Consider the following 190,042-nt stretch of genomic DNA (forward strand, 5'->3'; position numbering starts at 1 on the left):
TCTCACCCTGACCGAACGTCGCATCGGGATCGTGGGCGCCAACGGCAGCGGCAAGTCGACCCTCGCCCGGATGCTCAACGCCCTGGTCGTCCCGGACGCCGGGACCGTCACCGTCAACGGCCTGAATGTGGCCAAGAACAAGCGGCAGGTGCGCCGGGACGTCGGATTCATCTTCTCCGACCCGGACCGGCAGATCATCATGCCGACGGTGCGTGAGGATATCGAGCTGTCGTTGCGGCGCACGTCGCTGGGCAAGGACGAACGGGCGCGCAAGGCCGTCGAGGTGCTCACCCGGTTCGGCCTCGGTGGGCATCTCGACCATCCGGCGAACCGGCTCTCGGGTGGGCAGAAACAGCTTCTCGCGCTGGCGTCGATCCTGGTGACCGAGCCGCGGGTGATCGTCGCCGACGAACCGACCACTCTGCTCGACCTACGTAACGCCGGGCTGCTGCGGCGCACCTTCGCCGGGCTCGACGAACAGCTCATCGTCGTCACGCACGACCTGGACTTCGTGGACGACTTCGACCGCGTGATCGTCATCGATGACGGCCGGGTGGCCGCCGACGACTCCCCCGCCGCCGCGCTCGCGTTCTACAGGAAGATGATGGCCGCATGACGGTGCTCGGGGTGTACCGCCCGGGTTCGACGCCGCTGCACCGGATGCCGCCGGGGATCAAACTCGTCGCGCTCGCCGCGATGATTCTGACGATCTCATTGACGGTGCGCTCGCTGCTGTCATTGGCCGTGGCCGCCGGGTGTGTGGCGGCGGTGTACGCGCTCGCCCGCGTCGGGCCGCTCACCGCGTGGCGGCAGCTGCGGCCGATGCTGTGGATGCTGGTGCTGATCTTCGTCTTTCAGACGATCTTCACCGGCTGGGAGCGGGCGGTGATCGTGTGCGGCGTCCTGGTCACGTCGATGGCGCTGGCCACCGTGGTGACGCTCACGACCCGCACCACCGATACCCTCGATGCCCTCACCAGGGCGATGAACCCGTTGCGGCGCTTCGGTTTTCCCGTCGATCACTTGGCGATGGCGCTGGCGCTGACCATCCGCGCCATCCCGTTGATGGTGGAGGTGGTGCGCGAGGTGGACGAGGCCCGCAAGGCCCGCGGACTGCGCCCGGGCCCACGGATCCTGGTGGCACCCATCGTGATCGCCGCCCTGCGCACCGCCGAGGGGTTCGCCGACACGCTCACCGCCCGCGGCCTCGACTGAACCCCCTCGCCGGTTGAGGTGCGAGCTTGCGAGCCTCGAAACCCGGTGAGCTGACAATGTCGTCTCACCGGGTTTCGAGGCTCGTCGCTAACGCTCCTCACACCTCAACCGGCGGTGGGGCGGAGGGCGGTGCGGAGCTCTACAGCGTCACGCGCGGGCCGACAGACCCACCTTCTGGAATTCCTTGAGGTCGCAGTAACCGGCCTTGGCCATTGCGCGCCGCAGCGCACCGACAAAGTTCAGCTCGCCGTACGGATCGTCGGACGGTCCGCGCAGGACCTGCGCCAGTTCGGGACGGTCCTCGTCGGTGGCCACCTGTAGCAGCGCACCGCGCGGGGTGTCGGGGTGGGCGGCGGCCGACGGCCAGTACCAGCCGCGGCCGGGGGCCTGCGCGGCGGTGGCGAGCGGGGTACCGAGGACGGCGGCATCGGCACCGCAGGCGATGGCCTTGATGAGGTCGCCGGAGGTGTGGATGTCGCCGTCGGCGATGACGTGCACGTACCGGCCACCGGTCTCGTCGAGGTAGTCGCGGCGGGCGGCGGCTGCGTCGGCGATGGCGGTGGCCATGGGCACACCGATGCCGAGAACCTCACCGGTGGTGGTTGATCCGGCGGTGGAACCGTAGCCGACGATGACACCTGCCGCGCCGGTGCGCATCAGGTGCAGCGCGGTGCGGTGGTCGTGGACACCACCGGCGATCACCGGCACGTCGAGGTCGGAGATGAATGTCTTGAGGTTGAGCGGCGGACCGGATTCGCCGGTTTCCCGGTCGGTCTGGGCGACATGTTCGGCGGAGATGATCGTGCCGTGCACGACAAGCAGTTCAACACCGGCGGCGAGCAGCGCCGGGGTGAGTTCGGGGGCGTGCTGCGGGCTGACCCGCACCGAGGTGGTCACGCCCGCCTCGCGGACCCGTGCCACGGCCTGCCCGAGAAGTTCGGGGTCGAGCGGGGCCCGGTGCAGTTCCTGCAGGCAGCGCACGGCGGCCCGCGGATCGGGGTCGGTGGTGGCGACATCGATGAGCTGGTCGATCTTGTTCTCGACATCCCGGTGCCGGGCCCACAGACCTTCGCCGTTGATGACGCCGAGCGCGCCGAGCGTGCCCAGTTCGATCGCCACCTCGGGTGAGACGAGCGCGTCGGTGGGGTGGCTCAGGATCGGGGCGTCGAACCGGTAGGCGTCGATCTGCCAGGCGGTGGACACATCTTTGGACGAGCGGGTTCGACGCGACGGTACGACACTGATGTCGTCGAGTTCGTAGGTCCGCCGGGCCGTGCGGCCCATTCCGATATCGACAAGGTCACGCACCGTTGCGCCTTTCTGCTGGTGACGGGGAGCTCACATGGTCGTGCCCGGGACGCCGTCGGGCGCCTCGGGCACGAACGCGGTCAGCGTGAATAGTAGTTGGGCGCCTCGGTGGTGAGGGTGATGTCGTGCGGATGGGACTCTTTGAGTCCGGCCGCGGTGATCTGCACGAACCGCGCCTGCTGCAGGTCGGCGATGGTGGCCGAGCCGGTGTAACCCATCGCGGCGCGCAGGCCGCCGACGAGCTGATGCACGACCTGGCTGAGCGGCCCGCGGAACGGGACCCGGCCCTCGATGCCCTCGGGGACGAGCTTCTCCTCCTTGAGGACGTCGTCCTGGAAGTAGCGGTCCTTGGAGTACGACTTGCCCTGGCCGCGGCCCTGCATGGCGCCGAGCGAGCCCATACCGCGGTAGCTCTTGAACTGTTTGCCGTTGACCAGGATCAGTTCGCCCGGCGATTCGGCGGTGCCGGCGAGCAGCGACCCGACCATCGCGGTGGACGCACCGGCCGCGAGCGCCTTGGCGATGTCGCCCGAGTACTGCAGCCCGCCGTCGGCGATCACCGGTACGCCGGCCTTCTGGCAGACGGTGACCGCTTCGAGGATCGCGGTGATCTGCGGTGCGCCGACGCCGGCGACGACGCGGGTGGTGCAGATGGAGCCCGGGCCGATGCCCACCTTGACGGCGTCGGCGCCGGCGTCGATGAGTGCCTGCGCGGCCTCGCGGGTGGCGACGTTGCCGCCGACGACGTCGACGCGGTCCCCCACCTCGGCCTTCAGCTTGGCGACCATCTCGAGCACGAGCCGGTTGTGGGCGTGCGCGGTGTCGACGATGATCACGTCGACTCCGGCGTCGGCGAGGGCCATCGCGCGGGTCCACTGCTCACCACCGGTACCGACGGCGGCGCCGACGAGCAGCCGGCCGTCGGAGTCCTTGGTGGCCAGCGGGTGTTGCTCGGTCTTGACGAAGTCCTTGACGGTGATCAGGCCGGTGAGTTTGCCGTTGCCGTCGACGATCGGCAGCTTCTCCACCTTGTTGCGGCGCAGCAGGCCGAGCGCGGCCTCGGCCGACACACCTTCCTGCGCGGTGATCAGCGGCGCCTTGGTCATGACCTCGGAGACGGGGCGTTCCTGGTCGACCTCGAACCGCATGTCACGGTTGGTGATGATGCCGACGAGCTCACCGGCGGCGTCTACGACGGGCAGACCGGAGATGCGGTAACGCGCGCACATCGCGTCTACCTCGGCGAGGGTGTCGGTGGGCGAACACGTCACCGGGTCGGTGACCATGCCGGCCTCGGACCGCTTGACGGTCTCCACCTGCGAGGCCTGCGCCTCGATCGACAGGTTGCGGTGCAGGACACCCATGCCGCCGGCGCGGGCCATGGCGATGGCCATCCGCGACTCGGTGACGGTATCCATCGCCGAACTCACCAGCGGCACCCGGAGGGTGATGTTGCGGGTGACCCGTGAGGAGGTGTCGACATCGCTGGGGATCACATCCGATGCGGACGGCAGCAACAGGACGTCGTCGAAGGTCAGGCCGAGCATCGCGACCTTGCCGGGATCGTCTCCACCGGTGTGAACGTGCGTCATCGTTCCATCGTATCGGCACCCGCACCCCAACCATGAATCGTGCCAACCACACCACAACCCACAGGTAAGAGGCCAATGCCAAAGCAGCGACCTGTTTGGTCGCCCCATTTACACAGCCACCGCCCCATTTACACATCCGACGGATACACCGTGTGGGGTGGGTGATCGGTTACCGTGGACTCGTGCGTGATCATTTCCCACCCGGCCTTCCGCCAGATCCGTTCGCGGGCGATCCCAGCGACCCGTCGGCCGCGCTGGACGCGATCGAACCCGGTATCCCGCTCGATGAGAGCGAACGGATGGCCGTCGAGGAGGATCTGGCCGATCTGGCGGTGTATGAGGCGCTGCTGGCCCCTCGGGGTGTGCGCGGTCTGGTGGTGATGTGTGAGGACTGCCGCGAGGATCACTACCACGATTGGGAGATGCTGCGGGCAAATCTGCTGCAGCTGCTGGTGGACGGCACGGTGCGCCCGCACGAGCCGGCTGTCGATCCGCGGCCCGATGACTACGTGACGTGGGACTACTGCCGCGGCTACGCCGACGCGCATGGCCACTTCATCGGCGGCCACGACCACTGACCCCATTGCACTGTTGACAATGCCGGCACCGCGGTCCACGGTGCCGGCATTGCCGTTGTTGTACTCGAACGTCGGTGCCGCGTTGTCAGCTCGACGGTGAGGTCGTCTCCGCCTCGGTGGGGTCGGGGGTCTCGTCCGGGGTCGTCGGCTCGACGGTCGTCTTGCTGGCCGTGGTCGTCGGCGGCACCGTGGTGGTGGGCGGCTTACTGGTCGACGGCGGCGTGCTCGGCGGGCTGAGCATGACGGTCTCGGACCGGTCGACCGTCTCGGATTCGGTGACCGTGGTGTCGGTACGGTCGCCGGGATCGGTGTCGGTGGTGCCGGGATCGTTGGTGACGGTCGTCTCGTCGGTGAGGCTGGCCGAGGTGCTCTTGTGCTTGCTGCTCTTGCTCGCCTTGCTGCTGCTGGTGGCTTTTTCTGCGCTGTCGTCCTTGAGCCGCTCGATCCACTCTTTCATCCGGCGCCGGGTCTCCTCGTCCTTGACCGGTTTCAGGTCTTCGGAGGCTTTGGAGATCAGGCTGTTGGCCGACGACAGGTCGCCGGTCTGGACGGCCGACTGCGCTTGTTCGAGGTTGTCCTTGGCCTGGACCATGGCCTTGGTCTGCTGGGCCTGCTCGGCGAAGACCACCGATTTGACTCCCCAGAGGGTGTCGCCCGGCTGGGCGCCTTCGGACACGACGATGAGGCCTGCGGCGGCGACCACAGCGACGGCGGCGGCACCGGAGACCACCCGCAGGTGCCGCATGGCGCGGCGTCCGCGGCGGGGCGGTTCGGATGCGGCGATCGCGTGTTCGATCTCGTCGACGGTCGGCAGCGGTGGCAGCGGTTGGGACAGGCTTTCGTGCCGCCACCCGGACAGGAGGACAGCGAGCTGGTACTCGTTGTCGTCTCCGGTGAGAACGGGTGCGTCACGCGAGAGCGCGTTGAGGAACTCGTCGTCGGCCCGGAGGGCGTTGAAGTCGAGTTGTCCGTTGTCGGCAGTCAGATCCGGGTCATGGTCGTCCCACTGCTGGTCGTGGTTGTTCATCGCGGATCACCTGCCTTACTGATGTGTTTCTTGAGCCGGGCCAGTGCCCGATGTTGTGCGACTCGTACCGCGCCCGCCGTGGACCCGACGGCTGCGGCGGTTTCTTCTGCCGACAGTCCGACGACCAGGCGCAGGACGAGTACTTCGCGTTGTTTCTCCGGGAGCAGTTTGAGGAGGTCTCGCATTTGCCGGCCGGCGTCGGCGTCGAGGGCCAGTTGTTCGGGACCCGCGACGCCCGTGGACATTTCTGGAACGTCTTCCACGGGGTCGGATCGGACCCGGCCCGCCACCCTCATCGCGTCGGCAACCTTGTGCGATGCGATTCCGTACACGAAGGCCATGAAGGGCCTGCCCTGCTCTTGATAGCGGGGCAGCGCCGTCATCACTGCCATCAACGCCTCCTGCGCGACATCATCAGCGGAGAACAAATGCCGTTCTCCGACTCCCAGACGTCCTCGGCAGTACCGCAGGATCGGCTCCTGCACACTTTCGAGAACTGACGTGAGTGCCGCACGGTCACCTTGCCGTGCGGCGCGGACCGCTTCGTCCAACTCACCATCTGTCAGTTTCATCGCGTGTTACGAACTCCGTGTTACATAGTCGTAGCGGCCACTACCAGCAGTTTCATGCAGCTTTGTTGCGTGTCCGTGATCTCACTCGGTCCGGGAAGTGACCTCGGTCGGCCAGGACTGTCAGCCGGCGCCCTTCCGCACCGGTAACCCAACACACCTTAGCGAGGTTGCATCACCGGCCGAATGACATCCCGCGCCGTGTCAGTTCCGCCTGCAGACGCTGGTTGTCGGCGGCGATGCCGGGGTCGGACACGAGGCCGCCGAGAAGTGCCGTCGCGGCCCATTCGAGCGGGAGCAGTCCGGAGGCCGCGGTGATCTGCCGGCATCGCTGTCCGCGCTCGATCGCCGCGTCGGTCCGTCCGGCGGCGGCGTCGACGGCCGCGGCGATGAGTTCCGTCTTGACGCGATGCCTGGTGTATCGGTCGGCGGGCAGGGTCTCCAGCAGGCCCAGTCCGGCCTGCGCGTGAGTCCGCGCCGCGGCAGGGTCACCGCGGTAGAGGTCGAGTTCGGCGCTGACCCATTCGCATCGCAGGCGCGGGCGTACGCCGCATTCCCAATCCATGGCCTCCCAGTCAGCGGCTTCCGAGCCACCGGCCTCCCGGTCGGTGGCCGGATCGGTCACCGGCCCGGCGAGGGTTCGTGCCCGGCCGAGCAGACGCATGGACGCACCGAAGGCGAACCGGCCCAGGTTGTCGGCGGCGAGTCCGACGAGTGCGTCCAGCCGGGCAGCGTAGGCCCATCCGTCGTCGGTGGCGCCCTCGCCCGTCGGCAACCCGATCACCGACAGCGCCCGGGCGTCGAGGATCAGGGCCTTGTCGTGGCCGCCGGCCTGACGGAGCAATGAGGCCCTGGTGCTCCGGCAGAGCGATTCGATCGGGGTGTCCCCCGCTCGCGCGGCGTCGGCGGCGAGGGCTTCGAGCCCGGTGTCGGCACGGGCGGCGTAGCCGACGGCCCCCTGTAGCACTGCCGCACGCCAGCGTTCGCGGCGGCCGGCGGATGAAGTCGGCCCATCCGGAGTCCCTGATTCAGTCACCAAACCCCTTGTGATCAGCGGAAATCGTGGCAAACGTCACTCTCATCGATACAGTTTGCACGAATTTAACACGGTGGACCCAAAGGTTAATCGGGGCCAAAGGTGACGGCCGCATGTTGTGCTCATGTCATGCAGGTTACGTGATACAGGACAAGAAACTTTTGAAAAGGTACTGCGGCTACCGGTGAGTAGCCGGCCATAATCGGCGGATCATGCTCTGCCACAATAAAAGTCCTTGCCCACTCGGTGGTATGAAACCCCTCGCACAATGCCGCCCCGACGGGTGCGGACCATACAACATCCCGTTAACAATTGGGGAATCTTTGGAACCTTTTGTCCGGTTTGGAGCCATATTGACTCCGTTTCTTTCACGGATTTAGTGTTTTTTCATGCACCGGCCAGAGCGGCCAGATCGAACAAGGAGTTGCAGCCATGCCTCAGCCCAATCATCTTCCCGGCCCCAACGCTGACATCTGGGATTGGCAGATGCAGGGACTGTGCAGGGGTGTGGATTCGTCGATGTTCTTCCACCCCGATGGCGAGCGTGGCCGGGCCCGGGCCCAGCGCGAACGACGTGCCAAGGAGATGTGTCACCGTTGCCCTGTTATCGCCCAGTGCCGCGAGCACGCTCTCGCGGTTGCCGAGCCGTATGGCATCTGGGGCGGGCTGAGCGAGTCCGAACGCAGCATCCTGATGAAGCGTGGCGTAGGCCGCCGCATCGCCTGACAGCGACAAGCAAGAAGGGGCACCCGCCAACGCGGGTGCCCCTTCTCGTTCTTGCTGACACGGTCAGCTCACCAGGTTTCGAGGCTCGTCGCTAACGCTCCTCACACCTCAACCGGCTGACGGTAACCCACAGGGAGGAGATCCCCTCCGGCTGACGTTGCTCAACAGGCCGCTGCCAACGCGACACCATGTTTGGCCGCGCGGTGAGATAGGGCGGAGCGACCCGTTCTGGAGCGACGACACGCGAGCGAGGTACGAGCCCCGCGTGGTCGGAGTGAAGAACGGGGCCAGCGCAGCCCTATCTCACCGCAGATTCAGCTCAGTGCGCGTGCCCGTGATGGGCGTGCGCGTCGGCCGCGGGCGCCGGCTTGTCTGTGATGGCGGTCTCGGTGGTGAGGACCATCCGGGCGACGGACGCGGCGTTGACGACGGCGGAGCGGGTCACCTTGACGGGGTCGATGATGCCGTCGGCGAGCAGGTCGCCGTAGGTGAGGGTGGCGGCGTTGAAGCCGTGTCCGCTCTCGGAGTCGGCGACCTTGGCGACGACGACGGCGCCGTCGAGGCCCGCGTTGGTGGCGATCCAGTGCAGGGGCGCCTTGAGCCCGGTGGCGACGACGCGAACGCCCAGGGCCTCATCGTTGGGCAGGGTGTCGGCGAGTTCGTCGAGCACCTTGGCGGCCTGCACGATGGCGGAGCCGCCGCCGGGGATGATGCCTTCTTCGACGGCCGCCTTGGCTGCGGCGACGGCGTCTTCGACGCGGTGCTTGCGCTCTTTGAGGGCGGTTTCGGTGGCTGCGCCGACGCGGATGACGGCGATGCCGCCGGCCAGTTTGGCCAGGCGTTCCTGCAGCTTTTCGCGGTCCCAGTCGGAGTCGCTGTTCTCGATCTCCCGCTTGAGTTGTTCGACGCGGGCGGCGATCTCGTCGCTGGTGCCGGCACCGTCGACGAGGGTGGTGTTGTCTTTGGTGATGACGGCGCGCCGGACGGAGCCGAGCAGTTCGAGGCCGGCGTCGGCGAGGGTGACGCCGATGTCGGTGGAGATCACGGTGCCGCCGGTGACCACGGCGAGGTCTTCGAGGAAGGCCTTGCGGCGGTCACCGAAGTACGGCGCCTTGACGGCGACGGCGCGGATGGTCTTGCGGATGGAGTTGACGACGAGGGTCGAGAGGGGTTCGCCTTCGACGTCTTCGGCGATGACCAGCACGGATTTTCCGGCCTGGACGACCTTTTCCAGGAGCGGCAGGAAGTCGGGCAGGGAGCTGATCTTGTCGCGGTAGAGCAGCACGAGGGCGTCGTCGAGGATCGCTTCCTGGCTGTCGTGGTCGGTGACGAAGTAGGGCGAGAGGTAGCCCTTGTCGAACTGGACGCCTTCGGTGATGTCGAGTTCGGTGTGCAGGCCGGAGCCTTCTTCGACGGTGACGACGCCGTCGGCGCCGACGGTGGCCATGGCTTTGCCGACCATGGTGCCGACTTCTTCGTCACGCGAGGAGACGGTGGCGACCTGGGCGATGGCGGTTTCGCCGTCGACGGGGGTGGCCACGCGCAGGAGTTCGGCGCTGATGGCGTCGGCTGCTTTGCCGATGCCCGCGCCGAGGGCGATGGGGTTGGCACCGGCGGTCACGTTGCGCAGGCCCGCGGTGACGATGGCCTGGGCGAGGACGGTGGCGGTGGTGGTGCCGTCGCCTGCGACGTCGTTGGTCTTGGTGGCGACGGACTTGACGAGTTGGGCGCCGAGGTTCTCGGACGGGTCGTCGAGGTCGATGTCGCGGGCGATGGTGACGCCGTCGTTGGTGACGGTGGGTCCGCCGAAGGCTTTTTCGAGCACGACGTGCCGGCCGCGGGGTCCGAGGGTGACCTTGACGGTGTCGGCGAGGGCGTTGATGCCGCGTTCGAGGGCCCGGCGAGCTGTGTCGTCGAATTCGATGTGCTTGGCCATGGGTTGCTTTCGGTAGTGAGGGGTGTGCCGGCCTGGGATCGGTGGCCGGTGTGGGTGATCCGCGGGAACTCAGGGCCGCGGATAGCCGTCCGCCCCGGGCCCCTGTGCGGGCTCCGGGGCGGAATGGCCAGGTGGCGCGGGACGCTTATGGTCTCCGCTGCGCCGGGTGTGTCAGCCGATCACGGCCAGCACGTCGCGTGCCGACAGGATCAGGTATTCCTGACCCGAGTACTTGATCTCGGTGCCGCCGTACTTGCTGTAGATGACGGTGTCGCCTTCTTTGACGTCGACCGGGATGCGGTTTTCGCCTTCGTCGTCCCAGCGGCCGGGGCCCACTGCGATGACTTTGCCTTCCTGCGGCTTCTCCTTGGCGGTGTCGGGGATGACCAGACCCGACGCGGTGGTCGTCTCGGCCTCGACTGCCTGCACCAGGATCTTGTCCTCAAGCGGCTTGATGTTCACGCTCGCCACGATGTGCGTCCTCAACTTTCGATACTGAGTATGTGATCGGTGTTCCGATACGTACGTGGGTGGCGCCCTGTCCCGTAGCCGCGTCGTCGCGGGTGCCGTGGCTTCGTACAGTGCCCACTAGCACTCTATACATGCGAGTGCCAGCACTCAAGGTTCCAGGGTGCAAAAACGCCGTCCGGGTTGATCGCTGTCAGCGAACCCGCCCCGGAGTACGCGGCCCGGCGGGTTCACGCCGCTACGACGGCCCTGGCCAGCAGCCCGCGGGCGACGAATTCGGCGGTGAGCGCGGAGGCGATGGCGCTGACCGCGAGCAGGGCGATCAGGACGAACAGCTGCATGGCCGCGGCGGCGGCGGGCGAGGCGCCGCCGAGGACCATGCCGACGAACGACCCCGGAATCGTGACCAGGCCGACCGAGCGGGTCTGGTCGAGGGCAGGGATCAGCGCGGTGGCCGCGGCGGGACGGCAGATCTCCAGCCGGGCCTCGCGGATGAGAAAGCCCAGCGACATGGCGGCCTCCACCTCGCCGTGCCGTTCGGCGAGGCTGTCGAGGCAGTGTTTTCCGGCGAGGGAGGTGGTGTTCATCGCCGCCCCGAACATGATCCCGGCGGTCGGGATGATCGCGAGTCCGGTCATCGGCAGCACCCCGGTGGCCACGAGCAGCGCCACGATCACCAGGGTGGGCGCCCCGACCGGGATCAGGCACAGCACCGCGGCGTGCATCGTCTCGGGGCGGATCACTCCGGGTCTACCCGTGACCCGTCCCGCCGAGGTGCAGGCCGCGACGGCCGCCATGACCAGGACGAACAGGATCGATGCCCACAGCACGTCGATGACGACGGTGACCACCAGGGCGAGCACGCCGAGTTGCAGGATCGCGCGCAGCACGGCCCGGACGGTGGCTGTCGCCATCCCGCTGCCGCTGAGGTGGTTGACCACGGCGGCCAGCGCGGTGAGGAGGACGAGCGCGACCGCCAGCCGCGGACCGATGTGGATGATCGCGTCGCTGACGTCGCTCATCGCGCCGAGGTTCCCGCCGGCCGCATGGGGATTCGCACTGTCTGCACCGTTTCTGTGGGTGATCTCCGGCAACACGGGACATGTGGTCCCGGGGTTTCCGGCGTCGGGCTGGTGTCGCCGGGGTGACACACCGACAGACTGTAGCGTACGCGACGCGCTACAGCATTTGGGTAGTGTTTACGACAATCGTCGGTTAGTCTCATCGCGTGACCGAGTACCCCGCAGGCCTCGTCCGGCGCCCCGAAGACGACGCACCGGCATTGGTCTCCGCCCATGCGGGCAACCGCCGGCGCGGGAGCACCTACGCCCTGTGGTGGTTCGGGTTCGCACTCGTCGTGGTGCTGCTGGCGTGGCTGAGCCTGTTCGTCGGGGCGCGGCCGGTGTCGGCGGCGCAGGTCTGGGACGCGTTGTTCGCGTATGCGGGCAGTTCCGACCGCGACCAGGAGGTGGTGGTCGGCTACCGCATCCCGCGGGCACTGCTGGCGGTCGTCGTCGGCGGCGCCCTCGGTATGGCCGGGTCCCTCATCCAGCGGCTGATGCGTAATCCGCTGGGCGACCCGCAGATCCTCGGCGTGAACGCCGGGGCGTCGTTCGCGGTGGCGGTCGCCGTCGGCTTCCTGGGTCTGACCAGCACGTGGTCGTACATCTGGTTCGCCTTCGCGGGTGCGGTCGCGGCGATGGCCATCGTCTACGGTCTCGGTTCGGCCGGCCGGGGACGGATGACGCCAGTGCGGGTCACCATGGCCGGGGTCGCGGTCACCGCGGTGCTCACCGGCGCGGTCCGCGGCATCGGCCTGCTCAACCCCGACGCCTTCGACGCCCTGCGCATCTGGGAGGTCGGCTCGCTGATCGGCCGAGACAACTCGGTCCTGCTCGCCGTCCTCCCGTTCGTGGTCGTGGGCGCGATCCTCGCGATGAGCCTGGCCCGGCCGCTCGACGCGATCTCGATGGGCGACGACCTGGCCACCGCGATGGGTGTGCCGGTGCGGCGGGTCCGCCTCCTCACCATCATCGCGGTGGTGTTGCTGTGTGGCGCGGCGACCGCGGCGGCCGGGCCGATCGGCTTCGTCGGCCTGATGGTGCCGCACGCCGTGCGGATGCTCGCCGGTGTGGGCGGCTGGTGGCTCACCGCGTTCTCGATGCTCGGCGGTGCCGCGCTGGTCCTCGTCTCCGACGTGGTGGGCCGTGTCCTCGTGCGGCCCGACGAGGTGCCGGTCGGGATCGTGACGGCCTTCGTCGGCGCCCCGATCCTGGTAATCCTGGTCCGCAGACTGTCGTCAGGAACCTCATGACATCGACACGCAAGAGCCCCGGAGACCGGGCCGTGCGGCCCGGCCTCGTCGTACATCATTCCGGTGGAATCGATTTCGGGCGGCCCGTGATCCGCTGGCGTGTCGGCGGACTGTCGGGACGCTGGGACCGGCGCGAGGTGATCGTCGGCACCGTCGCCGCACTCGCCACCGTGGTGATGGCGATCGTCGCGCTCGGCTCGGGTGACCTCACGGTGTCTCCGATGGGCGTGGTCAAGGCGCTGCTGGGTACCGGAGATCCGGCGGCCGAGCTCGCCATCCGGGAGTGGCAGGCCCCGCGGGTGCTGGCCGCCCTCGCGTTCGGGGCCGCACTCGCCCTGTCCGGGGCCATCTTTCAGCTCCTGACGCGTAACCCGCTCGGCAGCCCCGACATCATCGGCTTCGGCGTCGGGTCGTACACCGGTGCGCTGGTGGTCACGCTGCTGTTCTCGGGCAGTTACCTGGCCACCGCCGGCGGTGCCCTCGCGGGCGGAATCGCCACCGCCGCCGTCGTATACGCGCTCGCCTTCCGGCAGGGTGTGGGCGGTTTCCGGCTGGTGATCTGTGGTGTCGCGATCAGTTCGATGCTGGCGGCGGTCAACTACTGGCTGATCCTGCGGGCCGACCTGTCCGAGGCGATGTCGGCTGCCCAGTGGGGCGCCGGAACCCTGGAGACGGTCACCTGGCAGATGACGACGCCCGCACTGTGCGTGATCGTCGTCCTGATCACCGGGGTCGCGGCGCTGTCGCGCCGGCACCCGGTGTTCGAGCTCGGCCCGGAGTTCGGACGTGCTCTGGGCGCCGAATCGCGGGCGTCCCAGATCGGTCTGCCGGTCCTCGGTGTGGCGCTGACCGCGGCGGCGACGGCCGTCGCCGGCCCGATCGCGTTTATCTCACTGTCGGCGCCGCACATCGCCCGCAGGCTCGTCGGCGGCGGGCGCACCCCGCTGACCATCACCGCCCTGATCGGCTCACTGCTTCTCGTCGTCGGCGATATCGTTGCCGCGCGTGCCTTTTCACCCCGAGTGCTGCCCGTCGGCGTGATCACGGTATGCCTCGGCGGCATCTACCTCTGTTACCTTCTGTACCGCGAGATGAGACAGGAACAATGACCGCGATCTCCACCCGGCTCGGCGCCGAAGGCCTCACCCTCGGCTACGGCGACAAGGCCATCGCCCGCGATCTGACCGTCGAGATCCCCGACAACAAGTTCACGGTGATCATCGGCCCCAACGCCTGCGGCAAGTCGACGCTGTTGCGCGCCCTGTCGCGGCTCCTCGAGCCGACGGCCGGTTCGGTTGTCCTCGACGGTAAGTCGATCGAGAAGTACTCGACCAAACAGGTCGCGAAGATCCTCGGCCTGCTGCCGCAGACGTCGATCCCGCCGGAGGACATCCGCGTGGCCGAACTGGTATCCCGCGGCCGGTACCCACATCAGCAGTTCCTGCGGCAGTGGTCGCAGGCCGACGAGGATGCGGTGACCTCCGCGATGGAGGCCACCGGCGTCGCCCATCTAGCAGGCGAACGCGTGGACCGGCTGTCCGGTGGTCAGCGCCAGCGGGTGTGGGTGGCCCTGGTGCTGGCCCAGGAAACCCCGCTGGTGTTGCTCGACGAGCCGACGACCTACCTGGACATCGCTTTCCAGGTCGAGCTCCTTGACCTGTGCCGGCGGCTGCAGCGCGAGGAGGACCGGACCGTGGTGGCCGTGCTGCACGACCTGAATCAGGCCTGCCGCTACGCCGACCACATCATCGCGATGCGCGGCGGGGAGGTGATCGCCGCCGGTGCGCCCGCCGACGTGGTGACCGCGGAACTCGTGGGCGACGTGTTCGGGCTCGCCTGCCGCATCATCGACGACCCCGAATCGCAGACGCCACTGATCATCCCGGTCTGGCAGACCGCGTAGGACCCCGATCACCTGTAAGAAAGGGCACCCTTACCCATGCTGCTGAACCCTGCTAATGTCCGATCCATGAATTCACGACGAATCCGACAAGTTTGCTACGTGGGTGCTCCGGTGGTCGCCGGACTCGTCGTGGCGGCAACCCTGGGCTCCCCCGCCTCCGCGGCCCCGGCGAGCGCCAAGCTCGCGGGCGGCTGGACGTACTCGCAGACCTCGATCAACGCCGGCGTCACCGACGGTGCCGAGCTGGCGATCGACCAGCAGCGCCGCAAGATCTTCGTCACCGACTCCGACGACTACAACTACAAGGATCCGCGCACGGGTCAGGTCCTGCCCTACCCGCATCCGCTCAACCCCAAGGTGTCGGTCCTGAGCACCGACACCCGCAAGGTGCTGCGCTCGATCAGCTACAACAACCTGCCCGCGAACTCGGTCCCGGTCAGCAAGTCCGTCCCGGTGAAGATGCCGATGAAGCAGATCCCGGTCGGTATCGCGCTCGACACCAGAAGCGGGCGTGTGCTCACCACCAACGCCGAGACCAACGGCGCGACCATCGTCAGCATGAACGCGCGTGCCGCGACCCCCGGCGACATGGTGAAGTCCAAGCTCGACCACCCGATGGGAATCGCCGCCGACGCGTCCATCGGGCGTGCGTACATCGCCAACGTGTCGCTCAACGAGGTGGCCGTGATCGATACCGCCACCCGTCGCGAGATCACCCGGATCAAGGACATCTACAGCCCGTCGTTCATCGCGATCGATTCCTCCCGCCACCGGGTGTACATCGGTAACGCCGACATCAAGACGAAGGGCAAGATCAACTTCCTGACCGTCGTGGACAGCCGCACCAACAAGATCGTCAAGAAGATCGCCACCGCGGCCAACTCGCGGCCGGCCGTCGACGCGGCCACCGGCAAGGTCTACGCGGCCAGCTTCGCCACCGGCGAGGTCGCGGTGATCGATCCGGACTCGCTGACCATCGTCTCGCGGATCCAGACCGGTTCCACGCCCAACAAGATCGTCATCGACTCCAAGCGGCGGGTCGCGTACACGGCGAACCTGTTCAAGAAGAGCTTCACCGTCATCGATCTGAAGAACAATTCGGTCGTCGGTACCATCCCCGCCGGCGTCGGCGTGCATACGCTCGCCGTCGACGACCGCACCGGCACGGTGTTCTCGACCCAGTTCCAGAGTTCGAAGATCACCGTGCTCTCGGTCAAGCGCGGCTGATCCTTCACACCTGTTCCCACCGCACCCCCGGCCACCGGTTCATCCGGCCGCCGGGGGTGCCGTCGTGTCACCGGACGTTCGCCGTGTAGTCACTACTACATCAGAAACTTATGGGGTAGTGTTCACTACATGTCGTTCGCTTCCCTGGTGTCCGAACGTCTCGACGGTCTCACCCCCGCAGAGGCACGGGTGGCCATGTTCATGGCCGACCACCCCCACAGCGTCGGCCACCTGTCGGCGGCCCGGCTGGCCGAGGCCGCCGACGCCAGCGATGCCACCGTGATCCGCACAGTGCGCAAACTCGGTTTCGACGGCCTGGCGGTGCTCCGTGAAACCCTTGCCGCCGAACTCTCGATGTCCGGCCGCCTGGAGGCCTCGCTCGGCGCCGGGCATCAGGTCGGCACGATGCGGCTGATCCGCGAACGCAGCGACGCGGTCAACGCGCTGCCCGGGCGGATCGATGAGGAGTCGCTGCTCAAGGCCGTCGACATCGCAAGCAAGGCCAAGCGGGTGTGCGTCGTCGGTTTCGGCCCCGGCGGCTTCCTCGCCGGCTACGCCGCCCACCAATTCCGCCGGGCGGGGGTTCCCTCGACCGCGATGACCGCCACGGGCCAGGGTTTCGCCGACGAGCTGAGCCGACTCACCGAGGGCGACGCGGTGGTGGCGATGGCCTACGACCGCACCCGCGAGGTCGACGTCCTGCTCGATCAGGCCGTCACGTTCGCCATCCCGGTGATCCAGCTGACCGAGGACAGCCTGACCGCCGATCCGCGCGCCTCGGTGGTGCTGGGCGCCGGACGCGGTGAACCGACGCAGTCACCCACCCATGCGACAACGATCATCGTCCTGGAGTCGCTGGTGCTGGCCGTCGCGGCCCGGCACACCAAACGCGCCGACCGGGCCACCAGGCTGCTGGCCGATCTCCGCGGGCGGCTGGCGGCCTCCCCGGTAGCCCCCGACTCGGACAACACGACCGATGGTGACACATGAGCGCACTGTTCGGCATCGACGGCCTCACCGTCACCCGCGACAACACCCGACTGCTCGACGAGGTCACCACCGACATCCCCGGCTCCGGGGTGACCACCGTCATCGGGGCGTCGGGATCAGGCAAATCGACCCTGTTGCGGTGCCTCAACCTGCTCGAATCCCCTACCACCGGCGCGATCACCTACCGCGGCACCGACCTGGCCACCCTCGACCCGCGCACCCTCCGCAGAAAGGTGGCGATGGTGTTCCAGAAACCGACGGTCTTCGCCGGCACCGTGGCCGACAATCTGCGCACCGCCGATCCGCGGCTGTCCGACAGTGACGCCGCCGCACTCCTGACGCGGGTAGGCCTGCCCGTCGACGCGCTGAACCGCGTTGCTGACACCATGTCCGGCGGCGAGGCCCAGCGGCTGTGCCTGGCCAGGGCGCTGGCCACCGCCCCGGAGGTGCTGCTCGCCGACGAGGCGACCTCCGCCCTCGACGAGGCCTCGACCGCGGTTCTGGAGAATCTCGCGGTACAGCTCGCCGCCGGCGGCACGCCAGTGGTGTGGGTGACCCACGACATGGGCCAGATGCACCGGATCGCCGACCAGGTCATCCGGCTCGATCATGGCCGCCTGACCTATGCGGGTCCGCCGGCCGGGCTGCCCGTCTCCGGGCACGACGACGGGAGCCGCTGATGGCCGGGTCCACCGTCGGCTGGCTCGGGCTTGCCGCCTCCCTCATCTTCGTGGGGGCAGCGCTCGGGATCACCGCACAGCAACGGCTGTCGCTGAACCGCCCGATCGTCGTCGCGGTGGGTCGATCTTTGATCCAGATGCTGATCGTCGGCGCAGCCCTGGTGCCCATTGTCGACCCGGATACGCCCCTTATCTGGTCATGGTGTTGGGTCGCCGGAATTGTGGGTTTCTCGACATTCACCGTGCGGAGAAGGGCCCCGAACGTTCCGGGGTTGTTGTCGGTGTCATTCGTCGCCAATATCACCATCGCGGTGGTCAGTCTGGCCATTATTTTCGGATTTCACATATTCGAGGTGGACGGTCGTTCTATTGTTCCGGTGGCCGGGATGGTCATCGGTAATTCGATGAAATCGGCCGTGGTCGCCGCGAGCCGGGTGGCCGAGTCCGTCTCCGAGAACCGGGCCGAGATCGAAGCCGGGCTGGCTCTGGGGATGAGTGTCCCGAGGGCTTCCCGTCGTGTTGTGAGATCGTCTCTGCGAACGGCGATTTCGCCGCAGGTGGAGCAGACCGCCGCGTTGGGCATCGTCTTTCTTCCAGGGGCGATGACCGGCCTGATCCTGGCCGGTGTCGACCCTCTCGAAGCCGTCCGCACCCAGCTGGCGCTGATGTACGTCATTCTCGCCGGCGTGGTGATCGCCGCCGTGATCACCGGTATGGGCACCCTGTACCGGCTCACCACACCACAGCAGACCATCCTCGGTCTGGAACGCGAGGTGGCCACCTGACCGATCACCTGCCGAAAACAGACTGTCCCCGTTGCTCTTTCGATCAACGGGGACAGAGTCAGTGTTGCCGATCCGGGGTCAGCACCTATCCGCGATCGCGGCTTGGGCCACGTCCGCCAGGAACTGCGATCCGGCTCCGATGATGTCGTCGTTGAACTCATACGCGGCGTTGTGGACCGGCCCGTACTCGTCGGTGATGGGCCCGTTACCAATGAAGGCGTAGGCGCCCGGTATCCGTTCCAGGAAGAAGGAGAAGTCCTCCGCGGCAAGGATTCCGGTGGTGTTCGGGTCGACCTTGTCCGGTCCGGCAACCGCCGACGCCACCGTGGCGGCGCGGGCCGCGCATCCGGGATCGTTGACCGTGCACGGGTACCGGCGCTCATAGGTCAGGTCGATGCTCACCCCGTGGGCAGCGGCCACCGCCGCGCACATCTCACCGACGATCCCTTCGATCTTGTCGCGGGCGTCGGCGCTCAGGCAGCGGGCGGTGCCGCGGAGCACGGCCTGCGGCGGCAGGACGTTGTTGGTCTCGCCCGCCAGAAACTGGGTGATCGAAACCACCGCCGGGACAAAGGGATCAAGCCTGCGGGAGACAATGGTCTGCAACTGGGTCACCAGCGCCGACCCGGCCACGATCACGTCGCCGGTGTGGTGTGGCGCCATCGCGTGCGCACCCTGCGCCTCGATGGTGATCTCCAGGTGGTCGAAGGAGGCGAGCTGGGTGCCCGGACGGACCGCGAAATGTCCGGCGGGGATGCCGGGGATGTTGTGCACCCCGTAGATCTCCTCGATCCCGAAACGCTCGATCACCCCGTCGTCGAGCATCGCCACAGCGCCGGCGGCCCCCTCTTCGGCCGGCTGGAAGACCAGCACCACAGCTCCCACTGATTGTTCTGCCGCACTTAGTATCTCGGCCGCGCCGAGCAGCATCGTGACATGACCGTCGTGGCCGCACGCGTGCATGACGCCCGGAGTGGTGGAGGCGTGCGCCCGGCCGGAGACCTCGTGGATCGGCAGCGCGTCCATGTCGGCGCGCAACCCCACCACCGGTCCGGCGGCCCGGTCACCGATGACGCCGACCACACCCGTTCCGCCGATTCCGGTATGCACCTCGATTCCGAGGCCGCGAAGATAGTGCGCGATCAGATCGGCCGTCCGGGTCTCTTCAAAGGCGAGTTCAGGATGGGCATGGATATCGCGCCGAACACCCGTCAGGCGATCCAGGGTCTGAGAATTCAACAAGGCCATACGAAACAGTCTCACAAATCCCCGAAAATAGGTGGAGATCGGGGTTAGGTAATGCTAATTACGGGTGTACGATGTCGGTCATGAGTCTTCGCCGCAACCGGATCTCTTTATTCACGGCAGCATTGCTCTGTGTGGCTGCTCCGGGCATCGCCCAGGCACCACTGGCCGCGGCCGCCCCCAACTCGCCGGTCGCGGCGGGCTGGTCGTTCCGCGTCTCGTCGGTGCCCGCCGGGGTGGGCAGCGGCGGCGAGCTCGCCTACGACAACTCCCGGCGTTCGCTGTTCATCACCGATGACGACTTCGTGATGAGCACCAAGGGCGGCAGCGACGTCTCGTTCGATCCTCATGTGGTCAAGCCCAAGGTCACCGTGTTCAGCACGGCTACGCGCCGCCCGGTGCGCTCGATCGACTTCACGCCGCAGCCGTGGGGCATGATGCCCGTCGGCAATGCCCCGATCATCCCCACACTGCAGGTGCCGGACGGCATCTCGCTCGACACCAAGCGGGGCAAGCTCGTGGTGTCCAACTCGCACGCCAACGGCGTCACCGTCGTCGACATGTCGGCCCGCACCACCAGCGCCCGCAACCTCGTCTCGGTGCCCAACATGCACCCGATGGGCAGCGTCGTCGACACCACCACAGGCCGGGCCTATGTCGCCCTCAACAACGCCTCGCGGGTCGCCGTGATCAGCACGGTCACCGGGCGGAAGATCGCCGAGATCGGCGGTATCGCCTGGCCGTCGTTCGTCGATCTCGACGCCAAGCGGCACCGCCTGTACGTGGGCAACGCCGACTATCTGAACAAGAAGACCAACTACCTCGCCGTGGTCGACACCCGCACCGACAAGGTGATCAAACGCATCACCACACCGTCCAACACCCGGCCCAAGGTCGACCCGGCCACCGGCCGTATCTTCGCCGCGAGCTTCGACACCGGCAAACTCCTGGTGATCGACCCCGATTCGCTGACCGTCAGCAAAACCGTCGCCACCAGCACCTCCCCCAACAAGCTGGCCATCGACGCCCAGCGCAGACTGGTCTACTCCGCCAACCTGCAGAAGCGCACCATCACCGTGCTCGACGCGGATTCGGCGAAGGTCATCGCCACCGTGCCCACCGGGGCACCTGTCCACACCATCGCGGTCGACCCGGCGACGGGCGCGGTGTACGGCACCCAGCATCAGTCGGGACGGCTGACCATCGTGTCCGTCGCCCGTAACCGCTGACCCGGACCGCTCCCCCCGCCCGGTGACAACGAAAGCCGCTGCCTCCCGATGACGCCTGCACCCGACCCCTCGCTGCCCGTTTCGCACCTTCTGACCGATACCCAGACCGCGCTGTGGTTCGGGCAGCAGCAGGTCCCCGGTTCGCCGGTCTATCAGTGCGCCGAGCGCGTCGATATCCGTGGCGATCTCGACGCCGGCACGTTCGGCGATGTGCTCACCCGCTGTCTCGCGGCGGTACCGGCACTCAACGCGGACTATGTCACGGGTCCGGAAGGCCCGCGACGGCAACCGGTGACCCGCGACCATCCGGTGCGGTTCGTCGACGTCGCGGCCGCGACGGACCCGGCCAAGCAATGCGACCACGAGATCGCCGGATTCATGTCGGCCGAGTTCACGTCTGGGGTCCATTCCTCGCCGGACACGATCGCCGGAGACCGGCTCAGCGCGCAGCTCCTGATCCGGCTGTCGGGTTCGCACCATGTGTGGGTGCAACGGATCCATCACCTGTGCGCCGACGGCTACTCTTTCGCCGCTCTGCTGCGCTGGGTGGCGGCGTCCTACACGGCCGCGATCGCCGGAGATCCACTCCCCGGCGCCCCGTTCGCCACCCCGGCCACCGGTGCGCCGGATTCCGGTGCCACCGCAGCCGCCGACGCGGACTTCTGGCGCGACTACTGCGCGAGTGACACGCGGCCGCAGAGTCTCGTCGACGCACCGCCGACGGTGGCCGTCGATCATGCCCGGCGGGTCTGCCGGCGGCTGCCCGCACGGGCCCGGCCCGGTACCCATGGCTGGGCGGAGGCCGTCATCGGGGCCGTGTCGCTGTACACCGCGTCACTGTCGGCCTGCACCGAGGCGGTCATCGGGATGCCGTGGGCGAACCGGCGTCTGGGCGCACCGCCCACCATAGAACCGGCGGTGAACATCCTGCCCCTGCGGATCGCGGTCCGGCCCACCGAGACGGTGGGCGGGCTTCTCGACGCGGTGGGCGCGGAGATCCGCGCGGTGCGGCCGCACGCCGGATATCGCGCCGAACGATTGCGCCGCGACCTCGACGCCGTGGGCACCGACGCCGTCATCTTCGGCCCCGTCGTCAACGTCAAGTTCTTCACCCCGGTGCTCACGTTCGGCGCGGCCACCGGCACCATCACCAACATCGCCATGGGGCCGGTCGACGACATCACGTTCACCGTGTCGCCACAGCAGGACGGTGGTCTGGTGCTGGAGGTCGAGACCAATCCGCTGCGCTACGGCGCCGCCGACACCGAGCGTCACGCCGACCGGGTCCTCGCCGTGGTCGCAGGGCTGGTGAACTCGGACCCGTCCACCCCGCTGGGCGCGGTGGCGGTTTCCTCGCCCGCCGATGTCGACGCGCAGATCGGGCGGTTCAACGACACCGCGGTCGATTACGACGACGCCACCCTCACCGAACTGCTCGACGCGGCGGCGGTCACCCACCAGGGAAGGACCGCGCTCGAATGGGGTTACCGGACCCTGACCTACGGCGAATTCCACACCGCCGTCACCGATCTCGCCGAGACCCTGGTACGGCTCGGTGCCGGGCCGAACAAGGTGGTGGCACTGCGGATGCCACGGGCACCGGAGATGGCAGTGGCCATCCACGCCACCATCAAGGCCGGGGCCACCTATCTGCCCATCGACCCCGAACTGCCCGACGAACGCATCGCCTCGATCCGGGGCGACGCCCGGCCGGTCGCTGAACTGACCCTGCCGGACACGGCGGACGATGTTCAGGGCGTGTCACGTTGGGCGTGGGAGGATCTCGCGCTCACCGTCACCTCCTACGGACACGCCGGCAGCACGCCGCTGCGGGCACCCGCGCCCGCCGATTCGGCGTACATGATCTTCACCTCCGGCTCCACCGGCACCCCCAAGGGCACCATCATCGAGCACCGCAGCATCGTCAACCGGCTGCGCTGGATGGACGCGGTGTTCGCGATGACCCCTGACGACCGGGTGCTGCAGAAGACGCCGTACTCGTTCGACGTGTCGGTGTGGGAGTTCTTCTGGCCGTTGCTCACCGGGGCGCGGCTGGTGGTGGCCCCGGCGGGCGCCGAACGCGACAGCGCCCGCATCGCCCGCGAGATCGTCGACCACGGTGTCACGGTGTGCCATTTCGTGCCGTCGGCGCTGGCCGCGTTCCTCACCGAGCCCACCGCACGCGACACATCGTCGCTGCGGCTGGTGGTGTGCTCCGGCGAGGCACTGCCCGCCGAGGTGCTGATGCAGGCCGGCCGCGTCTTTCCCCGCAGCGTCGGCACCGGCGAGAACATCGTCTACAACCTGTACGGCCCCACCGAGGCGGCCGTCGACATCACCTGGTGGTATCCGGGCGACGACTGGGACCAGGCCTCGGTGCCCATCGGCCTGCCGGTAGACAACAGCGCCGTATACGTGCTCGATGACGCGTTACGGCCATTGCCGCTCGGGTACATCGGCGAGCTGTACCTCTCGGGTGTGCAGCTCGCCCGCGGCTACCTGTGCCGCAGTCCCCTCACCGCCACCCGGTTCGTGGCCAACCCGTTCCGGCCGGGCGAACGCATGTACGCCACAGGCGATCTGGCGCGCAGACGGCCGGACGGGGTGATCGAGTACATCGGCCGCGTCGACGACCAGGTCAAGATCCGCGGCCGGCGCATCGAACTCGGCGAGGTTGCCACGGCGCTGTCGGATCTGCCGGGCGTCGCGCATGCGGTGGTGATCGTGCGCGGCCGGGGGCCGTCGGCGCTGCTGCTCGGCTACATCGTCGCCGAAGCCGGACAGTCCGTCGACACCTTCGAGGTCCGCACCCGGCTCTCGCACCGACTGCCGTCGTATATGCTGCCCGACGCCGTCGAGGTGATCGACGCGATCCCGATGACCAGCAACGGCAAACTCGACCGCAAGAAGCTGCCCGAGCCGACCTTCGGCGCCGGCGAGATCACCAGCCCGGCAACACCGTTGGAGATGACGCTGGCCACCGTGTTCGCCGAGGTCCTCGGACGCGGCACCGTGTCGGTGACCGACAGCTTTTTCGACCTCGGCGGCAACTCGCTGTCGGCGACGCGACTGGCCTCCCGGGTGGGCGAGGTTCTCAATCAGGATGTGGCGGTCTCCGATGTGTTCGCCGCACCGTCGGTCACCGCGCTGGCGCAGCGGCTCAGTGGGGAGTCGACGGTCGATCCGTTCGGCCGCCTCCTGACGCTGCGCCCGGCGGGTAGCGGTGACCCGGTCTTCTGTGTGCACCCGGCGGGCGGACTCGGCTGGTGTTATTCGGGGTTGCTGTCGATGCTCGACCGTGATGCGGGCGTATACGCGCTGCAGGCCGACGGTCTCGACGGTGGACCGCTGCCCGAAAGTCTGCGAGTGGTGGCCGAAACCTATCTCGATGCGGTGGAAGAGGTTGCACCACAAGGACCGATCCGGCTGCTGGGGTGGTCGGTGGGCGGTGTCATCGCCCACGAGATGGCGGCGCTCGCGGCCGGCCGGGGCCGCGAGGTCAGCCTGCTGGCCCTCATGGACGCCTATCCGAGTGAACTGTGGGCAGCACAGCCACCGCCCTCGCCGGAAGAGGTGCGCCGCGCGTTCCTCATCATGGCGGGTATCGACGAGGTGGATCTCGCCTCCGACGACGCACTGCTCGGCGCCCTGCGCAAGGCCAACACCGCGTTCGGCGGGCTGTCGGCGGACCGCGTCCGGGCCATTGCCCGGGTGGTGGCGCACTTCGCGGACCTCATGCGCTCACACACCACGTCGACATTCGACGGGGACGCGATCCTGTTCCGTGCCACCGAGAACGCACAGGACTTCCTCGATCCCGACGCATGGCGCACTCATCTCGGCGGTGAGTTCCGGAAGATCGACTTCGCCACAGCACATCCCGGGATGATCCGGCCCGCCGCACTCGGCCGCATCGCGGCGGAGGTCAACGCCGTCTCCGGTGGTGATACCGATGCCTGAGTCGATATCCCCGGATGACCTGCGCCGGCGCATCATCGACGCCGACGACGCCGATCACCACGAGCTGACCGCGCTGATCGATGCGCACGGCACCCCGCTGGTCACCGACGATCCGGACGACCCGGATCGGCAGCGGATGCTGTTCACCTGGTGGCCGGACCGGACCCAAGCGCTACGGGACGGCAAAGAGATTGCCGGAGTGTATGTCTGGGTCAACCGGCTCACCGACAAGGAGCACGCGGACGCCGGATTGATGAGCCGGATCCGCGGCACCGAGATCTGGTTCGCCGAGATCTCGGTGCCCCGTGACACCATGGCCGGATACCGCATCTATCCGTTCGCCGCGGACGGCCCCGGCGTCACCGACGGTAAGGTCGCCTACTCGCGCGCCGTCGTCGCGCACGCCCACTTCGACACCCGGAATCCCCTGGTGCGCAGTAAGTCCCCTTTCGGTTCTGTCGCCCAGGGTGCTGCCGCACCGGCGCTCGACCACTGGATCGGCCCGCACGAGGCCACCGTCACCGACACCACCGGTGAGGTGGCGGTGGAGGCCGGCGCACCGATCCGGTACCGGCTGAGCATCCCCGACACCACCGACCCCACCCCGATCAATCTCCTGATCACCTTTGACGCCGAGAAATGGTCTGACAGATACCAACTCGCGCACGTGCTCGAGCAGCACCACCGGCAGGGCAGGCTCGCCGAACGGTACGCCGTCCTCGGCGTCTACTCCCCCGCCGACAGCGGTGACCGGTTGCGGTTCCTCGGCGGCAACCGCGAGATGCTGGCCGCCCTGACCAGCGCCGTACTCGAGGAGGTCCACCGGTTGTTGCCGGCCGCACCCGCGGCCACCGTCGTCGCCGGGCAGAGCCTCGGCGGTCTGGCCGCACTCACCTTCGGCGCCTGGCATCCCGGGGTGGCCGACCGGGTTCTCGCCTACTCGCCGTCGGTGTGGTTCCGTCCGGGACTCGACGCCCGGCCCGTCGAGGTCAGCGGCCGCCAGGAGTGGATTCACGACCAGCTCCGCACCGCCGGCCCGGACTCATTGCCGCAGCTGCATGTGGCGGTCGGTGATTTCGAGGGCGAACTCGCGCCCAATGTGGCCGACGCGGTGGACACCGCCGGCGAGGCCGGATTCCCGGTCAGCTTCCGCACCTATTCCGGTGGCCACGACGACTGCTGGTGGGCCGCCATGCTTCTCGACGACCTCGCCGCCACCGGCGGCCCAGACCTGCCCGACGACACCGACACAGGATCTCCGACATGAACACCCGACTTCTCCGCCTCCTCTCCCTTATCGCCGCGGCCCTGCTGATGTCGGCGGCGGTCACCGCGTGCGGCGGCGACAGTTCCGGGGCCGGCGCTTCGGGTCCGTCCCGCGAGTACACCGATGCCCGCGGTGTGGCCGTCGACATCCCGCAGCAACCCGGCAAGATCGTCACCCTCGCCGAGGGCGCACTCGACGCCGCGCTGGCGCTCGGCGTGACCCCCGTGGGCACGACCAGCGCGCGCGGCCAGACCAAGGCCCCGGCCTATCTGGGCGCCGAGGCCGCCGGTATCCCGATCGTGGGTACCCCGCGCGGCCCGAATCTGCAGCAGATCCTCAAGACCCGTCCCGATCTGATCCTGGTCGACGACACCACCGCATCCCGTAATTCGCTCGATGAGCTGAGCAAGATCGCCCCGACCCTGTTGATCGCCAAGTACGCCGACGGCTGGGAGAAGTACTTCAAGGCCGTCGCCGACGTCCTCGGCAAGCCCGAGCAGTACGCCACGGTGACCGGCGAGATCACCACCGAGATCGGCAAGGTCAAGCAGCAGGTCGCGGCCAAACAGGTGAACGGCCGGGCCCCCACCGCGAGCATCGTGCGCTGGGCCGCCGACGGTCCGACCGTCATCGGCGCCAACTCGCTGCCCGGGTGGGTCCTCAGGCAGGTCGGCTTCACCCGTCCGGCAGCGCAGGAGAAGATCAACTCGCAGGGCCGTTCCGGCGACAAGGTCAGCCTCGAGTACCTCGATGTGATCGACGCCGACTACCTGTTCTTCGGTGTGCTCGCAGGTAAGGACAAGGCGGCCGAGGAACTGTCGGCCGCCCGCAAACTCCCCGGCTTCGGCACGCTCGGCGCCAACACGTCGGGCAAGGTGTTTCCCGTCGACGGTGTGCCGTGGACGAGCGGTTCCGGCCCGCTCGGTGTCAAGTCCGTGCTCACCGAGATCGCCGCCGCCGCCCGCTGAGTGTTCCGCCTGTCGCCGGGGCGGCACACCGGTGTGGGTGCCGCCCCGGCGAACAGCGGGTCGCGGGCGACGGTCAGCGCAACCCGTTGTTCTCCCGGAAACGGTAGGCGCCCCGCTGCTGCCGGGTGATCGCCTTCCACGTCTCACGCTGCCTGCGCTCTTCGCGCGCGTTGCCGCGGGCTGCGGCCCACCGGCTCTCGCGCAGCATCTTCTCGTACCGGCCGAGCCGGCCCGCATCGACGGTACCGTTCGCGATCGCCTCCTGCACAGCGCATCCCGGCTCGGAATGGTGCTCGCAGTCATCGAACCGGCACTGCGCGGCGAGCGCTTCGATGTCGGCGTACACCTGGCCGATACCGTCGTCGGCGTCGTGCAGGCCGATGCCGCGCAGGCCCGGGGTGTCGATGAGCACGCCGCCACCGTCGATCGGGATCAGTTCCCGGGTGACAGTGGTGTGCCGGCCCTTGTCATCGCCGGCCCGGACGGCACCGGTGTCCATCCGCTGCTCCCCGACCAGCGCGTTGACCAGGGTCGATTTACCCACCCCGGACGGGCCGAGGATGACGGTGCTGCCGCCGAGCCGCTCACGCAGCTCGTCGAGGCCGTCACCGGTGTACGCGCTGACGGCGAGCACATCCGCGCCGGGCATCGCGGCCGCCAGGTCGGCGACAGCGGATTCGGGGTGACCGTCGGCGATGTCGCTCTTGGTGAGCACGACGACAGGCGTGGTGCCGCCGTCCCAGGCCAGCGCGAGATACCGTTCGATCTTCGACGGCCGCAGCGCGCCGGTGAGCGCGGCCGCCACGATCACGGTGTCGACGTTCGCGACGAGCGCCTGCCTGCGGGAGGTGCGGTCGGCCGAGGCCCGATACAGCGCGGTACGCCTGGGCAGGACCGCCCGGACGGTGGCCGTGGCACCGAACTCGATCGCCACCCAATCCCCGGTGACGACACCGGATTCGGGCAGATCGAGCACGTTGGCCGGGACAGTCGCGTGCAGCACCCCGACGGTGGTGTGCACATCGCAGCGGCCCCGGTCCACCCGAGACACCCGGCCCGGCATCAGGCCGGCGGCCGCGTGCGCGGTGAACTGCTCGTCGAGGATCGCATCCCAGCCGATCGGACCGAGCGGCCCGAGGGAGGAAGAGTCGAGGGAGGAAGAGCCGAGAATGGAAGAGTTGTCAGAGTGAGGTGACGACAAGGTGAGTCCTTGAGTTCGTGGGAATGAGAACTACTGCTGCGCTGCGCATGGCAGCACAAAAGACGGCGCTCATAGACCCACCTCCTCACTCAAGAACCACTCGGATACCGACGCCGAACTGTAGCCCCACCGCCCTGCCCACGGCAAGCCTTTTTCACGGGGCACGTGTCCCGCCGCTCACTGCGGCGCGGGAGGATTCTGCCGAAGCTCCCGGCGTTTGGCCATCGGCGGCATCCCGAACCAGCGCCGACAGCTGCGGGTGAGCGAACTCTGCTCGGAGTAGCCGAGCTGGCGGGCGAGCGTGCCGAGGGACACACCCGGATTGGCCAGCAATTGCAGCGCCATGTCCTTGCGGATCTCATCGACGATGTCCTCGAATGTTGTTCCCTCATCTGCCAATCGGCGTTGCACAGCCCGCGGATGCAGCATCAGCGGCGCCGCGATCTCCTCCAGTGTCGCCGCCCCCGCGGCCAGGGACCGTGCCACGATCTCGGAGATCACATCGGTGAGGGTGTCGTGCCGGTCAACGGTTTCCATGAAATGCACCGCCAGGTCACGGACCAGCGGATCGGTGTCGAATCTTTTTCGGCGCAACAGTTCTTCGGGAAAGAGCAGGGCATCGCGATCGGCACCGAACTCCACCGAACAGCCGAAATAGTCGCGGTACACCGCGTATTCGGAGATCGACGGATGCGTGAAGGTGACCAGCGACGGACGGAAACCCGGGCCGATGATCATCCGGAAGGTCATCAGGGTCACCCCCAGCGCCTTCTCCACCGAGTGATCGCGGAACGGCAGGCGCCGCAGCACCGTATGAAACACGTATGCCACCTGACCGTGCCCGTCGTGGACCAGTTCGGAGGCGATCGCGGGGCTGTAGATGTGGGCGAACCGGGTGATGGCATCGATTGCCTCGCCGACGGTCCCGGCGTTGCGCGCCGCGATGGCCAGCGAACCGAGGATGTCGGGGTCCTGCCGTGCCGCGAGCCGCAGCCCGAAGTCGGGTACACCGAGTTCGGCCGCGGCGGTTCCCAGGACCAGTGACTGGGCACTGAAGGGCACGAACTTGTCGTGGGCACCCACCGCCGCCGCCGGAATCCCCGCCCGGGCCAGGAGGGTGTCGGGATCGCCACCGAGTTCGGTGATCAATTCCGGCAGTTGGGTCAGCGCGGCGCCCCTGATCAGATCAGCCATGGAGGCGAAATGTAAAAACTCTGTCGCGAGATGTCAAGAAATCCGGCGACAAGGTTGTGACGATGGACACATCCCTGCGGAGACCCGCTCTCCGCCCATCTCAGCGAGGAGATCCCGTGACCACCATCGCTCCGCAGACATCCCTGTTCATCGGCGGTGGCTGGCACACGTCGTCGGCAACCGAGTCGATTCCCGTCATATCGCCGCTCACCGAGGCCGAGATCGGCTCCATCCCGAGTTCGACGATCGCCGACATCGATACGGCCGTCACCGCCGCCCGCCGGGCATTCCGCGCAGGCCGGGCGGGAACCCCCGCCGACCAGGCGGGCATGCTGCGCCGATTCGCCGACGCACTGGAAGCCCGCACCGAAGACCGGGCGCGCTGCGTCACCACCGAGAACGGCATGCCGATCTCCCTCGCCCGGTTCGCCGAGGGTGCGGCCCCGGTTCAGCTCCTGCGTTACTACGCCGATCTCGTCGAGGCGCAGCCGGTCGAGGAACGCCGGGCGAGCCGGCCGATCCCCGGCACCACGGTGGTGCGCCGGGAACCGGTCGGCGTGGTTGCGGCGATCTCGCCGTGGAACTTCCCGGCGATCCTGTCCATGTTCAAGATCGCCCCGGCACTCGCCTCCGGATGCGCCGTGGTGCTCAAGCCGTCGCCCGAAACCACCTTGGACTCCTACATTCTCGCCGAGGCGGCCATCGAGTCCGGGCTTCCCCAGGGATTGCTCAACATAGTCACCGGAGGCGCTGACGTCGGCCAGTACCTCGTATCGCACCCCGGCATCGACAAGGTGGCGTTCACCGGTTCCACGCGCGCCGGACGCCAGATCGGCAAGGTGTGCGGCGAGCTGTTGCGGCCGGTCACCCTCGAGTTGGGCGGCAAGTCGGCGGCACTGATCCTCGATGACGCCGATATCGCCCAGACCGTCGAGGGACTGGCCACCGCGTCACTGCTGAATACCGGGCAGACGTGTTACATGTCGACGCGAATCCTGGTCCCGCGCTCGCAGTACTCGCCTTATGTCGACGCCATCACGGCGATGGCCGCCGGTCTCCCGGTCGGTGATCCGCTCGACGAGTCCACGTTCATCGGACCGCTGGTGAGCGCTCAGCAACGCGCCCGGGTGCTGTCGTACATCGACCGTGGCCGCGCCGACGGTGCGACCCTGACCACCGGTGGCGGCGCCCCGGAGGGCCTCGATCGCGGATTCTTCGTCGCACCCACGGTTTTCGCCGATGTCGACAACGACACCGCGATCGCGCGGGAGGAGATCTTCGGCCCGGTGCTCTCGCTCATCCCGTACGACTCCACAGCCGATGCCATCGCCATCGCCAACGACTCCTCGTATGGCCTCGGCGGCACGGTCTGGACCACCGACACCGAACGGGGCCTGGATGTCGCACGCCAGGTCGAGACCGGCTCGTTCGGGGTCAACACCTTCAATCTCGACTGGGGTTCACCGTTCGGCGGGGTCAAGGACAGCGGCATCGGCCGCGAGCTGGGCCCTGAAGGGCTTGCCGCCTACCAGAACACCAAATCCATCTTCCTCACCGCCTGATAGGCAGCGCAGATCTCACGGAGCACCGGCTGCCCCCGGGCCGGTGTGCGCAACCCGGTCGTCCACCGGCGACGAGGGCCACACGAACCGACCGTACCCACCGGAAGGGAGAAGTCTGCCATGGCAGATACGACTGTGGCCGAACACCGGCCGCACGCGGATACCGACGAGGAGCGACTGCTGTTCCCCGACACCTACGCCGAGCAAGAACCCGACCGGCCGGCGTACATCATGGCCTCGGGAGAGGCCGTCTCGTACGGGGAGATGGTCGAGGCATCACGGGCGATCTCCGGACTGCTCCACGGACGCGGTCTGCGTCACGGCGACACCGTGGCGATCCTGATGTCGAACGAAGCGGCCTACTTCAAGGTCGCGTGGGGTCTACAGCGCGCGGGACTGCGCTACGTGGCCATCGCGACCCGGCTCGGCGCCGCGGATGTCGCCTACATCCTGGGCAACTGCGAAGCCGACGCATTGATCGTCGGCCCGAGTCTTCTCGACCTCGCCCGCGAGGCACTGGCCCTGACCGACGGTGTGGCGGAACGGTTCACCACCGGGCCGGACGTCGACGGTTTCGAGTCGCTGTTCGAAGCGTCCGCGGGCAGCGCGCCCAATCCCGACGAGCGTGAAGGCGTCGACCTGCTGTATTCGTCGGGCACCACCGGACGCCCGAAAGGGATCGTCGCCACGCTGCCGCTGGCACCACTGGGCACCGGCCCCGGGTTCGCCACACTGTTCCACGAGAAGTGGGGACTGGAGCACGACAGCATCTACCTGTCACCGGCTCCGCTGTATCACGCTGCACCACTACGGGTCTGCATGACGGTGCACCGCTACGGCGGCACGGTCATCGTGATGGACCGCTTCGATGCCGCCGCGGCCCTCGAGCTGATCCAGCGCTACCGGGTCACCGAAACCCAGATGGTCCCCACCATGCTCATCAGGATGCTGAAACTTCCTGAGGAAGAACGGCATTCGTACGACGTGTCCTCGCTGCGCTGCGTCGTCCACGCTGCCGCACCGATGCCGGCCGAAGCCAAACGCGAGGTGATCGACTGGTTCGGGCCGATCGTCCGCGAATTCTATTCCGCCACCGAGAATTACCTGTTCACCGAGTTGGGCACCGAGGAGTGGCTGAGCCATCCCGGTTCGGTCGGCGCGCCGCTGTCGGGCACCCCGCACATCCTTGACGACGACGGCAAGGAACTGCCCGTCGGCCAGATCGGGACCATCTGGTCCGAGGGCGGCCTGTGGTTCGAGTACCTCGGCGACCCGGACAAGACTGCCGAGGCCCGAAATGCCGAGGGCTGGACCACCGTCGGAGATCTGGGCCACCTCGACGAGGACGGCTACCTGTATCTGGCCGACCGGCGATCGGATCTGATCCTGTGCGGCGGCGCCAACATCTATCCGCAGGAGGCCGAATCACACCTGCTCGGGCATCCGGATGTCGCCGATGCCGCCGTATTCGGGATTCCCCACGACGAACTCGGTCAGGTCGTCCACGGTGCGGTCCAGTTGCGGGAGGGCGTCGAGGCCGGCCCGGAGACCGAACAGCGACTGCTCACCTACCTCACCGACAGCCTGTCGTCGTTCAAATGCCCACGCCGGCTGGACTTCCTCGACGAACTCCCCCGGCTCCCCACCGGCAAGGTTCTCAAACGGGTGCTGCAGCAACGCTATCGCGAGGAACACTCGCAGCTCTGACCCGCCGATCCACGTCCCCACGATCAGGAGCATCCTGTGCCTGAACTGTCCACCCGACTCTCCGCCCACGACACCGTCTTCCTGAACTGGGAACGCCCCGAACAGCCGATGCACGTGGCCGAATGCATGGTCTACTCCGGCCATGTCACCGCGGCGGACATGATCGAGATGATCGAAGCCCGCATCCACCTGCTGCCCCGGTACCGGCAGAAGATCGTCGCCGCCCCATTCGGCATCGCCAACCCCACCTGGGAGGACGATGACGCCTTCGACGTCCGCAACCATGTGGCCGAGATGCAACTCGACGGGCCCGGTTACCGGATCCTGTCGGCGACCTGCGGGCGTCTGTACTGTCAGCTCATCGACCGGCATCGCCCGATGTGGCACCTGACGGTGCTCCACGGCTACGCCGAGGACACCACCGTGGTGTTCCTGAAACTGCACCATTCGATGGTAGACGGGGTATCGAGTGTCGAACTGATCGAGGTGCTCCACGACACCACCCCCGACGCACCACCACCGGCACCGCCTCGGCAGCAGTGGCAACCGCGCCCGATACCGGGCCCGCTGGACCGGCTCCGCGATATCGCCGCCGACAACCTCGACCTCGGGCTCGACGCCGTCCGCGAGAGCATCGACCTGGTCCGGCCAGGCGGGATCACCGACACGATCGACCGCGTCAAGAAGGTGGCGCGGGCCGGCGTCGACCTCGCGCCGCTGATGCTGAACCCGTTGTCGCCCACCCCGTTCAACGCCCAGATCCACGCCAAGCGGGACTTCTCCTGGGTCGATCTGCCCGCCGACGAGGTGAAGGCGGTCCGCACCGCACTCGGCGGCACCGTCAACGACCTCGTGCTCGCGATACTGAGCGGCGGGCTCGGCCGCTACATGCGCCGCCACGGCTACGATCCCGAGGGCCGGCTGCTGCATGCCATGTGCCCGGTCAGCGTGCGCCGCAAGAGCCAGTCCGGGGCGATGGGCAACCTGATCTCGATGGTGGTGGTGCCGCTGCACGTCGGTGAGACGAACGCCGGAGCCCGCATGCACGCACAACACTTCGAGATGGCCGAGCTCAAACGGCGTGGACAGGCCGATGCGATCTACGAGTCCATCTCGGCGATGAAGTGGCTGCCCACACCGATGGCGCGGCTGATGTGGAAGTCGTGGCCCAAGGACTACTTCCCCATGCACATCACCTCGACCAACGTGCCCGGCCCCAAAGAACCCCTGTTCCTGGGCAAACACGAACTGCTGCACTGGTATCCGTTCGGGGTGCAGTGGACGAACAACGCCCTGTTCCTCTGCACCCTGAGCTACCGCGGCCGGCTGGTGCTCGGTCCGGTCTCCGACCCGGACATCGTCGACGATGTGTGGGAGTTCGCCGACGACCTTTACGCCTCCTACGCCGAACTCCGGGACGCAGCGGGAATCGTCGCCCGGGAAACCCTCACACCCTCACAGGCCGCCGACCTCAGCGTGCCGGCCGAACCCGGGAAAACCCCTGCGGCCGCAGAGCTTCCGGCACCGGCCAAGCTGGCACAGTCATGAGCGGACTGCTCTGCGACTCCGATGAACTCGACGGTGACCAACAGGGTGCGCACGAGAGCCACCCGGGTGCGTCGCCGGTACCGGTCCCGCGCCGGGCACGGCCCGACGCTGAGGTGCGCAGACTCCTGCTGCAGTTGTCGGTGGTGTCACCGCCCGATGAGTCGACACCGGTGGCCGCAGTCCGCCGGAACTGGCGGTTGGCCGTGAAAGCATTCGCCTCACGTCCCCGCGTCGCCTCGGCCACCGACCACGTCATCGACAGCGGCGATCGGACGATCCGCCTGCGGATCTACTCCCCGGTCCGCCCGGACACCACCGGGACAGACGGTGCGGGGGCTCCTGCACTGGTGTGGTTTCACGGCGGCGGGTTCGTCGCCGGCGACCTGTACACGGCCGGTGCCACCTGCCGGGCCCTGGCAGCGGCGAGCGGTGCCACCGTCGTCGCCGTCAGCTACCGGCTCGCCCCTGAGCACCCCCTCGACGCCGGGCGCGAGGACTGCCTGGCCGCGCTCACCTGGCTCGCCGCACACGGTCGCGAGCTGGGAGTCGACCCGGCGCGGCTGGCGGTCGGCGGCGATTCGGCCGGGGGCGGCCTGGCCGCCCTTGCCGCGCAGCACTGCGCCCGCAACGGAATCGGCCTTGCCGCGCAGGTTCTCGTGTATCCGGCCACAGACCTGACCGGCTCGTTGCCGTCTGCGCACGAGGCGATGCCCGGCCTGCTCGATCATCGGTGGATCACCTGGATCAAGTCGCAGATCTCGACCGTCTCAGATCTGCACGATCCGGCCGGGTCGGCGTTGAGCGCAGGCGACCTGACCGGTCTGCCCCCGACGATCCTGATCACAGCCGGTTTCGACCCCCTCCGCGACGAGGGGCTGCGCTACGGAACGCGCCTGCGTGAGGCGGGCGTGCCGGTCCTGCATCTGCACTATCCGGGCCAGATCCACGGTTTTGTGAGCATGGACCAGGTTTTGCACGCGGGTACCGACGCCCTCGGGCGGCTCGGCCGGGCACTCGCGCACGTCCTGGCCGACGGCGAGCTCTGCGACGACGACCATCCGGACCTGCCGCGCCGGGCCCACCCGGTGCGGCAGCTTCGCTGGCTGCATCCCGCCCAGCGGCTGCGCGAAGCGGAAGTCGTGGTCGCGGCGGCCGTTCACCTGGCGCGCGACGTCGCCGGGTCCACCTGCTCACGCCACCGGAAAGGGTCACCACAATGAGAAGTTTCGTCTGCCGCGGATTCGGCGACCTCGATGCCATCGCCATCGAGGAACACCCCGACCCGGTACCCGGCGCCGGTGAGGTGCTGGTCCGGATGACCGCCGCCAATGTCGCGTTCGTCGACCGGCTCATCGTCCGCGGCGAGTATCAGGTGCGGCCCCCGCTGCCGTTCACCCCCGGCGTGGTCGCCGCCGGTGAGGTCCTCAGCACCGGTCCCGGTGTCGAGCATCTGCAGCCGGGTACCAGCGTGGTCCTTCTCAAGAGCTCGTACGGGGCCTGGTCCACGCATGTCGTGGTGCCCGCCTGGGCGGTGGTACCGACACCGGCCAACGTGCCCGACGAGATCGCGGCCGCGGCGATCGAGGCCTACGGCACCGCCAGCTACGCGCTGGAGGAACGTGGTGGTCTGGCTCCGGGTGAGACGGTGCTGATCCTCGGCGCCGGTGGTGCGGTGGGTGCGGCCGCCGTCGAGATCGCCCTGCATCTCGACGCCGAGGTCATCGCCCACACCAGCGACACCACCATCTGGGACGATCACCGCGTCAGGCCGCAGCACATCATCGACCGCAAGGAACATCCCGACATCCGCGCCTACATGCGCGAGCACTTCCCGCGCGGGGTGGATCTGGCGATGGACCCGGTCAGCGGTGACCAGGCCAACGGGGTCCTGCGGTCCCTGGCGCCGAACGGCCGGATGCTGGTGGTCGGGTTCGCCGGCGGCTCGATCGCCTCGCTCGCCAGCAACTTCATCCTGCTCAGCAACCGCGCGGTGATCGGAGTCGAGTGGGCCACCTGGATCACCACGAACACCCAGCATCTGGCGCGCACCCTCGATGTGGTGCTGAACCGCTTGTCCCGTGGTGCTTTTCACCCACCGAAACCGACCATGGTCTCCCTCGACGAGTTGCCCGAGGTCCTCGCCGAGGGCGTCCCGGCCAGCGGTCTGGTCCGCACCATCGTCACCCCGTGAGCCACATCGGCTCAGCCTGATTCGCCGCGAACCCGGAATGGTGTTGCCCGGTACCAGAGTTCGCCGAGCGCGCGGCCCAGTTCCTCGATCCGTTCCCGGCGCGGGGTGCTGTCGGCGAGCCCGACATGCACGTAGGCCATCTGTTCGGTGGCACACCCCAGGGTTTCGGCGAGCAGCACCAGGTCGGTGGATTCGAGGCGATCCTCGGCGTCGAGCCGGCGCAGCCAGTGTTCTGTGCGTCTGACGAACTCGGCGCGCAGATTGAGCCACAGCACCGAGAAGCCCTTGTTCTCGCTGGCCGCCGCGGCCTCACGCAGCAACCTCAGCATGTGCCGGTTGCGCGCGTACGTCTGCAGGTAGGTGGTATTGACCTCGATCAGCGACTCCAGCTCGCCGTGCGTACGGTCGGGCCGCAGCCGGGACTGCGCCAACTCCTCCAGCGACGGTTTGAGCGCCGCCAGGAAGATGTCGTCGAGGCTGGTGAAGTGCCGGTAGAAGTTGCCCTGGGCGGTGTTGGCGTGGTGGGTGATATCCGAGACGCGGGTCTTGGTGTAGCCGTACTCGGTGAAGCATTCGACGGCGGCCCGGATCAACTTGTCCCGGGTCTGCTCGCCACGCTTATTGGACCGCTTGGACGACGCAGCCGCGGTGTCGAGCAGGCCGGCCGCCGAGTAGACCGCGTCGATACCGTCGGCTGCGTCGTCGCCGCTCATTGCACCCCTTCGGTTACTTTCTCTCCGGTGATGTGTGTCCGCAGCGGATGGTCACCGATATCCGCACGGTCGAGATAGGACAGTAGTTCCTCAAGGTACTCATCGGGGGCGGCATTGTCCGATTCCACCTCCCCGAGGTACACGGTGCCGGTGGCGCCGTCGACGGTGACCGTCTGCCCGGCCAGCCGTCCGGTGAGTCCCTCACCGCATCCGACGACGCACGGCACCCCGATCTCCCGGCACACCAGAGCGGCGTGCGAGGTGGTGCCGCCGACCTCGGTCACCACCGCGACCGACTCGAACATCGCCGGAACGTCGACCGGCGAGGTGGACGGCCGCACGAGCACCACGGCCACGCCCTCGGCCGCCGCGGCACAGGCTTCCTCGGTATCGGTGTGGACCACACCCGTGGCCACTCCCGGTCCGGCGCCGGTGCCCGTGGCGAGCACTTCCGCACCCGATTCCACGGTGCCGTCGCCGGCCAGCGCCTTCGCGTGGTCCTCGCTGATCCGCCCCAGCGCCTCGGCCTCGGTGATCATGCCCGAACGGACCATGTCGACCGCGATACGGGCCGCGGCGCGGGCCGACCGCTTGCCCGCCCGGCACTGCAACATGTACAGCCGTCCGCTTTCGACGGTGAACTCGATGTCGGCGAGGTCGCGCAACGTCGTTTCCAGGGTACCGGCGATGTGTTCGAGCTCGGTGTACAACTGCGGGCTGTGTGCGGCGAATTGGTCGAGATTCTCCGGGGTCCGCTCCCCCGACACCACATCCTCGCCCTGCGCGTGGGCCAGCCACTCACCGAACAGCACGGGCTCACCGGTGGCCGGGTCGCGACTGAAAAGTACTCCGGTACCGGAGTTCTCATCCCTGTTTCCGAACACCATGGCCTGCACGGTGACCGCGGTGCCGCCGCCCTCGCCGAGATTGTGCCGACGCCGGTAGGCGGTGACGCGCTCATTGGTCCACGACCGGAAGACGGCCGCGATGGCTTCGCGCAGTTGCGCATGCGGGTCGTCGGGCACCGTCCCGGCCGGGTCGCCGAGGACGATGTCGCGGTATCCGGAGCAAAAACGCGCCCAGGTATCGTCGGCCCACGCCCGATCGCCGGTGCTCACCGCCAGCTCGTCGACGATGGCCGGGGTCAGACCGAGGTTCAGGACGGTGTCCATCATGCCCGGCATGCTCTGGGCAGCACCGGATCTCACGGAGACCAGCAGTGGGTTCGGGCCCGAACCGAAGGTCTTGCCGGTCTGCGACTCCAGGTCGGAGAGAGCGTGCAGAACCTGTTCCCACACGTCCTCGGGCAGCTTGCCGCCGGCCTCGTGGAACCGCCGGCAGACCGGGGTGGTGATCGCGAACGCCGGCGGCACCGGCATTCCCAGCGAGCGCATGCTGTTGACGCTGAATGCCTTGCCGCCGAGAAGTTCCCGGTCGCCGGGGGCCGTTCCGTCCAGGGCCACTACCGCTGTCGTCATGAGAGGAGTCCTTCCGCTGAGGTGTTCGCGGCGTCCTGGGGGCGGTCGCCCGCGATGTCGGTGTCGTGTTGCCGGGGGCCGCCGGCGGTCAGCCGCGCGGCCACCGGCGCGAAAGCCCGTGATCGGGCGGCCACGCGGGCCGCGAGTAACCCGCCTTCGACGGGCACGTCGATCCCGTTGATCCACGATGCCGCCGGGGAAAGGAGAAAGCGCACTGCCGCGGCCGGTTCGGCGGCGGTTCCGTGCCGGCCGACCACCGCCGCGGAGCGGGCGATGTTGTCCACTCCCATCGATGCCTCGAAGTCGGTGAGGATCGGGGTCTCGATCGGCCCGGGGCTCACCGACACGGCCCGGATACCGCGCGGTTGTAGCGCCGCCGACAGCACCACCGTCCAGTCGACGAGTACCCGTTTGGAGGTGTAATAGGCGGCCGATCCGTCGATCGGATTGTCGGTCAGCCAGGTGGCGATATCGTCGGCGGTGTGCACCGACAGCAACCGGGCCACCTGGTCGGCGGGCGTGGTGTTGCGTTGCGCGGCAACAGAGGCCACGTTCACGATGACGGCACCGGTGTCCATCCGGTCCAGGACGCGGTAGGTCAGCGTCTGCAGACCGAGGGTGTTCACCGCCAGCACGGTCGCGGCCGGCGCGGTACCCGGCACCCCGGCGACGTTCGCCAGAGCGTCGATCCGGTCGGGCAGCGCGAGTCGTGCGATCGAGTCCTGGTCGGCGAGATCGCATCGTAGGGCGGTGACCCGTGGGTCGGTGCACTCGGACCTGTCGACCGCGATCACCGTCGTGTCCGGGTCTGCGTCGAGGATCTGGTCCACGAGGGCGCGACCGATTCCCGACGCGGCTCCCGTCACCACGATCGTCCTTGTTCCTGTCATGACATCACCGCCTTGATCTCGGTGAACTCGGCCAGGCCCACGGCCCCGAGTTCACGTCCGTAGCCCGAACGTTTCAGCCCGCCGAACGGCACCGCCGGGCGCATGCGGGTCCGCACCCCGTTCACCTTCACCTGACCGACCTCCAGTTCCCCGGCCACGGCGCGGGCATGATCGGTGCTGCCGGACCACACTTCGGCCGACAGTCCGTACTGGCAGTCGTTGGCCAGCGTGATCGCCTGTGCCTCGTCGTCGTAGTACTGGATCACCAGCACGGGGCCGAAGATCTCCTCACGCACCGCGGCGGCATCGGGCGGCAGGTCGGCCAGAACGATCGGGGCGATGAAACAGTCGGAGCCGCGCGAGGGTTCGGTCTCGCCCGTGCCGATCACGAACCGGGCCCCGGATTCCCTTGCGGTGGCGATGTGTTCGAGCACCCGATCGGTCTGGATCCGGGATGCCAGGGGGCCGTGGGTGGTCGACGGATCGGCCGGGTCACCCAGTCGCGCCGCCCCGGCCGCCGCGACGAGCAGTTCCTCGATACGGCCGGCGTGCGCCGCCGGAAGGATCAGCCGGGTGGTGGCGTTGCAGGCCTGCCCCGAGTTGACCAGGCCCGACCCGAACACCTTGGGAATCACCGTGGCCAGATCGGCATCGGCGAGCACCACGGCCGGCGACTTGCCGCCGAGTTCGAGCGTGGTGCGGGTCAGCGCGCCGGCGGCGGCCCGCGCGACCGCCTGGCCACCGCGCACCGAACCGGTGAACGAGACATGCGCGAGGCCTGGATGGGCGCTGAGCGCGGCGCCGGTGGTGGGGCCGTCACCGTTGACGATGGCGAACCCCTGCGCGGGTACTCCCGCGTCGATGAAGCAGGACCGGATCAGCTCGGCGTCGAAAGGTGTTGCCTCCGCGGGCTTGAGCACCACCGTGCAGCCGGCGGCCAGCGCTGCCGCCACCTTGGCGACGATCTGGTGGACCGGCATGTTCCACGGGGTGATCGCGGCGACGATCCCGGCCGGCACCCGGTGCAGCACCGCACCGTCGATGTTCTCGGACCAGGCGAACGCACGGGTTGCCGCCGCCATCGACCGCAGGACCGACACAGGCAGATCCCGCTGGGTCGCCGCCGCCAGGGTGATCGGCATACCCATCTCCGCGGAGACGGTGGCGGCGATCTCGGCACCTCGCTGTTCGAGCAGGTCGGCGGTGCGGTCGAGGATGTCGGCGCGCGTCGCGGGTGCGGTGGCCGACCAGGCCGCGAGCGACCGCCCGGCCTCGGTCACGGCCGCGTCGACGAGGTCGGCGTCGGCGACACCGACCGTGCCGATCTCGATTTCGCGGTAGGGGTCGATGACCGGCAACCGGATGGTGCTCTCCACCCGGCGGGTACCGATCCAGGCCGCCGGAGCCGTCTGGCCGGTGAGCACCGACGCTGTCGGGGATGTGGTCACGAGGCCACCTCGACCCGCACCGGCAGGGTCTTGATGCCGCGGAAGAAGTTGGACTGCAGGCGCTGCGGAGGTTCGGCGACGGTGATGGCCAGTCCCCGCTCGATCACCCGGGTGAAGAAGGCCTTGGCCTCCATCTTGGCCAGTTGCGCGCCGAGGCAGGCGTGGGCTCCCCAGCCGAATCCCAGGTGCTGGTTGGGCTTACGGTCGCCGATGAACTCGTTCGGATTGTCGAACTTGCGGTCGTCGCGGTTGGCGGAACAGAACCACATGACCACCTTGTCACCGGCCTTGATGGTCTTACCGTGCATCTCGATGTCGCGGGTGGCGGTGCGGCGCATGCACAACACGGGCGAGGTCCAGCGCACCATTTCCTCCACCACGATCCGGATCTTCGCCGGGTTGGCACGCATGTAGTCCCACCACTGCGGGTTCTCGGCGAGCACATTCACCCCACCCGACAACAGGTTCCGGGTTGTCTCGTTACCGGCGACCATGAGGATCAGGTAGTACGCGTCGAGGTAGCCGCGCGAGAGCGGCACACCGTCGAGTTCGGCCGCGGTGAGCACCGACACCAGATCGTCCTTGGGGCATTCGCGGCGCAGGTTCTCCAGTGCGCGGAAGTAGTCGAACACCTCGTCGCGGGCGCGGGCCGCGGTCTCCGGACCTTCGGAGTAGTCGGGATCCTCGCTGGCCATCTGATTGGTCCAGCGCAGCAGATTCGGGCAGTCCTCCAGCGGTGCGCCGAGCAGCCGGCCGATCATCACCAGGGGCAGTTCGTTGGCGACGGCTGACACGAAGTCGATCGGTCCGGCCTTGCTCGCCTCCAGTGCGGCGTCGAGAAGCTGGTCGACCACCGCGACCACATCGCCCTCGAGTTGGTTGACCTTGACCGGTTTGATGTGGGGCATGACGACGCCGCGCAGTTTGGTGTGCTCGGGCGGGTCGACGTGGTGGATGCTGCGCGCTCCCTCGCCCTCGGCCCGGCGGCTGGCGATCTGGGTACCCTCGGTGACCGTGAAGTCCTCGAAGTCGGAGGCGACGGTCTTGACGTCGTCGTAGCGGGTGACCGACCAGAATCCGGGTCCGTCCGGCTCCTCGTTCCAATGCAGCGGATCCTCGTCACGCAGGTGGGCGAAGAGAACATCATCGGTACCTGCGGTGAACGGTGCGAGATCCATCAAATCGATACGGTTGGCGACGGTCATGTCGGGCTCCTGAACAGGAATGGTTTGTGACTGTTCATTCACTAAACCATAGTCTATGGTGTGTTGTGAACCACATTTGAGAAATTGGTCTCCACCAATTTCACCAGACAGATCCCGCTGCGGCACGCCTTGACCGGACTCCGCATATGTGATTGATAGTTCGCAAAGTTAGGAGATCGATGTATCCGCCCACGATCGCCGGACCCCACCCCGACAGGATCGCTTACATCCTGGCCCCCAGCGGCGCCGACTCCCCGCACCCGGGACCGGGCGCGAGCGCCGGCCAGGTCACCTACGCCGAACTCGATGCCGAATCCAACCGCCTCGCCCACTACTGGCGCGAGGCCGGCGTCAAGCCCGGCGATTCGGTGGTCATCGTCATGGAGAACAACATCTGGTGGCCGGTGGTGACGGCCGCGGGCATGCGCAGCGGCGTGTACGTGACCCCGGTCAACTGGCATCTGACGGCCCCCGAGCTCGCCGTTCTTCTCGATGAGGCGAAGCCCGCCGCGATCGTGACGAGTACCCGGCTGACGGACACCGTGCTGGCCGCGGTCGACGCCTACCTCCGCGGCCCCGACGGCCCCGACGGCCCCCCGGAACGCGCCCCCGACCTTCTCTGCACCGACCTCCTCTGCCCCGACCCGACGACACCGACCGGTGACCGGTACACCCCGTGGGCGGGTGTCCGCACCGACTGGCCCGCCACTCCCGTCGAGGGTGAACTGCTCGGTGCCCGCGTGCTGTTCAGCGGCGGCACCACCGGCAGGCCCAAACGCTTCGCCCAGCCGCTGCGCGGGATTCACCCCGCCGACGCCCCGGTACGCCACTCGGACCTGACGGCCAAGCTGGGAGTCGACGAGAACACCGTCCTGCTGCTGCCGGCACCGAACTATCACGCGGCCCCGTTCACATTCACTCTCATCACGCTGGCCGCCGGTGGCACGGTGGTCTGCATGGACAGGTTCGACGCCGCCGCCGCGATGACCGCGATCACCGCCCACGGCGTCACCCATTCCCAGTGGGTGCCCACCATGCTCGTCCGGCTGCTACGGCTGCCCGATCGCGACCGGATCGAGCTCTCGCCGCTGCACCGCACGGCGTTCACCTCCGGGGCACCGTGCCCGCCGCATCTCAAGGCCGCGATCGATGACTGGTGGGGGCCGATCCTGCACGAGTACTACGGCGCCTCCGAGGGATACGGGCACACCTACATCAGCCCCGCCGACGCCCGCACACACCCCGGATCGGTGGGGAAACCCTTGGGCAACACACGACTTCACATCATCAAAGACGGCGTCGAACTGCCCGCCGGCGAGGACGGGACAGTCTGCTTCGAGAGCATCGGCGACAGCACGGCCGCATACAAGGAGATGGGCGACATCGGCCATCTCGACGACGACGGCTTCCTCTACCTCGTCGGCCGTGCCGGCTACATGATCATCTCGGGCGGGGTGAACATCTACCCCGAGGAGATCGAGGCCGCGCTGTCCGAGCACCCGGCCGTCGCCGACGCGGCGGTGATCGGTGTGCCCGATCCGGAGTTCGGTGAATCGGTGAAGGCGATCGTGGAGCCGGCGCCCGGCCACGAGGTCACCGCCGACGAGCTGATCACCCACTGCCGCAGCAGGATCGCCGGCTACAAGGTGCCGCGCATCGTGCAGATCGTCGACGACCTGCCGCGCCTGCCCACCGGCAAGCTCAACAAACCCACCCTCATCGAGCGCTTCGGCGCCGCGGTGGCCACGCCGTGACCACGCTCCCGACCCCCACTCACCACCACGAAGGAGAACCCCCATGGACACCCTGACCGGCACATTCGAGGTCCTGCACGCCCTGAAGGTGAAAGGCCTCGCCAATGACGCCTTTCTGGCCGCGATGACCGGCCTGTCCGGCGACGGTCTGGCCACCACCATCGCCACCCTCACCGGGGACGGGCTCGCGGTGCGCCGCGAGAATCCGCGGATGAGCGGCACCATGCTGACCGCCGCCGGTAAGGCCGCCTACGACGAGTTGTTCACCCAGAATCCGCTCGATGCCGCCACCCGCGCGGCCGTCGACGGCATCTACAGTGCGTTCCTGCCGGTCAACTCCGACTTCAAACGGGTCTGCGCGTCGTGGCAGATGGTCACCGACGACACCCCGAACGACCACTCCGACACCAAGTACGACGGCCGGGTCATCGCCGACCTGGGGGTGATCCACGAGCGGATCATCGACGTTCTCGCCCCGTCCGCCGATGCGACGGATGGCGCGCTCGCCCGCCTGGCCCGCTATGTTCCGCGCCTCGATGATGCGCTGGCCCGCGTCCGGAGCGGCGACAATGCCGCATTCGCCCGCCCGATGTACGACAGCTACCACGACATCTGGATGGAGTTGCACCAGGACCTGCTGCTGACCGCCTCGCGCGAACGGGAGGCGGCCGACGAGGAATAGCCGGCGCCGCACCCCCTGTGGGCCCCGGTAGACCCTCCGAACGGGGGTGGTCCACCGGGGCCCACAGGTTCTCCGGACGCGCTCGCGAGACCTGGACCTAAGTGGCCGACGAGGCCTCGCGTTCCAGGATCCGGATCAGCGAGTCACCCGAATCATCAAGTGCGGCATGATCGTCGGATCCGGTGATGCCCTTGAGCACCGTCACGGACACATAGCCGCCGGCGACGGCCGCGCTGTCGGTTCCCTGACGGAAGCCGCTGCTGCGTTCGTCCCGCCGCAGGATCACACCGTCGTCCACGCGCTCGGTGCGCAGGGAGAACATGCTGCGCGCACCCAGCTTCGTCGCCGCGACCCCACGCAGTTCCGCGAAGTCGACGTCGGGCACGTTGACATTGAGCATCAGCCGCGTGTTCTCGGTGCGGATCATCCAGTCGGCCACCCGCACAGCCACTTCCGCGGCGGTGTCGTAGCGTCCGGACGGCTCGAAGCCGCAGCTCACCGCGGCCCCGCCCACCCCGGCCACGCGGGCGGCGAGCAGCGCCCCGACCGTGGACGAGAACAGTATCGACCGGCCCGTGTTGTGCCCCGGATTCACGCCGCTGATCACCAGGTCCGGCCGCGGGCCGAAGGTTCCGGCGCAGGCGGCGACCGCGGTCAGCGCGGGCGGGCAGTCGAGCGCGTACACCGGCACGGCCGGATCATCCGGCAGGTGGGTCTCGATCAGCGGTATGCGTTTGCCGTTCTCGATGCTGCCCAACGAGCTGCCGCTGCCGCTGCGTTCGGACATAGGGGCCACCACGAACACGTCGTGGCCCGCGGACACGAGTGCCCCGGCCACCGCGACAAGCCCTTTCGCGGTGTACCCGTCGTCGTTGGTCACCAGGATGCGCATCGACTTCTCCCATCGGCCCCGAATGCAAGTTAGTGACTTGTCTATCACGTAATTGTGTAGCCCATCAGGCGACAACTCCGCAAGATCAGCGAATTTTCTGCACCTTTTCCTGTCATAGAGTGTTGACAGCGTGAACCAGCTCACATCATAATGTGACGGAGCGTTCACTAAAGAGACATTCGGGTGGAAGTCGTTCCACCCACCTCCACCCCACGACGCCGCCCCCCGCGCCACCTCCTCGGCGCCGCCACCGACGGGCCCGTGTCCCGGGCACCACAACGAAAGAGGATCAGATGAGCACCTGGCCCCTGATGGATGAGACCTCCAAGCTGTTCCCGCTCTACTCCCGGGCGAACGTCGGCGAGATCTTCCCGGACCCGATCACGCCGCTCAACGCCTCGATCGGCTTCCAGCACAACCTCGAGCCGGGCTGGCGGGATGCCTTCGTCGCCTGCGGCGTCTGGGACGACGACCTCTACGAGGACCAGGTCGCCTTCAACGTCCTGCCGGCCTTCGGCAGCTACCTGTACATCAACATGTCGCTGATGCGCCTGTTCGGCGTGCGGGTTCCCGGGATGACCGCCGAGGCCGTCGACCTGCAGTACTTCGGAGACATGCCCGGCATCCCGAGCTACGAGAGCGAGCGCCGCGACTTCGACGAGAATCCCGACTACGAGGCGAAGGCCGGTGCCTGGCTCGCCGAGCAGGTACTCGGAGCCACCGATCTCGCGGCCTACGACGTCGACCGTGCCGAGGTCGAGCAGGTCCGCCGCGAACGGCCGGATCTCACCGCACTCTCCGACGCCGAACTCATCGCCCGGATGACCTCGTTCGACACCCTGCTGCGCCGGCTGTTCAAGCATCACATCGAGGCCAGCCTCAAGTCCGGGGTGGGGCTCGGCGCCATCGCACAGCTCGCCGAGGCTGTCGGGCAGCCGGAGAAGGCGCTGACGCTGGTCGCCGGTCTGGGCAACGTCGACTCCGCCGGACCGTCGCTGGGAATGTGGGACCTGAGCCGCGCCGCGCGTGATCCCGAGGTGGCGGCCCTGTTCGACGAGGGCACCAAGGGCCTGTACGGCAAGCTCACCGCATCCGGCTCCGGCGCGGTGAAGTCCTTTGTGACCAAGCTTGATTCGTTCCTGACCGACTGGGATTTCCGGGGTCCGGCCGAATGGGAGATCCGCGCGATCACCTGGGGTGTCGATCCCGACCTGGCCCTGGCCACCATCGACCGGATGCGCGGGGTCGTCGACTCCGAGGCGCCCGCGATCAAGTCGGCGCAGAAGTCCACCGAACGCGACGAGGCGGCCACCGCGATCCGGCAGATGCTCGCCGCCGACGCCGACGCGTCCGGACAGTTCGAGGCCGTGCTCAACGCGTCGGCGCTCTGGATGCGGGGCCGGGAACGTGCCCGCACCACGGCCGCGATGCTGATGCACGAACTACGCCTCGGCGCATTGGAACTGGGCCGTCGCGTGGCCGGCGACGACGGCGTCGGCGATGCCCGCCGCATCTTCATGGCCTTCGGTGACGAACTCGAAGGTCTCCTGGCCGACCCCGCCGCCTTCCGTGACGTGCTGGCCGAACGTGAGCAGGTCTATCTGGACCTGTTCGACCGGGTGCCGCCGTTCGTCGTCGCGGGCGACCCGACACCGGTCTCCGAGTGGGCCCGGCGTTCGGACGAGACCGCCGACGCCGCCACCACCGGTGAGGTCCTCGCCGGTGTGCCCGCGTGCGGCGGCACCGCCCGCGGCCGGGCTCGGGTGATCACCGATCCCGACGACCCGTCGGCGCTGGAGCCCGGTGACATCCTGATCGCACCGATCACCGACCCGTCGTGGACGCCGCTGTTCGTCGCCGCCTCCGCCGTCGTGGTCAACGTGGGCGCCCCCTTCTCCCACGCCGCGATCGTCAGCCGTGAACTCGGCATCCCCTGCGTCGTGTCGGTGACCGACGCCACCAAACGCATCCCGGACGGTGCGCACATCGAGGTCGACGGAACCACCGGCACGGTGACCGTTCTGTAGACCGGCGCACTCCGACGAAAAGAGGTTTCCATGCATCCGTCTGATCTGTGCGCCGACTGGATCGAGCGCATCCTGCATCAGCACAACCTTCTCGACACCGCGATCTCGGTCACCGGTATCGAGACCAAGCCGATCGGCACCGGCCAGGTGGCCGACAGCATCCACACCCAGGTCACCTACTCCGAGACCACCGACGCGCCGGCGTCGTTCGTCACCAAGACGAGTTCGGCCAAGGACCAGAACCGTGCCGCGGGCCGCAGCGAGATGAACTACCTGCGGGAGGTGCGCTTCTATCAGGAGATCGCACCCCGGCTCCCGGTGCGCGTACCGGCCTGCCATCATGCCGAGATCGACTCGAACAACACCGAATTCGTGCTGCTGCTGGAGGATCTGAGTCCGGCCCGGCCGGGTGATCAGCTGCGCGGTTGTTCGCTGTCCGAGGTCGAGCTCGCCGTCGAGCAGGCCGCCCGGATCCATGCCCCGTTCTGGGGCTCGGACGAACTCACCGGCACGAGCTGGCTCGACATCTCCGGCGTGTACTGGGCCAAGTTCACCGAGATGATGCCGATCTGGTGGGAGGGCTTCCTCGACCGCTACCGGGATCGGCTCGCCGCCGAACACATCGAGCTCGGGCAGGCGTTCACCGACGCGATCGACGACTACTACAACGCCCTGCGCACCATCCCGTTCACCATCCAGCACGGTGACTTCCGGCCCGACAACGTCCTGTTCGATGCCCTCGACGGGAAGGTCGGGATGGCGGTCCTGGATTGGCAGACCGTCATTCTCGCCCCCGGCACCGTCGATGTCGCGTACTTCATCGGTGGGGCGCTGTCGCCGGAGGCCCGGCGCGAACACGAGCACGAGCTCCTCGCCCGTTACCATCGCGAGCTCGCCGCGCACGGGGTGAGCGACTACTCCTTCGACGATCTGCTGCGCGATTACCCGATCGGCACCTTCCAGAACTTCGTCATCGGGGTGGCGGCGGCGATGCTGGTGGCCCGCAGCGAACGGGGCGACGACCTGTTCGTGTCGATGGCCTCCAACGCACTCACCCATGCCATCGATCATGATGCGCTGCAATGTATCCGGGATGCGGCATCCAGGCAGGTGAGCCATGCCTGAGCTCAGCCAACTCGGCTTCTACACCCTCGGCGGTCATGTCACCGATCCGCGCATCATGCTCGACGAACTCGCCGAGGCCGAGGCGATGGGAATAGGTCAGGCCTTCATCTCCGAACGGCTCAATGTCAAGGAGGCGTGCGCTCTGTCGGGTGCGGCGGGAGCGGCGACGACCCGGATCGGGATCACCACCGCCGCAACCAATATCAACACCCGCCACCCGTCGATCACCGCCGCCTTCGCCACCACGATGCACCGGCTGACCCGCGGCCGGTTCACACTCGGCGTGGGGCGGGGTCTGCGCCCGCAGATCGCGGCGATGGGCCTGAACCAGGTGTCCACCGCCCAGCTCGAGGAGTTCGCGGCACTGATGCGCCGGCTGTGGCACGGCGAGACGGTGACCGACTATCACAGTGCCCTCGGCGATTTCCCCGCACTCAAGCTCGACCCCGCGTTCGACGAGGATATCCCGCTGTGCACCACCGCTTTCGGGCCCGACACCCTCGCCATGGCCGGCCGAGCCTACGACATGGTGGTGCTGCACACGTTCTTCTCCGACGAGACCACCGCCCGCGTCGTCGGTGAGGTGAAACGGGCCGCCGAACAGGCCGGGCGCGACCCGGACGCGGTGAAGGTGTGGTCGTGTTACGCATCCGTCTGCGACGAGATCGATGAACAGACGTTCCTGAAGAAGACGGTCGGGCGGATCGCCACCTACCTGCAGGTCTACGGTGATCTCCTCGTGCGCACCAACCGGTGGGATCCGGCACTGCTGGAACGGTTCCGGACCTCGGAGGTGGTGCGGTCGCTGCCCGGCTGGGCCGACGCCGTCGGCGACACCGAGACCTTCGAACGGCTGCACGAGGTGATTCCCGCCGAATGGCTCGACTGCGCCGCGACCGGTTCGGCACAGCGCTGCGCCGAGCTGGTGCGCCACCAGTTCGACCTGGGCGTCGACGGAGTCATTCTGCACGGCGCCACGCCTGCCGAACTCGCCACCACGGTGGCCGCCTTCGCCGAACAGGAACAGTCCGCCCGGGCGGGTGTCTCATGAGCTCCGCGAGCGCTGCCGCCGGACGGGATGCGGGCACGACCGATGCCGTGGAGACTGTGCGGCGCTACGTCATCGAGTTGTACAACCATGGCAACGTGGGTCTGGTCGACGAGATCTGCGCCGATCCGATGGCGCGGCACAGTTCCGACGGCGTGATCAACCTCAGCCGCGCCGAGCAGACCGACCGGATCACGAAGGACCTGGCGGCCAACAGCCCTCAGTTCACCATCGTCTCGCTGTTCGGCGACGACACCCATGCCTGCCTCACGTGGAATGCCGAACGCCGGACCAACGGTGAAACCCTGTGTGGCATCGAGATCTTCGAGGTGCACGACGGTGTTATCACCGACGTCTGGAACTCGAACTACTTCAAGGGAACCTGGAAATGAACCCGGAAACCACCACCGAGCCGACACCCATCGTCGGCATCGATGAGATCACCCCGTCCTGGATGCAGGCCGGGCTGCGCCGGTCCGGACTGCCCGACGCCGTCGTCACCGCGGTCTCGCACGCCCCGATCGGCGCCGGCAATGTCAGTGACTGTGTCCGCGTGGAGATCACCTACGACGGAAACCGTGGCGAGGCACCCGAATCGGTTGTCGTCAAACTCCGGCCCAGCGATCCGGGTGCACACCAGCACGGCCTCAACAGCGGCGCCTATCACCGCGAGATCGGCGCGTTCCGGGCCATCGGCGAACGCCTGGCCTGCCGGATTCCGTCCGCCTATTGGGTGGCCGGCGACGAGACCAACATCAACCTGGTCACCGAGGACCTCACCCGCTCGGCGGTTCCTGGCAACCAGGCCGCCGGCAGCAATGCCGAGGAAGCCGAAGCGGTAATCGTCGAACTGGCCCGAGTGCACTCGGCTTTCGCGCCGACCACCCCGGAATCGGCCCCCGACTGGATGATCCGGCTCGCCGACGTGTGTGACTACTGGTCCGACCACGCCCGGGCCGGTGCCGAGGCAGCACTCGGCCGGTACACCGACGCGCTGCCACCGGAATACCTCGACGTCATCCGCGACGGTGCGGACATCGTCCGGGACTGGCACCTGCTGCCGCAGCAACGCTGGAGCTTCACCCACGGCGACCCACGCGTGGACAATGTGCTGTTCGAGCAGGTCGGCGGCAAACCGTCCGCGGTGCTCATCGACTGGCAGGTCACCGGTGTGCGCAACCCGATGTACGACGTCGGATACTTCATGTCCGGCAGCGTCGACACGGACCTGCGCCGCGAGATCGAGATGCCGCTGATCCGCCGCTACATCGAGGTCTACTCCCGGCAGGCGGCCGGCTACGACGTCGCCGACGCCGTCTGCGACTACCAGATCCAGTTGCTCAGCGGCCTGTACATCACGCTGGCCGCGATCGACGTCCTGCCCGACAACGATGTGGTCAACGCCCTCATCCTGGCGCTGCTGCGTCGTAACTGTGCGGCCGTCATCGACTGGAAGTCGGTGGCCGCGGTGCGAAATGTGCTCTCCGCGCTGAGTATTCGGTAACGATGGAACTGCTGCTGATCCGGCACGCCCGGCCACACCACATCGTCGATCCGTCCGGCGCCGATCCCGCCCTCGATCCCGACGGGCAGGAACAGGCACAACTGCTGGCCAAGGCCTTGCGTGGCGGTAGGCACGGCGAGATCCACCGCCTGGTGAGCAGCCCCATGCGCCGCGCGCGCCAGACCGCGGAGTTCGTGCGGTCGACGTTGTCACTGCCGGTCGAGTTCGACGACCGTATCGCCGAACTCGACCGGGGCTGGACCACCTACGGTGTCAACCTCGACGCCTACCCCACCCGGAGTCTCCTCTTCCATGACATGAACTCCGGACGCCTGGGAGAGAACACCTTTGACCCGGATGCGTTCCGCGAACGAGCCGTGGCCGGCGTCGAGGACATCGTCACCGCCGCCGATGACGACTCGCGGGTCGCCGTCGTGTGCCACGGCGGCGTGATCAACGCCTACCTGGCGCACATCCTCGGCACCGACAGACTGTTCTTCACCTTCCCCACCTACACCTCGGTCACCCGGGTCCACGCCCACGGCGACGAGCTGCGCGAGCTGCTGTCGGTGAACGAGGCCGACCACCTGCGCTGAACGACGGTATCCCCCGGTGTGCGGTGAACGTCGCGTTCGCCGCACACCGGGGGATACCGTCTACTTGTCAGAACCTTGCTTCGCTGAGCACCTGCGTAACCATCGCACGGGCACGGGTGTCGTCGAAGGCGCGGGCGATCATCATCTTCTCGGCCTCCAGCGAGCCTTCGGCATGGGTGGCGAGCACCGACTGGTAGCCGCCCCACTGCCCGGTGGTGATATCACCGATCAGATTGATGAGCCGGAGCCGCTGCTCGGCGGGAGCCGCTGCGGCGAAGTACTTTTCGAGGACGGCACGCGTTCCGGGATCCGCCCAGTCGGCACCGCCCGGACCGGTGACGATGAGTCCGCCGGCCAGGTCGATCAAGGTGGCCGTGGCCGCGTGGAAACCGTGCGCGAAATGGTATTTGGCCATGTTCACGGCGAGTGGATCGGGTAGCTGGACGTCGTTACCCCCGCTCACCGACCGTAGCGCGGCGAGCTCGGCGAAACCGCGCACCGTCTCGGCGTAGGTGATCAGCTCGGTCAGTTTGGTTTTCACATGTCCGGTGCGGCCGATACCGTTCGCGTCCGCCATCTCCAGCGCCGCACCCACCAGGAGATCGAGAATGGGCAGCTTGTAGTTGACGGCGGTGAAGCGGTGGTAGTCGACGAACGCCAGGGCCAGCGGGCCGGCCAGTTCGGGCTGCCGGTTCAGGAAGACCCTCGACTTGGGCACCCGCACGTCGTCGAACACCGTGAGACTTTCCAGGAGCTTGTGTTTGCTCGATACCGGATGCTCGAACGGATCGGGTTCGCCGTGCAGGTAGGGCGAGACATACAGGCTCAGGCCCTCGGTGTCGACGGGCACGGCGAAACTCACCGCCCAGTCGGCGTCGGCCGGTCCCATCGCCCGCGTCGGCAGCACGATGATCTCGTCGGCGTTCGCACTGAACGAGGTGTGAACCTTGGCCCCGCGCACCGTGATCGAGTCGGCATCCTCGCCTACGATACGCAGATAGAGGTCGGGGTCGGCCTGCTGGTGCGGGGCCAGCGACCGGTCACCCTTGACGTCGGTCTGGGCCACGGCGAGCGCGACGTCGTTCTCGCAGCAGTACCGGTAGAACTCGCGGGCGTTCTCCAGGCCCTCCCCGGTCAGCGCCCGCAGCAGTCCGAACAGCGCATCACTGCCGACCTCCTTGAGGACGATCGTCCCCGCCCCCATCCGGGACACGGCCTCGATCAGCTTTCCCCGGTTCGCGATGTCCTCGCCCGTGCGCGGTACCCGGTAGAACGCGGTGTACGGACCGTCGCCGTCATCGACGACCGCCAGCTCCGGCAGTTCCGCCGCGATGTCGAAGGCCAGACCCGAGTGTGTGATGGCGCAGTCGAATTCACCGAACGACGCCACATTGTCGACCCTCTTGCCCTGGTAGAACACCCGGCGCTCATCGCGCAGGCCCGCTCGATAATCGGCCGAGGTACGTAGGGTCATGGCGGCATCCCTTCCGGACGGTACGCGGCCGGACGATCCGGCGCGGTCGCTCCGAGCGATCGCTCGGTCGTGCCCAGAATGGGGCCATCGCACCGGTCGGTCAAGAATTCTCGAACGATGTTTAGCTATTCCGAATTTGAGTGGCTATCTGAGACAGTTCATTGACGTAGCAGCCCTTCTCCTGCAAGGGTGAGTGCAATCCGAACGATCGCTCGGTTCAGCACCGGCACCGGACGCGCGGCCGGTCCACGGCGGAAAGGACACCATGACCACACCCGAATCCCCCAGCCAGGCACGAGCGGGCGCCGACCTCTCGGGCCGCACGCTGATCATGTCCGGCGGCAGCCGGGGCATCGGCGAGGCCATCGCGGTCAAGGCCGCCCGGGCGGGCGCGAACATCGCCCTCATCGCCAAGACCGCGGACCCACACCCCAAACTGCCGGGCACGATCTTCACCGCCGCCAAGGCGATCGAGCAGGCCGGCGGCACGGCCCTGCCCATCGTCGGCGACATCCGCGACGACGACCAGCTCGACGTGGCGGTGGCCCGGACCGTCGAACAGTTCGGCGGCATCGACATCGTGGTGAACAATGCCAGCGCACTTGATCTGACCCCCAGCGCCGAGATCTCGATGAAGCGCTACGACCTCATGCAGGACATCAACGCCCGCGGAGCCTTCTCGCTGTCCACCAAATGTGTCCCGCACCTGCGTAGGTCGGCGAACCCGCACATCCTGACGCTGTCTCCACCGATCACCATCGCCCCCGAATGGTTCAAGGCGGTACCCACCGCCTACACCATCTCCAAGTTCGCGATGTCGCTCGTCACGCTCGGATTGGCAAGCGAACTCGACGCCGACGGGATCGCCGCCAACTCGCTGTGGCCGCGCACCACCATCGCGACCGCCGCCGTCAGCAATGTGCTCGGCGAGAACCTCGTCTCCCGTAGCCGCACCGTCGACATCATGGCCGACGCGGCCCTGTCGATCATCTCGAAGCCCTCCTCGGCGGCCACCGGACAGTGCTTTATCGATGAGGAGGTCCTGGCCGCCGACGGGGTCACCGATTTCGCGGCCTACCAGGTTGATCCGACGGTCGCACAACGGGATCTGGAGCTGGACTTCTGGATGCGGTGGCCATGATCGGACAGCACCCCGATCGGACCAGGGTTTAGTTATCCTGAACGGCGTAGTTAGCCTGAACGGCATGGATCCCGATGGCCGTCCCTCTGTCGGCGCCCGTGTGCGGCGCGCCCGTCTCCGCAAGGGGCTGTCCGCGCGTGGGCTGGCGGCTGCGCTCGGGGTCAGTCCGGCCACCCTGAGCCAGCTGGAGAACGACAAGGCACAGCTCACCGTCACCCGCCTGGAATCGATCGCTGCCGTACTCGGCGTCAGCGCCTGCGACATCCTGTCCCAACGCGGCGCCGACCCTGTCACCGGAAGCTCGACCGCGCCAATGGCATCCGCAGCTACAGCATCGGGGCGGTCCCGCTCAGATTGGCGCAAGTACGGTCCACTGCGCCAGGATCCGGTCCTGGCCGCCGCCCTCGCCGAGTTCCTCGAACTCGGCTACCACGGCACCACGATGCGCCGAATCGCCGGGCGCAGCGGTGTTTCGGTGCCGGCCATCTACGCCCGCCACGACAGCAAACAGGCCATCCTGATGTGCATCCTCGATGCCACCATGACCGACCTGGAGTGGCGGGCGGCGGCCGCACTGGCCGAATGCGATGATCCGGTCGGCCGGTTCCGTTGTCTCGTCGAGAATCTCGCGCTCTATCACACGTACCGACGCGATCTCGGCTTCATCGGTGCCAGCGAGGTACGGTCCCTGGAACCGGGAAACCAGGCCGTGGTGTCGGCGCGCCGCAACCATCAGCAAGAGCTCGTCGACGAACAGGTCCGGGCCGGCGTCGCCGCGCACCTGTTCACCACCGCTTCCCCCGACGACGCCGCCCGGGTCGTCGTCTCCATGTGTACGGCGCTGCCCACGTGGTGGCATCCCGGCGGGAGGTTGTCGCCGGAGGAGGTAGCCGCCGAGTACGTCGGGTACGCGCTGAACCTCGTCGGCTGCCACCCCGCCGGCAGCCCGGCTAGAGCTGGCTGACCTGCACCGACATCCCCGGATCGGAGGCGACGGTCAGCGGTGAGGGCTGCGCACCCCCGGCGATGACGTGCGCGCCGAGGGTGGCGATCATCACGCCGTTGTCGGTGCACAACCGCGGTTTCGGCACGCGTAGCGTGATTCCCGCTGTGGCGCACCGTTCTTCGGCGAGCGATCGGATCCTCGAGTTGGCGGTGGCACCGCCGCCGAGGACCAGGGTGTCGACGTCGAGGTCGGTGCACGCCCGGATCGCCTTCATGGTCAACACATCGGCGACGGCCTCCTGGAACGACGCCGCGACGTCGGCCAGCGGAACCTCGACACCGTCCCGCGCACACTTCTCCACGTAACGGGCGACGGCGGTCTTGAGGCCGCTGAAGGAAAAGTCGTAGCGGGCGTCGCGGGGTCCGGTCATGCCGCGCGGGAATGCGATGGCCGTCCGGTCCCCTGCCACGGCCAGTGCGTCGAGCGCCGGTCCACCCGGATAGCCCAGATCGAGCAGCCGGGCCACCTTGTCGAACGCCTCACCGGCGGCGTCGTCGACGGTGGTGCCGAGTTCGGCGATCGGCCGCGCCAGGTCGGTGACATGCAGCAGATGCGTGTGCCCGCCCGAGACGAGCAGCGCGACACATTCGGGCATCGGGCCGTGTTCGAGAGTGTCGACGGCGACGTGCCCGCCGAGGTGATTCATCGCGTACAGCGGCACATCCCAGGCCAGCGAATACGCCTTGGCGGCAGCGACTCCCACCAGCAGCGCGCCGGCCAGTCCGGGGCCGATGGTGACGGCGATCGCGTCGGGACGGTCAATGCCGGCGGCCTCGCGGGCGCGCCGCATCGTCGGGACGATCGCCTCCAGGTGCGCACGCGAGGCGATCTCCGGCACCACACCGCCGAATCTCGCATGCTCATCGACGCTGGAGGCGACCTCGTCGGCGAGGAGTTCGGCGGCACCGCCGGACCACCGGACGATGCCGACTCCTGTTTCGTCGCAGGAACTCTCGATTCCCATGACGATCATCGCGGGGCCTCCTGGGTCTGTTCTGTCCGGGTCCGGGCGGGCCGGACCATCGTGTAGGCGTCCGCACCGGACGGCTGGTAGTAGCCGCGGCGGATGCCGGCGGTGGCGAAGCCGTGTCGCTCGTACAGGCTGATCGCGGTGTGGTTGTCGGTGCGCACCTCCAGAAACACCGGTGCGTCCGCATCGTCAGCCACGGCGAGCATCGCCCGCAGCAACGCCAGACCATATCCGCGGCCCCGCCTGTCGGGATCGACGGCGATGGTGTGGATTTCGCTCTCGTAGGCGCCGGGGCCACCGAGCATCGAGATGCCCGCGTAGCCCATCGCCTGCTCACCGATCGCGTCCCTGGCCGCGAAATAGGTGTTGTACGGGGCGTTCATCTCGGCACGGAACGCCGCCTGCGGCCACGGCGAGTCACCGGCGAACATCTGCATCTCCAGTTCCGCACAGCGCGGCACATCGGCGATGGTGAGTCCGTCGATGACGGGGGCACCCGGCGTCACCGCAGTGCCGCCTTCGCCGGCCGCTGTCGCTCGACCGCGTCGGGGCGCCGAAGATACAGCGGCACCAGGGACTCGGGCACCGCACCGGCGGTTATCGCGGGGCAGGCCGCGGCGGCGAGTCCGAACACCGTCGGCACCGTCGGGGCCTCGGCGTCGACGGTCAGCCCCACCGCCTCGATGTGCGCGGGCGAGCCTGCGGCCACCTCGGCCCCGGCCACCTCGTCGATGACGGCGGCGGGCGCGGCGACCGCCGGGCCGGCCACCCGATCGCCGTTGTCGTAACGCGCCCAATACACCTCACGCCGGCGCGCGTCACTGATCACGGCCACGGATGCGGCTTCCGGACGGTCGTGGCGCACCTGCGCGGCGAGCGCGTCGAGGGAGCACACCCCGTACGCGGGCAGTCCGAGCGCGTCGGCGAACGCCGCCGCGGTGGCCATCCCGACCCGCAGACCGGTGAAGGGTCCGGGGCCGCAACCCACCACGACCGCGGCGAGACCGCTTCCGCCGACGCCGGATTCGCCGAGAACCTCACCCATCAGGGTGGTGAGCAGTTCGGCGTGCCTGCGGTGATCGGAGATCGACCGGGACGCGAGGACGGTCACCTCGGTGCCGGCGATGGCCGCCACCCCGGTCACCACCGAGTCGGTGGCCGTGTCGAGGACGAGAACGGTCGTCGCGGCAGCGTCAGTCATGGTAAACCCACCCCCATTGCGCATGGCGCACTTCGGAATCCGGATCGCGGCGCAGCCGGACCAGCAGGTGCCGGTCGGCCAGCACCTCGGCCACGCCCTCACCCCATTCGACCACCACCACGTCGTCGGCGAGGTCGGTGTCGAGGTCCAGGGCGTCGAGCTCATCGAGTCCACCGAGGCGGTAGGCGTCGACGTGCACCATTCCGGGCTTGCCGGGGCCGCCCGGCCGGTGCTCGCGGGCGATGATGAACGTCGGCGACGACACCCTGCCCACCACACCGAGTCCGGCGCCGATGCCGCGGGCCAGCGCCGTCTTACCCGCGCCGAGCGGGCCGTCGAGGATCACCACGTCACCGGCGGTCAGATCCGAGGCCAGTTCGCGCCCAAGGGATTCGGTGTCGGCGACATCGGGAAGATCCCGGCTGTGCCACTGTGTTGCGGATACGTTCACTTCTGTCCTCGCAGCCAGCGGCGCCGCCGGGGCGGGAGCAGCGCGACGCGGCGACGCTCCACCAGTTCGGCGATCGCGTCGGTCACCAGTTCCGGGCGTTCCATCTGCACCATGTGCCCGGCGTCCTGCGCGACCACCAACCGCGAGTCGCTGCCGAGGTCGGCATACATGTGGACCGAGTTGGGCAGCGGGGTGAGCTGATCGGCGCTGCCGCACACCACCACGCTCGGGACCTGGGCCAGCACCGGGAACGCGGTCGACTCGTCGTGGTCCTCGAGGGCGTACAGGAAGTTGACCAGCGTCTCCAGCGGTGTGTTCTGGATGATCTTCTCCACGGCCCGGCCGGCGGCCCGGCTGTGGAATCCGGGACCGAAACTGGCGGCCACCAGCACCGGTTCGAGGGAGACCCGGGTGATACCGCGCCCGGCCTGCACCAGCTTCGGTGCGCGCCGCACCGAGGCCCGGAACGCATCGACCACCGGGTTGCGCAGGCCCTCACCGAGACCGGCCTCGGTGATACCGCGCGAAGCGGTGGCCACCAGCGCCACCCCGGACACGATGCCGCCCGGACCGAACAGGTACGAGTGCCTGCGGGCGAGGGCCATGAGTGCCATACCCCCCATCGAATGACCCACCAGCACAATGGTTCCCGCGGCTTCTGTCTTCGGCAACAATCGCCTGCGGGTGGTGGTGCCGGGGGTGATGGTGCGGATCACCGCCGCCGTGTCGTCGGCGAGTTGGTCGATGGTGCAGGTCTCGGCGGGTGCGCGGTCGCTCTTGCCGTGGCCGCGATGGTCGAAGAACACCATCCGGATACGCTTGCCCTCCCAGTGCCGCGCGAGCTGGAACCGCTGAAAGTGCCAACTCGCCATCCGCAGCGTGAAACCGTGCACGAACAGCAGCGTGACCTCGGGGTCTGCGTCCACGGACGTGTCCCACAGATCGACGGTGCGGACCGCGAGCGCCAGCCCGTCGTCGGTCACCACCGACGACGCCGGATCGTCGTAGATGGCCTTGAAGTCCTCATCGGCGTACGGGTCCGGTCCGGCGTCCCGGTCGCGGCGGGTGACGCGTTTGGCCACCCCGCCGACGGCCTGCTTGCCGAGCGCACCGACATGCGGCAGACCGGCCAGCAGCCCGGACCTGTCCTTGATCCCGGAGATTCTCGGTGTTCTCGGCCGTCTAGCTGTGTTCGCCGCTCTCGTAGTCTTGTCCATCGGGGCCTTTACGCCTCCCCGCCGATGTAGCGGCGCACCGTCCGGCCACGGATGGCGGACAGGATCTCGTAGTCGATGGTGCCGGTGGCGTCGGCCCAGTCCGCGGCGGTCGCCCCGCCCCGGTCACCCCGGCCGAACAGTTCGGCCACGTCACCTTCGGTGACGCCCCCGCCGTCGGGACCGAGGTCGATGACGAACTGGTCCATGCACACGCGGCCGATCGCCGGGAAGCTGCGTCCGTTGACGAGCACCTCGAACCTGCCGGACAGGACGCGCGGCACCCCGTCGGCGTAGCCCGCCGGGATCACCGCGACCACGGTGTCACAGGGCGCGATCCAGGTATGCGAGTAGGAAACGCCCTGCCCCTGCGCAACCTTCTTGACCAGGGAGATCTCGCCGGTGAGCGTCATCGCCGGGATCAGTCCGAAGTCGCCGCGGTCGGGCAGCGGGGTGCGCCCGTACAGCGCGATGCCGGGCCGCACCAGGTCGCGGGACAGATCCGGACGCACCAGCGCGGCCGGCGAGTTGGCCAGATGCATGAGCTGCGGCGGGGCGCCGAGCCGGGCGAGGTCGGCGGCGGCGTCGTCGAGACGTTCGGCCTGCTGAGAGTTGAGCGGATGGTCGGGTTCGTCGCCGCGCACCAGGTGGGTCATGATCGCGCGCAACGTGATCGACTCCTGCGCCTGTGCCTTGGCCAGGGCCACGGCCATCGAATCCCACTCGTCGACGGCCACGCCGCTGCGATTGAGGCCGGTGTCGACCTTGACGGTGACCGTGGTGGTCACCCCGGCCTCGCCTGCCGCCTTGACAACCGCCGCAAGCTGACGCGGTGAGGACACCGCGATATCGATGCCCGCGGCGACCGCCGCCGCGAAGTCGGTGCTCGGAGTGTGCAGCCAGGACGTGATGTGCGCGTCGATACCCGCCTGCCGCAGTTCCAGCGCCTCGGTGATGTGCGCGACACCCAGTTCGCGCGCCCCCGCGGCGAGCGCCGCCCGCGCCACCGGCACCGCGCCGTGCCCGTACGCATCGGCCTTGACCACCGCGATCACACCGGTACCCGACGTCGCCCGCAGCACCCCGACGTTGTGCGCGATGGCAGCAAGATCGATGGTGGCGGTCAGGGCGGCAGTGCTCGCTACGGTGGTCATCGCCGACCATTATCCCAGACGCCGGGTACTGCCCATGTGAATGTGCGGGTGCTTTGGGTAGTCGCACCGATCCCACAGCGTGTCCGACGACGTGACCGTCGATACATGCAGGCCAGTGCTCTCCGACCGGCTCAGGCGTTGCGTAGATCCCGGATCACCGGGCGCACCGCGGCCAGCAGCGCCGATGCCCCGATCGGCGCACCGGCGGCGGCACGTGCCGCGGCCAGAGCGTGTACCCGGGCCGCGCAGGCCCCGGCGAGCGCCGGTTCCAGACCCGCCGCCAGCAGAGATCCGGCGATGCCGGTGAGCACGTCACCCGCTCCCGCCGTCGCCGCCCAGGACGACCCCGCGTCGTTGCCGTACACCCGCCCGGTGGGGGTGGCGACCAGGGTGATCCGGCCTTTGAGCAGCACCGTCGCCCCCAGCTCGGCGGCCAGTGCGCGCACCGCCGACAGCCGGTCGTCGCCCACCCCGGTTCCCGCCAGCCGTGCGAACTCCCCGGCGTGCGGGGTGAGCAGCGTCGGGGCCGACCGGCCACGCACCAGATCGAGATTCTGCGCCAGCACGGTGAGTCCGTCGGCGTCGACGAGCACAGGCAGGTCGGTGGCCAGAACGGTGCGCAGGATCTCCAGAGCCTCGTCGCCGGTGCCCATCCCCGGACCGACCGCCCACGCCTGCACCTTGCCGGCGTCGGCGAGGCCGTTGGCTGCGACGACCTCCGGATAGTGCGAGACCACCTGATCGGCCGCCGAGCCGACATAGCGGGTCATTCCGGACGTCGCGGATACGGCAGCACCCGAGGCGAGGATCGCCGCACCCGGATACCGCGCGGAACCCGCGACGATACCGACCACACCCTGCGTGTATTTGTCGTCGGCGGGACCCGGCACCGGCCACAGCCCGGCCACGTCGGCGTCGGTCAGGGAGAACAATCCGTCGGGGGTATCTGTGGGAGGCAGACCGATGTCGACGAGGTCGATGCGGCCACACCGGGGCGCGGCCAGCAGATGCAGATTGCGGTAGGCACCGAAGGTGACGGTGATCGCGGCCCGCACCGACGGGTCGTTGACCACGCCGGTATCGGCATCGATACCCGACGGCAGGTCGACGGCGACGATCGGCGCCGTCACCTGCGCGAACACCTCGGCCGCGGCGGGGCGTAACGGACCGGTCCCACCGATACCGAGCACGCCGTCGACCACCATGTCGAGCGACACGGGCAACACGTCGACGACGCGGCCACCTGCTGCGCGCAGTGCGGCGAGTCCACCCGCGTGGGCCCTGTCGGGGACGAGGAGCACCGCCGAGCAGCGCACCCCGCGGCGGGCCAGGATCGCACCCGCATACAGGGCGTCGCCGCCGTTGTTGCCCGCACCGATCACCAGCCCCACAGCACGGCCGTAGCAGCCTCCGGTGCGGTTCAGCTCACCGATGACCGCCCGCGCCACCCCGGCCGACGCCCGCCGCATCAGTGTCCCGTTGGCCAGCAGGTCGCCGGTGGCGTGTTCGGCCACCCGGACGGCGTCGGCGGTCAGATACTGAATCGGCATCGTCGCCTCCCGGAAGACGTTGTGCGCCCGTGTTATTCGGACCTTCTGGCTATTCGACCGTGACGGACTTGGCGAGGTTGCGCGGCTTGTCGACGTCGTAGCCGCGGGCCTGCGCGACGGTCGCGGCGAACACCTGCAACGGCACCGTCGACACCAGCGGCTGCAGCAGCGTCGGCACCGCCGGGATCGCGATGAAGTGGTCGGCGACGGCGCGGGCGGCGGTGTCGGTCTCCTCGGAGATGACGATGGTAGTGGCCCCGCGCGCCTGGATCTCGCGGATGTTGCTGACCATCTTCGAATGCAGCACCGCGCGTCCCGAATGCTGCGGCATCACGATGATCACCGGCAGGTCCTGCTCGATGAGCGCGATCGGCCCGTGCTTGAGCTCACCCGCGGCGAAGCCCTCGGCGTGCATGTAGGCCAGTTCCTTGAGCTTGAGCGCGCCCTCGAGCGCCACCGGGTAGCCGACGTGCCGGCCGATGAACAGCACGGTGCTGTGGTGGGCCAGCGACCGGGCCAACTCTCGCACCGGATCCATGGTGGTCAGCACCTCGGTCACCGACGCGGGCATCGCTTCGAGTTCGTGGAACTCGCGGGCCACCTCGTCGGCGTACTTGGTGCCGCGGGCCTGCGCCAGCGCCAGACCCACCAGATAGGCGGCGGCGATCTGTGCGAGGAAGCACTTGGTGGACGCCACGCCGATCTCGGGTCCGGCATGCGTGTACAGCACGGCGTCGGATTCGCGCGGGATCTGTGCGCCGTTGGTGTTGCAGATGGCCAGCACGCGGGCCTTCTGATCCTTGGCGTGGCGGACCGCCTCGAGGGTGTCGGCGGTCTCACCGGACTGGGAGATGGCCACGACGAGCGTCGACCGGTCCAGCACCGGGTCGCGATAACGGAACTCGCTGGCCAGTTCCACCTCGACGGGCAGCCGGGTCCAGTGCTCGATGGCGTACTTGGCGAGCAGGCCCGCGTTGTAGGCGGTGCCGCACGCCACCACGAACACCTTGTCCACATCGCGCAGTTCGTCGTCGGTGAGGCGCTGCTCGTCCAGGATGACGCGGCCGTTCTCGAAGTGGCCGAGCAGGGTGTCGGCGATCGCGGCGGGCTGTTCGGCGATCTCCTTGAGCATGAAGAAGTCGTAGCCGCCCTTTTCGGCGGCGTTGAGGTCCCAGTCGATGTGGAACGGCTTGCCTTCGCGGGCCTCACCGTTGAAGTCGGTGACCGTGTACGAGTCGGCGGTGATCACCACCACCTCGTCGTGGCCGAGTTCCACGGCGTCGCGGGTGTGCTCGATGAACGCGGTGACGTCGGAGGCGACAAACATCTCACCGTCGCCGACCCCGACGACGAGCGGTGTGGACCGGCGGGCGGCGACGATGGTGCCGGGATGGTCGGAGTGGGTGAAGACCAGGGTGAACGCACCTTCGAGCCGGCGCAGGGTGGCGTACGCGCTGGCGACGAAGTCTCCGGCGGTCGCCCCCGAGGCGTAGTCACGTTCGATCAGGTGGACGGCGGTCTCGGTGTCGGTGTCGGAGGAGAATTCGATGCCCGAGTTCTCCAGTTCGCCACGCAGCGGGGCGTAGTTCTCGATGATGCCGTTGTGGACGACGGCGATCTTCTTGTCGGTGCTGATGTGCGGGTGCGCGTTGCGGTCGGTGGGCTTGCCGTGGGTGGCCCAGCGGGTGTGGCCCATGCCGGTCGTGCCGGCAAGCGCGTCACGGCCGACAGCGGCGATCTGCTTGTCGAGATTCTCCAGCCGACCTGCTTTTTTCTCGATCGTGGTGTGTCCCCGGCCGTCGACGATCGCGACGCCCGCAGAGTCGTAGCCCCGGTACTCCATGCGGCGCAGGGCCTCGACCACGATGTCCAGCGCGTCGCGCTGACCCACATATCCGACGATTCCACACATAGCTCATCAGACTACCTGCGCGAGGGTCCGGAGCCGGGTACGCACCACGGCATCAGGCCGGTGTGGCGGTGTCCTTTTTCGGCTTCGGCGGGGTCGCGCCCAGCAGCGTCGAGACCGGATCCAGCAGGTCCGGCGTGTCGTCGAGATCGAGCGTGGTGAACTCGCCGAGCACCACCTCCGGATCGCAGAATGCCTGGTACTCGTAGTCGCCGGTCAGCGAATACAGCAGATACCCGGTAAGTAACGCGCGCACCTGCGCATGCACCTTCCGGTCGGCACCGTTGATCCCGACCAGCCGTCCGGGACCGAACTTCTCCACCAGATCCGCCGAAGCACCACCGGCCAGCGTGCGCAACACCACATCCCCGCCATAGGCCACCGCCAGCGGCAACGGATTGGCGTGCACCCCGTCGAGAATCGATCCGCCGATCACGAGACCCTGCGCGGTCACCGTTTCGGCCGCCGGCAACAACTCCGCCGTGGTGGGCGCCGGGAACACCGCCGCCACCGACTTCACCGGCCGCGGCGCCTGACCGTGCAACGTCAGCGTCGAGGCGGCCATGACCGCGGCCGACGCACCGAGCCCGTCACCGGCATACCCGACCTGCTCGGGATCGACCTTCACCGCGCCGAACCCCAGCGGCACATGCGAGACCACATCCAGCGCCGACCGCAACGACGACGCCAACGCCTTGTCCGAGGCCAGCACACCCCGCTCGGCATCCGGGGCAGCCACCACGATCCCCCACGACGCCAGGTGATACAGCAGATCCCGGTACCGGCCGCTGTCGGCGAGCCACGAATGCCCGAACGCGATCGCCGGCCACCTGTCGCTGTCCCGCTTGCGCGCCGGAAGCCACGTCGACGACGACGGCGTGAACACCTGCCCCGGCATCCCCACAATGCCCAGGTCCCCACGCAACACCCGATACGGCCCACGGATCGCCAACCGGGCCATCAGCTCCTTGGGTGACTCCGACGGCTTCTTCGCTTTACCGAACACGGGTGCCAGCCTAGCCGCTGACCTCCCCTGAACACTGAGAAGACTCCGCACTTTGTTCCGAGCGTCGGCGGCACATGATGCGGAGTTTCGTTCGGACCGGTCATCGGCGGCGGGTGTGCGGGCTGCCGGAGGCGACGTCGGCGGGCAGCAGGATCCGGGGGCTGTCGGTGTCGCGCAGATCTGCCTCGCGCTGCAGCCGGTCCCGGGTGGCCGACTCGGTCGCGGCCCACGACGGACGGGCCGCCCGCGCGAGCGTTGCCCGGCGATCGGCGTAGTCGCGCAGCGCGTTGCTGACCTTGTCACCTGCACGGCGGCCGATGTCCTCGATCTCGTCGGCCACCCTCACTCGTCACCGGCCAGCGCGAGGTGGCCGGAACCGTCCGGTGGCGCGGCAGGTGAGCCGCCGGCGAGGTCGTCGGTGGCGGTAGTCAGTACCCGCAGCATCTCGGTGATGCCGTTGTCGGTGGCGTCGGCAGCGGTCTCGAACAGGGTGACACGGGCGCAGATGTCGTCGGCCAGCGTCGACGGCGTCACCGCACCGACGCGCACCGCGTCGGCCGCACCGTCGGCCGGCACACCGCATACGAGTGGCTCGCCGACCCTGTCGAGGACGCGGTACCAGGAGGTCAGGAGTTGTTCGATGCCCGAGGCGGCCGACACCGTCGCCTGCGCCCAGTCCCGCAGGACCACCAGGTCTGCGTCCACTCGTTCGCCGTGGGCGGTGACAACGCCGGTGACCTCACCACCGAGCTGGGTCCACGCCTGCCGCAACGACGCCGACTTGCCGGGGATCTGCGCGGCGAGAACCGCCAGGGCGTGGTGGGAACCGGCGAGCACGAAGGCGTCCGCGGCAAGAGCGGATACGTCGACCCTGTCGATCCGGTGGAACCGATTCCGGATGTCGGCCTCTGCGGGAACGGTTGCGCCACAGTCCCGTCCGACACCGAGGAGGGTACAGAAGGAGTCAAGACCACTGCGCGCACCGGTCCGCATGGACGTGAGCGCCGCCTCCGTCGACCTCATGGCTGCCGCCAGGACAGGGCGATCTCGGTATCGGTGTCCTCGATCAGTGACAGGCCGCGGTCCAGGTTGCCGGCGACGGTTTCGGCGTCACTTCCGTTGGTGCGCAGGTTCTCCGACATCCGTCGCGCCATCTCCGACAGCCGCCGCCGCAGCAGCTCACCGCCGGATCCACCACCCCACGAGGCGAATTCGTGCCCTGCCAGATCGGTTGCCACAGCACCGGATACGGCGGCGAAACCCTGGTAGAAGGCGATGGTGTCCCGCACCGCACCCACATCGACACGCATTTCCCCGACGGACATCCGCCACTCCCTCCCCTGTTGACAGGTGAGTGTAGCGGGGAGTCACGAAACTGGGGAGAGCCTGTTTGGACGCTGTGAACAACTCGGCCCATCCGCCGGTTGAGGTGCGAGCTTGCGAGCCTCGAAACCTCGTGAGCGACAATGTCGTCTCGCGGGATTTCGAGGCTCGTCGCTGACGCTCCTCACACCTCAATCAACAGGGGAGGGCTTTGCCGGAGTGGCTCAGACCGCGAAGCCGTGGGCGGCGAGGGCGTCGGTCAGGGCGTGCGGACGGTCGGCAGGAGGCGCGTCGTGGACGAGGGCGAACTCGCAGCCGAGAGCGCGGGCACCGCCGTCGGCCTCTTCGCTGTCGCCGACCATCAGGGCGTCGGAGGCCTCTGCGCCGAGGCCGTCGAGAGCGGCCTGGAACAGGCGCGGATCGGGTTTGATGACGCCCACCTCGAACGACAGGGCGTACGCGCCGGCCAGGTCGGTGACGCCTTCACGCGCCAGCACCCGACGCAGGTCGAAGCAGATATTGCTGACTATTCCGACCGGAATACCCTGCAGGGAAAGACTTTTCAGAACGGCGACGGTGTCGGGGTAGGGGATCCAGGACTCCGGGTCCAGCACCCGCTCATACAGCGCCTCCGCGTGACCGGGAACCGTCAGGCCCGAGGCCCGCAGGATCGACACATACGCCTGGCGATGCAGCTTCGGGTCGAGATCCCGGTTGCGCCAGGCGTTCCGGTCGTCGTCGGTGATGTCGACGGTGAGCCCGACCGGCTGGGTGAGACGGCGGATCAACTCCGCCTGGTGGTCGAGGTGGAGCGGTTCGCCGCGTTCGTCGTGCAAACCGGCGAACCACTCATCCTGATGCTCGAACCGGAACAGTGTTCCGGAGAAGTCGAACAGCACCACCTTCGGCATGCTCATGCCCCGGCCGCCGCCACCACGTCAGCGATGCGCCGTGCCGTTTCCAGGGCGGTGTCGGCGGTGCCCGCCTCCACCATCACCCGCACCAGTTGCTCGGTTCCCGACGGCCGCAACAGAACCCGGCCGTTCCCGGCCAGCTCGGCCTCGGCGGCGTCGACCGCCTGCTGAACCTCGGGTGCCCGGGCCACCGCGTGCTTGTCGGCGACGCGCACGTTGATCAGTTCCTGCGGCAGGACCTTCATGATCGCGGCCAGATCGGCGAGCCTGCGGCGGGTGACCGCGAGCTGCTCCATCAGCAGCAGACCGGTGGCGATGCCGTCGCCGGTGGTGCCGACGTCCGGGATCACGATGTGCCCGGACTGCTCACCTCCCAGCGAATATCCGCCTTTACGGAGTTCTTCGAGCACATACCGGTCGCCGACGCCGACGGTGCGGACCTCGACACCGGCATCCTTCATCGCGATATGCAGGCCCAGGTTGCTCATGACGGTGGCCACCAGCACTCCGTCTTTCAGGCGTCCGGCGGTGTTCATGGCGTTCGCGAGGATCGCCATGATCATGTCGCCGTCGACGATCGCACCGGTGGAGTCGACCGCCAGGCAGCGGTCGGCGTCGCCGTCGTGTGCGAGGCCCAGATCGGCGCCATACTCCAGCACGGCCGCCTGCAGCTTGTCCAGATGCGTTGAGCCGCAACCGTCGTTGATGTTGACACCGTCGGGATCGGAATGGATCGCGATGACTTCGGCGCCCGCGTCGGCGTACACCTGCGGTCCGAGCGTGGACGCGGCACCGTTGGCACAGTCCACCACCACCCTCACCCCGTCGAGGGACTGCCCGATGGCCGCGGCCAGGTGCTTGCGGTACCGGTCGGCGGCGTCGGGAGCGTCGTGCACCCGGCCCACCGCGGCACCGATGGGCCGCACGAACTCGGCGTCCATCGCGGCCTCGATCTGATCCTCGACGTCGTCGGGAAGCTTGTGCCCGCCGGCGGCGAAGAACTTGATCCCGTTGTCGGGCATCGGATTATGCGACGCCGAGATCATCACGCCCAGGTCGGCGCCGTATTCGGCGGTCAGGAACGCGATGGCCGGCGTAGGCAGCACACCCACCCGGATGGCGTCGACACCGGTGGCGGCCAGGCCCGCGCAGACCGCGGCCTCCAGCATCTCACCGGATGCGCGCGGGTCACGACCGACGACGGCGCGGGGGCGCCGCGACGTGTCGCCGGAAACTGTCTGAAAAACGACCGCGGCGGCCGAGGCCAGGCGCAACGCCAACTCGGGGGTGAGTTCGTCGTTGGCCAGGCCCCGGACGCCGTCGGTTCCGAAAAGGCGAGCCACGCGTCAGCGCTTGGAGTACTGCGACGCCTTGCGGGCCTTCTTCAGGCCGTACTTCTTGCGCTCGACCGCACGCGGGTCGCGGGTCAGGAAGCCTGCCTTCTTCAGGGCGGGACGATCATCCGGGGTGACCTCGATGAGGGCACGGGCGATCGCCAGCCGCAGCGCGCCGGCCTGGCCCGAGGGGCCACCGCCGACGAGGCGGGCGTACACGTCGAACGACTCGGTGCGCTCGACGGTGACCAGCGGAGCCTTGATGATCTGCTGGTGCACCTTGTTGGGGAAGTAATCCTCGAGGGTGCGGCCGTTCAGCTTGAAATCGCCGGTGCCGGGCACCAGGCGCACGCGGACGACGGCCTCCTTGCGGCGGCCGACGGTCTGGATCGGACGATCGATGACGATCGGGGCACGCTCGACGACCTCGGTCTCGGTGGCCTCGGTGTCGTAATCGTCAGCGGCGACCTCGGCGTCGTAGCCGTCCTCGGCCTGCTCGACGGCGTCCTCGATCACCTCGGCGCTGTCGACCTCAAGGTTCTCCACGTCAAGGTTATCTGCGGCGTCGTTGGTCTCGTTGCTCACTGGGCCACCTGCTTGATCTCGAAGGGCACGGGGCGCTGGGCCGCGTGGGGATGGTTCGGGCCCGCGTACACCTTCAGCTTGGAGGCGATGGCGTCGCTGAGCTTGTTCTTGGGGAGCATGCCCTTGACGGCCTTCTCCACGACGCGCTCGGGATGCGAGGCGAGCAGTTCAGCAGTGGTGCGGACCGTCAGGCCACCCGGATGCCCGGAGTGCCGGTAGTTCAGCTTGCTGTCGGCCTTGTTGTTGGTCAGGGCGACCTTCTCGGCGTTGATGATGATGACGAAGTCACCACCGTCGACGTTGGGGGCGTAGGTCGGCTTGTTCTTGCCGCGCAGCAGATTGGCGGTCTGCACGGCCAGCCGGCCGAGCACCACGTCGGTGGCGTCGATGACGTGCCACGCGCGCGTGACGTCACCGGCCTTCGGTGCGTAGGTAGGCACAGTTGGTCCTCAACTCTTCTACTTGTGAATGCTGGTCGAGTACGTGAGCAGAGGAACTCCCGGCGACCAGTGGGGACCCGGGCCTCGACTATCCGCTTACCTCAGGGCCAGGCCACAGGGGAGCCACGGATGCCACGCACCAGCGATCAAGAGTACGCGGGTCGGTGAGCCGGGGTCAAAACGCGCGTCACCGGGACCCGATCCGCACCGACGAGACGGCCTGGGCGCATTCGGTGTCGAGCGACTGGCCCTGGTCGCCACCCTGACAGCCGATGCTCACCTGCAGGCCGTCGGCCACCCGCACGTACCAGCGGATGGGGCTGCCCGAGCCGGGCGCCTCACGGTAACTGATCACCTCGCGGCCCGCGTAGCTCGTGGACGCCGAGAACTCGGTGACCGTCGCATCGCCGCGCTGCCGGATCCGGTTGCGCAGGCTCAGCCCCACCGACTGCTGGGTGGCACCGGACCGGACCGGATTCAGCACCACCAGCAGGCGCCGTCCGTCGGCCGGGTCGGCGAACACGGTGCTCCGAGGTCCCGACCGGGCGGTGCCCCCGGGCGGGTCGGTCCGGTGCCACTGCCCCGGCACCGTCAGTCGCACCCTGTCGACGGTCACCGTGTCGGCGACCGGCCCCGCCCGGGTGTCCCCGCGCAGCGCCAGCACTGTGCCGACCGTCGCCACCAGCGCCAGCAGCAGTCCGGCCACCACCGACGGGCGCCGGTACCACCGCTGCCCGCCGAACTCCGGGCCGTCCCCGGGAGTCCACGCCGGGCGAGCCGGCCGTTGCGGTGAGCCGCGCAGCCCGTAGTCGCGTACCAGGGCACGGTCGGCGGCGATCACCCTGCCCGCGACCACCGCCGAGGCGATCAGCTCGACGGCACGCGCCACCACCTCGGGATCGTCGCCGTCGACGACGACCGCGTCGACCGAATCCTCGATCACCTCACAGATCTCGGCCTCGGTCCGGTCCGGTTCGATGATCCCGTGCCCGTCGACGACCCAGCCGCGGTCTGTCCGGATCACGATCGCCACATCCCAGAACGCCGACCGTCCCGGCTCACCGGCATGGGCCGGCAGGTGGGTGGTCTCCACAACCGCGCACCGGCGCAACGCCGCGTCGGCGTGGGCGGCGGCGACGAGTGTCGCGCGCGGGGTGATCTGCACGGGCCACAGCTGTTGTGCGGCAGCCTCGTCGATGGCCTTGCGGCGCACACTTCCCCACGCGCTGGGCACCCCGACCACCAACCGCGCGGGTGCCCAGCACCGAGCGGCCCGGTACTCGGTCAGGTCCCGCAGCACCGCGGACCACATCGCCCCGACGGACTGCCGGACACCGTCGACCACGACGGTCTCGGCATCCGCCGCGTCGAGCAGCCAGCGGGTGTGGATGTCGCGGCCGTCGATGACGGCGCGCCCGTAGGCCAGGTCGGCGGGCGTCCCCGGATCCACTGTCCGCACCTGCCGATCCCTCTCCCCTGCTTGCGGATTCACGGCAGCCTGCGGTTCGGACGTCACGACGGATCCGTGTCAGGTGCCCCGGGTTCCGGGCCTGCATCGGCGGCGTCCGGTGGACTCGTCGCCACCTGCACCATCTCGGTGGGCCGGTTCCGGGACACCAGTTCGCCGCGGCCGGGCACCAGGGTCCGCATCCGCGACCGGCCGACGATGAACCCCTCCTCCCGGTCGCCGCTCATCAGCAGCACATCGCACGACAGTTCCCGCAGCCGCGTGATCAACGGGTCGTACAGCGCACGGCCCACACCGCCGGAGCGTCGGGTCAGCACAATCCGCAGACCCACATCGCGGGCATTCGCGGCCACGTCGAGCATCGCCAGCAGCGGGTTGGCGGTGGCCGTGGCCACCATGTCGTAGTCGTCGACGATCAGGTACACGTCCGGTCCCGACCACCAGCTGCGATCCCGCAACTGCTGCGGGGTGACGTCCTCCGGTGGCATCCGCCCGGTCAGATACGTGGCCAGCTGGGCCAGCATCGTGGTCGCGGTCTGCGCTGACGACGCCGAGCCCGCGAGATAGTCGTCGTCGACGACACCCAGCAGCGTGCGCCGGTAGTCGACGAGCACGATCTTGAGCTGCTCCGGTGTGGCCCCGGCGATCAGCCCGCGGATGAGGGTGCGCAGCAGGGTCGTCTTGCCGTGTTCGATATCGGCGAACGCCATCAGATGTGGTTGCCCGCCGAAGTCATGGATGACCGGCGCCAGTTCGGATTCGCCGATGCCGATCGCCACCTGACCCGGGCCGAGGGTGAGTTGCGCGGCTTCCACCGCCTCGGCGAGTTCCGTGGTCGTGATCGACATACCCAGCCTGCGCACCGGTGGCGCCGCCCGTTCGGGGAAGCGGGCACCGATCTGGGCCACCGAGGCGGCCACCGCCCGCGCCAGATCCTCTGTCGCCGCGGACATGTCGAGTCTCGGGAGGGCGATCAGCATGTGCAGCTCGCCCGGTGAGACACCCCGGCCCGGACGGTCCTGCGGCACCAGGGCCGCGGCGCGGCGGCCGAGTTCGGAGTCGATGGGGTCGCCGAGCCGCAGTTCGATACGGGTGCCGAGCAGATCCTTGATCGCGGGCCGGACCTCGGCCCAGCGGGTGGCGGTGACGATCACGTGGACGCCGTACGACAGGCCCTGCGACACGATGGCGGTGAACGTCTCCTCCAGCGATTCCAGATCGCCCCGCAATACCGAGATACCGTCGAGCACCAGGAAGACATCGCCGTGCCTGTCGTCGGCGAGATCGTCGCCGGGCGGAACGTCACCGGTCCGGAACCAATCGGCGCGGCGGGCGCGGTAGTCACGCATCGATTCGATGCCGTGCCGGGCGAAGCGCGCCTCCCGCGCGCGGACGATCCCGGCGACCTCGGCGATGGTGCGGCGAACCCCGTCCATGTCGCCGCGACCGCACACCGATCCGACGTGCGGGAGTCCGGCGAGACCGGCAAGGCTGCCGCCACCGAAGTCCAGGCAATAGAACTGGACCTGTTCCGGCGTGTGGGTGGCCGCGGCGGTCAGCACGATGGTGCGCACCGTCGTCGACTTGCCGGACTGGGGCCCGCCCGCGATGGCCACGTTGCCCGACGCCCCCGCCAGGTCGATCACCAGCGGATCGCGCCGCTGATCGGCGGGTCGGTCGACGATGCCGATCGCGAGCCGGAGCGTGCCCACGGCGGCACCGTCGGTGAGTTCACCGACGGTGGGCGATTCGTCGAGCGGCGGCAGCCATACCTCGTGGGCGGGCAGTCCTTGTCCCTCGATCCGCCCGAGCATCGTCTGTAGCAGCGACACCGTCGGCGGGGCCGGTTGCCCCGGAGGCACAGGTTGTGTGAGGAGCGGCCCATCGGGAACCGGCTCCTCGTCGAGCAGCGCCTGTGCACGATCGAGCAGCGACGGCCGTGCCGGCCTGCTCTCCGGAACCGCATCCGCCGCCACAGGTTGCGCCACCACAGGTTGCGCACTGAACGGCACGATCGTCAGCGCGGCCGCCGGCCCCGGACCGCCGGCGCCGCCCTTACCGGCGGCGGGCGGTTCATAGGGGCCGGACACATAGCAGGCGTTGAAGCGGACCGGTTCGGCGGAATCACATTTGAGATAGCCCGAACCCGGAACGCTCGGCAGATGATACGCGTCGGGAACTCCGAGAACAGATCGGGATTCGTTGGCCGAGAAGGTCTTCAGACCGATCCGGTACGACAGGTGACTGTCGAGGCCGCGGAGCTTGCCCTCCTCCAGTCGCTGCGAGGCCAGCAGCAGGTGAATGTGCAGCGACCGCCCGAGCCTGCCGATGGCGACGAACAGTTCCGCGAAATCGGGTTTCTGGGACAGCAATTCGGAGAACTCGTCGACGACGATGAACAACGCGGGCAGCGGGGCCAGATCCGCGCCGGCCAGCCGGGCCCGCTCGTAGTCGCCGACGTTCGCGAAGTTGCCCGCCGCCCGCAGGATCTCCTGCCTGCGGTTCATCTCCCCCGACAGTGCGTCCTTCATCCGGTCGACCATCGCGAGTTCCTGCTCGAGGTTGGTGATCACCGCCGCGACATGCCGGGCGCGTTCGAGCCCGAGGAAGGTGGCACCGCCTTTGAAGTCGACGAGCACCAGGTTGAGTTCGGTCGGCGAGTGGGTGGCGATCAGGGCCAGGACCAGGGTCCGCAGAAACTCCGACTTTCCCGATCCCGTTGCGCCCACGCATAATCCGTGCGGCCCCATCCCACCGTGGGCGCTCTCCTTGATATCCAGTTCCACCCGGGCACCCGTGGGCGTCCAGCCGACCGGAACACGCAGACGGTCGCGGCCCGACCGCGTCCGCCACGCCACGGCCGGGTCGAAGGCACCGGCGTCGCGGATGCCCAGGAGCGCCGTCAGACCCGGATCGGTTGCCACGGCATCGGATTCGAGGGACACCAGGGACGCCGCGGTGGTCAGCCGGTACCGGGCCAGCCGTCGGGCGGCCGCCTGCGCCTGGGCCACCGACAGGGTGTCCATGTCGGCGAACTCCTCCACCCCGGCGCTGCTGCGCGCCGAGATCCGGCCACCGGCCACCTTGAGGTGAAGTCCGCGTCGCACAGCCAGTTCCGTAGGGGTGCGAGAGATGTCGATGACGCTGACGCCGTCGACACCGGAATCGTCGGCGATGCGTTCCTCGCCGGTGACCCTGCCGTCGTCGATCACCACCACCAGATGCACCTGCCCGGCCACCGCAGGCGCCGACCGCGAGAACCGGGACCGGTCGCGCAGTTCGTCGGCGAGGGACTCCTCCAGTGCGGCCAGATCCGGATAGATCATCCGCACCGCACCCAGCGCGTCGGCATGCGACGGGTGTCCCACATGCGGTAGCCATTTGGCCCAGTCCCACTCCGGTCCGGACGGTTCGGCGGTGACCACGGCGATCCGCAGCTGATCGGGGGCGTGTGCCACGGCGAGGCTGATCAGCATGGCGCGCACCAGAGCCCGCGATTGCTGCGGCGGTCCGCCGACGGCCACCGCCGGAAAGCCGCGCAGCGAGATCGCAGTCGGCATGCCGTGCACCACCGAGTGGGTGCGCACGAACCTGCGCAACGCCACCATCGACACCGGTTCCAGATCCTCGATCGGTCCCACCTCGGGGGGCATCAGTCGCAGCGCCAGCCGATGTGCGCCGACGCCCACCCGTACATGGGCGAAATCATTGTCCCCCGAACGCCGTTCCCACATCCGGCGGGTGCCGATGATGTCCGGTGCGGTGGCCGGGTCCGGGTGACTCCAGGCCAGTGCCTCCCGCTGCTCGCGCGCACTGTCGCGGACCTGATTCCGCAGCTGGCCGAGGTACCGGAAGTAGTCCTTGCGTTCCTCGTTCAGTTCGGCCGCACGTTTGCCGCCGTTTCCCGAACGCCCGGCGGCGAACATGCCCACCATCGACATCAACATCATCATCGGGAACATCAGGAACAGCGGGTTGCTCATCATCTGTCGGCCGCCCGTCGCGAACATCAGCCCGACCATCCCGATGACCGCCACCACCATCACCACCGGCAGCAGCCGGGTCAGCAGGTTGCCGGGCACCGCGCGCGGAACCTCCGGGGGCGGCGACAACGTCAGCTCGCCGCCCGGCATCCGTGGCGGCGACACCCGGTTGCGCCGGACAAACCCCTCCGTTGTGACCACCATGCGACAGTTCCCCCCGTCTCCGCTGCATCCCCGCCCTGTGCATTCCGGGCTTGGCCTCGCGGGCTCCGATTGTGCACAATAGGCGCCAATCGGCCATCGTAGCCGCGCTTCTGGGGGGAAGGAACAGCGTTGTCCCAAGCCATTGTTCCGCCGGTGGATACCGGATCCATCACCGAACCGGAACTGGTCCGGGTCTCCGTCCTGGGTGGCAACACCCAGTTCGACGTGGGTCTGCCCGCCGGCGTTCCGATCGCGACTCTGATTCCGGAACTGTTGGTACACATACGTTCTCGCGACAACGATCTGCTGCGCGGGGCGGGATCAGCGAGCGACGACGATGAGTCCGCATCGGCGCGGCCGCACCTGTGGACGCTGTCGATGGTCGGTGGTGAAGGCCTCGCCACGCACCTCTCGCTATCGGACGCAGGTGTTCGCGACGGTGAACTTCTGGTACTACAGTCCACACAATCCGGTTCGGCACCTCCGCTGTTCGATGACGTGATCGACGCAGTCGCCCGGCTCAGCGACGAACAGACCTCACAGTGGTCGGCCACGACGGCGCGCCACGCGGGCTACGTCGCCGTCGTCGCCGCTTCGACGCTCACCGCACTCGCCCTGCTGGTGGCCGACGGTCCCGGAACCACCTGGCCCCTGATCGTGGCGGCCGCGGCCGGTGCGGTGCTGATCGTCGCCGGTGGTGTGGTGAGCCGGATCCACCACGACCCGGCCACCTCGGTGGCGCTGCTCTGCGCCGCGCTGCCGCAGGCGATGGCCACCGGGATGCTGATCGTCCCCGGCGTGGTGGGCAGGGCCGATCTCGGTTCGGGTTGCGTGGTGGCCCTGGTGACCGCGGTGGTGTCCTATCGCGTCACCGGGGCCGGGGCGTTGTGTCATTCAGCGGCCACCACGGCGTGCGTCATCGGCGGAAGTGCCTGCGGTGGTGCGTTGCTGACCGAGTCCGCGCCCGCATCCGCCGGTGCGGTGACCGCCGCCTGCGGACTGGCCGTGATCGCCCTGGCTCCCCGGCTGACCATCGTCCTGGCCAAACTCCCGCTCCCACCGGTCCCGACGGCCGGCGGGGTGGGCGACCTCATCGACCACGAGCCGGCGCCGACGATCGAAGGAATCGGTGCGGTGGGGGCTATGACGCTGCCCGACGCCGGTACCCTCGAACGGCGGGCGGCTCTCGCCGACGCCTATCTGACGGGGATTCTCACCGGCGCGGCGCTGGTCACCGTTGCCGCGACACTGGTATCCGTGTCGTGGCATTCGCCGGCCACGGCCGGTCCCATTCCCGTCACCGTGCTGCTGGCCGCGGTGATCTGTGCTGTCCTCTGCCTGCGCGGCCGCTCACACGGCGGGCTGGCCCCGGCCGCAGTACTGATCGGCGCCGGCACCCTCGCCTGGCTCGGGGTGCTCGCCGCGGTGCTGTTCGCCACCGGCCTGAACCCCGGCGGTGTCGTGACGGCCGGGCTGGTGACCGTCGTCGCGGCCGCCGCGATCGGTGTCGTCGCACCGCGACACGAGTTCTCGCCGGTGCTGCGGCGAGGCGCGGAACTCGGCGAGTACGCGCTGGTCGCCACCATCGTTCCCCTCCTGCTGTGGATTCTCGATCTGTATCAGGTGGTGCGGAATCTGTGAGCGGCACCGTGGGTGCCGTCGCCCGGCTCGTGCTGACCACCGCACTGTTGCTGGCCACAACGCAATTCGTACCCGCGACGGCGGCCGCCATCGACCCGCCGACGGTGGACCGGCGCGTCCAGCCCAGGGCCACACCGATAGCGCCCAACGAGCCGACGCAGCGCCGCACCCTCTGCGCCCGCCCGATCACCGCCCGGCCGACCTCACCACCGGCCGCCCAGAAGCTGCTGAATCTTCCTGCCGCATGGAAATTCTCACGGGGCGCGGGTCAGAAGGTCGCGGTCATCGACACCGGGGTGAGCCCGAACAAGCGGCTGACCAAGGTCATCGGCGGCGGTGACTACGTCTCGTCGGGCAAAGGTCTCGACGACTGCGACGCGCACGGGACGCTGGTGGCCGGGATCATCGCCGCAACCCCCGATCCCGGCGACGGATTCGCCGGTGTCGCACCGGAAGCCACCATCATCGCCATCCGGCAGTCGAGCGGGGCGTACTCGCCCACGCGGGCCAAGACATCGGTCCGGAAGGGTGACGACGATGCCGCCGTCAGCACCGGCTACGGCACCGTCAGCACACTCGCCCGGGCGGTGGTACGAGCCGTCGACCTCGGCGCCACCGTCATCAACATCTCGGAGGTGGCGTGTGTGCCCGCCTCGGAGACGTTCGACGACCGGTCGCTCGGGGCGGCCGTCCGCTACGCCCACCGCAAGGATGTGGTCGTGGTGGCGGCGGCCGGCAATCTGTCGACGTCCTCGCAATGCCAGACCCAGAATCCCGCGCCGCCGGTCCCCGGCTACGGCTGGGACAACCGCGCGGCCTGGAAGTCGGTGGTCACAGTCGCCAGCCCCGCCTGGTACAGCCCGTACGTGCTCACCGTGGGAGCGGTGAAGTCCACCGACGGCTCCCCCGCCGACTTCAGCGTCCACGGACCGTGGGTGGGCGTGGCCGCACCGGGCACCGACATCGTCAGCCTCACCAACGCCACCCGCGGCCTCGCCGGTGCCTTCCGGTCCGATGACGGGTCGATTCCCGTCCAGGGCACCAGCTTCGCGGCGCCATATGTGGCCGGTACCGCGGCGCTGGTGCGCTCCCGCTTCCCACAGCTGTCGGCGGCACAGGTGATCGAACGCATCATGCGCACCGCCCACGGCAGCGGATCGGGACACGACGTGGCCGTCGGCTACGGCGTCGTCGACCCGGTGGCCGCGCTGACCACGGTGCTTCCCGACGAATCCGACGGCGGCGGCCTGTACACGGGCGGCCCGGTCGAGCCCAGGTCGATGCCGATCGCGGCGCCACCGACGATCGCGGAGCCGGACCACTCGCCCCGCGACCGTGCCCTGATCTGCGCGGCGGTGGGCGCGGCGCTGGTCGTCGCGGTGCTGCTGCTGGCCCCGCCGAACCGGCGGGTGCGCCGGCTGCGACCCGACGAATACTGACGGATCGGCAGCCGGTACCCGCCGGCCGTGTCAGGCGAACCGCGCGCGTCCGCCGGTCAGCACCGCCGAGTCCCCGACTGTTGTCTCGAACACGACAATGTCGCCGTCGGTCGCCGACGACACGGTCAGGCAGTCACCGGGCAGCACCGGCGCGGCCAGGCGTACCTCAAGTTCCACGAGATCGGCCGGATGAAAACCGTGCTGCTGCGCGATGATCCGGCTCGCGATACCCGCCGTGCACAGCCCGTGCAGGATCGGCCGGGCAAATCCGTTGGCCTCGGCGACCACCGGATCGATGTGGATCGGATGCCGGTCGCCGGTCAGTCGATAGAGCGCCGCCAGGTCGGGGCCGGTCGCGAAATCGGTGGCGGCGGTGAGTGCCGGACGTTCTCCGGCCGACGACGATGGTCCCCGGTCGCCACCCCAGCCGCCGGTCCCGGGCAGGAAGATGCTGTAGGAGGCGGTGAAATACGGTGAGCTGACCTCGATCTCGACCATCGACGCCTTGCCCTTGTCGTAGACGGCGGCGATCTGGCCGGTCATCTGGACGGTACCGTCGGTCGGCAGCGGTTGATGCACGACAAGCCGCTGCGAGGCGTGCAGCGAGCGCTTGGGGTCGTAGGCGCCGAGCCGTCCCGCCGCTTCGACCGCCCACAGGCCCAGCGCGCACGCATAGGTGGGCAGTGCGCGCAGCTCCCGCTCATAGACCAGGTCGAGTTGTGTCGACGGCGCACCGAGGGCGAGCGCATACAGGATGATGTCGCGGTCGCCGATGGTCGCGGTGGACTCGCCGAGGTCCACCCCCTTCAGCTCAGGCAGTGCGATGCTCATCGGTAGGCATCCTCTCCGGTGATGGCGCGGCCCAGCGCCAGTGTGTGGATCTCGTTGGTGCCCTCGTAGGTGTACACCGATTCGAGGTTGGTCATGTGCCGGATCACGGGGTACTCCAGTGTGATCCCGTTCGCCCCCAGACTGTTCCGGGCTTCGCGGGCGACATCGATCGCCTGGCGGACGTTGTCGAGCTTCCCGAAGCTGACCTGCGCCGGGGTCAGCTGCCCGGCGTCCTTGAGCCGCCCCAGATGCATCGCGACCAGGGCTGAGCGGTTGACGCTGACCATCATCTCGACAAGCTTGCGCTGCACGAGCTGGAAACCGGCGATCGGTTTGCCGAACTGCTGACGCGTGATGCTGTAGTCCAGCGCCGCCTCGTAGCAGGCGCGGGCCGCGCCGACGACGCCGAACAGGATACCGAACCGCGCCTCGTTCAGGCACGACAGCGGACCCCGCAGACCCGACACACCGGGCAGCACGGCGGATTCGGGCAGCCGGACATTGTCCAGGACCAGCTCGGAGGTCACCGAGGCGCGCAACGACATCTTCTTGTGCAGATTGTTGGCGCTGAAACCCGGTGTGTCCGTGGGGACGACGAACCCACGGACACCGCCGTCGGTCCGCGCCCAGACCACGGCCACATCGGCGATGCCGCCGTTGGTGATCCACATCTTGGTGCCGTTGAGGACCCAGTCGCCACCGTCCCGGCGCGCGTTGGTCCGCATGCTGCCGGGGTCCGAGCCCGAGTCGGGTTCGGTCAGCCCGAAGCATCCGATGGCCTCGCCCGCGGCCATCCGCGGCAGCCATTCCTGTTTCTGTTCCTCGGAACCGAACGCGCGGATCGGGAACATCGCCAGTGATCCCTGCACGGAAACGAAGCTGCGGAAGCCGGAGTCGCCGGCCTCCAGTTCCAGACAGGCCAGTCCGTAGCTCGTGGCGTTGGTGCCCGCGCACCCGTAGCCGTCCAGGTGCATACCGAGCAGCCCGAGAGAGCCCATCTCCTTGGCTAGTTCCCGGGGAAAGACGCCCTGATCGAACCAGTCGGCGATATCGGGTAGCACGCGGTCTGTCACGAAACGTCGCACGGTCTGCTGGATCTCGCGCTCCTCCTGGCCGATCAGCGTGCTGATCGCCAGCATGTCGCGCGGATTGTCGGAGCGGGTGGGATCGAGTGGGTCGCCCATGATGAAGTCCTAGTCGTCGGAAGGGTTGTGGTGGAGGTGTTTACGCCGGGCCTGTGCCACCGCCTGGGCCCGGGCCGGGGAGTCGAGCAGTTCACGGCGGCGCCGTTGCCACCGCTCGTCCGGGTCCGGTATCGCGGACTCGGCCTCGTGGAGCAGGGCGCGTGTGTACGCGGTGGCCCGGCGATGCTCGGGTGACAGGGCGGCGAGCATCGTCGCCGCTTGCGTGGCCGCCTCACCGGCGGGCACGACACGGGAGACGAGTCCGGCCCGCTGGGCGTCCTGTGCCCCGAACCGTTCGCCGATCACCAGCATGCGGCGAACGGAGTCCCGGGGATAGTTCGCCGACAGCCAGCGGACCGCCTCGGGGTTGTACAGCAGCCCCAGGCGCACGGCCGGGACCTGAAGGTAGCCGCTCTCCCCGATGATGCGGGCATCGCAGGTGAGGGCGAGGTGCACCGCCGCACCCATGCAGGGACCCTCGATCGCGGCGATGACCGGCACCGGCGCGGCGGCGATCGCGTCGGCAACGTCGGCGACGGCGTCATCGACGGCGATGTCGGCCACGGTGCCGGTCAGATCAGCGAAATCTGCTCCCGCGCTGAATATGTCGGGGCCACCGGTGAGCAGCACTCCCGCGATGTCGGTGCCGAGGTCCCGGAGCGCCCCCGACAGCGCGCCGAGAACCTGCAGCGACAGTGCATTCTTTCGCCGGGGCGTGGCGAGTGTGAGCCGCACGATGTCCCCGACGCGGTGAACGTCCAGCGGTGCGGTCACCGCCGGCCCCGATCGTCCCGGAGACGGTTCCCCGTCATAGTGCCGGCACCGCGGTCGACCGGGGCGCCCACCGGGCGGCCGCGACGAAGGGATCGAGACCGAGGGCTTCCTCGACGTCCTGCGACACATCGAGGATCAACGCATCCGCCCCGGACGGGCCGACGAGTTGGGCACCCACCGGCAGTCCGTCGGCCAGGCCGCACGGGACCGTCGCCGCGGGCACCCCCGCGACATTGAACGGGACAGCGAAAGGGAAAGCACCCCAAAGCTTATCGACGGCTGTGCTGTCGACATGCGTCGGCCGTTTCCCGAGCGGGAACGCGGGAGTGGCATTCGACGGCAGCAGCAGCAGGTCGACGTCGTCGAAGATCCGGGCGATCCGCTGCCGGTAGAGCGGCAGCAGTGCTTCGGCCCGTTCTACGTCCGCCGGATCCATCACCGCGGCCGCCCGGAGCGCCGCCCGCGCGTACGGGGTCAGCTGATCGGCGTTCGACGCCAGCAGGTTGCCGCGTTCGCGATGCTCATCGGCGAGGACCAGCGGACCGAACACGTCGTTCCACCCCTCGAGGGGCGGGTCGACGGGGGTCACGTCGTGGCCCTGGGCGGCCAGCACCTGCGCGACCTTCTCCACACCCGCCGACACGCCCGGGTCGACCGGGCGTCCTTCCGGGTGGGCGCAGTATCCGATGCGGAGCCTGCCGGTCCGGGTCCGCTGCGGGGAGCTGTCGGTGAGGACACCGAGGAGCGTGCGCGCGTCGTCGACAGTGGTGGTCATCGGCCCGGCGGTGACGAAGTCGGTCATGCCGCGGAAGCCCTTCTCGTCCGGCACCGTTCCGATCGTCGGCTTGAATCCGTAGATGCCGCAGAAGGCCGCCGGGATCCGGATCGATCCGCCCCCGTCCGACCCGACCGCGACCGCGGCCAGCCGGGCGGCCACCGATGCCGCCGCACCACCGCTGGAACCACCCGGGGTGCGGGTGAGGTCCCACGGGTTGCCGGTGTCGGGACCGAGGAGATTCTCGCTGGTCGCGGACTGGCCGAATTCGGCGGTGTTGGTCTTGCCGAGGAACACCGCGCCGGAGCTGCGCAGCCGCCGCACCACCCCCGAGTCGTGCACGGACACCAGGTCCCGGAACACCACCGACCCGAGGGTGGCGGGTGTGCCGGCGATGTGGAACGCGTCCTTCACCGACGTCGGAACACCGTCGAGCGGCCCCACCGGTTCGTCTGCCGCATAGCGGCTCTCGGCGGCCGCGGCCTGTTCCAGGGCGAGTTCGCCGGTGACGGTGACATACGAGTGCACCTCGCCGTTGACCTGGTCGATCCGGTCCAGGAAGGCGCGGGTCACCTCGACCGGACTGAGTTCGCGACTCCGGTAGGCCGCCGTGAGCTGCGCGACGGACAGCCGGGTCAGATCGTCAGGCATGGGGAGCCACCCCGCCACTGACCCCGTAGACCTCGCCGGTGATGTACCCGGCCTCGTCGGAGGCGAGGAACGCGGTGAGGGCGGCCACATCCTCGGGCCTGCCGATACGCCCGACCAGCGAACGGTTCTCCGCGTAGCCGTCGAAGAATTCGTCGGGGTAGATCTTGCGGAGGAAGTCGTTGTAGATCAGGCCGGGCGTGATGGCGTTGACCCGGATCCCGTGCTTGCCGTTCTCGGCGGCCGCCACCCGGGTCAGCGCCAGGACCCCGGCCTTGGCCGCCGAATAGGCCGCGCCGTGTTCGGTGGAGGTCTCGAACGCGGAGATGGAACTGATGTTGACGATGGCCCCGCTGCCGGCGGAGATCATGTGCGGCAGAACGTGCCTCATGCCGAGGAAGGTTCCGGTCAGATCCACGTCCAGGCATTTCTGCCAGGTCGCCAGCGACATCTCGGAAACCGGCTCGATCTTCGACCAGCCGGCGTTGTTCACCAGCACATCGATGCGGCCACGCTCGGCCATCACCGTGTCGGTCGCCGCGATGATCGAGTTCTCGTCGGTGACGTCCACCGCGAGGCCCAGGAATTCCCGGCCGTACTGTGCGGACAGCGCCGCCGCTGCCTCCTTGCACCGGCGTTCGTGTGCGTCGGTGACGACGACGTCGTATCCGTCGGCGGCCAGGCGTGCGGCGATGGCGGCGCCGATGCCGGCGCCCGCGGCTGCGGTGACGAAGGCCACCTTGTTGTCGGTCATGGTGTTCTCCTCGGGAGATTCAGGCGATAGGGCGTTCAGGCGATGACTTTGGGGATGATCTCGGTGGCGATCTGCTCCATGTTCTTCAGGCGTCCGCCGGAGAGCAGGGCGAAAGTGATCCGGTCGATGTCGAGTTCGCACAGTTCCTTCAGCCGGGCCACGCAGTGGTCGACGGTGCCGGCCAGCGCCACCGACTTCACGAATTCGTCGCTGACGACCTGCTTGTGCCCGGCGTGCCGGGACAGGTGATCGACGAGGTGGTACGAGGAGTTGGCGGCGGCGAACTCGGGCCGGAACCGCTCCCACGCCGGGGGCATCCGCTTCCACACGTCGAATGTCGCGGCCTGGCTGGTGGCCCAGGCACGCACATCGGACAGGGCCTTCTCCTCGTCGTCGTCGGCGCTCATCGTGACGACGAGATCGATGGTGAGATCCTTGCGGTCGCGTCCGGCCTTTTCCAGGCCTTCGTAGATGAACTCCAACTGCCAGTTCACGAACTCCGGGTCGGCCGCGCCCATCAGCACGGCGCCGTCGCATTTCTGCCCGCACAGCCGCAGCAGTCCGGGCTGGGACACCGCCATGTAGATCGGGATCTGGCGTTGCGCGGTGGCGAGCCGGACCTTGGTGCCGTACAGCTCCTGTTCCTCGCCGGTGAACAGTTGCCGGAACTCGTCGATGCCGGCGGACAGGTCACCGAGCTTCGACGGCGTGTATCCCGCGCCGTAGACGGCCGACCAGCCGGCTCCGAGACCGAGCATCGCGTGCCCGTTGCTCAGCTCGTCCAGTGCCGCGGTCGCATTCGCGGTGACCGTGGGGTGACGGGTGAGCAGATTGGTGACGGCCGAGCCGATGTGCATGTTCTCGGTGGCGAGGGCGGCGATGTTCATGGCCGCGTAAACATCCTTCATCCCGAGCTGGAAGTCGATGAACCACATCGCCTCGAAGCCGCTGCGCTCGGCGGTGCGGGCCAGTTCGGTGACATTGGTCAGCGGTTCCCGTGGGCTCACACCCATGGACAGTCCCCAACGATTCATGACTCTTTCCTTCCGGTGGTGGTGCTACGGAGAGCGGTGATGCTGCGACGCAGGGCGTCGGTGACGGCGTCGGGGTTGTCGACGTTCATCAGGTGACCGGCGCGAGGGATCTCGATGTAGTCGGCATCGGGCAGCGCGCCGAGCACGATCTGCGCCGCCTTGTATGGGCAGAACGTGTCGTCGGCGGCGCCGACGACGGTGACGTGGACGGTGATGTTCGTCAGGCTCGGGGTGAGCGGATCGGCGTTGAGCGCGGCCATCGCGCGGGCGGCGTTGACGTATCCGCGACCGTCGCCGATGGCCGTCAGGCGGTTCGCGGTGATCTCGTCGAGGCGATCTCCGTCGACCAGCGCGGCCGCGGTGTCGTCCCGGATCGCATCGCGGAACTCCTGCGACGAGGTGTCGCCCGCCAACTCGATCCGTCCCGCGTAGAAACCCGTCGCCGACCGTCCGACGACCGATGAGGTGCCCAGGACCACGGCGCCGGTGACGAGGTCGGGCCGTTGCGCGGCCGCCCACAGCGCGATCGTGCCGCCGAGCGAGAAGCCGACCACGACGGCCGGCCCGGTCATCTTCTCCAGGAAGGCGATCAGATCGTTGCCGAGTTGGGTGAGCGTGCCGTCGCCCTCGCCCACCGACGAACGGCCGTGGCCGCGCAGGTCGTAGGCGAAGGTGTGCAGGTCGGCCAGTGCCTGCTGAGTGCCGGCCCAGCTCGAACCGTCTTCGGCCAGGCCGTGGATCAGCACCACCGGCACCGCATCCTGCGGACCGGCCTCGGTGTAGCTGACGTCGATGTCACCGATCGTGGCTGTGCTCATTGCTGCTCCTCGAGGTTGCGGCGGAGGTCGTTCTTGCGGATCTTGCCCGCGGCGGTCACCGGCATCTGCTCCACGACGACCAGGGATTCGGGCAGTTTGCGATCGGACAGCCCCTGATCGCGCAGCCAGGCGTTGAGTTCTTCGAGGGTGAACGGGGTTTCGGCCGGGACCACCACCGCGCAGATCCGTTCGCCGAGCCGCTCGTCGGGCCGGCCGACCACCGCGACACGCCGGACATTGGGATAAGCCGCGATCATGTCCTCGATGGGCACGGGCGAGATATTGACCCCGCCACGGATGATCATGTCCTTGAGCCGGCCGGTGAGGCGCAGGTAGCCGTCGTCGCCGATGCGCGCGAGATCGCCGGTGCGGAACCAGCCTTCGCCGGTGAGGTGCTGCCGGTACAGGTCGTCCTGGCCGAAGTAGCCGACGAAGACCCCCGCACCGCGCATGATCAGTTCGCCCTGCCCCGAGTCGTCGGGGTCGTTGATGGCCAATTCCAGGTTGGGCACCGGCATTCCTGCGGTTCCCACCAACTGATCCCGGCTGCTCTCGGGAACGCATGTGGTGCCGGTGCCCTCGGTCATGCCCCACAGGACCGTCGCGAAGGTGTTGGGCGCCTGCACTTCCGCCGCCTCCAGCAGGCTCGGCGGGACCGGTGCGCCGCCGCACAGGAAGGTGCGGACGGTCGACAGCTTGGGTTTTCCCTCCGGCCAGGGCGCGTCGACGATGTCCTTGAGGAAAGGTGTGGCCGCGGCGATGAAAGCGCAGCGATGTTCGTCGCAGATCTCCAGCGCCCGAACGGGATCCCAGTCGCCCTGCAGGATGAGCGGGGCACCGGTGAACAGCGAGAACCGGCCACCGTGCCACGCGCCCACGCTGTGACCCAGCGGCGACGGCATGAAGATGGGGGTGTTCTCGTCGATCCCGAAGCGCTGGGCGAACGCGATGTTGACCGCGCCGAGGGTGTCCGAGGTGTGCATGACAGCTTTGGGCATGCCCGTTGTGCTCGAGGTGAACATCAGGTGGTCGACAGCCGGTGGCATGATCGGCGCGAAGGGTTCCCCGGCAATCTCGGACAACTCGTGGGTGCCGTCGGCGTCGAAGGTGAGCACGGTGGCCACACGGCCGGTCGCCACCATCACGCGATGCGCCCGGTCCGCCATCGAGCGACCATGAAACTCCTTGGGAGCCACGATCATTCGTGCCCCGATCAGGTTGACCACATGCTCGACCGTCGCCTCGTCGGAGGACACGGGCAACGTGGCCGGGATGGCACCGAGCTGCAGCGTGGCGACGAAGGCGATCTGCCAGGCAACGGTGTTGGGCAGATAGATCAGCACGACGTCCCCGCGGCCGATGCCACCGGCCCGGAGTTCGGTGGACAGCTCGGCGCCCTGATCCCACAGCCGGCGCCGGGTCAGCGAGGCTCCGGCGTCATCGACGACCGAGACCCGGTCCGGGTCCTCGGCGACGAATCGCTGGAAACGATCGATCAGTTGCTCGCCGGTCCACCAACCCTGGCTGCGGTACTGCTCCGCGGTGGCCGGATCGACGGCGCGATAGATGCCGGTGTCGGCGGCTGTTACCTGGCTCATGCATTTGAGTGTGATCCACTTCATTCGACAAGTCAAGAGAGTGACGTCGCTTTTTTGTTTTGGTTTCGATCACCGACTTTTCCCGGTGCTCGTGCGACGATCCGTTAGGAAGCACAGAGACCACCGGTCTCCGGAACGAAGGAACGACGCGTGTCAGCAAAGCCCACGACGGACAAGGGTCGCCGCACCCGCGAGCACCTGGTCAATTCAGGCCGGGCGGTATTCGCCCGGGTGGGCTATGTGGATGCGCGGATGAGCGACGTCGCCACCGAGGCTGACATCTCCATGGGCGGCCTGTACCGCTACTTCAAGAACAAAGAAGACCTGTTCGCCCAGGTGATCTCCGATCTCCACGAGAAGCTGTACGAGGCCAGCGCGTCCCACCGTCAGGATTTCGCCACCAACCCCTACCGGACACTCCTGGAGTCCAACCGCGGATATCTCACGCTCTATCAGGAGAACCGGGATGTCATGCGCGCCTTCATCCAGGCGGCGCACGTCGAGGAGCGATTCCAGGACATCTGGTGGGACATGCGGGTCCGCCACATCGACAGGTTCGTCAAAGCCCTCGCGGCCGTGCACGGCATCACCGAGGTCGACGGAGCCGACGCACGCGTGGCCACCGAGGCGATGGCCTGCATGGTCGAGCAGTCGGCATACGTCTGGTACGCGCAGGAGCGGCGTCACAAGACCGAGGTCGACGTCGACAGCGCCGCCCGGATCGTGGCCCGGGCGTGGCACCAGACGTTTTTCGCCGGAACCGCACCCGGGACGGACACCCTCTCCGACCGGGACTGAAGTCCCAAGAAGAAAAAAGCGACGTCAGTGTCTTGACTTTATGTGTTTGCCGTCACACCATAGGAAGTGCCATCGCATCCGCGCACGTCCGTCGATCACCTGAAGCACCGTCGCTCAGGCCCCCGCACCCGACATCTCCCCCTCCCCCATCCGGGGCAACGTCGGGCCACAAAAGAAAAATCGACGTCGGTATCTGATCCTCTGGTCCGAAAGACCACCGGACCTGACCCGGAACCACCCGCACACGTGCTGGATGCCTCTTCCCGACAGAAGGCACCGCAGATGACGACAACCAGACCTCGGACCGGCCTCCCGGCGAGTCCGGACGGAGAGCCCGGCGACCTCGCCGGCTCCACTCCTACGCCCACACCCACTCCGGCGGACGTCCCGGCAGCCACGGACGCGGCGCCGGCGTACGACCCGAAACGGGCACGCCGAGCACTCCTCGGCGCCTGGCTCGGCTTCTTCGTCGACCTGTTCGACATCTACCTGCCGATCGTGGTGCTGGCGCCCGCGATGGACTACTTCGTCTCCGACGATATGGGCACCAGCACCGTCGCCATCGTCAGCGGCGCGATGTTCGCGGCGACACTGATCGGCCGCCCGATCGGCGCGGCGATCTTCGGCTGGATCGCCGACACGATGGGCCGCAAGCGCACCACGATGCTGGCCATGACCGGTGCCGGTGCGGTCACCTTGCTCATCGCCTGCCTGCCCGGCTACCAGCAACTCGGCATGGCCAGCGTGGTCCTGTTCGTCCTGCTCCGCCTGCTGGCCGGCGTCTTCCTCGGAGGTGAGTACACCGGTGCCAACCCGCTGGCGATGGAGGCGGCACCGCCCCACAAGCGCGGCCTCTACAGCGGCATCATCAACACCGGCTTCCCGCTCGCCTACGCGACCGTCTCCATCATCACCCTGTTCCTGCTGCTGGGAATGTCGTCGGACGGACCGGACTCCACCTACGCGCAGTGGGGCTGGCGTGTCCCGTTCATCATCGGCGCCCTCCTGTCGTTCGGGTCGGTCGTCTACTTCTACAAGTCGGTGGAAGAGTCCGAGGTGTTCGAGACCGCCGTTCAGGACAGCGGCACGGCCAAGCGTTCACCCCTGCGTGAACTCATGGAGCGCGACAACATGATTCGCCTCATCCAGGTGTTCGTCCTGATGAACGGATTCTGGTTGTCGCTGCAACCGGTCGCCGCATCGCTGCCTCTGCTGCTCGGCAAGGACGGCGTCGGCATGTCGAGCCGGACCGTGACGGTGATCCTGGTGGTCGCCTATCTGTCCCTGGCGTGTGTCGAGATCGCGGCGGCGGTCTTCAGCCAGCGGATCGGCCGGCGCCGGTTCCTCATCGGATCGGCGATCATCATGGCCATCGCGGGCACCCTGCTGTTCCTGATCGTGGTGCGGACCGACAACCTCGCCATCTCCATCATCGTGAGCATCGCCCTCGTGATCGTGGTCATCGCCCCGTGGGCCGTGCTCCCCGCCTACATCAACGAGCGCTTCCCCACCAGCGTCCGCGCATCCGGATACGGGCTCGCCTACAGCCTGGCCGTGATCATCCCGTCGTTCTACGCCTTCTATCAGGCCGGCCTCGAGCACATCATGCCGTTCAACGACACCGGCGCCGTCCTGCTGGTCATCGGCGCACTGCTGATCCTGTTCGGCGCCACCTGGGGGCCGGAGACCAAGCACGTGGATCTGGAAACCGCAGAACCGTCCGAGAAGTCCTGAGCTCAGCCTCACATGCCGATGCCCACCGGGTCACCCCGGTGGGCATCGGCACTTGTGACGAAAACTGTTGGTGCGCCGAACTATCCGCGCCGAAAGTTACTTACGGGCGGTGCGGGCCGGACGGAGCTCACGCGGCAGGGCGAAGGTGAGGGTCTCCTCGGCAGTGTTGACGGTCGAGACGTCGCCGAAGCCGTGCTCGGCGAGCAGCTCGACGACGCCGCGCACCAGGACCTCCGGGACCGACGCGCCAGAGGTGACACCGACGGTGGTGACACCGTCGAGCCAGGCCGGGTCGATCTCGCGGGCGTAATCCACGAGGTAGGCGGCGCCGGCGCCGTTCTGCAGCGCCACCTCGACGAGGCGCACCGAGTTGGACGAGTTCTTGGAGCCCACCACGATCACGAGCTCGCACTGCGGGGCCATCGCCTTCACCGCCACCTGACGGTTCTGGGTGGCGTAGCAGATGTCGTCGCTCGGCGGGTCGGCCAGCAGGGGGAAACGCTCACGCAGCCGGTCGACCGTCGCCATCGTCTCGTCCACCGACAGGGTGGTCTGCGACAGCCAGATCACCTTCGACTCGTCGCGTACCGACACATTCTCGACGCTGGACGGGCCGTCGACGAGCTGGATATGCTCGGGCGCCTCACCGGCGGTGCCTTCCACCTCCTCGTGGCCCTCGTGGCCGATGAGCAGGATGTCGTAGTCGTCGCGGGCGAAGCGTTTGGCCTCCTGATGCACCTTGGTGACCAGCGGACAGGTGGCGTCGATGGTCTTGAGGTTGCGTTCGGCGGCCGTCTTGTGGACCTCCGGCGACACACCGTGCGCCGAGAACACGACGATCGCGCCCTCGGGCACATCATCGGTCTCGCCGACGAACACGGCGCCACGCTCGGTCAGCGTTTCGACGACATGCCGGTTATGCACGATCTCCTTGCGCACGTAGACGGGGGCGCCGTATTTGTCGAGGGCACGTTCCACCGTCTCCACCGCACGGTCGACACCCGCGCAGTACCCTCGCGGTTCGGCCAGCAGGACACGTTTGGAATCAGCCACGCCATCAAGGGTACGTGTTGGATTGCCTCCGGCAGGAATGGCAGAGTTGTGACATGGTCCGCGCACCCTATTCCGTCCGCATCGCCGCAGGTCTGATCGTCACCGCCCTGGAGGAGACGCAGAAGCTGCCCACCCTGGTCGTCACGCTGCCGATGACCGCTCTCAGCGAGGCCCTCCAGTTCGGCATGCGTCTGCAGCAGGGAGTGGCCGGTCTGGCCATCAAGGGCGATCTCGCCCTCGAGCTGATGTTTGACCGGCCCAGCGAGGAACCGTCCTGGGCACGCTTCGACGAGGATGACGATCCCGAGCTGTCCCTCGTCCCCGCCGAACAGCCGGGTGCCGATGCCCTCGACGACCAGCCGGAGCCGCCGGGCGGCGAACCCGCTGCCGCCGCTGCGACGCAGGTCAGCGACCCCGAACCCGAATCCGAGCCCGCCGACGACGACGCGCCTGCGGCACGCGCTGCCGGCGGACGGTTCGCGCTGTACAGCTCGGCCCCCGACGCCGTCGTCCAGGCCACCACGAACGGGGCGGCCTCCGAAGCCTCCGACGGACCGGTGCCCGAGATCGTCGAGTACATCGAATACAACCGCCTGACGCTGGCCCAGCTCCGCGCCAAACTGCGGTCCGTCGACGCCGACGACCTGGCCACCCTGCTGGAGTACGAGCGGGCCACCAAGGGTCGGGCACCGTTCGTCACGATGATCGAGAACCGGATCACGGCGCAGCAGAAGCGGCACTCGACCACGTGACCGGCGGGGTCTACACCTCCGCGGGCGGCGGCACCGAACGCGCGGCCAACACCCCCGACGATCCGTGGCCGGTACGCACCGTCAACACCAAGATCGCCGACTGGGTGCACAGACTCGGCCAGATCTGGGTGGAGGGACAGATCACCCAGATCAGCCGGCGCCCGCGCAGCCGCGTCGCGTTCATCACCCTGCGCGACCCCGCGGCCGACATGTCGGTGCAGGTCACGTGCAGTCCCGACCTGCTCGACCGCTCCCCTGTCCCGCTCAGCGAGGGCAGCCGGGTGGTGATGCTGGGACGTCCCACCTTCTACACCGGGCGGGCCACGCTGTCGCTCCGGGTCAGCGACATCCGGCCCGTCGGCATCGGTGAACTCCTCGCCCGCATCGAGCGGCTGCGGCAACTACTGTCCGCCGAGGGTCTGTTCGACCCGCGGCTCAAGCGGCCGCTGCCGTTCCTGCCCAAGGCCGTCGGTCTCATCTCCGGCCGGGCCTCCGCCGCCCAGCGCGACGTGGTGGCCGTGGCCACCGCCCGCTGGTCGTCGGTGCGGTTTGAGATCCGCGACGCCACCGTGCAGGGTCCGGCGGCGGTGCCGAGCATCCTGCCGCTGCTCGCCGAACTCGACGCCGCCGAACACGTCGAGGTGATCATCATCGCCCGCGGCGGCGGCAGCGTCGAAGACCTGCTCCCCTTCTCCGACGAAACCCTGCTGCGGGCGGTGTCCGCGTGCCGCACCCCGGTGATCAGCGCCATCGGCCACGAACCCGACAGCCCGCTGCTCGACCATGTGGCCGACGTGCGCGCCGCCACCCCCACCGACGCCGCCAAACGCGCGGTGCCCGACGTGTCCGCCGAACTCACCGCGATCGCCGAACTGCGCCGCCGCAGCGCCCACGCCCTGCGCAACTGGGTGCACCGCGAGGAACGCGGCCTGGCCGGGCTCCGCGCCCGGCCGGTGCTCGCCAGACCGCTCACCATGATCGATGCCCGCGCCGACGACATCACCCGCATGCGGTCGGCGCTGCGCCGCGACATCACCCGGGCCGTCGACGGTGAACAGCGCCGCATCGAACACCTGTCGGCCCGGCTGAGTACGCTCGGCCCCGCACAGACCCTGGCCCGCGGCTACGCGGTGGTGCAGCGACTCGACATCGACGACCCGCACGCGGTGTCTTCGGTGGACGACCTGCCCGCGGGCGCGAGAATCCGGATCCGGGTCGCCGACGGCTCCGCCCCGGCAGTCATCGACACAGCCGCCGTTGAAGCTAAGGAAGAGCAGTGACCAAGGACGAACGACAGCCGGTGGCCGAACTCGGCTACGAAGCGGCCCGCGACGAACTGGTCGAGGTGGTCACGCTGCTCGAACGCGGCGGACTCGACCTCGATGCCTCACTGGCCCTGTGGGAACGGGGCGAAGCACTGGCGGCCCGCTGCGAAGAACACCTCGCCGGTGCCCGCGACCGCATCGAAAAGGCCCTCAATACCGAGGACTAGCCGGCGGGCTCGGGCAGCGGCTCCTGCGTTACCCAATCCCGCCCACCAACTAGCCGGCCGGCTTGGGCAGCGGCTCCTGCGTTACCCAATCCCGCCCACCAACTAGCCGGCCGGCTTGGGCAGCGGCTCCTGCGTTACGACGCCCACCGCGATTTTTTCGATGTCGGCGTCGAGACCCTTCGAGCGGACGCCGATGCGGACGTCACCGAGGTCGGTGATCCAGAACTTGTTCTTGTCCTCACCGTCGTAGACCACCCATGAGTGGCCGCCCGCGTCGCGCTTGCCCGCGCCCATCGCGTCGAAACCGCCGAGGAAGGCGACCAGCTCGTCCTCGGGGGCACTGGTCTGCGTCAGCTGGACGTACGAGCCCTTTTTGCTGACCCAGCCGACGTTGCTCGCCACGCTGCCACCGACCATCTGCGTCGATCCCGAATTGGGCTTCCAGCCGTCGGGGGTTGCCGGACGGCGGATCGGGAACGGCATCGACCGGGCGTCGGCGACGAGCGCGGCCGACACGTCGAATGCGGGCACCTTGTCGTCACCGTTGCCGGCCTTGAGGCCGAACGTCCAGTTACCCGACGCGAACAGCACGAAGATGCACACCCCGAGCAGCGCGAGGACGGTCCAGATCATGTCCCGCCCGTCCTGCAGGATCCGTGGTTTACCGGTGGCCATGACGACCAACATAAACCGGCCTGTAGCTCACACCGAAATCACGACTTCACGCCGCCCGCGGTCAGACCCGAGACGATGCGCCGCTGGAACAGCAGCACCATGATCACCAGCGGGACCGTCACGATCGCGCCCGCGGCCATGATCGTGGTGTATGGCTGGGTGAACGAGTTCTCTCCCGAAAATCGGGCGATGGCCACGGTCACCGGTTCGGTATCCTGCGTCGACAGCTGACTGGAGAGCATGAACTCGTTCCAGGTGGCGATGAACGCGAGGATGGCCGTGGTGAACAGGGCCGGCGCGGCCAACGGCAGCACGATCAGCCGGAAGGCCTGAGTCCGGGTCGCGCCGTCGATTCGGGCGGCCTCTTCCAGTTCCCACGGCATGTCGTTCATGAACGAGGTGAGTGTGTATACCGTCAGCGGCAGCACGAACGAGATGTTCGGGATGATCAGCGCCTGATAGCTACCGATCCAGTTCAGGTCACCGAACAGCTGGAACATCGGCGTGATCAGGGCCACGCCCGGAAACATCGACGCCGCCAGGATGATGCCGCTGACGATGTACTTGCCGCGGAACGCGACACGGGCCAGCGCGTACGAGGCGAAGATGCCCAGGATCAATGCCACCGCGGTGGTGACGGCACCGATCAGCAGGCTGTTGACGATGGCGGCGAGGAAGTCGTTGCTCTTCTCCGTCGACAGGGCGTCCCGGAAATTCTGGAAGGTGACATGGGTGGGCCACCATGTGGTGTCGAAGGTGTGTTTGACGTCCCGGAAGGCGGTGATGACCATCCAGTAGAACGGCGCCAGCCCCCACACCAGGATCAGCAGCACGCCGCCGTAGGTGCGGATTGCCTGAAAGATCTTGCGCCGGTTACGTGTCTGCACGCTCGACGCCATGCGTACCGGCGTTGCGGTCGTCACCGGACTCCCTTTCGCTGCTCTTCCTGCGTGCGAACCACGTTGGCGCCCAAGAACTTCACCATGATGAACGCGACCGCGAAGATCATCAGGAAGACCATCGTCGACAATGCCGAGGCACTGTTGAAATTGCCGCTGCGCATCTCATCGACCACCAGGATCGACACGGTGGCAGTCGGGCTCGCACCGCTGGTACTGGTTAGGATCGCCGGCAGATCGTACATGCGCAGCACATCAAGAGTCCGGAACAGCACCGCCACCATGAGCGCCGGCTTCACCAGCGGCAGGGTGATGTGCACGAACTGTTTCCACTTCGACGCACCGTCGACGCGGGCCGCTTCGTATACGTCGGACGGGATCAGTTGCAGCCCGGCCAGAATCAGCAGCGCCATGAACGGCGTGGTCTTCCACACGTCCGCGATGATCACCGCGAACCGCGACGTCCACGGGTCGGTGGTCCAGGCGATGTCGGTGCCGAACATCTTATTGGCGATGCCGTTCTCGGCGAAGATGAAGAACCAGAGCTTGGCGGTGACCGCGGTCGGGATCGCCCAGGGGATGAGCACGCTGGCCCGCAGCAGCGAACGACCCACGAAGGTGCGGTTCATCACCGTGGCCATCCACAACCCGAGCACCACCTCGATGGCGACGGTGACGACGGCGAAGAAGAAGGTGATCCCCACCGCCTGCCAGAAGTCACTGCCGAGATTGCCGTCGGGGCAACTGCCGGCACCGGTCCCGCAGTCGCCGGTCAGCCACATGAGGTAGTGCTGGAATCCGGCGAAGCCACCGGACTCGAAGCGGCCGGTCTCCTCGTTCAGGCCGGCGTCGTCCTGAAACGACAGGTAAACGGCACGCAGGACCGGGTAGGCGATGACCACCGCCAGCACCGCCATGGTGGGTGCCAGCAGCCAGAACGCCCGGAGATCCCGGCCCTGAGTGCGTTTGGTGAGCGGCCCCATCACGTCCGGTCAGACCGGACGCGACGGGGCCGGACCCGCGAAATCACTTGGTCGCGACCTTGATCGCCGCGTCGATGTCGGCGGCGGCCTGATCGACGGTCTTGGATCCGTTCAGCGCGGCGTAGGTGTTGTCCTGGATCGCCTTGCTCACACCGTTGTAGTACGGGGTGACCGGGCGCGGCTTGGCATTCTCCAGTGCGTCCTTGAGCGCCGGGAGGTACGGGAACTCCTTGACCAGCCCCTTGTCGTCGTAGATCGAGGCCAGCACCGGCGGGAACGAGGCCTTGGCGAACGACTTCTGGTTCTCCGCGCTCTGGATGTACTTGATGAAGTCCAGCGCGGTGGCCTTGTGCTTGGAGTAGACGTTGATCCCGTCGTTGTAACCGCCGAGCGTCGAGGCGCCGGCACCGTCGGGTCCGACGATGGCCGCGACACCGAACTTGCCCTTCACTTTCGACTCGGCATCGCCGGCGTTGGTGTACATGTACGGCCAGTTGTAGGCGTAGGCCGACTCACCGCCGACGAAGGACAGGTTGGTCTCCTCCTCGGTGAAACCGGTGGCCTTCTTGGGGATCAGGCCCTTCTTGTAGGCGTCGACGAGAGCCGACAGACCCTCCTTCGCCTTGGTGGAGTTGACCTCGGGGGTCTTGCCGTCGGAGCCCACGACCTGGCCACCCCACGAATGGATGAACTGGCTGGCGTTGACGGTCAGACCCTCGTACTGCTTGAGCTGGGTGACCAGGCAATCGACCTTCTTGGCCTTGGCCTTGGCGCAGCTCTCGGTGAGCGCCGCCCAGTTCTCCGGGGCCTTGTTGCCCACGATGTCCTTGCGGTAGTAGAGGAGCTGCGCGTTGGTGTTCTGCGGGCCCGCGTAGAGGACATCGCGGTAGGTGGCACTCTCGACGGTCGCCGGCAGCAGCCCGGCGGTGTCGATGGCCAGGTCGCCGGTGAGCGGTTCCAGCCAGCCGTTGGCGGCGAACTCCGCGGTCCAGGTGACGTCGAGCGCCATCACGTCGAACTCGCTGTTCTTGGCCTGTAGGGACTGGACGAGGCGTGAGCGCTGGTCGTCGGCCTCACCAGGGAGCTCGACGAGCTTGACCTGCTCGTCGGCGTGGGCCTTGTTCCACGAGGCGACGACCGGCCGGATGAGGTCGAGGTCGTTCTTGCCCATGGCGAACGAGATGGCGCCGCGGCCGTCGAGGTTCTTGCCGGCCGAATCGTCGGCGCTGTCGCCGTCGTCGGAGCAGGCCGAGAGCACAAGTGCTGATGCCACCGAAAGCGCAACGGCGAACATACCGCCGCGGCCAAACCGGGTCCTGGTACCCATAGTTCTCCTGTTCACAGGTCTGGTCGAGAATTTTCGCCGCACACACGACATGACACGTGGGTCGCGGGTCACACCAAGCTCAGGCAAAGTATCACATCCGCAAGGTGACGTGGCTTACAACCGCTTACCCGTGATCGTCGAGAACAGATGCACCCGGGACACGTCGACGGCGAGGTTCAAGCGGTCGCCCTTGTGTGGCGGATAACGCCAATCGGCCCGCGCCACCAGCGATGCCTGCGCACCGAACAGTTCGGTACTTCCGTACAGGAACGCGTCGGAGCCTAGTTCCTCCACGACGTCGACGTCCACCGGCAGCGACTGCGGCACCGACCGCCCGTCGACGATGGCCAGGTCCTCGGGCCGGATACCCACCACCACCTCGTCGGCGTCGAGGTTGGCCGACGACGGCGGCGGGATGGAGATCCCGCCGAGTTCGATGCCACTCAGACCCACCGGCACGGTGAACAGATTCATCGCCGGCGAGCCGATGAATCCGGCGACGAACAGGTTGTCGGGCTTGGCGTACAGGTCGCGCGGCGTGGCGCACTGCTGCAGCACGCCCTTGTCGAGCACCGCCACCCGATCCCCCATCGTCATCGCCTCCACCTGATCGTGGGTGACGTACACGGTGGTGACCTCCAGGCGCCGCTGCAGCTGCGCGATCTGGGTGCGGGTCTGGACGCGGAGCTTGGCGTCGAGGTTCGACAGCGGCTCGTCCATGCAGAACACCTGCGGCTCCCGCACGATCGAGCGGCCCATCGCCACGCGCTGCCGCTGACCGCCCGAGAGCGCCTTGGGCTTGCGGTTCAGATACGGCGTCAGATCGAGCATCTCGGCGACCGAGGCGACCTTCTTCTGGATATCGGGCTTGGGCACGCCGGCCATCTTCAGCGGGAAGCCCATGTTCTCGGCGACCGACATGTGCGGGTACAGCGCGTAGTTCTGGAACACCATCGCGATATCGCGGTCCTTGGGATCCAGGCCCGTCACATCGTTGTCACCGATGAGGATGCGCCCGCTCGACACGTCCTCCAGCCCGGCCAGCATCCGCAGGGACGTCGACTTGCCACATCCCGACGGACCGACGAGCACCAGGAACTCGCCGTCGGCGATCTCCAGGTCCAGCGCGTCGACCGCGGGCGCGTCCGAACCCCGGAACAGGCAGGTGGCGCCGTCGAATGTGACCGAGGCCATGGGCTCTCCTTCGTAAGAAGTCTGTGATGGTGACGACGAACGGTGACCGATTGTGTGCGGTGACCTACGGTGGAGAATCTATACGCGACCGCTCCGGGAGCCGCGCACGGGCGTGGCGCGGCGACCTACCCGCGGTGTCGTCGGGCACGTGTGACGTGCGAGGATGGGAGAACCACACGGTGCCAGCAGGTTCCCCCGCACGCCCTAGGAGGCCGACTCCCATGTCCGATTCAACGCATCAGGCTCCCGACCGCAACCTGGCCATGGAACTCGTCCGGGTCACCGAGGCCGCGGCGCTGGCCGCCGGCCGCTGGGTCGGCCGCGGCGACAAGAACGGCGGTGACGGCGCGGCCGTCGACGCGATGCGTGAGCTGCTCTCGACGGTGTCGATGCGCGGCGTCGTCGTGATCGGCGAGGGCGAGAAGGACGAGGCCCCGATGCTCTACAACGGCGAAGAGGTGGGCAACGGCGACGGCCCCGACTGCGATGTGGCGGTCGACCCGATCGACGGCACCACCCTGATGGCCGAGGGCCGCCCCAACTCGATCGCCGTGATCGCGGTCAGCGAGCGCGGCACCATGTACGACCCGTCGGCGGTGTTCTACATGAACAAGATCGCGGTGGGCCCGGAGGCCAAGGGCGCCATCGACATCGACGCGTCGGTGGAGTGGAACATCAAGTCGGTCGCGAACGCCAAGGGCATCGAGGTGGGCGACCTGACCGTGGTGGTGCTCGACCGTCCGCGGCACGCCGACCTGATCGGCGAGATCCGCGCCGCCGGCGCCAAGATCCGCCTCATCTCCGACGGCGACGTGGCCGGCGCCATCGCCGCGGCCGGCGACTACTCCACCGTCGACATGCTGATGGGCGTGGGCGGCACCCCCGAGGGCATCATCACCGCCGTCGCGATGAAGTGCATGGGCGGCGAGATCCAGGGCAAGCTGTGGCCGCGCGACGACGCCGAACGGCAGAAGGCCCTCGACGCCGGTCACGACCTGAACAAGGTACTCACCAACGACATCCTCGTCTCCGGCGAGAACGCCTTCTTCTGCGCGACCGGCGTCACCAACGGCGACATGCTGCGCGGCGTCACCTACCGCCCCACCGGCGCCACCACCCGGTCACTGGTGATGCGCTCGAAGTCGGGCACCATCCGCCGCATCGAGGCCGTGCACCGCACCGCCAAGCTGCGCGAGTACGCCCGCATCGACCTCTGACTCCACCGCCGGTTGAGGTGCGAGGAGCGTAAGCGACGAGCCTCGAACCAGCGGGAAGTTTCGAGGCTCGCAAGCTCGAACCTCAACCAGCCGTCGGAAGGTTTCGCGGTTCGGCCACTGCGCGGGGAACTTAGGCAAGGCTTATCATAGTCGCAGGTCAGCGGCCTGCGGTTATACGATTCGCCGTGTGAGTACAGCCCCAGCTCCCGAGTTCCGTTATTCCGATCTCCTGCCGATCGGCGCCGACGACACCCCGTACCGTCTGATCACGACGGACGGGGTGTCGACGTTCGAGGCCGACGGCCGCACGTTCCTCAAGGTCGCCCCTGAGGCACTGCAGAAGCTCACCGAGGCCGCGATCCACGACATCAGCCACTACCTGCGGCCCGCCCACCTGGCCCAGCTGCGCAAGATCATCGACGACCCGGAGGCCTCGGGCAACGACCGTTTCGTCGCGCTCGACCTGCTCAAGAACGTCAACATCTCCGCGGGCGGCGTCCTGCCGATGTGCCAGGACACGGGCACCGCGATCGTGATGGGCAAGAAGTCCGAGGGCGTGCTCACCGGCGTCGATGACGGCGAGTGGATCTCGAAAGGCGTGTACGACGCGTACACCACGCTCAACCTGCGGTATTCGCAGAACGCACCGCTGACCATGTATGAGGAGAAGAACACCGGAACCAATCTGCCGGCGCAGGTGGAGATCTACGCCACCGAGCAGGGGCCCAAGGGCCCGGAGTACAAGTTCTTGTTCATGGCCAAGGGCGGCGGCTCGGCCAACAAGTCGTTCCTGTTCCAGGAGACCAAGGCCATCCTGAGCCCCAACAAACTTCTCGACTACCTCGACGCGAAGATCCGCTCGCTCGGTACCGCGGCCTGCCCGCCCTATCACCTGGCTGTGGTTATCGGTGGCACGTCGGCCGAATTCGCTTTGAAGACAGCGAAGTACGCCTCCGCACATTATCTGGACACGCTGCCCACCGAGGGCTCGATGTCGGCGCACGGCTTCCGCGACACCGAGCTCGAGGAGCAGATCTTCAAGCTGACCCAGTCGTTCGGGATCGGCGCGCAGTTCGGCGGCAAGTACTTCTGCCACGACGTGCGCGCCATCCGTCTGCCCCGGCACGGCGCTTCGCTGCCGGTGGCGATCGCGGTATCGTGCTCGGCCGACAGGCAGGCGCTGGGCAAGATCACCGCCGACGGTGTGTTCCTCGAGCAGCTGGAAACCGATCCGGCGCAGTACATGCCGGACGCCGGCGTCTCGGAGGAGATCGAGGGCGGCGCGGTGGTCGAGATCGACCTGAACCGCCCAATGTCCGAGATCCTCGCCGAACTCACCAAGTACCCGGTCAAGACCCGGCTGTCGCTGACCGGCCCGCTGGTGGTGGCCCGCGACATCGCGCACGCCAAGATCAAGGAACGCCTCGACGCGGGTGAGCCGATGCCCGACTACCTGCGCGACCATCCCGTCTACTACGCGGGTCCGGCCAAGACCCCCGAGGGCATGGCATCGGGTTCGTTCGGCCCCACCACCGCCGGCCGTATGGACAGCTATGTCGAGCAGTTCCAGGCCGCGGGCGGCTCAATGGTGATGCTGGCCAAGGGAAATCGCTCCAAGCAGGTCACCGACGCATGCAACGGTCACGGCGGCTTCTACCTGGGCTCGATCGGCGGGCCCGCAGCCCGGCTGGCGCTGGACTGCATCAAGAGCCAGGAGGTCATCGAGTACCCCGAACTCGGCATGGAGGCGGTGTGGAAGATCGAGGTGGAAAACTTCCCCGCGTTCATCGTCGTCGACGACAAGGGCAACGACTTCTTCACCGATCCCGGTGGCGCCGTGACGGTTCCGCTCGGCGGTGTGCGTATCCGCTCACGGGAGCGCTAGCCGCTGCGGCGGCCGGGTCGCCGGCATAGACATCGACGGTGGTGGATCGGGTTCCCGGTCCACCACCGTCGTGTTTTCCGGGAGAGTAACGTGGGTAAGGACAACCTAACTACCCGCGTGACGGAGGACCAGCGCACATGACCGAACCGCAGTATCGCATCGAGCACGACACCATGGGTGAGGTCAAGGTCCCCATCGACGCGCTGTGGCGGGCTCAGACCCAGCGGGCCGTCGAGAACTTCCCGATCAGCTTCCGCCCCCTCGAACGCACCCAGATCCGCGCGATGGGCCTGCTCAAGGCGGCGTGCGCGCAGGTCAACAAGGATCTGGGGCTGCTCGATGCCGAGAAGGCCGACGCGATCATCGCCGCCGCCACCGAGATCGCCGACGGCAAGCACGACGACCAGTTCCCCATCGACGTGTTCCAGACCGGCTCGGGCACCTCGTCGAACATGAACGCCAACGAGGTGATCGCGACGATCGCCAAGAACAACGGCGTCGACGTGCACCCCAACGACCACGTCAACATGTCGCAGTCGTCCAACGACACCTTCCCCACCGCCACTCACGTCGCGGCCACCGAGGCCGCCGTGACCGACCTCATTCCGGCCCTGGACTACCTGCGGCTGGCGCTGCTGGAGAAGTCGACGCAGTGGCGTGAGGTGGTCAAGAGCGGCCGCACCCACCTGATGGACGCGGTGCCGGTGACCCTGGGTCAGGAGTTCGCCGGCTACACCCGGCAGGTCGAGGCGGGCATCGAGCGGATCACCGCCACCCTGCCGCGCGTGGGCGAGCTGCCCATCGGTGGCACCGCCGTCGGCACCGGCCTCAACGCCCCCGCCGGGTTCGGCACCAAAGTGGTTGCCGCCCTGCGGAACCTGACCGGCGTGGACGCATTGTCGCTGGCCAAGGATAACTTCGAGGCGCAGGCCGCACGCGACGGCCTCGTCGAGCTGTCCGGTCAGCTCAAGACGGTGGCGGTGTCACTGACCAAGATCGCCAACGATGTGCGGTGGATGGGTTCGGGCCCGCTCACCGGTCTCGGTGAGATCGCGCTCCCCGACCTGCAGCCGGGCAGTTCCATCATGCCGGGCAAGGTCAATCCCGTGCTGCCCGAGGCGGTCACGCAGGTGGCGGCGCAGGTCATCGGCAACGACGCCGCGGTCACCTGGGGCGGCGGCAACGGCGCCTTCGAGCTGAACGTGTACATCCCGGTGATGGCGCGCAACGTGCTGGAGTCGATCAAGTTGCTGACCAACGTGTCCCGGCTGTTTGCCGACCGCTGCATCAGCGGCCTGGTGGCCCACGAGGACCGGCTGCGCACCCTCGCCGAGAGCTCGCCGTCGATCGTCACCCCGCTCAACAGCGCCATCGGTTACGAGGAAGCCGCGGCCGTCGCGAAGCAGGCTCTCAAGGAGGGCAAGACGATCCGGCAGACCGTGATCGACCGCGGCCTGATCGGCGACGACCTCTCCGAGGCAGAGCTCGACAAGCGTCTGGACGTGCTCAAGATGGCCAACCTGGATCGCGAACGCTGATCTGACACAAGAACACTCCCATCCGCAACACCTGCGGATGGGAGTGTTCTCGGGTGCGGAGGCTAGCTGCTGCCGGGGATCAGGGAGAGCAGGAAGTTCACCAGGTCACCGAACCCGTTGCCCTCGCTGCTGCCGGTCGCGGTGCCCGGGGTGTTGGCACTGTCGTCGGTGGGCGTGCCCTTGTTCACGCCGATCGCGATCTTCGGGTTCTTCGCCGGGTCGAGCCAGCGCAGGATGTCGCGCATCGGGCCCTCTTCGATCGCGACGCATCCCTCGGTGGGTGCGTGGTTGGTGACGTGCAGGAACATCGCCGATGCCTTACCCGGAATGCGCTGCGGGTTGTGTGCGATGTTGACCGCGTAGTCGTACACCGGGCCCGAGTTGTACAGATTCTCACTGTCCCCACCGGGGCTCGCGGCCTGGTGGACATGCTTGTTGTACGTGGGCGAGGACATGTTGGAGTCCCACCAGTCCTGGGTGGTCGCCTTGAAGTACGGCATCTTGGTGCCCGGGTTGTCCTTGCGCCCGAACGCCTGATCCAGGGCGTAGGTACCCATCGGTGTGCGCGGCACGTTGTCCTTGGGCTCACCCATGCCCTGCGACCCGAGGTAGGCGGTCATCGGCCCGTAGACGGGCTTCCAGGTGCCGTCGTCCTCGCGCTGGAAAGCGGTCAGCTGCCCGGTGGTGTCGGAGGCCTTGTCGGCCGTGACCACGATCATCTGCCGGGTCTGGTTGGGCCCGATCTTGTTCTGGCCGGTGCCCAGGAAGTTTCCGGCGAGGTTGTTGAGCACGGTGTCAAGCTCGGGGATGCCGGTCTTGGGGAGCACCGGCGACGACGGCGTGGACGGCGTACCCGAGGGGGCCGCCGCGGCCGAACCAGCACCGCCGAGCACGACGGCGACGAGACCGACCACCATCAGTCCCATGAATCTCATTAACAACATCAGCAACTTCTGCACCATGACAGTGTGCCAGAAATATGCCCACCATGTATATCGCGATGGTCACGGACCAGTGCTTATCCGGCGTCGGACCTGGCAAAATTTGGTTTCCCTAACCAAGGGTTCCATACTCCCGGATCGGTGCCGCACACCCCCTTGCGAGGGCGGCACTACGCTGAAAGGCATGGCGCAACCGCGATGGATCACCGACACCAAACCCGGCCACAGTGAGTGGTACATCGAGCGGTTCCGGACGATGGCCGCCGCCGGCGACGACCTCGCCGGTGAGGCGCGCCTCGTCGACGCGATGGTGGGCCGGCACTCGCGCATTCTCGACGCGGGCTGCGGACCGGGGCGGCTGTCGGGCTACCTGCACGCGGTGGGCCACGACGTGGTGGGCGTCGACGTCGACCCGAAACTGATCGCCGCCGCCGAGCAGGACTATCCGGGGCCGGCCTATCGGGTGGCCGACCTGTCCGAACTCGATCTGCCCGCCCATGGCCTGCACGAGAAGTTCGACGCGATCGTGTGCGCGGGCAACGTGATGGTGTTCATCGCCCCGGACACCGAGGCCGAGGTGCTGCGCAGACTGGCGGCCCACCTGAAGCCGGACGGATTCATCGCCACGGGATTCCACATCAACCGGGAACTGACCCTCGCCGACTTCGACACGGCGGCAACCGAAGCGGGCCTGACGGTCGACCAGCGTTTCGACACCTGGGATCTCAAACGCCTGCACGACCCCGACTTCGCGGTCACCATCCTGCGGCACACCCCCACCACCGACTGAGCCCCGAACCCTTCCTTCTGCCGGTTGAGGTGCGAGGAGTCATTCCCTCGCCGGTTGAGGTGTGAGGAGCGCTAGCGACGAGCCTCGAAACCTCGTGAGAGAACAATGTCGTCTCACCGGGTTTCGAGGCTCGGTCGCTGGGCGACCTCACACCTCAACCGGCGAAATGGTCATCACAGACCGGCGCCGGGGGCGAACTCCTCCAACATGTCGGTGACCAGCGCCGCAATCGGCGAACGCTCACTGCGCGTGAGGGTCACGTGCGCGAACAGCGGATGGCCCTTGAGCTTCTCGATGACCGCGGCCACCCCGTCGTGGCGACCGACGCGCAGATTGTCGCGCTGGGCGACGTCGTGGGTGAGCACCACCCGGGAGCCCGATCCCAGGCGCGACAACACCGTCAGCAGCACATTGCGTTCCAGCGACTGCGCCTCGTCGACGATCACGAACGAGTCGTGCAGCGACCGGCCGCGAATGTGGGTGAGCGGCAACACCTCCAGCATTCCTCGGCTGAGCACCTCCTCGATCACCTCGGGCGAGGCCAGGCCCTCCAGGGTGTCGAAGACGGCCTGGGCCCACGGCCCCATCTTCTCGGCCTCGCCGCCGGGTAGGTAGCCGAGCTGTTGTCCGCCAACGGCATACAGCGGACGGAAGACCACAACCTTACGCTGGGTGCGACGTTCGAGCACCGCTTCCAGGCCCGCGCACAGCGCGAGAGCGGACTTTCCGGTACCGGCCTTGCCGCCGAGGGAGACGATACCGACGGACTCGTCGAGCAGCAGGTCGAGGGCGACCCGCTGCTCGGCCGAACGGCCGTGCAGACCAAAGGCTTCCCGGTCACCGCGCACCAATTGCACCTGCTTGTCGGGGTTTACCCGGGCCAGTGCGCTGGAGGTGTTGCCCAGCAACCGGATACCGGTGTGGCAGGGCAGCTCGCGTGCCACATCCAGGTCGACGACGCCCTCGGCGAACAGGGTGTCGATGACGTGGGAGTCGACCTCGAGTTCGGTCATCCCCGACCACCCCGACACCACCACATCCTGGGCGTGGTACTCGTCGGCGTCGAGGCCGACGGCACCCGCCTTGACGCGCAGCGGGGTGTCCTTGGACACCAGCGTCACATCGCTGCCCTCGGCCCGCAGGTTCAGGGCACATGCGAGGATCCTCGAATCGTTGGAGTCGGTGCGGAATCCGGCGGGCAAGACGGCGGGATCGGTGTGATTGAGCTCAACCTGAAGCGTTCCGCCGTCCTCACCGATCGGGATCGGCAGATCGAGGCGGCCGTGTTCGAGCCGGAGATCATCGAGCAGACGCAGTGCTTCGCGGGCGAACCAGCCGAGTTCGTGATGGTGGCGTTTGCCTTCGAGTTCGCTGATCACGACCAGCGGCAGAACCACATGATGCTCGGCGAATCGCGTGACTGCCCAGGGATCGGACAGCAGCACGGAAGTGTCGATGACGTAGGTGCGTGTGGTCACGTCAAGCTCCTACGTTTGTGCGGCACCCACACAAACCAGTTGGCGGCGACCGGCCGGTTCTGGTGTCACACCCGGCGTGAGCCGAGCGGACCGAGGACCGGGGCCGGCCCTCTCGCGCTGTTGGTACAGACCACGTTCGAACCTCCCGGACGAACCGCTTCCACGCGGCCCGTCAACCGCCAACGTACGCGCCGCACGGCCTTTCGGCTCGCCAGAAACGCTGTCTTCGCGTGAATTTCGCGTTAACGCCACGTATTGTGAGGGCCAAGACAACCGTCGGTCGTCCCACGGATTCTTACGTGCCGACGTGGTCGTTCCCGAGGATTCGGGCCCGTGTCACCGAGCCTGCGCGGCCAGCGCGAGGATGCGGCCGCGGGCCGCTTCGGCGTTCTCGCCCAATTCCTGCACCGACTCGAGCTTGAGTTCTCCGGCCAGTGCCGCGGCCACCGCGCCGCGGGTGCCCTCGTTCTCGTAGTCGGCAATGAGCGCCCGCTCGGTGTCGAAGTCGGCGACGTCCGCGCCGATGGCCTCGATACCGGTCAGCGCCCGATCGACGGCCAGGATCGTGGCCTCCTGATCGGCGACGATCCCCGCGTTCAGGAACTTGGCGAAGGTCGTGGCCTGCAGCCCGTCGTCGGCCGCGATCTTGGTGAGGATCTGCCCCAGGACGTCCTCGGTGACGGCCTCGCCGAGCCTGCGCACGACGGCGGCGCATTGGTACTCGTGCACGGCCATGATGGCGAGCACGTCCAGCGGACTCACGTCGAGGGCGGAACCCTCGTACTGCCGGTATCCGGTGGTGACGTGGATGCGGCGGCGCACCTCCGCGTCGACGGGGTCGATGGCGCGGGTGACCACGAGGTAGTCGCGCAGCACGATGGCGTGCCGGTTGTCCTCGGCCGTCCACACGCCGACCAGATCACGCCAGGGCGAGAAGGCCGGGAAGTGGACCGCGAGCATCCGGTGATAGGACGGCAGGTTGTCCTTGAGCAGCAGCAACGCCAGCACACCTGCGCGCACCTCGTCCGACAGCGTGGCCTGCTCGGGGGTCCAATCGGTACCGCCGAGGAACCCGAAGTTGCGGCCGTCGTCCCACGGGACCCAGTCGTGCGGGTTCCACGGCTGCGCGGCCGCCCGGTGTTCCTCGGCGATCTCGGGCAATGCCTTCTCCAACGCGATAACGAGGTCGTCGTCGGATAGTGCATTGGTTTCATGCTGGCCACTCATTCCACGCAGAGTAGTGAACACCGCCGTAAAGCGACGAATCCCCTGCGCTGTGCCAGCGCGATCAGATGCGGCTCATCAGGCCCCACTCCTCGAGCCCGTCGTACAACGGGAAGTCGAGGGCGAGCTGGGAGACACGGGCCCGCAGAGCGGCGACGTCGGCACCTGTGCCGGCGGCGAGCGCGGTGCCGATGATGTCGGCGACCTCGGTGAACTGTTCGTCGCCGAAGCCGCGGGTGGCCAATGCCGGGGTGCCGATGCGCAGACCCGAGGTGACCATCGGCGGACGCGGGTCGAACGGGACGGCGTTGCGGTTGACGGTGATGCCGACCTCGTGCAGCAGATCCTCGGCCTGTTGGCCGTCGAGGGCGCTGTTGCGCAGGTCGACGAGCACCAGATGCACATCGGTGCCGCCGGTGAGGACCGAGACACCGGCCTTGGCGACACCCTCACCGGTGAGCCGGTCGGCGAGGATCTTGGCGCCCGACAGGGTGCGGCGCTGGCGGTCGGCGAACTCCTCGGTGCCCGCGATCTTGAGGGCGACGGCCTTGGCGGCGATCACGTGCATGAGCGGGCCGCCCTGCTGGCCGGGGAACACCGCCGAGTTGAGCTTCTTGGCCCATTCCTGCTTGGCCAGGATGATGCCCGAGCGCGGGCCACCGAGCGTCTTGTGGACGGTCGAGGACACCACATCCGAATGCGGGACAGGTGAGGGGTGCAGGCCCGCGGCGACCAGCCCGGCGAAGTGCGCCATGTCGGTCCACAGGTAGGCGCCCACCTCGTCGGCGATCGAGCGGAACGCCGCGAAGTCGAGAGTCCGCGGGTAGGCCGACCAGCCGGCCACGATCACCTTCGGCTTGGTGTCGAGGGCGATCTTGCGCACCTCGTCCATGTCGATGCGGAAGTCTTCCTTGCTGACACCGTAGAAGGCGTTCTCGTACAGCTTGCCCGAGAAGTTCAGGCGCATGCCGTGGGTGAGGTGTCCGCCGTGGGCCAGGTCGAGACCGAGCATGGTCTCGCCCGGCTCCATGAGGGCCTGCAGCACAGCGGCGTTGGCCTGCGCACCCGAATGCGGCTGCACGTTGGCGAAATCGGCGCCGAACAGTTCCTTGGCCCGGTTGCGGGCGATGTCCTCGACGACGTCGACGTGCTCGCAGCCGCCGTAGTAGCGACGTCCGGGGTAGCCCTCGGCGTACTTGTTGGTCAGCACGCTGCCCTGGGCCTGCAGCACGGCGCGCGGGACGAAGTTCTCCGACGCGATCATCTCCAGCGTGTCACGCTGACGGCTCAGCTCACCGGCCATCGCGGCGGCCACATCGGGATCGAGATCGGCCAGGGACTGCGCATTCACGGAATCAGGGTTCTGCGTCATGGCGATCAGTGTAGTTTGCGCACCACGCGGCTGGTTTCCCGCTCCCGGTCGAGGGCGGTCACCGGTTCACCGCGCGAGTTCGGCGCGCAACGACTCGGGGATGAGCGGTTCATCGAGCAGCCGCCCGAACCTGCGCAACCTCGCGTCGTCGTCGTTCCCGGCGACATCAAGCCACGTCTGCAGCAGCCGGTAGCCCTCGACGTAGGTGGAGATGTACGCCCGCCACAGCGGCGAGGTCAGGAAACGGAGCATCTGCCGGGACCGTTCGGGGGTGGCCAGCAGCCAGCGCTGCAGGAACGCCGCCGCCTCGTCCTCGCCGCGGCCCTGATCGTGCAGCAGCAACGCGGCGTCCTGACGCACCGACAGCAGGCCGGCGGTGGCCTTGCCGACGCGCGCCGCCCGGTCGGCGTCGAACCGCAGGCCGAGGTCGGCGTAGATCTCCTGCGCCCACGACGGCCAGTCCGGCCCCATCGCGGCGTGCAGTGCGTGATCGGCCAGGCCCTCGGCCATCAGGCATTGCGGGGTGTTGACCAGGAAGATCGTCTGCTCCTGCTGGCCACCACCACCCACCAGCAGCTGCTCCTTGCGGCAGTGCTCGGTGTGGTGGCCGGGGTAGGCCTCGTGGGCGATGAGGTGCGGCAGGTTCGACATGTGTTGTGTCAGATCGGTGTTGATCGCGACCTTCGACCGGTAGTCGCCGAGGTAGTAGTTGAACCCGGACCACGGCTTGTCGCTCACCACCTCGAACTCGATGATCTCCGAGTCCGGTAGCGGGAAGATGCCGCGCACCCGTTCGCGCAGCGCCCCGCTGAAGGCACGGACGCATTCATCGACACGGTCGGCGGGGATCTCGTCGGACCGCCGGTAGGCCGCGTAGGCCTCGGCGAGCCGTTCACCGGTGGCTCCGGGCGCGTCGAGCGCCTCGGCGAGCCCGGCATGCGCGACGCGGTAGCCCTCGGGGTCGGCGGGGCTGATGTCGACGTCGAAATAGCTCTTCACCTCGTCGATGAAGCCGATGTCCTCGCCGGCGAACTTGCGCGCCGAGCATTCGAGCGCCCGCAGATGCGCGGCGACGAAACCCGCACGCGCCGAGTCCGGCTCCTCGGCGACACGGGCGAGCAGCGACCGCGCCCGGCGCGCCAGCTCGGCCGGTTCCGGAGCGGCGGCATTGGCCACCTCCGCCCGCAGCGCCGGATCACCGGTGTAGGCGTCGACGAATCCCTCTTCGAGCCGGTCGAAGGCCAATCCGAGACGCAGATAGTCATCGACGAGTTCGCCGGAAAGTTCGTCGGCGGGGGCCACGGCAGCATCCATACCTCCGCAGGCTACCGACAGGGCCGAAAGGCTGCCGATCCGCGAGGTTCTACACTGTTGCGCATGTCGACACCGGCAAGTACCTCGGAACCCTCACCCAGGTTGCGCTGTCCCCGCGGGGACCGCGGCTGATGGGGCGGCCGGGAACCGATCGCGATCCGAGCCTGTACCTGGAGCTCGATCGCAAGCAGTGGCGTGACCTGCGGAAATCGATGCCCATGGTGCTCAACGAGGACGAGCTCGAACAGCTCACCGGCCTCGGCGAGCAGATCGATCTCACCGAGGTCGCCGAGGTGTATCTGCCGCTCTCACGTCTGATCCACCTGCAGGTGGCGGCCCGTCAGCGTCTGTTCGCCGCCACGTCGACGTTCCTCGGGGAACGGCAGACGAATCGGCAGGTGCCGTTCGTGATCGGCATCGCCGGCAGCGTCGCCGTCGGAAAATCGACCACAGCCCGCGTGCTGGCCGCACTGCTGGCCCGGTGGGAGTCACATCCCAAGGTGGATCTGGTCACCACCGACGGCTTCCTGCTGCCCACCGCGGAGTTGCAGCGCCGGGGCATCATGCACCGCAAGGGTTTTCCCGAGTCCTACGATCGCCGGGCGCTGCTGCGGTTCGTCACCGAGGTCAAATCCGGTGCCCGTGAGGTGACCGCGCCGGTCTACTCGCACATCACCTACGACATCGTGCCCGATGTACGCCACTACATCCGTCAGCCCGACATCCTGATCCTGGAGGGGCTCAACGTGTTACAGACAGGTCCGACGCTCACCGTGTCGGACCTGTTCGATTTCTCGGTGTATGTCGACGCGAAGACCGACGACATCGAAAAGTGGTATATCTCACGTTTTCTGCAGATGCGGACCACCGCGTTCGCCGACCCCAATTCGCATTTCCACCTGTATTCGTCACTGTCGGACGATCAGGCGCACGTGGCCGCGCGCGATATCTGGACGTCGATCAACCGCCCCAATCTGATCGAGAACATCCTGCCGACGCGGCCACGGGCAACGCTGGTGCTGCGCAAGGATACCGACCATTCGATCAACCGGGTGCGGCTGCGCAAGATCTAGCGGCTACTTGCCGAATCGCCTCGTACGTGCCGAGAAGTCACGGAGGGCGCGCAGGAAGTCGACGCGCCGGAACTCGGGCCAGTAGGCGTCGGTGAACCAGATCTCCGAATAGGCGCTCTGCCACAGCAGGAACCCGGACAGGCGCTGTTCGCCGGAGGTGCGGATCACCAGATCCGGGTCGGGCTGCCCACCGGTGTACAGGTTGCGGTCGATGGCCTCGACAGTGACCGCCTCGATCATCTCCTCGACGCTGTCGCCGGCCGCGGCGCGTTCGCGCAGCAGCGCCTGCACGGCGTCGACGATCTCCTGCCGTCCGCCGTAGCCGACGGCGACGTTGACGTTCATGCCGCCGTGGCCGGCCGTGCGTTCGGAGGCCTTGCGCAGTCGTTCGGCCACATCTTCGGGCAGCGGGTCGAGGGTGCCGACGATCCGCACCTGCCAATTGCCGGTCGGCAGGGCGATCTCGTCGACGATGTCGGGCACGATCTCCATCAGCGCGTCGAGTTCCTCCGATTCGCGGCTCAGGTTCTCGATCGAGAGCAGGTAGATGGTGACGGTGCCGATACCGAGGTCGGCGCACCAGCCGAGCATGTCGGCGATGCGCTGCGCGCCCACCCGGTGCCCGTGGCTGACGTCCTCGAAGCCCGCCTCACGCGCCCAGCGGCGGTTGCCGTCGCAGATGATGGCGACGTGGTGGGGGAACCCGGTGGGGTCGAGATCCTGCAGGACGCGACGCTCGTACACCGACAGGATCGGCCGGCGGACACGGTCGGGCAGCAGCTTCATCGCAGGGGCCTTTCGCCGCGTTCACCCGTGTGTGCCGTCACCCACGACACACTACGCGCCGGGTGTGGGGGAACCGGTGTGCCGCGTGCCGTGCGCGGTTGACGCGGTGACCCGGCAGGCAAACCTACGGTACCGTAGGTTCGTGAGCACTCCGGCAGCCGTTCCCGTGGCCTCGTTCCGTCCCGATCCGGCCAAGCCTCGCCTGCGCGGGGTCATCCACTCCTACGCCGCGGTGGTCGCCGCGTTCGCCGGTGCGGGAGTGATCGTCGGTGCCGCCGTCCTGCGCGGTGCCGCCGAAACCTTCGCGTGCGCGCTGTACGCGGCGACCATCGTCGGGCTGTTCGCGGTGAGCGCGTTCTACCACCGCATCTCGTGGAAGTCGGCGCGCGCACACGTCCGGATGAAGCGCGCCGACCACTCGATGATCTTCGTGTTCATCGCCGGCACGTACACCCCTTTCTGTCTGATGGCCCTACCCGCTCCGATCAACTGGTGGGTGCTGGGCATCGTGTGGGCGGGCGCTGTGGGCGGGGTGACGCTGAAGATCGCCTGGCCCGGTTCGCCGCGCTGGCTGGGGGTGTCGCTGTACATCCTGCTCGGCTGGGTGATCATCGCCGTCTCCCCCACCCTCGTCGGCCATTCGTCGGCGGCGGTCCTCGTGCTGCTCGCCGCCGGCGGAGTGCTCTACAGCGTCGGCGGGGTGCTGTACGCGATGAAGTGGCCCGATCCGTGGCCGTCGAGTTTCGGGCACCACGAGGTGTTCCACGCGTGCACCGCCGTCGCCGCCACCCTCCACTACATCGCCGTCTGGCTCGTCCTCGCCGCCTGAGCCCCGCTCGTCCCCTCCGCCGGTCAACACCCAGCCACCCCCTCCCGCTGCCGGTTGAGGTGCGAGGTCGCCCAGCGACCGAGCCTCGAAACCTCGCACGCCGAGTATGCCCGCGAGCACAACCACTCTGCCCAGCGCTGAACCGTTCCGCTCTGCGCGGCAGCACCGTCCACCGCGGCCCCCGCCGACGCACCATCGCCTTATGAGCGATGAGAAACGAACCCTGCCGCTGAGCAAGGCGACGGCGGAAAGCCTTCTGAACCAACGGATCCTGATGCTGGATTCGGCCCTTGACGACGAGATCGGCAGCCAGCTGTGCGCGCAACTGGTACTCCTGTCGGCGTACGACCCGACCGCCGATATCGCGTTGTGGATCAACTCGCCCGGCGGTTCGGTGCCCGCGATGCTCGCGATCGCCGACACCATGGACCTGATCCCCAACGACGTGGCGACTGTGAATCTCGGAATGGCCTACAGCGCAGGACAATTCCTCCTGTGCTGCGGCACCCCGGGCAAACGCTACGCCCTCCCCCACGCGAAAGTGCTTCTGCACCAAGGATCCGCCGGCATCGGTGGGTACGCCCCCGACATCGAGCTACAGGCCGACGACCTGCGGCACGTCCGCGACACCGTGCTGAGCATCATCGCCGAGAGGACCGGGCAGTCCCTGGAGCGCATCTTCGACGACTCGCTCCGCGATCACGTGTTCACCGCAACCGAGTCCGTCGACTACGGCTTCATCGACCACATCGTCACGACCGTCGCACAGGTTCGGCCCAGCGCCCCCGCCGCAACAGGATTCGGAGTCTCCCGATGAGCACATACACCATCCCCAACGTCATCAGCCGCACCCCGCAGGGCGAGCGGGTGATGGATGTCTACAGCCGCCTGCTCGACGACCGGATCGTCTACCTGGGCACCGAGATCGACGACGGCGTCGCCAACGCCCTGATCGCGCAGATCCTGCACCTGGACTCCGACAACCCCGAAGCCCCGATCGACCTGTACATCAACTCGCCCGGCGGATCGGTGATGGCGACGTTCGCCCTGTACGACACCATGCAGTACTGCCACGCCCCCATCGCCACCACCTGTGTGGGACAGGCACTCTCGACCACCGCGCTGCTGCTGGCCGCGGGCACCCCCGGCCGTCGTTCGGTACTCCCCCACGCCCGCGTCCTGCTGCACCAGCCGTCGGGCCAGGGCCGCGGCACCATCCCCGACCTGATCCTGGCCGCCGAGGAGATCCTGCGCACCCGGGAGGAGATAGAACAGGCGTTGAGCCGGCACACCGGCCAGGACGCCGACACCCTGCGCCGCGACACCGACCGCGACCGCATCCTGCGCGCCCAGGAGATCATCGACTACGGCATCGCCGACCAGATCATCGACACCCGGACCCGGAATCAGGCCGCCAACGCGTAGGGGCCGCGGCGGATCGGTGCGGCCGGGACCGCGACCGGAGCACCGGACACCGAACGCAGGACCGGTACCGGCCGGGCCTGGCGCACGAGTTCGACGGCCACCTCGCGGACCAGGTCGACCAGGGTCAGGCCGAGCGCGCCGGCTACGGCGGCCAGTACCTCCGACGAGGCGTCCTTGCGGCCGCGTTCGAGTTCGGACAGGTACTGGGTGGACACCCCGGCGCGCTGCGCGGTTTCGACCAGCCGCTCGTCGCGGTCGTGGCGGTGTCGCCGCAGGACGCGTCCGGTCACCTCGCGCCACAGCGGTTCGGGAGGGGGGTCGTTGGCAGCCATACCCGCGATGCTAGCCACCAGGCGCGCCGCGCGCCGCCCCGTTCTGCCCAGAGCAGATCCACACCGATGCCACTGAGCGCAAGCCACCGCTGGTTGAGGTGCCAGCCTGCGAGCCTCGAAACCACGGAAGATGACATTGTCGTCTCCCCGGGTTTCGAGGCTCGGTCGCTGGGCGACCTCACACCTCAACCAGCGAGGTGGATGGCCGAACCCCTTGATCACGAAACGAATTCAACTCTGGGCGAGGGCGGCGAGGACCTCCGCGGTGGGGTCCCAGGCCATGCACTTGTCGGTGACGGACTGGCCGTAGGTGAGGGGGGCCGCGTCGGTGGACTGGGCGCCGGCGACAAGGAAGCTCTCCAGCATCACACCGCTGATGGTCGGTTCCTCGCCCGCCGCGCGCGAAGCACGGATCGTGGCGGCGAGTTCGCGGGCCACCTCGGCCTGCCGGATGTGGTCCTTGCCCGAGTTGGCGTGCGAGCAGTCGACCATCACCTTGGGCGCCAGACCCGCCTTGGTCAGGCCGGTGATGGCGTCGGCGACGGAGGCGTCGTCGTAGTTGGGGCCGCGGGTGCCGCCGCGCAGGATGATGTGGCAGTCGGTGTTGCCGACGGTCTCCACCACGGCGCCCAGACCGAAGTCGTCGACCCCGAAGAACACGTGCGGGGCGGCCGCTGCGCGCACGCCGTCGACGGCGACCTGCACGTTCCCGTCGGTGCCGTTCTTGAACCCGATCGGCATCGACAGTCCCGACGCGAGCTGGCGGTGGACCTGCGACTCGGTGGTGCGGGCACCGATGGCACCCCAGGCGACGGCGTCGGCGATGTACTGCGGGCTGGTCGGCTCCAGGAACTCGGTACCGACGGGCAGTCCCAGGTCGATGATGTCGAGCAGCAACGACCGGGCGGTGCGCAGGCCTCGCTCGACGTCGTACGTCTCGTCCATCCCCGGGTCGTTGATCAGGCCCTTCCAGCCGACGGTGGTGCGCGGCTTCTCGAAGTACACCCGCATCACGATCTTGAGCCGGTCCGCGTATGCGGTGGCCAGCGGCGCCAGGCGGCGGGCGTAGTCGAGGGCGGCGACCGGATCGTGCACCGAGCACGGGCCGACGACCACGATCAGCCGGTCGTCGTGACCTGCGAGGATGGCGGCGATTTCGTCGCGGTCACGCTGCACGGCCAGTGCCCGTCGCGCGGTGAGCGGCAGTTCGTTGCGGAGCGTGTCGGGCGAGGGAATGGCCCGGAAGGTCTTGATGCGGCGGTCGCTGGTGGACTGTGGTAGATCGCTGACCGAGAGTGTCAGGTCGTCGGTGGTGGTCACGCCTATGTGCCTTTCAGGTTGTGCCTGTCGTCGGGGTCTTGTCTCTTGAGTCCCGGGGCACAGTCCCTGGTTGTGTTCCGGTGCCCTGAAACGACAAGAGCAGCGACCATGATGGTCACTGCTCGGGCTCCGGATGGTTGTGTGTGCGAATGCAGCTCAGCGCTTCACCGTGGCCCCACCCGGAGCCTCGATAAAGCGCCAATAGGCGCGCACACGTGTAATCACGCCGACCACCGTAGCACACCCGTGGGGCGGCGCTCCCGCGCCACGGGTTCGACCGTCCCCTGGCGCGAGGAGCCCGCTACCGGGATCCGGCTGCTCAGAGCGGATCGCCCGCCCAGGCAGCCCGCAACAGTGCGATGAGGTTCTCCGGGGCGACCGGCGTGGGATTACCGGCGGGGACGGCCCGCAGGACCGGGTCCATGGCCTGCGCAATTCCCTCCTCGGGCATTCCGATATCCCGCAGAGCCGAAGGCGCTCCGACCGCGCGCCGGAGCGTCGCCAGTCCTTCGGTGGCCGACTCCGCCCCGAAGGCGTGAGCGATGCGACGCTCCTGGGCGGCGGCGTTCGGGGCGTTGAACGCCAGGACGTAGGGCAGCACGATCGCGTGGGTCTGCGCGTGCGGCAGGTTGAACATTCCGCCGAGGACGTGGCAGATCTTGTGGTGCATCCCCGAACCCGCCGAAGCGAACGCGACGGCGGCGAGGTAGGCACCGTACAGGGTTTCCTCGACGCCGGGAACTCCCGAAGGATCCTGTGCCACGGCGGGCAGTCCGGCGGCGAGCGCGCGGATCCCTTCGACGGCGAAGACCTGATCGATGGGGTCGACGCGCGGACCCCACATCGCGTCGACGCAATGCGCGAGTGCGTTGAGCCCCGATGCGACGGCCATCTCCGCCGGCAGCGTGGTCAACAGTTCGGCGTCGTAGACGATGGATGCGGGCAGTACCCGGTTGTCGATGCCGGTGGTCTTGCGATCACCGTCGGTCAGGCCCCACACATTGGTGGCCTCCGAACCGGCATAGGTGGTCGGAATCGCCACGATGGGCAGGCCACTGGTCAGGGCGACAGCCTTGGCCAGACCCGTGGTCGAACCACCGCCGACGCTGACCAGGACATCGGCCCCCGCAGCGGCGGCAGCGGCACGGGCCCGGTCGGCAACCTCGACGGGCACATGCATCACCACTTCCGTGTGCCGCCGCACCACCGGCAACTGTGCGACGATCCGGTCCGCCAGGGCCGCCTCGCGTTCGGAGGCGATCACCATCACCTTCGACACCCCGAGCGCGGCCACCTCGTCCGCCACTGCGCGATGCGCCTCCCCCGTGGCGAATACCACTGTCTGCGATAGGGATTCGTGGGAGAATCGCATGTCATACCCTCTCGTCGCACCGGGCGTACTTGGCGACCTTGTCCTCGTCGAGCTCGATGCCGATACCGCCGTTCCGCTGCCCCGATTCCGCCAGAATCAGTTCACCATCACGGTAGGTCACAGGATTGACGGCGATATCGTCGGCAAGCAGCAACGGACCGAACAGTTCGGTGCCCTCGGTGAGCGGCGCCAGCGCACAGAAGGTGTGGATCGCCGCGGCCGTACCCAGCGAGGTCTCGATGGTCGTGCCGCCGTAACAGCCGATCCCGGCGGCCTCGGCGATCGCGGCGATACGCCGGACATTTCCTATACCACCCGATTTGGCGAGTTTGAGCGCGAACACGTCGGCCGCACCGGAGGCGGCAAGCAGCTGTGCGTCGGCGGTGTCGAGCAGCGACTCGTCCGCCATCAGCCGTGCATTCTGACGCGAGCGCAGCCGGGCCGCGGCATCCACCGCACGGGCGGGCAGCGGTTGTTCGATGAGGGAGATCCCCGCGTCATCGAGGGCGGGTAACCACCGCCGGGCGGTGGGCTCGTCCCAGGATGCGTTGAGGTCGACGGCCAGGCCCGCCCGTCCCGCGAGCCGCTCGGCGACTGCCGCCACCCGCGCCACGTCCTCGGCCGGCGGCAGCGCCCCCATCTTCAGCTTGAAGCTTCGGTGGGCGCCCGATTCCAGTTTCTCCTGCGCTTCCTCGACCACTGTGCCCACCGGATCCGCGCCCAGTGCCCACGTGACGGGGAGGCTGCGCCGATGCGCTCCGCCGAGCAACTGATGGAGCGGGGCGTCAAGCGCACGCCCGACCGCATCCCAGAGGGCCATCTCCACTCCCGCCTTCGCGAACGAGGCGGCGTGGATCATCCTGTCGAGCCGCGTGAGCAGATAGTCGACCCGGAAGGCGTCCTCACCCACCAGAAGTGGCGCGATGTATCCGTCGATCAGCGCCCGCATGCCCTCGATCGACTCTCCACCCCACCAGGGCCCGCCCGGAACGACGCCTTCGCCGACACCGATGATGCCGTCACAGGTGTGCACCCGGACCAGGAGGACGGCCTGGGTGTCGATGGACAGGAGTGAGAATTTATGCGGCCGGATGAGCGGAATATCGAGAATGGTCGTCTCGATCCGCTCGATCACCAATTCGGACATGCTCACTTCTCCTCGACGAGTACGAAATCGTAGGTCGCCGTGTTGAATGTGCCTGCGATGCCGAATCGCTGCGCGAGTTCGGCGTCCTCGCCGGACTCGATACGCAGGACCAGTCCGTCACGGACGGCGTTGGCGACGTCGTTGTCCAGGTACTCGTCGCCCTCGAAGTACAGCTGCGAGGTGTGTTCGACGTATCCGTCATGACGAAGCTTGAGGTGGATGTGGGCGGGCCGGAAGAAGTGCCGCCCCAACGCGTTCAGCACGATGCCGGTGGGCCCGTCCTTTGGGATCTCGTACGGCGGCGGAACGATGGTGCGTACCGCGAACCGGCCGTCGGCATCGGTCTTGATGCGGCCACGCAGATTCCAGTCCGGGATGCCCGGATGGATATTGGAGTACAGCCCCTCGGCATCGGCGTGCCAGATGTCCAGTTCGGCACCGGCCAGCGGCTTTCCGTCGGCGCCGGACACCGTCCCGCGGAAGATCAGCGCATCGCCGGCCTCATCCGGGCGGTGCGGCATTGTCGCCGCGGGTCCGGTCACCTCGGGCGCACCGGGCAGATAGAAGGACCCTTCGATCGCGAGCGTGCTGCCGGAATTGCTCTCGTTCTCGACGTCGGTGGCCTCCGCCTCCAGGAACACGTCTAAGAGCAGGCTCTCCTCGCCGGCCTTGACCTCGGCGACGATCAGGTCGGTGGCGGCCCGGTACTCGGCGTGGGTGATGTGGTGCTTGCGGACGAAGTCGAGCATCAGTCGCTCAAGATCTTCGACGACCTCGACGACGCGCTGGTTGGACATGGTGATTCCTCTCGTTCGGTAACCGCGGACTGACGGCTTCCGGAACCGTTCGGCGGTGGGAGTTGTCGCATTGCGACACTTGATATCGCAATGCGATTCACTTAGTGTTGTAGCTCTCATCCCAAGCTGATGTCAAGGAGTTTCATGGAACCCAATTCCGAGGCGGGCAGGCGTGATCACCTCCAAACACTCGAACGCGGACTGGTCGTCATATCCGCGTTCTCGCACGCGCCGACACCCTGGCTCACCGCGAGCGACCTCGCGCGCTCCACCGGACTGTCAGTACCCACCGTGCGGCGGATCATGCTGACTCTCGAGCGTCTCGGCTACGCACGCGGCTCGGCCAATCGTTTCGCGCTCACCCCCAAGGTCCTCGGCCTCGGGTACGCATATCTGGCATCGGTGAATCTGACCGGCGCCGCGCATCCACACATGGAGGCGCTGAGCGGGGAGTTGGCGATGGGAACCTCGTTGGCCACCCTGGACGGGACGGACGTGGTCTACGTCGACCGGGTTCAGCGGCGGCTCGTCACCAGCAATCTGCTCGCCGTCGGCAGCCGACTGCCCGCACACGCCACCGCGATGGGTCATGTACTGCTCGCCGACCTTGACGACACCGAACTCGATCACTACCTGTCGGCGGCGACGCTCGATGCCCTGACCCACCAGACCCTCGATACATCCGCTCGATTGCGCGGACGCCTGGACACGGTACGGGACCGAGGGTTCGAGATAGTCGACCAGGAACTGGAAATCGGGCGCCGATCGGCGGCCGCCCCTGTCCGGGATGCCTCCGGCCAGGTCGTCGCCGCCCTGGCGCTCTCCTGTGGGATCGGCGACTTCAGCGTCGAGGTCATCGCCGGCGAGCTGGTGCCACCGCTGCGCCGCACCGCCGACGCCATCAGCCGGGAACTGGGCCACTTACCCGGCGCCCAAGCAGCATCCTTTTCGTGAAGATCAAAGGAGACAACGATGTCCACTGAGCCTCAACCGATCGACGGTCTGCCGTCGTATGCCGAGCTTCGCACGCGAACCGACGCGCCCGCGGGTTCGAACTGGTTCCTGTTCGGGCGTGACGACCAGATTGGCACCCTGAACCTGCTGCGCCACAACTCATTATGCGAAGCGGCCGGAGAAGTCCGGGACGGCACCGCGTTTCATCTCGATCTTCCGTCCGATGCCCTTACCTCCTCGCTCGCCCCGACCCGTAAACCCGCCGAGCATCGCATCTTCTCCCGCACCCCTTACCACCACGACGAGTGGCTCGACGGGTTCTATACCCAGTACGGTTCACAACTCGACGGCCTGCGGCATATCGCCCACCCCGATCATGGTTTCTACAACAACGCCGATCCTCGCCGGTTCACCACCGACGACGGGCTGCTCGGGATGGCGAACCTCGCGGCCGTTCCGATTGCCGGCCGAGCTGTACTCCTCGATATCGGCAGATATCTGGAGGGCACCGGAGCACCTCTCGACCATCTGTCCGGTCCGGCCGTCGGTGTCGAGGTCGTCGAGGCCACCGCGCAGGCCCAGGGTACCGAGATCCGGCCGGGCGACATTCTGCTGCTGCGGTTCGGCTGGCTCGACTGGTACCGGAACGTCGCATCGGACCAGGTACGGGAGGGCCTGGTGACCAATCAGTTCCACACTGGTCTTCGCCAGTCGCACGAGATGGTCGCCTGGCTGTGGGACCACCGAGTGAGCCTGGTGGCCGCCGACAATTTCGCCCTGGAATGCTGGCCCGCGCAGCCGGACAGCCCGTTCTTCACCGATCCGGAAATCCACGGCGGACACGAGGACCCACATGCCGGCATCATGCACAGGGCACTCATCGGCCTGCTGGGCATGCCGATCGGCGAGCTGTGGGATATCGACGCTCTGGCCGCCGCCTGCGCCGAGGACCGCCGATGGTCGTTCCTGGTGACCGTCGCCCCGATGCCCCTGGTGGGCGGTGTCGGTTCACCGGCCAACGCCATCGCCATCCGCTGACCCGAGCAAAGTCGACAGCTGATTCGGCGGCTGCCACGGCCTAGAATCGCACGCATGGCAGGCCGATCGCACCACCGCGAAAGGATCACTGAAATGAGTGCAGAACCCCATGTGGCACACAACTATTCACCATTACCGGTGACCGCTGCCACCGCGGAAGGCGTGTGGATCACCGGCATCGACGGGGCCCGGTACCTCGACTGTCTCGGTGCATATTCGGCGGTGAACTTCGGGCACCGCAATCCGCGGATCGTCGCCGCGGCCATGGAACAGCTCGGCCGGGTCACCCTGACCAGCCGGGCGTTCATGTCCGACCGGCTCGAACCGTTCTGCGCGGCCCTGGCCGCCCTGTGCGGCAAGGACATGGTGCTGCCGATGAACACCGGCGCCGAAGCCGTCGAATCGGCGGTCAAGGTGGCCCGCAAGTGGGGTTACGACGTCAAGGGCGTCCCGGACGGGCAGGCGCGGATCATCGTGGCGGGAGGCAACTTCCACGGCCGGACCACCACGATCATCAGTTTCAGCGATGACGACGAGGCACGCGCCGGATTCGGCCCGTACACACCGGGATTCGACCGCGTTCCGTACGGCGACATCGAATCTCTCGCCGCCGCCATCACCCCCGACACGGTGGCTGTGCTCGTCGAACCGATCCAGGGCGAGGCCGGGATCATCGTCCCGCCCGACGACTATCTGCCACGGCTGCGGGCGCTGTGCACCGAGAACAACGTGCTGATGATCGCCGACGAGATCCAGTCCGGACTCGGACGCACCGGCACGACCTTCGCCGTGCAGCACTGGGGCGTCACCCCCGACATCTTCACGCTCGGCAAAGCCCTCGGCGGCGGCATCCTGCCGGTCTCGGCGGTGGTCGCGGACAGCCACATCCTGGGTGTCCTCACCCCGGGCACGCACGGTTCGACCTTCGGCGGCAATCCGCTGGCCGCGGCCGTCGGGCACACGGTGGTCGACATGCTCGCCGACGGTACCTGGCAGGCACGGGCCGCCGACCTCGGTGCCCACCTGCACACCCGGCTGCGCGAGTTCATCGGGCACGGGGTGTTCGCGGTGCGCGGCAAGGGCCTGTGGGCGGGCATCGACATCGACCCCGCGCTGGGTACGGGCAAACAGTTCTGCCTCCGGCTGGCCGACCACGGTGTGCTGGCCAAGGACACCCACGGTTCGACGCTGCGCCTGGCGCCGCCGCTGGTGATCACCCACGAGGAGATCGACTGGGTCCGCGACCGTTTCGGCGAGGCCCTGCGCCGCGCATAACAGCAGGTCTACGGTGGACGAATGGCTGAGCGCACCGACCGACGCATCCTGCTGATCCGGCACGGCCAGACCGAGTGGTCGCTGTCCAATCAGCACACCGGACGCACCGACATCGCACTCACCGAACGCGGTGAATCCGACGCCACCCGGCTGCGCGGCATCCTCGACTTCACCGGACTCGACGCGCCGTACGTCCTCGCCTCACCGCGTACCCGCGCCCAGCGCACCGCCGAACTGGCCGACCTGCGCGTCGACGAGACCAGCGAACTGTTCGCTGAATGGGACTATGGCGACTACGAGGGCCTGACCCGCGAACACATCCGCGCCGAATTCGACCCGGACTGGACCATCTGGTCCCATGGCGGTCGCGGCGGTGAGTCCGTCGATGACATGGTGCGCCGCGTCGACGCCGCCGTCGCCCACGTCGACGCATTGCTGGCGACGACGGACGTGGTGATCGTCTCGCACGGCCATTTCTCACGGTCGTTCGTGTGCCGGTATCTGGGCTGGCCGATCGCCTGTGGTGCGGGAGTGGACCTGCGGCCGGCGGGGTCGGCACTGCTCACCGACACCGGCCGCGACCGTCGGCTGTCGCAGCTGATCGGCCCGATCGGTAGTTGGGCGTCGGCTGCGTCGATCTGAGACCCCCTAGCCTGTCAGTTGCCCGGCGAGTGCGGCTGCGGTGGTCACCGGGAGACCGCACACCGTGCCGCGGCACACGTAGGCGGCGTCGGTGCCGTCAACCGGTCCGCGGCCGGCCAGCAGGGGCGACGAGTCCCGTTCGCCGGCCAGCACAATCGCGCCGCCGGGCGCGAGCCGCCGGGCCGCCACCGCCAGCTCGCCGGTGCTGTCCGGGGTCTGCGCGACGACGACCTGCAATGGACCGTTGTGCACCGCCTCGGCCACCGCCAGCCAGTGACCCGCCGAGCGCGGAAGTTTCGCCAACAGGATCGCGGCCCGGCTCAGTGTCGCGTCGAGCAGTTCCGAATACCGTGCCGCGGCAGCGTCTTCGGCGAGCAACGAGCCGAGCAACAGCGCCTCGGCGAGTAACGACGCACCGGCCGGTGTCGCACCGTCGACGGCATCACGCGGACGCACGATCAGCCCGGATTCGCTTGAGTCGAACCAGCTTCCGACCGCATCCGGGTCACCGAACAGGTCGCTGACCCGATCGAGCAGCGCGGCCCCGCGGTCCCGCCAGACGATGTCGCCGGTCACCTGATGCAGGGTGAACAGTGCGACGCACAACGCGGCATGGTCGTCGAGCGCACCGAGCGGGTCGCCCGTGACACCGCCGAGCGACGCCCGGTGCAGCCGGCCGTCGCGAATGTGGTTGTCCCACAGCATGCTCACACACCACACCGCGGACTCGACCCAGTCGGCGCGGCCCAGTCCGGCACCCGCCTCGGCCAGCGCCGTCGCCGTCATCGCGTTCCATGCGGTGACCACCTTGTCGTCGCGCGTCGGTTGCGGCCGCGCGGCCCGCACATCGAGAAGCCGGGCCCGGACCCGTGCCCAGCGGCCGAGGTCGTCGGGGTCACACAGCAGTTGCAACGTCGAGGTTCCGTGCTCGAAGGTTCCGCCGGAAGTGACGGTGAAAGTCTCTGCCGCCCAGGCACCGTCGTCGTCGCCGAGGATCTCGGTCAGTTGCTCCGGGGTCCACACATAGGTGGAGCCCTCCACCCCGTCGGCATCCGCGTCGAGGGACGACGCGTAGCCGCCGCCGACCCGCAGATCCCGCTCCAGGAACTCGACGGTCTCCTCTGTCACCCGTTGCGCGAGGGCGTCGCCCGTGGTGCGGGCCAGGTGCGCGTAGGCCCGGAGCAACTGCGCGTTGTCGTACAGCATCTTCTCGAAATGCGGTACCACCCAGGCATTGTCGACGGCGTACCGGGCGAACCCGCCGCCGAGCTGGTCGTAGATGCCGCCGCGGGCCATCGCCTCACAGGTGCGGGCCGCCGCGTCACGGGCCGCGGGAGTGGACCGTTCACTGTGCCGCAACAGCCCTTCGAGCAGCGCCGACGGCGGAAACTTGGGTGCGCCGCCGAATCCACCCGCGGTCAGGTCCTCGTCGGCAAGGATCGCGGTGACCGCGGCCTCGAGCAACGCGTCGTCGATGCCCGGCCCGGCAACCGGCAACGGTGCTGCGTTGTCGCTCAGATGCTTACCGACCCGTGCGCCGACGTCGTCTACCTCGCCGCGTCGCTGCGTCCACACCTCGGTGATGGCGGTGAGCACCTGCCGGAACGACGGCTGGCCGCCGCGCGGGGTGAGCGGATAGTAGGTGCCGCAATAGAAGGGCGCACCGTCGGCGGTGAGGAAACACGTCATCGGCCAGCCGCCCTGGCCCGTCATGGTGACGGTGGCGTTCATGTAGATGGCGTCGATGTCGGGACGTTCCTCCCGGTCCACCTTGATGCACACGAAGCCGGCGTTCAGCTGCGCCGCCGTGCCCGCGTCCTCGAAAGACTCGTGTGCCATCACATGGCACCAGTGGCACGCGGCGTATCCGACGCTCAGCAGCACCGGCACGTCCCGTCGGGCCGCCTCCGCGAACGCGTCGGCCCCCCACTCCCACCACTCGACCGGATTACCGGCGTGCTGACGCAGGTACGGACTGGTCGACTCGGCGAGACGATTGCTCATGGGGTCACATGTCTGCGGACTTGTGGGGTACCGATTCCTGCGAGGGATCCGGGTTGCCCTCCGGCGAACCAGCGGTGCTCTCCGCGGCCGGTGCGCCCGCACCGGCCGGATCGGTGCCGTCGTCGAAGGCCTGGTCGGCCTCGGGGTGGTCGGCGTCGAACGACTTGGGGAGCTTCTTGAGCTGGTTGTTCATCGACCAGATGAGCAGTGCCGTCGCGACGAGCAGCAGCAGGATGATCAGCAGACCGAACGGCGACGACTTGCCGAACTCAGGGCCCTCCGGGCTGTCGACGGCCAGGATCAGGGTTGTCGTCTGCAGTGCTGTGGTCATCACGGGGTCTCGATTCCGGCAAAGAGATCGGTCTCGGGGATCGAGGTCTGCACGCGGGTGCGGGCCAGCTCGTACTCCTCCGTCGGCCACAGCCGCCGCTGCCATTCGGCGGGTACCGCGAAGAACACCCCGTTCGGATCGATCTGGGTGGCATGGGCGCGCAGCGCCTCGTCGCGCGCGGCGAAGTAGTCGTCGCAGGTGATCTGCGTGGTGACCCGGCCCATCACATCGCCACCGCGGGCATCCCACCGGGCCAGCCATTCCTTGAACGGGCTTTCCTGGCCGTGCTTCTCGAACTCGTCCGAGAAGGCCACCATGCGGGCGCGGAGGAAACCGTGCGTGTAGTAGAGCTTGGACACCGTCCACGGCTCGCCCGCGTCGGGGAACGACTCCGGGTCACCGGAGCGGTCGTACGCCAGCATCGACACCTCGTGGCAGCGGATGTGGTCGGGGTGCGGGTATCCGCCGTGCTCGTCGTAGGTGATCATGACGTGTGGGCGGAACTCGCGGACCACCTTGACCAGCGCCTCGCCCGACTCCTCGAGCGGGATGGTCGCGAACGAGCCCTCGGGCAGCGGCGGCAGCGGGTCGCCTTCCGGAAGCCCGGAGTCGACGTAGCCCAGCCAGGTGTGCTGGACGCCGAGGGCGGCGGCCGCCTTGGCCATCTCCTCCTGCCGGACCTGCGTGATGTTCTCCTTGATCCCGGGACGATCCATCGCCGGATTCAGGATGTCACCGCGTTCCCCACCGGTGAGTGTGACGATCAGTACTTCGTGACCTTCGGCCGCATACTTCGCGGTCGTCGCCGCCCCCTTGGACGATTCGTCGTCGGGGTGGGCATGGACCGCCATGAGTCGAAGTCCGGACGGCCGGTCGAGATCGGTCACGCTTCCTCACCTTCAGCTACGTGTCTGGGCTCCATGGTAGGTATTGACGCGTGAGTAGCGGACCCCGGGCCACATACCCCCCCGAACGATCCCCCCAGAGTAAGCGTCGCTGGTTCATAGCCGGGTCGGCGTTCGTGGTGATCGCCGGAGTGGCACTCGCAGTGTTCGCCTACTTCAAATTCGCCGAAACCGACGTCAAGGGTGAGGCCACCGGCTACGAGATCATCGACTCGCACACCGTGGCCGTCCAGTTCACCCTGACCAGGCCCGATCCGTCACAACCGGCCGCCTGCGTGGTCCGCGGACGTTCCCTCGACGGCAGCGAGACGGGTCGTCGCGAGATCCTGATCCCCCCGGGCCATGACACCCAGGTCGGGTTCAAGACCAGGGTGCAGACCTCGCAACCGCCCGTCATCGGCGAGGTGTTCGGGTGCACGACGAAGATTCCCGCCTATCTGAAAGCAGACAAAGAGTGACAGAACCCACAGGTCGTCCCGCTCCCGGCCCCGAAGAGTCTGGGCAGGTCGCGAACACCGCACATCCCAGGCGTGCAGTCTTCGCGGCCGTTTCCAGCCCGTACCTACCGATGCTGATGGCCGCGTTCGTCGGCGTGATGCTGATCAGCAACATCACCGGCACCAAAGGTGTCGTTCTTTTCGACAGTTGGCTCCACCTCGATCTGGGGCCCATCAAGATGGACGGCCTCGTCACCGACGGCGCGTTCTACCTCTTCCCTCTCGCATACGTCCTAGGCGACGTGATCAGCGAGGTCTACGGATTCCGTGCCATGCGCCGGACCATTCTCAGCGGTTTCGCCGTGCTGCTCGTGGCGTCGCTGTGTTTCTGGATCACCATCGAACTGCCCGCCGCCGACTTCTATGAGGGGCAGCAGGCATTCCGCGACGTCGCCGGAGTCGTTCCGCAGTTCCTCGCCGCGGGCCTGGCCGGATATGTCGTCGGCGAATTCCTCAACTCGTATGTTCTGGTGAAGATGAAGGAACGCAGCGGCGAGGGCCGGCTGTGGGCCCGCCTCATCTCCTCGACCGTGGTGGGCGAACTGGCCGACACGGTCGTGTTCTGCTCGATCGCGGCCACCGCGCTCGGTATCTCGACGTGGGGTGACTTCGCCAATTACACCGTCGTCGGTTTCGTGTGGAAGACGCTGGTCGAGATCCTGGTCATGCCCATCACCTATCTGGTGGTCAACCGGCTTAAACTCGCCGAACCGTCCTACCGCGAAGCCCTGTGTGAGCAGAGCCGGGCGGCGGTGCCGGCGGGCGCCTGAGCCTCCTGGCACATTGCTCAGGTGTGCAGCTATCCGACTGTGAAGTGTGATCTGCGTCGTCCGATCTGATACGATCGTGGGATATACACGGCTCCGCGAGGGGTCGTGTTGCTGCATTTAGAGCAGTCCACATGCCTCGGCGAGCGTACCGGACCACGGTGGGTTCGAACTGGGGGCGCGGACGACACAAAGGAGTGACCATGACCGACACCCAGGTGACCTGGCTGACCCAGGAGTCGCACGACCGCCTGAAGGGTGAGCTCGACTCGCTCATCGCCAACCGCCCGGTCATTGCCGCCGAGATCAACGAGCGCCGCGAAGAGGGCGACCTCAAGGAGAACGGTGGCTACCATGCTGCCCGCGAAGAGCAGGGCCAGCAGGAGGCGCGGATCCGCCAATTGCAGGATCTGCTCAACAACGCCAAGGTCGGCGAGGCCCCGACGCAGTCGGGTGTGGCGCTGCCCGGTTCGGTGGTCAAGGTCTATTACGACGGCGATGAGAGCGACACGGAGACCTTCCTGATCGCCACCCGTGAGGAAAGCGCCAAGGACAGCGACATCGAGACCTACTCGCCGAGCTCCCCCCTCGGTGCGGCGCTCATCGACGCCAAGGTCGGCGAGTCGCGCGAATACACCGTGCCCAGCGGCGCGACGGTCAAGGTGACCCTCGTCAGCGCCGAGCCGTACCACAGCTGACGCACACCCAGCCAGACTCACGCGCGCGAAGCCTGCGGGTTGCTGCCGATCCCGGTAGCAACCCGCAGGCTTTTGGCGTTTCGACATTGGTGCACGTTCGTGCACTACACCGGTAATGCACGAACGTGCATCCGATATTGAGCTCAAGTACGCCGAGAATCGGGACCAAAGTCCCAAATTTAGGGTTTTGTATCCGTCGAATGCTGGGTATCAGCGCTGGTCAGGGTAGTGTCTTAACAGCATCTTCACGATGCTTAATTTACTGTTTAGTAACGTTCCTGATGGTGTGGTGACGAGTTGATCGGTCTGTCGTTCATGGTGGCGCTGTTTGTCGTCACCGCGACTTTCGTCATCGTCGCCGGATTCACCCATCACGATCAGCCGCAGATCGCGCCCGCCCCGGTGCCATCGGCCCTGCGGCCCGCACCCCCGGAACTGGTCGCGATGCTGCCCGTGCACGTCGCCGAGCGGGGCGTCGGCATGGTTGTCTGCAGCCGCTGACGCCCTAGCGGTCCGGTTCCTCGGCGGCGAACGCCGACGAGATCTGCGGCAGCGTACCGCGAACCACGATGTCCTCGGGCGCGAGCGCCTCGGCGGTGACCGCCTCCGTATCCTTGCGGCCGAAGACCTGCGCGAACACCGCACTCCACGGCGTGTACACGATCGCGACCGCGACGGCGATGACCGCCATGATGGCGACTGCGTCGAGGAGGTAGTGGTTGGCGGTGATCATCACCACGAGGATCGTCGAGATCGGGTAGCAGACGCCGAGCACCCTGACCCAGGTCCGCCGCGCGTACAGGAAGATCATCAGGCCACACCAGATGGCCCAGCCGCAATGCAGCGACGGCATCGCCGCGAACTGGTTGCTCAGCGACTCCGGCCCCGGCGATCCCGACGGACTCCACCAGCCCCACGACGAGGTCTGTGCGAGAGTGTCGACGAAACCGTCATACATGCGCGGCGGGGCCGTGGGCATCATGTAGAACCCGGCCAGCGCCCCCAGCGTGGTCAGGATCAGCACGAACGACCCGCGCCGGTATCCGGCCTTGTTGGTGACGAACAACCACACCGCGGTTCCGATCGTCATCCACCAGTGCAGCGTGTGATAGTGCAGCGAGGCGACGTCCCGGACGATCGTGACGTGCTCACCGAATTTGTTGAGCGACATCTCGATGTCGATGTGGAGCTTCTTCTCCAGATCCAGGACCGCGGTCCCGTGCCGGAATGCCGGATCGATCTCTTTGCCGCCGAGGTTCCGGATGTAGGAGTACACGCGGTAGATCGAGTAGATGACGGCCAGTTCCAGCCACCACCTGGGCACCGAGAAGTAGCTCCGCGCCCAGGTCAGCCACAAGCGCACACGCGCACCACGGCCCGCCTGATCAGCGGGCCGGGTCTGCGTATCGTCTTGTGCCGTTATGGACATGGCCTCCCCACGGGTAACGTCTGGGTGAAATCTTCAGGCACACACATGTGCAACTCACCGACCACCAAGAGTAACGCTTAGGTATCCAGATGCTTGACGACGCACTTCTCCACGGCCTCTACAGGCGTGTGGGAACGCGGCATATCGAGGCCACCGCGTACCTGTTGTTCGGTTGCGGCGCGTACCTCGTGTACGTCCTGTCCGGCTTCGACACGCACGTCACCTGGGCACATTCGGCGGCCATCGGGTACTGTATCGCCGCATTCGTCGGACTTGCCCCGATCAACCTCGGCATCTCGCGCACGGCGCTGGCACGGGTGGTGGCCACCATCGGATCGGTTATTGTGCCGTTCATCACACTGACGTCCGGGCAGTATCCGATGCAGAGCGAGATCAACGTCGTCGCCCGCTCCGGCGACCTACTGCTGCGCAACGGCATCCCGTATCTGCCCGACGCCACCAACGTCACCGACATCAACCCGTACCTGCCGATGATGGCGGTGTTCGGGGTACCACGCGCACTGCTCGCCCGCACCGGCATCGACCCGGGCAGCGCCTGGAACGCGGTCGGTGACCCACGCCTGTGGTGCGCGCTGATCGCGGGCATCGCGATCTGGGGGTCGCTGCGGATCCTCGGCTCACTGAACTGGTGGAGCGCCGGCGCCGCGCTGCTCCTGGTCGCCTCGCCGACGGTCGCCCTGGAACTGTGCGCCAGCGGCGTCGACCTTCCGCTGGCGGGTTTCCTGATCCTGACGCTGGCCCTGGTGTCCCGGCAGCGCCTGGTCGCCGGTGCGATCTGCCTCGCGGCGGCATTCGCCATCAAGTGGGTCGCATTGCTGGCCCTGCCCATCGTCGCGGCCTTCCTGCTGACCAGGTTCGGTCGCGGGGCTGTGCTGAAGTTCGTGGCGGTCCTGTCCGTCGCGTCGGTCACGTTCGTCATCCCGGCGATGCTCGCGCTGCCGGACACCATCGCCCAGGTATTCGAGTTCCCGACCGGTCATGGACCCGTCAGCACGCCGGCGCGCAGCCCGATGCCCGGTGTGCTGCTGGCCGAGTTCGGACCCGCGGGCCGCAACGCCGACATGGTTCTGCTCGCGGTGTGCGGGGCACTCATCGCGCTGTCGCTGCTGCGGAATCCGCCGCGCTCCTTCTCGGCGCTGGCGGGCTACGTGGCAGTGGGCCTGACCTGCTTCTTCCTACTCGCCCCCGTCGGCCGGTTCGGCTACCTGCTCATCCCGATGCTGCTGATCGGGATGGCCGTCATCGACCACCGGCGCACGCATTCGCACCAGACGATGCTGGCCCGTCATCTCAGGGTGATGGCGTCCACGCCGATCCTGCTGGAGCGGTTCGCGCCGGCCACGGCGATCGCCGCCCGGCCGTGGCGCCGGCTCCTCCCGACAGCGCACGCGAGGGCCGCGTAAGCCGGTGTAAGTCTCGCGACAGGTGCACCGCGCATCGTTGTCGCCATGACACACGACACAACCCCTCGACATGAGATCACCGGGGAGCCGGCCATCGAGGCCACCAGCCTGGTGAAGCACTTCGGCGACACCCACGCCGTCAACGGCGTCGACCTGACCGTCCCGACCGGATCGGTGTACGGCGTCCTCGGACCGAACGGTGCCGGAAAGACGACCACCGTGAGCATGCTCGCGACCCTGCTGCGTCCCGACGCCGGCAGTGCGAAGGTGTTCGGCTACGACGTCGTCGACGACGCCGTGGCCGTCCGCTCGCTCGTCGGCGTCACCGGGCAGTACGCATCGGTCGATGAGGACCTGACCGCGATGCAGAATCTGGTGCTGTTCGCGCGGCTGCTCGGCTTCTCCCGGGCCCGGGCCCGCAGCCGCGCCGGCGAACTCCTGGAGGCGTTCGCGCTGACCGAGGCCACCAACCGCCCCCTCAAGGAGTTCTCGGGCGGTATGCGCCGGCGGCTCGACCTGGCGGCCAGCCTCATCGACACCCCGCCGCTGCTGTTCCTCGACGAGCCGACCACCGGCCTCGACCCACGCACCCGGGCGCAGATGTGGGACACGATCCGCGATCTGGTCAAGCAGGGTTCGACGGTGCTGCTCACCACGCAGTATCTCGACGAGGCCGATCAGCTCGCCGACCGGATCGCCGTCATCGACCACGGGGTGGTGATCGCCGACGGCACCGCCGACGAACTCAAACAGTCCGTCGGCTCGACCACGCTGCAACTGACGCCGGCCGACCGCGCCGACGCCCCGCGGGTGCTCGAGATCGTCGACCGGTTCCTGGGCGGCGCCGCCCTGAGCCCCGAGGCAGCCCGGGTCACCGCGGGCCTGAACCGCTCCGACGTGGTGCCCGACATCCTGATCGCCTTGCGCGAGAACAATATCGAGATCGATGAGATCAACGTCCAGAAGCCGACGCTCGACGAGGTGTTCCTCACCATCACCGGCAAGTCGGCGACTGCCGACGACGAGACCAAGGAGGTGGCCTGACATGACCACGACAACACCGCAGACCAACCCCGACCACCGGCCGGCGATCCGTACCGAATCGGCCCGGCTGCACGCGAAAACGTCTGTCTCCCTTTCTGAGACGATCGCACAGTCGTTTTCGATGGCCTACCGGGGCGTGCTGAAGATCCGGCACAATCCCGAGCAGCTCTTCGACGTCACGTTCCAGCCGATCATCTTCACCCTGCTGTTCACCTACGTGTTCGGCGGTGCGATCAGCGGCGACGTGAAGTCGTATCTGCCGGTGATCATCCCGGGCATCATGGTGCAGACGGTGATTCTGACCTCGATCGTCACCGGAACCCAGTTGCGCGAAGACATGGACAAGGGCGTGTTCGACCGGTTCCGGTCACTGCCTATCGCCCGGATCAGCCCACTGGCCGGTGCGCTGCTCGCCGACGTGATCCGCTACTTCGTCGCCACCGTCCTGACGGTGATCATGGGCCTCATCATGGGCTGGCGGCCCGACGCCTTCGGGGTTGTGGCATCAGCACTGCTGATCATGGTGTGCAGCTTCGCACTGTCCTGGATCTTCGCGCTGATGGGCTGCCTGATGAGCAAAGCCTCCGCGGTGCAGGGTGTCTCGATGATGATCATGTTCCCGCTCACCTTCGCCTCCAATGCCTTCGTTCCCGCCGACACAATGCCCGGCTGGATGCAGGCGTGGGTCAAGGTCAACCCGGTCAGCCATCTGGTGAGCGCGGTGCGTGACCTGACCACCGACGGTCATGCGAGTTCGCATGTGGGCTGGTCACTGCTCGGGGCCGCGGTGGTGACCGCGATCTTCGCCCCGCTGGCGGTGCGTGCCTACATGCGCAACGCCTGACAGCCCGTCACGGCAGGCTGCTGGTCGCGAAATCGAGGATCTCCTCGCGCACCTGATGCCGGGACAGCCGTCGCACGGCATCCCACAACGACGCCCAGTCGTCCTCGGACAGACCCGAGTTCGGCTGGGCGTCGACGACCGCGCGGTGCAGGCTCGGCATATCCCGCCGGGCGCCGAGCCGCACTCCGAGCGCCATGAGCCGGGCACCGTCCGCCGCGGTGGCCTGGTCGAGGGTGAGGAGCCTGCCGACGATGAGCGCGATGGTGGCGCCCTGCGGCAGATCGAGCCAGGTCCGGCCGCCGAGTGTCGACCGCAGCCCTTCACTCAGGACACCGAGATAGTCGAGGGCCGTGGTGGTGTCACCGCAGTCGAGCAGACCGGCCACCGATCCACTGATCAGCATGACCGCGCCGGGATCCCCGGTGAGGAACGGGTGCTCGCGACGGATGAGCGCGGCCGATCGGCCGAATACCTCAGCGGCGCCGCGTCTGTCGCCCCGGCCGTGGCAGATCTCGGCAGACACCATCATCATCGCGGAGGTCACCTCGGGATGGCCCTGCGGATCGCCGTCTCGCGCCGTCCACCCGTCCGCGATCGGGGCCAGCACACGTTCGGCCTCGTCGAACCGCCCGAGCGCCGCCAGGGCGCCCGCGAGATAGCAGCGCGAGCCGTCCGAGTCCTCGGTGGCCGCGACCTGCTCCAGTTGACCGATGGCGTCCCGGTAGTAGCCGATGGCGTGTTCCCATTGCGCGCGTTGGCCGTAGATGCCGGCCACCGTGTTCTTCGGCATCGCCGACAACCAGATGTCGTCGTAGCGGGAGGTGAGCTCGAGCATGCGCAGACCCTCCCGCAGTGCCAGGTCGAGTGCTCCGGTGTTCTCCCAACCGGCCATCCGCAGCCCGCGGGCGATGAGCGCCACCTTCGGTGAACCGGCGCGCACTCCGGTGGCGATGAGCCGGTGCGCCGGCGCACCCGCACCGGCCAGTGCCAGCGCCGACAGGAAGTCGGTCGGTTCGCTCATGACGGTGTCGCGATGCAGCAAGGTGCGCAACAGCATCCGGCCCCGCGCGACGTGCCGCAGGTTCCGGTGCATCATCTGATGGATGGATGACACGAGAACCGTTGCCTGCCAGAACTTCCGCAGTTCGTCGGGCAGATCGCCCGAGGGCCGGGGCAGTACCCCCATCACTCTGGTACTCCACGCGATGACCTCCGAATGCAGGCCCCGGATCACCCACAGGCCGCCGAGCACCGGAAACACCGTCACCACGGTGGCGAGTTCGTCGCCGGTCAGCGGTCCGGTTTCCACTGTGACACAACGCCTCAGAACCCAGACCAGGTTCTCGGCCTCCGCACCGACCCGGTCCATGAGAGCGGGCGAGGCGAAGGCACATTCGTATTCGGCACCGACCTCCAGCGCGAAAGCCCTTGCCCAGTGGCAGATCGCCTCATCGACGACTCGCGACGCGGCGGAATCGTCGGCCAGCTTGGCCTCGCCGAACTCCCGCACGGTCTCCAGCATCCGGTACCGGGTGCCCGTCGCCGTCTCCACCACCGCGAGCAACGACTGATTGACCAACTCCTCGAGGACGTCATCGACGCGAAAGCCACTGTAGCCCAAGATGACCGCTGCAGTTTCCGCGGTGAATCCGGCGGGGAGCCTGCACAGCGACCGCAGCGCCGACCGCGCGTCGTCACCGAGCAGGTCCCAGCTCCAGTCGATGACCGCGTACAGGGTGCGGTGACGATCGGGGGCGCCGCGGTCGTTGCCGCGCAACAACCCGAACCGTTCATCGAGTCTGGCGGTGATCTCCCCCACCGACATCGTCCGGATGCGCGCCGCGGCGAGTTCGATGGCCAGTGGCAGTCCGTCGAGCCTGTCGCACAGCGCCGCCACCTCGACCGGGTCGAGGGACACCGTGGGCCGGATGGCCCGCGCCCGACGACCGAACAGTTCCACCGACGCACCGTCGACGCCGACGGCGAGCGTGGGCAGCGGATAGATGTTCTCGGCGGCCAGCAGCAACGGCGATCTGCTGGTGGTGAGCACCGTCAGATTCTGTTCGGCGGCAAGGAGTTCGGCGACCAGACGGGCACACCCGTCGAGCACCTGCTCGCAGTTGTCGAGGATCAGCACGGTGTCGGCCCCGCGGATCTCATCGACGATGCGGACGGTGAGATCGCCCGGAGGGCGGCGCGTACGGCCGCCGGGCGTCCACTCGGCATCGCCCACCCCGAGCGTCGACGCGACCGCGGCCACCACGTCGTCGTCGTCACGGACCGGCGCCAGCTGGACATAGAAGACGGAGCGGCCGGTCTCCGCGAGCCGGGCCCCGACCCGGTGGGAGATGCGGGTCTTGCCCACGCCGCCCGGCCCTTGGACGGTGACGAGCCGACCGGCGGCGAGCAGGTCGATAATGGCGGCGATGTCACCATCCCGGCCGACGAGTTCGGACGCATCCGCGATCAGGCCGACGACCTTGGCTCGCCTTCTTCCGGTGACCGGTGCTGCCCGCACGCCAGAATCGTCTGCATTGGAGTTCTTTGCGCCAGAGAGCAATTGGGCGTTCAACGCGGTGATCTCAGGACCCGGGTCGGCACCCAGTTGGGACGACAGTTCACGGCGCAGCCGCACGAACACGGCCAGCGCATCGGCCACGCGGCCCTCGCCGGCCAGCGCCCGCATCAGCCACATGTGCGCGGTCTCATCGAGAAATTCTGCCGCACAGAGGTTTTCCGCGAGAGCCCGGGCGGACGCGTGATCACCGTCGGCCAGCAGTACCCCGATGCGGGTGCGGTCGAGCTTGTCCCGCAACGCGGTGGCGCGGGCCGTCAACTCACCGGCGATTCCGCCCGCCGCGTCACCGAGATCGTCGCCGGGTACCCCACGCCACAGCCGGTCCGCCGCGGCGAGATCGCCGCCGGTCCCCGAAGCGACGAGTTCGCCGGCGATGTCCAGATCGGTGCGGCACCCGGTCAGCCGATAACCGCCGGCCACCGCCTCCAGCCGGCCGTGTCCCAGTATCGAGCGCAGCCGCGAGATCTGCGTATGCAAAGCCGCCGGCGGCGATCCCGGCGGATCGTCGCCCCACACGTCGTCGATGAGGCGCTCGGCCGTCCGGACCCGGCCGTCGGCCAGGGCCAGTGACACCAGCAACCTGCGGGCGCGCACCCCGGCGATGGGCGCGGGTTCTGATGCACCGGACGTCGCGGATGCTCCCGCGACGGTGATCGGGCCGAGCAGCCCGATCACCGTCACGACGGGGGATTCAGCCTGCGACGTGGACACTCAGCCCAGAATACGCAGGAGGGGTTCAGTCGGCCCGGTCATGCCCGGCCGGCCGAGACCCCGACCATCAATTCGGAGGGGTGCGGTCGGCCCGGCCCGGTCTGGACGACCGAGCGAGTCGGGAGCTGCGACCGGGGAGCGAGGGAGGAAGACCGGGACTTCAGGGCCGGCCGAGACCCCGACCATTCAACTCAGTGCAGCGCTTTCTCCAGGTCGCCGAGGATGTCGTCGATGTCCTCGATGCCCACCGACAGCCGGACCAGGTTGTCGGGGACCTCGAGCAGCGAACCGGCCGTCGAGGCGTGGGTCATGGCGCCCGGATGCTCGATCAGCGATTCGATGCCGCCGAGGGACTCGGCGAGGGTGAACACCTCGGTGCGGGCGCAGAAGTCCTGAGCCGCCTCCAGGCCACCGGCGACCAGCACCGACACCATGCCGCCGTAGCGGGCCATCTGCTTGGCCGCCACGTCGTGGCCGGGGTGATCGGGCAGACCCGGGTACAGGACCTTCTCGATCTTCGAGTGGCCGGACAGGAACTCGACGACGCGCTCGGCGTTGTCGCTGTGCCGGTCCATGCGGACAGCGAGGGTCTTGATGCCGCGCATCGTCAGGTAGCCGTCGAACGGTCCCGGCACCGCACCCGCGCCATTCTGCAGGAAGGCGATGTCGACGTCGAGCTGTTCGTCGTCGGTGACCAGGGCTCCGCCGACCACGTCGGAGTGCCCGCCGAGGTACTTGGTGGTCGAGTGCAGCACCACGTCGGCGCCGAGGGCCAGCGGCTGCTGCAGGTAGGGCGAGGCGAAGGTGTTGTCCACCACCAGTTTCGCGCCGGCGCCGTGGGCGATCTCGGCGAGGACGGCGATGTCGCCGACGTTGAGCAGCGGGTTGGTGGGGGTTTCGATCCACACCAGCTTGGTCTTGTCGGTGATGGCGGCGCGCACGGCGTCGGCGTCGGTGATCGGCGCGACCGAGTAGTCGATGCCCCACTGCGTGAACACCTTGTCGATGAGCCGGAACGTGCCGCCGTAGGCGTCGTTCGGGATGACCAGGTGATCACCCGGGCGCAGGGTGGCGCGCAGCAGGGCGTCGGTGGCGGCCATGCCGGAGGCGAAGGCACGCCCGAAGGTGCCGCCTTCGAGGGCTGCGATATTGGCCTCGAGGGCACGCCGGGTGGGGTTGCCGGTGCGCGCGTATTCGAATCCGCCGCGCAGCCCGCCCACCCCGTCCTGGGCGAACGTCGACGACGCGTAGATGGGGACGTTGACGGCGCCGGTCAGCGGATCGGGATCGTATCCGGCGTGGATGGCGCGGGTCGAAAAGCCTTGGCTCATGGTTGTTGTCCTATCCGGCGAAGGGATGTGTGCTGACGAAGGCGAGCAGGTCGTGACGGGTGATGACGCCGACGGGCTTACCGTCTTCGACCACCATCAACGCGTCGGACTCGCTGAGCGCCTTGGTCGCGGCGGAGACCGGTTCACCCGAACCGATCAGGGGGAACGGCTCGCCCATATGCGCCGACACCGGGTCGGCGAGGCTGGCTCGGCCCTCGAAGACCGCGCTGAGCAGGTCGCGTTCGGTGACCGCCCCGGCCACCTCACCGGCCATCACCGGCGGTTCGGCGCCGACGACCGGCATCTGGGAGACGCCGTACTCACGCAGGATCTCGATGGCATCGCGCAGGGTTTCCGACGGGTGGGTGTGCACCAGGTCGGGCAGTTCCCCGCCCTTGCCGCGGAGCACGTCGCCCACCAGCGGTTCACCGGCGGCCTTGCCGTCGAGGGTGGACCGCAGGAAGCCGTAGCTGCTCATCCACTTGTCGTTGAAGATCTTGGCCATGTAGCCACGGCCGCCGTCGGGCAGCAGCACCACGACCACGGCGTCGGGACCCTCACGTTCGGCGACCCGCAGCGCGGCGACCACGGCCATGCCGCAGGAGCCACCCACCAGCAGCCCGTCCTCGCGGGCCAGGCGGCGGGTCATGTCGAACGAGTCGGCGTCGGAGACCGCGATGATCTCGTCGGGGATCGACGGATCGTAGGCCGCGGGCCAGAAATCCTCACCCACACCCTCGACCAGGTACGGCCGGCCGGTCCCGCCGGAGTACACCGAACCCTCGGGGTCGACGCCGACGACCTTCACCTTGCCGCCGGAGATCTCCTTAAGGTAGCGGCCGGTGCCGGTGATGGTGCCGCCGGTGCCGACGCCGGCCACGAAATGGGTGACCTTCCCGTCGGTGTCCCGCCAGATCTCGGGGCCGGTGGTCTCGTAGTGGCTCTGCGGTCCCGCCGGGTTGGCGTACTGGTTGGGTTTCCAGGCGCCCTCGATCTCGCGGACCAGGCGGTCGGAGACGTTGTAGTAGCTGTCGGGGTGCTCCGGCGGCACGGCCGTGGGACAGACCACGACCTCCGCGCCGTAGGCCTTGAGTACGTTGCGCTTGTCCTCACCGACCTTGTCCGGACAGACGAACACACACTTGTAGCCGCGTTGCTGTGCGACGAGGGCCAGACCCACGCCGGTGTTGCCGGAGGTGGGCTCGACGATGGTGCCGCCGGGCTTGAGTTCGCCCGAGGCCTCGGCCGCGTCCACCATTCCGGCGGCGATGCGGTCCTTGCTGCTGCCGCCGGGATTGAGGTATTCGACCTTGGCCGCGACCAGACCGGAGCCGGGCTTGACCACCGAATTGAGCTTGACAAGGGGTGTGTTGCCCACCAGGTCGACGACGTGATTCGCGATGCGCATTCCTCCATCGTCCCATCTATGGGTTCAGACCTCGAATCCCACCTGCGGTATCGCTCCGCCGGATCGGAAAACAGCGCAGCTCTGCTCCCGCAGGTGCGCGAGAACGGCTACTAGGGTGGGTTTGTGCCGGGTTCTTTTCCACTGAGCGACCGCGCGGTCCGTGACGGCGGTGCGGCGCTGGCGGCTGCGGCGGCCACCGCAACCGCCTCGTGGGCCGCTTACCGGGGTGTGTACACCTACCTCAACGGGCAGGCCGAACACGCGCGCACCGTCATCCCGCGCCCCACCGACGGCGCACCGAACGGCGACGGCGTGTACTACCCCGACGGCACCGGGCCCGTCTGGTATCGCCGCGGCCTCGACTTCAACATCCACCTGGTGGTGTTCGGCGACTCGACCGGGGCCGGACTGGGGGCCGAGGTCGCCGACGAGACACCCGGGGTGCTCCTGGCCCGGATGGTGGCCGACCACACCGGCCAGGTGGTGCGCTACTCCAACAAGGCAATTGTCGGGGCCACCTCCAAGGGACTGGCCGGGCAGATCGACGCGATGCTGGTGGCCGGCGACCGTCCGCATGTCGCGGTGATCATCATCGGCGCCAACGACGTGACCGCGACCAACGGGATCCGGGCGTCGGCCCAGCGCCTCGGGGCGGCGGTGCGGTTCCTCGTCGACAACGACGCCAAGGTGGTGGTGGCCACCTGCCCCGATTTCGGCGTGATCACCGCCATCCCGCAGCCGTTGCGCACCGTGCTGCGCCGATACGGCCTGCGCCTGGCCTCGGCGCAGCGCGGGGCGGTCCGCTCGGCGGGCGGGCGGGCAGTCCCGATGGCCGACATGCTCGCCAAATCCTTCCGGGAACAACCGGATTCGATGCTGTCGCCCGATCACTACCATCCGTCGGCCACCGGCTATGCGCTCGCCGCCGACATCCTGCTCCCGGAGGTGCTCGCCGCCATCGGCGAATGGGGTCCTGAGCCGCTGCCCGAGCCGCCCGAGGTGTCGGAGGCCGCCGAGCGGCGCAAGCCGGTGAACAGGCTGCGAAGACTGTTCACCTGAGTCCGCGCCGAGGACTGTTTCCACCGCCCGGAACCGGTGAAGTAACGTGTTTCACATGCCAGAAGCAGTGATTGTCGCCCATGCCCGTTCCCCGATCGGCCGCGCCGGTAAGGGATCTCTGAAAGACGTTCGCCCCGACGAGCTCTCGCGCCAGATGGTGGCCGCCGCGCTCGCCAAGGTGCCTTCGCTCGACCCCAAGGACATCGAGGACATCCACTGGGGTATCGGACAGCCCGGCGGCCAGGGCGGCTACAACATCGCCCGCGTCATCGCCGTCGAACTCGGCTACGACCACATCCCCGGCGTGACCGTCAACCGCTACTGCTCGTCGTCGCTGCAGACGACCCGCATGGCGCTGCACGCCATCAAGGCCGGTGAGGTCGACGTGGTGATCTCCGGTGGCGTCGAGAGCGTGTCCAGCTTCGGCATCTCCGGCGGTGCCGACGGCGCCCCCAACTCCAAGAACGCCGTGTTCGACGAGGCCATCGCCCGCAGCGAGAAGACCTCCGAAGGTGGCGCCGGCAGCTGGCACGACCCCCGCGAGGACGGCCTGATCCCCGACGTCTACATCGCGATGGGCCAGACCGCCGAGAACGTGGCCAGCTACACCGGCATCTCCCGCGAGGACCAGGACCGCTGGGGCGTGCTGAGCCAGAACCGCGCCGAGGCCGCCATCAACGCAGGCTTCTTCGCCCGCGAGATCGACCCGGTCACGCTGCCCGACGGCACCCAGGTGTCCACCGACGACGGCCCGCGCGCCGGCACCACCTACGACAAGATCAGCCAGCTCAAGCCGGTGTTCCGGCCCGACGGCACCATCACCGCCGGCAACGCCTGCCCGCTCAACGACGGTGCTGCCGCGCTGGTCATCATGAGCGACACCAAGGCCAAGGAACTGGGCCTGACCCCGCTGGCCCGTGTCGTCGCCACCGCCGCGACCGGCCTGTCGCCCGAGATCATGGGCCTGGGCCCGATCGAGGCGATCCGCAAGGTGCTGCGCATCTCGGGTATGTCGCTCTCGGACATCGACCTCGTCGAGATCAACGAGGCGTTCGCCGTGCAGGTCCTCGGTTCGGCCAACGAACTGGGCATCGACCACGACAAGCTCAACGTCTCCGGCGGTGCCATCGCGATCGGCCACCCGTTCGGCATGACCGGCGCCCGCATCACCACCACTCTGCTCAACAACCTGCAGACCCACGACAAGACCTTCGGCATCGAGTCGATGTGTGTCGGCGGTGGCCAGGGAATGGCGATGGTTCTCGAGCGTCTGTCCTGATCTACCTGCGTCAACAAGAACCGCCCCGGAGATATCTCCGGGGCGGTTCTTGTTGTGTTCGGCGACGCGGGCGTCTAGTCCGAGTTGAAGTAGCTCAGCAGACGCAGGATTTCGACGTACAGCCACACCAGGGTGACGGTGAGGCCGAGTGCCACACCCCAGGCGGCCTTGGCGGGGGCACCGGCGCGGATCAGGCGGTCGGCCGAATCGAAGTCGAGCAGGAAGCTGAACGCGGCGATACCGATGCAGACGAGCGAGAAGATGATCGCCAGCGGGCCACCGTCGCGCAGGCCGAAGCCGCCGTCGGTGAAGAAGCTCGCGACCAGGTTGCCGAGCATCAGCACGCAGACGCCGATCATGGCGGCGAACAGCATCCGGGTAAACCGTGGTGTGACGCGGATCGCGCCGACCTTGTACACCACCAGCATCCCGAAGAACACGCCGAACGTGCCGAGCACCGCCTGACCGATCAACGCACCGGCCGAGGTGTCTCCACTGACCACCCAGTTACCGAAGACGAACGAGATCGATCCGACGAACAGGCCCTCGAACGCCGCGTAGGCGAGCACGATGGCCGGGTTGTCCTGCTTGCGGCCGAAGCTTGCGACGAGTACGAGAACCAGGCCGCCGATCGCGCCGACGGCCATCAGTGGCGTGGCCAGCGCGTCGTTGGAGTCGACCAGGAAGTAGGAGACGATGGCCATGAGGGTCAGAACGCCCAGCGTGATGGCGGTCTTGGTGACCACATCGTCGACAGTGAGTTGCCTTGACGTCGCGGGTGCGGGCTGCGGATACTGCTGCGCGTAGGGGTCGTACTGCTGGCCGGGCTGGTTGAACATCGCGCCCTGGGCCGCCCCCGCGGCCCCGGCGCCGAATCCGGCGAAACCGGTCTGGTTATCGCGGACGACTCCGCGCATAACCGGGTTACTGCTCTCTCTCACCACAGGCTCCTTCTGGGTAGGCGTCTGATTACACCAACGTGTGACCGCTACGTAGGGTTCCGACTTTACCTACTCTTGACCATCTCGTGTGGTGTGCGGTCCGTACGCGCGTGGCGAACCGGTGGCGGTCATCCCCCGGCACACCGCGGTGAACAGGTGCTCGGCATGACTCAGGTCGTCGTCCCAGCCCAGGTCGGGCTGGCAGATCATCAACGATGCGATGCCGTGTGCGGCGGCCCAGAGTTCGAGGACCACGGCTGGGGGATCGCGGCTCGGGAGCACCCCCGACTCGGCAAGTCGGGTGACGGCCTCATCGAGCCTGCCGAACGCCGACGCCGCCCGGACCTCGTCACCCTTCGTGCTGTGACCTTTTCGCGGCGTCCGCCCGTCGAGCAGCCGGTACAGCGCCGGCGCGCCGACGGCGAAGCGCACATACGCCACACCCATCCGCACCAGCCGCTCGACCGGATCGTCGACATCCTCGCACGCGGCCGCGAGCACACCGTCGATGTTCTCGAAGTAGCGCAGCCACACCGCGTCGAGCAGTTCCTGCTTGTCGGCAAAATGCAGGTAGATCGACGGTGGGGTGACCCCGACGCGCGTGGCGACCGACCGGATCGACACCGCCGAGTCGTCGCCCGCGTCGATCAGCAGTTCGGTGGCCGCGTCGATGATCTCACCGGCGAGCCGCTCACCGGATCCGCGCGGCGACCGCCGGCGGACCGTCATGACTGCATCCTCACGTATCCGCCCGTACCCATTCGTCCGGCGCCGGCTCGGCCCCATGGGATTCGACCCTGTGTGATTCGGACAGGCCGATCCGCTGGTGGAGTGCGCGCAGCGGCCCGGGAGCCCACCAGTTGAGCCGGCCCATCAGCCGCATGAACGCGGGCACCAGCAACAGCCGGATCAGTGTGGCGTCCATGAGCACGGCGATGGTCAGACCCACCCCGAACATCCGCATGAACGACACTCCCGAGGCGGCCATCGCCGCGAACACGATGCTCATCAACAGTGCGGCCGCGGTGATCACCCGGCCGGTCTTGGCCAGGCCGACCGCCACGGCGTGGTCGCCTGCCTCCCGGCTGCCGTCCGAGGCGAGGAACTCCTCCCGGATCCGGCCGAGCAGGAACACCTCGTAGTCCATCGACAGGCCGAACGCGATGCAGAACATCAGCACCGGCATGGTGGCCACCAGATGCCCGGTCGTCACGGTGCCGAAGCCGCCGAGGTGCCCTTCCTGGAAGATGAACACCATCGCCCCGAAGGTCGCCGACAGCGACAGCACGTTGAGCACCAGCGCCTTGAGCGGCAGCACCACCGAGCCGGTGAACAGGAACAACAGGATGAAGGTGGCGACGGCGATCACCAGCAGCACATACGGCAGGTGTCCGTAGATCGAATCCAGGGTGTCGACGCTGTTGGCCGCCACACCGGTCACCCGTGCGCTCATCCCGTCGGGCAGTTCGACGGCCCGCAGGGCGCGCACCAGGTCACCCGCCGCGTCGCTGGTGGGTTCGAGCGACGACGACACGGTGACGATCGCCACGCCCTCGGAGGTGGCCGCCGGGTCGCCCTCGGCCACCTGCGCGCCTTCGAGGAACAGGCCCGCCGATGAGGTGACCGAGTCGACGCCCTTGATCCGGGCCAGGTCCTGGCTGTAGCTGCGCAGGGCGAAGCTGTCGGGGTCGTTGGCACCGGTGACCACCACCGTCGACACACCCGACAGGTTCTGCTTGTAACTGTCGCGGATCTCCTGTTGCACCTCGTGCGAGACGGCCGACGCCGGCAGCACCCGGTCGTCGGGGAAACCGAACTTGAACCCCAGGAACGGCGCGCCGAGCAGCACCAGCAGCGCGACCACCGCCACCAGCACCAGCACGGCGCGGCGCATCGCGAACCGGGCGATGCGGTACCAGAAGCTGTCCTCGACATCGTTGGTCCCGACACTCCCGGGGCGGCGCAGTAGCCTGCGCATCGGCCCGCGGACGTCGAGACTGTCGACGCGCGGCCCGAGCAGCGCCAGCAATGCCGGGGTGACGATCAGCGCGGCGGCCAGCGCGACCACCACGACGCCGATCCCGGCGTAGGCGAAGGACCGCAGGAAGTACATCGGGAAGATCACCAGCGCCGCCAGCGCGAGCGCGACGGTGATCGCCGAGAACAGCACCGTGCGGCCCGCGGTGGCCATCGTCGCCACGATAGCGTCCTCGCGCGTCCGCCCGTCGCGCACCTCCTCGCGGTAGCGGGTCAACAACAGCAGGGTGTAATCGATGGCCAGCGCCAGTCCCAGCGCGGTGGCCAGGTTGAGCGCGTAGATCGAGACGTCGGTGAAGATCGCGATCAGCCGCAGGTAGGCGAAGGTCAGCACGATCGCGACGATGCCGATTCCCACGGGCAGTGACGCCGCGATGACACCACCGAACACGAAGATCAGCACCAGGAAGGTGATCGGGATCGCGATGCCCTCGGCGATGGCCAGATCACGCGACGACTGGGTGTTGACCTCGGAGTACACCATCGCCTGGCCACCGACCCGGATCCGCACACCCTGCCGCTCCCCGCCGAACCGCTCGGCGAGTGCATCCGCGTGCTCTGGGGCGTGGTCCTCGCCGCCGGACAGGTTGACGACGATCTGCGTCGACGACTTGTCGATGCTCAGCAACCCGTCGGCCAGTTCCGGCCGATCCCAGATCGAGAGGACCGGATCCTGCACGTAGCTGATGGTCTTGAGTTCGTCGACGATCCCCTTGCCGACCTCCATGGCGGTGGAGTCGGTGGAGATGTCGGTGCCCAGGTCGACGTCGAGCTTGATGACGGCCTGTAGCCCGCCGCGGTCGAAACGCTGGTCGAGGATCTTGTCGGCGACGGCCGACTCGGAGGCCGGGTCGCTGAACCCGCCCGCGAGCAGATCCTTGGCGGCGCCGGCGCCGTAGATCCCCGAGCCGATGAAGAGCACGAGCGCGATCACCAGCACCGCTTTGGGCGCGGCGAGGATCGCGCGGGTCAGACGTTCCGGCATCGTGACCCCCTGGTGTTTGTTCTGGCCCCAAAGCCGGTCATACCCCCGTGGCTCGTCATGCTGAATCCTCCCGATTCTGTGTTATCGACGTTAAGTTAACGTCATTAACCCAACTGGGGCAAGACCCTCCCGAACATCCGGCGCGACATACCGCGCGGTGTTAGCGTTGCGGGCACACGTCAGATCACGGCAACGCGCGGCGACGGGAACATAGGTGACCTTTCACGTTGACTCCGAGGTCGGCCCGCTGCGGCAGGTGATCCTTCACAAGCCCGGGATCGAACTGCTCCGGCTGACCCCGTCCAATGTCGACGAGCTGTTGTTCGACGACATCATGTGGGCCGAACGCGCACGCGAGGAACATGAGGCCTTCGCCCAGGTCCTGACCGACCTGGGTACGCGGGTACACAGCTATCACCGGCTGCTCGCCGAGGCCATCGAGGTAGACGGCGCACGGGAGTTCCTGCGCGAGCGACTCAGCACGCCGTCGATGTTCGGGCCGGCCCTCAGCGACCCTCTCAAGGAGTTCCTGAGCACCCACGACGCGAGTGAACTCGCCGAGATCCTGATCGGCGGCCTGCTCAAACGGGAGATCGCCCCGCACCTGCACGGCACGTCGAGCCTGCTGCTGTCATATCTCGACGACGACGACTTCCTGCTCGCCCCACTCCCCAATCACCTGTTCCAGCGCGACAATTCGGCCTGGATCTACTCGGGTGTGAGCATCAACCCGATGGCCAAACCGGCCCGCCAGCGCGAGACCATCAACTCGCGGGTCATCTACAACTTCCACCCGATGTTCACCGCGGAGTCGTTCGACTTCTATTACGGCAACGATTCGCGCCATCACGGGCCGGCCACCATCGAGGGCGGCGACATCCTGGTGATCGGCAACGGCTATGTGATGATCGGCCTCAGCGAGCGCACCGCCCCGCAGGGCATCGAGGTGCTGGCGTCGGCACTGTTCCGCAGCGACAACGTGCACACCGCGATCGTCGTCGAACTGCCGCGTGAGCGTGCCTTCATGCATCTGGACACCGCGATGACGCAGGTCGACCGCGATGCCTTCAGCGTCTACCCGTACCTGCCCGAGACACTGCGGTCGTTCACCCTGCATGCCAAGGAATCCGGCGGCTACACCGTCACCGAGAACGACGACCTGTGGCCGGTGGTCGCCGAAGCCCTCGGGGTGGAGCAGCTGCGGGTGTTGCGCGCACCGATCGACCGGCTGGAGGCCGCCCGCGCCCAATGGGACGACGGCAACAACTTCCTGGCGGCCGCGCCCGGCGTGGTGATCGGCTACGAACGCAACATCACCACCAACAAGTTCCTCGGTGACAACGGAATCCAGGTGATCCCGATCGCCGGTAACGAACTCGGCCGCGGCCGCGGCGGGCCGCGCTGCATGTCGTGCCCCATCGAACGCGACGCCCTGCCGCAGGACTGACGACGAGGTTCCCGCTCCCGGAAATGCCGAAGGGTACTGCCGGCGCAGTTGACGACCAACGCTCCGCACCGACCGTTCGTCGTCCCAAACATGCCGTTGAACGTTGTCAGATGACCGTTGAACGCTGGACCTTGAACAGCTCCTTACAAAGCGGTCATACGCATAGACAGGGTACAAAGTCCCGTCTACTGTCTAGTGGCACGTGGCACAGCACTATGCTCTCAGGGGGTCACCGATGAGCTCACGTGAACGACCGACATGCGGATCTATGCACGACGACCCGCACATCCCCGGTATTCCAGCCCAGGCGGTAACCCGATGACGGCACCTCGCCGCGTGGTGATCGTCGGCACCGGCATCGCCGGGATCACCGCGGCAGAGACTTTGCGTTCCAAAGGATTCGACGGTCATATCACCGTGTACGGCGCCGAGCCGGAGTTGCCGTACCATCGGGCGGCACTCTCCAAGGATCTCCTGGACGCGGACCTGTCCCCGCAGGGCGTCGCGCTCGGCGACGCCGACTTCTGGGCCAACCGCCGCATCAAGGTGGTCACCGGGACCAGCGTCGTCAACGTCCGGCCCGGACATCGCAGCGTGGTCATCGACACCGGCGCCGAGGTCCCCTACGACGCACTGATCCTGGCCACCGGCGGGGTCGCCCGCCGGCCGCACTGGATGCGGCCCGACGTCGACGTACTCCGCACCCGACGCGACGCCGTCGCGATTCAGTCGGCGATGCGCGGTCAGGACACACTCATCATCGTCGGCGGCGGCCTGATCGGTCTCGAACTGGCCTCGGCGGCGGTCGAGGCCGGCAAACGGGTCACCCTGCTGGAGGCAACCGACCAGATCCTCGGCGACACGTTGCCCGCGCCACTCGCCGACCACCTGGCGGATCTGCATCGCAGCCGCGGCGTCGACCTGCTGACCCATGCCACGGTCACCAACGCCACCCCCGACCATGTCGACGGCGACGGCTTCGACACGCCGTCCCGCGGCCATGTCATCGTCGCGGTGGGCGCCGGACCGAATACCAAGCTGGCCAAGTGCTCGGGGGCCAGGTCACGGAACACCGGCATCCGGACCGACGGCAACCTGCGCACCAGCGTGCGTGGGGTGTACGCGGCCGGCGATGTCGCCCAGACCCCTCACCCGATCACCGGTCTGCCCTGCGGTGGCGGGCACTGGCTCACCGCCCGCGAACAGGGCAAGGCCGTCGCGATGACGGTGCTGGCCGATCTCGGTTTCGACGTCGAGCCGGGAGTTCCTCCCATCCCGGTCGCGCGGTCCGAGCAGTACGGGGTCGACATCCAGATCGTGGGCTGGCCCCACTCCGGCGACCGCCTGGAGGTCACCGGATCGCTCGATGGCTTCGACGCCACGATCCGCGTCTACGACGGATTCCAGATGGTCGGCGCCGTCGGTTTCGGCGACCACGCCGACTGCTTCGCCCTGCGCGACGAGCTCGAACAAACCATTGTGCCGCTGAGCATTCCGGCTGCCGGCATCGGCATGGTCGGCTAGCCCGAACGCCCCCGGCAGTGCGGGCCACAGGACCCACGACCCAGCGGTCGCCGGACCTGACCTAGCCTGGTAGTCACCGAGCCGCACGGCGCGGCATGCGCCCCCATAGCCCAATTGGCAGAGGCAGCGGACTTAAAATCCGCCAAGTGTCGGTTCGAGTCCGACTGGGGGCACAGGTCAGGCGTTTTACCGGTTCGTCTTCGGCATCTGTGTCATGCGCGATGCCGGGTCACCGGGCGTCACCGGCGATCGCTACTGTGTGAGCAGCATCGCCCACACATCCGAATTGGAGGTCACACCATGTTTGAACAGGCAATTTGGAACTTTATCAAGTCGCAGCCGGCCATCTACGCCTTCCTCGCCGACGCGATGAGCCAGGTCTTCTGACCTGACGTCCAGCAGTCTGGCACCGGCCCTGTCCGGTGCCCGGCTCAGGCGTTTTCTCCGTGAGAACAATCACCCTCGCGGCGGCCGACGGCGGCGCCGCACTGCTCACCCTCGGTATCGCCCTCTACGCCGCGATCATCCTGATCTGTGTCGGACTCTGCGTGCACGGACTCGCCCACCACCGTCGACAGCTGGTCATGGGATCGGCCGCGGCCGTGGTGACACTCAGCGTCGCGGGGGTCGTGGTGGCGGTCCTGAGCAGCAGCGGCTGAGAGCGGCATTCGTCCCGGCTTGCGCGTTCATCTTCGCCCCGTAGTATCCGGCTCATGCTCGAAGATCTGAACAAGGCCGCCAAGAAGATCGGCCTCCACGTCGCGGCTGCGAAGAAGGACGACCTCTACACGATCCGGAAGATCAAGAACGGCAAGCAGGTCGCCAAGAACGTCACCGCGGACGAAGTGAAGAAGATCCTCAAGAAGCACGGGTGATCGGCTGCGCAGTACTGTGATGGGTGGCATATTCGCTTTGTCACGTCACAGTCGCCGGAGGAGCATCCATGCGCGAGATCACCACGTTCTACATCGACGGAAAGTGGGTTGAGCCCAGTAACCCCGTCCTGTTGGACGTCATCAACCCAGCCACCGAACAGGTCGCCGGTCACGTTGCCCTCGGCAACGCGCAGGATGTCGATACCGCCGTCGCCGCCGCCCGCCGCGCATTCGCCACCTGGAGCCAGACGACGGTCGCCGAACGCGTCGACCTTCTCAACGCCATCGTCGCCGAGTACCAGAAGCGCATGGGCGATCTTGCCGCCGCCGTCACCGAGGAGATGGGTGCACCCGACGCCCTGGCCGCCGGCGCGCAGGTACCCATCGGTCTCGCCCACCTGATGACCGCCGCGGCGCAGCTGCCCGGCTACTCGTTCACCGAGGACCGCGGCACCTCCCGCGTCGTCAAGGAACCGATCGGCGTGTGCGGCTTCATCACGCCGTGGAACTGGCCACTCAATCAGCTCACCTGCAAGATCGCACCCGCCCTGGCCACCGGCAACACGATGGTGGTCAAGCCGTCGGAGGTGGCCCCGTTCAGCGCCGCGATTCTCGCGGAAATCATTGAGACAGCAGGTCTTCCGGCGGGCGTGTTCAACCTCGTCAACGGCGACGGACCCGGCGTCGGTGCCGCGCTGTCGAGCCACCCGGACATCGACATGGTCTCGTTCACCGGCAGCACCCGGGCGGGTATCGAGGTGGCCCGCTCCGCAGCCCCGACGGTCAAGCGCGTCGCGCAGGAACTCGGCGGCAAGAGCCCCAACGTCATCCTCGACGACGCGTCGCTCGCCAAGAACGTCATCGGCGGCGTGTTCGGCGTGATGAACAACTCGGGCCAGTCGTGCAACGCCCCCACCCGCATGCTGGTCCCGGCCTCCCGCATGGACGAGGCCATCGAGGCGGCGCGCTCCATCGAGGACAAGCTGACAGTCGGCGCACCCGACAGCGGAGCCCGCCTCGGACCGGTCGTGTCACAGCCCCAGTTCGACAAGATCCAGACCCTCATCCAGTCCGGTATCGACGCCGGTGCCACCGTCGTGTTCGGCGGCACCGGACGTCCCGACGATCTGTCGGCCGGCTACTACGTGCGGCCGACGGTGTTCGCGAACGTCGACAACGACATGGAGGTCGCCCGCACCGAGATCTTCGGCCCGGTACTGGTGATCATCGGTTACGACGACGTCGAGGACGCGGTGGCCATCGCCAACGACACCGAGTATGGTCTGGCAGGCTATGTCTCGGGCGACGACACCGACGCCGTGCGATCGGTCGCCTCCCGTATCCGGGCCGGGCAGATCTTCATCAACGGTGCCGCACCCGATCCGGCCACGCCGTTCGGCGGGTACAAGCAGAGCGGCAACGGTCGCGAGTGGAGTGACTACGCCTTCGACGACTTCCTGGAGGTCAAGTCGCTGCTCGGCTACGCCGCGGGCTGATCCGGGCACCGCCGGTCGCCGTGTCCTCCGTCTGGACCAAATGTTTACGGATGTGCACCGTTTTCGCCATAGCGCTTTATACCCCTGATCAGGCTCGGTATAGTCGGCCAAAGCCCCGGTTGAGGGGATAGTTATGGCACTGACGTCTTGCACGCCAAGGCGACCGGCAGCCACCAACGATATCGAGGAGTAGCAGTGAAGAAACGAATCGCCATCGGATTGGGCACGGCTGCAGCGGCCTTCGCAATCACCGGAGCCGTTGCCCCCACCGCATCTGCGGCACCCGTCGAGAAAGAGCCGTACTACTCGATCGGTTCGGTCAGCGTGTGCGTCCACATCCCGGTCGGACAGTTCCGCATCTCGATCTGCTGATCGGATCCACCCAGTCGCAAGGACAGAACACCGATCCCCTGCCGGCCTCGGCAACGGGATCGGTGTTCTGCATTCCGGGAGTGTCCCATTCCGGCAAGTGACCCCTACGCCGGATTGAGGTGCGGTGCAACCTCGTCCGCGACCAGCGCCAGGTGGTCGAGGTCGGACAGGTCCAGCACCTGCAGGTAGATCCTGCTGATGCCCGCGGACCGGTACTGTTCGATCTTCTCCACCACCTCGGCCGGTGTGCCCGCGGCACCGTTGAGGCGCAGTTCGTCGACCTCTCGGCCGATGGCGCCCGCCCGCGCCGACAGTTCGGCGGCCGTACGGCCCACGCACAGCACCAGCGCCGCGGAGTAGACCAGGTCCGACGGGTCGCGGCCGACCTTCTCACAGGCCGCGCGCACCCGGGCCACCCGCTGCTGCGCGACATCGGCCGACTCAAACGCCACATTGAACTCGGCCGCATACCGTGCCGCGAGCGCCGGCGTGCGGGCCTTGCCCTGACCGCCGACGATGATCGGCGGATGCGGCTTCTGCAGCGGCTTGGGCAGGGCGGGCGAATCGGTCAGCGTGTACCGGGCTCCGTCGAAGGAGAACCGCTCACCTGCCGGCGTCGACCAGAGTCCGGTGATGATCGCCAGTTGCTCCTCGAGCCTGTCGAATCGTTCGCCAAGCGGTGGGAACGGGATGCCGTAGGCGGCGTGCTCGGCCTCGAACCACCCCGCACCGAGGCCCAATTCGACACGGCCGCCGCTCATCTGGTCGACCTGCGCGACGCTGATCGCGAGCGGCCCCGGATACCGGAACGTCGCCGAGGTGACGAGGGTGCCGAGCCTGATCCGCGTGGTATCCCGGGCCAGTCCGGCCAGGGTCACCCAGGCGTCGGTCGGTCCCGGGTCGCCGGGCACGTTCATCGCGAGATAGTGGTCGGACCGGAAGAAGGCGTCGAAGCCGAGGTCCTCGGCCGCCACCGCCACCCGCGACAGATCGTCGTAGGTGGCGCCTTGCTGGGGTTCGGTGAAGATTCTCAGTTGCACGCTCGCCAACCTACGCCGACCCCGGCGCCAGCGACGGCTCATCGGGCGTGGCCAGCGTCAGCACCGCCTCGACCACCGAGTCGATGCCCTCGATCTGCGCCTCGATGTCGCGCAGCCGCACCGCGAGATCGTGTTCGGCGAGGTCTCCGACGATGTCGACGGCCGCGACCAGGTAGTACTGCTCGGGACCGACGTACTCCAGATGCAGGTAGGTGACGCGTTCGATCATCGGATGCTCGAGCAGGTGCCGTAGCGCCAGTTCCCGGCGGGCGGGCAGCGCGGGCTGCCCGATCAGGAAGTCGCTGTTGCGCATGATCAGGAAGACCGCGATGAACGCGAGCAGCACACCGACGAGGATCGAACCCGCCGCATCCCAGGCCGCCTGGCCGGTGGCCTCGTGCAGCCCCATACAGATCGCGGCGATCGTCAGGCCGAGGAGCGCGGCGGCGTCCTCCACGAATACCGCCCGCAGCGTTGTATTGGAGGTGCGAATGATGTACCGGACCGGATGCATCGACAGCCGCTGCCCGCCCGAGCGCGCCGCCCGCAACGACTGCAAGAACGAAATGCCTTCCAGTACAAAGGATATCGCCAGAACGATATATCCGATCAGGTATTCTCCGCCCTCCTCCGGATGACGCAGCGACGTGACGCCGTGCATGATCGAGACCACCGCGCCCACCGTGAACAGGCCGAACGCGGCGAACATCGACCAGATGTAGGTTTCCCGGCCGTAGCCGAACGGATGGCGGCCGTCCCGCCCCCGTGCCCCCCGTCGTTCGGCGATGAGCAGGAATACCTCGTTGCCCGAGTCTGCCCACGAATGCGCGGCCTCGGCGACCATCGCGGCAGAGCCGGTCAGCAGTGCCGCCACCGACTTGGCCACGGCGACCAGGACGTTCATCACGAAGGCGACGACCACGGTGGTCAATGACTCATTGCCCGCGTCCGGCGCTGTGGCACCCTCCGCCTGGCCGGTTGCCGGCCACTGATCCTGTTCGTCGCGCATCAGCCGATCGTCTCACGCCTCCGGGGACCAGGCCGGAATCCGCGACGGCATGCCCGGACCGGGATATGCGGATCCGACCGGCGGCACCGGAATCCTCTAGGGTGGCCGCGTGACCCCATCTCGCCCCGCACGGCCAGGCAACCGCAGCAGCGATCCCGGACACGATCATGCGGGCGGACACTCGCATTCGCACGGGCATTCCCACGACCTGTCGGCCATCGCCGCGAACTTCTCACCGCTGGCCCGCTACATCGTCATCGGCGCGCTCAGTCTGATCGGACTCGCCGTGGTGGCCGGAGCGGTCGTGTTGTGGCCGTCCTACACCGATCACCCGATCCCCACCCAGTTCCGGGCCGCGGACGGCGGTTCGATCGTCACCGTCGACGCCGAGATCTTCGAGCAGCAGCGGGCGAACTGTCTCAATCCGCTCAGCGGAACAGTCCAGGACACCGCGGACATCGCGTTGGAGAACGCGGGCGCCGGCCCGTGCATCCAGAACATCGTCAAACTGACCTCGGGACAGCACAAGGGCCGGTTCACGCTGCTGGAGGTGCCGACGAACCGGGCGCAGTCGGGTCAGGGTCCCGACAGCAAGGCAGTCGACAAGGACATGCTGGACAAACCGCAACCGGGTCAGCCGACGCTGCATCTCGGCGACAAGATCCGCGTCGCGGTCACCCCGACACCCGACGGCAGCATCCGCTACTCGTTCTTCGACTTCCGTCGCGGCACACCGACGATCATCTGGGCCATCGCCTTCTTCGCGGCAATCGTGCTGGTGGCGTCGTGGCGCGGACTGCGCTCGATTCTGGGTCTGGTCTTCGCGTTCGCCGTCCTCGGCTTCTTCACGTTGCCCGCGATCCTCGAAGGCAGTTCACCGGTCGCGGTCGCGGTGGTGTCGTCGGCGGCGATCCTGTTCGTCGTGCTGTATCTGGCACACGGGGTCAGCATGCGTACCAGTTCGGCGTTGCTGGGCACTCTCGTGTCGCTGTTCGTGGCCGGCGCGTTGTCGGCACTGGCGATCACGACGATGAACCTGACCGGCCTGTCCGGCGACCAGACGATGAGCCTGCAGCTCTATCAGGGCAGCATCTCGATCAGCGGACTCCTGCTCGCCGGATTCATCATCGGCGCTCTCGGCGTCCTCAACGACGTCACCATCACCCAGGCCTCGGCGGCCTTCGAACTCGCCGCGGCGGGTGAACCCTCCCGCCTGGCGACGTTCCGCGCGGCGATGCGGGTGGGCCGCGACCATATCGCGAGCACCGTCTACACGCTGATCTTCGCCTACGCCGGCAGCGCGCTGCCCCTGCTGCTGCTGTTCTCGGTGGCCCAGCAGCCATTCGGTTCGCTGGTGACCACGGACGCGGTGGCCGTGGAGCTGGGCCGCTCGTTCGTCGGTGGTATCGCGATCGCGCTGTCGGTGCCGTTGACCACGGCGATCGCCGCCGCGCTCACCTCACCGGGCGGAGCACCGGCCGACACGCATACGCCGCACACCGACGACCCCACGGAGACCGAAGCCGACCGCGCCGAGCCGGTGTCCCGCCGGCCAGCACCCGCTGCGCGCCCGGCCGTGTCCCGTGGCCCGGTAGTGGCACCGGCCCGGGGAACACCCCGCGCACCCCAGAGCGCACCGGCCCACAAGCCCTCGCCCCAGAATCTCTCGCCCCAGAATCTGCCGTCCCAGAATCCGTCGTCCCAGACGGCTCCACCGGATCCGGTCGCGCGCACTCGCCGCGGGCCGCAGGCACCGGTTCCGCCCGGGAATCGGCCTTCCGCGCCCCGCCCTGCGGGCCCCGCGGCCCGGCCGGCGGTTCCGACCCCGCCGCCGGAACGCGGACCCGAACCACACCGCGCGCCGGGCAGGCACTCACGTCCGGACTGATCGCACTGATCCCCGGGGCGGCGCTCAGAGGAGGCCACACCGTCCCATCGGCAGCAGCCGCACGTTGCGGCCGAGCCAGGTGCCCATCCGGGTGAGCATGCGCGTGCCGTCGCTGAAGCCGCCGCTGCGGGGCACCGCGATCATCGACACCCCGACCTGTCCACGCTGCGTGGTGATGATCCCGAGCTGTCGCACGACGTACTTGCCCGTGTTGCTGCTGACCGGCCCCCAGCCGCCCTTGACCGCCGTTGTCACACCGGTCCGGGAGATCTTCCGGATGCCCCAGTCCTGATTGCTCTCGACCGTCGACATCAGCGACAGCAGGTGCGCGGTGCCCGCCATGCAGGGCAGGTTGGCCGCGAATCGTGACTGGTCGGCGACCGCCCACTGCGTGTACCCGGGGTACGAGTCGGGTCCGTCGATTTCCGAGCTGACGTGGGTCGTGAGGTCGTGGCCCTCGCGCAGCACTGCGGTCACCGCGTTGACCGACGCCTGGCCGCCGCCGAGACTCCCCCAGAGTTCCCCGGCCGCGTCGTTGTCGGAGGCCCGGATCGCCTTGGTCTCCCACCCCGGCACCTGTGCGCCACCGTGACGTTCGGCGGCCAGCGACACCGGCACCTTCAGGGTGGACCAGGCCCGGCCGGTGGTGAGCGTGCCGAAGCGGACCACGGCGTCGGTCCCGACGGGTGTGATGGCGAGGCCGACTCTGCCGGACCCGCGCAGCGAACGTTCGAGGGCGGTGAACATCTTGCGCAGCGCCCGGGTGTTCTTGGCCTGCGGGTTGAGGAAGTCCTCGACGGTCTGCCGGAGCTCGGCCACCGTCGGGAGTCTCGGCGGCACCGGCCTGCGGGGTGCGGCCGCCGCCCCACCCACCGACAGCACGGTCATCAACACCGCCACGCAGAGCGCACCGGCCACCACACAACGCTTCGCCACATTTGTCACATGAATCTCCTGAGTCACTTCAGTAACACAGTAGGCGGGCGGTGTATAACCCGGCCAGCCGAGAATCCGGCATCTACGACGGCGAGACCCAGGTGTGAGCCGACCGTTACCCAACCGAGTCTGAACTCCGATGGCGTCAGTGCGCGAGGACGGCCTTCAGGAACGCCTGGGTCCGTTCCCGTTCGGGGTGGGAGAAGATCCGCTCGGGGGTGCCCTCCTCGATGATCCGGCCCTCGTCGAACACCAGCACCCGGTCGGCGACGTCGCGCGCGAATCCCATCTCGTGGGTGACGATGAGCATCGTGATGTCGGTCGATGCGGCGATGTCGCGCAGCACGCCGAGCACGTCGGCCACCAGTTCGGGATCGAGCGCGGAGGTGACTTCGTCGAGGAGCAGGATCTCTGGGTCCATAGCCAGCGCCCGGGCGATCGCCACCCGCTGCTGCTGGCCGCCCGAGAGTGTCGACGGATGTGCGTCCGCCTTGTCGGCCAGGCCCACCATGTCGAGCAGTTCCCGCGCCCGGGCCCGCGCCGCTTCCTTGGACTCGCCCCGGACATGGATCGGGGCCTCGGTGATGTTCTCGATGACGGTCATGTTGGGGAACAGGTTGAAGTGCTGAAACACCATCCCGATCCGGGACCGGACCTCCCGCAGGTGCCGCGCGGACGCTTTGACCAGTGTGGTCCCGCGGTACTGGTGGGTCAGTGGGGTGTCCCCCACCCAGATCACGCCGCCGTTCACCGGTTCGAGCGTCATCAGCAAGCGCAGGATGGTGGTCTTGCCCGATCCGCTGGGCCCGATCAGCGCCACGCGCTCGCCGCGGGCCACCGTGAAGTCGAGATGGTCGAGCACCACATGCTTGCCGAACCGCTTGACCACCTGGTCGAAGCGGATCATCGGTTGCTCAGCCGCCTCGGCCTCCGGCTTGGTCATGGACACGGCCTGCTCGACGGAATCGTCGTTGTCAGTACGCAAGTGCTTTCTCCAGCCGTCTGATGAGGATCGAGGTCGGGTAACTGGCCAGCAGGAAGAGCACGCCCGCCATGGTGATCGGTTCGACGTACAGGAACGTACGCGCACCGTATTGCTGTGCGGCGGTGACCATCTCGACCACCGTGATCGCGAACAGGAACGGTGTGTCCTTGAACATCGAGATGGCGTAGTTGCCGAGCGCCGGCGCCGTGGCCCGCACCGCCTGCGGCAGGATCACCGCCCGCCAGGTGCGTCGCTGCGACAACGACAGTGCGTGCGCGGCCTCCCACTGCCCCTTGGGCACGGCGTCGATGCCCGCGCGATACACCTCCGCCATGTATGTCGAGTAATGGATTCCCAGCACCACGATGCCCACCTGCAGGGCCGTGAACTGCGTGAACGTGAAGTAGACGAAGAACAGCTGGACCACCAGCGGGGTCAGCCGGATGAACTCGGTGACCATCCGCAGCGGCACCGTGACCATCGCGGGGCCGACCCGCCGCACGATCGCTATCACCAGGCCCAGCGCGGCGGCGATCAGGAAACCGAGGGCGGTTGCGAGCAGGGTGATCTTGAACCCGTCCCACAGCACGGGAACACAGTCCGCGGCCCTGTCCCAGTCCCAGTCGAAACTCATCTGCTCACCCCCACGGTCTCATCGACCCGTTCCGGTCGCAGGCTGAGCACCTCGCGCAGCGTCGGACCGACGCCCAGCCGCGACTTGGCCCGCACCTCAAGCACATTCATCACCAACGTCAGCAGATAGGCGATGACGAAATAGATGATCAGTCCCATGCCGTAGGCGAACGCGGTCTCGGTGCTCTGCCGGAGCTGGCCGAGTTGATAGGTCAGATCGTGCAATTGGATGAAACTCGCCAGTGCCGACCCCTTGAGTAACTGGATCAGCAGGTTGTTCAGCGGTGGAATCATCTGCGCCCAGGCCTGCGGGAAGACAATCCGGTGCAGCCGTTGCCACCAGGAAAAGTTCAGTGCCACAGCGGCTTCCCGCTGTGCCGGCGCGACCGCGTTGAGCGAGCCACGCACCACCTCCGCGCCGTAGGCACCGTAGTTGAGGCCCAGCGCCAGGATCCCGCAGAACATGGGATCGAGCTGGTACCCCATCAGCGGCAGCACGTAGAACAGCCAGAAGAGTTGCACCAGAAGCGATGTGCCCCGGAAGAACTCGATGATCACCCGTGCGGTGCCGCGCACCAGGAGGGGTTTCGATCCCGCCATGACCCCGAGGACGAGAGCCAGCACGAAGGCCAGCACCGCGCCGCCGATCGTCAGGTAGAGCGTGGTCAGGATCCCCTCCCAGATGCGCGGCCACGCATCCAGGAATGTGTCGACGTTGTCGCCCACGCGCCGCTACCCGGCCGCGCTCAGGCGGTGCCCGCGCACAGGGATGCGGTGGTCAGCTTCGGATCCGGCAGTTCCTTCTCCGTGAACCCGAACTTGCCGACGATATCCAGGTACTTCTTGGGGTCGGAGGTGATCTTCTTGAGTTCGGCGTTGTAGGCGTCGCGGAGTTCGTCGTCGCCGGTCCGGAACACCGTCGCACCGGCGCCGACCTGCGGTTTTCCGTCGATCACGGCCACGAACGACGGGGTGACGTCGACGGCCGCCTTCGGGTTGTTCTTCTTCATCCAGTTCAGCGAGATGCCGGTCAGCGCGAACACATCCGCGCGGCCGGAGGTAACGGCGTCCATCCCGTCCTGCGGTGTGGCCACCTGCGTCTTGTTGATGCCCAGACTGTCGGCGTAGTCGGATTCGATGGCGCCGGTCATCGTGGCGAGTTTGACGCCCTTGGCCTTGACCGAGTCCATGTCGGTGAGCCCGTGCGGATTGCCCTTCCGAACCATCAGCGCCGTAGTGTAATTGAACTCGGGATCACTGAACGAGGCCTGCTTGCACCGTTCGGGGAGTATCGACATTCCCGCGCTGACCAGGTCAAACCTGTTGGCCTGCAATCCCGGGATCAACGAGCCGAAATCGACGTTGCGGCCCTCGACGCTCTTGATGCCGAGCTTGCCGAAGATCTCCCGGTGCAAAGCGACTGTCGCACCGGTCAACTGACCGTTCTGCTCGAACGAGTACGGCGCCTCACCCGCGAATCCCACTGTTACGGTGCCCTTGTCACGGAGCTTCTGCAGCAGGTCACCGTCGCCAGAGTCGGTGGACGTGCATGCGGTCAGAACTCCCGCGACCAGCGCACCCACCGATATCAGTGCTGCCGCACAACGCCTTCCACGCCACCGACGCGAAGTATTCCGATCACCGTGTGCGTTCGGTTCTCTCTGCGCCGAAGCATTCGGCGTTGCTTGCGAATTGGTTGCTCCGAGTCCCATGACCCAGCCTTCCCGATTGAGGTCGGACCCGGCTCCGGGAGGCACACAGCGTGATCGTGCTCGGCCCGGGTGCCCGGAGGGCACACAGCCCGACGGTCCCACTTGCTCCGCTCTTTCGTTCACCGAACGTAGCACGTTTGGGATAGCGCAACGGGAGCAGACACCGAACCGTAGTCTGATCACAATCAGGCATCGGGCCCACAGGCGGCCCGATCAGGGACCCGCTGTCGCGGGTGCGGCGCCTACGACGACGCCGCCCGCAACGGGGGCAGGAACGCGCCGTGGACGACGTCGCCGCCGGGCTCCTGGTCGATCAGCCCGAGCCGGGCCAGGTGCGGGCGCACCCCCTCACCGAAGTGATAGGCCTCCTCCAGGTGCGGGTAACCCGACAGCACGAAGTGGTCGAGTCCGAGCCGGTGGTATTCGGCGATCCGCTCGGCGACCTCCGCGTAGGAGCCGACGAGAGCGGTGCCCGCCCCGCCGCGCACCAGTCCGACCCCGGCCCACAGATTGGGGTAGATCTCCAGTGAGTGCGGGTCGGCGGCATTGTCGAAGGCGGCGCCCGAACCGTGCAGGTCGAGCATGCGTCGCTGCCCCTCCGACTCCGACCTGGCCAGGTTGGCCTGTGCCGCCGCCACGGTCTGCGGGTCCAGCCCGGACAACAACCGGCCGGCCTCGGCCCACGCCTGCTCGGAGGTCTCCCGGGCGATCACGTGCAGCCGGATGCCGTAGTCGAGGGAACGTTGCTCGCGTTCGGCGAGGCCGGCGATCCACGAGATCTTCTCGGCCACCGCGTCGGGCTTCTCACCCCACGTCAGGTAGGTGTCGGCGTGACGGGCGGCAACCGTGCCCGCCGCCGGCGACGAACCGCCGAAAAACACCTGCGGCAACGGATCCGGACGGCGACCGAGCACCGCGTCCTCCACCCGCACATGGCTGCCGGAGAAGTTCACCGGCTCGTCCGACTCCCACAACCGCCGCACGACGGTCAGGAACTCGTCGCCCCGCTCGTAGCGGGCCTCCTTGGTGAGGAAGTCACCGAACGCGCGCTGTTCGCTCGCCTCACCGCCCGTCACCACGTTGACGTACAGGCGGCCCTGCGAATGCCATTGGAAGCTGGCGGCCATCTGCGCCGCCAGCGTCGGACTGGTCAGGCCGGGCCGGAAGGCCACCAGGAACTTCAGCGTCTCGGTGGCGTCGATCAGCGCCGCGGTGGTCAGCCAGGCGTCCTCGCACCACAATCCGGTGGGGGTCAGCACGGCTTCGAAGCCGTTGATCTCGGCGGCACCGGCGAGTTGCTTGAGGTAGCGCAGATCGGCCCGGCGGTCACCGGACATCAAACTCCCGTGGCCACCGGCCATCAGGTTGCGGGAATCACCGTACGTGGGCAGGAACCAATGAAAATGCGCGGACACATCAGGGAGTGTCTGCCCAACGCTCAAGCCGGTACAGGGTTGAAATCGTGCTGACCGAAAGGAACCCGGATCCTGCCCGGCCGGCCGGTCAGCACCGTCCCCGCGGTAGCTTTCTGATCGACTTGTCCAGTTGTTGTGCAACAACATTCAGCGCGCTGATACCACTGTCGAGCGAGGGCCCAGACGTGGCCATCGCCACCGCGGTCATCGAGCCGTCGGCGTGGATGATGAGCCCGATCTGGCGCACCACATAGCCCGAGGTGGCACCCGGCCCCCAGCCGCCTTTGACCGCGGTGGACCGTGGCGACGTCATGGCCTCCACACCCCACTGCTGATTGCCGGCGACCTGTCGCATCAGCGACAGCACGTGCTCGGTGCCCGCCATGCATGGCAGGTGCGCGGTGAACGCCGCGGCGTTGGGCAACGGCCACGTCGTCTGCCCGAAGATGGTGAACCCGTCCCGCAGATGCCGGCTGGGCACCGTGGTCGTGGTGTCGCCGCCGTCGCGCAGCACCTCGGTGACGGCGGCCGCGGCGTCGGAGTCGGAGCCGAGGGAGCCCCACAGTTGTTCGGCGGCGGAGTTGTCGGATTCGACGATCGCCGGGACCTGCGGCGCGGACTGACCGTTGGCGCGTTGCGATGCCACCGCGAGCGGCACCTTGATGCTCGACCAGGCGACCAAGGGGGTCTGGTCACCCACCGATATCGCCCGACCGGATCGTCCGACCGGGACGATCGCGATGCCGACGGGCTGCCCCGCCCGCCCGATCGCCGAGTTGAGGGCCGCCACCAGCGAGGTGCGGTGCGTCGGACCGCCCGGTGTGCGCGTGCGCGACGAGGTCGGGGCACCGGCCGTCGACGGCACCGCCGGTGCGGTGACCGTGACCGTCGAGGTGGCGGGCGGCGTGGTGGCGTCATCGTCGCTGCCGCCGCATGCGGTCATCGACACCGCCAGCACCAGCGTCGCGGCGGCTGCCGCTCCGTGAAGGATTCGCATGGTCTCAGTAAATGTGAACGACGGCGTTGTTCCCGCCCCGACACACCACGATCCCCAGTTCCGGACCGCACGACATGCGGTACGTGTCGCCGGTGACCGGGCTGGTGGCGGTGACCGTCCGGGCCTCGCCCTTGGGTCCGGCGGCCAGGTAGGCCGAGCGCACGTTCGCGGCGAACGCGCAACTGGTCGGACTGCCGACCTCGATACCGACCGAGTTGTCACACGGATCCGAACCCGCCGGAGGGCTGCTGACTGTCGGGGTGGTCTGCGCCGGGGTGTCCTGGGTCGGCGTCACGGTGGTGGTGACGACGGCCGTCGATTGCTGGGCCTGCCTGCCCGAGCCCTTGTCGCCGGAATCCTTGGCCAGCAGCAGGTAGGCGACCACGCCCAGCACCACGACCAGCACCACGGCGATGATGCCGACGATCGGCACCAGGGCACTTTTGTTGTTCCGCCCCGTATTGTTCGGCGGAAATCCTTGCGGCCCAGTGGGATAGGGAACCGGACCAGCCCCGAACGGCCCCATACCCTGCGGGCCGGTGCCGTATCCACCGGCACCGTATGGGCCGGTGCCCACCGGTGGGCCGTACTGCTGCGATGGACCGTAGGGTGTGGTGCCCTGCGGCGCGAACGGAGCCCCGCCCGGCGGGTAACCCACACCGACGGGCCCACTGCCCACCTGCCCCGGAGTCATCTGCCCACCAACAGGATTCACCACCGACGGACCCGTGACCCGGATTTGTGTCTGCTCATACTGTTCGGATCCGATGGTGGGCGGCGCGCCCGGGGCCGCGGCCGCGGCGGGCTCGGTGAGCGCGGTCCGGCACGCCTGAGCCAGCTCACGGCACGTGCCGTACCGTTGCGCGGGATCGGCGGCCAGCCCCTTCTCGATGACGGCGTCGAAACTGGCCGGCACCCCCGCGTGCACGGTGCTGACCCGCGGCGGGACGTCGAACAGCGCCGCCTTGATCGCGGAGCTGACGGTGCTCGCGGGATGCGGCACCTGCCCGGTCAGGGATTCGAACAGCACACAGGTGAGCGCGTAGATATCGCAGGCCGGCGTGATGGGGGTGTTCTCGAACATCTCCGGCGCCATGTACGCCAGCGAGCCGATGGCCGTACCGGCCTGAGTGAGCCGGGTGTCGTCGCCGGCCTGCGCGATGCCGAAGTCGACAAGATGGGCGAAGTCGTTGTCGGACAAAAGAATATTCTCGGGCTTGACGTCCCGGTGGACGAGTCCGTCGCGGTGGGCGGCGTCGAGTGCCGCGGCGACCTGTTCGATGATCCCGACCGCACGCTCGGGACTGAGCGCGCCGTCCTCCTTCAGCACCGCGCGCAGGTCCTTGCCCTCCACCAGCCGCATGTCCAGGTATAGGACGCCGTCCACCTCACCCCAGTCGTGGATGGGGATGATGTGCGGCTCGCCCAGGCGGGCCACCACCTGCGACTCGCGGCGGAACCGTTCCTGATAGGTCACATCGGCGGCCGGACCCTGCGACAAAATCTTCAGTGCGACAAAACGATCCTTGGTGGTGTCGTACGCGCGGTACACCTCACCCATGCCACCGCGGCCGATGAGTTCGTCGAGGCGATAGGGCCCGAACGTGGTTCCCACCCGATTCTGCGCAGTCATGCGCTCAGCTTATTCACAGAATCCGACAAAGGACGCATGAGCAGCGGAAAGCCGATCGGATGACCGACACGGGCGTCGGGAATCAACTCACCCGCTCAACGGTCGTGACGCGAACGCCACCGGCCCATGCCCAGGAACACCAGCACCAGCTGCCGTTCGACGCGGTCGATCACCTCACGCTCGACACCCCGGCCCCGGTAATCGCTGTCGAGGTATTCGGCCACCGAGGTCAGCATGATCGTCACGATGAGGTCGGCGACCATCTCCAGATCCTCGGCATCCCACGCCGACAGATCCGGCAGCCGGGCCAGGTCGATAGCCAGTTCCTTGGCGAACAACCGCCGTTCGGTGTCGATGGCGCGGCGAACCTCGGCGACACCACCGTGCTGCTCACGGATCAGGAACCGGAACGCGGACTCGTCCTCCCTGACCTGGTTGAACAGGATGGCGATCGACGTGCGCACCGTGGGCAGGGCCTGCCGGGCGGCGAGATCGCGACGCCCCTCACGCAACGTGCGCCGCAGCACCCGCATCGAATCCTCGACGAGGGTGACCCCGAGATCCTCCATCGACGCGAAATGCCGATAGAAGGCGGTGGGCACGATGCCCGCGCCACGCGCCACCTCGCGCAGGCTGATGCTGGCGAAGCTGCGCTCGGACACCAGGTCGAGCGTGGTGTCCAGCAGGGCTTGGCGGGTCCGGCTCTTACGGTCGGCACGACTCTCGGCGTCGGCGTTCTTCGCGCCGGCCCGCTTGGAGTCCGCGCGGGCCGAGTCTGCTCGTGCCGAGCCCGGGCGGGAGGTGCCGCCCCCGTCACCATCGCCCGAGTCGGCACGCCGCCCACGCGAGGCGCGGGTCGAGTTTCCGGTACGGGTCACCCACTGAGTCTAAGTCGTGCGCTCCGGCACCGACGACACCGCCCGCGTCCAGGGCCTTCGGAACCTATCCGGGACTTTTCGGCAAAGGTGATGGCACTCACATCCGTGAGCACTTGACCACAGTGGCGGTACATATGCCACACTCTTCCGTGTACAGATGTTCACTCAAAAACGAGAACAAGCCCATTCTCGCGAACACACCGAACGGAGAGCCCCCGATGAGTATTCGACTCCCCAGGCTTGTCGGCTCGATCGTGGAGGCCGCCCTCACACCGCATCCGGTGGACAGCTACCTCGAACTGGTCGACCCCAGCCTCACCTGGCGCGAGGTACGCGCCACCATCGTCAGCGTCAGCCGCCCCACCGAGCGCACCGTCCGCCTCTCGCTGCGCCCCACCCGGCAGTGGAAGGGCCACGAAGCCGGTCAGTACCTCCAGCTCAGCGTCGTGATCGACGGCGTCCGGCACAGTCGCTGCTACTCGCCGGCCAACTCCTCGGCGGGCGCCTGGAGCCCCATCGAGCTCACCATCACCGCACACGACGACGGCTTCGTCTCCACCTACCTGCGCGACAACGCGCGTGAAGGAATGGTCCTCGGCGTCTCCCAGGCGCAGGGCGAGTTCACCCTCCCGGCCGAGCTGACATCCGCGGTATTCATCAGCGGCGGCAGTGGCGTTACACCTGTACTCTCAATGATGCGTACACTGATCGCCAAGAAGTTCACCGGCCCCATCACCTTTCTGCACTACGCCCGCACCCCCGCCGACGTGGCCTACCGGGCCGAACTCGCAGCGCTGGCCGCCGCCAACGGAATCGACCTGCGGCTGTACTACACCCGCGGCGACGGCGACACCCCCGGTGAGCACTTCACCGCCGCCCACCTCGACGGCATCGACGGCCTGGCAGACGCCGACCTGTTCGTCTGCGGCCCGCCCGCACTGATGGACGCGGTCAAGGCACATATCGCCGACACCGGACTGAGCAACCCCGTCCACTCCGAGGCGTTCGTCCTGGCCGCCCCCATCGAGATCGACCCCAACGAACCCGTCACCGGCGAGCTGTCCTTCACCAAGGCCGGCAGCACCGCCGACAACGACGGCCGCACCATCCTCGACCAGGCCGAATCCGCCGGACTCAAGCCCGCGTCGGGCTGCCGGATGGGAATCTGCTTCTCCTGCACCGCCGTCAAGAAGAGCGGCTGCACCCGCAACGTCCTCACCGGCGAACTCAACACCGAGGCCGACGCCCAGATCCAGATCTGCGTCAACGCCCCCGTCGGCGACGTCGAACTCGAGCTTTGACATGGGTCTGCTGACCAGACCGTTTTGAAAACCGCATCCACCCAATAACTCACGGAGGTAATCATCATGGCTACGCCCATCATTCCGTTCCGTAAGCCCACCGCACTGCGCAAGCCCAACGTGTTCCGCAAGCCCGCCGCCGACACCGCTCCCACCGGTGCCGAGCACATCACCGAGGTCAATCTGACCTTCGAGCAGGTCGAGACACTCGGCCGCGAACTCGACGAACTGCGCGCCCGCGTCGTCGCCGACCTCGGTCAGAAGGACCGCGACTACCTGTACAACATCGTCCGCATCCAGCGCGGACTCGAGGTGGGCGGCCGCGGCCTGATGTACCTCGGTTTCCTGCCGCCGGCCTGGCTCGCGGGTGTGGCCGCGCTGTCGGTGTCGAAGATCCTCGACAACATGGAAATCGGCCACAACGTGATGCACGGCCAGTACGACTGGATGCGCGAGGACAACTACAACTCCCGCGAATTCGAATGGGACAACGTGTGCCCGGGTGACCAGTGGAAGCACAGCCACAACTACCTGCACCACACCTTCACCAACATCGTCGACATGGACCGCGACATCGGTTACGGCATCCTGCGGATGGCGCGTGAGCAGGAATGGCGTCCGTACTACCTGGGCAACCTGGCCTACGCCACCGCCCTGATGTTCCTGTTCGAGTGGGGCGTCATGCTCCACGACCTTGAGGCCGACAACCTCCTGTCCGGCAAGCGCAAGTGGGCCGACGTCAAGGGCCTCGCCAAGGGCATGTACCGCAAGGCCCGCAAGCAGGCGCTCAAGGACTACGTGGTCTTCCCGCTGCTGACCGGGCCGCTGTTCGTGTCCACCCTGCTCGGCAATGCCACCGCCAACGTGGTGCGCAACGTGTGGGCGTACTCGATCATCTTCTGTGGTCACTTCCCGACCGGCACGCAGACCTTCACCAAGGAGGAATGCGAGAACGAGAGCCGCGGCCAGTGGTACCTGCGGCAGATGCTGGGCTCTGCCAACATCGAGGGCAGCACCCTGTTCCACATCATGAGCGGTAACCTGAGCCACCAGATCGAGCACCACCTGTTCCCCGACATCCCGGCCAGCCGTTACCCGGCGATGGCCGTCGAGGTCCGCGAGATCTGCGAACGCTACGGCATGCCGTACAACACCGGCTCGTTCAGCCACCAGCTGTGGTCGACCTGGACCAAGATCGCCAAGCTGTCGCTGCCCAACTCGTGGAGCCGCGACGACAACGAGATCGTCGTCAACATCGAACGCGAGAACGAAGCCGCGGCCTGATCCGCCGTCACCAACCAGATACCGCCCTCCACCGCACCGGCTCGATGCGCTGGAGGGCGGTATCGTCGTGGCACCAGCACCGAAAAGAAGGACTCCGATGGTCGACCGCCTCGAACGCAACAAGGACCTGATCCAGGAACTGGTCGAATCCACCGCCGTCCACGTCGGTTCGATCACCACCATCATCACCAAGGCCGTCGCCGACGTCGCCAGGGAGATCGGTGAGATCATCACCGACGGTTTCGAGATGCGCGAGGCCGCCAAGCTGGCCGAACAGGACGAGGCACGGCATGTCATCGACATCGACACCGAAGACCCCGAACTCGACGACCAGGCCGACCTCCCCGTACGCGATACCGCGGACTACGCGCTGACCGAGGACGACGTGGAGGTTCCCACCCTCGACGCCGAGATTGTCGAGCCGCCGGCGCTCGACCACCAACAATCTCGCTGACCGCAACCCTTCCACCGCGCAGTCGGCGCCGCTAGTGTGGCGCGTCGTGGCGTCCTCCGTATTCACCTTTCCCAATCCGGTCAACGACTACGCGGCCCGATCGACCGCCGGTCTGGTGGTGATATTCGCCGTGGTCACCATCGTCGTCGACCATCCCGTGCTGTACGCGCTGCTCGCGCTGGGTTTTCTGTTGCGGGTCCTGTCCGGGCCCACGCTGTCGCCGTTCGGTCAACTCTCGGTTCGGGTGATCGTCCCCAAGATCTGGCGCAAGACCAAGTTGGTGCCAGGGCCACCGAAGCGATTCGCCCAGACCATCGGACTCACCCTCACCACCCTCGCGCTGATCCTCAGCCTCGTCGGCGCGGGTGTGGCCGCTCAGATCGTCGTCGGGCTCGTCGTGGTGGCCGCCACCCTCGAAGCGGTGCTCGGGTTCTGCCTCGGCTGCACCGTTTTCGGGTTCCTCCAGCAGCGCGGCGTCATCCCCGAATCGGTCTGCGAGGCCTGCAACAACATCAACCTCGCTCAGCGAGGCACCGCCTGATCGAGCAGTCCGGTCAGTCGTCCAGCAGGCCGAGGGCGATGCCGTCAAGGATGTCGTGTTCGCTGACCACGAGTTCGGTGATCCCGGCGCGTTCGGCGAACACCTCGGCCAGTCGCATGGTCACCAGCGATCCGCCACCGATGACGTCGACCCGGCCCGGGTGCATCGGACCGAGCGCGGCCCGGTCGGCACGGGTCATCGCGATCAGCCTCTCGCACACCGCATTCAGGTCCGGCAGAGAGATCCGCGAGAGGTGAATGATGTCGGAGTCGTACTCGGCCAGCCCCATCCCCAGAGCCGACAACGTGGTCATGGTGCCGGCCACCCCCACCCAGGTGCGGGCCTGCTCGACGGGGACGCGGGCAAACGCCTCGGCGAGCCGCGAGTTCGCGAATTCGGTTGCCACGGCGATCTCGTCGTCGGTGGGTGGGTCCGAATGCAGCGCCCGTTCGGTGAGCCGGACGCAGCCGATATCGGCCGAGTACGCGGCCCGCACCCCGCCGGTATCGCCGAGCACCACCTCGGTGGAACCACCGCCGAGATCGGTCACCACGAAAGGTCCTGCGGCGGGGTCGAGTTCACCGACGGCACCGCGGAACGACAGCCGTGCCTCCTCGTCGCCGGTGATCACCTCGGCCACCGCACCCGGCACCACCCGGCCCAGCAACCCGGCTGTCATGGCAAAGAACTCGTCACGATTGGCGGCATCGCGGGTAGCGGAGGTGGCGACCATCCGGACCTGTTGCACGCCTAGGGAAATCATCAACTCTACATAGTCGGCGAGTGCCACCCGGGTGCGCTCGATCGACTCGTCGAGGAATCTGCCGGTCGCGTCGACTCCCTCACCGAGACGCACCACCCTCATCTCGCGGTGCAGGTCGATGAGGCGACCTGACTCATCGGGCCCGGCCACCAGTAAGCGGATCGAATTGGTACCGCAGTCCACTGCTCCGACTGTCGTCATCTGCCCTCCATGCCGGTTGTTACGGACATCGTTCACTCACCGGGTTTCGAGGCTCGTCGCTTGCGCTCCTCACACCTCAACCAGCACGAGGAACGCCACCACCTCGCGCCTCAACCAGCGAGAAAGGCGCCACCACTTCGCCGGTTGAGGTGCGAGCTTGCGAGCCTCGAAACCCCGTCAGTCATCGGCCACACCCGGCCAGTCGGCGGGAATCGCGGTGCCCGCCAAGCCGTTCCGGCCGGCGAGTGCGACTGCCTCATCGCCGAACGGGTTCAGTCCCGGTCCCTTGGCCAGCGAATGCGCGATCAGGACGTGCAGGCATTTGACGCGATCGGGCATCCCGCCGCCGGAAAAATCGGTGCCGAGCGATTCGATGGCGTCGCGTTCGGCCAAGAACGACTCGTGCGCCCTGCGGTAGGCCACGGCGATCTCCGGCTCGGCTTCCAGGCGTGCGGTCATGTCCCGCATCACCCCCGCCGATTCGAGCCGGCTGGCCTCCGCGGTCAGCCGCGGATCGGTCAGGTAGTACAGTGTCGGGAACGGGGTGCCGTCGGGTAGCCGTGGCGCCGTTTTCACCACCGCGGGAACACCGTCGGGTGTGTAGTAGGCGATCTCGATGACGCCGCGCGGTTCACGACCGAGCTGACGTGCGACGACGTCCAGGTCGGCCTGCGAGGCGCTCACTTCTTCGGCGGTGTCGCCACCGCTTCCCACAGGTTGGAGTACCACGGGTTGTTCGCATGTTCGGCGGCCTTGCGTTCGGCCGCCTTCCGCGCGTCATCGCCCGGATACATCATCACCACAGACTTCTCTCCCGGATACACAAAATGCAGACGCTCCCGGGCCTGCGCTTCGATGTAGGCGGGATCGTTCTGCTCGTTGATCTTCTGCTCATAGTAGGCGATCTGTTTACGCAGGTCCGCGTTCGATGCCGAGAGCTGAGCGAACTCCGAACGGTCGGACATCGAATTACGCAGCGGCGCCGACAGGGTGAGGGCAACCGCGATGCCGGCGACGATCATGACCAGCGCCAGGCCGATCGTGCGGTTGGACCACCGATGGGTCAGCCCGACCAGCAGGTCGACCGCGCCGCGCTTGCGCCCGGACTTCTCCGACGACACCCTGCCGGACCTCGCCGATCTGCCGGACCTGCCCGTGCGCGACGACCTCGCGGATGTGGTTGCCCCCGACTTCTGCGTCTTCGACTTCTGTGTCTTCGTACCGGATGTGCTGCCCTTGGAGGGAACGCCGGCGTCCTCATCGTCCGGCTCACCGGCCGTGCGGGTGCCCCGGCTCAGCGGTGCCAGACGGGAGCGGCCCGCGCTCGTCCGGTCGTTGTCAGTCGCGTCGTCGTCCGGGTCCGCGAACACCTCGGTGAGGTCGTGCTCGCCCGAGTCGGTGAGCTCATCGACGTCGAACGGTACGGCCGAACGCCGGTCGGCGACCGATGCGCCCGGACGCGATACCGACGGACGCGAACGGGCGGATCGCCGCGCCCGCGAGGCACGCCGATCCGCCCGTCTGCCGTCTGATGCCATAGGCACTAGCTAATCATGAACCCGCCGAAAACCGGGGGAAGGCGGCGTCACCGGCGTAGCGTGCCGCATCGCCCAGACCCTCTTCGATGCGCAGGAGCTGGTTGTACTTGGCGACGCGCTCGCTACGGGCGGGAGCGCCGGTCTTGATCTGGCCGCTGCCGACGGCCACGGCGAGATCGGCGATGGTGGTGTCCTCGGTCTCACCCGAGCGGTGGCTCATCATCGTCTTGTAGTTGGAGAAGTGGGCCAGTTCCACCGCGTCGAGGGTCTCGGTGAGGGTGCCGATCTGGTTGACCTTCACCAGCAGCGCGTTGGCAATGCCCTTCTCGATGCCGTGGGCCAGCCGCTCGGGATTGGTGACGAACAGGTCGTCGCCCACGAGCTGCACCTTGTCGCCGATGGCGGTGGTGACCGCCGCCCAGCCGTCCCAGTCGTCCTCGGCGAAGGCGTCCTCGATGGACACGATCGGGAAGTCGGCGACCAGCTTCTCGTAGTACGGGACGAGGTCGTCGCTGGAGAACTTCTTGCCCTCCAGCGAGTACAGGCCGTCGGCGAAGAACTCGGTGGACGCGGCGTCGAGGGCGATGGCGATATCGGTGCCGAACTTGAATCCGGCCTTCTCCACGGCCTCACCGATGACGGCGATCGCGGCGTCGGTGCCCGGCAGGTCGGGGGCGAAGCCGCCCTCGTCGCCGAGTGCGGTGTTCAGGCCCTGCTTGTGCAGCACCGACTTGAGGGCGTGGTACACCTCGGCACCCCACTGCAGCGACTCCTTGAAGGTGCTCGCGCCGATCGGGGCGATCATGAACTCCTGGAAGTCGATGCCGTTGTCGGCATGCTCGCCGCCGTTGATGATGTTCATCATCGGAACGGGGAGGATCCGGGCGTTGGGGCCGCCGACATAGCGGTACAGGTCCAGGTCGGCCGACTGCGCGGCAGCCTTCGCCACGGCGAGCGACACGCCGAGGATCGCGTTGGCGCCGAGGCGGCCCTTGTCGGGGGTGCCGTCGGTGTCGATGAGCACCTGATCGACCAGGCGCTGCTCGGTCGCGTCGAGACCGGCTCCCACGACGGCGGGCCCGAGTTCGTCGAGGACACCGCGGACCGCCTTGGTGACGCCCTTGCCGTTGTAGCGGTCGCCGCCGTCACGCAGTTCGACGGCCTCGTGCTCACCGGTCGACGCACCCGAAGGAACCGCCGCACGGGTGAGCGTGCCGTCGTCCAGAAGAACCTCGACCTCGACGGTCGGGTTGCCACGCGAGTCGAGGATCTCGCGCGCACCTACCTGATCGATGATTGCCACAGTTACGCCCCTATCGGTGAACTTGTGCCGGCACGCTCGACGTACCGGCGCGGGATGCCCAAAAGCCTAGTAGACGCGGCCGGTGGCCGGGCACCGACACGGGCACCGGAGTGATCGACCCGTCAGTACCTCACATTGATGGAGTAGGCGTTGGCGTGGTCGCGGACATCGAGCACGTACTGGCGGGAGTTGTTGTAGACGCGCACCGCACGTTCCCAGCCCGCGGGCGTGGTCATGTCGCCATGCGCCGAGACGCACAGGTAGCGGGCCGCCGTCAGCGCCGCGTCGTCGAGGTTGTCCGGGCTCGCCTTGCCGTCGCCGTTGGCGTCGACGCCGTAGCGCTGCCAGGTTTCGGGGATGAACTGGAACGGCCCCATCGCCCGGTCGTAGGTCTTGTCGCCGTCGAGGGTGCCACCGTCGGTGTCGGTGATCTTGAGGTTGCCGCGGGTACCGTCGAGCGCCACGCCACGGATGTGGGGCGTGGTGTCGCCGTCGGCACCGATCTTGCTGCCGCGGTGCCTGCCGTGTTTACTCTCGACGGCCGCGATACCGGCGAGGGTGGTCCACGCGATCCCGCATTCCGGGTGCTGCTGGCGCTGGATCTCGGCGGCATTGCCGTACGCGGTGAGCGCGGTGACCGGGATCCTCGTGGATTTCGAGATCGGCGTGGCCCAGTCGATGAGCAGGTCCGCGGTCCTGCCCGATGCGTTGATGTCGAAGTACGGCTGCGGGGTTCCCGCGCCCGGCGGCACACCGTCCGGAATGTCCGGCCGCGACGACGGCAGGCTCACACAGGCGGCGGTGCCCAGCGCCACCGCCAGCAGCGCCACGACCACGCCCGCGGCCTTTCCCAAACGGCGGTCAACACACACCGAGGATCCCCTCAGGGCAATGCGGGTTTCCGCGGACCGTCGGCTACCTTCTTCGCCCATGAACCCCATCGCAGCACTTGACACCTGACGCCGGTGGGCGGAAATACCCATCCGGGTACACCCAAAGGCCTAATCGTCAGTTCAACTCCGGGGTGCGACTTTCAGTTCCCGGCCACCGGGATTACCGTAGGCGTGGTTAGCCTCACCGAATCAAACGTTTCCGGTTGGGACGGTGACGCACGCAGCAAAGGACCAACATGAACGTGTTTCTCGCGGATGGGCCGTCGGTCGGCTCACAGATGTTCGGCAGTGGGCTCATCGGAGTTCGCGAAGGACTCGAAACCGGCATTGTGGTCATGGTGCTGATCGCATTCCTGATCAAATCCGGGCGCCGGGACGCGCTCCGCTGGGTGTGGGCCGGAGTCGCCATTGCGGTCGCGATGACACTGGGTGCCTTCCTGATCATCCACCTGGGTACCTCGACCATCAGCAACCTGACCGCCGAATTGATCGCCGGACTCGCCTCCATGGTGGCGGTGGTGATCGTGACCACGATGATCCTGTGGATGAGCAAGGCGTCTGTCCACATATCGTCGGACCTCAAATCGGGGCTGACCGACGCCCTGGTGCGTGGCGGCCCGGCGGTGATGGGTCTGGCGTTTCTCGCCGTCGGCCGGGAAGGCTTTGAGACCGCGCTGCTCATGGTGGGATACGCCGAAAGCGTGTCGGGCGGGCTCTGGCCGTTGGCGGGTCTGGTACTGGGCGTGCTCGTCGCCATCGTCCTCACCGTGCTGATCTACCGCGGCGCGATCACGCTCAACTTTCACAAATTCTTCTTCTGGACCGGGCTTTTCCTGATTCTGGTGGCCGCGGGCATTCTGTCGTACGGGGTTCGGGCCCTGCAGACCTACGGCTGGCTGCCCGGGATCGGCTCGACGGCCTTCGATTTCTCCGATCACTACGACCAGTCCTCGTGGTACGGAACCCTTCTTGCCGGCATCTTCAACTTCCGGCCCGATCCCACCGTGCTGCAGTTGATCGCCTGGGCGGTGTACCTGGTGGTCGTACTCGCGCTGTTCGTCCGGGCCAACCGCCGCCCTGCCCCCAAGGGCCTGCCGGCGGCCGACACCGCCGCCGGCGCCGACCCAGCCTCCAAAGCCCCGGCCACATCCGACGCCGGTATCTGAAAGGAATCGAAGGTGATTCAACGCATTGCCACACCCGCCGCGTTCATCTCGCTCGCGGTGGCCACTCCACTGATCCTCGCCGGATGTACCGACAAACCCGACGAGGACGCCATCAAGGTCACCTCCACCAAGACCGAATGCGACCTCGCGACCAGCGAGGCCGAAACCGGCGATGTCGACTTCTCCGTCACCAACAACGGCAACAAAGTCACCGAGTTCTACGTGTACGGCAACAACAACCGGGTGCTCGGCGAGGTCGAGAACATCGGCCCCGGCGTCACCGGCAACCTGACCGTCGAGATCACCGACCCCGGCACCTACACCGTCGCGTGCAAGCCGGGCATGGTGGGCACCGGCATCCGCAAAGACCTCAAGGTCACCGGCGACAAGAAGGAGAAGTCGCAGGCGCCGGCCGACGTCAACGCCGCCCGCGAGCGGTACCTGGACTACGTGCGCGGCCAGCTCAACGGCCTCGTCGCCCAGGTCACCGACTTCACCGGCAAGGTCAAGAGCGGCGACCTCGAGGGCGCCAAGACCATGTTCGGCCAGGTCCGCACCTTCTACGAGCGCATCGAGCCCGTCGCCGAATCGTTCCCCGACCTCGACCCCAAGATCGACATGCGCTGGGACGACACCGAGGGCGGCAAGACCGAGTTCACCGGCTTCCACCGCATCGAACGGTTCCTGTGGCCGCCGCAGGCCTCGGAGATCGGCGACAAGGCCGGCCAGGTCTCGCCCGACGACGCCGCGGACGCCAAGGCCAAGGACAACGCGCAGTCGATCGGCGTGATCGCCGACGGCCTGCTCAAGGACGTCACCACCCTCAAGGACGAACTCGGCAAGCCCGACTTCAGCTTCGAGACCCGGATGTTCGTCGCCGGCCCGCAGGCCCTGATCGACGAGGTCGCCGCCACCAAGGTCGACGGTGAGGAGGACCGCTACTCGCACACCGACCTGTGGGACTTCGCCGCCAACGTCGACGGTTCCGAAACGCTGATCGCCGAGCTGCAGCCGATCATCTCGGGCAAGGACCAGGCGCTGATGGATAAGATCACCGAGCAGTTCAACGGCCTGCGGACCACCCTCGACAAGTACCGCGAGGGCGACGGCTACATCACCTACACCAAGGTGACCGCCGAACAGCGCAAGGAACTGTCCAACCAGATCGACGCGCTGTCAGCCACCCTGTCGAAGGTTCCCGGCCTCGTCCTGAGCTAGGGCGTCTCTTTAGGTCACCGACCGCACATCAGTAGGAGATTCATGACCGACACCCGCCCCGTGCCTGACCTGGTCGACGCCGGCGACAGCCAGGAGCCGGTCACGGCCTCCGGGCCGTCCCGGCGCACCGTCCTGACCGGCGCCGGGGTGGGTGTCGGCGTGGCCGCCGTGGCCGGCGTCGGATTCGCCGCGGGCCGCACCACCGCCCCCGGCGACGGCTCGTCGGCCGACCAGGTGGTTCCGTTCCGCGGCGCCCGGCAGGCCGGCATCATCACCGCCGCCCAGGACCGGCTGCACTTCGCCAGTTTCGACGTCATCACCGACAAGCGTGACGAACTGGTGAACATGCTCAAGGAGTGGACACGGGCAGCCGAGCGCCTGACCCGGGGCGAGGAGACCTCACCCGACGGCGCCGTCGGACTCGGTGATTACACTCCCCCGGCCGACACCGGAGAGGCGCTCGGACTCAAGCCCGCCCACCTGACCCTGACGATCGGCTTCGGCCCCAGCCTGTTCGGGCCGTCCGCCTCAGACCCCAAGCGCCGGGACCGATTCGGGCTGGCCGCACGTAAACCCAAGGGTTTCGACGATCTGCCGATGTTCGCCGCGGAGAAGATCGAGACCAACCGGTCCTACGGCGACATCTGCATCCAGGCCTGCGCCGACGACCCGCAGGTGGCGGTGCACGCCATCCGCAACCTGGCCCGCATCGGGATGGGTGTGGTGGCGGTGCGCTGGTCGCAGCTCGGGTTCGGCCGCACCTCGTCGACCTCGACCACCCAGGACACGCCGCGCAACCTGTTCGGTTTCAAGGACGGCACCAACAACCTGCACGCAGAGGAACCCGAGTTGCTCGACAAATGGGTGTGGGTCGATGACGCCGACAACCCGCCCGCCGCGCAGTGGATGACCGGCGGAACCTATCTCGTGGCCCGCCGCATCCGCATGGACATCGAACCCTGGGACCGGGCGAACCTGCTCGAGCAGGAACAGATCGTCGGCCGGCTCAAAGGCAACGGAGCACCCCTCGGCCAGCACGCCGAGTTCGACGAACCGGACTTCGACATCACCTCATACGGTGTCCCGTTGATCCCCAAGGACTCCCACGTGCGCCTCGCCCACGAGAAGCACATCGGCGTGCGGATCCTGCGGCGCGGCTACAACTTCACCGACGGCTCCGACGGATTCGGCCACCTCGACGCCGGCCTGTTCTTCATCGCGTTCAACCGCAACACCGCCAAGCAGTTCGTCCCGATGCAGCAGGAACTGTCCCGCAAAGACGCGATGACCGAATACCTGATCCCCAACGGCTCAGCCACTTTCGCCATCCCCCCGGGCCTGTCCGACGGTGAATACTGGGGCCAGCGGCTCTTCGAAGGCTGACTCAGGAACCGTCCCACAAGCGTCAGGTGCCTCAGCTCACCCGACCATTCGTGACCCTCGCTCCTTCGTCGCTTCAGCCTCAGGGATCAAGACGATTGGTTGCGACCAGTCGGCTTCTTCGTTGTTTCGGGACCAATCATCGTGATCCCTGAGGAGAGGCGTGCGAGCTTGCGAGCAGGATTCGTCACGAAGGGTCCGGTGACCTTTCGGCACCTGGCGCCACCACCTTTCGAGTCAACCCGCGTCGAGAATGCCCCGTTCGGTGAGGGCTACGACGATCCGCTGCGCGAGGTCGTTGATGTCGGCGCCGGTGGTGTCGAAACGCAGGTCCGGGGACTCCGGTTTCTCGTACGGTGCGTCGACCCCGGTGAGACCGCGCAGGGTGCCCTCACGGGCACGTTTGTAGAGGCCCTTGGGATCCCGGCGTTCGCATTCGGCGACCGGCGTCGACACATGCACCTCGATGAAGTCAAGGCCGGCGGCGTCGTGGAGTTCGCGGGCGATCTCCCTATCCGACCGCAACGGCGAGACCAGCGAGGCGATGGCGATCACGCCGGAATCGGCGAACAGCCGGGCGAGATGACCTACGCGCCTGATGTTCTCGGCGCGGTCACCCGGCGAGAAGCCGAGGTCGTCGGAGATACCGTGGCGGATGTCGTCGCCGTCGAGCAGGTACGCCACCCGGCCCTGGGTGACCAGGAGCCGTTCGAGCGCCACCGCCAGGGTGGATTTGCCGGAGGCCGGCAGGCCCGTGAGCCACACGGTCGCGCCGCGCTGGCCGGTCTTGCGCCAGCGTTCATTCCGGGCGAGCGAACTCGGATGCCACTTGATGTCGTTGCGGGTCGCCTTGCCGGGCACCACCTCCCGTGCCTCGGAGATCGTTCCGGCGGCAACCGTCTCGTTCGACGCCTCATCGATGAGGACGAACGCGCCACCGTCACGGTTCTCGGAGTACCTGTCCGCGAGCACCACCGACGAGGTGCGCAGCGTGACGGTGCCGATGTCGTTGAGTTCCAGCGAACTCGGGCCCACCTGCTCGATCAGACTGTCCGGGTCGAGGCGGCGGTCGAGCGACTGAACGGTGGCGCGGACCGTCGTCGTTCCGTGTTTGAGCGCCACCCGGTCACCGGCGTGCAGCGGCTTCTCGGCCAGCCAGCATACGGTGGCCTCGATCTCCCGCGCGACGACCGGAAGGTGCGCGTCCTCGGCGGCACTGACGATCACATCACCACGGCCCACGTCGATGTCGTCGGCGAGCTGTATCGAGACCGACAGTCCCGCAACCCCCGTCGTACGGGTGTCGTCGAGGGTGTCGAGGGCGGTGACGGTGCTGCGGCTACCGGAGGGCAGCACCGCGATCTCGTCGCCCACCGCGACGGTGCCGGCGACGACACGTCCGCTGTAGACGCGCCGATGCGCGACGCTGGGTCGCGAGGCGTACTGCACCGGCAGCCGCAGTTCCCGGGCCTGCGGCGAGGGAGCCGAAAGTTCGATTGCCTCAAGGAATTCCAGCAGAGTCGGGCCGGTGTACCAAGGCGTGGACGCCGAGCGGTGCACCACATTGTCGCCGCTGCGGGCGGCCACCGGGATCGCGGTGATCTGATCGATTCCCACCTGCAGCGCCAGCTCGTCCAGGTCGGCCTTGACCGCGGCGAACCGTTCCTCGGAGAAGTCGACCAGGTCGATCTTGTTGACCGCGGCCACCACATGCCGGATACCCACCAGCGAGGCGATCCGCGCATGGCGTCGCGTCTGGCGCTGCAGACCGTGCTGGGCGTCGACAAGCACCACGGCCACATGGGCATTCGACGCACCCGTGAACGTGTTGCGGGTGTACCGCTCGTGGCCGGGGGTGTCGGCGAGGACGTAGCTGCGGGTGTCGGTGGAGAAGAACCGGTACGCGACATCGATGGTGATGCCCTGCTCGCGTTCGGCGCGCAACCCGTCCGACAGGGCGGCCAGGTCGAGTTCGCCGTCGTCGCCGGTCACCGACTCGATGTGATCGGTGGGCAACGACCCGGTGTCGTGCAGGATACGGCCGATGAGGGTGGACTTGCCGTCGTCGACGCTGCCGACCGTCGCCAGCCGCAGGAACTGCCGGTTTGCGGCCGAGGGTGGGGTGTCCAGGTCTGTCACGGTCATCAGAAGTATCCTTCTCGTTTACGGTCTTCCATTGCGGCGCTGGAGGTTCGGTCGTCGGCACGGGTTTCGCCGCGTTCGGACACCGTCGCCTCGGACACCTCGGCGATGATCTCGGGCAGCGTGGTGGCCGTGGAACGGACCGCGCCGGTGATGGTGAGGTCGCCGACCGTCCGGTACCGCACCCATTCGTTGGTCACGGTCTCCCCCGGCCGGGGATGGGTGAACGGCGACACGGTGAGCAGAATGCCGTCGCGTTCGAAAACGTCACGCCGGGAGGCGAAGTAGATCGACGGCAGGTCGATGTTCTCCAGTTCGATGTAGCGCCAGATGTCGAGTTCGGTCCAGTTCGACAGCGGGAACACGCGCACCGACTCGCCCTGCCGGATACGGCCGTTGTAGATCGACCACGGTTCGGGACGCTGCGCGCGCGGATCCCACTGACCGAATTCGTCGCGGAAGCTGAAGACGCGCTCCTTCGCCCGGGCCCGGTCCTCGTCGCGCCGCGCGCCACCGAAAGCGGCGTCGAAACCGTACTTCTCGAGCGCGTCGAGCAGGGTGCGGGTCTGCAGCCGATTACGTGAGCCCGACGGGTCGGTGGTCTCGGCGACACGGCCGGTGTCGATGGACTCCTGCACCGACGCGACGATCAGCCGGATCCCCTCGGGCCGTGCGGCGGTGGGGGTGACCCGCTTGTCGCGGAACGCGATGACCTCGCTGAAGTTGTGGCCGGTGTCCACGTGCAGAATCGGGAACGGCAGGGGGTGCGGCCGGAATGCCTTCTCCGCCAGATGCAGCAACACGATCGAGTCCTTGCCGCCGGAGAACAGCAGCACGGGATGTTCGAGTTCGGCCACCACCTCGCGGATGATGTGCACCGCCTCGGCCTCCAGAACCCGCAGTGCGGGTACGTGTTCGACGTCGGTGGTGGTGGCTGTCCGCGGTGGCGCGGTGTCGACGGTCATAGTGGGTATCCGTTTCGTTCGGCGTCGGCTCGGTAGCGCGTCACCCATTCCTTGGAACGCGCATTGGACTGTGGTTTGAGCGGGGCCGGCGGGGCGAGCGCCGGATCGAGCTGCAGCGCCCGCAATACCTGGGCGGTGGTCCCGGTGGGATCCTTGGTGAGTTGGCCGAACTCGATGTCGATCACCGGGATGTCCTCGGCGGCAAACCATTCCCGCCAGCGCCGCTCCTGCTCCGCGAGGATGCGGGCCAGGTGGGCGATAGCCTCGGCGTTGTAGACGGCCCTGTCGTCGAGATGGGAGTTGCCATCGTCGCGCCACACCCGCGTCTGCACGGCCCGCCACATCGACACCGCCTGACTTGCCAGATTGTCGCGGTGCACGTGCACGAACAGCGGGTCGGCACCGCCGAACAACCAGCGGATCGCACCCCGCAGCGATCCGTCGCCGACGCGGGACCGCGCGATGAGCAGCGGGGTCTGATTCCACATCAGTTTGCCGCCCCACACCCCGTTGCCGGTTATGCCCTCGGCCAGCACGTCCCGGCGCCACTGCTCACTGGAGCGGTTGTCGACGGTGCCGGGATCGGTCTCGTCGAGCAGCGAGATGATCTCCGGGTCGTCGACACCGGCGAACCATTCCCGCGGTTGCGGCGACAACGACGACGTCGGGAAGTACTGGAAGAACTCCAGCGGCTTTCCGGCGACGCCGGTGGCGGCAAGGGATTCCACCAGCAGCGTGCTGCCGCTGCGCTGGCTCGCGCACACCAGGTACGCATTGTTCGCGTTCACAGCGCCGAAGCCTATTGCGTGCAAACGAAGTCGCAACCGATGCAATTGTGCGCCCGCGGACGCTAATTCTTTACTTCCCGACCCTGGTGTGCCGCAGCGGCCGGGCGATCAGGTGACCGCCCGGTCAGCGGGCACTCACCTGATCGCGGTCCCGATGGGCCGCCACCGACGGTTCGGTGGTGATCTCACCGTCGAGCTCGCGCCGGGCACCGAGCGGCCTGCGCGACGGCAATGCCTCCTCACCTGGGTCTTTTGCCGCGGAGCGGGCCATCCAGGCGCGCATGAACTCCGCCGCGATCTCCGTGCCCACCGCGGTGCCAGGCAGGCCGTCGCCGGTGCGGGACCGCCACTGCGCGAGGCGTCCGGCCAGTTCCGCCTCTATGTCGGCGTAGTCGGGATCGCCGGCGAGGTTGTTTCGCTCATGAGGATCGAAACGTAGGTCGTACAGTTCGCGTTGCGCGCGCGGAACAATTGTGGATTGGGGATCGAGCGACCGCGCGGATGGGCTGTCGGCGATATCGAGCGGTAGCAGCAGTTGTGGGCGGGGTGCCAAGTTCTCGATGTAGCTGAATTCCTTGGTGCGGATGGCGCGGATCGGGTCGAAGGCGTCGTGGTAGGTCTTCTCGGTGAACACGGCCGTCCGCACCGGCCCCCCGCCACCGGCCGACGCTCCCTCTCCGCCGGTTGAGGTGTGACGAGCCGCTAGGCGAGGAGCCTCGAAACCCGGTGAGACGACGTTGTCCGCTCGCGAGGTTTCGAGGCTCGTCGCTTGCGCTCCTCCCACCTCAACCGACAACGGGGACGCCTCAACCGACAACGAGGGCACCTCAACCGACAACGGGGACGCCTCAACCGCCGAGGAAGCCGACGGTTTCAGCAATTCGGTTGCGTGGGAGAGGCCGTCGAGGTCGGTGGGGATGGGCAGGTCCAGGAGGTCGAGGAGGGTCGGGGTGAGGTCGACACCGGAGAAGAGGCCGTCGTAGACGATGCCCTGGTGACCGAGGGTGCGGGGCGGCCGGATGATGAAGGAGATGCCGGTGCCTTCGGCGTAGAGGGTCGACTTGGCGCGTGGGAAGGCGAGGCCGTGGTCGGTGGCGAACACGATCCACGTGGTGTCGGCGAGCCCGGCCCGGTCGACGGCGTCGAGCAGACGGCCCACGGCCGCATCGGCTTTCGCGATCGAACCGTGCAGACCGGCGAGGTCGGCGCGCACGTCGGACGTGTCGGGCAGGAAGTCGGGGACGCCGATGGCATCCGGATCGGCGGGCGGGTACTCGTCCTCCGGATAGGGCCGGTGGGTTTCGAAGAAGCCGGCCGTGAGGAAGAACGGCTGATCGCCGACGCCCACGTCGTCGATCCACCCGGCGACACGTTCGACGACGTAGTCGCACCGCGAGTCGGACACGTCGATCGTGTCGAAGCCGAGGCTGTTGGGGTCGGTGCTCTCGTGCTGCATACCGAACAGCACCGTCCGGTAACCGTGCTCGGACAGCAACGACGGCAGGGTCCGCACCCCCGGCCGGTAGGCGAACCCGTGGTGGGCGAGCCCGACGAGGCCGTTACGGTGCGGGTATTGCCCGGTGAACAACGATCCGCGGGCCGGGGAACACAGCGGCGCCGTCGCGTGTGCCGCGGTCAGCAGCACCCCGTCGGCAGCCAGTTGATCAAGGACCGGGCTTTCGACGCCCACAGCTCCGTAGCAGGTCAGGTGCCGCCCGAGATCGTGCCAGTGCACGAAGATCACATTCGCCGCGCCACGTCCGCTGTTTACCTGAGTGTTGTCTGCCATGTCCTCAATGATGCCCGGACCGGCAACTGCCGACGAACCCCCGTCGATCCCGCTGGCCCCACATCCGCACGCCATGCCCAAGAATCAGGCTGATCGGAAATACCCTGTGGTCGGCGCAGGATCGTGCGCGCCGACCCTGCGCGAGCCCGGCACCGCGCCTACCGCTCTGATCGTTACTGGCAATTCCGGGAGGTGCACACTGCGCAGGTTGACGCCGCGGGCCAGCTCTTCATCCGCCGCAACCGCAACACCGGCCACTGCGCTATCACGTTCCGCGTACGGAGCGCCTATCAGTCCAGGTACCGTTCCCACGCTTGGGGGTTGTCGAGCACGATTCCTGCTGCTGCGGCCCCGGCCTCGGCGGCGCGGACACGGTCCATGAAGGCGAGGGTGCGGGAGCGGGCCAACGCTTCGGCGCTGTCGCCACCGGCGGTGACTGTGACGGTCAGAATACCGGGATCGATCTGGTCAGTGGGAAAGCCTGCGGCGTCGAGGCGTTCGAGGATCTTCTGGGTGAGGGCGAGGGCGGGCTGACTCAGGGCGATACCGTCGAAGACCGAATCACGTTTCTTCTCAGCCGCTTTGAGTTCTTCCCACTCGCGGATCTGGGTGTCGAGGTCGGTGTGTGAACCGGACAGGATTCCCTTGGTGCGGCCCGAGACCTTGGTGATGAATGAGCGGGCGACGTCGTCGATGTCGAAGGCGCCGGAGGTGCGATCTGCCGCGATACGGGCGTGAAAGAGCACCTGCAGCAACAGATCACCGAGTTCTTCAACGAGGTCGTCCGGACTGCCGGTGTCGATGGCATCGAGCAGCTCGTACGTTTCCTCGATCAGATAGCGTCTCAGCGACTCGTGCGTCTGTGTGCTCTCCCACGGTCCGCTTCGCCGCAGCGTGTCCATCAACGCGACAGCATCGAGAAGCGCTTCGCCCGAACGCTTACCGGCCGTCATGCGGTGAGCGGTTTCATGGTGATGAGGAACTTGGTGAGGTAATCGATGAGCGCCTCGTCGCGCAGTCGCGCCGAACCCACTCCCCCGGTCCGCGGCAACGGCAGCGTGATCACCGAGGTCGTCGCCCGATAGGTGGCCGAGGAGTAGATGCGTTTGAGGCGCACCTGCTCGCTGTCGAGGAGGTTGAGCGGGGCGATCTTCACCGAGGTGCCCACCACGCCGAGTTCGGTGACGCCGCGTTCGCGGCACCGCAGCCGCAACCGCGCGATCAGCGCGAGACGCTTTGTCTCCGCAGGCGGTTCGCCGTACCGGTCGGTGAGTTCGGCGAGAATCCCGGCGACGACGTCGTCGTCCGTGGCGGCGGCCAGTTTGCGATAGGCCTCCAGGCGAAGCCGGTCCGAATCCACGTATTCGACGGGGATATGCGCGTCGACCGGTAGGTCGATCCGCACCTCGGCGGTCTCCTCGGTCTGCACCGTCTGACCGTCGGCGGCGGCCCGATAGGCCTCCACCGCCTCCCCGACCAGCCGGACGTAGAGGTCGAAGCCGACGCCCGCCACGTGCCCGGACTGCTCGGCGCCGAGAACGTTTCCGGCGCCACGCAATTCGAGGTCCTTGAGCGCGACCGCCATGCCGGCGCCGAGTTCGTTGTTCTGCGCGATCGTCGACAGCCGATCGTACGCCGTTTCGGTGAGCGGCTTTTCGGCGCTGTACAGCAGGTAGGCGTAGCCCCGTTCGCGACTGCGGCCGACACGGCCACGGAGCTGATGCAACTGCGATAGGCCGAGATTCTCGGCCCGGTCGACGATGAGGGTGTTGGCGTTGGAGATGTCGAGACCGGTCTCGATGATGGTCGTGCACACCAGCACATCGAATTCGCGGTTCCAGAACCCGGCGACCGTCTTCTCCAGCTGGTCCTCATTCATCTGACCGTGCGCCACAACCACTTTGGCCTCCGGCACCATCGTGGCGATCTCTTTGGCGGTCTTGTCGATGGTGGACACACGGTTGTGCACGTAGAACACCTGGCCATCGCGCAGCAGTTCGCGACGGATGGCGGCCGCCACCTGCTTGGCCGCGTACGCACCCACGTACGTGAGCACCGGGTGCCGTTCCTCGGGCGGGGTGAGGATCGTCGACATCTCCCGGATGCCGGCCATCGACATCTCCAGGGTGCGCGGAATCGGAGTGGCCGACATGGTGAGCACATCGACGTGGGTGCGCAACGACTTGATGTGCTCCTTGTGTTCGACGCCGAACCGCTGTTCCTCGTCGACGATCACCAGGCCGAGGTCTTTCCACACGATGCCGGTCTGCAGCAGCCGGTGTGTGCCGACGACGATATCGACCTCGCCCGTGGCCATCTCGTCGATGATCTGTTTGGATTCCTTGGCGTCGGTGAACCGGGACAATCCTTTGACTCGCACCGGGAAACCGGTCATGCGTTCGCTGAAGGTCTGCAGGTGCTGTTGCGCCAGAATGGTGGTGGGCACCAGGACCGCGGCCTGCTTACCGTCCTGCACCGCTTTGAACGCCGCCCGCACCGCGATCTCGGTCTTGCCGTAGCCGACGTCGCCCACGATCACCCGGTCCATCGGGACGGGACGTTCCATGTCGGATTTCACCTCGGCGATCACCGTCATCTGGTCGACGGTCTCGGTGAAGTCGAAGGCGTCTTCCATCTCCCGCTGCCACGGGGTGTCGGGGCTGAACGCGAAACCGGGCGCGGCGTGCCGGGCCGCGTACAGCTGCACCAGTTCACCGGCGATCTCCCGAACGGCCTTGCGCGCCTTACGTTTGGTGTTCTGCCAGTCGGAGCCGCCGAGCTTGGACAGCGACGGTTGCTCACCGCCGACATACCGGGAGAGCTGATCGAGTGCGTCCATCGGCACGAACAGCCGGTCACCGGGCTGGCCGCGTTTGCCCGCCGCGTATTCGATGACCAGATATTCGCGGCGCGCCCCGGACACGGTGCGTTCGATCATCTCGACGAACTTGCCGATGCCGTGCTGATCGTGCACCACCAGATCACCGGCGGTCAGGGCGAGCGGATCAACCTGGTTGCGGCGCTTGGCCGGAAGCTTGCGGCCGTCGCGGACGCTCGCGACCCGAGTTCCGGTGAGGTCGGTTTCGGTGACGATCACCAGCCGCGCCCCCGGGCACACCAGCCCGTTGCGCAGCGTTCCGTGGAACACCGACACCCGGCCCGGTTCCGGTGTCGCACCGGGGTCGGCCAGGCCCGACGGCACCTCGGCGTCGGCGAGGCGCTCGCACACGCGTTGCGCGGTTCCCTTGCCCGCCACCACGATCGCCGCGGTGCCGCCGCCGGTGACGTGCGCACGGAGCATCGCGAAGGTCTTCTTGATCTCCGGTTCCTCGCCGTGCGGCGCCGGTCCGGCGGTCAATTCGAGTTCCACCTCGTCACCGGTGCCCGACGACAGCGGGCTGATCGTCCACCACGGTTTGCCGGCGCGCAGCGTGGCGCGGCGCACCGCCTCCAGCGACCGGTACGCGCTGGCCTCCAGGTCGATGGCGGTGCCGCGGGTGTCGATCGGGGCGTCGGCGCCGACCGCCGCGGCCTGCCAGGACGCCTCCAGGAATTCGGCGCCGGTCTCGGCCAGGCCGGCCGCGCGGGTGCGCACCTTCTCCGGGTCGAGGATCAGCACGCGGGTGCCGTCGGGCACCACCTGGGTGAGCAGCTGCATCTCGCCGTCGACCAGTGCCGGGATGAGCGCCTCCATGCCGGCGACCGGGATACCCTCCGACAGCTTGGTGAGCATCTCCGACAGCATCTGGTCGTCGCCCGCCTCGCCGGCGAGTTCGGCAGCCCGCGCCCGCACCTGCGTGGAGAGGACCAGTTCGCGGCACGGATGGATCCGCACGGTGGAGGCGTCGATCTCGGGCTGGCTGCGCTGGTCGGCCACCGAGAACGCCCGGATCTCACTGATCTCGTCGCCCCAGAACTCGACCCGCACCGGGTAGTCGGCGGTGGTCGGGAACACGTCGAGAATGCCTCCGCGGACAGCGAATTCGCCACGGCCGCCCACCATGTCGACACGCTCGTAGGCCATTTCGACGAGCTGGGCGAGCAGGCCGTCGAAGTCGATCTCGATACCCTCGGCGAGGTCGATGGACCGGGCCTCGCCCAGACCCGGCGCCATCGGCTGCACCAGCGAGCGGACGGTGGTCACCACCACCCGCAGCGGATCACCCTCGGGGTGGGCCAGGCGATGCAGTACCGCCAGGCGCCGGCCGACGGTGTCGGCGCTCGGGGAGAGCCGTTCATGCGGCAGTGTCTCCCACGACGGGAACTGCACCACCGCGCGCGGGTCGCCGAGCAACTCGGCCAGCTCGGCGGTCAGGTCGTCGGCCTCGCGGCCGTTGGCCGAGACCACCAGCAGCGGCGATCGGTCGTGGTCGGCGAGGGCGGCGACGACAAACGGCCGGGCCGCGTCGGGGGCGGTGATGTCGAGTTCGGGTTGGGCGTGCCGCTGCACCAGTCCGGCGAACGCCTTGTCGCTACATGTGAGGGCGGCTAGTCCATGTAAGGCAGGCGTAGACACCCGTTCGAGTCTAGGGCATACCCGCAGGCGCCGGTGCGGCGCCGAACCCCTGGTACGGCCACGGCGCAATTGTGCGCTCTTCAGCTGGATGTGTCACACCTGACCGGCTACAACGGGGGCATGAGTATTGTGGTCCGGCCCGCCGCCGTCGCCGAATGTGCGCAGATCGCCGACATCTACCGGCACTACGTGGAACACACCGTCGCCACCTTCGACACGGTGCCGCCGACGGTGGGGGCGTGGGAACAGAAGTTGACCACCATCACTGCGGCGGGCAGACCGTTTCTCGTGGCCGCCGCCGACGACGATCAGATCGTCGGGTTCGCCTACCTCGGCACGTTCCGCAACATGCCCGCCTACGACCACACCTCCGAGGACACCATCTACGTGCGCCCCGGGCTCGGCGGTGGCGGGATCGGCTCGGCGTTGATGAGCCGGATGCTCGCCGACGCCGAGCACACCGATGTCCGGCAGATCATCGCCGTCATCGCCGCCACCAACGGGGAGGCCTCGATCGCGCTCCATCTCAAACACGGGTTCACCCACGCCGGACGGCTCCATGCCTCCGGCCACAAGGCGGGTCAGTGGATCGACACGGTTTACCTGCAGTACAGCGTCGGCTCCCCCACCTCAGTCGGCGGGTAGCGCGTCATCCTCGTCGTCGGGGGTGTCGGCCGACGCACGCTTGGCCGCCGACTCGACGGCGATGAGGCGCGGGTTGGCATTGAGCCGGGCCAGACCGTTCCAGCACAGGTTGACCAGGTGCGCCGCGACCACCTCTTTCGACGGTTCGCGTACGTCAAGCCACCATTGCGCGGTCACCGACACCATCCCGACGAGCGCCTGCGCGTACATCGGGGCCAGGGCCGGATCGAAGTCACGACGCTCGAACTCGCTCGCGAGGATGTGCTCGACCTGGCTGATCGCGTCGTTGAGCAGGCTGGAGAATCCGCCGGTCGCGGTGCTGTCGCCGCGCACCAGGATGCGGAATCCGTCGGTGCGTTCCTCCATGTAGGTGAGCAGGGCGAGCGCGACCTGCTGAATCCGCATGAACGAACTGGTCCGCGACAGTGACGCCGTGACCATCTCCAACAGGGTTTCCATCTCGCGGTCCACGACCACCGCGTACAGGCCCTCTTTGCCACCGAAGTGCTCGTAGACGATGGGTTTGGACACGTTGGCGCGCTGCGCGATCTCCTCGATCGACGTGCCCTCGAAGCCCCGCTCGGCGAACAACCCCCGAGCGACCTCGATGAGCTGGGCTCGGCGTTGGGCGGCCGTCATCCGCGCGCGCGGTGCCCGCACAGCGGCGTCGGACTTCGTCGGTCGACTCACTGCCATGGAGTCCACCCTAACGGTTTCTGCGCCGGCGACAGTCGTACCCACTCCCGGAGGCGGGATCCGGCGCGGAGCCGCCACGACCGGCGTGCGGCCAAACCTTCCGCGGGCCCGCCGATCGTGCTTAGGTGCACAACATGACCGCACCCGCCCGTGCACTCGCACCACTGCTGGTCCTGCTGTGCCTCGCCGCGGCCCTCGTCGGCTGCTCCTCGTCGTCGGGCTCGGATGAGTCCGGGATCGAACGCATCAAGGAGTCCGGGGTGCTGCGGATCGGCACCGAGGGCACCTACGCGCCGTTCAGCTATCACGATCCTGCCACCGGCAAACTCGTCGGCTACGACGTCGACGTCGCCGAGGCCGTCGCCGAAAAGCTCGGGGTGCGTGCCGAGTTCGTCGAGACACCGTGGGATTCGATCTTCGCCGCGCTCGGCGCCGACCGCTTCGACGTGGTCGCCAATCAGGTGACCATCACCCCGGAACGGCAAGGCAAATACGACCTTTCCGATCCGTACGCGATCGGTGAGGGCGTGATCGTGACCCGCGCCGACGACACCTCGATCACCTCCTTGAACGATCTGAAGGGCAAAACCGCCGCGCAGACGGCCACCGCCAACTGGACGCAGATCGCGCGGGACGCCGGCGCGAAAGTGGAGACGGTCGAAGGATTTACGCAGGCGATCAAGCTGCTGAGCCAAGGCCGGGTGCAGGCGACGATCAACGACTCGATCGCCGTGTACGCCTATCTCGCCGAAACCGGCGACAAGTCGATCAAGATCGCGGCGCAGACCGGCCACAAGAGCGAACAGGCATTCGCCGCGAATAAGAACAGCGGCCTGATGGATGACATCAATCAGGCGATCAAAGAACTGCAGGACGACGGCACCCTGTCGACGATCTCGCAACGCTATCTGCGGGCCGACGCGACAGGCGCACCGGCGACCGGCCGGAGCGGAACCCAGCGCAGCACCTGGGATCTGATCAGCGACAACCTGTGGCCGATGGCGAAAGCCACCGTCACCAAGACCATTCCGCTGGCCGCGATCAGCTTCGTGATCGGGCTGGTGATCGCGCTCGGGGTGGCGCTGGCCCGGCTGTCGGTGAATCCGGTGGTCGGATGGCTTGCCCGGGCCTATATCTCGGTGATCCGGGGCACGCCCCTGCTGGTGCAATTGTTCATCATCTTCTATGCCCTGCCCGAACTCGGCATCAAGGTCGATCCGTTTCCGGCGGCGATCATCGCGTTCTCCCTGAACGTGGGCGGATATGCGGCCGAGATCATCCGCAGCGCCATCCTGTCGGTGCCGAAGGGCCAGAGCGAGGCGGCCCAGACCATCGGCATGGGATACGCGACGACGATGCGGCGCATCATCTTGCCGCAGGCCGCACGCATCGCGGTGCCGGGTCTGTCCAACACGTTGATCTCGCTGGTCAAGGACACCTCGCTGGCGTCGACCATCCTGGTGACCGAACTGCTGCGGCAGGCGCAGGTCGCCGCGGCGCCGACGTTCGACTTCTTCGCCCTCTATACCACCGCGGCTGTCTACTACTGGGTCGTCTGCGTCGTCCTGTCCGCCCTGCAGGGGCGCCTGGAAACCCGTCTGGGAAGGTTCATCGCCACATGACCGACACACCAACCCCGCTGATCGAGGTCTCGGGACTGCACAAGGCCTTCGGGAACGTCGAGGTGCTGCGCGGCATCGACCTGACCGTCGCTCCGGGCACCGTCACCGCCATCCTCGGGCCATCCGGATCGGGCAAGACCACTCTCCTGCGTGCGCTGGCCGGCCTGGATGTCCCCGACTCCGGCGTCATCCGCATCGCCGATGCGAACGTCGATTTCGGGAAACCTGTCAAGAAGGCCCAGCTCGCCGCGTTGCGCGGGCAGAGCGGGTTCGTGTTCCAGTCGCACAACCTGTTTCCACACCGCACGGTCCTGGAAAATGTCATCGAGGGTCCGGTGATCGTGCAGAAACGGCCCCGCGCCGAGGCCGTCGCCGAGGCCGAAAAGCTGCTCGCCAGTGTCGGTCTCGCCGACAAGAGGGACCTGTACCCGTATCAGCTCTCGGGTGGTCAGCAGCAGCGTGTCGGCATCGTGCGGGCGCTGGCCCTGAAGCCGAAGGTGATCCTCCTCGACGAACCGACGTCGGCGTTGGACCCCGAGCTCGTCGGTGATGTGCTGACCGTGCTCAAAGACCTTGCCGAACAGGGCTGGACGCTGGTGGTCGTCACCCACGAAATCCGGTTCGCCCAGCAGGTCGCCGACCAGGTGGTGTTCGCCGACGGCGGTATCGTCCTCGAACTCGGCACCCCGCAGCAGGTACTGGAGAATCCTGCCCATGAACGGACACAACAGTTCCTGCGGCGGATCCTCGATCCGCTGTAGCCGCCGGCTACAGGTCCGGGACCGGGGCTTCCGGATGGGTGCACGCAGCGACCGCCAACTGCCGTGATCGGGCCTCGACCACGTCGCCGAGCGTGCGCCACCACCGGTCGATCAGCGCGCTCATCGCGGCACCAATCCCCAGGCCCGGGCAAGCAGCCGATGCGATTGGACACGCTGCGCGAAGTCGTGCGTGATGCTGGTGACCACCAGTTCGTCGGCGCCGGTGACCCGGGCGAGAGTGCGCAGGCCGTCGGCGACGGTGTCGGGTGCGCCGACGAACTGGGTGCGGACCCTGTCCTCGACCAACGGAGCGGCATCGGCCCACAGCGGCGGCGCGGTGTCGGGGTCCAGGTAGGGTTGCGCGCCCGCACCGCTGCGGATGCCGTACACCCAGTGTCCGTAGGTCAGGGCACGGTGCCGGGCCGTCGCGTCGTCGGATGCCACCACCACGTCCGCCGACACGACGACGTACGGCTCGGCGAGCCCCGGCGACGGCACGAACGCCGACCGGTACGCCTCGACTGCTTCGAGAACCGTGCTCGGGCTGACATGGTAGTTCGCCACGAACGGAAGACCGCGGGCACCGGCCACCTGTGCGCTCTGCCCTTTGCTGCTGCCGAAGATCCACACCGGCGTGTCCGCGCCGCTTCCCGGTACCGCGGTCAGTGCCACCTCCCCGTGGCGGAACCTGCCTGCC

Annotated in this window: 168 protein-coding genes, 1 tRNA gene and 2 pseudogenes; 76 read left to right on the forward strand and 95 right to left on the reverse strand. The window is 67.7% G+C overall.

All coding sequences use genetic code 11. The features are described 5' to 3' along the window. The coding region (locus tag GOAMR_RS08610) for an energy-coupling factor ABC transporter ATP-binding protein (RefSeq protein WP_005185696.1) at positions 1 to 616 on the forward strand (616 nt) is incomplete at its 5' end. Further along, complete coding sequence (locus tag GOAMR_RS08615) at positions 613 to 1,215, forward strand: energy-coupling factor transporter transmembrane component T family protein (RefSeq protein WP_005185698.1); 603 nt, start codon at positions 613 to 615, stop codon at positions 1,213 to 1,215. The genes GOAMR_RS08610 and GOAMR_RS08615, both read left to right, overlap by 4 nt. Before the next feature lie 147 nt (positions 1,216 to 1,362). Here the strand turns inward: GOAMR_RS08615 and GOAMR_RS08620 are convergent, their stop codons facing one another. Together GOAMR_RS08620 and guaB are read right to left on the reverse strand one after the other, a co-directional pair. Then, positions 1,363 to 2,523 carry a GuaB3 family IMP dehydrogenase-related protein gene (locus tag GOAMR_RS08620; protein ID WP_005185699.1) on the reverse strand — a complete coding sequence of 387 codons (1,161 nt, stop codon included), beginning with the start codon at positions 2,521 to 2,523 and terminating at the stop codon, positions 1,363 to 1,365. A gap of 80 nt (positions 2,524 to 2,603) precedes the next feature. Continuing rightward, positions 2,604 to 4,115, reverse strand: coding sequence for an IMP dehydrogenase (gene guaB / locus GOAMR_RS08625; protein ID WP_005185700.1), 1,512 nt, complete (start codon positions 4,113 to 4,115; stop codon positions 2,604 to 2,606). A 182-nt stretch (positions 4,116 to 4,297) separates the two neighbouring features. On the opposite strand from guaB, the gene GOAMR_RS08630 reads away from it, so the two are divergent. Next, positions 4,298 to 4,693, forward strand: coding sequence for a DUF5319 domain-containing protein (locus GOAMR_RS08630; RefSeq protein ID WP_040514787.1), 396 nt, complete (start codon positions 4,298 to 4,300; stop codon positions 4,691 to 4,693). Between the two features lie 85 nt (positions 4,694 to 4,778). On the opposite strand, the gene GOAMR_RS08635 is transcribed toward GOAMR_RS08630, so the two are convergent. The 3 genes from GOAMR_RS08635 to GOAMR_RS08645 form a co-directional block, all read right to left on the reverse strand. Next, positions 4,779 to 5,720 carry an anti-sigma-D factor RsdA gene (locus GOAMR_RS08635; RefSeq protein ID WP_005185702.1) on the reverse strand — a complete coding sequence of 314 codons (942 nt, stop codon included), beginning with the start codon at positions 5,718 to 5,720 and terminating at the stop codon, positions 4,779 to 4,781. Beyond that, positions 5,717 to 6,292, reverse strand: coding sequence for an RNA polymerase sigma factor ShbA (shbA, locus tag GOAMR_RS24105; protein ID WP_083836897.1), 576 nt, complete (start codon positions 6,290 to 6,292; stop codon positions 5,717 to 5,719). The genes GOAMR_RS08635 and shbA overlap by 4 nt, the downstream gene beginning before the upstream one ends. A gap of 172 nt (positions 6,293 to 6,464) precedes the next feature. Beyond that, a complete protein-coding gene (locus tag GOAMR_RS08645) occupies positions 6,465 to 7,256 on the reverse strand; it encodes a hypothetical protein (RefSeq protein WP_005185704.1) in 792 nt (263 codons plus the stop codon). Between the two features lie 501 nt (positions 7,257 to 7,757). Here GOAMR_RS08645 and GOAMR_RS08650 point away from each other — a divergent pair. Then, complete coding sequence (locus GOAMR_RS08650; protein WP_005185705.1) at positions 7,758 to 8,051, forward strand: WhiB family transcriptional regulator; 294 nt, start codon at positions 7,758 to 7,760, stop codon at positions 8,049 to 8,051. Positions 8,052 to 8,370: 319 nt separating this feature from the next. On the opposite strand, the gene groL is transcribed toward GOAMR_RS08650, so the two are convergent. The 3 genes from groL to GOAMR_RS08665 all read right to left on the reverse strand — a co-directional run bounded on the left by groL (position 8,371) and on the right by GOAMR_RS08665 (position 11,477). Then, complete coding sequence (gene groL / locus GOAMR_RS08655) at positions 8,371 to 9,987, reverse strand: chaperonin GroEL (RefSeq protein ID WP_005185707.1); 1,617 nt, start codon at positions 9,985 to 9,987, stop codon at positions 8,371 to 8,373. Positions 9,988 to 10,158: 171 nt separating this feature from the next. Beyond that, positions 10,159 to 10,458: a co-chaperone GroES gene (gene groES / locus GOAMR_RS08660; RefSeq protein ID WP_005185709.1), complete on the reverse strand. Its 300-nt coding sequence runs from the start codon at positions 10,456 to 10,458 to the stop codon at positions 10,159 to 10,161. A gap of 227 nt (positions 10,459 to 10,685) precedes the next feature. Beyond that, entirely contained in the window at positions 10,686 to 11,477 is a 792-nt protein-coding gene (locus GOAMR_RS08665) for an ABC transporter permease (protein WP_005185711.1), read from the reverse strand. 206 nt (positions 11,478 to 11,683) lie between these two features. Here GOAMR_RS08665 and GOAMR_RS08670 point away from each other — a divergent pair, with 206 nt between their 5' ends. From GOAMR_RS08670 to GOAMR_RS08700, 7 genes are all read left to right on the forward strand, one after another. Next, positions 11,684 to 12,769 carry a FecCD family ABC transporter permease gene (locus GOAMR_RS08670; protein WP_005185713.1) on the forward strand — a complete coding sequence of 362 codons (1,086 nt, stop codon included), beginning with the start codon at positions 11,684 to 11,686 and terminating at the stop codon, positions 12,767 to 12,769. Beyond that, entirely contained in the window at positions 12,766 to 13,878 is a 1,113-nt protein-coding gene (locus GOAMR_RS08675; protein WP_005185718.1) for a FecCD family ABC transporter permease, read from the forward strand. Before GOAMR_RS08670 ends, GOAMR_RS08675 begins: the two co-directional genes overlap by 4 nt. After that, positions 13,875 to 14,672 (forward strand): ABC transporter ATP-binding protein, encoded by a 798-nt coding sequence (locus tag GOAMR_RS08680; protein ID WP_005185719.1) that lies wholly within the window; start codon positions 13,875 to 13,877, stop codon positions 14,670 to 14,672. Before GOAMR_RS08675 ends, GOAMR_RS08680 begins: the two co-directional genes overlap by 4 nt. A gap of 99 nt (positions 14,673 to 14,771) precedes the next feature. Continuing rightward, a complete protein-coding gene (locus GOAMR_RS08685) occupies positions 14,772 to 15,899 on the forward strand; it encodes a YncE family protein (protein ID WP_005185720.1) in 1,128 nt (375 codons plus the stop codon). Between the two features lie 129 nt (positions 15,900 to 16,028). Next, positions 16,029 to 16,889, forward strand: a complete 861-nt coding sequence (locus GOAMR_RS08690; protein ID WP_005185723.1) for a MurR/RpiR family transcriptional regulator — start codon at positions 16,029 to 16,031, stop codon at positions 16,887 to 16,889. Beyond that, positions 16,886 to 17,569, forward strand: coding sequence for an ABC transporter ATP-binding protein (locus tag GOAMR_RS08695; RefSeq protein ID WP_005185726.1), 684 nt, complete (start codon positions 16,886 to 16,888; stop codon positions 17,567 to 17,569). Before GOAMR_RS08690 ends, GOAMR_RS08695 begins: the two co-directional genes overlap by 4 nt. Continuing rightward, positions 17,569 to 18,354 carry an ABC transporter permease gene (locus GOAMR_RS08700; RefSeq protein ID WP_005185745.1) on the forward strand — a complete coding sequence of 262 codons (786 nt, stop codon included), beginning with the start codon at positions 17,569 to 17,571 and terminating at the stop codon, positions 18,352 to 18,354. The genes GOAMR_RS08695 and GOAMR_RS08700 overlap by 1 nt, the downstream gene beginning before the upstream one ends. Positions 18,355 to 18,432: 78 nt before the next feature. Here GOAMR_RS08700 and GOAMR_RS08705 read toward each other — a convergent pair whose 3' ends face one another. After that, positions 18,433 to 19,602, reverse strand: a complete 1,170-nt coding sequence (locus GOAMR_RS08705) for an amidohydrolase (RefSeq protein WP_005185748.1) — start codon at positions 19,600 to 19,602, stop codon at positions 18,433 to 18,435. An 80-nt stretch (positions 19,603 to 19,682) separates the two neighbouring features. Here GOAMR_RS08705 and GOAMR_RS08710 point away from each other — a divergent pair, with 80 nt between their 5' ends. From GOAMR_RS08710 to GOAMR_RS08725, 4 genes are read left to right on the forward strand one after another with little or no spacing between them, the layout of a single operon-like run. After that, complete coding sequence (locus GOAMR_RS08710) at positions 19,683 to 20,828, forward strand: YncE family protein (protein ID WP_138943649.1); 1,146 nt, start codon at positions 19,683 to 19,685, stop codon at positions 20,826 to 20,828. Positions 20,829 to 20,876: 48 nt separating this feature from the next. Next, positions 20,877 to 24,788, forward strand: coding sequence for a non-ribosomal peptide synthetase (locus GOAMR_RS08715; protein ID WP_005185751.1), 3,912 nt, complete (start codon positions 20,877 to 20,879; stop codon positions 24,786 to 24,788). Next, positions 24,781 to 26,055 carry an alpha/beta hydrolase gene (locus tag GOAMR_RS08720; RefSeq protein WP_005185752.1) on the forward strand — a complete coding sequence of 425 codons (1,275 nt, stop codon included), beginning with the start codon at positions 24,781 to 24,783 and terminating at the stop codon, positions 26,053 to 26,055. The genes GOAMR_RS08715 and GOAMR_RS08720 overlap by 8 nt, the downstream gene beginning before the upstream one ends. Then, positions 26,052 to 27,023: an ABC transporter substrate-binding protein gene (locus tag GOAMR_RS08725; RefSeq protein ID WP_005185753.1), complete on the forward strand. Its 972-nt coding sequence runs from the start codon at positions 26,052 to 26,054 to the stop codon at positions 27,021 to 27,023. Before GOAMR_RS08720 ends, GOAMR_RS08725 begins: the two co-directional genes overlap by 4 nt. 73 nt (positions 27,024 to 27,096) lie before the next feature. Here the strand turns inward: GOAMR_RS08725 and rsgA are convergent, their stop codons facing one another. Together rsgA and GOAMR_RS08735 are read right to left on the reverse strand one after the other, a co-directional pair. Next, the gene (gene rsgA, locus GOAMR_RS08730; protein ID WP_005185755.1) at positions 27,097 to 28,224 is read right to left on the reverse strand and encodes a ribosome small subunit-dependent GTPase A; all 1,128 of its coding nucleotides are present in this window, start codon (positions 28,222 to 28,224) and stop codon (positions 27,097 to 27,099) included. A 177-nt stretch (positions 28,225 to 28,401) separates the two neighbouring features. Then, positions 28,402 to 29,418 (reverse strand): AraC family transcriptional regulator, encoded by a 1,017-nt coding sequence (locus tag GOAMR_RS08735; RefSeq protein ID WP_005185756.1) that lies wholly within the window; start codon positions 29,416 to 29,418, stop codon positions 28,402 to 28,404. A gap of 116 nt (positions 29,419 to 29,534) precedes the next feature. On the opposite strand from GOAMR_RS08735, the gene GOAMR_RS08740 reads away from it, so the two are divergent. The 5 genes from GOAMR_RS08740 to GOAMR_RS08760 all read left to right on the forward strand — a co-directional run bounded on the left by GOAMR_RS08740 (position 29,535) and on the right by GOAMR_RS08760 (position 36,426). Continuing rightward, the gene (locus GOAMR_RS08740; protein WP_005185757.1) at positions 29,535 to 30,980 is read left to right on the forward strand and encodes an aldehyde dehydrogenase; all 1,446 of its coding nucleotides are present in this window, start codon (positions 29,535 to 29,537) and stop codon (positions 30,978 to 30,980) included. A gap of 120 nt (positions 30,981 to 31,100) precedes the next feature. Beyond that, positions 31,101 to 32,687, forward strand: a complete 1,587-nt coding sequence (locus GOAMR_RS08745) for an AMP-binding protein (protein WP_005185758.1) — start codon at positions 31,101 to 31,103, stop codon at positions 32,685 to 32,687. Positions 32,688 to 32,723: 36 nt separating this feature from the next. Beyond that, entirely contained in the window at positions 32,724 to 34,235 is a 1,512-nt protein-coding gene (locus tag GOAMR_RS08750; protein WP_005185759.1) for a wax ester/triacylglycerol synthase family O-acyltransferase, read from the forward strand. Next, entirely contained in the window at positions 34,232 to 35,455 is a 1,224-nt protein-coding gene (locus GOAMR_RS23585; RefSeq protein WP_005185760.1) for an alpha/beta hydrolase, read from the forward strand. The genes GOAMR_RS08750 and GOAMR_RS23585 overlap by 4 nt, the downstream gene beginning before the upstream one ends. Further along, the gene (locus GOAMR_RS08760; RefSeq protein ID WP_005185761.1) at positions 35,452 to 36,426 is read left to right on the forward strand and encodes an alcohol dehydrogenase catalytic domain-containing protein; all 975 of its coding nucleotides are present in this window, start codon (positions 35,452 to 35,454) and stop codon (positions 36,424 to 36,426) included. The genes GOAMR_RS23585 and GOAMR_RS08760 overlap by 4 nt, the downstream gene beginning before the upstream one ends. A gap of 11 nt (positions 36,427 to 36,437) precedes the next feature. Here GOAMR_RS08760 and GOAMR_RS08765 read toward each other — a convergent pair whose 3' ends face one another. From GOAMR_RS08765 to GOAMR_RS08785, 5 genes are read right to left on the reverse strand one after another with little or no spacing between them, the layout of a single operon-like run. Next, a complete protein-coding gene (locus GOAMR_RS08765; RefSeq protein WP_005185762.1) occupies positions 36,438 to 37,139 on the reverse strand; it encodes a TetR/AcrR family transcriptional regulator in 702 nt (233 codons plus the stop codon). Beyond that, positions 37,136 to 38,617 (reverse strand): pyruvate, phosphate dikinase, encoded by a 1,482-nt coding sequence (locus GOAMR_RS08770; protein WP_005185765.1) that lies wholly within the window; start codon positions 38,615 to 38,617, stop codon positions 37,136 to 37,138. The genes GOAMR_RS08765 and GOAMR_RS08770 overlap by 4 nt, the downstream gene beginning before the upstream one ends. Beyond that, the gene (locus tag GOAMR_RS08775) at positions 38,614 to 39,507 is read right to left on the reverse strand and encodes an SDR family oxidoreductase (protein WP_083836898.1); all 894 of its coding nucleotides are present in this window, start codon (positions 39,505 to 39,507) and stop codon (positions 38,614 to 38,616) included. The genes GOAMR_RS08770 and GOAMR_RS08775 overlap by 4 nt, the downstream gene beginning before the upstream one ends. Further along, positions 39,504 to 40,955, reverse strand: coding sequence for an aldehyde dehydrogenase family protein (locus tag GOAMR_RS08780; protein WP_005185771.1), 1,452 nt, complete (start codon positions 40,953 to 40,955; stop codon positions 39,504 to 39,506). Before GOAMR_RS08780 ends, GOAMR_RS08775 begins: the two co-directional genes overlap by 4 nt. Then, positions 40,952 to 42,160: a cytochrome P450 gene (locus GOAMR_RS08785; protein ID WP_005185789.1), complete on the reverse strand. Its 1,209-nt coding sequence runs from the start codon at positions 42,158 to 42,160 to the stop codon at positions 40,952 to 40,954. Before GOAMR_RS08785 ends, GOAMR_RS08780 begins: the two co-directional genes overlap by 4 nt. Before the next feature lie 179 nt (positions 42,161 to 42,339). Here GOAMR_RS08785 and GOAMR_RS08790 point away from each other — a divergent pair, with 179 nt between their 5' ends. Both GOAMR_RS08790 and GOAMR_RS08795 read left to right on the forward strand, forming a co-directional pair. Next, positions 42,340 to 43,914, forward strand: coding sequence for an AMP-binding protein (locus tag GOAMR_RS08790; RefSeq protein ID WP_005185793.1), 1,575 nt, complete (start codon positions 42,340 to 42,342; stop codon positions 43,912 to 43,914). Positions 43,915 to 43,957: 43 nt separating this feature from the next. Then, positions 43,958 to 44,596: a hypothetical protein gene (locus GOAMR_RS08795; protein ID WP_005185796.1), complete on the forward strand. Its 639-nt coding sequence runs from the start codon at positions 43,958 to 43,960 to the stop codon at positions 44,594 to 44,596. Between the two features lie 97 nt (positions 44,597 to 44,693). Here GOAMR_RS08795 and surE read toward each other — a convergent pair whose 3' ends face one another. After that, entirely contained in the window at positions 44,694 to 45,488 is a 795-nt protein-coding gene (surE, locus tag GOAMR_RS08800) for a 5'/3'-nucleotidase SurE (protein WP_005185809.1), read from the reverse strand. A 293-nt stretch (positions 45,489 to 45,781) separates the two neighbouring features. On the opposite strand from surE, the gene GOAMR_RS08805 reads away from it, so the two are divergent. From GOAMR_RS08805 to GOAMR_RS08830, 6 genes are read left to right on the forward strand one after another with little or no spacing between them, the layout of a single operon-like run. After that, entirely contained in the window at positions 45,782 to 47,515 is a 1,734-nt protein-coding gene (locus GOAMR_RS08805; protein ID WP_005185812.1) for a PEP-utilizing enzyme, read from the forward strand. Between the two features lie 30 nt (positions 47,516 to 47,545). Then, the gene (locus GOAMR_RS08810) at positions 47,546 to 48,640 is read left to right on the forward strand and encodes a phosphotransferase (RefSeq protein ID WP_005185814.1); all 1,095 of its coding nucleotides are present in this window, start codon (positions 47,546 to 47,548) and stop codon (positions 48,638 to 48,640) included. After that, entirely contained in the window at positions 48,633 to 49,691 is a 1,059-nt protein-coding gene (locus GOAMR_RS08815) for a TIGR03857 family LLM class F420-dependent oxidoreductase (RefSeq protein ID WP_005185818.1), read from the forward strand. The genes GOAMR_RS08810 and GOAMR_RS08815 overlap by 8 nt, the downstream gene beginning before the upstream one ends. Beyond that, on the forward strand, positions 49,688 to 50,080 hold the full coding sequence (locus GOAMR_RS08820) for a nuclear transport factor 2 family protein (RefSeq protein WP_005185821.1): 393 nt from the start codon (positions 49,688 to 49,690) through the stop codon (positions 50,078 to 50,080). Before GOAMR_RS08815 ends, GOAMR_RS08820 begins: the two co-directional genes overlap by 4 nt. Continuing rightward, on the forward strand, positions 50,077 to 51,192 hold the full coding sequence (locus GOAMR_RS08825) for a phosphotransferase family protein (RefSeq protein WP_005185824.1): 1,116 nt from the start codon (positions 50,077 to 50,079) through the stop codon (positions 51,190 to 51,192). The genes GOAMR_RS08820 and GOAMR_RS08825 overlap by 4 nt, the downstream gene beginning before the upstream one ends. A 2-nt stretch (positions 51,193 to 51,194) precedes the next feature. Continuing rightward, positions 51,195 to 51,788, forward strand: a complete 594-nt coding sequence (locus GOAMR_RS08830; RefSeq protein WP_005185827.1) for a histidine phosphatase family protein — start codon at positions 51,195 to 51,197, stop codon at positions 51,786 to 51,788. A gap of 67 nt (positions 51,789 to 51,855) precedes the next feature. Here GOAMR_RS08830 and GOAMR_RS08835 read toward each other — a convergent pair whose 3' ends face one another. Further along, positions 51,856 to 53,262: a 4-hydroxyphenylacetate 3-hydroxylase N-terminal domain-containing protein gene (locus tag GOAMR_RS08835; RefSeq protein ID WP_005185829.1), complete on the reverse strand. Its 1,407-nt coding sequence runs from the start codon at positions 53,260 to 53,262 to the stop codon at positions 51,856 to 51,858. Positions 53,263 to 53,527: 265 nt separating this feature from the next. On the opposite strand from GOAMR_RS08835, the gene GOAMR_RS08840 reads away from it, so the two are divergent. Then, positions 53,528 to 54,403, forward strand: coding sequence for an SDR family oxidoreductase (locus tag GOAMR_RS08840; RefSeq protein WP_005185830.1), 876 nt, complete (start codon positions 53,528 to 53,530; stop codon positions 54,401 to 54,403). Between the two features lie 64 nt (positions 54,404 to 54,467). Next, on the forward strand, positions 54,468 to 55,367 hold the full coding sequence (locus GOAMR_RS08845) for a TetR-type transcription factor C-terminal domain-containing protein (protein WP_005185832.1): 900 nt from the start codon (positions 54,468 to 54,470) through the stop codon (positions 55,365 to 55,367). On the opposite strand, the gene tsaD is transcribed toward GOAMR_RS08845, so the two are convergent. The 18 genes from tsaD to eccCa form a co-directional block, all read right to left on the reverse strand. After that, complete coding sequence (gene tsaD, locus GOAMR_RS08850) at positions 55,354 to 56,382, reverse strand: tRNA (adenosine(37)-N6)-threonylcarbamoyltransferase complex transferase subunit TsaD (protein WP_005185834.1); 1,029 nt, start codon at positions 56,380 to 56,382, stop codon at positions 55,354 to 55,356. The two genes, GOAMR_RS08845 and tsaD, sit on opposite strands and share 14 nt — an antisense overlap. Next, on the reverse strand, positions 56,379 to 56,885 hold the full coding sequence (rimI, locus tag GOAMR_RS08855) for a ribosomal protein S18-alanine N-acetyltransferase (protein WP_005185836.1): 507 nt from the start codon (positions 56,883 to 56,885) through the stop codon (positions 56,379 to 56,381). The genes tsaD and rimI overlap by 4 nt, the downstream gene beginning before the upstream one ends. Further along, on the reverse strand, positions 56,882 to 57,580 hold the full coding sequence (gene tsaB, locus GOAMR_RS08860; RefSeq protein WP_005185839.1) for a tRNA (adenosine(37)-N6)-threonylcarbamoyltransferase complex dimerization subunit type 1 TsaB: 699 nt from the start codon (positions 57,578 to 57,580) through the stop codon (positions 56,882 to 56,884). Before tsaB ends, rimI begins: the two co-directional genes overlap by 4 nt. Then, a complete protein-coding gene (gene tsaE / locus GOAMR_RS08865) occupies positions 57,573 to 58,031 on the reverse strand; it encodes a tRNA (adenosine(37)-N6)-threonylcarbamoyltransferase complex ATPase subunit type 1 TsaE (protein WP_005185841.1) in 459 nt (152 codons plus the stop codon). The genes tsaB and tsaE overlap by 8 nt, the downstream gene beginning before the upstream one ends. Continuing rightward, positions 58,028 to 59,248 (reverse strand): alpha/beta fold hydrolase, encoded by a 1,221-nt coding sequence (locus GOAMR_RS08870; protein WP_005185844.1) that lies wholly within the window; start codon positions 59,246 to 59,248, stop codon positions 58,028 to 58,030. Before GOAMR_RS08870 ends, tsaE begins: the two co-directional genes overlap by 4 nt. An 8-nt stretch (positions 59,249 to 59,256) precedes the next feature. Further along, positions 59,257 to 60,399 (reverse strand): alanine racemase, encoded by a 1,143-nt coding sequence (gene alr / locus GOAMR_RS08875; protein WP_005185847.1) that lies wholly within the window; start codon positions 60,397 to 60,399, stop codon positions 59,257 to 59,259. 131 nt (positions 60,400 to 60,530) lie between these two features. Further along, on the reverse strand, positions 60,531 to 61,949 hold the full coding sequence (locus GOAMR_RS08880; protein WP_005185854.1) for an NAD(P)H-hydrate dehydratase: 1,419 nt from the start codon (positions 61,947 to 61,949) through the stop codon (positions 60,531 to 60,533). A 49-nt stretch (positions 61,950 to 61,998) separates the two neighbouring features. After that, complete coding sequence (gene glmS, locus GOAMR_RS08885) at positions 61,999 to 63,861, reverse strand: glutamine--fructose-6-phosphate transaminase (isomerizing) (protein WP_005185857.1); 1,863 nt, start codon at positions 63,859 to 63,861, stop codon at positions 61,999 to 62,001. A 52-nt stretch (positions 63,862 to 63,913) separates the two neighbouring features. Further along, complete coding sequence (locus tag GOAMR_RS08890) at positions 63,914 to 64,864, reverse strand: dienelactone hydrolase family protein (protein ID WP_005185859.1); 951 nt, start codon at positions 64,862 to 64,864, stop codon at positions 63,914 to 63,916. 100 nt (positions 64,865 to 64,964) lie between these two features. Then, on the reverse strand, positions 64,965 to 65,204 hold the full coding sequence (locus tag GOAMR_RS08895; protein WP_005185862.1) for a hypothetical protein: 240 nt from the start codon (positions 65,202 to 65,204) through the stop codon (positions 64,965 to 64,967). Positions 65,205 to 65,206: 2 nt separating this feature from the next. Beyond that, positions 65,207 to 65,887, reverse strand: coding sequence for a hypothetical protein (locus GOAMR_RS08900; protein WP_050942647.1), 681 nt, complete (start codon positions 65,885 to 65,887; stop codon positions 65,207 to 65,209). After that, positions 65,884 to 66,189 (reverse strand): hypothetical protein, encoded by a 306-nt coding sequence (locus GOAMR_RS08905; RefSeq protein ID WP_005185865.1) that lies wholly within the window; start codon positions 66,187 to 66,189, stop codon positions 65,884 to 65,886. Before GOAMR_RS08905 ends, GOAMR_RS08900 begins: the two co-directional genes overlap by 4 nt. Before the next feature lie 222 nt (positions 66,190 to 66,411). Further along, positions 66,412 to 67,104, reverse strand: coding sequence for an HAD family hydrolase (locus GOAMR_RS08910; RefSeq protein ID WP_005185867.1), 693 nt, complete (start codon positions 67,102 to 67,104; stop codon positions 66,412 to 66,414). Continuing rightward, positions 67,101 to 68,444 carry a phosphoglucosamine mutase gene (glmM, locus tag GOAMR_RS08915; protein WP_005185869.1) on the reverse strand — a complete coding sequence of 448 codons (1,344 nt, stop codon included), beginning with the start codon at positions 68,442 to 68,444 and terminating at the stop codon, positions 67,101 to 67,103. Before glmM ends, GOAMR_RS08910 begins: the two co-directional genes overlap by 4 nt. Positions 68,445 to 68,447: 3 nt before the next feature. Continuing rightward, positions 68,448 to 68,981: a 30S ribosomal protein S9 gene (rpsI, locus tag GOAMR_RS08920; RefSeq protein WP_170319136.1), complete on the reverse strand. Its 534-nt coding sequence runs from the start codon at positions 68,979 to 68,981 to the stop codon at positions 68,448 to 68,450. 35 nt (positions 68,982 to 69,016) lie between these two features. Next, positions 69,017 to 69,460: a 50S ribosomal protein L13 gene (gene rplM, locus GOAMR_RS08925; protein WP_005185881.1), complete on the reverse strand. Its 444-nt coding sequence runs from the start codon at positions 69,458 to 69,460 to the stop codon at positions 69,017 to 69,019. 187 nt (positions 69,461 to 69,647) lie between these two features. After that, the gene (locus GOAMR_RS08930) at positions 69,648 to 70,910 is read right to left on the reverse strand and encodes a type VII secretion-associated protein (protein WP_050942648.1); all 1,263 of its coding nucleotides are present in this window, start codon (positions 70,908 to 70,910) and stop codon (positions 69,648 to 69,650) included. A 62-nt stretch (positions 70,911 to 70,972) separates the two neighbouring features. Next, complete coding sequence (gene eccCa / locus GOAMR_RS08935; RefSeq protein ID WP_005185902.1) at positions 70,973 to 75,115, reverse strand: type VII secretion protein EccCa; 4,143 nt, start codon at positions 75,113 to 75,115, stop codon at positions 70,973 to 70,975. A 153-nt stretch (positions 75,116 to 75,268) separates the two neighbouring features. Here eccCa and eccD point away from each other — a divergent pair, with 153 nt between their 5' ends. Together eccD and mycP are read left to right on the forward strand one after the other, a co-directional pair. Continuing rightward, positions 75,269 to 76,756, forward strand: a complete 1,488-nt coding sequence (eccD, locus tag GOAMR_RS08940) for a type VII secretion integral membrane protein EccD (protein ID WP_244427350.1) — start codon at positions 75,269 to 75,271, stop codon at positions 76,754 to 76,756. Further along, positions 76,753 to 78,195: a type VII secretion-associated serine protease mycosin gene (mycP, locus tag GOAMR_RS08945; protein ID WP_005185909.1), complete on the forward strand. Its 1,443-nt coding sequence runs from the start codon at positions 76,753 to 76,755 to the stop codon at positions 78,193 to 78,195. Before eccD ends, mycP begins: the two co-directional genes overlap by 4 nt. Positions 78,196 to 78,225: 30 nt before the next feature. On the opposite strand, the gene GOAMR_RS08950 is transcribed toward mycP, so the two are convergent. From GOAMR_RS08950 to GOAMR_RS23595, 8 genes are read right to left on the reverse strand one after another with little or no spacing between them, the layout of a single operon-like run. Then, positions 78,226 to 79,026: a MaoC/PaaZ C-terminal domain-containing protein gene (locus tag GOAMR_RS08950; RefSeq protein WP_005185912.1), complete on the reverse strand. Its 801-nt coding sequence runs from the start codon at positions 79,024 to 79,026 to the stop codon at positions 78,226 to 78,228. Continuing rightward, positions 79,023 to 80,210, reverse strand: coding sequence for an acyl-CoA dehydrogenase family protein (locus GOAMR_RS08955; protein ID WP_005185915.1), 1,188 nt, complete (start codon positions 80,208 to 80,210; stop codon positions 79,023 to 79,025). Before GOAMR_RS08955 ends, GOAMR_RS08950 begins: the two co-directional genes overlap by 4 nt. Positions 80,211 to 80,219: 9 nt before the next feature. Further along, complete coding sequence (locus GOAMR_RS08960) at positions 80,220 to 80,984, reverse strand: enoyl-CoA hydratase/isomerase family protein (protein WP_005185918.1); 765 nt, start codon at positions 80,982 to 80,984, stop codon at positions 80,220 to 80,222. 34 nt (positions 80,985 to 81,018) lie between these two features. Continuing rightward, positions 81,019 to 82,410 (reverse strand): amidase, encoded by a 1,392-nt coding sequence (locus tag GOAMR_RS08965; RefSeq protein WP_005185919.1) that lies wholly within the window; start codon positions 82,408 to 82,410, stop codon positions 81,019 to 81,021. Continuing rightward, on the reverse strand, positions 82,403 to 83,161 hold the full coding sequence (locus GOAMR_RS08970) for an SDR family NAD(P)-dependent oxidoreductase (protein WP_005185922.1): 759 nt from the start codon (positions 83,159 to 83,161) through the stop codon (positions 82,403 to 82,405). Before GOAMR_RS08970 ends, GOAMR_RS08965 begins: the two co-directional genes overlap by 8 nt. A 35-nt stretch (positions 83,162 to 83,196) precedes the next feature. After that, a complete protein-coding gene (locus GOAMR_RS23590; RefSeq protein ID WP_005185924.1) occupies positions 83,197 to 84,195 on the reverse strand; it encodes an LLM class flavin-dependent oxidoreductase in 999 nt (332 codons plus the stop codon). Further along, the gene (locus tag GOAMR_RS08980) at positions 84,192 to 85,013 is read right to left on the reverse strand and encodes an alpha/beta fold hydrolase (protein ID WP_005185927.1); all 822 of its coding nucleotides are present in this window, start codon (positions 85,011 to 85,013) and stop codon (positions 84,192 to 84,194) included. Before GOAMR_RS08980 ends, GOAMR_RS23590 begins: the two co-directional genes overlap by 4 nt. Beyond that, the gene (locus tag GOAMR_RS23595) at positions 85,010 to 86,611 is read right to left on the reverse strand and encodes an AMP-binding protein (protein ID WP_170319134.1); all 1,602 of its coding nucleotides are present in this window, start codon (positions 86,609 to 86,611) and stop codon (positions 85,010 to 85,012) included. The genes GOAMR_RS08980 and GOAMR_RS23595 overlap by 4 nt, the downstream gene beginning before the upstream one ends. Positions 86,612 to 86,761: 150 nt before the next feature. Between GOAMR_RS23595 and GOAMR_RS08990 the strand changes: the two genes are divergently transcribed. Both GOAMR_RS08990 and GOAMR_RS08995 read left to right on the forward strand, forming a co-directional pair. Beyond that, a complete protein-coding gene (locus GOAMR_RS08990) occupies positions 86,762 to 87,409 on the forward strand; it encodes a TetR/AcrR family transcriptional regulator (protein ID WP_005185933.1) in 648 nt (215 codons plus the stop codon). 282 nt (positions 87,410 to 87,691) lie between these two features. Next, the gene (locus tag GOAMR_RS08995) at positions 87,692 to 89,143 is read left to right on the forward strand and encodes an MFS transporter (RefSeq protein WP_005185940.1); all 1,452 of its coding nucleotides are present in this window, start codon (positions 87,692 to 87,694) and stop codon (positions 89,141 to 89,143) included. A gap of 96 nt (positions 89,144 to 89,239) precedes the next feature. Here the strand turns inward: GOAMR_RS08995 and GOAMR_RS09000 are convergent, their stop codons facing one another. Beyond that, complete coding sequence (locus GOAMR_RS09000; RefSeq protein ID WP_005185942.1) at positions 89,240 to 90,196, reverse strand: 4-hydroxy-3-methylbut-2-enyl diphosphate reductase; 957 nt, start codon at positions 90,194 to 90,196, stop codon at positions 89,240 to 89,242. Between the two features lie 53 nt (positions 90,197 to 90,249). Here GOAMR_RS09000 and GOAMR_RS09005 point away from each other — a divergent pair, with 53 nt between their 5' ends. Genes GOAMR_RS09005 through GOAMR_RS09015 form a run of 3 tightly spaced genes read left to right on the forward strand, consistent with a single transcriptional unit; the run spans position 90,250 to position 92,440 of the window. Further along, complete coding sequence (locus GOAMR_RS09005; protein WP_005185945.1) at positions 90,250 to 90,948, forward strand: lipid droplet-associated protein; 699 nt, start codon at positions 90,250 to 90,252, stop codon at positions 90,946 to 90,948. Then, positions 90,945 to 92,228 (forward strand): exodeoxyribonuclease VII large subunit, encoded by a 1,284-nt coding sequence (gene xseA, locus GOAMR_RS09010; protein WP_005185955.1) that lies wholly within the window; start codon positions 90,945 to 90,947, stop codon positions 92,226 to 92,228. The genes GOAMR_RS09005 and xseA overlap by 4 nt, the downstream gene beginning before the upstream one ends. After that, positions 92,225 to 92,440 (forward strand): exodeoxyribonuclease VII small subunit, encoded by a 216-nt coding sequence (locus GOAMR_RS09015; protein ID WP_005185956.1) that lies wholly within the window; start codon positions 92,225 to 92,227, stop codon positions 92,438 to 92,440. The genes xseA and GOAMR_RS09015 overlap by 4 nt, the downstream gene beginning before the upstream one ends. Positions 92,441 to 92,542: 102 nt before the next feature. Here the strand turns inward: GOAMR_RS09015 and GOAMR_RS09020 are convergent, their stop codons facing one another. The 5 genes from GOAMR_RS09020 to GOAMR_RS09040 form a co-directional block, all read right to left on the reverse strand. Next, the gene (locus tag GOAMR_RS09020) at positions 92,543 to 93,115 is read right to left on the reverse strand and encodes a DUF4245 domain-containing protein (RefSeq protein WP_040514813.1); all 573 of its coding nucleotides are present in this window, start codon (positions 93,113 to 93,115) and stop codon (positions 92,543 to 92,545) included. Between the two features lie 38 nt (positions 93,116 to 93,153). Then, on the reverse strand, positions 93,154 to 94,014 hold the full coding sequence (locus GOAMR_RS09025; protein ID WP_040514774.1) for a carbohydrate ABC transporter permease: 861 nt from the start codon (positions 94,012 to 94,014) through the stop codon (positions 93,154 to 93,156). Between the two features lie 20 nt (positions 94,015 to 94,034). Further along, on the reverse strand, positions 94,035 to 94,997 hold the full coding sequence (locus tag GOAMR_RS09030) for a carbohydrate ABC transporter permease (RefSeq protein ID WP_005185959.1): 963 nt from the start codon (positions 94,995 to 94,997) through the stop codon (positions 94,035 to 94,037). A 43-nt stretch (positions 94,998 to 95,040) separates the two neighbouring features. Continuing rightward, positions 95,041 to 96,324, reverse strand: a complete 1,284-nt coding sequence (locus GOAMR_RS09035; protein WP_005185960.1) for an ABC transporter substrate-binding protein — start codon at positions 96,322 to 96,324, stop codon at positions 95,041 to 95,043. Positions 96,325 to 96,438: 114 nt separating this feature from the next. Then, complete coding sequence (locus tag GOAMR_RS09040; RefSeq protein WP_005185962.1) at positions 96,439 to 97,518, reverse strand: ABC transporter ATP-binding protein; 1,080 nt, start codon at positions 97,516 to 97,518, stop codon at positions 96,439 to 96,441. A gap of 221 nt (positions 97,519 to 97,739) precedes the next feature. Here GOAMR_RS09040 and glpX point away from each other — a divergent pair, with 221 nt between their 5' ends. The 3 genes from glpX to GOAMR_RS09055 all read left to right on the forward strand — a co-directional run bounded on the left by glpX (position 97,740) and on the right by GOAMR_RS09055 (position 102,158). Next, positions 97,740 to 98,735, forward strand: coding sequence for a class II fructose-bisphosphatase (gene glpX / locus GOAMR_RS09045; RefSeq protein ID WP_005185965.1), 996 nt, complete (start codon positions 97,740 to 97,742; stop codon positions 98,733 to 98,735). Positions 98,736 to 98,922: 187 nt separating this feature from the next. After that, positions 98,923 to 100,620, forward strand: a complete 1,698-nt coding sequence (locus tag GOAMR_RS09050) for a fumarate hydratase (RefSeq protein ID WP_005185968.1) — start codon at positions 98,923 to 98,925, stop codon at positions 100,618 to 100,620. A gap of 137 nt (positions 100,621 to 100,757) precedes the next feature. Then, positions 100,758 to 102,158 (forward strand): class II fumarate hydratase, encoded by a 1,401-nt coding sequence (locus GOAMR_RS09055; protein ID WP_005185971.1) that lies wholly within the window; start codon positions 100,758 to 100,760, stop codon positions 102,156 to 102,158. Positions 102,159 to 102,220: 62 nt separating this feature from the next. Here the strand turns inward: GOAMR_RS09055 and GOAMR_RS09060 are convergent, their stop codons facing one another. After that, entirely contained in the window at positions 102,221 to 103,120 is a 900-nt protein-coding gene (locus GOAMR_RS09060) for a L,D-transpeptidase family protein (RefSeq protein ID WP_244427354.1), read from the reverse strand. A gap of 163 nt (positions 103,121 to 103,283) precedes the next feature. Between GOAMR_RS09060 and GOAMR_RS09065 the strand changes: the two genes are divergently transcribed. Next, positions 103,284 to 103,889 (forward strand): class I SAM-dependent methyltransferase, encoded by a 606-nt coding sequence (locus GOAMR_RS09065; RefSeq protein ID WP_005185977.1) that lies wholly within the window; start codon positions 103,284 to 103,286, stop codon positions 103,887 to 103,889. Between the two features lie 173 nt (positions 103,890 to 104,062). On the opposite strand, the gene phoH2 is transcribed toward GOAMR_RS09065, so the two are convergent. The 4 genes from phoH2 to GOAMR_RS09085 form a co-directional block, all read right to left on the reverse strand. Next, a complete protein-coding gene (gene phoH2 / locus GOAMR_RS09070; RefSeq protein ID WP_005185979.1) occupies positions 104,063 to 105,367 on the reverse strand; it encodes an RNA 5'-3' helicase PhoH2 in 1,305 nt (434 codons plus the stop codon). Between the two features lie 336 nt (positions 105,368 to 105,703). Continuing rightward, on the reverse strand, positions 105,704 to 106,594 hold the full coding sequence (locus tag GOAMR_RS09075; RefSeq protein ID WP_005185981.1) for an acyl-ACP desaturase: 891 nt from the start codon (positions 106,592 to 106,594) through the stop codon (positions 105,704 to 105,706). 61 nt (positions 106,595 to 106,655) lie between these two features. Further along, entirely contained in the window at positions 106,656 to 107,963 is a 1,308-nt protein-coding gene (glyA, locus tag GOAMR_RS09080; protein ID WP_005185991.1) for a serine hydroxymethyltransferase, read from the reverse strand. Positions 107,964 to 108,029: 66 nt separating this feature from the next. Then, positions 108,030 to 109,277: a hypothetical protein gene (locus GOAMR_RS09085; RefSeq protein WP_040514776.1), complete on the reverse strand. Its 1,248-nt coding sequence runs from the start codon at positions 109,275 to 109,277 to the stop codon at positions 108,030 to 108,032. Positions 109,278 to 109,408: 131 nt separating this feature from the next. Between GOAMR_RS09085 and coaA the strand changes: the two genes are divergently transcribed. Beyond that, positions 109,409 to 110,350 (forward strand): type I pantothenate kinase, encoded by a 942-nt coding sequence (gene coaA / locus GOAMR_RS09090; RefSeq protein WP_005185997.1) that lies wholly within the window; start codon positions 109,409 to 109,411, stop codon positions 110,348 to 110,350. Positions 110,351 to 110,353: 3 nt separating this feature from the next. On the opposite strand, the gene GOAMR_RS09095 is transcribed toward coaA, so the two are convergent. After that, positions 110,354 to 111,136, reverse strand: a complete 783-nt coding sequence (locus GOAMR_RS09095; RefSeq protein ID WP_005185998.1) for an isoprenyl transferase — start codon at positions 111,134 to 111,136, stop codon at positions 110,354 to 110,356. A 142-nt stretch (positions 111,137 to 111,278) separates the two neighbouring features. On the opposite strand from GOAMR_RS09095, the gene trhA reads away from it, so the two are divergent. From trhA to GOAMR_RS09110, 3 genes are all read left to right on the forward strand, one after another. Beyond that, a complete protein-coding gene (gene trhA, locus GOAMR_RS09100) occupies positions 111,279 to 111,965 on the forward strand; it encodes a PAQR family membrane homeostasis protein TrhA (protein ID WP_005186001.1) in 687 nt (228 codons plus the stop codon). 202 nt (positions 111,966 to 112,167) lie between these two features. Next, entirely contained in the window at positions 112,168 to 112,782 is a 615-nt protein-coding gene (locus GOAMR_RS09105; RefSeq protein WP_005186002.1) for a ClpP family protease, read from the forward strand. After that, positions 112,779 to 113,390 carry a ClpP family protease gene (locus GOAMR_RS09110; RefSeq protein WP_005186003.1) on the forward strand — a complete coding sequence of 204 codons (612 nt, stop codon included), beginning with the start codon at positions 112,779 to 112,781 and terminating at the stop codon, positions 113,388 to 113,390. Before GOAMR_RS09105 ends, GOAMR_RS09110 begins: the two co-directional genes overlap by 4 nt. Here GOAMR_RS09110 and GOAMR_RS09115 read toward each other — a convergent pair. From GOAMR_RS09115 to GOAMR_RS09135, 5 genes are all read right to left on the reverse strand, one after another. Next, positions 113,372 to 113,722 (reverse strand): helix-turn-helix domain-containing protein, encoded by a 351-nt coding sequence (locus tag GOAMR_RS09115; protein WP_005186004.1) that lies wholly within the window; start codon positions 113,720 to 113,722, stop codon positions 113,372 to 113,374. The two genes, GOAMR_RS09110 and GOAMR_RS09115, sit on opposite strands and share 19 nt — an antisense overlap. Positions 113,723 to 113,953: 231 nt before the next feature. Continuing rightward, the gene (locus tag GOAMR_RS09120; RefSeq protein ID WP_005186006.1) at positions 113,954 to 115,042 is read right to left on the reverse strand and encodes a 3-deoxy-7-phosphoheptulonate synthase; all 1,089 of its coding nucleotides are present in this window, start codon (positions 115,040 to 115,042) and stop codon (positions 113,954 to 113,956) included. A gap of 319 nt (positions 115,043 to 115,361) precedes the next feature. Further along, complete coding sequence (locus GOAMR_RS09125) at positions 115,362 to 116,414, reverse strand: maleylacetate reductase (RefSeq protein ID WP_005186009.1); 1,053 nt, start codon at positions 116,412 to 116,414, stop codon at positions 115,362 to 115,364. 1 nt (position 116,415) lies between these two features. Next, entirely contained in the window at positions 116,416 to 117,561 is a 1,146-nt protein-coding gene (locus GOAMR_RS09130) for a muconate/chloromuconate family cycloisomerase (RefSeq protein ID WP_005186011.1), read from the reverse strand. Between the two features lie 2 nt (positions 117,562 to 117,563). Next, positions 117,564 to 118,358 (reverse strand): dioxygenase family protein, encoded by a 795-nt coding sequence (locus tag GOAMR_RS09135; RefSeq protein WP_005186014.1) that lies wholly within the window; start codon positions 118,356 to 118,358, stop codon positions 117,564 to 117,566. A 144-nt stretch (positions 118,359 to 118,502) separates the two neighbouring features. Here GOAMR_RS09135 and GOAMR_RS09140 point away from each other — a divergent pair, with 144 nt between their 5' ends. The 4 genes and pseudogenes from GOAMR_RS09140 to GOAMR_RS09155 all read left to right on the forward strand — a co-directional run bounded on the left by GOAMR_RS09140 (position 118,503) and on the right by GOAMR_RS09155 (position 122,267). Next, on the forward strand, positions 118,503 to 119,312 hold the full coding sequence (locus tag GOAMR_RS09140; protein WP_005186026.1) for an IclR family transcriptional regulator domain-containing protein: 810 nt from the start codon (positions 118,503 to 118,505) through the stop codon (positions 119,310 to 119,312). Between the two features lie 18 nt (positions 119,313 to 119,330). Beyond that, positions 119,331 to 120,350 carry a cyclase family protein gene (locus tag GOAMR_RS09145; protein WP_005186028.1) on the forward strand — a complete coding sequence of 340 codons (1,020 nt, stop codon included), beginning with the start codon at positions 119,331 to 119,333 and terminating at the stop codon, positions 120,348 to 120,350. A gap of 93 nt (positions 120,351 to 120,443) precedes the next feature. Then, positions 120,444 to 121,625 (forward strand): annotated as a pseudogene (gene rocD / locus GOAMR_RS09150) (ornithine--oxo-acid transaminase); the annotation flags it as partial. 21 nt (positions 121,626 to 121,646) lie between these two features. Beyond that, positions 121,647 to 122,267 carry a histidine phosphatase family protein gene (locus GOAMR_RS09155; protein ID WP_005186031.1) on the forward strand — a complete coding sequence of 207 codons (621 nt, stop codon included), beginning with the start codon at positions 121,647 to 121,649 and terminating at the stop codon, positions 122,265 to 122,267. 6 nt (positions 122,268 to 122,273) lie between these two features. On the opposite strand, the gene GOAMR_RS09160 is transcribed toward GOAMR_RS09155, so the two are convergent. From GOAMR_RS09160 to mca, 3 genes are read right to left on the reverse strand one after another with little or no spacing between them, the layout of a single operon-like run. Further along, positions 122,274 to 124,271, reverse strand: a complete 1,998-nt coding sequence (locus GOAMR_RS09160) for a thioredoxin domain-containing protein (RefSeq protein WP_005186033.1) — start codon at positions 124,269 to 124,271, stop codon at positions 122,274 to 122,276. Positions 124,272 to 124,275: 4 nt separating this feature from the next. Beyond that, the gene (locus tag GOAMR_RS09165; RefSeq protein ID WP_005186035.1) at positions 124,276 to 124,602 is read right to left on the reverse strand and encodes a hypothetical protein; all 327 of its coding nucleotides are present in this window, start codon (positions 124,600 to 124,602) and stop codon (positions 124,276 to 124,278) included. After that, the gene (gene mca, locus GOAMR_RS09170) at positions 124,602 to 125,453 is read right to left on the reverse strand and encodes a mycothiol conjugate amidase Mca (protein WP_005186039.1); all 852 of its coding nucleotides are present in this window, start codon (positions 125,451 to 125,453) and stop codon (positions 124,602 to 124,604) included. Before mca ends, GOAMR_RS09165 begins: the two co-directional genes overlap by 1 nt. A gap of 86 nt (positions 125,454 to 125,539) precedes the next feature. Here mca and GOAMR_RS09175 point away from each other — a divergent pair, with 86 nt between their 5' ends. From GOAMR_RS09175 to GOAMR_RS09190, 4 genes are all read left to right on the forward strand, one after another. Next, the gene (locus GOAMR_RS09175) at positions 125,540 to 125,965 is read left to right on the forward strand and encodes a DUF4307 domain-containing protein (protein ID WP_005186042.1); all 426 of its coding nucleotides are present in this window, start codon (positions 125,540 to 125,542) and stop codon (positions 125,963 to 125,965) included. Beyond that, positions 125,962 to 126,774, forward strand: coding sequence for a queuosine precursor transporter (locus GOAMR_RS09180; RefSeq protein WP_050942652.1), 813 nt, complete (start codon positions 125,962 to 125,964; stop codon positions 126,772 to 126,774). The genes GOAMR_RS09175 and GOAMR_RS09180 overlap by 4 nt, the downstream gene beginning before the upstream one ends. A 200-nt stretch (positions 126,775 to 126,974) precedes the next feature. Further along, on the forward strand, positions 126,975 to 127,469 hold the full coding sequence (gene greA / locus GOAMR_RS09185; RefSeq protein ID WP_005186047.1) for a transcription elongation factor GreA: 495 nt from the start codon (positions 126,975 to 126,977) through the stop codon (positions 127,467 to 127,469). Between the two features lie 315 nt (positions 127,470 to 127,784). Continuing rightward, positions 127,785 to 127,970 (forward strand): hypothetical protein, encoded by a 186-nt coding sequence (locus GOAMR_RS09190; RefSeq protein ID WP_138943650.1) that lies wholly within the window; start codon positions 127,785 to 127,787, stop codon positions 127,968 to 127,970. Positions 127,971 to 127,974: 4 nt separating this feature from the next. On the opposite strand, the gene GOAMR_RS09195 is transcribed toward GOAMR_RS09190, so the two are convergent. Continuing rightward, on the reverse strand, positions 127,975 to 128,898 hold the full coding sequence (locus GOAMR_RS09195) for a phosphatase PAP2 family protein (RefSeq protein ID WP_244427357.1): 924 nt from the start codon (positions 128,896 to 128,898) through the stop codon (positions 127,975 to 127,977). Positions 128,899 to 128,987: 89 nt separating this feature from the next. On the opposite strand from GOAMR_RS09195, the gene GOAMR_RS09200 reads away from it, so the two are divergent. The 3 genes from GOAMR_RS09200 to GOAMR_RS09210 are packed head-to-tail and all read left to right on the forward strand — an operon-like array spanning position 128,988 to position 132,210. Further along, positions 128,988 to 130,322, forward strand: a complete 1,335-nt coding sequence (locus GOAMR_RS09200; protein WP_005186055.1) for a DUF2029 domain-containing protein — start codon at positions 128,988 to 128,990, stop codon at positions 130,320 to 130,322. Between the two features lie 45 nt (positions 130,323 to 130,367). Continuing rightward, positions 130,368 to 131,366 carry a daunorubicin resistance protein DrrA family ABC transporter ATP-binding protein gene (locus tag GOAMR_RS09205; RefSeq protein WP_005186059.1) on the forward strand — a complete coding sequence of 333 codons (999 nt, stop codon included), beginning with the start codon at positions 130,368 to 130,370 and terminating at the stop codon, positions 131,364 to 131,366. A gap of 1 nt (position 131,367) precedes the next feature. Beyond that, entirely contained in the window at positions 131,368 to 132,210 is an 843-nt protein-coding gene (locus tag GOAMR_RS09210; RefSeq protein WP_005186061.1) for an ABC transporter permease, read from the forward strand. A 7-nt stretch (positions 132,211 to 132,217) separates the two neighbouring features. Here the strand turns inward: GOAMR_RS09210 and GOAMR_RS09215 are convergent, their stop codons facing one another. From GOAMR_RS09215 to GOAMR_RS09225, 3 genes are all read right to left on the reverse strand, one after another. Next, entirely contained in the window at positions 132,218 to 135,499 is a 3,282-nt protein-coding gene (locus GOAMR_RS09215; protein WP_005186063.1) for an AfsR/SARP family transcriptional regulator, read from the reverse strand. 191 nt (positions 135,500 to 135,690) lie between these two features. Further along, entirely contained in the window at positions 135,691 to 136,830 is a 1,140-nt protein-coding gene (locus GOAMR_RS09220; protein WP_005186066.1) for a cystathionine gamma-synthase, read from the reverse strand. A gap of 10 nt (positions 136,831 to 136,840) precedes the next feature. Next, positions 136,841 to 138,238 carry a cystathionine beta-synthase gene (locus GOAMR_RS09225; RefSeq protein ID WP_005186070.1) on the reverse strand — a complete coding sequence of 466 codons (1,398 nt, stop codon included), beginning with the start codon at positions 138,236 to 138,238 and terminating at the stop codon, positions 136,841 to 136,843. A 123-nt stretch (positions 138,239 to 138,361) separates the two neighbouring features. On the opposite strand from GOAMR_RS09225, the gene GOAMR_RS09230 reads away from it, so the two are divergent. Next, positions 138,362 to 139,297 (forward strand): SGNH/GDSL hydrolase family protein, encoded by a 936-nt coding sequence (locus GOAMR_RS09230; protein ID WP_005186073.1) that lies wholly within the window; start codon positions 138,362 to 138,364, stop codon positions 139,295 to 139,297. A gap of 55 nt (positions 139,298 to 139,352) precedes the next feature. Further along, entirely contained in the window at positions 139,353 to 140,576 is a 1,224-nt protein-coding gene (locus GOAMR_RS09235) for an acetyl-CoA C-acetyltransferase (RefSeq protein WP_005186075.1), read from the forward strand. A 74-nt stretch (positions 140,577 to 140,650) separates the two neighbouring features. Here the strand turns inward: GOAMR_RS09235 and GOAMR_RS09240 are convergent, their stop codons facing one another. From GOAMR_RS09240 to GOAMR_RS09250, 3 genes are all read right to left on the reverse strand, one after another. Then, positions 140,651 to 141,517, reverse strand: a complete 867-nt coding sequence (locus GOAMR_RS09240; RefSeq protein WP_040514780.1) for a Bax inhibitor-1/YccA family protein — start codon at positions 141,515 to 141,517, stop codon at positions 140,651 to 140,653. Between the two features lie 69 nt (positions 141,518 to 141,586). Next, positions 141,587 to 142,246, reverse strand: a complete 660-nt coding sequence (locus GOAMR_RS09245; protein ID WP_005186082.1) for a TetR/AcrR family transcriptional regulator — start codon at positions 142,244 to 142,246, stop codon at positions 141,587 to 141,589. A gap of 10 nt (positions 142,247 to 142,256) precedes the next feature. After that, positions 142,257 to 144,539, reverse strand: coding sequence for an MMPL family transporter (locus GOAMR_RS09250; protein ID WP_005186085.1), 2,283 nt, complete (start codon positions 144,537 to 144,539; stop codon positions 142,257 to 142,259). Between the two features lie 214 nt (positions 144,540 to 144,753). Here GOAMR_RS09250 and GOAMR_RS09255 point away from each other — a divergent pair, with 214 nt between their 5' ends. The 7 genes from GOAMR_RS09255 to GOAMR_RS25115 all read left to right on the forward strand — a co-directional run bounded on the left by GOAMR_RS09255 (position 144,754) and on the right by GOAMR_RS25115 (position 150,253). After that, positions 144,754 to 145,986 carry an arginine deiminase gene (locus tag GOAMR_RS09255; RefSeq protein WP_005186089.1) on the forward strand — a complete coding sequence of 411 codons (1,233 nt, stop codon included), beginning with the start codon at positions 144,754 to 144,756 and terminating at the stop codon, positions 145,984 to 145,986. A 318-nt stretch (positions 145,987 to 146,304) separates the two neighbouring features. Further along, positions 146,305 to 147,510 (forward strand): NAD(P)/FAD-dependent oxidoreductase, encoded by a 1,206-nt coding sequence (locus GOAMR_RS09260; RefSeq protein WP_005186092.1) that lies wholly within the window; start codon positions 146,305 to 146,307, stop codon positions 147,508 to 147,510. Between the two features lie 99 nt (positions 147,511 to 147,609). Beyond that, positions 147,610 to 147,683 (forward strand) — tRNA-Leu (locus GOAMR_RS09265). A 273-nt stretch (positions 147,684 to 147,956) separates the two neighbouring features. Beyond that, positions 147,957 to 148,169 (forward strand): hypothetical protein, encoded by a 213-nt coding sequence (locus GOAMR_RS09270; protein WP_005186095.1) that lies wholly within the window; start codon positions 147,957 to 147,959, stop codon positions 148,167 to 148,169. Between the two features lie 54 nt (positions 148,170 to 148,223). Further along, a complete protein-coding gene (locus GOAMR_RS25110; protein WP_005186099.1) occupies positions 148,224 to 148,385 on the forward strand; it encodes a hypothetical protein in 162 nt (53 codons plus the stop codon). A 68-nt stretch (positions 148,386 to 148,453) separates the two neighbouring features. After that, positions 148,454 to 149,881, forward strand: coding sequence for an aldehyde dehydrogenase family protein (locus GOAMR_RS09275; RefSeq protein ID WP_005186102.1), 1,428 nt, complete (start codon positions 148,454 to 148,456; stop codon positions 149,879 to 149,881). A 195-nt stretch (positions 149,882 to 150,076) separates the two neighbouring features. Then, on the forward strand, positions 150,077 to 150,253 hold the full coding sequence (locus GOAMR_RS25115) for a hypothetical protein (protein ID WP_005186104.1): 177 nt from the start codon (positions 150,077 to 150,079) through the stop codon (positions 150,251 to 150,253). 104 nt (positions 150,254 to 150,357) lie between these two features. On the opposite strand, the gene GOAMR_RS09280 is transcribed toward GOAMR_RS25115, so the two are convergent. Both GOAMR_RS09280 and GOAMR_RS09285 read right to left on the reverse strand, forming a co-directional pair. After that, complete coding sequence (locus GOAMR_RS09280; protein WP_005186105.1) at positions 150,358 to 151,293, reverse strand: LLM class F420-dependent oxidoreductase; 936 nt, start codon at positions 151,291 to 151,293, stop codon at positions 150,358 to 150,360. A 10-nt stretch (positions 151,294 to 151,303) separates the two neighbouring features. Beyond that, positions 151,304 to 152,302 carry a cation diffusion facilitator family transporter gene (locus tag GOAMR_RS09285; RefSeq protein ID WP_005186108.1) on the reverse strand — a complete coding sequence of 333 codons (999 nt, stop codon included), beginning with the start codon at positions 152,300 to 152,302 and terminating at the stop codon, positions 151,304 to 151,306. Between the two features lie 109 nt (positions 152,303 to 152,411). Here GOAMR_RS09285 and GOAMR_RS09290 point away from each other — a divergent pair, with 109 nt between their 5' ends. Further along, entirely contained in the window at positions 152,412 to 154,190 is a 1,779-nt protein-coding gene (locus tag GOAMR_RS09290) for a YibE/F family protein (protein ID WP_005186111.1), read from the forward strand. 24 nt (positions 154,191 to 154,214) lie between these two features. On the opposite strand, the gene GOAMR_RS09295 is transcribed toward GOAMR_RS09290, so the two are convergent. From GOAMR_RS09295 to GOAMR_RS09335, 9 genes are all read right to left on the reverse strand, one after another. Next, positions 154,215 to 155,135, reverse strand: a complete 921-nt coding sequence (locus tag GOAMR_RS09295; RefSeq protein ID WP_005186114.1) for a hypothetical protein — start codon at positions 155,133 to 155,135, stop codon at positions 154,215 to 154,217. Between the two features lie 136 nt (positions 155,136 to 155,271). Beyond that, on the reverse strand, positions 155,272 to 156,033 hold the full coding sequence (gene ehuA / locus GOAMR_RS09300) for an ectoine/hydroxyectoine ABC transporter ATP-binding protein EhuA (protein ID WP_083836907.1): 762 nt from the start codon (positions 156,031 to 156,033) through the stop codon (positions 155,272 to 155,274). A 67-nt stretch (positions 156,034 to 156,100) separates the two neighbouring features. After that, positions 156,101 to 156,745, reverse strand: a complete 645-nt coding sequence (ehuD, locus tag GOAMR_RS09305; protein ID WP_005186119.1) for an ectoine/hydroxyectoine ABC transporter permease subunit EhuD — start codon at positions 156,743 to 156,745, stop codon at positions 156,101 to 156,103. Further along, positions 156,742 to 157,470 carry an ectoine/hydroxyectoine ABC transporter permease subunit EhuC gene (gene ehuC / locus GOAMR_RS09310; protein ID WP_005186121.1) on the reverse strand — a complete coding sequence of 243 codons (729 nt, stop codon included), beginning with the start codon at positions 157,468 to 157,470 and terminating at the stop codon, positions 156,742 to 156,744. Before ehuC ends, ehuD begins: the two co-directional genes overlap by 4 nt. A gap of 20 nt (positions 157,471 to 157,490) precedes the next feature. Further along, positions 157,491 to 158,327: an ectoine/hydroxyectoine ABC transporter substrate-binding protein EhuB gene (gene ehuB / locus GOAMR_RS09315; protein WP_005186124.1), complete on the reverse strand. Its 837-nt coding sequence runs from the start codon at positions 158,325 to 158,327 to the stop codon at positions 157,491 to 157,493. Positions 158,328 to 158,698: 371 nt separating this feature from the next. Continuing rightward, positions 158,699 to 159,871: an LLM class flavin-dependent oxidoreductase gene (locus tag GOAMR_RS09320; RefSeq protein WP_040514781.1), complete on the reverse strand. Its 1,173-nt coding sequence runs from the start codon at positions 159,869 to 159,871 to the stop codon at positions 158,699 to 158,701. Between the two features lie 88 nt (positions 159,872 to 159,959). Continuing rightward, positions 159,960 to 160,868 (reverse strand): serine hydrolase, encoded by a 909-nt coding sequence (locus GOAMR_RS09325; RefSeq protein ID WP_050942654.1) that lies wholly within the window; start codon positions 160,866 to 160,868, stop codon positions 159,960 to 159,962. 4 nt (positions 160,869 to 160,872) lie between these two features. Then, a complete protein-coding gene (locus GOAMR_RS09330; RefSeq protein WP_005186137.1) occupies positions 160,873 to 162,501 on the reverse strand; it encodes a serine/threonine-protein kinase in 1,629 nt (542 codons plus the stop codon). Positions 162,502 to 162,596: 95 nt separating this feature from the next. Then, positions 162,597 to 163,379, reverse strand: coding sequence for a TetR family transcriptional regulator (locus GOAMR_RS09335; protein ID WP_005186143.1), 783 nt, complete (start codon positions 163,377 to 163,379; stop codon positions 162,597 to 162,599). A gap of 218 nt (positions 163,380 to 163,597) precedes the next feature. On the opposite strand from GOAMR_RS09335, the gene GOAMR_RS09340 reads away from it, so the two are divergent. The 4 genes from GOAMR_RS09340 (at position 163,598) to GOAMR_RS09355 (ending at position 166,959) form a co-directional block, all read left to right on the forward strand. After that, entirely contained in the window at positions 163,598 to 164,680 is a 1,083-nt protein-coding gene (locus tag GOAMR_RS09340; RefSeq protein ID WP_005186147.1) for a ferredoxin reductase, read from the forward strand. A gap of 66 nt (positions 164,681 to 164,746) precedes the next feature. Further along, positions 164,747 to 165,964: a fatty acid desaturase family protein gene (locus GOAMR_RS09345; protein WP_005186150.1), complete on the forward strand. Its 1,218-nt coding sequence runs from the start codon at positions 164,747 to 164,749 to the stop codon at positions 165,962 to 165,964. A gap of 97 nt (positions 165,965 to 166,061) precedes the next feature. Then, a complete protein-coding gene (locus tag GOAMR_RS25515) occupies positions 166,062 to 166,418 on the forward strand; it encodes a hypothetical protein (protein WP_005186154.1) in 357 nt (118 codons plus the stop codon). A gap of 46 nt (positions 166,419 to 166,464) precedes the next feature. Further along, on the forward strand, positions 166,465 to 166,959 hold the full coding sequence (locus tag GOAMR_RS09355; RefSeq protein WP_005186156.1) for a DUF4395 domain-containing protein: 495 nt from the start codon (positions 166,465 to 166,467) through the stop codon (positions 166,957 to 166,959). A 13-nt stretch (positions 166,960 to 166,972) separates the two neighbouring features. Here the strand turns inward: GOAMR_RS09355 and GOAMR_RS09360 are convergent, their stop codons facing one another. From GOAMR_RS09360 to GOAMR_RS09380, 5 genes are all read right to left on the reverse strand, one after another. Continuing rightward, positions 166,973 to 167,923, reverse strand: coding sequence for a Ppx/GppA phosphatase family protein (locus tag GOAMR_RS09360; RefSeq protein ID WP_005186159.1), 951 nt, complete (start codon positions 167,921 to 167,923; stop codon positions 166,973 to 166,975). Positions 167,924 to 168,100: 177 nt separating this feature from the next. Continuing rightward, positions 168,101 to 168,607 carry a DUF501 domain-containing protein gene (locus GOAMR_RS09365; RefSeq protein ID WP_005186162.1) on the reverse strand — a complete coding sequence of 169 codons (507 nt, stop codon included), beginning with the start codon at positions 168,605 to 168,607 and terminating at the stop codon, positions 168,101 to 168,103. Beyond that, on the reverse strand, positions 168,604 to 169,461 hold the full coding sequence (locus tag GOAMR_RS25520; protein ID WP_005186165.1) for an FtsB family cell division protein: 858 nt from the start codon (positions 169,459 to 169,461) through the stop codon (positions 168,604 to 168,606). The genes GOAMR_RS09365 and GOAMR_RS25520 overlap by 4 nt, the downstream gene beginning before the upstream one ends. Positions 169,462 to 169,474: 13 nt before the next feature. Further along, positions 169,475 to 170,764: a phosphopyruvate hydratase gene (eno, locus tag GOAMR_RS09375; RefSeq protein WP_005186169.1), complete on the reverse strand. Its 1,290-nt coding sequence runs from the start codon at positions 170,762 to 170,764 to the stop codon at positions 169,475 to 169,477. A gap of 122 nt (positions 170,765 to 170,886) precedes the next feature. Next, positions 170,887 to 171,600 carry a lytic transglycosylase domain-containing protein gene (locus GOAMR_RS09380; RefSeq protein ID WP_005186173.1) on the reverse strand — a complete coding sequence of 238 codons (714 nt, stop codon included), beginning with the start codon at positions 171,598 to 171,600 and terminating at the stop codon, positions 170,887 to 170,889. A 293-nt stretch (positions 171,601 to 171,893) separates the two neighbouring features. Between GOAMR_RS09380 and efeU the strand changes: the two genes are divergently transcribed. Genes efeU through efeB form a run of 3 tightly spaced genes read left to right on the forward strand, consistent with a single transcriptional unit; the run spans position 171,894 to position 175,424 of the window. Beyond that, positions 171,894 to 172,823, forward strand: a complete 930-nt coding sequence (gene efeU / locus GOAMR_RS09385) for an iron uptake transporter permease EfeU (RefSeq protein ID WP_005186176.1) — start codon at positions 171,894 to 171,896, stop codon at positions 172,821 to 172,823. Positions 172,824 to 172,835: 12 nt separating this feature from the next. Beyond that, positions 172,836 to 174,041, forward strand: coding sequence for an iron uptake system protein EfeO (gene efeO / locus GOAMR_RS09390; protein ID WP_005186178.1), 1,206 nt, complete (start codon positions 172,836 to 172,838; stop codon positions 174,039 to 174,041). Between the two features lie 42 nt (positions 174,042 to 174,083). Continuing rightward, entirely contained in the window at positions 174,084 to 175,424 is a 1,341-nt protein-coding gene (gene efeB / locus GOAMR_RS09395; RefSeq protein ID WP_005186186.1) for an iron uptake transporter deferrochelatase/peroxidase subunit, read from the forward strand. A 234-nt stretch (positions 175,425 to 175,658) separates the two neighbouring features. On the opposite strand, the gene cysC is transcribed toward efeB, so the two are convergent. The 6 genes and pseudogenes from cysC to mfd form a co-directional block, all read right to left on the reverse strand. Continuing rightward, positions 175,659 to 177,566 (reverse strand): adenylyl-sulfate kinase, encoded by a 1,908-nt coding sequence (gene cysC / locus GOAMR_RS09400; protein ID WP_005186189.1) that lies wholly within the window; start codon positions 177,564 to 177,566, stop codon positions 175,659 to 175,661. After that, complete coding sequence (cysD, locus tag GOAMR_RS09405) at positions 177,566 to 178,528, reverse strand: sulfate adenylyltransferase subunit CysD (protein ID WP_005186192.1); 963 nt, start codon at positions 178,526 to 178,528, stop codon at positions 177,566 to 177,568. Before cysD ends, cysC begins: the two co-directional genes overlap by 1 nt. Then, positions 178,525 to 179,316 carry a trehalose 2-sulfotransferase gene (gene stf0, locus GOAMR_RS09410; protein ID WP_005186195.1) on the reverse strand — a complete coding sequence of 264 codons (792 nt, stop codon included), beginning with the start codon at positions 179,314 to 179,316 and terminating at the stop codon, positions 178,525 to 178,527. Before stf0 ends, cysD begins: the two co-directional genes overlap by 4 nt. 124 nt (positions 179,317 to 179,440) lie before the next feature. Continuing rightward, positions 179,441 to 181,105, reverse strand: coding sequence for a sulfatase family protein (locus GOAMR_RS25525; RefSeq protein ID WP_005186198.1), 1,665 nt, complete (start codon positions 181,103 to 181,105; stop codon positions 179,441 to 179,443). A gap of 290 nt (positions 181,106 to 181,395) precedes the next feature. Beyond that, a pseudogene (locus GOAMR_RS09420) lies at positions 181,396 to 182,040 on the reverse strand (nucleoside triphosphate pyrophosphohydrolase); the annotation flags it as partial. Positions 182,041 to 182,054: 14 nt separating this feature from the next. Further along, a complete protein-coding gene (mfd, locus tag GOAMR_RS09425; RefSeq protein WP_040514784.1) occupies positions 182,055 to 185,621 on the reverse strand; it encodes a transcription-repair coupling factor in 3,567 nt (1,188 codons plus the stop codon). A gap of 120 nt (positions 185,622 to 185,741) precedes the next feature. Between mfd and GOAMR_RS09430 the strand changes: the two genes are divergently transcribed. After that, complete coding sequence (locus tag GOAMR_RS09430) at positions 185,742 to 186,266, forward strand: GNAT family N-acetyltransferase (protein WP_040514785.1); 525 nt, start codon at positions 185,742 to 185,744, stop codon at positions 186,264 to 186,266. Here the strand turns inward: GOAMR_RS09430 and GOAMR_RS09435 are convergent. Further along, positions 186,252 to 186,962 carry a TetR/AcrR family transcriptional regulator gene (locus GOAMR_RS09435; protein ID WP_050942656.1) on the reverse strand — a complete coding sequence of 237 codons (711 nt, stop codon included), beginning with the start codon at positions 186,960 to 186,962 and terminating at the stop codon, positions 186,252 to 186,254. The genes GOAMR_RS09430 and GOAMR_RS09435 overlap by 15 nt on opposite strands. 134 nt (positions 186,963 to 187,096) lie before the next feature. Here GOAMR_RS09435 and GOAMR_RS24125 point away from each other — a divergent pair, with 134 nt between their 5' ends. Both GOAMR_RS24125 and GOAMR_RS09450 read left to right on the forward strand, forming a co-directional pair. After that, entirely contained in the window at positions 187,097 to 188,584 is a 1,488-nt protein-coding gene (locus GOAMR_RS24125) for an ABC transporter permease subunit (RefSeq protein WP_005186231.1), read from the forward strand. Beyond that, the gene (locus GOAMR_RS09450; protein ID WP_005186234.1) at positions 188,581 to 189,345 is read left to right on the forward strand and encodes an amino acid ABC transporter ATP-binding protein; all 765 of its coding nucleotides are present in this window, start codon (positions 188,581 to 188,583) and stop codon (positions 189,343 to 189,345) included. Before GOAMR_RS24125 ends, GOAMR_RS09450 begins: the two co-directional genes overlap by 4 nt. A gap of 120 nt (positions 189,346 to 189,465) precedes the next feature. Here GOAMR_RS09450 and GOAMR_RS09455 read toward each other — a convergent pair. Next, positions 189,466 to 190,042, reverse strand: a 577-nt coding sequence (locus GOAMR_RS09455; RefSeq protein ID WP_005186236.1) for an LLM class flavin-dependent oxidoreductase, incomplete at its 5' end; no start/stop codon positions are given.

The sequence above is a fragment of the Gordonia amarae NBRC 15530 genome (assembly GCF_000241345.1).
GTDB classification, from domain to species: domain Bacteria; phylum Actinomycetota; class Actinomycetes; order Mycobacteriales; family Mycobacteriaceae; genus Gordonia; species Gordonia amarae.

Excerpts from the sequence above, each read along its gene's own strand:
- GOAMR_RS08615 (WP_005185698.1), top strand. The coding sequence starts at position 613 with ATGACGGTGCTCGGGGTGTACCGCCCGGGTTCGACGCCGCTGCACCGG.
- guaB (WP_005185700.1), bottom strand. The coding sequence starts at position 4,115 with ATGACGCACGTTCACACCGGTGGAGACGATCCCGGCAAGGTCGCGATG.
- GOAMR_RS08635 (WP_005185702.1), bottom strand. The coding sequence starts at position 5,720 with ATGAACAACCACGACCAGCAGTGGGACGACCATGACCCGGATCTGACT.
- shbA (WP_083836897.1), bottom strand. The coding sequence starts at position 6,292 with ATGAAACTGACAGATGGTGAGTTGGACGAAGCGGTCCGCGCCGCACGG.
- GOAMR_RS08650 (WP_005185705.1), top strand. The coding sequence starts at position 7,758 with ATGCCTCAGCCCAATCATCTTCCCGGCCCCAACGCTGACATCTGGGAT.
- groL (WP_005185707.1), bottom strand. The coding sequence starts at position 9,987 with ATGGCCAAGCACATCGAATTCGACGACACAGCTCGCCGGGCCCTCGAA.
- GOAMR_RS08665 (WP_005185711.1), bottom strand. The coding sequence starts at position 11,477 with ATGAGCGACGTCAGCGACGCGATCATCCACATCGGTCCGCGGCTGGCG.
- GOAMR_RS08675 (WP_005185718.1), top strand. The coding sequence starts at position 12,766 with ATGACATCGACACGCAAGAGCCCCGGAGACCGGGCCGTGCGGCCCGGC.
- GOAMR_RS08680 (WP_005185719.1), top strand. The coding sequence starts at position 13,875 with ATGACCGCGATCTCCACCCGGCTCGGCGCCGAAGGCCTCACCCTCGGC.
- GOAMR_RS08690 (WP_005185723.1), top strand. The coding sequence starts at position 16,029 with ATGTCGTTCGCTTCCCTGGTGTCCGAACGTCTCGACGGTCTCACCCCC.
- GOAMR_RS08695 (WP_005185726.1), top strand. The coding sequence starts at position 16,886 with ATGAGCGCACTGTTCGGCATCGACGGCCTCACCGTCACCCGCGACAAC.
- GOAMR_RS08700 (WP_005185745.1), top strand. The coding sequence starts at position 17,569 with ATGGCCGGGTCCACCGTCGGCTGGCTCGGGCTTGCCGCCTCCCTCATC.
- GOAMR_RS08705 (WP_005185748.1), bottom strand. The coding sequence starts at position 19,602 with ATGGCCTTGTTGAATTCTCAGACCCTGGATCGCCTGACGGGTGTTCGG.
- GOAMR_RS08710 (WP_138943649.1), top strand. The coding sequence starts at position 19,683 with ATGAGTCTTCGCCGCAACCGGATCTCTTTATTCACGGCAGCATTGCTC.
- GOAMR_RS08715 (WP_005185751.1), top strand. The coding sequence starts at position 20,877 with ATGACGCCTGCACCCGACCCCTCGCTGCCCGTTTCGCACCTTCTGACC.
- GOAMR_RS08720 (WP_005185752.1), top strand. The coding sequence starts at position 24,781 with ATGCCTGAGTCGATATCCCCGGATGACCTGCGCCGGCGCATCATCGAC.
- GOAMR_RS08725 (WP_005185753.1), top strand. The coding sequence starts at position 26,052 with ATGAACACCCGACTTCTCCGCCTCCTCTCCCTTATCGCCGCGGCCCTG.
- GOAMR_RS08735 (WP_005185756.1), bottom strand. The coding sequence starts at position 29,418 with ATGGCTGATCTGATCAGGGGCGCCGCGCTGACCCAACTGCCGGAATTG.
- GOAMR_RS08745 (WP_005185758.1), top strand. The coding sequence starts at position 31,101 with ATGGCAGATACGACTGTGGCCGAACACCGGCCGCACGCGGATACCGAC.
- GOAMR_RS23585 (WP_005185760.1), top strand. The coding sequence starts at position 34,232 with ATGAGCGGACTGCTCTGCGACTCCGATGAACTCGACGGTGACCAACAG.
- GOAMR_RS08760 (WP_005185761.1), top strand. The coding sequence starts at position 35,452 with ATGAGAAGTTTCGTCTGCCGCGGATTCGGCGACCTCGATGCCATCGCC.
- GOAMR_RS08765 (WP_005185762.1), bottom strand. The coding sequence starts at position 37,139 with ATGAGCGGCGACGACGCAGCCGACGGTATCGACGCGGTCTACTCGGCG.
- GOAMR_RS08770 (WP_005185765.1), bottom strand. The coding sequence starts at position 38,617 with ATGACGACAGCGGTAGTGGCCCTGGACGGAACGGCCCCCGGCGACCGG.
- GOAMR_RS08775 (WP_083836898.1), bottom strand. The coding sequence starts at position 39,507 with ATGACAGGAACAAGGACGATCGTGGTGACGGGAGCCGCGTCGGGAATC.
- GOAMR_RS08785 (WP_005185789.1), bottom strand. The coding sequence starts at position 42,160 with ATGACCGTCGCCAACCGTATCGATTTGATGGATCTCGCACCGTTCACC.
- GOAMR_RS08790 (WP_005185793.1), top strand. The coding sequence starts at position 42,340 with ATGTATCCGCCCACGATCGCCGGACCCCACCCCGACAGGATCGCTTAC.
- GOAMR_RS08795 (WP_005185796.1), top strand. The coding sequence starts at position 43,958 with ATGGACACCCTGACCGGCACATTCGAGGTCCTGCACGCCCTGAAGGTG.
- surE (WP_005185809.1), bottom strand. The coding sequence starts at position 45,488 with ATGCGCATCCTGGTGACCAACGACGACGGGTACACCGCGAAAGGGCTT.
- GOAMR_RS08805 (WP_005185812.1), top strand. The coding sequence starts at position 45,782 with ATGAGCACCTGGCCCCTGATGGATGAGACCTCCAAGCTGTTCCCGCTC.
- GOAMR_RS08810 (WP_005185814.1), top strand. The coding sequence starts at position 47,546 with ATGCATCCGTCTGATCTGTGCGCCGACTGGATCGAGCGCATCCTGCAT.
- GOAMR_RS08815 (WP_005185818.1), top strand. The coding sequence starts at position 48,633 with ATGCCTGAGCTCAGCCAACTCGGCTTCTACACCCTCGGCGGTCATGTC.
- GOAMR_RS08820 (WP_005185821.1), top strand. The coding sequence starts at position 49,688 with ATGAGCTCCGCGAGCGCTGCCGCCGGACGGGATGCGGGCACGACCGAT.
- GOAMR_RS08825 (WP_005185824.1), top strand. The coding sequence starts at position 50,077 with ATGAACCCGGAAACCACCACCGAGCCGACACCCATCGTCGGCATCGAT.
- GOAMR_RS08830 (WP_005185827.1), top strand. The coding sequence starts at position 51,195 with ATGGAACTGCTGCTGATCCGGCACGCCCGGCCACACCACATCGTCGAT.
- GOAMR_RS08835 (WP_005185829.1), bottom strand. The coding sequence starts at position 53,262 with ATGACCCTACGTACCTCGGCCGATTATCGAGCGGGCCTGCGCGATGAG.
- GOAMR_RS08840 (WP_005185830.1), top strand. The coding sequence starts at position 53,528 with ATGACCACACCCGAATCCCCCAGCCAGGCACGAGCGGGCGCCGACCTC.
- GOAMR_RS08845 (WP_005185832.1), top strand. The coding sequence starts at position 54,468 with ATGGATCCCGATGGCCGTCCCTCTGTCGGCGCCCGTGTGCGGCGCGCC.
- tsaD (WP_005185834.1), bottom strand. The coding sequence starts at position 56,382 with ATGATCGTCATGGGAATCGAGAGTTCCTGCGACGAAACAGGAGTCGGC.
- tsaB (WP_005185839.1), bottom strand. The coding sequence starts at position 57,580 with ATGACTGACGCTGCCGCGACGACCGTTCTCGTCCTCGACACGGCCACC.
- GOAMR_RS08870 (WP_005185844.1), bottom strand. The coding sequence starts at position 59,248 with ATGGACAAGACTACGAGAGCGGCGAACACAGCTAGACGGCCGAGAACA.
- alr (WP_005185847.1), bottom strand. The coding sequence starts at position 60,399 with ATGACCACCGTAGCGAGCACTGCCGCCCTGACCGCCACCATCGATCTT.
- GOAMR_RS08880 (WP_005185854.1), bottom strand. The coding sequence starts at position 61,949 with ATGCCGATTCAGTATCTGACCGCCGACGCCGTCCGGGTGGCCGAACAC.
- glmS (WP_005185857.1), bottom strand. The coding sequence starts at position 63,861 with ATGTGTGGAATCGTCGGATATGTGGGTCAGCGCGACGCGCTGGACATC.
- GOAMR_RS08900 (WP_050942647.1), bottom strand. The coding sequence starts at position 65,887 with ATGAGGTCGACGGAGGCGGCGCTCACGTCCATGCGGACCGGTGCGCGC.
- GOAMR_RS08905 (WP_005185865.1), bottom strand. The coding sequence starts at position 66,189 with ATGTCCGTCGGGGAAATGCGTGTCGATGTGGGTGCGGTGCGGGACACC.
- GOAMR_RS08910 (WP_005185867.1), bottom strand. The coding sequence starts at position 67,104 with ATGAGCATGCCGAAGGTGGTGCTGTTCGACTTCTCCGGAACACTGTTC.
- eccCa (WP_005185902.1), bottom strand. The coding sequence starts at position 75,115 with ATGGTGGTCACAACGGAGGGGTTTGTCCGGCGCAACCGGGTGTCGCCG.
- GOAMR_RS08950 (WP_005185912.1), bottom strand. The coding sequence starts at position 79,026 with ATGAGCATCGCACTGCCTGAGCTGAAGGGGGTGGACCTCGGCGAGTCC.
- GOAMR_RS08955 (WP_005185915.1), bottom strand. The coding sequence starts at position 80,210 with ATGGGCGACCCACTCGATCCCACCCGCTCCGACAATCCGCGCGACATG.
- GOAMR_RS08965 (WP_005185919.1), bottom strand. The coding sequence starts at position 82,410 with ATGCCTGACGATCTGACCCGGCTGTCCGTCGCGCAGCTCACGGCGGCC.
- GOAMR_RS08970 (WP_005185922.1), bottom strand. The coding sequence starts at position 83,161 with ATGACCGACAACAAGGTGGCCTTCGTCACCGCAGCCGCGGGCGCCGGC.
- GOAMR_RS23590 (WP_005185924.1), bottom strand. The coding sequence starts at position 84,195 with ATGAATCGTTGGGGACTGTCCATGGGTGTGAGCCCACGGGAACCGCTG.
- GOAMR_RS08980 (WP_005185927.1), bottom strand. The coding sequence starts at position 85,013 with ATGAGCACAGCCACGATCGGTGACATCGACGTCAGCTACACCGAGGCC.
- GOAMR_RS23595 (WP_170319134.1), bottom strand. The coding sequence starts at position 86,611 with ATGAGCCAGGTAACAGCCGCCGACACCGGCATCTATCGCGCCGTCGAT.
- GOAMR_RS08995 (WP_005185940.1), top strand. The coding sequence starts at position 87,692 with ATGACGACAACCAGACCTCGGACCGGCCTCCCGGCGAGTCCGGACGGA.
- GOAMR_RS09005 (WP_005185945.1), top strand. The coding sequence starts at position 90,250 with ATGGTCCGCGCACCCTATTCCGTCCGCATCGCCGCAGGTCTGATCGTC.
- GOAMR_RS09020 (WP_040514813.1), bottom strand. The coding sequence starts at position 93,115 with ATGGCCACCGGTAAACCACGGATCCTGCAGGACGGGCGGGACATGATC.
- GOAMR_RS09025 (WP_040514774.1), bottom strand. The coding sequence starts at position 94,014 with ATGGCGTCGAGCGTGCAGACACGTAACCGGCGCAAGATCTTTCAGGCA.
- GOAMR_RS09030 (WP_005185959.1), bottom strand. The coding sequence starts at position 94,997 with ATGGGGCCGCTCACCAAACGCACTCAGGGCCGGGATCTCCGGGCGTTC.
- GOAMR_RS09035 (WP_005185960.1), bottom strand. The coding sequence starts at position 96,324 with ATGGGTACCAGGACCCGGTTTGGCCGCGGCGGTATGTTCGCCGTTGCG.
- GOAMR_RS09040 (WP_005185962.1), bottom strand. The coding sequence starts at position 97,518 with ATGGCCTCGGTCACATTCGACGGCGCCACCTGCCTGTTCCGGGGTTCG.
- glpX (WP_005185965.1), top strand. The coding sequence starts at position 97,740 with ATGTCCGATTCAACGCATCAGGCTCCCGACCGCAACCTGGCCATGGAA.
- GOAMR_RS09055 (WP_005185971.1), top strand. The coding sequence starts at position 100,758 with ATGACCGAACCGCAGTATCGCATCGAGCACGACACCATGGGTGAGGTC.
- GOAMR_RS09060 (WP_244427354.1), bottom strand. The coding sequence starts at position 103,120 with ATGGTGCAGAAGTTGCTGATGTTGTTAATGAGATTCATGGGACTGATG.
- GOAMR_RS09065 (WP_005185977.1), top strand. The coding sequence starts at position 103,284 with ATGGCGCAACCGCGATGGATCACCGACACCAAACCCGGCCACAGTGAG.
- GOAMR_RS09075 (WP_005185981.1), bottom strand. The coding sequence starts at position 106,594 with ATGAGTGGCCAGCATGAAACCAATGCACTATCCGACGACGACCTCGTT.
- glyA (WP_005185991.1), bottom strand. The coding sequence starts at position 107,963 with ATGACGCAGAACCCTGATTCCGTGAATGCGCAGTCCCTGGCCGATCTC.
- GOAMR_RS09085 (WP_040514776.1), bottom strand. The coding sequence starts at position 109,277 with ATGGATGCTGCCGTGGCCCCCGCCGACGAACTTTCCGGCGAACTCGTC.
- coaA (WP_005185997.1), top strand. The coding sequence starts at position 109,409 with ATGGGGCGGCCGGGAACCGATCGCGATCCGAGCCTGTACCTGGAGCTC.
- GOAMR_RS09095 (WP_005185998.1), bottom strand. The coding sequence starts at position 111,136 with ATGAAGCTGCTGCCCGACCGTGTCCGCCGGCCGATCCTGTCGGTGTAC.
- GOAMR_RS09105 (WP_005186002.1), top strand. The coding sequence starts at position 112,168 with ATGAGCGATGAGAAACGAACCCTGCCGCTGAGCAAGGCGACGGCGGAA.
- GOAMR_RS09110 (WP_005186003.1), top strand. The coding sequence starts at position 112,779 with ATGAGCACATACACCATCCCCAACGTCATCAGCCGCACCCCGCAGGGC.
- GOAMR_RS09115 (WP_005186004.1), bottom strand. The coding sequence starts at position 113,722 with ATGGCTGCCAACGACCCCCCTCCCGAACCGCTGTGGCGCGAGGTGACC.
- GOAMR_RS09125 (WP_005186009.1), bottom strand. The coding sequence starts at position 116,414 with ATGCGATTCTCCCACGAATCCCTATCGCAGACAGTGGTATTCGCCACG.
- GOAMR_RS09130 (WP_005186011.1), bottom strand. The coding sequence starts at position 117,561 with ATGTCCGAATTGGTGATCGAGCGGATCGAGACGACCATTCTCGATATT.
- GOAMR_RS09135 (WP_005186014.1), bottom strand. The coding sequence starts at position 118,358 with ATGTCCAACCAGCGCGTCGTCGAGGTCGTCGAAGATCTTGAGCGACTG.
- GOAMR_RS09140 (WP_005186026.1), top strand. The coding sequence starts at position 118,503 with ATGGAACCCAATTCCGAGGCGGGCAGGCGTGATCACCTCCAAACACTC.
- GOAMR_RS09145 (WP_005186028.1), top strand. The coding sequence starts at position 119,331 with ATGTCCACTGAGCCTCAACCGATCGACGGTCTGCCGTCGTATGCCGAG.
- GOAMR_RS09155 (WP_005186031.1), top strand. The coding sequence starts at position 121,647 with ATGGCTGAGCGCACCGACCGACGCATCCTGCTGATCCGGCACGGCCAG.
- GOAMR_RS09160 (WP_005186033.1), bottom strand. The coding sequence starts at position 124,271 with ATGAGCAATCGTCTCGCCGAGTCGACCAGTCCGTACCTGCGTCAGCAC.
- GOAMR_RS09165 (WP_005186035.1), bottom strand. The coding sequence starts at position 124,602 with ATGACCACAGCACTGCAGACGACAACCCTGATCCTGGCCGTCGACAGC.
- mca (WP_005186039.1), bottom strand. The coding sequence starts at position 125,453 with ATGGCGGTCCATGCCCACCCCGACGACGAATCGTCCAAGGGGGCGGCG.
- greA (WP_005186047.1), top strand. The coding sequence starts at position 126,975 with ATGACCGACACCCAGGTGACCTGGCTGACCCAGGAGTCGCACGACCGC.
- GOAMR_RS09190 (WP_138943650.1), top strand. The coding sequence starts at position 127,785 with ATGGTGGCGCTGTTTGTCGTCACCGCGACTTTCGTCATCGTCGCCGGA.
- GOAMR_RS09195 (WP_244427357.1), bottom strand. The coding sequence starts at position 128,898 with ATGTCCATAACGGCACAAGACGATACGCAGACCCGGCCCGCTGATCAG.
- GOAMR_RS09200 (WP_005186055.1), top strand. The coding sequence starts at position 128,988 with ATGCTTGACGACGCACTTCTCCACGGCCTCTACAGGCGTGTGGGAACG.
- GOAMR_RS09205 (WP_005186059.1), top strand. The coding sequence starts at position 130,368 with ATGACACACGACACAACCCCTCGACATGAGATCACCGGGGAGCCGGCC.
- GOAMR_RS09210 (WP_005186061.1), top strand. The coding sequence starts at position 131,368 with ATGACCACGACAACACCGCAGACCAACCCCGACCACCGGCCGGCGATC.
- GOAMR_RS09220 (WP_005186066.1), bottom strand. The coding sequence starts at position 136,830 with ATGAGCCAAGGCTTTTCGACCCGCGCCATCCACGCCGGATACGATCCC.
- GOAMR_RS09225 (WP_005186070.1), bottom strand. The coding sequence starts at position 138,238 with ATGCGCATCGCGAATCACGTCGTCGACCTGGTGGGCAACACACCCCTT.
- GOAMR_RS09235 (WP_005186075.1), top strand. The coding sequence starts at position 139,353 with ATGCCAGAAGCAGTGATTGTCGCCCATGCCCGTTCCCCGATCGGCCGC.
- GOAMR_RS09245 (WP_005186082.1), bottom strand. The coding sequence starts at position 142,246 with ATGACGGTCCGCCGGCGGTCGCCGCGCGGATCCGGTGAGCGGCTCGCC.
- GOAMR_RS09250 (WP_005186085.1), bottom strand. The coding sequence starts at position 144,539 with ATGCCGGAACGTCTGACCCGCGCGATCCTCGCCGCGCCCAAAGCGGTG.
- GOAMR_RS09260 (WP_005186092.1), top strand. The coding sequence starts at position 146,305 with ATGACGGCACCTCGCCGCGTGGTGATCGTCGGCACCGGCATCGCCGGG.
- GOAMR_RS25110 (WP_005186099.1), top strand. The coding sequence starts at position 148,224 with ATGCTCGAAGATCTGAACAAGGCCGCCAAGAAGATCGGCCTCCACGTC.
- GOAMR_RS09275 (WP_005186102.1), top strand. The coding sequence starts at position 148,454 with ATGCGCGAGATCACCACGTTCTACATCGACGGAAAGTGGGTTGAGCCC.
- GOAMR_RS09285 (WP_005186108.1), bottom strand. The coding sequence starts at position 152,302 with ATGCGCGACGAACAGGATCAGTGGCCGGCAACCGGCCAGGCGGAGGGT.
- ehuA (WP_083836907.1), bottom strand. The coding sequence starts at position 156,033 with ATGATCCGCTTCGACCAGGTGGTCAAGCGGTTCGGCAAGCATGTGGTG.
- ehuD (WP_005186119.1), bottom strand. The coding sequence starts at position 156,745 with ATGAGTTTCGACTGGGACTGGGACAGGGCCGCGGACTGTGTTCCCGTG.
- GOAMR_RS09325 (WP_050942654.1), bottom strand. The coding sequence starts at position 160,868 with ATGCGAATCCTTCACGGAGCGGCAGCCGCCGCGACGCTGGTGCTGGCG.
- GOAMR_RS09330 (WP_005186137.1), bottom strand. The coding sequence starts at position 162,501 with ATGACTGCGCAGAATCGGGTGGGAACCACGTTCGGGCCCTATCGCCTC.
- GOAMR_RS09340 (WP_005186147.1), top strand. The coding sequence starts at position 163,598 with ATGAGTATTCGACTCCCCAGGCTTGTCGGCTCGATCGTGGAGGCCGCC.
- GOAMR_RS09345 (WP_005186150.1), top strand. The coding sequence starts at position 164,747 with ATGGCTACGCCCATCATTCCGTTCCGTAAGCCCACCGCACTGCGCAAG.
- GOAMR_RS25515 (WP_005186154.1), top strand. The coding sequence starts at position 166,062 with ATGGTCGACCGCCTCGAACGCAACAAGGACCTGATCCAGGAACTGGTC.
- GOAMR_RS09360 (WP_005186159.1), bottom strand. The coding sequence starts at position 167,923 with ATGACGACAGTCGGAGCAGTGGACTGCGGTACCAATTCGATCCGCTTA.
- GOAMR_RS25520 (WP_005186165.1), bottom strand. The coding sequence starts at position 169,461 with ATGGCATCAGACGGCAGACGGGCGGATCGGCGTGCCTCGCGGGCGCGG.
- efeU (WP_005186176.1), top strand. The coding sequence starts at position 171,894 with ATGAACGTGTTTCTCGCGGATGGGCCGTCGGTCGGCTCACAGATGTTC.
- efeB (WP_005186186.1), top strand. The coding sequence starts at position 174,084 with ATGACCGACACCCGCCCCGTGCCTGACCTGGTCGACGCCGGCGACAGC.
- cysC (WP_005186189.1), bottom strand. The coding sequence starts at position 177,566 with ATGACCGTGACAGACCTGGACACCCCACCCTCGGCCGCAAACCGGCAG.
- cysD (WP_005186192.1), bottom strand. The coding sequence starts at position 178,528 with ATGACCGTCGACACCGCGCCACCGCGGACAGCCACCACCACCGACGTC.
- GOAMR_RS25525 (WP_005186198.1), bottom strand. The coding sequence starts at position 181,105 with ATGGCAGACAACACTCAGGTAAACAGCGGACGTGGCGCGGCGAATGTG.
- GOAMR_RS09430 (WP_040514785.1), top strand. The coding sequence starts at position 185,742 with ATGAGTATTGTGGTCCGGCCCGCCGCCGTCGCCGAATGTGCGCAGATC.
- GOAMR_RS09435 (WP_050942656.1), bottom strand. The coding sequence starts at position 186,962 with ATGGCAGTGAGTCGACCGACGAAGTCCGACGCCGCTGTGCGGGCACCG.
- GOAMR_RS24125 (WP_005186231.1), top strand. The coding sequence starts at position 187,097 with ATGACCGCACCCGCCCGTGCACTCGCACCACTGCTGGTCCTGCTGTGC.
- GOAMR_RS09450 (WP_005186234.1), top strand. The coding sequence starts at position 188,581 with ATGACCGACACACCAACCCCGCTGATCGAGGTCTCGGGACTGCACAAG.